Annotated in this window: 201 protein-coding genes, 2 tRNA genes and 4 rRNA genes (2 of these 207 only partly in view); 87 read left to right on the top strand and 120 right to left on the bottom strand. The window is 45.2% G+C overall.

Annotation, left to right across the window (positions count from 1 at the left end):
• Together dusB and prmA are read right to left on the bottom strand one after the other, a co-directional pair.
• On the bottom strand, positions 1 to 556 hold the 5' portion of the coding sequence (gene dusB / locus DXX93_RS01260; RefSeq protein WP_116009786.1) for a tRNA dihydrouridine synthase DusB. The gene continues 413 nt to the left of window position 1, outside the view; only the first 556 of its 969 coding nucleotides appear in the window; the start codon lies at positions 554 to 556; its stop codon lies beyond the left edge, outside the window.
• A 204-nt stretch (positions 557 to 760) separates the two neighbouring features.
• Positions 761 to 1,648, bottom strand: a complete 888-nt coding sequence (prmA, locus tag DXX93_RS01255) for a 50S ribosomal protein L11 methyltransferase (protein ID WP_116006479.1) — start codon at positions 1,646 to 1,648, stop codon at positions 761 to 763.
• 226 nt (positions 1,649 to 1,874) lie between these two features.
• Here prmA and DXX93_RS01250 point away from each other — a divergent pair, with 226 nt between their 5' ends.
• From DXX93_RS01250 to DXX93_RS01240, 3 genes are all read left to right on the top strand, one after another.
• Positions 1,875 to 2,558 (top strand): substrate-binding periplasmic protein, encoded by a 684-nt coding sequence (locus DXX93_RS01250; protein WP_181902104.1) that lies wholly within the window; start codon positions 1,875 to 1,877, stop codon positions 2,556 to 2,558.
• Positions 2,558 to 3,523: a siroheme synthase gene (locus DXX93_RS01245; RefSeq protein WP_116006477.1), complete on the top strand. Its 966-nt coding sequence runs from the start codon at positions 2,558 to 2,560 to the stop codon at positions 3,521 to 3,523. The genes DXX93_RS01250 and DXX93_RS01245 overlap by 1 nt, the downstream gene beginning before the upstream one ends.
• Before the next feature lie 580 nt (positions 3,524 to 4,103).
• Positions 4,104 to 5,360 carry a hypothetical protein gene (locus DXX93_RS01240; RefSeq protein WP_116006476.1) on the top strand — a complete coding sequence of 419 codons (1,257 nt, stop codon included), beginning with the start codon at positions 4,104 to 4,106 and terminating at the stop codon, positions 5,358 to 5,360.
• A 108-nt stretch (positions 5,361 to 5,468) separates the two neighbouring features.
• Here the strand turns inward: DXX93_RS01240 and DXX93_RS01235 are convergent, their stop codons facing one another.
• A complete protein-coding gene (locus DXX93_RS01235) occupies positions 5,469 to 5,717 on the bottom strand; it encodes a DUF6482 family protein (protein ID WP_116006475.1) in 249 nt (82 codons plus the stop codon).
• Positions 5,718 to 5,872: 155 nt separating this feature from the next.
• Between DXX93_RS01235 and zur the strand changes: the two genes are divergently transcribed.
• The 4 genes from zur to DXX93_RS01215 all read left to right on the top strand — a co-directional run bounded on the left by zur (position 5,873) and on the right by DXX93_RS01215 (position 9,916).
• Positions 5,873 to 6,307: a zinc uptake transcriptional repressor Zur gene (gene zur / locus DXX93_RS01230; protein WP_116006474.1), complete on the top strand. Its 435-nt coding sequence runs from the start codon at positions 5,873 to 5,875 to the stop codon at positions 6,305 to 6,307.
• A 201-nt stretch (positions 6,308 to 6,508) separates the two neighbouring features.
• Positions 6,509 to 8,875, top strand: coding sequence for a M1 family metallopeptidase (locus DXX93_RS01225; protein WP_116006473.1), 2,367 nt, complete (start codon positions 6,509 to 6,511; stop codon positions 8,873 to 8,875).
• Positions 8,856 to 9,380, top strand: coding sequence for a DUF6702 family protein (locus tag DXX93_RS01220; protein WP_116006472.1), 525 nt, complete (start codon positions 8,856 to 8,858; stop codon positions 9,378 to 9,380). The genes DXX93_RS01225 and DXX93_RS01220 overlap by 20 nt, the downstream gene beginning before the upstream one ends.
• 74 nt (positions 9,381 to 9,454) lie before the next feature.
• Positions 9,455 to 9,916, top strand: coding sequence for a chemotaxis protein CheX (locus tag DXX93_RS01215; RefSeq protein WP_116006471.1), 462 nt, complete (start codon positions 9,455 to 9,457; stop codon positions 9,914 to 9,916).
• A gap of 57 nt (positions 9,917 to 9,973) precedes the next feature.
• On the opposite strand, the gene DXX93_RS01210 is transcribed toward DXX93_RS01215, so the two are convergent.
• The gene (locus tag DXX93_RS01210) at positions 9,974 to 11,167 is read right to left on the bottom strand and encodes an ISL3 family transposase (RefSeq protein ID WP_116006470.1); all 1,194 of its coding nucleotides are present in this window, start codon (positions 11,165 to 11,167) and stop codon (positions 9,974 to 9,976) included.
• A 100-nt stretch (positions 11,168 to 11,267) separates the two neighbouring features.
• Positions 11,268 to 11,738, bottom strand: a complete 471-nt coding sequence (gene soxR / locus DXX93_RS01205; protein WP_116006469.1) for a redox-sensitive transcriptional activator SoxR — start codon at positions 11,736 to 11,738, stop codon at positions 11,268 to 11,270.
• Positions 11,739 to 12,089: 351 nt separating this feature from the next.
• On the opposite strand from soxR, the gene DXX93_RS01200 reads away from it, so the two are divergent.
• From DXX93_RS01200 to DXX93_RS01190, 3 genes are all read left to right on the top strand, one after another.
• Positions 12,090 to 12,512, top strand: coding sequence for a VOC family protein (locus tag DXX93_RS01200; RefSeq protein ID WP_116006468.1), 423 nt, complete (start codon positions 12,090 to 12,092; stop codon positions 12,510 to 12,512).
• Between the two features lie 352 nt (positions 12,513 to 12,864).
• Positions 12,865 to 13,746, top strand: coding sequence for a LysR substrate-binding domain-containing protein (locus tag DXX93_RS01195; protein ID WP_181902103.1), 882 nt, complete (start codon positions 12,865 to 12,867; stop codon positions 13,744 to 13,746).
• A 17-nt stretch (positions 13,747 to 13,763) separates the two neighbouring features.
• Positions 13,764 to 14,183 carry a secondary thiamine-phosphate synthase enzyme YjbQ gene (locus DXX93_RS01190; RefSeq protein ID WP_116006466.1) on the top strand — a complete coding sequence of 140 codons (420 nt, stop codon included), beginning with the start codon at positions 13,764 to 13,766 and terminating at the stop codon, positions 14,181 to 14,183.
• A gap of 9 nt (positions 14,184 to 14,192) precedes the next feature.
• Here DXX93_RS01190 and alr read toward each other — a convergent pair whose 3' ends face one another.
• From alr to rpmE, 6 genes are all read right to left on the bottom strand, one after another.
• Positions 14,193 to 15,305, bottom strand: coding sequence for an alanine racemase (gene alr / locus DXX93_RS01185; RefSeq protein ID WP_116006465.1), 1,113 nt, complete (start codon positions 15,303 to 15,305; stop codon positions 14,193 to 14,195).
• 5 nt (positions 15,306 to 15,310) lie between these two features.
• Entirely contained in the window at positions 15,311 to 16,741 is a 1,431-nt protein-coding gene (gene dnaB / locus DXX93_RS01180) for a replicative DNA helicase (protein ID WP_116006464.1), read from the bottom strand.
• Positions 16,742 to 16,868: 127 nt separating this feature from the next.
• Complete coding sequence (locus tag DXX93_RS01175) at positions 16,869 to 17,867, bottom strand: DUF4097 family beta strand repeat-containing protein (protein WP_116006463.1); 999 nt, start codon at positions 17,865 to 17,867, stop codon at positions 16,869 to 16,871.
• A gap of 72 nt (positions 17,868 to 17,939) precedes the next feature.
• Positions 17,940 to 18,446 carry a hypothetical protein gene (locus DXX93_RS01170; protein ID WP_116006462.1) on the bottom strand — a complete coding sequence of 169 codons (507 nt, stop codon included), beginning with the start codon at positions 18,444 to 18,446 and terminating at the stop codon, positions 17,940 to 17,942.
• A gap of 2 nt (positions 18,447 to 18,448) precedes the next feature.
• A complete protein-coding gene (locus DXX93_RS01165) occupies positions 18,449 to 19,006 on the bottom strand; it encodes an RNA polymerase sigma factor (RefSeq protein WP_258872559.1) in 558 nt (185 codons plus the stop codon).
• Positions 19,007 to 19,224: 218 nt separating this feature from the next.
• Positions 19,225 to 19,437 (bottom strand): 50S ribosomal protein L31, encoded by a 213-nt coding sequence (rpmE, locus tag DXX93_RS01160; RefSeq protein WP_116006461.1) that lies wholly within the window; start codon positions 19,435 to 19,437, stop codon positions 19,225 to 19,227.
• A 288-nt stretch (positions 19,438 to 19,725) separates the two neighbouring features.
• Between rpmE and priA the strand changes: the two genes are divergently transcribed.
• The 5 genes from priA (at position 19,726) to DXX93_RS01135 (ending at position 25,067) form a co-directional block, all read left to right on the top strand.
• On the top strand, positions 19,726 to 21,981 hold the full coding sequence (gene priA / locus DXX93_RS01155) for a primosomal protein N' (protein ID WP_258872558.1): 2,256 nt from the start codon (positions 19,726 to 19,728) through the stop codon (positions 21,979 to 21,981).
• A gap of 90 nt (positions 21,982 to 22,071) precedes the next feature.
• On the top strand, positions 22,072 to 22,620 hold the full coding sequence (locus tag DXX93_RS01150; RefSeq protein WP_116009783.1) for an SPOR domain-containing protein: 549 nt from the start codon (positions 22,072 to 22,074) through the stop codon (positions 22,618 to 22,620).
• 113 nt (positions 22,621 to 22,733) lie between these two features.
• Positions 22,734 to 23,264, top strand: a complete 531-nt coding sequence (gene hslV, locus DXX93_RS01145; protein ID WP_116006460.1) for an ATP-dependent protease subunit HslV — start codon at positions 22,734 to 22,736, stop codon at positions 23,262 to 23,264.
• 15 nt (positions 23,265 to 23,279) lie between these two features.
• On the top strand, positions 23,280 to 24,608 hold the full coding sequence (gene hslU, locus DXX93_RS01140; RefSeq protein WP_116006459.1) for an HslU--HslV peptidase ATPase subunit: 1,329 nt from the start codon (positions 23,280 to 23,282) through the stop codon (positions 24,606 to 24,608).
• 54 nt (positions 24,609 to 24,662) lie between these two features.
• Complete coding sequence (locus DXX93_RS01135; RefSeq protein WP_116006458.1) at positions 24,663 to 25,067, top strand: gamma-butyrobetaine hydroxylase-like domain-containing protein; 405 nt, start codon at positions 24,663 to 24,665, stop codon at positions 25,065 to 25,067.
• A gap of 30 nt (positions 25,068 to 25,097) precedes the next feature.
• Here DXX93_RS01135 and DXX93_RS01130 read toward each other — a convergent pair whose 3' ends face one another.
• Positions 25,098 to 26,957, bottom strand: coding sequence for a methyl-accepting chemotaxis protein (locus DXX93_RS01130; RefSeq protein ID WP_116006457.1), 1,860 nt, complete (start codon positions 26,955 to 26,957; stop codon positions 25,098 to 25,100).
• A gap of 373 nt (positions 26,958 to 27,330) precedes the next feature.
• Positions 27,331 to 29,328, bottom strand: a complete 1,998-nt coding sequence (locus tag DXX93_RS01125; protein WP_116006456.1) for a putative bifunctional diguanylate cyclase/phosphodiesterase — start codon at positions 29,326 to 29,328, stop codon at positions 27,331 to 27,333.
• Between the two features lie 177 nt (positions 29,329 to 29,505).
• Between DXX93_RS01125 and rraA the strand changes: the two genes are divergently transcribed.
• A complete protein-coding gene (rraA, locus tag DXX93_RS01120; protein WP_116006455.1) occupies positions 29,506 to 29,991 on the top strand; it encodes a ribonuclease E activity regulator RraA in 486 nt (161 codons plus the stop codon).
• Positions 29,992 to 30,080: 89 nt separating this feature from the next.
• On the opposite strand, the gene DXX93_RS01115 is transcribed toward rraA, so the two are convergent.
• Together DXX93_RS01115 and hutI are read right to left on the bottom strand one after the other, a co-directional pair.
• Positions 30,081 to 32,330, bottom strand: coding sequence for an EAL domain-containing protein (locus tag DXX93_RS01115; protein ID WP_116006454.1), 2,250 nt, complete (start codon positions 32,328 to 32,330; stop codon positions 30,081 to 30,083).
• Between the two features lie 95 nt (positions 32,331 to 32,425).
• Positions 32,426 to 33,655, bottom strand: coding sequence for an imidazolonepropionase (gene hutI, locus DXX93_RS01110; RefSeq protein ID WP_116006453.1), 1,230 nt, complete (start codon positions 33,653 to 33,655; stop codon positions 32,426 to 32,428).
• Between the two features lie 243 nt (positions 33,656 to 33,898).
• On the opposite strand from hutI, the gene hutC reads away from it, so the two are divergent.
• The 5 genes from hutC to DXX93_RS01085 all read left to right on the top strand — a co-directional run bounded on the left by hutC (position 33,899) and on the right by DXX93_RS01085 (position 40,096).
• Positions 33,899 to 34,606, top strand: a complete 708-nt coding sequence (gene hutC / locus DXX93_RS01105) for a histidine utilization repressor (RefSeq protein WP_116006452.1) — start codon at positions 33,899 to 33,901, stop codon at positions 34,604 to 34,606.
• Between the two features lie 42 nt (positions 34,607 to 34,648).
• Complete coding sequence (hutU, locus tag DXX93_RS01100; RefSeq protein WP_116006451.1) at positions 34,649 to 36,346, top strand: urocanate hydratase; 1,698 nt, start codon at positions 34,649 to 34,651, stop codon at positions 36,344 to 36,346.
• A 124-nt stretch (positions 36,347 to 36,470) separates the two neighbouring features.
• Positions 36,471 to 38,015 (top strand): histidine ammonia-lyase, encoded by a 1,545-nt coding sequence (hutH, locus tag DXX93_RS01095; protein ID WP_116006450.1) that lies wholly within the window; start codon positions 36,471 to 36,473, stop codon positions 38,013 to 38,015.
• A 351-nt stretch (positions 38,016 to 38,366) separates the two neighbouring features.
• Positions 38,367 to 39,239: a flagellar motor protein MotB gene (locus DXX93_RS01090; RefSeq protein WP_258872557.1), complete on the top strand. Its 873-nt coding sequence runs from the start codon at positions 38,367 to 38,369 to the stop codon at positions 39,237 to 39,239.
• 65 nt (positions 39,240 to 39,304) lie between these two features.
• Entirely contained in the window at positions 39,305 to 40,096 is a 792-nt protein-coding gene (locus DXX93_RS01085) for a MotA/TolQ/ExbB proton channel family protein (protein ID WP_181902102.1), read from the top strand.
• Positions 40,097 to 40,121: 25 nt separating this feature from the next.
• On the opposite strand, the gene DXX93_RS01080 is transcribed toward DXX93_RS01085, so the two are convergent.
• From DXX93_RS01080 to DXX93_RS01070, 3 genes are all read right to left on the bottom strand, one after another.
• A complete protein-coding gene (locus DXX93_RS01080; RefSeq protein WP_116006449.1) occupies positions 40,122 to 40,418 on the bottom strand; it encodes a hypothetical protein in 297 nt (98 codons plus the stop codon).
• Positions 40,419 to 40,485: 67 nt separating this feature from the next.
• Positions 40,486 to 41,364, bottom strand: coding sequence for an NAD(P)H-binding protein (locus DXX93_RS01075; RefSeq protein WP_116006448.1), 879 nt, complete (start codon positions 41,362 to 41,364; stop codon positions 40,486 to 40,488).
• 150 nt (positions 41,365 to 41,514) lie between these two features.
• Positions 41,515 to 42,405, bottom strand: a complete 891-nt coding sequence (locus DXX93_RS01070) for a bifunctional GNAT family N-acetyltransferase/hotdog fold thioesterase (RefSeq protein WP_116006447.1) — start codon at positions 42,403 to 42,405, stop codon at positions 41,515 to 41,517.
• A 42-nt stretch (positions 42,406 to 42,447) separates the two neighbouring features.
• Here DXX93_RS01070 and DXX93_RS01065 point away from each other — a divergent pair, with 42 nt between their 5' ends.
• Positions 42,448 to 43,341, top strand: coding sequence for a hypothetical protein (locus tag DXX93_RS01065; RefSeq protein WP_116006446.1), 894 nt, complete (start codon positions 42,448 to 42,450; stop codon positions 43,339 to 43,341).
• A 202-nt stretch (positions 43,342 to 43,543) separates the two neighbouring features.
• Here DXX93_RS01065 and DXX93_RS01060 read toward each other — a convergent pair whose 3' ends face one another.
• Positions 43,544 to 46,663 carry a response regulator gene (locus DXX93_RS01060; RefSeq protein ID WP_116006445.1) on the bottom strand — a complete coding sequence of 1,040 codons (3,120 nt, stop codon included), beginning with the start codon at positions 46,661 to 46,663 and terminating at the stop codon, positions 43,544 to 43,546.
• Between the two features lie 185 nt (positions 46,664 to 46,848).
• Here DXX93_RS01060 and DXX93_RS01055 point away from each other — a divergent pair, with 185 nt between their 5' ends.
• Both DXX93_RS01055 and DXX93_RS01050 read left to right on the top strand, forming a co-directional pair.
• On the top strand, positions 46,849 to 47,346 hold the full coding sequence (locus tag DXX93_RS01055; protein WP_116006444.1) for a hypothetical protein: 498 nt from the start codon (positions 46,849 to 46,851) through the stop codon (positions 47,344 to 47,346).
• Positions 47,339 to 48,427: a porin gene (locus tag DXX93_RS01050; protein ID WP_116006443.1), complete on the top strand. Its 1,089-nt coding sequence runs from the start codon at positions 47,339 to 47,341 to the stop codon at positions 48,425 to 48,427. The genes DXX93_RS01055 and DXX93_RS01050 overlap by 8 nt, the downstream gene beginning before the upstream one ends.
• A 72-nt stretch (positions 48,428 to 48,499) precedes the next feature.
• Here the strand turns inward: DXX93_RS01050 and DXX93_RS01045 are convergent, their stop codons facing one another.
• Entirely contained in the window at positions 48,500 to 49,366 is an 867-nt protein-coding gene (locus DXX93_RS01045; protein ID WP_116006442.1) for a YicC/YloC family endoribonuclease, read from the bottom strand.
• Between the two features lie 230 nt (positions 49,367 to 49,596).
• Here DXX93_RS01045 and DXX93_RS01040 point away from each other — a divergent pair, with 230 nt between their 5' ends.
• Positions 49,597 to 51,714 (top strand): TonB-dependent siderophore receptor, encoded by a 2,118-nt coding sequence (locus tag DXX93_RS01040; RefSeq protein ID WP_116006441.1) that lies wholly within the window; start codon positions 49,597 to 49,599, stop codon positions 51,712 to 51,714.
• 114 nt (positions 51,715 to 51,828) lie between these two features.
• On the opposite strand, the gene DXX93_RS01035 is transcribed toward DXX93_RS01040, so the two are convergent.
• The 4 genes from DXX93_RS01035 to DXX93_RS01020 form a co-directional block, all read right to left on the bottom strand.
• Entirely contained in the window at positions 51,829 to 53,538 is a 1,710-nt protein-coding gene (locus tag DXX93_RS01035; protein WP_116006440.1) for a GMC family oxidoreductase, read from the bottom strand.
• Positions 53,535 to 54,188, bottom strand: a complete 654-nt coding sequence (locus DXX93_RS01030) for a gluconate 2-dehydrogenase subunit 3 family protein (RefSeq protein ID WP_116006439.1) — start codon at positions 54,186 to 54,188, stop codon at positions 53,535 to 53,537. Before DXX93_RS01030 ends, DXX93_RS01035 begins: the two co-directional genes overlap by 4 nt.
• Positions 54,189 to 54,220: 32 nt before the next feature.
• Positions 54,221 to 54,727 carry a DUF255 domain-containing protein gene (locus DXX93_RS01025; protein ID WP_116006438.1) on the bottom strand — a complete coding sequence of 169 codons (507 nt, stop codon included), beginning with the start codon at positions 54,725 to 54,727 and terminating at the stop codon, positions 54,221 to 54,223.
• Positions 54,728 to 54,928: 201 nt separating this feature from the next.
• Positions 54,929 to 56,005, bottom strand: a complete 1,077-nt coding sequence (locus tag DXX93_RS01020) for a cytochrome-c peroxidase (RefSeq protein ID WP_116006437.1) — start codon at positions 56,003 to 56,005, stop codon at positions 54,929 to 54,931.
• A gap of 228 nt (positions 56,006 to 56,233) precedes the next feature.
• On the opposite strand from DXX93_RS01020, the gene rph reads away from it, so the two are divergent.
• Both rph and pyrE read left to right on the top strand, forming a co-directional pair.
• Positions 56,234 to 56,947, top strand: coding sequence for a ribonuclease PH (gene rph, locus DXX93_RS01015; protein ID WP_116006436.1), 714 nt, complete (start codon positions 56,234 to 56,236; stop codon positions 56,945 to 56,947).
• A gap of 33 nt (positions 56,948 to 56,980) precedes the next feature.
• The gene (gene pyrE / locus DXX93_RS01010) at positions 56,981 to 57,622 is read left to right on the top strand and encodes an orotate phosphoribosyltransferase (protein WP_116006435.1); all 642 of its coding nucleotides are present in this window, start codon (positions 56,981 to 56,983) and stop codon (positions 57,620 to 57,622) included.
• A 332-nt stretch (positions 57,623 to 57,954) separates the two neighbouring features.
• Here the strand turns inward: pyrE and DXX93_RS01005 are convergent, their stop codons facing one another.
• The 6 genes from DXX93_RS01005 to DXX93_RS00980 form a co-directional block, all read right to left on the bottom strand.
• Positions 57,955 to 58,629 carry an alpha/beta hydrolase gene (locus tag DXX93_RS01005; protein WP_116006434.1) on the bottom strand — a complete coding sequence of 225 codons (675 nt, stop codon included), beginning with the start codon at positions 58,627 to 58,629 and terminating at the stop codon, positions 57,955 to 57,957.
• A 147-nt stretch (positions 58,630 to 58,776) separates the two neighbouring features.
• Positions 58,777 to 59,990 (bottom strand): IS3 family transposase gene (locus DXX93_RS01000; RefSeq protein WP_116006433.1). Its coding sequence is split into 2 segments (ribosomal slippage): positions 58,777 to 59,648 and positions 59,648 to 59,990, totalling 1,215 coding nucleotides; the frame shifts between segments, so codons are not numbered across the junction.
• A gap of 102 nt (positions 59,991 to 60,092) precedes the next feature.
• Positions 60,093 to 61,178 carry a uroporphyrinogen decarboxylase gene (gene hemE, locus DXX93_RS00995; RefSeq protein ID WP_116006432.1) on the bottom strand — a complete coding sequence of 362 codons (1,086 nt, stop codon included), beginning with the start codon at positions 61,176 to 61,178 and terminating at the stop codon, positions 60,093 to 60,095.
• Between the two features lie 443 nt (positions 61,179 to 61,621).
• Positions 61,622 to 62,059 carry a D-aminoacyl-tRNA deacylase gene (gene dtd / locus DXX93_RS00990; protein ID WP_116006431.1) on the bottom strand — a complete coding sequence of 146 codons (438 nt, stop codon included), beginning with the start codon at positions 62,057 to 62,059 and terminating at the stop codon, positions 61,622 to 61,624.
• 3 nt (positions 62,060 to 62,062) lie between these two features.
• Positions 62,063 to 63,043: a prolyl aminopeptidase gene (pip, locus tag DXX93_RS00985; RefSeq protein ID WP_220347544.1), complete on the bottom strand. Its 981-nt coding sequence runs from the start codon at positions 63,041 to 63,043 to the stop codon at positions 62,063 to 62,065.
• A 27-nt stretch (positions 63,044 to 63,070) separates the two neighbouring features.
• On the bottom strand, positions 63,071 to 63,961 hold the full coding sequence (locus DXX93_RS00980; protein ID WP_116006430.1) for a virulence factor BrkB family protein: 891 nt from the start codon (positions 63,959 to 63,961) through the stop codon (positions 63,071 to 63,073).
• Positions 63,962 to 64,061: 100 nt separating this feature from the next.
• On the opposite strand from DXX93_RS00980, the gene DXX93_RS00975 reads away from it, so the two are divergent.
• Together DXX93_RS00975 and DXX93_RS00970 are read left to right on the top strand one after the other, a co-directional pair.
• Positions 64,062 to 64,295 (top strand): hypothetical protein, encoded by a 234-nt coding sequence (locus DXX93_RS00975; RefSeq protein WP_116006429.1) that lies wholly within the window; start codon positions 64,062 to 64,064, stop codon positions 64,293 to 64,295.
• Positions 64,296 to 64,297: 2 nt separating this feature from the next.
• Entirely contained in the window at positions 64,298 to 64,948 is a 651-nt protein-coding gene (locus tag DXX93_RS00970) for a DUF2959 domain-containing protein (protein WP_116006428.1), read from the top strand.
• 301 nt (positions 64,949 to 65,249) lie between these two features.
• On the opposite strand, the gene DXX93_RS20695 is transcribed toward DXX93_RS00970, so the two are convergent.
• From DXX93_RS20695 to typA, 3 genes are all read right to left on the bottom strand, one after another.
• Positions 65,250 to 65,564, bottom strand: a complete 315-nt coding sequence (locus DXX93_RS20695) for a hypothetical protein (protein ID WP_147302621.1) — start codon at positions 65,562 to 65,564, stop codon at positions 65,250 to 65,252.
• The gene (locus DXX93_RS20735) at positions 65,497 to 65,676 is read right to left on the bottom strand and encodes a hypothetical protein (RefSeq protein WP_116006426.1); all 180 of its coding nucleotides are present in this window, start codon (positions 65,674 to 65,676) and stop codon (positions 65,497 to 65,499) included. Before DXX93_RS20735 ends, DXX93_RS20695 begins: the two co-directional genes overlap by 68 nt.
• Before the next feature lie 339 nt (positions 65,677 to 66,015).
• Entirely contained in the window at positions 66,016 to 67,833 is a 1,818-nt protein-coding gene (typA, locus tag DXX93_RS00955) for a translational GTPase TypA (protein WP_115998710.1), read from the bottom strand.
• Positions 67,834 to 68,162: 329 nt separating this feature from the next.
• On the opposite strand from typA, the gene glnA reads away from it, so the two are divergent.
• The 4 genes from glnA (at position 68,163) to glnG (ending at position 72,784) form a co-directional block, all read left to right on the top strand.
• Positions 68,163 to 69,569, top strand: a complete 1,407-nt coding sequence (gene glnA, locus DXX93_RS00950; RefSeq protein WP_116006425.1) for a glutamate--ammonia ligase — start codon at positions 68,163 to 68,165, stop codon at positions 69,567 to 69,569.
• Positions 69,570 to 69,699: 130 nt separating this feature from the next.
• Positions 69,700 to 70,209: a DUF4124 domain-containing protein gene (locus DXX93_RS00945; RefSeq protein ID WP_116006424.1), complete on the top strand. Its 510-nt coding sequence runs from the start codon at positions 69,700 to 69,702 to the stop codon at positions 70,207 to 70,209.
• Between the two features lie 80 nt (positions 70,210 to 70,289).
• Positions 70,290 to 71,360, top strand: a complete 1,071-nt coding sequence (gene glnL, locus DXX93_RS00940; protein ID WP_116006423.1) for a nitrogen regulation protein NR(II) — start codon at positions 70,290 to 70,292, stop codon at positions 71,358 to 71,360.
• 23 nt (positions 71,361 to 71,383) lie between these two features.
• A complete protein-coding gene (gene glnG / locus DXX93_RS00935) occupies positions 71,384 to 72,784 on the top strand; it encodes a nitrogen regulation protein NR(I) (RefSeq protein ID WP_116006422.1) in 1,401 nt (466 codons plus the stop codon).
• Between the two features lie 20 nt (positions 72,785 to 72,804).
• On the opposite strand, the gene DXX93_RS00930 is transcribed toward glnG, so the two are convergent.
• The 8 genes from DXX93_RS00930 to DXX93_RS00895 all read right to left on the bottom strand — a co-directional run bounded on the left by DXX93_RS00930 (position 72,805) and on the right by DXX93_RS00895 (position 79,902).
• The gene (locus tag DXX93_RS00930; protein WP_116006421.1) at positions 72,805 to 73,188 is read right to left on the bottom strand and encodes a MerC domain-containing protein; all 384 of its coding nucleotides are present in this window, start codon (positions 73,186 to 73,188) and stop codon (positions 72,805 to 72,807) included.
• 97 nt (positions 73,189 to 73,285) lie between these two features.
• On the bottom strand, positions 73,286 to 74,251 hold the full coding sequence (epmA, locus tag DXX93_RS00925; RefSeq protein ID WP_116006420.1) for an elongation factor P--(R)-beta-lysine ligase: 966 nt from the start codon (positions 74,249 to 74,251) through the stop codon (positions 73,286 to 73,288).
• Positions 74,252 to 74,324: 73 nt separating this feature from the next.
• Positions 74,325 to 74,439 (bottom strand): 5S ribosomal RNA (gene rrf, locus DXX93_RS00920).
• A gap of 107 nt (positions 74,440 to 74,546) precedes the next feature.
• Positions 74,547 to 74,661: ribosomal RNA gene (gene rrf / locus DXX93_RS00915) — 5S ribosomal RNA — on the bottom strand.
• A gap of 107 nt (positions 74,662 to 74,768) precedes the next feature.
• Positions 74,769 to 77,645 (bottom strand): 23S ribosomal RNA (locus tag DXX93_RS00910).
• A gap of 344 nt (positions 77,646 to 77,989) precedes the next feature.
• Positions 77,990 to 78,065 (bottom strand) — tRNA-Ala (locus DXX93_RS00905).
• Positions 78,066 to 78,137: 72 nt separating this feature from the next.
• A tRNA-Ile gene (locus DXX93_RS00900) sits at positions 78,138 to 78,214 on the bottom strand.
• Between the two features lie 131 nt (positions 78,215 to 78,345).
• Positions 78,346 to 79,902, bottom strand: a 16S ribosomal RNA gene (locus DXX93_RS00895).
• The 16S, 23S and 5S rRNA genes sit together here with 2 tRNA genes alongside, the layout of an rRNA operon.
• Positions 79,903 to 80,568: 666 nt before the next feature.
• Between DXX93_RS00895 and DXX93_RS00890 the strand changes: the two genes are divergently transcribed.
• A complete protein-coding gene (locus DXX93_RS00890) occupies positions 80,569 to 81,324 on the top strand; it encodes a hypothetical protein (RefSeq protein ID WP_116006419.1) in 756 nt (251 codons plus the stop codon).
• Positions 81,325 to 81,405: 81 nt separating this feature from the next.
• Positions 81,406 to 82,500, top strand: coding sequence for a tRNA (uridine(54)-C5)-methyltransferase TrmA (gene trmA / locus DXX93_RS00885; RefSeq protein ID WP_116006418.1), 1,095 nt, complete (start codon positions 81,406 to 81,408; stop codon positions 82,498 to 82,500).
• 35 nt (positions 82,501 to 82,535) lie between these two features.
• On the opposite strand, the gene DXX93_RS00880 is transcribed toward trmA, so the two are convergent.
• Positions 82,536 to 83,486 (bottom strand): hypothetical protein, encoded by a 951-nt coding sequence (locus DXX93_RS00880; RefSeq protein ID WP_116006417.1) that lies wholly within the window; start codon positions 83,484 to 83,486, stop codon positions 82,536 to 82,538.
• Positions 83,487 to 83,489: 3 nt separating this feature from the next.
• Positions 83,490 to 84,113: an HTH-type transcriptional repressor FabR gene (gene fabR / locus DXX93_RS00875; RefSeq protein ID WP_116006416.1), complete on the bottom strand. Its 624-nt coding sequence runs from the start codon at positions 84,111 to 84,113 to the stop codon at positions 83,490 to 83,492.
• Positions 84,114 to 84,288: 175 nt separating this feature from the next.
• Between fabR and DXX93_RS00870 the strand changes: the two genes are divergently transcribed.
• The 3 genes from DXX93_RS00870 (at position 84,289) to DXX93_RS00860 (ending at position 87,536) form a co-directional block, all read left to right on the top strand.
• Entirely contained in the window at positions 84,289 to 85,407 is a 1,119-nt protein-coding gene (locus DXX93_RS00870; RefSeq protein WP_116006415.1) for a fatty acid desaturase, read from the top strand.
• A gap of 166 nt (positions 85,408 to 85,573) precedes the next feature.
• Positions 85,574 to 86,995: a Si-specific NAD(P)(+) transhydrogenase gene (sthA, locus tag DXX93_RS00865; RefSeq protein ID WP_116006414.1), complete on the top strand. Its 1,422-nt coding sequence runs from the start codon at positions 85,574 to 85,576 to the stop codon at positions 86,993 to 86,995.
• Positions 86,996 to 87,101: 106 nt separating this feature from the next.
• Positions 87,102 to 87,536 (top strand): histidine phosphatase family protein, encoded by a 435-nt coding sequence (locus DXX93_RS00860; RefSeq protein WP_181902101.1) that lies wholly within the window; start codon positions 87,102 to 87,104, stop codon positions 87,534 to 87,536.
• A gap of 30 nt (positions 87,537 to 87,566) precedes the next feature.
• On the opposite strand, the gene DXX93_RS00855 is transcribed toward DXX93_RS00860, so the two are convergent.
• From DXX93_RS00855 to bioH, 4 genes are all read right to left on the bottom strand, one after another.
• Entirely contained in the window at positions 87,567 to 87,971 is a 405-nt protein-coding gene (locus DXX93_RS00855) for a hypothetical protein (RefSeq protein WP_116006412.1), read from the bottom strand.
• A gap of 44 nt (positions 87,972 to 88,015) precedes the next feature.
• Positions 88,016 to 89,131: a putative metalloprotease CJM1_0395 family protein gene (locus DXX93_RS00850; RefSeq protein WP_116006411.1), complete on the bottom strand. Its 1,116-nt coding sequence runs from the start codon at positions 89,129 to 89,131 to the stop codon at positions 88,016 to 88,018.
• 20 nt (positions 89,132 to 89,151) lie between these two features.
• The gene (locus DXX93_RS00845) at positions 89,152 to 89,439 is read right to left on the bottom strand and encodes a hypothetical protein (RefSeq protein WP_116006410.1); all 288 of its coding nucleotides are present in this window, start codon (positions 89,437 to 89,439) and stop codon (positions 89,152 to 89,154) included.
• 171 nt (positions 89,440 to 89,610) lie between these two features.
• Positions 89,611 to 90,408, bottom strand: coding sequence for a pimeloyl-ACP methyl ester esterase BioH (gene bioH / locus DXX93_RS00840; protein WP_116006409.1), 798 nt, complete (start codon positions 90,406 to 90,408; stop codon positions 89,611 to 89,613).
• A 157-nt stretch (positions 90,409 to 90,565) separates the two neighbouring features.
• Between bioH and DXX93_RS00835 the strand changes: the two genes are divergently transcribed.
• Positions 90,566 to 91,372, top strand: coding sequence for a ComF family protein (locus DXX93_RS00835; protein WP_116006408.1), 807 nt, complete (start codon positions 90,566 to 90,568; stop codon positions 91,370 to 91,372).
• Positions 91,373 to 91,401: 29 nt separating this feature from the next.
• On the opposite strand, the gene DXX93_RS00830 is transcribed toward DXX93_RS00835, so the two are convergent.
• The gene (locus DXX93_RS00830) at positions 91,402 to 93,987 is read right to left on the bottom strand and encodes a M14 family zinc carboxypeptidase (protein ID WP_116006407.1); all 2,586 of its coding nucleotides are present in this window, start codon (positions 93,985 to 93,987) and stop codon (positions 91,402 to 91,404) included.
• Between the two features lie 183 nt (positions 93,988 to 94,170).
• Between DXX93_RS00830 and nfuA the strand changes: the two genes are divergently transcribed.
• Positions 94,171 to 94,749 carry a Fe-S biogenesis protein NfuA gene (gene nfuA / locus DXX93_RS00825; protein WP_116006406.1) on the top strand — a complete coding sequence of 193 codons (579 nt, stop codon included), beginning with the start codon at positions 94,171 to 94,173 and terminating at the stop codon, positions 94,747 to 94,749.
• Positions 94,750 to 94,848: 99 nt separating this feature from the next.
• Here the strand turns inward: nfuA and DXX93_RS00820 are convergent, their stop codons facing one another.
• On the bottom strand, positions 94,849 to 96,228 hold the full coding sequence (locus tag DXX93_RS00820) for an MATE family efflux transporter (protein ID WP_116006405.1): 1,380 nt from the start codon (positions 96,226 to 96,228) through the stop codon (positions 94,849 to 94,851).
• Positions 96,229 to 96,321: 93 nt separating this feature from the next.
• On the opposite strand from DXX93_RS00820, the gene DXX93_RS00815 reads away from it, so the two are divergent.
• On the top strand, positions 96,322 to 97,392 hold the full coding sequence (locus DXX93_RS00815; protein WP_116006404.1) for a polysaccharide deacetylase family protein: 1,071 nt from the start codon (positions 96,322 to 96,324) through the stop codon (positions 97,390 to 97,392).
• A 60-nt stretch (positions 97,393 to 97,452) separates the two neighbouring features.
• On the opposite strand, the gene DXX93_RS00810 is transcribed toward DXX93_RS00815, so the two are convergent.
• Genes DXX93_RS00810 through DXX93_RS00790 form a run of 5 tightly spaced genes read right to left on the bottom strand, consistent with a single transcriptional unit; the run spans position 97,453 to position 101,503 of the window.
• The gene (locus DXX93_RS00810) at positions 97,453 to 98,085 is read right to left on the bottom strand and encodes an SCO family protein (RefSeq protein WP_116006403.1); all 633 of its coding nucleotides are present in this window, start codon (positions 98,083 to 98,085) and stop codon (positions 97,453 to 97,455) included.
• Between the two features lie 52 nt (positions 98,086 to 98,137).
• Entirely contained in the window at positions 98,138 to 99,061 is a 924-nt protein-coding gene (cyoE, locus tag DXX93_RS00805) for a heme o synthase (protein ID WP_116006402.1), read from the bottom strand.
• Between the two features lie 9 nt (positions 99,062 to 99,070).
• A complete protein-coding gene (locus DXX93_RS00800) occupies positions 99,071 to 100,063 on the bottom strand; it encodes a COX15/CtaA family protein (protein ID WP_116006401.1) in 993 nt (330 codons plus the stop codon).
• A 2-nt stretch (positions 100,064 to 100,065) separates the two neighbouring features.
• On the bottom strand, positions 100,066 to 100,716 hold the full coding sequence (locus tag DXX93_RS00795) for a hypothetical protein (RefSeq protein ID WP_116006400.1): 651 nt from the start codon (positions 100,714 to 100,716) through the stop codon (positions 100,066 to 100,068).
• On the bottom strand, positions 100,706 to 101,503 hold the full coding sequence (locus tag DXX93_RS00790; protein ID WP_181902100.1) for an SURF1 family protein: 798 nt from the start codon (positions 101,501 to 101,503) through the stop codon (positions 100,706 to 100,708). Before DXX93_RS00790 ends, DXX93_RS00795 begins: the two co-directional genes overlap by 11 nt.
• Positions 101,504 to 101,597: 94 nt before the next feature.
• On the opposite strand from DXX93_RS00790, the gene DXX93_RS00785 reads away from it, so the two are divergent.
• Complete coding sequence (locus tag DXX93_RS00785) at positions 101,598 to 101,807, top strand: DUF2909 domain-containing protein (RefSeq protein ID WP_116006398.1); 210 nt, start codon at positions 101,598 to 101,600, stop codon at positions 101,805 to 101,807.
• 69 nt (positions 101,808 to 101,876) lie between these two features.
• Here DXX93_RS00785 and DXX93_RS00780 read toward each other — a convergent pair whose 3' ends face one another.
• From DXX93_RS00780 to DXX93_RS00725, 12 genes are all read right to left on the bottom strand, one after another.
• On the bottom strand, positions 101,877 to 102,761 hold the full coding sequence (locus tag DXX93_RS00780; protein WP_116006397.1) for a cytochrome c oxidase subunit 3: 885 nt from the start codon (positions 102,759 to 102,761) through the stop codon (positions 101,877 to 101,879).
• 65 nt (positions 102,762 to 102,826) lie between these two features.
• Positions 102,827 to 103,369, bottom strand: a complete 543-nt coding sequence (locus tag DXX93_RS00775; RefSeq protein WP_116006396.1) for a cytochrome c oxidase assembly protein — start codon at positions 103,367 to 103,369, stop codon at positions 102,827 to 102,829.
• Between the two features lie 11 nt (positions 103,370 to 103,380).
• Positions 103,381 to 104,973, bottom strand: a complete 1,593-nt coding sequence (gene ctaD, locus DXX93_RS00770) for a cytochrome c oxidase subunit I (protein WP_116006395.1) — start codon at positions 104,971 to 104,973, stop codon at positions 103,381 to 103,383.
• A 24-nt stretch (positions 104,974 to 104,997) separates the two neighbouring features.
• Positions 104,998 to 106,530, bottom strand: coding sequence for a cytochrome c oxidase subunit II (coxB, locus tag DXX93_RS00765; RefSeq protein WP_116009779.1), 1,533 nt, complete (start codon positions 106,528 to 106,530; stop codon positions 104,998 to 105,000).
• Between the two features lie 531 nt (positions 106,531 to 107,061).
• Positions 107,062 to 107,676, bottom strand: coding sequence for a transcriptional repressor LexA (gene lexA, locus DXX93_RS00760; protein ID WP_116006394.1), 615 nt, complete (start codon positions 107,674 to 107,676; stop codon positions 107,062 to 107,064).
• A 107-nt stretch (positions 107,677 to 107,783) separates the two neighbouring features.
• Entirely contained in the window at positions 107,784 to 108,464 is a 681-nt protein-coding gene (locus DXX93_RS00755) for a condensin complex protein MksE (RefSeq protein WP_116006393.1), read from the bottom strand.
• The gene (locus tag DXX93_RS00750; protein ID WP_181902099.1) at positions 108,464 to 109,780 is read right to left on the bottom strand and encodes a hypothetical protein; all 1,317 of its coding nucleotides are present in this window, start codon (positions 109,778 to 109,780) and stop codon (positions 108,464 to 108,466) included. The genes DXX93_RS00755 and DXX93_RS00750 overlap by 1 nt, the downstream gene beginning before the upstream one ends.
• Positions 109,781 to 109,844: 64 nt before the next feature.
• Complete coding sequence (locus DXX93_RS00745) at positions 109,845 to 112,793, bottom strand: hypothetical protein (protein WP_116006391.1); 2,949 nt, start codon at positions 112,791 to 112,793, stop codon at positions 109,845 to 109,847.
• Positions 112,794 to 112,879: 86 nt separating this feature from the next.
• A complete protein-coding gene (locus DXX93_RS00740) occupies positions 112,880 to 113,677 on the bottom strand; it encodes a hypothetical protein (protein ID WP_116006390.1) in 798 nt (265 codons plus the stop codon).
• Between the two features lie 156 nt (positions 113,678 to 113,833).
• Entirely contained in the window at positions 113,834 to 114,862 is a 1,029-nt protein-coding gene (locus DXX93_RS00735) for an NAD-dependent epimerase/dehydratase family protein (RefSeq protein ID WP_116006389.1), read from the bottom strand.
• A gap of 11 nt (positions 114,863 to 114,873) precedes the next feature.
• Positions 114,874 to 116,151, bottom strand: coding sequence for a Vi polysaccharide biosynthesis UDP-N-acetylglucosamine C-6 dehydrogenase TviB (tviB, locus tag DXX93_RS00730; RefSeq protein WP_116006388.1), 1,278 nt, complete (start codon positions 116,149 to 116,151; stop codon positions 114,874 to 114,876).
• A gap of 255 nt (positions 116,152 to 116,406) precedes the next feature.
• Positions 116,407 to 117,648, bottom strand: a complete 1,242-nt coding sequence (locus tag DXX93_RS00725; RefSeq protein WP_116006387.1) for a right-handed parallel beta-helix repeat-containing protein — start codon at positions 117,646 to 117,648, stop codon at positions 116,407 to 116,409.
• A gap of 78 nt (positions 117,649 to 117,726) precedes the next feature.
• On the opposite strand from DXX93_RS00725, the gene DXX93_RS00720 reads away from it, so the two are divergent.
• The gene (locus tag DXX93_RS00720) at positions 117,727 to 119,166 is read left to right on the top strand and encodes a polysaccharide lyase (protein WP_116006386.1); all 1,440 of its coding nucleotides are present in this window, start codon (positions 117,727 to 117,729) and stop codon (positions 119,164 to 119,166) included.
• Positions 119,167 to 119,211: 45 nt separating this feature from the next.
• Here DXX93_RS00720 and DXX93_RS00715 read toward each other — a convergent pair whose 3' ends face one another.
• The gene (locus tag DXX93_RS00715) at positions 119,212 to 121,323 is read right to left on the bottom strand and encodes a PQQ-dependent sugar dehydrogenase (protein WP_116006385.1); all 2,112 of its coding nucleotides are present in this window, start codon (positions 121,321 to 121,323) and stop codon (positions 119,212 to 119,214) included.
• A gap of 121 nt (positions 121,324 to 121,444) precedes the next feature.
• On the opposite strand from DXX93_RS00715, the gene DXX93_RS00710 reads away from it, so the two are divergent.
• Positions 121,445 to 123,286, top strand: a complete 1,842-nt coding sequence (locus DXX93_RS00710) for a TonB-dependent receptor plug domain-containing protein (protein ID WP_116006384.1) — start codon at positions 121,445 to 121,447, stop codon at positions 123,284 to 123,286.
• 48 nt (positions 123,287 to 123,334) lie between these two features.
• On the opposite strand, the gene DXX93_RS00705 is transcribed toward DXX93_RS00710, so the two are convergent.
• The 8 genes from DXX93_RS00705 to DXX93_RS00670 form a co-directional block, all read right to left on the bottom strand.
• Positions 123,335 to 124,162 carry a hydrolase 1, exosortase A system-associated gene (locus DXX93_RS00705; protein ID WP_116006383.1) on the bottom strand — a complete coding sequence of 276 codons (828 nt, stop codon included), beginning with the start codon at positions 124,160 to 124,162 and terminating at the stop codon, positions 123,335 to 123,337.
• Complete coding sequence (locus DXX93_RS00700; protein WP_116006382.1) at positions 124,162 to 124,959, bottom strand: hypothetical protein; 798 nt, start codon at positions 124,957 to 124,959, stop codon at positions 124,162 to 124,164. Before DXX93_RS00700 ends, DXX93_RS00705 begins: the two co-directional genes overlap by 1 nt.
• A gap of 2 nt (positions 124,960 to 124,961) precedes the next feature.
• Positions 124,962 to 125,207, bottom strand: a complete 246-nt coding sequence (locus DXX93_RS00695; RefSeq protein WP_116006381.1) for an acyl carrier protein — start codon at positions 125,205 to 125,207, stop codon at positions 124,962 to 124,964.
• Positions 125,208 to 126,251, bottom strand: coding sequence for a GNAT family N-acetyltransferase (locus DXX93_RS00690; RefSeq protein WP_116006380.1), 1,044 nt, complete (start codon positions 126,249 to 126,251; stop codon positions 125,208 to 125,210). It abuts the gene before it with no gap.
• A gap of 3 nt (positions 126,252 to 126,254) precedes the next feature.
• On the bottom strand, positions 126,255 to 127,388 hold the full coding sequence (locus DXX93_RS00685; RefSeq protein ID WP_116006379.1) for a DegT/DnrJ/EryC1/StrS family aminotransferase: 1,134 nt from the start codon (positions 127,386 to 127,388) through the stop codon (positions 126,255 to 126,257).
• Complete coding sequence (locus DXX93_RS00680; RefSeq protein ID WP_116006378.1) at positions 127,385 to 128,359, bottom strand: polysaccharide deacetylase family protein; 975 nt, start codon at positions 128,357 to 128,359, stop codon at positions 127,385 to 127,387. Before DXX93_RS00680 ends, DXX93_RS00685 begins: the two co-directional genes overlap by 4 nt.
• Complete coding sequence (locus DXX93_RS00675) at positions 128,346 to 130,013, bottom strand: asparagine synthetase B family protein (RefSeq protein ID WP_258872556.1); 1,668 nt, start codon at positions 130,011 to 130,013, stop codon at positions 128,346 to 128,348. The genes DXX93_RS00680 and DXX93_RS00675 overlap by 14 nt, the downstream gene beginning before the upstream one ends.
• Before the next feature lie 72 nt (positions 130,014 to 130,085).
• Positions 130,086 to 131,339: a glycosyltransferase gene (locus tag DXX93_RS00670; RefSeq protein ID WP_116006377.1), complete on the bottom strand. Its 1,254-nt coding sequence runs from the start codon at positions 131,337 to 131,339 to the stop codon at positions 130,086 to 130,088.
• Between the two features lie 91 nt (positions 131,340 to 131,430).
• On the opposite strand from DXX93_RS00670, the gene DXX93_RS00665 reads away from it, so the two are divergent.
• The 5 genes from DXX93_RS00665 (at position 131,431) to DXX93_RS00645 (ending at position 136,823) form a co-directional block, all read left to right on the top strand.
• The gene (locus DXX93_RS00665; RefSeq protein ID WP_147302619.1) at positions 131,431 to 132,054 is read left to right on the top strand and encodes a tetratricopeptide repeat protein; all 624 of its coding nucleotides are present in this window, start codon (positions 131,431 to 131,433) and stop codon (positions 132,052 to 132,054) included.
• A 318-nt stretch (positions 132,055 to 132,372) separates the two neighbouring features.
• Complete coding sequence (locus tag DXX93_RS00660) at positions 132,373 to 133,875, top strand: lipopolysaccharide biosynthesis protein (RefSeq protein ID WP_116006375.1); 1,503 nt, start codon at positions 132,373 to 132,375, stop codon at positions 133,873 to 133,875.
• Between the two features lie 9 nt (positions 133,876 to 133,884).
• Positions 133,885 to 134,793, top strand: coding sequence for a glycosyltransferase family 2 protein (locus DXX93_RS00655; protein WP_116006374.1), 909 nt, complete (start codon positions 133,885 to 133,887; stop codon positions 134,791 to 134,793).
• 18 nt (positions 134,794 to 134,811) lie between these two features.
• On the top strand, positions 134,812 to 135,660 hold the full coding sequence (locus DXX93_RS00650; protein WP_116006373.1) for a sulfotransferase domain-containing protein: 849 nt from the start codon (positions 134,812 to 134,814) through the stop codon (positions 135,658 to 135,660).
• Positions 135,657 to 136,823: a glycosyltransferase family 4 protein gene (locus tag DXX93_RS00645; RefSeq protein ID WP_116006372.1), complete on the top strand. Its 1,167-nt coding sequence runs from the start codon at positions 135,657 to 135,659 to the stop codon at positions 136,821 to 136,823. The genes DXX93_RS00650 and DXX93_RS00645 overlap by 4 nt, the downstream gene beginning before the upstream one ends.
• 5 nt (positions 136,824 to 136,828) lie before the next feature.
• On the opposite strand, the gene DXX93_RS00640 is transcribed toward DXX93_RS00645, so the two are convergent.
• A complete protein-coding gene (locus DXX93_RS00640) occupies positions 136,829 to 140,800 on the bottom strand; it encodes a DNRLRE domain-containing protein (RefSeq protein WP_181902097.1) in 3,972 nt (1,323 codons plus the stop codon).
• Between the two features lie 689 nt (positions 140,801 to 141,489).
• Here DXX93_RS00640 and DXX93_RS00635 point away from each other — a divergent pair.
• The 3 genes from DXX93_RS00635 to DXX93_RS00625 are packed head-to-tail and all read left to right on the top strand — an operon-like array spanning position 141,490 to position 145,140.
• Positions 141,490 to 143,061, top strand: coding sequence for an MBOAT family O-acyltransferase (locus DXX93_RS00635; RefSeq protein ID WP_116006370.1), 1,572 nt, complete (start codon positions 141,490 to 141,492; stop codon positions 143,059 to 143,061).
• A 9-nt stretch (positions 143,062 to 143,070) separates the two neighbouring features.
• Positions 143,071 to 144,081 (top strand): hypothetical protein, encoded by a 1,011-nt coding sequence (locus DXX93_RS00630; protein WP_116006369.1) that lies wholly within the window; start codon positions 143,071 to 143,073, stop codon positions 144,079 to 144,081.
• 24 nt (positions 144,082 to 144,105) lie between these two features.
• Positions 144,106 to 145,140, top strand: a complete 1,035-nt coding sequence (locus DXX93_RS00625) for a glycosyltransferase family 4 protein (protein ID WP_116006368.1) — start codon at positions 144,106 to 144,108, stop codon at positions 145,138 to 145,140.
• 237 nt (positions 145,141 to 145,377) lie between these two features.
• Here the strand turns inward: DXX93_RS00625 and DXX93_RS00620 are convergent, their stop codons facing one another.
• From DXX93_RS00620 to DXX93_RS00570, 11 genes are all read right to left on the bottom strand, one after another.
• Entirely contained in the window at positions 145,378 to 146,682 is a 1,305-nt protein-coding gene (locus tag DXX93_RS00620) for a putative O-glycosylation ligase, exosortase A system-associated (RefSeq protein WP_116006367.1), read from the bottom strand.
• A 91-nt stretch (positions 146,683 to 146,773) separates the two neighbouring features.
• Positions 146,774 to 148,135, bottom strand: a complete 1,362-nt coding sequence (locus DXX93_RS00615) for a phenylacetate--CoA ligase family protein (RefSeq protein WP_116006366.1) — start codon at positions 148,133 to 148,135, stop codon at positions 146,774 to 146,776.
• Positions 148,128 to 149,252 carry a glycosyltransferase family 4 protein gene (locus DXX93_RS00610; protein WP_116006365.1) on the bottom strand — a complete coding sequence of 375 codons (1,125 nt, stop codon included), beginning with the start codon at positions 149,250 to 149,252 and terminating at the stop codon, positions 148,128 to 148,130. Before DXX93_RS00610 ends, DXX93_RS00615 begins: the two co-directional genes overlap by 8 nt.
• Positions 149,239 to 150,465 (bottom strand): TIGR04063 family PEP-CTERM/XrtA system glycosyltransferase, encoded by a 1,227-nt coding sequence (locus tag DXX93_RS00605; protein ID WP_116006364.1) that lies wholly within the window; start codon positions 150,463 to 150,465, stop codon positions 149,239 to 149,241. The genes DXX93_RS00610 and DXX93_RS00605 overlap by 14 nt, the downstream gene beginning before the upstream one ends.
• 2 nt (positions 150,466 to 150,467) lie before the next feature.
• Positions 150,468 to 152,366 (bottom strand): XrtA/PEP-CTERM system amidotransferase, encoded by a 1,899-nt coding sequence (locus tag DXX93_RS00600; RefSeq protein ID WP_116006363.1) that lies wholly within the window; start codon positions 152,364 to 152,366, stop codon positions 150,468 to 150,470.
• Positions 152,354 to 153,529: a TIGR03088 family PEP-CTERM/XrtA system glycosyltransferase gene (locus DXX93_RS00595; protein WP_116006362.1), complete on the bottom strand. Its 1,176-nt coding sequence runs from the start codon at positions 153,527 to 153,529 to the stop codon at positions 152,354 to 152,356. The genes DXX93_RS00600 and DXX93_RS00595 overlap by 13 nt, the downstream gene beginning before the upstream one ends.
• 3 nt (positions 153,530 to 153,532) lie before the next feature.
• The gene (gene xrtA / locus DXX93_RS00590) at positions 153,533 to 154,978 is read right to left on the bottom strand and encodes an exosortase A (RefSeq protein WP_116006361.1); all 1,446 of its coding nucleotides are present in this window, start codon (positions 154,976 to 154,978) and stop codon (positions 153,533 to 153,535) included.
• Between the two features lie 14 nt (positions 154,979 to 154,992).
• Complete coding sequence (locus DXX93_RS00585; protein WP_116006360.1) at positions 154,993 to 156,216, bottom strand: TIGR03087 family PEP-CTERM/XrtA system glycosyltransferase; 1,224 nt, start codon at positions 156,214 to 156,216, stop codon at positions 154,993 to 154,995.
• 6 nt (positions 156,217 to 156,222) lie between these two features.
• Positions 156,223 to 157,305: a FemAB family XrtA/PEP-CTERM system-associated protein gene (locus DXX93_RS00580; RefSeq protein ID WP_258872554.1), complete on the bottom strand. Its 1,083-nt coding sequence runs from the start codon at positions 157,303 to 157,305 to the stop codon at positions 156,223 to 156,225.
• 4 nt (positions 157,306 to 157,309) lie between these two features.
• A complete protein-coding gene (locus DXX93_RS00575; protein WP_116006359.1) occupies positions 157,310 to 158,146 on the bottom strand; it encodes an XrtA system polysaccharide deacetylase in 837 nt (278 codons plus the stop codon).
• Positions 158,147 to 158,167: 21 nt separating this feature from the next.
• Positions 158,168 to 159,562 (bottom strand): TIGR03013 family XrtA/PEP-CTERM system glycosyltransferase, encoded by a 1,395-nt coding sequence (locus DXX93_RS00570; RefSeq protein WP_374188936.1) that lies wholly within the window; start codon positions 159,560 to 159,562, stop codon positions 158,168 to 158,170.
• 216 nt (positions 159,563 to 159,778) lie between these two features.
• Between DXX93_RS00570 and DXX93_RS00565 the strand changes: the two genes are divergently transcribed.
• The 6 genes from DXX93_RS00565 to plsB all read left to right on the top strand — a co-directional run bounded on the left by DXX93_RS00565 (position 159,779) and on the right by plsB (position 168,109).
• Positions 159,779 to 160,414 carry an XrtA/PEP-CTERM system exopolysaccharide export protein gene (locus DXX93_RS00565; protein ID WP_116006357.1) on the top strand — a complete coding sequence of 212 codons (636 nt, stop codon included), beginning with the start codon at positions 159,779 to 159,781 and terminating at the stop codon, positions 160,412 to 160,414.
• A 35-nt stretch (positions 160,415 to 160,449) separates the two neighbouring features.
• Positions 160,450 to 162,051, top strand: a complete 1,602-nt coding sequence (locus DXX93_RS00560) for an XrtA system polysaccharide chain length determinant (RefSeq protein ID WP_116006356.1) — start codon at positions 160,450 to 160,452, stop codon at positions 162,049 to 162,051.
• Positions 162,051 to 162,956 (top strand): XrtA-associated tyrosine autokinase, encoded by a 906-nt coding sequence (locus DXX93_RS00555; protein ID WP_116006355.1) that lies wholly within the window; start codon positions 162,051 to 162,053, stop codon positions 162,954 to 162,956. The genes DXX93_RS00560 and DXX93_RS00555 overlap by 1 nt, the downstream gene beginning before the upstream one ends.
• Entirely contained in the window at positions 162,919 to 164,520 is a 1,602-nt protein-coding gene (locus DXX93_RS00550) for a TIGR03016 family PEP-CTERM system-associated outer membrane protein (protein WP_181902096.1), read from the top strand. The genes DXX93_RS00555 and DXX93_RS00550 overlap by 38 nt, the downstream gene beginning before the upstream one ends.
• Before the next feature lie 2 nt (positions 164,521 to 164,522).
• Entirely contained in the window at positions 164,523 to 165,581 is a 1,059-nt protein-coding gene (locus DXX93_RS00545; protein ID WP_116006353.1) for an XrtA/PEP-CTERM system-associated ATPase, read from the top strand.
• 86 nt (positions 165,582 to 165,667) lie between these two features.
• Positions 165,668 to 168,109 carry a glycerol-3-phosphate 1-O-acyltransferase PlsB gene (gene plsB / locus DXX93_RS00540; protein WP_116006352.1) on the top strand — a complete coding sequence of 814 codons (2,442 nt, stop codon included), beginning with the start codon at positions 165,668 to 165,670 and terminating at the stop codon, positions 168,107 to 168,109.
• Positions 168,110 to 168,170: 61 nt separating this feature from the next.
• On the opposite strand, the gene ubiA is transcribed toward plsB, so the two are convergent.
• On the bottom strand, positions 168,171 to 169,031 hold the full coding sequence (gene ubiA, locus DXX93_RS00535; RefSeq protein WP_116006351.1) for a 4-hydroxybenzoate octaprenyltransferase: 861 nt from the start codon (positions 169,029 to 169,031) through the stop codon (positions 168,171 to 168,173).
• Positions 169,032 to 169,033: 2 nt separating this feature from the next.
• Entirely contained in the window at positions 169,034 to 169,642 is a 609-nt protein-coding gene (locus tag DXX93_RS00530; RefSeq protein WP_258872553.1) for a chorismate--pyruvate lyase family protein, read from the bottom strand.
• 150 nt (positions 169,643 to 169,792) lie between these two features.
• Between DXX93_RS00530 and DXX93_RS00525 the strand changes: the two genes are divergently transcribed.
• Complete coding sequence (locus DXX93_RS00525) at positions 169,793 to 170,173, top strand: flagellar basal body-associated protein FliL (protein ID WP_116006349.1); 381 nt, start codon at positions 169,793 to 169,795, stop codon at positions 170,171 to 170,173.
• Positions 170,174 to 170,298: 125 nt separating this feature from the next.
• Here DXX93_RS00525 and glpG read toward each other — a convergent pair whose 3' ends face one another.
• The 5 genes from glpG to DXX93_RS00500 all read right to left on the bottom strand — a co-directional run bounded on the left by glpG (position 170,299) and on the right by DXX93_RS00500 (position 174,821).
• The gene (glpG, locus tag DXX93_RS00520; RefSeq protein ID WP_116006348.1) at positions 170,299 to 171,144 is read right to left on the bottom strand and encodes a rhomboid family intramembrane serine protease GlpG; all 846 of its coding nucleotides are present in this window, start codon (positions 171,142 to 171,144) and stop codon (positions 170,299 to 170,301) included.
• Complete coding sequence (gene glpE / locus DXX93_RS00515; RefSeq protein ID WP_116006347.1) at positions 171,144 to 171,473, bottom strand: thiosulfate sulfurtransferase GlpE; 330 nt, start codon at positions 171,471 to 171,473, stop codon at positions 171,144 to 171,146. The genes glpG and glpE overlap by 1 nt, the downstream gene beginning before the upstream one ends.
• 110 nt (positions 171,474 to 171,583) lie before the next feature.
• Complete coding sequence (gene tdh / locus DXX93_RS00510; protein ID WP_116006346.1) at positions 171,584 to 172,612, bottom strand: L-threonine 3-dehydrogenase; 1,029 nt, start codon at positions 172,610 to 172,612, stop codon at positions 171,584 to 171,586.
• A 10-nt stretch (positions 172,613 to 172,622) separates the two neighbouring features.
• On the bottom strand, positions 172,623 to 173,819 hold the full coding sequence (locus tag DXX93_RS00505; protein ID WP_116006345.1) for a glycine C-acetyltransferase: 1,197 nt from the start codon (positions 173,817 to 173,819) through the stop codon (positions 172,623 to 172,625).
• A gap of 207 nt (positions 173,820 to 174,026) precedes the next feature.
• Positions 174,027 to 174,821: an alpha/beta hydrolase gene (locus DXX93_RS00500; RefSeq protein ID WP_116006344.1), complete on the bottom strand. Its 795-nt coding sequence runs from the start codon at positions 174,819 to 174,821 to the stop codon at positions 174,027 to 174,029.
• Between the two features lie 130 nt (positions 174,822 to 174,951).
• Between DXX93_RS00500 and waaA the strand changes: the two genes are divergently transcribed.
• A complete protein-coding gene (gene waaA, locus DXX93_RS00495; RefSeq protein WP_116006343.1) occupies positions 174,952 to 176,241 on the top strand; it encodes a lipid IV(A) 3-deoxy-D-manno-octulosonic acid transferase in 1,290 nt (429 codons plus the stop codon).
• Between the two features lie 356 nt (positions 176,242 to 176,597).
• Here waaA and DXX93_RS00490 read toward each other — a convergent pair whose 3' ends face one another.
• Entirely contained in the window at positions 176,598 to 177,650 is a 1,053-nt protein-coding gene (locus DXX93_RS00490) for a glycosyltransferase family 9 protein (RefSeq protein WP_258872552.1), read from the bottom strand.
• Between the two features lie 109 nt (positions 177,651 to 177,759).
• Here DXX93_RS00490 and DXX93_RS00485 point away from each other — a divergent pair, with 109 nt between their 5' ends.
• Positions 177,760 to 178,464, top strand: a complete 705-nt coding sequence (locus tag DXX93_RS00485) for a 3-deoxy-D-manno-octulosonic acid kinase (protein ID WP_181902095.1) — start codon at positions 177,760 to 177,762, stop codon at positions 178,462 to 178,464.
• A gap of 41 nt (positions 178,465 to 178,505) precedes the next feature.
• Here DXX93_RS00485 and DXX93_RS00480 read toward each other — a convergent pair whose 3' ends face one another.
• Positions 178,506 to 179,162: a TetR/AcrR family transcriptional regulator gene (locus DXX93_RS00480; RefSeq protein WP_116006340.1), complete on the bottom strand. Its 657-nt coding sequence runs from the start codon at positions 179,160 to 179,162 to the stop codon at positions 178,506 to 178,508.
• Positions 179,163 to 179,326: 164 nt separating this feature from the next.
• Between DXX93_RS00480 and DXX93_RS00475 the strand changes: the two genes are divergently transcribed.
• The gene (locus DXX93_RS00475) at positions 179,327 to 179,722 is read left to right on the top strand and encodes a nuclear transport factor 2 family protein (protein WP_116006339.1); all 396 of its coding nucleotides are present in this window, start codon (positions 179,327 to 179,329) and stop codon (positions 179,720 to 179,722) included.
• Between the two features lie 108 nt (positions 179,723 to 179,830).
• The gene (gene coaD / locus DXX93_RS00470; RefSeq protein ID WP_116006338.1) at positions 179,831 to 180,310 is read left to right on the top strand and encodes a pantetheine-phosphate adenylyltransferase; all 480 of its coding nucleotides are present in this window, start codon (positions 179,831 to 179,833) and stop codon (positions 180,308 to 180,310) included.
• Between the two features lie 107 nt (positions 180,311 to 180,417).
• Here coaD and mutM read toward each other — a convergent pair whose 3' ends face one another.
• The 8 genes from mutM to radC form a co-directional block, all read right to left on the bottom strand.
• Positions 180,418 to 181,233: a bifunctional DNA-formamidopyrimidine glycosylase/DNA-(apurinic or apyrimidinic site) lyase gene (mutM, locus tag DXX93_RS00465; RefSeq protein WP_116006337.1), complete on the bottom strand. Its 816-nt coding sequence runs from the start codon at positions 181,231 to 181,233 to the stop codon at positions 180,418 to 180,420.
• A gap of 12 nt (positions 181,234 to 181,245) precedes the next feature.
• On the bottom strand, positions 181,246 to 181,740 hold the full coding sequence (locus tag DXX93_RS00460; protein ID WP_116006336.1) for a hypothetical protein: 495 nt from the start codon (positions 181,738 to 181,740) through the stop codon (positions 181,246 to 181,248).
• A 123-nt stretch (positions 181,741 to 181,863) separates the two neighbouring features.
• Entirely contained in the window at positions 181,864 to 182,019 is a 156-nt protein-coding gene (gene rpmG / locus DXX93_RS00455) for a 50S ribosomal protein L33 (protein WP_115998628.1), read from the bottom strand.
• Between the two features lie 10 nt (positions 182,020 to 182,029).
• On the bottom strand, positions 182,030 to 182,266 hold the full coding sequence (rpmB, locus tag DXX93_RS00450) for a 50S ribosomal protein L28 (RefSeq protein WP_084692866.1): 237 nt from the start codon (positions 182,264 to 182,266) through the stop codon (positions 182,030 to 182,032).
• Positions 182,267 to 182,495: 229 nt separating this feature from the next.
• Complete coding sequence (locus DXX93_RS00445) at positions 182,496 to 182,891, bottom strand: hypothetical protein (protein ID WP_116006335.1); 396 nt, start codon at positions 182,889 to 182,891, stop codon at positions 182,496 to 182,498.
• Positions 182,878 to 183,546: an AAA family ATPase gene (locus tag DXX93_RS00440; protein WP_116006334.1), complete on the bottom strand. Its 669-nt coding sequence runs from the start codon at positions 183,544 to 183,546 to the stop codon at positions 182,878 to 182,880. Before DXX93_RS00440 ends, DXX93_RS00445 begins: the two co-directional genes overlap by 14 nt.
• A 90-nt stretch (positions 183,547 to 183,636) precedes the next feature.
• Entirely contained in the window at positions 183,637 to 183,948 is a 312-nt protein-coding gene (locus tag DXX93_RS00435; protein WP_116006333.1) for a PilZ domain-containing protein, read from the bottom strand.
• A 134-nt stretch (positions 183,949 to 184,082) separates the two neighbouring features.
• Positions 184,083 to 184,754, bottom strand: coding sequence for a RadC family protein (radC, locus tag DXX93_RS00430; RefSeq protein WP_116006332.1), 672 nt, complete (start codon positions 184,752 to 184,754; stop codon positions 184,083 to 184,085).
• A 96-nt stretch (positions 184,755 to 184,850) separates the two neighbouring features.
• Between radC and coaBC the strand changes: the two genes are divergently transcribed.
• The 4 genes from coaBC to DXX93_RS00410 all read left to right on the top strand — a co-directional run bounded on the left by coaBC (position 184,851) and on the right by DXX93_RS00410 (position 189,172).
• Positions 184,851 to 186,062, top strand: a complete 1,212-nt coding sequence (gene coaBC / locus DXX93_RS00425; RefSeq protein WP_116006331.1) for a bifunctional phosphopantothenoylcysteine decarboxylase/phosphopantothenate--cysteine ligase CoaBC — start codon at positions 184,851 to 184,853, stop codon at positions 186,060 to 186,062.
• Positions 186,063 to 186,188: 126 nt separating this feature from the next.
• Positions 186,189 to 186,773 carry a nucleoid occlusion factor SlmA gene (slmA, locus tag DXX93_RS00420; protein WP_116006330.1) on the top strand — a complete coding sequence of 195 codons (585 nt, stop codon included), beginning with the start codon at positions 186,189 to 186,191 and terminating at the stop codon, positions 186,771 to 186,773.
• A 128-nt stretch (positions 186,774 to 186,901) separates the two neighbouring features.
• A complete protein-coding gene (locus tag DXX93_RS00415) occupies positions 186,902 to 188,371 on the top strand; it encodes an aminoacyl-histidine dipeptidase (RefSeq protein ID WP_116006329.1) in 1,470 nt (489 codons plus the stop codon).
• A gap of 144 nt (positions 188,372 to 188,515) precedes the next feature.
• Positions 188,516 to 189,172, top strand: coding sequence for a response regulator transcription factor (locus tag DXX93_RS00410; RefSeq protein WP_116006328.1), 657 nt, complete (start codon positions 188,516 to 188,518; stop codon positions 189,170 to 189,172).
• A gap of 89 nt (positions 189,173 to 189,261) precedes the next feature.
• Here DXX93_RS00410 and DXX93_RS00405 read toward each other — a convergent pair whose 3' ends face one another.
• The 4 genes from DXX93_RS00405 to DXX93_RS00390 all read right to left on the bottom strand — a co-directional run bounded on the left by DXX93_RS00405 (position 189,262) and on the right by DXX93_RS00390 (position 195,304).
• Positions 189,262 to 192,699 carry a hybrid sensor histidine kinase/response regulator gene (locus tag DXX93_RS00405; protein ID WP_116006327.1) on the bottom strand — a complete coding sequence of 1,146 codons (3,438 nt, stop codon included), beginning with the start codon at positions 192,697 to 192,699 and terminating at the stop codon, positions 189,262 to 189,264.
• A 52-nt stretch (positions 192,700 to 192,751) separates the two neighbouring features.
• A complete protein-coding gene (locus DXX93_RS00400; protein ID WP_116006326.1) occupies positions 192,752 to 193,192 on the bottom strand; it encodes a hypothetical protein in 441 nt (146 codons plus the stop codon).
• 130 nt (positions 193,193 to 193,322) lie between these two features.
• Positions 193,323 to 195,059 carry a sodium:solute symporter family protein gene (locus DXX93_RS00395; protein WP_116006325.1) on the bottom strand — a complete coding sequence of 579 codons (1,737 nt, stop codon included), beginning with the start codon at positions 195,057 to 195,059 and terminating at the stop codon, positions 193,323 to 193,325.
• On the bottom strand, positions 195,059 to 195,304 hold the full coding sequence (locus DXX93_RS00390; RefSeq protein WP_374188917.1) for a DUF4212 domain-containing protein: 246 nt from the start codon (positions 195,302 to 195,304) through the stop codon (positions 195,059 to 195,061). The genes DXX93_RS00395 and DXX93_RS00390 overlap by 1 nt, the downstream gene beginning before the upstream one ends.
• A gap of 211 nt (positions 195,305 to 195,515) precedes the next feature.
• On the opposite strand from DXX93_RS00390, the gene DXX93_RS00385 reads away from it, so the two are divergent.
• The 5 genes from DXX93_RS00385 to DXX93_RS00365 all read left to right on the top strand — a co-directional run bounded on the left by DXX93_RS00385 (position 195,516) and on the right by DXX93_RS00365 (position 202,233).
• Positions 195,516 to 197,378: a putative nucleotidyltransferase substrate binding domain-containing protein gene (locus DXX93_RS00385; RefSeq protein ID WP_116006323.1), complete on the top strand. Its 1,863-nt coding sequence runs from the start codon at positions 195,516 to 195,518 to the stop codon at positions 197,376 to 197,378.
• Positions 197,378 to 198,103 carry an exonuclease domain-containing protein gene (locus DXX93_RS00380; protein WP_116006322.1) on the top strand — a complete coding sequence of 242 codons (726 nt, stop codon included), beginning with the start codon at positions 197,378 to 197,380 and terminating at the stop codon, positions 198,101 to 198,103. Before DXX93_RS00385 ends, DXX93_RS00380 begins: the two co-directional genes overlap by 1 nt.
• A gap of 199 nt (positions 198,104 to 198,302) precedes the next feature.
• The gene (gene acs / locus DXX93_RS00375) at positions 198,303 to 200,201 is read left to right on the top strand and encodes an acetate--CoA ligase (protein ID WP_116006321.1); all 1,899 of its coding nucleotides are present in this window, start codon (positions 198,303 to 198,305) and stop codon (positions 200,199 to 200,201) included.
• Positions 200,202 to 200,369: 168 nt separating this feature from the next.
• Entirely contained in the window at positions 200,370 to 201,404 is a 1,035-nt protein-coding gene (locus DXX93_RS00370; RefSeq protein ID WP_116006320.1) for a DcaP family trimeric outer membrane transporter, read from the top strand.
• A gap of 295 nt (positions 201,405 to 201,699) precedes the next feature.
• Complete coding sequence (locus DXX93_RS00365) at positions 201,700 to 202,233, top strand: sel1 repeat family protein (protein ID WP_116006319.1); 534 nt, start codon at positions 201,700 to 201,702, stop codon at positions 202,231 to 202,233.
• Between the two features lie 179 nt (positions 202,234 to 202,412).
• On the opposite strand, the gene DXX93_RS00360 is transcribed toward DXX93_RS00365, so the two are convergent.
• Complete coding sequence (locus DXX93_RS00360; protein ID WP_116006318.1) at positions 202,413 to 202,661, bottom strand: YdcH family protein; 249 nt, start codon at positions 202,659 to 202,661, stop codon at positions 202,413 to 202,415.
• 384 nt (positions 202,662 to 203,045) lie between these two features.
• Here DXX93_RS00360 and DXX93_RS00355 point away from each other — a divergent pair, with 384 nt between their 5' ends.
• Complete coding sequence (locus tag DXX93_RS00355) at positions 203,046 to 204,227, top strand: IS4 family transposase (RefSeq protein WP_116006317.1); 1,182 nt, start codon at positions 203,046 to 203,048, stop codon at positions 204,225 to 204,227.
• Positions 204,228 to 204,428: 201 nt separating this feature from the next.
• On the opposite strand, the gene DXX93_RS00350 is transcribed toward DXX93_RS00355, so the two are convergent.
• The 3 genes from DXX93_RS00350 to dbpA all read right to left on the bottom strand — a co-directional run bounded on the left by DXX93_RS00350 (position 204,429) and on the right by dbpA (position 208,938).
• Positions 204,429 to 204,866 (bottom strand): GNAT family N-acetyltransferase, encoded by a 438-nt coding sequence (locus DXX93_RS00350; protein WP_116006316.1) that lies wholly within the window; start codon positions 204,864 to 204,866, stop codon positions 204,429 to 204,431.
• 197 nt (positions 204,867 to 205,063) lie between these two features.
• Positions 205,064 to 207,436 (bottom strand): Tex family protein, encoded by a 2,373-nt coding sequence (locus tag DXX93_RS00345; protein WP_116006315.1) that lies wholly within the window; start codon positions 207,434 to 207,436, stop codon positions 205,064 to 205,066.
• A gap of 116 nt (positions 207,437 to 207,552) precedes the next feature.
• The gene (gene dbpA / locus DXX93_RS00340; RefSeq protein ID WP_116006314.1) at positions 207,553 to 208,938 is read right to left on the bottom strand and encodes an ATP-dependent RNA helicase DbpA; all 1,386 of its coding nucleotides are present in this window, start codon (positions 208,936 to 208,938) and stop codon (positions 207,553 to 207,555) included.
• Between the two features lie 199 nt (positions 208,939 to 209,137).
• Here dbpA and DXX93_RS00335 point away from each other — a divergent pair, with 199 nt between their 5' ends.
• From DXX93_RS00335 to DXX93_RS00315, 5 genes are all read left to right on the top strand, one after another.
• Positions 209,138 to 209,620 carry a LabA-like NYN domain-containing protein gene (locus DXX93_RS00335; protein WP_116006313.1) on the top strand — a complete coding sequence of 161 codons (483 nt, stop codon included), beginning with the start codon at positions 209,138 to 209,140 and terminating at the stop codon, positions 209,618 to 209,620.
• Between the two features lie 39 nt (positions 209,621 to 209,659).
• Entirely contained in the window at positions 209,660 to 210,133 is a 474-nt protein-coding gene (gene greB / locus DXX93_RS00330; RefSeq protein ID WP_116006312.1) for a transcription elongation factor GreB, read from the top strand.
• 106 nt (positions 210,134 to 210,239) lie between these two features.
• Positions 210,240 to 210,785 carry a CIA30 family protein gene (locus DXX93_RS00325; protein ID WP_116006311.1) on the top strand — a complete coding sequence of 182 codons (546 nt, stop codon included), beginning with the start codon at positions 210,240 to 210,242 and terminating at the stop codon, positions 210,783 to 210,785.
• Between the two features lie 35 nt (positions 210,786 to 210,820).
• A complete protein-coding gene (locus DXX93_RS00320; protein WP_116006310.1) occupies positions 210,821 to 211,036 on the top strand; it encodes a TIGR02450 family Trp-rich protein in 216 nt (71 codons plus the stop codon).
• A gap of 44 nt (positions 211,037 to 211,080) precedes the next feature.
• Positions 211,081 to 211,770: a flavin reductase family protein gene (locus DXX93_RS00315; protein WP_116006309.1), complete on the top strand. Its 690-nt coding sequence runs from the start codon at positions 211,081 to 211,083 to the stop codon at positions 211,768 to 211,770.
• Between the two features lie 39 nt (positions 211,771 to 211,809).
• Here DXX93_RS00315 and DXX93_RS00310 read toward each other — a convergent pair whose 3' ends face one another.
• From DXX93_RS00310 to DXX93_RS00295, 4 genes are all read right to left on the bottom strand, one after another.
• On the bottom strand, positions 211,810 to 213,435 hold the full coding sequence (locus DXX93_RS00310) for a cryptochrome/photolyase family protein (RefSeq protein ID WP_116006308.1): 1,626 nt from the start codon (positions 213,433 to 213,435) through the stop codon (positions 211,810 to 211,812).
• A 46-nt stretch (positions 213,436 to 213,481) separates the two neighbouring features.
• Positions 213,482 to 213,619, bottom strand: coding sequence for a DUF2256 domain-containing protein (locus DXX93_RS00305; RefSeq protein ID WP_116006307.1), 138 nt, complete (start codon positions 213,617 to 213,619; stop codon positions 213,482 to 213,484).
• Positions 213,606 to 215,015 (bottom strand): DASH family cryptochrome, encoded by a 1,410-nt coding sequence (locus tag DXX93_RS00300; RefSeq protein WP_116006306.1) that lies wholly within the window; start codon positions 215,013 to 215,015, stop codon positions 213,606 to 213,608. Before DXX93_RS00300 ends, DXX93_RS00305 begins: the two co-directional genes overlap by 14 nt.
• 227 nt (positions 215,016 to 215,242) lie before the next feature.
• A complete protein-coding gene (locus DXX93_RS00295; RefSeq protein ID WP_116006305.1) occupies positions 215,243 to 216,142 on the bottom strand; it encodes a peptidylprolyl isomerase in 900 nt (299 codons plus the stop codon).
• A gap of 108 nt (positions 216,143 to 216,250) precedes the next feature.
• On the opposite strand from DXX93_RS00295, the gene DXX93_RS00290 reads away from it, so the two are divergent.
• The 8 genes from DXX93_RS00290 (at position 216,251) to recG (ending at position 225,373) form a co-directional block, all read left to right on the top strand.
• Complete coding sequence (locus DXX93_RS00290) at positions 216,251 to 216,961, top strand: DUF445 family protein (protein ID WP_116006304.1); 711 nt, start codon at positions 216,251 to 216,253, stop codon at positions 216,959 to 216,961.
• A 213-nt stretch (positions 216,962 to 217,174) separates the two neighbouring features.
• Positions 217,175 to 218,362, top strand: coding sequence for an amino acid aminotransferase (locus DXX93_RS00285; RefSeq protein WP_116006303.1), 1,188 nt, complete (start codon positions 217,175 to 217,177; stop codon positions 218,360 to 218,362).
• 177 nt (positions 218,363 to 218,539) lie between these two features.
• A complete protein-coding gene (gene gmk, locus DXX93_RS00280; protein ID WP_374188935.1) occupies positions 218,540 to 219,169 on the top strand; it encodes a guanylate kinase in 630 nt (209 codons plus the stop codon).
• 54 nt (positions 219,170 to 219,223) lie between these two features.
• Positions 219,224 to 219,502 (top strand): DNA-directed RNA polymerase subunit omega, encoded by a 279-nt coding sequence (rpoZ, locus tag DXX93_RS00275; protein WP_116006302.1) that lies wholly within the window; start codon positions 219,224 to 219,226, stop codon positions 219,500 to 219,502.
• Between the two features lie 277 nt (positions 219,503 to 219,779).
• The gene (gene spoT / locus DXX93_RS00270; RefSeq protein ID WP_116006301.1) at positions 219,780 to 221,882 is read left to right on the top strand and encodes a bifunctional GTP diphosphokinase/guanosine-3',5'-bis pyrophosphate 3'-pyrophosphohydrolase; all 2,103 of its coding nucleotides are present in this window, start codon (positions 219,780 to 219,782) and stop codon (positions 221,880 to 221,882) included.
• Between the two features lie 45 nt (positions 221,883 to 221,927).
• Positions 221,928 to 222,317, top strand: a complete 390-nt coding sequence (locus DXX93_RS00265; protein ID WP_116006300.1) for a RidA family protein — start codon at positions 221,928 to 221,930, stop codon at positions 222,315 to 222,317.
• Between the two features lie 223 nt (positions 222,318 to 222,540).
• A complete protein-coding gene (gene trmH / locus DXX93_RS00260; protein WP_116006299.1) occupies positions 222,541 to 223,251 on the top strand; it encodes a tRNA (guanosine(18)-2'-O)-methyltransferase TrmH in 711 nt (236 codons plus the stop codon).
• Complete coding sequence (gene recG / locus DXX93_RS00255; RefSeq protein WP_309545407.1) at positions 223,235 to 225,373, top strand: ATP-dependent DNA helicase RecG; 2,139 nt, start codon at positions 223,235 to 223,237, stop codon at positions 225,371 to 225,373. The genes trmH and recG overlap by 17 nt, the downstream gene beginning before the upstream one ends.
• Before the next feature lie 24 nt (positions 225,374 to 225,397).
• On the opposite strand, the gene DXX93_RS00250 is transcribed toward recG, so the two are convergent.
• Together DXX93_RS00250 and rep are read right to left on the bottom strand one after the other, a co-directional pair.
• Positions 225,398 to 225,712, bottom strand: a complete 315-nt coding sequence (locus DXX93_RS00250; RefSeq protein ID WP_116006297.1) for a hypothetical protein — start codon at positions 225,710 to 225,712, stop codon at positions 225,398 to 225,400.
• Positions 225,713 to 225,771: 59 nt separating this feature from the next.
• A complete protein-coding gene (gene rep / locus DXX93_RS00245) occupies positions 225,772 to 227,793 on the bottom strand; it encodes a DNA helicase Rep (RefSeq protein WP_116006296.1) in 2,022 nt (673 codons plus the stop codon).
• Between the two features lie 228 nt (positions 227,794 to 228,021).
• Here rep and ubiK point away from each other — a divergent pair, with 228 nt between their 5' ends.
• Positions 228,022 to 228,303, top strand: coding sequence for a ubiquinone biosynthesis accessory factor UbiK (gene ubiK / locus DXX93_RS00240; RefSeq protein ID WP_116006295.1), 282 nt, complete (start codon positions 228,022 to 228,024; stop codon positions 228,301 to 228,303).
• Between the two features lie 284 nt (positions 228,304 to 228,587).
• Here ubiK and DXX93_RS00235 read toward each other — a convergent pair whose 3' ends face one another.
• Positions 228,588 to 229,292: a helix-turn-helix domain-containing protein gene (locus DXX93_RS00235; RefSeq protein ID WP_116006294.1), complete on the bottom strand. Its 705-nt coding sequence runs from the start codon at positions 229,290 to 229,292 to the stop codon at positions 228,588 to 228,590.
• A gap of 270 nt (positions 229,293 to 229,562) precedes the next feature.
• Positions 229,563 to 230,686: the 3' portion of a threonine ammonia-lyase, biosynthetic gene (gene ilvA / locus DXX93_RS00230; protein WP_116006293.1), read on the bottom strand. It continues 436 nt past the right edge of the window; 1,124 of the gene's 1,560 nt are visible here — the last part of the coding sequence; its start codon lies off the right edge, out of view; its stop codon occupies positions 229,563 to 229,565.

Raw genomic sequence — 230,686 nt, 5'->3', positions numbered from 1 at the left:
TCGTGTCGTACTCGGCGTTGCCTTTATAAAAGTCACTACGAGTTCGACCGTGAACAGCTAACGACTGAATGCCATTGTGTTCAGCAATTTTTGCGATTTCGATGCCATTGCGCGAATTTTCACACCAACCCGTTCGAATTTTCAGCGTTACTGGCACGTCTACCGCTTCGACCACGGCTTGAACAATTTGTTCAACCTGATCAGGAGCTTTAAGCAACGCCGAACCGGCGAGTTTTTTATTTACTTTCTTTGCTGGGCACCCCATATTGATATCAATAATTTGGGCACCGTTTTGCACATTAACCTGAGCTGCAAACGCCATCTCCTGAGGATCAGAACCAGCAATCTGTACTGAACGAATACCCGCTTCCGCGCTGTGTACCATTCTGAGTTTCGATTTTTCTGTATTCCAAACCTTGGGGTTGGCCGACACCATTTCAGATACCGCCAAGCCAGCGCCCATCTGACAACAAAGCTGTCTAAACGGTTTATCAGTAATGCCTGCCATTGGCGCAAGCATTGCCTTACTTTTTAGCTGGTAGCTGCCTATCTTCACTGCTGCTTTTTTGAGCTCTTGGTCAAAAGGGCGCACAGTTTACGTGTTTTTTTTAGGATTGAAAAGGATATAAATTGAACAAATTTAGCTTTTTTTTGATTTTTTAATATTGACTTTTGAGTTAATTTTTAAACGCGCAGAAATTGTACGGATATTACCAAATTCGTACAATTTTCTGCTTGACTTTCAGCTGAAGCATTTGCTCTAAATCGCGCTGTGACGCCCTGATAATCGAACCCATTCGTCTTGCACCATAATTGGGTCCATGGTGCACCACTGGCCGTAGATGGTTTGTAATTCCGGCGCTTGATTTTCCAACACACCAGATAGTGCTAGCAAACCGTTGTCACCGACAAACTCAACTATCGTTGGCGCGAGCTCTTTTAATGGACCAGCAAGAATGTTGGCAACAACGACATCTGCTTTTAAGCTTGGTTGATCTTTAGGAAGGTAAAGTTCGAGTCGGTCTTCACAACCGTTGCGCTTGGCATTTTCACGGCTGGCTTGTAGTGCTTGCGGGTCAATATCAATACCGATCACTTTTTCCGCCCCCAGTTTAAGTGCAGCGAGTGATAAAATGCCTGAGCCACAGCCAAAGTCGACGACGGTTTTACCGGTGAGGTCTAAACCATCTAACCAAGTTAAACACAAGGCGGTTGTTGGGTGTGTGCCCGTACCAAAAGCAAGGCCGGGATCAAGCATGACATTAACAGCATCTGGCTCTGGTACTTCACGCCAGCTTGGGCAAATCCATAAACGCTCGCCAAACTTCATGGGGTGGAAGTTATCCATCCACTCGCGCTCCCAGTCTTTGTCTTCTAACTGCTCGAGTTTATAGGCCATTTCGGCTTTGTCTGGGTGAATAGATTTAAGGTAGCTAATCACTTTATCCATATCATGGGCCGCATCAAACAAGCCCATGACGACGGTATTGGCCCAATAGATGACTTCATCACCAGGCAGTGGTTCGTAAATCGGTGTATCTTGCGCATCAATAAAGGTAACGGCTTGAGCGCCTGCTGCACTTAACCAATCACTGTATTTTTCTGCCGTTTCTTCGTTGGCTTGTAACCTCAACTGTATCCAAGGCATTAGGTATCTCTATTAAACTATTTATAGTAAAGTTGTCGCAAAGTTTACCACTCATCAAGTGTTGAGAGTACCTTTGTGTTTTTGCCCTTTGCGTTTTATTAAGGTGTATGTCATCAACATTTTTCGCTCATTAACTCGTATTTTTCGACAACAGCTTAAATGCTATAGCTGGCTGCTAGCATCCGTTGCATGGCTAGCGCTGCCTGCTTGGTCGCAACAGCTTAGCGTGAAAGTTGTAACTGAACAGCTGCCACCTTTACAAATTCACCATCAAGGTGAAGCGCCTACTGGTGCCATGGTAGAAATAGTTGAGCTACTGCTCCAACAAGCAACGCTAGACGGGCAAATCGTTTTTTATCCCTGGGCAAGAGCTTACGAAGTCGCACAACAGCAAGCGAATACGCTTATTTTTTCGATAATGCGAACGCCAGCCAGAGAGCACAAGTTTCATTGGGTTGCGCCATTACTTGCAGATACCGTGCATTTGATCAGACTAAAATCTCGGCCAGAGCTAGCCATCAGCGCTATTGAGCAAGCCAAACAGTTTCGCATCGGCGTAACGCGCTCTGATATTGCTCAATTCTATTTAGAGGAAAAAGGATTTACCACAGAGCAAAATATCTTGTTGAGCTCGTCTTATCCGCGATTGTGGCAATCACTGTTCGATCGCAAGGTTGACTATATAATGGCGAATGAATTTATGTGGCGACAAAAGCAAACCTTTGAAGGGGAAACCTTTCAACCGATTGAAGTTGCATTAAGCTTAGATGATTTCGCCCAAGACTATTACTTAGCGGCAAGTTTGAATACTTCGCCAATAATCATTTCAAAATTAAAGAAAGCGCTGGAAAAAATTCACCAAAGCGGACAATATCTGGCAATACTACAAAAATGGCACTTGGCTGATTAATGAAATATTTTCCGGTTTTCTTAGATAGTCGCTTTATTCAAGCGTTAATCATTGGCGGTGGTGAAGTCGCTGCGCGTAAAATTGAATTACTATTAAAATCGACGACCAAGATTACCGTAATGAGCAGCAAGCTCAACCCAACCGTGCAGCGTTTAATCAAGGAACACCAACTAACTTGGTTAGCGCATGCTTATGAGCCGGGTCACATGGCTGATATGTCGATAGTCATTGCTGCCACTGATGACGCAGATGTTAATGCCAATGTGCAAAAAGAGGCGAGCCAGCTTGGGCTGCTGGTGAATGTAGTTGACCAACCTGAGCTTTGCTCATATATCACACCCGCCATTATTGACCGCGACCCTATGATAGTCGCCATTTCCAGCTCAGGCAGTGCACCAATTCTTGTGCGCATGCTGCGCGAGCAAATAGAGCGTATTATGCCCAACGCTTACGGCAAACTGGCTGACTTCTCGTTCAAGTTCCGCGACCATGTTAAAGCGCGGGTAAAGGGTCTATCTAACCGTCGTCAATTTTGGGAAACAACATTACGTGGTACTATCGGCGAAAACATTCTTGCTGGCCGAGTCACAGCAGCAGAGCAGCAATTGTTCAGCAGTTTAAAAAGTGAAGTACCGCCACAACAAGGCAGTATTACCTTTGTTCATACCATGACAGGTAACCCAGACAACATGACCCTTGCCATTCACAAGGCGTGTCAATTTGCCGATGCCGTTTTCTACGACGAACAAGTCAATCTCGCGTTTTTGGAATACGTACGCCGTGATGCGGAAAAATACCCTCAGAGTATTGCCGCCAGTATCAGTGTTAATTACCAACATGCCATTGAACTCGCCGAGCGTGGCGCCCGTGTTATTTACTTTCTCGATGGCTACGAACCATTACCCGCAAACAAAGCCCTACAAGAGAGCAACATACTCAAGCAAACCTTTGTTTGCGGCAGTTAATATCCATGAATATAAATACCCATGCTACTTCAAGATACATGATTTCAGCGCTTTCACAGGGCCCAATATCAAGGTACAGCTTGCCTAAATGGCTACTTCCCTTTCAATAAGCGATATCGCAGAGAGTGAGTGCCTGTGAAGCGCCCTATCTACCTTAAAAAAATGGGTTGGTTTAAAAGCGATTTATGCAGCGTTATTAATTTTAACAAGGGAGCGACCATTCTTTGTAATCAATGCCTTGCCTAAATCACTTTTAATTCCAACTGAAACAAGCACTTTAAAGCAGCATGGGTATAGAGCACAAACGGCGCGCTATGCTCCAGTTGCACTAAAGTCAATACTGTCACTTGCGAAAATGTAATTTATTGTTAACATTGATGTTTAGGTATGTGGTTAGACCATCATCTATCGAACAAAGTCGTTGAGCAATGGCTACCTTTACTATTTGCCACCACGAGAAGAATAACGATAAAGCTGGAGCCGCCAAGGCGCTGAGCAAACTCAACTATTGATATAGACAAGCTGACTACCTAGCAACAGGGATCTGTATTAGTAATGGACATCATACAGGGTTGAATGAATGAGTATTACTGTAGTTACTTTTGCGGCTATATTGGCCTTATTAGCTATTTATTTTTCAATAAATAGCGTTGCACTGCTAACGAACAAAGTGAATCAAGCTATCGGTATCTCAAGTCGCGTTCGTGCCATCAGCTATTTTATTGTCGCACTCATTGGTTATGCTCCGCTCTACTACTTCAATGATCACCAGCAAAAGCAAAAGATTGCGAACGCCAATGGTTTTGATAACTATCAAACCTATCAAACAGCAAAAACAAAGGCTGACGCACACAAGCTTACCCTTGAAAAATACCAAGCGATCATGGCAAATGCCAAACAAGCAGGTTTTACTTCCTATATTGACTACCAGCAGCATTTAGAAGCACAAGCATACGATTACGACGATTACACTACCTATAAACGCGATTTACGGCTCGCGAAAAGCTATGGTTTTCCGCTTGAAATTTACCGCATGGCGAAATCGGATGCAGCAGCGCAAAACTTTGAATATTTTGATGACTACTTAGTCGCCCGTGAAAAAGGCGCACTGAAAAAGAAACTGACCTTAGTATCAAAATCAGATGGCGACTTCACCATTGACAGCGTGCCGCTGGGGGCGAAGAAAAGTGAGCTTCTGTCGCTCATTGAAAACTGTAAAATCAATCAAATGCCTGACTACAACTTTCCTATTACCAAAACACTAGCCCCTAGAAAAGAGGCACTAGTCGATCACTTTTTCCCAGAAACCTCTACGAACAGTAATTTTGGTCTCACTAACTACACCATGAATTTTTCGGTCATGTCTGGGTTAGACTTAAAAGCCATCACTAAGTATGAAATGAAGTGCGACAAAGGCCGTTATGATCTATGGTTTTTGAACTCTGACGACACTTTAGTGTTTTACGAAAAAACCCTAAAAATGCCCGGTGTCTACCAATTTGAAACCACAGTAGAGCGACTCGAGCGTATCTTCTACGCCAAGTGCGACGATGACTTTGAAATTGGCTTGGAAACTAGCTTTGAAGAGCACGGCACAAGGTCAGTAAAAAATATGTACTGCAAAAACTTCCAAGACTACATTATTGCCACAATTGTTGATGGTCCAGTGATTACTGGTGTTAGGCAATACCCAAGTATCCATATCGGTTACCTGAGCCAGCGCCAGTGGAAAAAATACATTAATAATCTACACAACGTTAAAGGGAAGCCTACCAATACTCGTTTGAGCCAAAGCGAGGACAAAAATGGCACTAAGTCGTTTGAAAATCGAATTTGAAATAAGCGCAAAAGCGTTATCAACATAGTAGGCAGCCATCGCAGTCTTTTTGTTTTAAACGCTTTGTCTAACTAGCTGTTGATATTGCGCTCTGCTTATTTATTGCATTCACTTCCAACGCAAAGGCATCAAAAGTGGCTCTGCAGGTGCTTGCATACCACACATTTCGTCGTAAGCGTTCTCATGCTCTAGCCATACCTGCTCAAAATCTTGATCGCTGAAGTGCTCGCGCATGCTACTAATACTTTGAAAGCGCAGCGGCTTGTTGTGTTTATCTAAGACTAGGTGACTACGACTGCCATCTCGCTGCTCTGCAAGATAGGTATTACCTTCAAGTGACTTGATCAGTAAATCCATCTCAGTGTCCTCACGTGGTGTTGGTAAAGCTTTAGTACGCACTCACCGCAAAGCAGGCTCACTACGCGGTGATATTAGGATAAGACAATTTTCACGAGCTAATCCCTATGGTAGACTGGCGAACATAAGTCACCGCTTACCGTTAAACTAACAACATGAATTTAGACGATTTAATCTCCCAAGCACAGCAAGTGTGTGAAAAGCGCGGCGCACGTTTAACGCGAGCGCGAGCTGACGTATTGAAATTGTTAGCGCAACACGACGGTGCGGTTGGCGCCTATGACCTGCTGGCACAGCTGCAAAAGACAGACGAAAGTGCCAAGCCAGCAACGATTTATCGCGCGTTAGACTTTTTAAGTAAACAAGGTTTTGTTCACAAAATTGAATCCATCAATGCCTTTGTGATGTGCCATCATATCAGTGACTGTAATCACCCCGTTCAATTGCTGATTTGCGATGAATGCGGCCATGTCGAAGAGATCCAATCTAGCAACTTAGATCTGGCACTACGGGCAATGGCTGACGCAAGTGGCTTTACTATTAGCCACCAAATTGTTGAAGCTCATGGCCGCTGCCAAAGGTGTCATTAAGCCAATTTTCGACAGGCTAATGATATTTAGCCACACTCACGAAAACCGTTACAATATAACAACCAGCCATTTATCCTAATTCTTAGGTTACTAGCCGCAATTACAGAATATTGCTATTCGTAAATAAATGTTTCTGTGATATAAAACCCAGCGTAAAAAATTCTTGTAAACCCATATTCACAACAACCCGCTGGAAGTTCTATGAAACAATTCGTGCAAAGCGCCATCGTGTGCTTGACCGTCGCATTTTCAGGCGCTGCCGCTGCCAAAGGCGCACCATTCGACGACAAGTTTCGTCAACTAGACGAGCTATTACCAACACCTAACACTTATCGCACCGCTTCAGGTGCACCAGGCCACCAATACTGGCAACAAGAAGTTGATTATGAAATTAACATCAAACTCGACGATGAAACGCAGCGTTTAACGGGTTCAGAAACGTTAGATTATACCAATAACTCACCTGATACTTTGCGCTATGTGTGGATTCAATTAGATCAGAATCGCATGCAGCGCGACTCTGACTACAAACTTGCCAACAAGGCACCGAAAAAGAAGATCACCTATAAAGGTTTACGCACCCTTGTTGAAACTGACGCGTTCGACGGTGGCTACGAAATCACAAAAGTTACCGACAGTAGTGATAAGCCAATGAAGCACATTATCAATGGCACTATGATGCGCATTGATTTAGCTAAGCCACTAAAACCAGGTAAAAGTGTCGAGATCAACATCGACTGGAATTACCAATTACACGAACAAAAAGTACTTGGCGGTCGTTCAGGTTGGGAATACTTTAAAAAAGACGACAACTACTTGTACGAGTTAGCGCAATGGTTCCCGCGTGCGGCGGCTTACTACGACGTAATGGGTTGGCAAAACAAGCAATTCTTGGGTAATGGTGAATTTACCTTAGAGTTTGGTGACTACGACGTAAAAATTACCGTACCTGCTGATCATGTTGTTGCCGCAACGGGTGTCCTGCAAAACCCGAAAAAAGTGCTAACTGCAACTCAACGCGAGCGCTTAGCCGAGGCCGAAACAGCGAAAAAACCAGTACTTATTATTACCCCTGAAGAAGCACTGGCAAACGAACAGTCGCGTTCGAACAAAACGAAAACGTGGCATTTTAAAGCCGACAACGTGCGTGACTTTGCTTGGGCATCAAGCCGTAAGTTCATTTGGGACGCGCAAGGCTACAAAGAAGGCGGTACAGACACTATGGCGATGTCTTACTACCCGAACGAAGGTAACCCACTGTGGGAGCGCTACTCAACGGAAGCGATCATCCACACCATGGAGCAATACAACAAGTACACCTTCGCGTACCCTTACCCGGTTTCTATTTCGGTAAATGGTCCAGTGGGTGGCATGGAATACCCGATGATCACCTTCAACGGCCCGCGCCCAACCCTAAATGAAGAGACAGGTGAAAAAACGTATTCTCGTCGCACTAAGTACGGTCTGATCGGCGTTATCATTCACGAAGTGGGTCACAACTACTTCCCAATGATCGTTAACTCTGACGAGCGCCAGTGGACATGGATGGATGAAGGCTTAAACACTTTCTTGCAGTTCGTGACCGAACAAGCTTGGGAAGAGAACTACCCATCGCGTCGCGGCCATGCGGCTGGCATGATCAGCTATATGAAAAGTAGCAACCAAGTGCCAATCATGACCAACTCAGAGTCAATTTTACAGTTTGGTAATAATGCCTACGGTAAGCCAGCGGTTGCACTTAACATCTTACGTGAAACCATTATGGGTCGTGAGTTATTCGACTTCGCTTTCCGTGAATACGCACAGCGTTGGAAATTCAAACGTCCGACACCGGCTGACTTCTTCCGCACCATGGAAGACGCGTCTGGTATCGACCTTGACTGGTTCTGGCGCGGTTGGTTCTACACTACAGACCACGTAGACATTGCCATTGAAAATGTTTATCTGTACCGCCCGAACAGCCAAAACCCAGACATTGAAGAAGCATGGGAGCGCGCACGTTACAACGAACAGCCGACCTTTATTAGTGACGTGTTAAATGAAGGTAACTGGCGCCGTACTCACGACAAGCCTGAGCTATTAGACTTTTATAACGAGCACGACAAGTTCACTGCAACCAATGCGGCTCGTAACAAATACAACAGTAGCTACAGTAAACTTGAGCAATGGGAAAAAGACCTATTAGCAAACGACAGTAAATTCTACATTATCGACTTTGCCAACAAAGGCGGCTTGGTCATGCCGATTATTCTCGACATTACCTACGCCGACGACAGCACAGAGCAAGTGCGCATTCCAGCTGAAATCTGGCGTAGAACACCGAAAAAGGTATCAAAACTGTTGATTCGCGATAAAGAAATCAAAGCGATCGCCATTGACCCTAACTGGGAAACAGCCGATGTCGACGTTAACAATAACTACTGGCCAGCTCGCCCAATTCAATCGCGCTTTGAGCTATTCAAACGCAAGAAAAAAGACATGATGCGCGGCTATAATGAAGAATTAAAGCCAGTAGATGAAAAATCAACAAGTGATGAAGAAAAGCAAGATGACAACGCTACGAGATAAACCACTCTGGCGTAGCGTCATCCTGTGGCTTAGTGCCACCTTGATGATGGGAGTTGCAGCTTCGGCTGCAGCTCACAAGTATTTCTTTGCCATCACAGAGATTAATCACAATCAGGTCAGTGATAGCTTCGAAATTATTCATCAGCTTACTGCCCACGACATTGAAAACACCATTGCACAGCAACACAACATTGCCTTTAATCCTGAGCATCCAAACTATGATGCCTTGATCAAAGCATATGTTGAGCAAAGGTTCATATTAACAAGTGGTCAAAGGGCACTGGACGTTAACTGGATTGGCCTAGAGATCGTACGCGATAAAATTGTGGTTTATCAAGAAGCGAGTGCCAATCGTTTTGCAACACCACTCGTCGTAAAAAATGAGCTACTAGTTGATACTTACCCTAAGCAAATCAATACAGTAAACTTTGTTAGTGGCGAAACAAAAATCAGCCTAACTTTCAATAAATCGCAACGTATTGCGACAATTACTAACAATAACTAGTGCCCAGTCTTAAATTTATGCTAAATTAGCTGCCAGATTATGTACTTGAGCAACCAAAAGGCCCGGTAATTTCCATGAATGTAGAGTTTATTAACCCTTTCTTATCTTCCATGTTGAACGTAATGTCTACAATGGCAATGATGGAGTTAACACCGGAAAAGCCAAAGCTAAAACAGGGTGAAGTCGCCAAAGGTGACGTCTCTGGTTTAATTGGTATGGTGAGTGACCAAGCTAAAGGTTCACTATCTATTACATTCGAAGCATCGCTCGCCATTGCCACTATGAAAAATATGGTTGGTGAAGGCCCAGATGAAGTTAACGAAGAAATCACTGACCTTGTTGGTGAAATCACTAACATGGTAACCGGTGGTGCCAAGCGTATGTTAAGCGAAAAAGGCTTCGAATTTGATATGGCAACGCCGATGGTCGTTTCGGGTAAAGACCACACAATTAATCACAAAGCAGAAGGCCCTGTGGTGATTATTCCATTGAGCTCAGAGCACGGTAAAGCCTTTATTGAGTTCAGCTTCGACTAGGTCGGCGCTCACGCGTAAAAGTAACCAAAAGCTCCTTTCGAGGGGCTTTTTTTAGGTTCATCGCGGCTTTCCGGGGAAAGCTGCTTTTATCTTTAAAAAGAAATATTCTATATCTCGGTATCCATACGCCATTCGCTTAATCAGTTTGATTTTATTGTTCATGCCTTCCAAGGTACATGTGTTCATCCGATAGATTGCTGAAGAAGTGATGCCATGCAGGTATGGTTTGAGCCTTTGAGCAAAGGCAATCAATGGTTTAATGCCACTTTCAATGACTTGTTGCCACCAGCATTGCCAGAGATTTTTGGCTTGCTCTTCATCCTCGCAATACCAAAGTTCTTTGAGTTGCTCACCTAATAGATACACCACCATTAAGTCTCGGTTCATGCTGAGCAGTTCATCTAGGTATCCTTGCTGATGAGTATTTAAGTTATCTCGGTTCTTAAGTAAAACCCAACGAGAGCGTTTAACCCAACGCCTGGCCTGCTTGTCATGCTTGAGCTGGTTGGCTTGGTCAACGCGAACGCGATCAACAACCTCGCGACCGTATTTAGCCACGACATGAAAAAGGTCGTAAACGATGCGAGCCTGTGGGCAGTGTTGCTTAACTTCCAAGTCGAAGGCCGTGTTCATGTCCATTGCAACAGCTTCAATTTGCTGGCAATGCTCACCAAGTGACTCAAAGAACGGGCGAATATGCTGCCTTGCTCTACCAACGCCAATCCAGAGCACTTGGTAAGTGTCCGCGTCTGCGATGACTGTGGCGTATCGATGACCTTTAAACAGGGCAAATTCGTCCATGACTAAGCGTTTTACGCGCGACCAATTCGGCGCTTTAACTTGTTGTGCAAGCCGCGCTTTATCAATTTGTTTGATGGTATGCCAATGAAGTCCTGTCACCTCTGAGATATGCTTGATAGGTAGGATTGGCAATAACCCTTCGACGTAACTTTGAAGTCGTTTGGTTATCCGGGCGAATGGCTCTAGCCAACGAATTGATTCCGTAACAACACCGCAGTTTGGGCAGACAATTCGCCGTGTCTTAACAGCTAAGCTCACCTTACGACCCAGCATCGTAGCATCTTGGATATTACGCCAAGACGAATCGTGAATACTGTTAGTTAATTGACCACAACGGCATCGACCTGAGCTGTTAGGCTCTAACGTGAAGTGAATGGATGTAGGATTGGTTTCAATATTTGTGACATGAAACCCTTCCCAAAACTGGGCAAGAAAAGTAAGCTCTGACATAGAAACGGTAGTTTGGGTGTTGTTTTTGTTTTGGCGAACTAAACATTACCTTTACTACCGTTTTCATTTCTAGTCCCGCTAATATGCGAAGAACCTTTTTTTATACTTGCTTGTCCCCTTTTAGCGCCGCTTGACGCTCAATAATAACCGCGCCTTCTCCCTCTGCGCCTAACCTGTCCTCTGGGTTGTATATAGGACACGTTTTTAACGATAAGCAGCCGCAGCCAATACAACCTGAAAGCGAATCACGTAACGTTTCTAAGTAGTGAATCCGCGCGTTCAGCTGCGCTTGCCAGCTAGCGGCCAGTTGATTCCAATCTTCTTTAGTCGGTGTGCGGTTATTGGGTAAGCTGGCAAATGCCGATTTAATATCGGCTAAACTGATCCCCATTTTTTGCGCCGCCTTAATCACGGAAATTCGCCTCAAGACATCCGCTTTGTAGCGACGTTGATTACCATTGTTACGCCAACTTCTGATCAACCCTTGTTGCTCATAGTAGTGCAAGGTCGACACTTTTACACCGCAGCGTTTGGCCACGCGACCAACACTCCAATTCGCTTCTTCCAACATTTATCCCACCTCCATTTTAGGGTTAGCAACCCTTCTCTCAATCTCGATCACTAACAGGCTTTTTTCGCCAGTAACTTTCTTTGCCTTCAACCAAACTAATGAAAAAAGCTCTTTACCTCAAGTTAAGTTGAGGTTTTAGCATAATGAGAAATCAATCACAAGGAGTTGCCCGATGCAAGCTCAAGCAGAGAAATCAAAGGTAAAGAGTGCGCCAGTCCAACCACGTACTGAGCAAAAGCAAAGTGAATTCATTAACCAGTTGGCAAAACTATTAAGCCATACAATGCGCTTAAAGTAGCGTATTTCAAGCAACGTGTTTAAAACCAAGTATTTCAAAAAATAGGGGGCATCATGCTGTACTTAGAACATGTAAATATAGTGGTTAAAGACATTCCTGCCAGCTTGATCTTTTATCAAGCAGCTTTTCCGCACTGGCGTGTGCGTTGTGAAGGGAGTGGCGAATGGTATGGAAAACCTCGTAACTGGTTACATTTTGGTGATGACTATCAATACCTTGCATTAAGTGATCACGGCGAAGGAACACTCAGGGACAACAAGCAGCACCAAGTTGGGCTAGCTCACTTTGGCTACGTTGTGCAAAACCTCAATGCTGTTATTGAACGATTAACCAAAGCGGGATTTCCTGTCGATACCTACGGCACTCCAAACCCTCACCGACAAAACGCGTATTTTGTTGACCCTACAGGTTATGAGGTGGAATTTATCGAGTACTTTAGCGATGTACCCAGCGAAAGAAACAATAATCAGACTTAGTGCATAATTCAGAATGTCAGTGACTTAGTCTCCTAGTAACATGGTTTCCCAGTATCTGAGTTGCTCAATAAGTAATTAACTAAATACTCATAGAGCTGAGCAGGTAGGCATCTTTGTAAAGCGTCTAGGTAAAGTATGGCTTGATTAGAGGATTAAGGCATAAGCCAAGCTTATGGCTTTTCTCCTCACGTATTTCCCAGTCGGCTAACAACTTTTGTTAGCCAATAACTTGCTGAAAGTGATAACTTCTATAAAAAAAATATAGACGTCTAGACGTTTAGGTGTTTACAATAATTTCAAACAAGCGAATCTCTTGGTGAACTCGCTTTGTCTCAGCTAAGGAAGTTTGAATTTGTTAGAGCTTAAACATTTACGCACCATTCACGCGATTCAGCAACACGGTAGCCTTACCAAAGCGGCACAGTCACTCGCCACTAGCCAATCCGCGCTATCACATCAATTAAAAGAGCTTGAGCATAAGTTATCGACAACCTTAGTTATCCGAGATAAACGCAGTGTCAGCTTAACGGCGCAAGGTAAATCAATTAAGGTACTGGCCGACGAGGTACTGCCTAAGATTGAGGCTGTCATTGCCACCTTAACTGAGCGTCCACAAGCACAAAGCCTGTCGCTTGGTTTTGCTTGCCATGCTTGTTTTCAGTGGTTAATGCCGATTTGTAGCACGTTGCAACAAGACTACCCCAATTTAAGCTGGGATATTCGCGATGACGTATTTGAACAAGAATGCGATCTCGATATCCTGTTTACCGATGAAGCTTGTACGGACGGGCAATCCATTGAAATAGCGCTGGGGAAGTTCGAGCAAGTGGCGGTGGTCAGCGAACTCAACCCCTTGGCCATTAAAAGCGAACTTTGTGCCGCAGATTTTGCCGATCAAACCCTGCTCACCTACCCTGTTCCCATCAATCGTTTAGATATATTTAAACAAGTATTAACACCTGCGCATGTGATCCCCGCGAAAACTCGCCAAGTGGCCAATTCACATTCTATTTTACAGATGATCCACGGTAATATCGGTATTGCGGTACTCCCCAACTGGCTGGTTAACGCCTATCAATATCAGTTGGGTATCAAAACCATTGGGCTTAAACCCGCGATCACAAAATCGTTATACATACGCCTAAAATCCGATGTCGCGGATCTAATGAGTGTGCAACAGTTGGTTATTGCATCACGTGATAAATTCGCTACGCTTATGCAACCATTTCAGTAACTAAACGAGCTAAGCCTATGTGGCAACAAGTTGAATTTTCTTTATCTGCAAAAGCGCGTGGTTTTCATTTGATCACCAATGAAGTGGCGCGGCAGTTACCTGTACTGAGCAGCATTGAATGTGGCTTACTGCACTTATTTGTAAAGCACACTTCAGCGTCACTTACCATTAATGAAAACGCCGACCCAACGGTACGTTCTGATATGGAAGCACACTTTAATCAGTTTGTGCCCGAAAATGCCCGCTATTACCAACACACCTATGAAGGTGCTGATGATATGCCAGCCCATATTAAGGCTAGTACGCTTGGCAGTAGCGTTAGTATTCCTATTACTAATGGCCGCTTAAATTTAGGCACTTGGCAAGGGATTTATTTAGGCGAGCATCGCGATTACGGTGGCAGCCGCACACTCGTGGCTACCATTCAAGGTGAGTAAAATTATTTGCTAGGAGGACACCGTCATATTGACGCGGCGAGTGATATTACACAGTAGCTCGTAAGGAATTGTGGTTGCCCATTGGGCGATTTCTTCAATACCTAAGCCTTCGCCCCACAAAGTGGCAATATCACCGATGTTGTCGTGACATTCGCCCTGCGCTGCACCGCCAAGATCAACATTGATCATGTCCATTGAAACGCGGCCAACAAGCGGTACACGGCGACCATTAATTAATACTGGCGTACCATTTGGCGCATGACGGGGGTAACCATCACCGTAGCCAATGGCAATGACGCCAATATGCGTGTCTTTTTCTGCCGTCCATGCTGCGCCATAGCCAACCGACTCGCCTTTTTTGATAAAACGCTTAGCAATAAGGCTAGATTTCAACGTCATTACCGGTTGAATACTGAGCTGCTCAGCGGTTTTATCAAGCATAGGACTCACACCATAGAGCATTAAGCCCGGTCTTACCCAATCTAAGTGCGTAGCAGGCCACGCGCATATGGCGGCCGAGTTAGCGAGTGTCTTTTGTAGCCTTTGTTGGCTGGCTAGCTTTTCAGTTAAGGCAGTAAACAAACCAAGTTGTGTTGGCGTGTGATCGCTTTTCACATCATCGGCGCAGCTTAAATGACTCATCAGCACAATATCATCTTGCACGTTAGGTGAGGCTTTTAGCGCCTGATAAAAGTCATGAAATTGTGCGGGTTCAACCCCTAAGCGGTGCATGCCTGTATCAACTTTCAACCAGACTTTGATCGGTGTTTGCAAGTTCGCCACCAACAAAGCGTCAAGTTGTTCCTGATTGTGAATCACAGTGTGCAGGCTATTCACATCCAACAGCGGCAGCTCTTGCGGACTAAAAAAGCCTTCCATCAAGACAATCGGCTTGACCACGCCGCACGCCCTAAGGGCCAATGCTTCATCCAAACGCGCGACACCGAACGCACCAACGTCCTGCTCGGCCAGAGCTTCGGCAATACGCTCTAAGCCATGACCATAGGCATTGGCTTTAAGCACCGCCAATATTTGTGAATCTGGGGCAAGTTGTTTGATCTGAGTGACATTATGAGCGAGCGCCTGCAAATCAATTGCAGCCGTTGCAGTACGAACCGACATTGCGCTTAATCTTCTTCTAGTACGTGCGGGCCAGCGTAGTTATCAAAGCGCGACCATTGACCGTTAAAGGTCAGCGGCACACGGCCGATGGGGCCGTTACGCTGCTTACCGATAATGATTTCCGCCATGCCTTTAAACTCTGAATCGTCGTGATAAACTTCATCGCGATAGATAAACATGATCAAGTCAGCATCTTGCTCGATCGAACCGGATTCACGCAAATCTGAGTTTACTGGACGTTTGTCTGAGCGTTGCTCCAAACTACGGTTTAGCTGTGAAAGCGCCACCACTGGAATTTCTAACTCTTTCGCAAGCGCTTTAAGTGAACGAGAAATTTCGGCAATCTCAAGCGTACGGTTATCGGCAAACTGCGGTGCACGCATCAATTGCAGGTAATCGATCATGATCATACTTAGGCCACCGTGATCGCGGGCAATACGGCGAGCACGCGAGCGCACTTCGGTAGGCGTTAAGCCCGCTTGATCGTCAATATACATTTTACCGCTTTCAATCATGGTGCCCATGGTGGTTGATAAGCGCGCCCAATCTTCATCGTCTAGCTGACCAGTACGAATTTTGGTTTGATCGATACGCCCCAGCGAGGCTAACATCCTCATCATGATTTGCTCTGACGGCATCTCAAGGCTGAATATCAATGCAGGCTTATCTTCATGCATAGCCGCATGCTCTGCCAAGTTCATGGCAAACGTAGTTTTACCCATCGACGGACGTGCAGCGACAATAATTAAGTCAGACGCTTGCAAGCCAGCAGTCATTTTATCCAGATCGGCAAAACCGGTAGAAACACCAGTGACACCATCGTTACCTAAGCCACTGGCTTTTTCGATTTTATCTACGGTTTTTTCTAAGATCGGGTGAAGCGCTTCTGGGCCTTCGTTTTTATTGGCGCGAGCTTCAGCAATGGCGAATACTTTAGTCTCAGCAAAATCTAATAACTCAGCGCTATCACGCCCTTGCGTATCGAAACCCGCCTCAGAAATTTCATGGGCAACGCTAATTAGTTCACGAGTGACGGCACGTTCACGAACAATATCGGCATAAGCCGTAATATTGGCAGCACTCGGGGTATTGCGGATCATTTCCGCGATATAAACAAAGCCGCCGGCATCATCAAGCTTTTGGTCGTTTTCCAGCGTTTCTGTCACCGTCACCAAATCTGCTGGTTCACCGCGTTCAACTAAGACACTGATGGTTTCAAATATCAGGCGATGACCGCGACTGTAGAAGTCTTGTGCGACGACGTGTTCACCCACGCGGTCGAACGTTTCGTTATCCAAAAGCAAGCCACCCAGTACTGATTGCTCAGCTTCAAGCGAATGCGGCGGCATTTTAAGGTCTTCAACCTGTTGATCGCGTTTGGCTTTTGAGCCCTGCGCGCCACCTTTGGGAAATTGACTTGTTTTGGCTTCGGCCATGGTTACTACCTACACATAGGAAAAAGTAGCGACAGGCGCTACTTTGATAAGTTTGTCTAAGATGGCTAATGTATCAAAAGACTTGCGGAAAATCAGCTTTAAACATTGGCTTGAGAAGGGAATAGTCCTACTTGTTGGTCACCTTAATTTCACCGCTAACCACATTACCGCGCACCGAGCCTGTGCCATTACCTGCGGTAAATGACAGCTTCGAGCTTGGGCCGTATTTTGCGCGTTGCGCTTTGTGTTGAGTGATGCGGTTAATGATGTCGCCACCGGCACTGGCATGCAGTCGAAAGTCGGCATTCACTTCGTTGTTAAATGCCAAGGCGATATCAGAACTCACACCAGAGACTTTTACCTCACCGTGGTTCATTAAGGTCAGTGAGCCGCTCGCATCGCCGCTGACACTGGCAATGGCTAACTCTTCTACTTCACCAAGTTCAAATTCAATATCTCCTGAAACGACACTCAGCGACACTTGCTGCGCACTCGAGCGGGTTTCTAAATCGCCACTCACGGCTTTTAAACGCAAACGGCCAGAAGAGTTGCGGTCGTCAATTTTACCGCTAATGGTCGACAGGCGAATTTTGCCCGCTAAATCGTAACTGTCGATATCGCCACTGACTGTACTGAGTTCAATATTGTCGGATAGCTGTTTAGCAAGGATATCCCCACTCACGGTTTTGACTTCAACATGACTATCGAGTTCAGACACTTCAACTTCCGTTGATACCCCTTCAAAATTCATGCGCAGTGATTTTGGCATGGTCAAGGTAAGGTGCGAGCCATCGCTGTTATTGCTGCGACGCGTTGAGCGATACACCACTTTAAGGCGCAGCATATTGCCGTTTTTTTCGAAAATAAAACGATCCACCCGATCACCCAACTCACCAGTAACGCTGACTTCATCATCATCGCTGCCAATGATCTTGACTGAGCCGCGCATATTCTCAACATTCACCAGCGATAAACCCTCAGCGGATAGCGATTGATCAACACGCTCACCAGCCGTTACATTAAAAGCGGCTGCCATCCCTAGCACTAGGCTAAGCGGTAAGCCAAACCCGTTGAACGTATGGCCAATACGTGAAAATGCCGATGATAATAAGGTTGTACGGTTCATAACTACCTCTAAATTCTTTACGCTGTTACGTTAACTCTGACGTATTCGTTGTTACTATTAAGCGGTTTGCCGCTATATTGTTTGCCACTGGGGCGTATACAAACGCTTTAACAGTTCCAACTCTTGTTGCTGCGTCCATTGCAGTAAATTCAGTAAATCTGTGTTGTTTTCATCATTGTCTAGCGCCGCCGCTATGCTCTTGCGCGCTTGCGCAAGTTTTGCCAACTCAACTTGCATTTCCGGCGGCAGCTGTTTTAAATCAGGCTCGCCAAAGCTGGTTAGCATCAACTGCTTTTGCTGGTCGAATTCTTGATTAAGTGACGCGACTAAACTGAGCTCACTGGTACTAATGCCTGGCGGGGCAACGTTAACCCAGGTCAATAATACCGCGGCGACTAAGCTGGCAGCCCAAGCAAAAGGCACAACCTTACTGCGTCCTTTGTGATTTTGGGGACGCTGCGGGCTTAGTTGTTGCGCGCTTATCGCTTTCTCAATCCCCGGCCAAAGATCGCGCTGCGGCGCAACTTCTTTCGATAAATCATGAATTTTCTGCTGTAACTCTTGGTCTGACACACTCATGTTCATTCCTCCAGCCATTCTTTTAATAAAGTTCTTGCTCTGTGGTATTGCGCCTTGCTGCTACCGACTGCCATGTTCAGCATTTTAGCGATTTCCTCATGGCGATAGCCTTCGACGGCGAATAAGACAAAAACCAAGCGGGCGCGCTCTGGCAAGCGCATAATGTGTTTGTCTAACTCTGAGACTTCGGCCATTTCTTCGCCCACTTCCTCAACCACTTGTTCTTCGATACTAAAGACACGCTGTAGCCAATTCTTATGCTTGCGCAAGTGGCTTAATACGATGTTCGAGGCAACACTGTGCAACCAAGTACTAAATTTACTATTACCTTGAAAATTGACAATTTTTTGCCACACCTGCACAAACACTTCCTGACAAACATCTTCGGCACTGTCTTTATCGGCCAACATGCGCCAGCACAAGCCATACACCTTTTTGTGGTGCATTTCATACAGCTGATAGAACGCCTGCTGATCACCACCTTTTGACAGCGTAATAAGCTTTGCTTCTTCATCTTGTGTGAAGCGCTTGCTGGCTTCAATAACTTGATGACTATCCAATGAAAACTTCCGTTTATTCGAGATTGTTTGTTTAGCTTTTAGTAAGTTAGATGCAGTATGCCGCAAAAGGGTTTAAAAGACAGGAATTAATTTTTGATCCAAAAACCTAAGGGCTTGTTGTCGCAACTTTTTTAGACCTAGGTTTAGCCGAAAAAGAGAATTTCAGGCATAAAAAAAGCGCCAAATCAGGCGCTTTCTTCTGTAAGGGTAAGTAAAACTTACTTCTTACCAAGCATACCGAAACGCTTGTTGAATTTGTCAACACGACCACCAGTTTCAGCAGCTTTTTGCTTACCAGTGTAGAATGGGTGACATTCTGAACATACGTCTAGGTGTAAATCTTTAGCTACTGTTGAACGTGTAGCGATTACGTTACCACAAGAACAGTTTGCTTTGATGTCAACGTAATTAGGGTGAATACCTTCTTTCATGGGAAACCTCTATATTAGGCCGTATCGCCACCTAGTCAGTTTTATTACCGCTAAGCACCATACGAGTTAGTTAAAAATAACGGTCGCGAATTATATTGGTTCACTGCGCTAACTGCAACCAAATTCACGTAAAAACGCTATTTTTTTGAACAACTTTTGCTTATCGCACATTTCCTGCCTGAGCTCGTCGAATGCGAACCCGTCTTGCGATAAAAAAATAAAGACACTTGGCAGTTAACCTTCATCTGGTCACAATAGAGCAATTATAGCCAACCTTGTTAAACAATCTTGTCTGAAAAGCACGCTAAACACGACACAGCAACCACGTCAGCAACAAATGCGCCTGATTATATTGACGTTGCCCTGCCCGTACCCACTCGCCAGCTGTACACCTATGAATTACCCACAGCGCTAAATACGCCAGAGGTTCAAGTAGGCGAACGTGTAGTGGTGCCGTTTGCTGGTCGTCAGCTGGTGGGAGTTGTCTTAGCCACAAACACCAGCACGGCACTAAGTGCAGACAAAATCAAAGCGGTTATTAGCCGCGTATCCGAGCAGTATCCGCTGCCTGCCACGTTAATCACGTTTTTAACCACATTAAGCCAATACTATCACCATGCCATTGGCGATATATTCCAGCAAGCCTTGCCTATATTATTGCGCCAGCTAGATGCACCGGATATGAGTTTTCAAACCCGCTGGTTTGCAACCGCTAAAAGTGAAGATGAAGCACTTAACAGCATTAGCAAAAGCGCAACAAAACAAGCGGAGCTTTATCAAGTGATCCGCCACAATCAAACCGGCACTAGCTGGCCCGAGTTAAGAACCTTGGGCTTTGTAAAACAACAGCTCACCGCCCTGCAAAATAAGGCGCTGATCGAAGAAAAAGAAATTGTGCCAGAGCCATTTCGCTGGCATCAAGACGATTTAAATCAAGATAACCGCCTCAAGCTCTCGCCAGAGCAGGCCATTGTCGTATCAGCACTTAACCAAAGCCATCAAAGCTTTAGCTGCCATTTGCTCGATGGCATTACCGGCAGTGGTAAAACCGAAGTGTATTTGCAGGTGATGGAGAAAACCTTAGCCAATGATCAGCAAGTGCTGGTGATCGTGCCGGAAATTGGCTTAACCCCGCAAACCTTGTCACGTTTTGAACACCGTTTTAATGTGCCGATATATTTGCACCACTCAGCACTTAACGACAAAGAGCGCCTTGATACGTGGCGCGCTGCTTATCGCGGTCATGCAGCGATTATTATTGGTACGCGCTCAGCTATTTTCACACCAGCCCATAATTTGGGGTTAGTGATTGTTGATGAAGAGCACGACGCTTCGTTAAAACAACAAGACAGTTTTCGTTACAACGGCCGAGATGCGGCTATTTTGCGCGCTCGGCAACTGAATATTCCCATTTTGCTCGGTAGTGCCACGCCGAGTTTAGAAAGTTTACAAAACGCCCTGTCACACAAGTTTCATTATCACCAACTAAACAAGCGTGCTGGTAACAGCGTGCAAGCCAGTATGAGCTTAGTGGATGTTAATCAAGAACATTTGACCGCAGGAGTGAGTGAAACGGTTAAACAGGCCATTACTGATACGCTAAAGCGACGAGAGCAAGTGCTGGTGTTTTTAAATCGCCGTGGCTATGCGCCAGCGATTAATTGCCAAGAATGCCACTGGGTTGCCGACTGCCAACGCTGTAACAAGCCTTTTACTCTACATCAAAAAGATCAGCTGTTGGTTTGCCATCACTGCGCTAATCAAAAGCGTATTATTCATCAGTGTGAGCAATGCGGTAGTACGCGCTTAGCACCCGTTGGCCAAGGCACAGAGCAATTAGAGCAGCACTTAGCCGAGTGGTTCCCCGACCACAGTGTGGTGCGTATTGATCGCGATTCAACACGGCGTAAAGGCGAACTGACGAAATTGCTGCAAGCCATCCACAACAAAGAGCATGATATTTTAGTGGGTACGCAAATGCTCGCCAAGGGTCACCATTTTCCTGATGTCACCTTAGTGGTAATTTTAAATGTTGATGGCGCGCTGTTCAGTTTTGACTTTCGCGCCGCTGAGCATATGGCGCAACTGTTAGTGCAAGTAGCAGGGCGCGCCGGGCGTGCCAGTAAACCCGGCAAGGTACTGATCCAAAGCCAGTACCCGCAACACCCTTTGCTGCAAGATCTGGTCAATAATGGCTATCGACATTTTGCCCAGCAAACACTCGCCGAGCGTAACTTTGCGCGATTACCACCATTTGGCTATCAAGTGCTTATTCGCGCCGAAGCAAAATACCCTTCCTATCCATCTAAATTGTTGATGGCGTTGAATCACCTGAACTTAACCCACTGCAATATCGTTGGGCCAATACCGGCGACCATGGAGAAAAAAGCGGGCTACTATCGCTATCACTTAATTGTGCAAAGTGAACAACGCAAATCACTGCATCACGCCATGCTGCGCGTGATTGCCTTTTTGGAAAACCACGAATTAACCAATAAAGTGCGCTGGTCAGTGGATGTCGACCCGCTCGACTTTAGTTGGTGATCGCAACTTTTAACACGCTTGCAGGCTTTTATTTTCTGCGTGTTTCGCTACAATAGCGGCAATTTTCTTCGCTTTATTTTTCGAATTTTTATGGCACCACAGGATTACGTTTCTCGCTCTAATAACAAAAAGAGAAGTCCTTACAAAAAACAGCAAGCTGAGGCAACGGGAATGCCAATGAAGGTCAAGCTGATCACCCTATTTACGATACTTGCGGTTGCTGGTGCAGGCTATTTTCTATGGTTTTTAAAAGACGTTAAGCCTATCGCTCACCCAGTGCCAAAAGCGCCAGCAGTAAAAGCCACCAAAAAACTACCTGAGCCACCGGCCGAGAAGTGGGAGTATATCGACAAACTCAAGCAAGGAACGCAAATTGAAGGTGGTCACTACGAAGTGGAAGAAAAAGGCCCTTACAAAATGCAATGTGGCTCGTTTAGAAAGCGCAGCCAAGCAGAAGCGATGAAAGCACAAATCGCTTTTAGCGGCTTAGTGGCAAAAGTGTCTGAAAGCGCTGGTAAAAATGGTATCTGGTACAAGGTTGCATTGGGGCCATACCCGCGTAAACGTCTGGCAGAAGCCGACAAACACAAGCTCAAGCGCAATAACATTACCACTTGCCAAATTTGGCTATGGAATTAGCGACAGCGCGTTAAATTACACGCCATTACTTGAAAATTCCCTAAACACACCCATCTTATCAAACATGTTTATCGCGCTGCTGGTAACCAGCAGCCACAGGTTTGAGGTGTAGTGTGACTACAATTGTATCAGTTAGACGCAACGGTAAAGTTGCGATCGGTGGCGACGGCCAAGTTTCTCTCGGTAACACAGTAATGAAAGGCAACGCGAAAAAAGTGCGTCGCCTATACAACGACAAAGTATTAGCTGGCTTTGCTGGCGGTACTGCCGACGCATTCACGTTATTTGAGCGCTTTGAAAGCAAGCTGGAAATGCACCAAGGCCACTTGACCAAATCAGCTGTTGAACTGGCCAAAGACTGGCGCAGCGATCGCGCGCTACGCAAATTAGAAGCCATGCTAGTGGTTGCCGATGAAACGGCATCATTAATCATTACCGGTAATGGCGATGTGGTGCAGCCAGAGCATGACTTAATTGCCATCGGTAGTGGTGGTAACTTTGCCCAAGCCGCGGCACTTGCGTTACTACAAAATACCGAATTATCTGCCCGTGACATCGTTGATAAGTCGCTCACTATTGCGGCTGACATTTGTGTCTTCACTAATCAGCATCACACCATTGACGAACTTGGCACAGCAGAATAAGTATTAGGAATTATTATGTCGAATATGACCCCACGTGAAATTGTTCATGAATTAGATAGCCACATTGTTGGCCAAGCCGATGCCAAGCGCGCTGTTGCCATTGCTTTGCGTAACCGCTGGCGTCGTATGCAGCTTAATGACGAGCTGCGCGGCGAAGTTACCCCCAAAAACATTTTGATGATCGGCCCAACGGGTGTCGGTAAAACTGAAATTGCCCGCCGCTTAGCCAAGCTGGCTAATGCGCCGTTTATCAAAGTCGAAGCCACTAAGTTCACCGAAGTCGGTTATGTGGGTAAAGAGGTGGAAACCATTATCCGCGACTTAACTGACATGGCCGTTAAGATGACCAAAGAGCAGGAAATGGAGCGCGTTAAGCACCTTGCCGAAGAAGCCGCTGAAGAGCGCGTGCTTGATGTGCTTATTCCAAATCCTCGCGACAGCTTTGGCAACGAAGAAAGCAGCGATAACAGCAGCACACGCCAAGTGTTCCGCAAGAAATTACGCGAAGGCAAGCTAGACGATAAAGAGATTGAAATTGATATCGCCGCACAGCCAATGGGTGTCGAAATCATGGCGCCTCCGGGTATGGAAGACATGACTTCACAATTGCAAAGCATGTTCCAGAACATGTCGGGCGACAAAACCAAGAAGCGCAAGCTAAAAATTAAAGACGCATTCAAAGCGCTACAGGAAGAAGAAGCCGCGAAAATCGTTAACCAAGACGATATCAAAACCAAAGCACTAGAAGCGGTTGAGCAAAACGGTATTGTGTTCGTCGATGAGATCGACAAAATCTGTAAGCGTGGCGACAGCTCAGGCCCAGACGTTTCTCGCGAAGGTGTACAACGCGATTTACTGCCACTGGTTGAAGGTTCAACAGTAAGCACTAAGCACGGTATGGTGAAAACTGATCACATCTTGTTTATCGCCTCAGGTGCTTTCCAAATGGCGAAACCATCTGACTTAATTCCAGAGCTGCAAGGTCGTCTGCCAATTCGCGTCGAGTTAAAAGCATTGACCACGGAAGACTTTGTCCGCATTTTAACGGAGCCAAATGCTTCATTAACTGAGCAATACATCGCCCTGATGAAAACCGAAGGTGTGGATGTGGAGTTCACCGAAGACGGTATTTCCGCCATTGCTAATGCCGCGTGGCAAGTCAACGAAAGCACAGAAAATATTGGTGCGCGCCGATTACACACTATGATGGAGCGCTTAATGGAAGAAATCTCATATAGCGCCAACGATCGCGCTGGTGAGAAAGTGGTCATTGATACCGCTTACGTTGAAAATACGTTAAACGACGTGGTACAAAACGAAGATTTAAGCCGCTTTATTCTGTAAGCGGTTTAATCACCTAGTAATCACGTATAGGTAAAACGAGCAAAGCATCTGGCTATGTTAAGCATTGTAAAATTTCAATTACATCAACAGCAAAAGCAGTTAAGTGTTGAGCTTGCCTCGCCATCAGGCGAACAAGCACTGACTGAGCGCTGGCAGTTTAACTATGAATTTTTACGCGTGCTTGAAAGCAGCCAAGCCTCAAGTGCTTATGCTGCTAGTCCAAAAGGCAAAGCACCTGCGCTGGCGACGCATAAAAAAGATGTCGTGCTCACCCGTATTGAATCAGTCGGTAAACATGGTTACCGACTGATTTTTGATGATGGTTACCAAGTGATTTATGCTCAAGCTGAGCTTGCCTTATACCACCAGCAAGCCGATTTGTTGTGGCAAACGTATAGTCAGCAACTCAGTGCTAGCGGCCATGGCCGCGATGCCATGATTGACATTAAGCAGCTTTAAACACCGTAAAAGCTGCGTCAAACGCCTTACTTAGACAGTAAAACGATTCACCTCTAATTGCAACTTATGCGCTTGTTCCGATAGCTCATGGCTCATCTGCTCATTCTGCTGCGCCATTTGTCCTGATTGCTCAGCCACATCGCGAATGAGTACCACGTGCTTGTTCACTTCGGTTGCGACGGCACTTTGCTCTTTAATTGCCATTGCAATTGCCGTGTTCATTTCCATAATAGTTGACACATCTTGCGTGATCTCATCCAGCATTTGGCCAGCGGAATCCGCTTGCGTTGAACTGTCATCACCTTGCTCTCGGCAATCAGCAATATGCGCAACAATTTGCTGGGTGCGGTTTTGCAGTGCCGAAATAATACTTTCTATCTCTTGGGTAGAGTCTTGTGTTCGGCTCGCCAGTGTTCTCACTTCATCAGCAACAACCGCGAAGCCACGCCCTTGCTCACCAGCGCGTGCCGCCTCAATCGCCGCATTCAGTGCCAGCAAGTTAGTTTGTTCAGCAATACCACGAATAACATCAAGTACCGAGCCTATCGTCTCACTGTCTTGCGCTAATGCTTGAACGATCTGCTCAGATTCGGCGAGGTTTTGTGAAAGTGAGCCAATCTGACCAATAGTCTGATCAACCCCTTGCTTACCATGGGCAGCATTGTCATTCGTGACCTCCGCTTTATGCGCCGCCTCTTGCGTGTTGTTGGCAATTTCATCAACCGTCGCCACCATTTCAGTAACGGCCGTTGCCACCATATCGGTTTCTTCAATTTGTGAGGCAACCCCTTGTGTTGTCACACTAATGTTTTGCGCCACTTGCTGGGTAGCATCATTAAGCGTTGTCACTGATTGGTTCACTTCAATAATCAGGTTGCGGAAGTTGCTCACCATGGTTTCGAAAACTTTCGCCATTTGTGACAACTCATCATTACCACCGGTATCAATCGCAATGGTTAAGTCATTGGACTCCGATATGGCCAGCATAGTGGTTTTCAATCGATTAATAGAGGCCAAGATACTTTTTATCATATAGGCGGTAAAACCTATGGCTAACACCAGCAAAATGACAAATACAATAATAGCTAGACGTTCGACAAACGCAGTATATTGCGCGACTTCATTGGCGCTAATGGTCACTAATTGCTCTAATATTTCTTCTACGCGATGAATAGTGCTCCGCATTTGTCCCTGAATACCGCTATTTTGATCTAGTCCCAACTTGCCCTGTTCATTAGCCAGATTTAAAAATGCGTTTTGGTAAGAAGTTAATAAGCGGGTGATATTAGCTTGTTTATCGCCATCAAATGCGCTCGCCTTAACATCCTCGATGAGCTTAGTCACATTACTTTGTAATCGAGTGACATATTTTTCATCCAAGCGCAGCATAAAGTCTTTTTCATTACGACGCAGTTGCAGCATACCGCTTAATAATTGGTAATCATCTTTACCAATTAAGGTTTCAACATCGTGCACTGCATCACGCAATGCGCCATAGAGACCATCTTTAGGGTGTAAACCAATCTTCTGTTGAGTATTGACCAGTGTCGTAAATGAGCTCTGGTAATCCGCTAGCACAGTTTGCATTGTCTGAATTTGGCTGGCATCCCACCCTAACAATTGAAATTGCTTAGCTAACTGGCTAACTTCACTTTTCAACTGCGTCATGCTCGCTTGGTATTTATCGACGTACTTTAGGTCTTTTCTCGCCAAGAAGTCTTTTTCGTGTCGACGCAGTTGCAGTATTTCACTTTCGACATTGCCAATATGACGTGCCACTTGAATGCTGTTATCAAGTGATGAAATGGTAAACGCCAGCAATCCTAGCATAAACAACATACTAACCACTGAAACTGCGGTATTTAACAACAACTTTTGCTTAATAAGCATTAAGTACAACCCCTAATTGAATATTTGATGGAATAGACACTATTTTATTGTATTTTATTTCCTCACTGTCGACATAAAATTTAACGCAACGCTAACAGCAAGATTACATTTGACTGAATTTTGTCTACTGCTCGAAGTTTACTAAAAGTGTTACCGAATTGTAATTTCCGATGGAGAGTTAAACAGGCTTAGTTGATTCGTTATCAAGCTTCGCTTCCCTATGCCATGATTAATACAATGCTGCTTGAAGCAAGTGACAAAAATGGTAATGAATGGCTGTAATAGCTAAAAAGGCATGCTATTCACAATGTTTACAGCAAAGTGAATAGCAAAATAAACGGAATGGAAAACAAACTAGCGTTCAAGGATTAGCTTAGCGTTTGAAGTACTTCACTAAATCTGCTTCGCTAATCGGCTTGCTAATAAAGTAGCCTTGCACCGCATCACAGTCTAAGGTGCGCAGAATATCAAGCTGAGTTTGTGTTTCGACCCCTTCTGCCAAGACGCGCTTACCTAGCCCATGCGACAAACGCACCATAGATTTTACGATGGTGAGATCCGAGTCATTTTCGGCCATTTCATTAATAAAACTGCGATCGATTTTGATCTTGTCAATGGGCAGCTTGCGCAAATACGCTAATGAAGAGTAGCCGGTGCCAAAGTCGTCAATCGACACTTTAATGCCCATGGTTTGCAACTCAACTATGGTATCCATTGCCGACTGCAAATCGGTCATGACCACGTTCTCGGTGATTTCTAATTCCAAGTAATTTGGCGGCACATCGTACCTCAGCAGCAATGCCTGAATACTCGGCACAAGCTTGGGATCTTGAAACTCAACCGCGGTAATGTTGACGGCCACCGTCACCCATCGGCGATACGCTTGATGCCAACGGGCGATTGCCCGACACGCTTTATCCAGCACGTAATTGTCAAGCGCACTGTTGAGCGCCAGCGCATCCACATCAGGCAGAAACTGGTTCGGTGTCAGTAAGCCATCATCGGGGTGGTTCCAACGAATTAACGCCTCGACCCCTTCAAGCTTGTTGGTTAGCAGGTTGAGCTGTGGTTGGAAGTAAAGTTCGAATTCGTCGCGCTCCATCGCAAGTTTGATCGCTTTTTCCACCGCTAATAAATGTCGCCCTTGCACTTGCATGTCGTCACTGTATTGTTTGCTTGCCTCATTGCGCGATTCGGCGTGGAACAAGGCCAAATTTGACAGTTGTAACAGGGTTTCTGCACTATCGCCGTGCTCGGGATAAAAGCTGTAGCCAACGCTGCACTGCAACATAATGTCTTGGCCGTCATACTGGTACGGACGAGCGATTAATTCATGTAAATGATTCAACGCACGTGAAATTTGCTGACGGTGCTCAAATTCGAACACGTAAACAAATGAGTCACCGCTTAAACGGCCAACAATTTGTGGCTGAAACAAGCTATCTCTTAGCCTTCTGGCAATTTCACCGAGTATGTAATCACCTGTTTTCAGGCCGTAGGTATCGTTAATAAACTTAAAGCGTTTAATATCCAGTAAGAAAATACTCAATTGCTTGTTATGTTTACTGGCGTTGCGCATTAATTCGGGCATTTTTTCAAGTACTTGCTCGCGATTTAACGAGCCCGTTAGGGAGTCGTGTCGGCCTAAGTATTGCGCTTTGTTCTTTGCTGAATTTGCTGCTGAACGCTCTGCGCCTTGCATCCAAATCAGCATACTAAAACCAATCACCGCGTGTGAGCCAATATCAAAAAATGCAAAAAAGCGAATCACTTGGCTAAACCAGACTTCAGCGACCATAAAAGTCGACAGCATAGAAAACACAAAGAAGCGCAAACCGTAGATAACAAAGGATACCTGCATGATGCGACTCGAAACGTGCACAGGTGCCGTGCGATAGCTGAAAAATGCCATGCCCATGTAGGCCAAACCGAAGAGAAATTCAGGCAGCGTTTCCCGCATAAAGAAGCGATCGTAAACATGGCCATCGGCAAACGCATACACTAAGGTAAATAGCCAAGCCGTTGCAAAGCTAGCGCCAGCGATCGCAACCACATACCGCCGCGCCAGCGGCTTTTGTGTTTGGGCGATGTAAAGGCCAATTAAAAACAAGCTAACAAAGACAAAATAGCTGCTTTGATATATGCCTTCCAACACAACTTGCACCACACTTGTCGGTGATGAAAGTGCCGTAAATGCCTTGACTGTCATGGTCAATTGACTGGTAGTTAACGCCTGTAGGCTAAACTGCCAATACTTAACATGTTGGCTACCAAAACCGCGATAAAATTGCCACAGTAGAAAGGCGAGTACGCCAAAGACAATTGCATTTGTCAGGTATAAAAATGTATTCGCGACTAACTGCTCGTTCATGAGCGCCTTGGCAAGGAAAACGACTTAGTTACTCATTTAATAGTGTTTTTTCTTTGATTTCAAGCAACAATCTGATTATAAACAAGACACTAACAATTGAGACTGGACGCCTTAACTCGCTATACTAAACTAACAGCGATACAGGCTTAGCGCCGTGACCCCACTTGAGAGACCTTTATGGAATATAACACTTCAGAGTTATGTAATATTTATGCCGATCTTATCGACGTGTTAGAGCCGATATTTAGCAACTATGGTGGCCGCAATTCATTTGGTGGCAAAGTGGTAACCGTGAAGTGCTTTGAAAACAACGGTTTGATTCGAGAAATACTGGGTCAAGACGGTGAAGGCAAAGTGCTTGTCATCGATGGCGGCGGCTCAACGCGACGCGCCCTAATTGACATAGAAATCGCTGAGTTAGCTGTTGAAAACGCTTGGGAAGGTATCGTCTGTTACGGCAGCGTGCGCGATGTAGACTTAATTGAAGAGCTGGATTTAGGTATTCAAGGGTTAGTCTCTATTCCGGTTGGCGCGACCGACAGCGACGTTGGCGAAAGCGATTTGGCCATTAACTTTGCCGGTGTTACTTTCTTGCCAGATGATCATATCTACGCCGATAATACCGGGGTTGTTTTATCGCCAGATCCGTTAGATATTGAGTAATACCACCCGACATAAAGTCTTAACCACTTGTTCGAATTCCGGCGATTGGTCGCTCTAGATATTAAGCAGCGTTGAGTGCTAAACAGCTGCTATATATCGACAGCACTATCGCGCGTATGTGCCGATGGGTAACGTTTAAACCAAGTTTCCGTCCATGTTGCGAGCTCCCCAACATTTATTGCCGGGCTGAGCGCGCTACCTTCAACAACTTGCCCCCCCATCGCACGGTAATGCGTTAATCCTTGCCGACTGTTCACATGACTGCCGATAAACGCCAGTTTCATGGTTCTTGCTAAACTGACCAGTGAATTAACAATGGCTTTTTCCGCACTACCCGCCTCAGCCAAACACAACGGCTGACAACTGATATTGACTTGATCAACCGACAATTTACGAATGTAACGCAGTGATTCGTAGCTACCATCAAACTCCGCAATACAAATACCCACTTCCAGCGTTTTCAACTGATCGATCAGATGCTTGGCTTGCTCACAGGCAACTTGCATGACGGGCTCGCTGAGCTGCACAACTAAATACTTAGCTGAAATGTTATAGGTGGCAATTTGTTGCTCAATAAATTCGGCGAGATCAGGCTCTAACAACTTATCACTAAGCACAGGGATGCCAATTGGCTGATAGACATTGAGTTTGCGCAATTCAAACAAGGCCTGAAACGTCTGCACTATCATTTTTTTCATCAGCGAATAAATCTCGCCGCTTTGCTCTGCCACTTCAATAAACTCAGTTAAGGCTAAGTCTTGGCCGTTGTAACGCCAGTTGGCCGCTAAGGTAAAGCCCCGTATCTGGTGATTGCCGACATCAATTTGTGGCTGCAGTTGCCAATGAACCTTATCTTGCTCGATATCGAGTTTTAATTGTTCCATCCGCTGTAACTGTTGGTCGCTGTGCAAGGCCACCTGGGCATTAAACTCAGCCCACAACACTTGGTTGCGCTGCGCTTCCATGACCGCATCACCGGCATGTGCAATAACTTCCGCGAGTGTTTGGCCGTGATCATTGGTGTAAGCTACCCCACACGCCAATTCAAAGCGCAACGAAAAACTCTTAAAGCTCATTGCCGATGGCACCGCACTGGCGAGCTTTCGACACAGTTGGTCAACCACAATTTCCTTGCTGTGTTCAATTTTGTTCAAATCAATTGCCAACATAAAATGTAAGCTCGGCAGGCGCGCTAACTTGGCGTTGATATCGGAAAAATCAAAATTCATTAAGTACTTCAAGTCGGCGACTTCGCGTTTTAGGCAGTAAGCTAGCTGCAATAACAGCAGATCCGAATTTTGATGACCCAAAACGCGATTCACATCAGCAAAATTTTTGGGCTTGACCACCACAACGGCAAAATCTGTTAACTGCTTTTGAAAACTCAACTGTTCAAAGCGCAAAATGGCTTGCTGGTAAGAAGGTAAATTCGTGGCGGGGTCGTGAGTAAAGCTAAAAATTTGTTCGTCGGTTAACTGCTTTTCATTCACTGCTTTTTGCTCAGTAATTAACTGATAAATACGCTGCACTAATTCCCAATTAGAGTTGACCAATGCCCCACAAAAGCTCAACACGAAGCTGGTAATAAGCCATTCCAGCGCGACTTGCGCGTGCAAATAGAAGAAGATAACGCCACAGAACAAGCCGACCAATAGCCATTGCCCGACAAGTCGAATGACATGCTCTGGCGCAACTTTTGCCATCATGGCAATTTGTACGGCTCCGGTAAATAACACTAAGGCAGCAAATGCCAACCAACCAATATAAGCATCGAGACTAGGGAACAGCCAAATGGTCAACACATACAGGATACTGGCAGATATAAGCACTTTTTCGCCCAGCTTCACATGGGCAAAATACTCACTTTCGCCGTCCAGAAATAGCATATTGGTGCTCTTAAACGACCACAAATACACCAAACTAATGCTACTAATGGCAAAACTTAATACGGCTGGTGCTTGGTTGTCCGTAAGGTAGTTTAGCGAGTAAAGGAAGCCGAGAGCACTCAGCATCAACGCGGTAAAGTACCACCATGGGTTCGGCACCAAACGCCGAACCAGCAGTACTAACAGCAACATAGGTAAGCTCAATCCCAGAACAAAAGCGATGCTGAAATCGATAAAAGTAAAAGCTTGTGCGCCCAATGCGTAGCTGACCAGCGGACTGGCGACAGCTGGCGAGCTCACCACACCGAGCCCAACCGTCAAAGTAGCAATACGTGAACAAAAACGAGCAGCAATACGTGCATCATTAGCGCGATTGTAAAACCGACACCAAACAATCGCGATGAGCCTTGTTGCGAGCCAATGATAAACTGAACGACCACTTAACAAATTCATCTTCCATCAAACACTTAACCTTGAGGATAAGTGTAGACTAATCAATCGACTTAAATTTGTACAGCGGTCAATTACTGCGCTTTCTTGGCGCGCAACTAAAGGACTTTTTCACCTGAAATGAATAACGCAGACAAGGGATTGACACCAAACTGATAACACAGCTCAGCGGGTTGAGCGATGTCCCAAAGCGCAATATCGGCATCATAGCCCACAGCTAGCTGCCCTTTAGTCGCAGAGAGGCCAAGCGCTTTCGCGCCATGACACGTCACCCCAGCAAGCGCTTCTGCTGGCGTTAGTCGAAACAGCGTACACGCCATATTGAGCATCAGCGGCAAAGACGAAAATGGTGAAGTTCCCGGGTTAACATCCGTGGCTACCGCCATGGCGACCCTGTGCTTGCGCAGCAGCTCAATCGGCGGTAATTGTGTTTCGCGTAAAAAATAAAAAGCACCAGGCAGTAATACTGCGGTCATATTGGCGTTAGCCATGGCCTTGACACCAGCTTCATCGAGAAATTCCACATGATCTGACGATAACGCTTGATAACCCGCTGCAAGCTCGGTCGCGCCTAAGTTAGATAGCTGCTCGGCATGCACTTTTATCGCTAAATTGTGCTGTTTCGCGGCATCAAACACGCGTTTCGTTTGCGCTAAATTAAAGCCTACACTTTCACAAAAGACATCGACAGCGTCTGCTAAGCCCTGCGCTGCAACAGCGGGCAGCATGTCGTTACACACCAAGTCAATGTACTCATCAGCCCGGCCTTGATACTCCGTTGGCAGTGCATGAGCGCCTAGAAAAGTGCGTTGAATATTAACTGGTGAACTTGCCGCTAATTCTCCTGCCGCGCGGAGCATTTTTATCTCGTTTTCGCTGTCTAACCCATAACCAGATTTGATCTCAACGGTTGAGACCCCTTGCTGAAAGAGCGCCTCTAAACGCGGCCGTGCAGCTGCAACCAGTTCGGCCTGAGAGGCGGCGCGAGTGGCGGCTACCGTCGAGACAATCCCACCGCCAGCGTTGGCAATTTGCTCATAGCTTTTGCCTTGCAATCGCATTTCAAATTCATTCGCGCGACTGCCACCAAAGACAAGGTGAGTGTGACAATCAATCAGCCCGGGCGTTAACCACTTGCCTTGGCCATCAGTGACGTCAACTTGCTCGGCGTCATAACGGGGAAGCTCCGCCTGCTTACCTAGCCAAACTATTTTCCCATCGGCGATGGCTAGCGCGCCATCATTAATCACACCATAACCGCTGCCGCCCTCGGTCATGGTTGCCATATTTACGTTGGTGATTAAGTGTTGCCAGTGACTTGTTGTCATGAATGTCTCGTTATCAAAAGTTATGGCTGTGGTAGCGCTAAGCTCAAGGGCTTAAAGCCAACAGCGTGCTCGTTTTTTCGAACTGTTTTTTCGGATCATTTTTTTCGAACTATAGTTGATCATTCACAGCGAAACAACACTTGTATATACAAGTATTGTTATTTTAAGCAAAACATGAGATTGTATATACAAGTTAGTTTTCCGTTAGCACCACATTGAGTTTGTATGGCCTCCAGCAAAAACATGGCAACCCCTAAATTCGGCGTAATTAAGCAGTTTATTCTTGCACAAATCGAATCGGGTCAGTGGCCCCAACATGCCAAAGTGCCGTCAGAGAATGAACTAGCGGAGCAATTTACCGTTAGCCGCATGACCGCTCGCCGTGCACTGCAAGAACTCACTGAGCAAGGCGTGCTCGTGCGCTCGCAAGGTGCAGGCACATTTGTCGCCACCTTTAAATCGCAATCGTCATTGCTAGAAATCAAGAATATTGCCGATGAAGTGCAAGCGCGCGGCCATGCATATCAAGCCAAACAGCTGGTCTTGAAATCCATCAGTGTTGACGAGGAAGTCGCCATTTTATTGGCCTGCCAATCAGGCGATAAAGTGTTTTATTCGGAAGTACTGCATTTAGAAAATGGTCAACCTATTCAGCTGGAACAGCGCTATGTCAGCAGTGCACTTGCCCCCGAATATTTAGCGCAAGACTTCAATCAGGTGACACCACACGAATTTCTTTCATCCGTTGCCCCGCTCACCGAAGCAACGCATGAAATTGAAGCTATTTTGGCAAGTGATTACGTTTGCCAGCAGTTACACATCGAGCACCACCAACCTTGCCTACAAGTGCGACGCCGCACATGGGCGCGTCAAGGGGTGGTGAGTCTCGCTATTTTAACGTCGCCAGGCGATAAATATCGCATGGGTGGCCATATCGTTATCACCTCTTGATCACAAGCGTTGATAGCCACAAAACTATTACAGGAGCAGACCATGTCAAATGATCCTAGACTCGACACAAGCCGCAAAATCAAAGCGGCAACCGGTAGCGAAATTACCGCGAAAAGTTGGCTAACCGAAGCAGCCAAGCGCATGTTAATGAATAACTTGGACGATGAAGTTGCCGAGCACCCGCAGTCACTTGTTGTCTACGGTGGTATTGGCCGCGCGGCTCGCAACTGGGCATGCTACGACAAAATTGTCGAAACGCTAGACCGCTTAGAAGACGATGAAACCTTATTAGTGCAATCAGGTAAGCCTGTCGGTGTCTTTCGCACTCACAGCGATGCACCACGTGTATTAATTGCTAACTCTAACCTAGTGCCAAATTGGGGTAACTGGGAGCACTTTAACGAGTTAGACAAGCAAGGCTTGATGATGTACGGCCAAATGACGGCGGGTTCGTGGATTTACATTGGCTCACAAGGCATAGTGCAAGGTACTTACGAGACTTTTGTCGCGATGGCAAAACAACATTTTGGCGGCGACGCCAAAGGTAAGTGGGTGCTTACTGGCGGCCTTGGTGGTATGGGTGGTGCTCAGCCATTAGCGGCGACCATGGCGGGTTACAGCGCATTAGTGGTTGAATGCGATGAATCCCGTATCGATTTCCGCTTAAAAACCCGCTATGTCGACAAAAAAGCAACCAGCCTAGATGAAGCGCTAGACATTATTAATACTGCCTGTGCAAACGGCGAAGCAATTTCTGTTGGTTTACTTGGCAATGTCGCTGATGTTTTCCCTGAGCTGGTAAAACGCGGTATTACCCCAGATGTAGTGACGGATCAAACTTCAGCACACGACCCATTAAACGGCTACCTGCCGCAAGGTTGGACAATGGAGCACGCCGCGAACATGCGTCAACAAGACGAAGCCGCTGTGGTCAAAGCTGCGAAGCAATCAATGGCTGTGCAAGTACAAGCCATGCTCGATTTACAAGCCGCAGGCGCGGCGACCACAGATTACGGCAACAACATTCGCCAAATGGCGCTGGAAGAAGGCGTCACCAACGCATTTGACTTCCCAGGCTTTGTCCCGGCTTATGTGCGTCCGTTATTCTGTGAAGGTATTGGACCGTTTCGTTGGGTAGCACTTTCTGGTGACCCAGAAGATATCTACAAAACCGATCAAAAAGTGAAAGAGCTTATCCCAGACAATCCACACCTGCACAACTGGTTAGATATGGCCAAAGAGCGTATTGCATTCCAAGGATTGCCAGCGCGTATTTGTTGGGTTGGCTTAAAAGACCGTGCGCGTTTGGCACTTGCCTTTAACGAAATGGTGAAAAATGGCGAGTTGAAAGCGCCAATTGTTATTGGCCGCGACCATTTAGATTCTGGTTCAGTGGCATCACCAAACCGTGAAACTGAAAGCATGTTAGACGGCTCAGATGCCGTGTCTGATTGGCCATTACTCAATGCCCTACTGTCAACTTCTGGCGGTGCAACTTGGGTAAGCTTACACCACGGTGGCGGTGTGGGCATGGGCTTTAGCCAGCACGCTGGTGTGGTGATTGTTGCTGACGGCAGTGATGAAGCCGCGACGCGATTAGGCCGCGTGCTATGGAATGACCCAGGCACAGGGGTGATGCGCCATGCTGATGCAGGTTACGACATTGCGATTCAATGCGCACAAGAGCAAGGCTTAGACTTGCCGATGATTGACGGTGCGAATGGCAAGCCTCGCGCTTAATATAAACTTATTTTAGCTTGAACAAGCTGGCGATTAACGTTGCAAAGCGCCGCCAGCATTGTTTTGACTTAAAGCAAAACATTTATTGCTAAAGAATTATTGCTACAGAAATTGAGGTAAGACAATGTCTGCCATTACTGAACTAAACATTATTCCCGGCCAATTGACCTTGGCACAACTGCGCGCCGTCGCGAAATTTGACGGCATTCAATACGCGCTTGACGAATCAGCGTTTGACGGCATCAACCAAAGCGCCCAAGCAGTGCAAGACGTGATTGAGAAAGATCAGGTTGTCTACGGCATCAACACGGGCTTTGGCTTACTTGCCAGCACGCGCATTAAAAAAGAAGAACTCGAACTGCTACAAAAATCCATCGTACTTTCCCATTCATCAGGCTTTGGTGAATACATGGAAGACGCCACCGTGCGTTTAATGATGGTGCTAAAAATTAACTCATTGGCACGTGGTTTCTCTGGTATTCGCTTACCGGTGATCCAAGCCTTGATTCAATTACTGAACGCAGAAGTTTACCCTTGTGTACCGAAAAAAGGCTCAGTGGGTGCGTCCGGCGACTTAGCGCCGCTATCTCACATGGTATTGCCACTGCTTGGCGAAGGCGAAATGTCATTCCAAGATGAGGTGATTCCCGCGGCAGAAGGATTAAAAATCGCTGGTCTGGAGCCGATCACATTGGCGGCAAAAGAAGGCTTAGCCTTGTTAAACGGTACTCAAGCATCAACCGCCTTTGCCCTAGAAGGCTTATTCTACGCAGAAGATTTATTTGCGGCGGGGGTGGCCATTGGCGCCATGTCAGTTGAAGCCGCCATGGGCTCACGTGCGCCATTTGACGATCGCGTTCATCAAGTGCGCGGCCAACAAGGCCAAATCGATGCCGCGCGTGCCTATCGTGAAATTTTAGGTGAAAGCTCTGAGATTGGTCAGTCACATATGGACTGTGAAAAAGTCCAAGATCCCTACTCGTTGCGCTGTCAGCCACAAGTGATGGGCGCGTGTTTAACACAAATTCGCCAAGCGGCAGAAGTGCTGCACGTTGAAGCCAACGGCGTTACCGACAATCCCCTAGTATTTGCCAACGAAGGTGACTTTATTTCTGCGGGTAACTTCCACGCTGAGCCTGTTGCCATGGCTGCGGATAACTTAGCCTTAGCGATTGCAGAAATAGGCTCGTTATCAGAGCGCCGTATGGCACTGTTGATTGATGCCCACTTGAGTAAATTACCGGCATTTTTAGTGGAAAACGGCGGTGTGAACTCTGGCTTTATGATCGCTCAAGTAACATCAGCGGCACTTGCATCGGAAAACAAAACCCTTGCGCACCCAGCATCGGTTGATAGCTTACCAACATCGGCTAATCAGGAAGATCACGTATCAATGGCAGCCTTTGCCGGTCGTCGCCTAGCGGATATGGCAGAAAATACCAATGGCGTGTTAGCGGTTGAATTATTGGCGGCAGCGCAAGGCTTAGACTTTAGAACACCATTGAAAGGCTCTGAAAAAGTTGAAGCGGCGAAAGCTATTATTCGCGAGTACGTACCTTACTATGACAAAGACAGATACTTCGCACCAGATATTGCCGAAGCATCTGGTTGTATTGCGGAAGGTGACTTTAATCACCTGATCCCAGCAGATATTTTGCCTAGTTTCTAAACTTGAGTTATTAGCTTAGTACGTCGAATTCAGTACTCGACGCTTACTACTCGAATAAAAGCCGTTAGCCAAGTTTTGGCTTGCGGCTTTTTTATCGCACATTTAAATCAAACAAAGTGCTAGTAAGCGCTAAACGATTGAAAAACATACCTTGCCACACTCCTGCAAGCATAAACTCGTCAACTAAAGCTTCACCTTGACTCGACTTAATTGCACGCGAGCCTGACTCAGATTTAGGCGCGAATTTAAGTGCATATTCATGTGCTAATGTATTGCCAGCTCTGCCATTTTACCTTTATATTAATCGCCTCAGGCTTGAATAGGCTTTACTAGGAAAAGACGTAGTACTTCATGGACATCCCCGAGTTAATGCACCAACAAGACGAAGAGCGCTCTGGCTCTCCCGCTTGGATGGCAACTTTTGCCGACTTAATGTCACTGCTCATGTGCTTTTTTGTACTACTGCTGTCTTATTCAGAGATGGATGTGCTCAAATTCAAGCAAATTGCCGGTTCAATGAAAATGGCGTTTGGGGTGCAAAACCAAATAGAACTCGATGATATTCCCAAAGGCACCAGCATTATTGCCCAAGAGTTTTCACCGGGTGAACCCAAACCATCCCCCATTAACACCATAACCCAGCACACCATTTCGTCTACCGAGCAAACACTCAAGGTCACCGCAGGGGAAGACGATGCCTCTGGCGATAAACGCAAAGCGGAAGATGAAGCGGCGCAACAACAGGCAGAGCGACTTAAACGCATCAATCAACAGCTGGCTCAGTATATTGAAGACGGCGCGCTAGAAACCGAGGCGCTAGGCCAACAAATCATTATCCGCATCAAAGAGAATGGCGCTTTCGCCTCTGGCTCTCCGTACTTACAAGCGAAATTTAAACCAATTGTCATGAAAATTGCCGAGACCATTAAGGATATTCCCGGCCATATCAGTGTTTCCGGTCATACTGACAATTTAGGGGTTTCTGGCGATATGTACGCCAGTAATTTTGATTTATCGGCGCAGCGGGCGTTGGCCGTTGCCCATCAAATGGCGAGATCTGACACTTTTGACTCTTCCCGTACTTCAGTCACTGGCCATGGCAGCAATCGCCCGCTCGTACCGAATTCAAGTAAAGCGAATCGCCGTAAAAATCGGCGTGTGGAAATCGCCATTTGGCAAGGTGATCCGCTGCTGACGGAGCGTGTTAATTTACTGCCACAATAAACACTCACTTTGCCGTGAATAATTAACCTGTAACTAACTAATCAGTAAATAAATAAGGAAAAATTATGGATCTAGGTGCTGTCGGTGGCGTATTGCTGATCATTGCCGCTATCTTTTCTGGGCTATTTTTAGCCAATGCGCCAATGGATACCTATGTAAACGCGCCATCGGTATTTATCGTGATTGTCGGCACATTTGGCGCAGTGATGCTAAGCCACAGACCCAAAACCTTCTTGAGTTCAATGCAAAATATACGTCATGCGTTCTCGTTAACTACAACCAATGTCATTGAAACGATAGAGAATTGTATTGAGCTTGCTGACAAAACGCGTAAAGGAGGCTTTTTAGCATTAGAAGAAAGTGATGTGGACGACCCATTTCTTGCCAAAGCAAAAACCATGCTGGTCGACGGTCATTCGGAAGAAGCAGTCAACCTGGCACTGACCAAAGAAATTTACCTTACCAAAGAGCGCAATCAGCAATCGATTAAAGTACTGCGCTCGTTTTCTGATATTGCGCCAGCAATGGGGATGATAGGCACATTGATTGGCCTTGTTGATATGCTTATTGCCATGGAAGATCCAAAATCTATTGGCCCAGCGATGGCGGTAGCACTGTTAACCACACTTTATGGCGCGCTGATTGCCAACGGCATTACCACACCGCTCGCGAATAAGCTCTCTGAGCGCAGCGACGAGATTTTAATGCACCAATCATTGATCAAAGACGCCGTGTTAAAAATGATGGCTGGCGACAACCCTCGCGTAATGTTTGATTACTTGCAAACCTATATCGACGAGAAATTGCGCCGCCCGCAAGAAGCCGTTGCGGATATCGTCAGGGAAACGGCTGCCTAGCATTGTTATAGCTGTGCTAGCGCAGCTAGTTCATCAGTAAAAAGCCGATGGATAGCGCCATAGAAATAGAGCACAAAATAAGTACCGGCTGGCGGATCGCCACTTGCCCTTTGCGATGGTAAGCCACGACTTGTTCAGCGCACGCATATACCAGCAAACTTAGGCCAGCGGCTAATAGGTGGGTAACAATGGTGTTAAGTTCAATTGCTTGCTGCCAGAAAAAAGTGATGCCCTTTTCGTTAACGTAAAACAGGTTCAGTACTGTGATATGTACGAAGATCACCACAAAGAAGCAGAAGTATCGAATGCGTTTAGAGTCCATGTTAGCTTTGATAAGATATTAAATGCAATGTAGCTGGCGGCAGTATACCAACACCTAGCGATTACGCCTATGCAGATTCTAACCACGTTAATAGATCAGGCCAGCGTAGTTGACCGCCAAGCTGCTGATACTTTTTACCCGCAACTACGCGCAATTGCGGTTCCTGTTGATCAGTAAACTGCGGCGCTGTTAGCCCTAACTGACGACAAGCCAATTGATAAAATTCAGCCCTGGTGGGATGCGTTTCACTGACCACATTGTAAATACCGTGTCGCTGGTGCTCGGTCAGCATTGCCAGAATAGCACCGACCACATCCAGCTGATGCACTAAATTAACAGGCGTTTGTGCATTGCCAACACCTTCTTTACCCGCCATAAATCGCGCCGGATGACGCTTAGGCCCCACCAAACCCGCAAGCCTAAGCACACAAGCACGATTAACTCCACTCAGCACGGCTTGTTCCGCTTGGTGTAACAAGGCAACTTTGGGCTCACCTAGCATTAACCTACTTTGCTCATCAACGGTGCCAGATAAGCCTTGGTAAATACCTGTACTGCTCAGTAAAACAACCCGACCAATCTGATATTGATTAGCCAGTTTTACCAGCGATGCGACATGGTCGGGATAAGCCATCGAGCCATGTTTAAACTTAGGCGTAATGCTGATCACCATAGTATCGACACCTTCCAGCCACTCCAGCGCTTCGTCGCCGCCCGCGCTACAGCCATCATCACTTGCTAACGTTCCTTGGCGAGAGGAAAGAGCTTGGTTCGATGTCAGTGGTAAACTCAATAACTTAGGTTGGCACCCGAGCTTTGCCAGTTGCTCAAGCTTTGCTGGGTTTGTTGTTGTAGCACTAACCCTTATTTGCTGAGCCAACAGCGCTGGCACGAGCGCTTGCCCGACCCAACCACAACCAATAATTGCGACGTGTTGTTGCTTCATATGTTGTTCTTTCTAATTTTTGTATGTTATTTTGAGTGCGCTTTTTCGTATGTATTCTTTCGAATTTTTTCGAGATTTATTTTTTCGAAAAAGCCCACTCATTTTTAGTTATACTTCGACGCGGCTTGTGGCAATAGGCTCGCACGTACTTTACGTTCGACTAACAACGTATTTTCCCGAAAATATCGCCGCCACTTTATCACCACTAAGTACATGGACGTCTACTGAGACCTTAGCTCTTTGCTGATGCTCGAGCGCTGTTAGCTCTCCGCTGATCATCTCTGCTTGGGTAAAGCCAACACCCGCACCGCCAACGGGCGCCAAATAGCGAATAGTGGCGTCAGCTAAAACAATGTCACCACTGAGCTGTTGTTCAGACAACTTCATATACACCCAACCCCACCCCGTTAGCGTAGCCTGTGTATAGATACTGCCAGCAAACATAGTGTTGTGTAAGTTTTTATTGAAGGAAAGATCGCAGCTTGTGAATAACTGCCGACCATTGTAATAACTGACCTGTAACTGCATGGCGCTGCTCATTGGTATTGTTTGGTGCCATGTATTGACCAAGGTTTGACTCAAAGTTTCGCTATGCTCTGCACCTGCACGCAGTGATTTAACCATCAAATAATGCTGAATCTCCCCATATAGAAGGTGCGATTTTTCTACTTGCCGATAACCTAATTTACGGTAGAAAGCCAAGGCATTTTCACGAGCGTTCAGTTGAATTTCGGTTACGCCGTGCCTGATCGCTTGGGTTTCGAGCGCATCCACAATTTTTTTGCCTAATCCTAAGCCTTGCTGGTCTGTTGCCACCGCCATATAACGAATTTGCGCCTGGTATTGCGAAGTTTTATGCAACCGGCCCACTGCAACTATCTCGCCAGCGTTATTTTCAATGAAGCGATGAATACTCTGCCCTTCCAAGTCGTCTTGCTCACTTCCTAGCGCTTGATGCCAAGGCGCGCGCAGTATCTGCCAACGAAACAGGTAATAGCGTTTAAAATCAGCTTTGTTTTCAGGTGCTTTCACTACATACATTGACTATGCTTACTATTCATCACGTGTTTGGTATCAGGGATTATGCCGCTTAGCCGACATTTGGAACAAGGACATTTACTGTATTTTAAACAATCACCTCATGCAATTTCAGTGAGTGAGAACCCGCACTTTCGCTGGCTAGCGTTTAACGGTGTGCTACAAAGCGTGATGCGTAAAGCACGCCCACACTGGCTAACCTTGCCTCATCAATGGGCGCTAATGCTGCCTTGGGCTTATTTCCTCAACGACAAACTCTCCAATCAAGCGTTGTTTAACGAGAACTTCCCCAGAATTGTCGAATTTGGCTTAGGCGGTGGCAATCACTTTAGATTTTGCCAATGGTTAAGCCCCAAAGTGAACCATTTAGTAATAGAAAGCAGCCGCACTGTGATTGATATCAGCAAAACCTATTTTGCACTTTCCGAAACGTATGGCACACGCCAAATCGTTCATCAAAGTGCCGAGCAATGGCTTGCTAGCCAACAAATGATTTCCGCAGACTGGCTCATTTTCGACATTTATCGGCAACCAAAAGTTGGCGACAATGCCAGCCACCAGCTTTTAGAGCAGCTCATTCAAGTGCTGCCAGCACAGACTATTTTGTCTATTAACTTTACCCAAGCAACTGCGCAGTCACTGCGGTTTTGGCATGGCAAATTTCAGCAGAAACTAGCGCATAATGTTGCTTTTTATCGGGTGCCTATATACCAAAATATCGTTGTTCACTTATTCCCCAAAGAGCGGCTACCTAAAGATCTGCTAATTAAAGGTTTGATGCGTAAAGATTTGAAGATAAGTGAACACGTTAGCGCTGAGACAAAAAGCCTATCGCATGACCATCCTCAGACTCAATTTCCTCGTTACCAAAAACGTTGGCAGCAGTTTCATCAGCATTATTACTTTAAACTTGATAAAAAAGCTGATTTATTAAAGTGATAGTTTACGAGCAGGTTCGTTGAGGTGTGAACAAGCGATTATCTAGCGAAAGACAGATATAAGAGCTCAGATATGAAGATTCATTGTGAAAGCTCAGTTGTAAAACATGGCAAAACAACAAGGCTGAACCATTACAACTAAGCGATACAGCTATGGCAATGGTTGCATTAGTCCAGCCTCATCAAGGAAAAACGCTAAAAAGTTAGGTGATTGTGAGGTTTTCAATTTCACTATAGAGCTTTTCCCCTTTAACGGGTTTGGGAACATAGCCGTTCATGCCAGAGTCAAAACAACGCTGAATATCATCGTCTATCACACTCGCTGTTAAGGCAATAATTGGTGTCGCTTCGAGCCCTTGCTGTTGCTCAAACTGGCGGACTTCAACGCTGGCGGCAAAGCCATCTTTCACGGGCATCATCAAATCCATCAGAATAACGTCAAAACTGGGAGATTTTCGGTATAAGTCAACGGCTTCCTCACCATTGTTCGCGACTTGATAGCCATAGCCTGCTTTTTCAAGCAATAATGACGCTACTTTTTGGTTGATCGGGTTATCTTCCACCAACAACACGTTAATGCCATTGCGTGCATCTGTCTTTAATTGGATGCTTGCCTGATCAGCTGGCGAGCCAGACTTTCGCTTAGTTTGCAGCATCGCATGGTTGATGCGCTCAAACAAAATATCGCGCTTAAACGGCTTAGGTACGAAGTCATTCATGCCAGCGTCGTAACAGCGTTCGACATCTTCCTCGAGCACACTTGCGGTAAGCGCTATTATCGGCGTAGGGATGCATTCGTTGTCTTGCTCGTAGAGCCTGATTTCTCTGGTGGTCGAGAAACCATCTTTGACGGGCATCATACAATCCATGAGCACTACATCGTAACGCTTGCCTTTGCTAAATAACATCATGGCTTGTTCACCATCGTCAGCGATATCAAACTGAAACCCTGCTGATGCGAGCTGTAAGCTAAGTACTTTTTGATTAACTGGATTGTCTTCAACCAATAAAATTAAACCACGAGAAACGCTAGTGGTTGCTTTTACTCGACTAACGACACCAGTCTCCACATACTGCTGGCAGGCTTCTAACGCTTTGAGCAATCGATTGCCAAGCATGGGGTACGTGAGCATCGCAGTTACCTGCTCGCCGCAGTTAAACTCGTTTTTATTTAACTGACGTACTAAACAGATAGCGAGGTGACTGCGCGCAATGCGATTTATCTCATCACGCACTTGTGCTTCTGTTTGGTCTGGGCCAACCACGTAAAGAACAATCAATTGCTGTTGATTATTACTCAGCGGAATTTGCTCAAACGCATTGGCTTGGTGCTTAATGGGGACGCCCATGTAAGCTAGTGATTCGACAATATCTTGATTAACTTTCTGCACTTGGCCATAGAGGACAATATCGGCGAGTGTTGGCAGGTTAGCAGAGTGAAACTCATGCTCAGCTGTTGCTAACGTTAACGTGAAATAAAAGCGACTGCCCCGGCCTTTATCCGATACTAAGCCAATTTCCCCTCCCATTAAGTCAACTAACTGGCGGCTAATTGCCAAGCCTAGGCCAGTGCCCTGAAACTTGCGGGTAATTGACGCGTCTTCCTGTGCGAACGGTTCGAAAATATGTTGCTGCTGTTGTTCGTCAATACCAATACCAGAGTCTGCCACCGAGAAGTTGATCAGCGATTTTCCGTCTCTTTCTCCTTGATATGCCACCGTCACCGTTATTGTGCCTTGGTGTGTGAACTTAACCGCGTTTGACATTAAATTCATCAACACTTGTCGTATGCGATGATCATCAGCCATTACCCGGGCGGGAATACGCTCGTCAATATTTAACAGCAGGGCAATAGGCTTTTCTGATATTTTCGGTGCAACGATGGCCGCCAAATCGTATACGGTTTCTCGCAAGGCCGTGGAGTGCAAGCTAACGCTTAACTTACCAGATTCAATTTTTGAGAAATCCAGAATGTCGTTGATCAGTGCCAAAAGCAGATGAGAAGAGGTTTCAATGGTGTCTAGGTAGTCTTTTTGAATGGCACTTAGTTGGGTGGTGGCGAGCACTTCTGACATGCCAATAACACCGTTCAGTGGTGTGCGTATTTCATGTGACATATTCGCCAGAAAGCTACTTTTCGCTCGGCTGGCAATTTCCGCTTCTTCTCTGGCACTAATGGCTTCATTCTTGGCGACAATTAAACGCTGCTGGCTTTCGTTGCGCTCAGCACTTAATCGTTCAACTTCGCGGGCAAAGCTGGCCAGCTCGTCGCGACCGTCTATCTGTTGCGAAAGCTGAGTGGTGGTTTTGCCCTCATCGGCTAAATAATCCAGCACTAAAGTAAGGTTGTGGATAATACGGTGCCCAAGGTGAATACCTGCCCATAACACGCCAACCACTAAAAGCGTAATAACGATAATAACAAGTAAGCGCTGCTGCTGAAAGTCTGCAAGGTGTTGTTCAACCTCTTGCAACAACTGAGCAGAAATAACCCCAGCAACCTCTTGAAAAAGGGCAAGCCGCGTTGCTAACACTTGCTGACCTTGTGCCAGTTGCGCAGGTGAAATTTCATTTGCAGTGTCAGCCAAAACCAACTCGCGAAATTGCTGACTGGCTGCAAAAGCAGGGTTAGAAAAGGTTGATAGCATCAGCTTGATCTGATCAGGCTCGGCATTAATCACCACAAAACGCTCCATAAACAGCGTTTGTTGCTGAATAAGTGCTTTAATTTCTGCTTGCAACTCTGGCGCAGTAAAGCTTGACGTCGAAGTTAACGAGGTTAATTGCTGGATTTGCCACGCCTCTTCCGCTGACCAGAAGAGCAGCCAATTCAGTTGCAACAGAGCTTTAAGGTGATTGCTAACACTCGCTGGCATCGCCACCAAGGTGCGCTCCTCAACCGATAGCAGCAACTCCTTATAAACTTCTACGTGCCAAACAATGTTGTCGATACGGCTTGCACTGTCTTCACTATCGACAATGGCTGCAACTGTTTCACGGTATTGCTCAAGTAGCGGATGAATGGCGGCAAACTCTTGGTCAAACGTGAGCAGATCATTGAGTTGTTGCGTAATGGCCGCAACGGCATTGGGTGGCTCGCTGTTGTCACGCTTTTGATTGTCTGCCCTGAGCAGATGTGAATAAGTATTTAGCCGCGCTAGCGAATCCAGTTGTCGCGCCATATTGTCGGCGCGATTTAATTGGCCAACTTGCTGATTAATATTGATAATTTGATGACTCGCTAGCAACAGGATAACGAGTGTTGGGATGGCTACCAAGCCCCAAATTTTTTGCTTGATAGTGAGGCTATTCCATAACTTCAATGCAGGCGTCCTTTATCCTCAATATATGGCTATGCGACAAGCTTAGCTTATTTTTATCCAATTATCCTACGCTTAGCGACGAATTTTTGTTAATCAACTTGAATTAGCTGTTTACAATCATGTGCTTGCATCTTATTGAAATTACGCTAACCTGAGAATCATATAAGGAATGATGTTGGTTCAGGATGCACCGTAACTGCTTTTCACCTCCTAAAATCGTCGGTTTTACCTTAGTTAAACGGTATCTCATTTGGCTACTGTGCGGCTGGACGCTGTGCTTTGCGCAATTAGTACTTGCTGCTGATAACTACGCCATTATTACCCTCAATCAAGAATTTAAAACCTTGAGCAAAGGCAAGGCGAGAATGTTGTTTCGCGGTAAAGCAAAATCACTGCAAGGCAAGCCCATCGAACTTTCTGACTGGCCAAGCGAAACTCAAATTAGAAATGACTTCTACCAGCTATTACTTGGTAAAGACGCTGCTCAAATGAGCGCTCACTGGGCGGGGTTGTCGTTTTCCGGCAAAGCTCGGCCCCCCAAAGAGCTAAAATCTAGCTCGATAGACGATTTGATGAATTGGCTGGCACAAAAGCCGACGCGCATTGGCTATGCACCGCTGGAAACCCTACCGGAGAATGTCACTGTACTGTATGTTGTTAAAAAGGATGCAAGTAATGAATAGCAAGTTAATCGCTGCGTGCTCTGCTTTGGCGATTAGCTCGAATGCTTTCGCGACTATTGAACTTAACGAAAACCTTACGTTGAGTGGCTTTGGCTCAACATCATGGACGAAAAGCGACAACAAAACACCGCTGATAATTAACCGCAATATCGTCGATGAAGCGTGTTGGGACTGCGATACGACATTCGGCTTGCAACTCGACTACTTCCAAGACGCTTTCAAAGCTTCAGCACAAGTGGTTAAACGCCCACAAGATAAATGGCGTAACCCCGAAGTGGAATGGGTGTATTTAGGCTACTCATTTGGCGACGTTGAAGCCCGTGTTGGCCGTTTGCGCATGCCGGTATTTTTAGCCTCAGAATACTTTTACGTCGGTCATGCTTATCAAAGCGCTCGCCCACCGGAAGAAGTTTACAACTCAATTTTGGGGATCACCGCATATAACGGCGCCAACTTAGTGTGGAATTTTGACTTATATGACGAATATCAAATGTCAGTCACTCCGTTTATTGCCTTTGATGATGACAATACGCTCGAGGTGAGTAACTCATTTGACGTCGAAATTAATGTAAAAGATATTCTAGGTATCAACGCGACACTGGCGGGTGACTATTTTCGCTGGAACTTGACCTACTTTGATGCGGAATACGATCAGAAATTTATCATTCGAAACGTCGCCCCAACGATTCCACTATTAGTATTAGACCAGCCAGATAGACGTTTTGAACTATACTCTCTCGGCGCAGAATACGAGCTTGGTGCTTGGACACTAACCGCTGAGCGCCAGCTAGGTAATGTGCGCTCAACTTGGTATGCGATGGCTGCCTATCGCATCAACAAACTATCGCCCTATATACTCTATGGCGAAACCAAAACCAAACGCACCGACATTACCGATTTTGACGGTAAATCTGGCAGTAGCTTGGTGACAGGTCTGCGCTACGACCTGCGCCACAATTTATCCATTAACCTTGAATGGCAACAGTTTAAGAGCTTCGGCAACCAACGTGGCTCGTTCACCACAACACCACAAGAGCCAGATGCTAAAACTTATACGTTGATGTTTAACTTTGTGTTTTAAATGAGGTGTTGAACTATCGACACAAAAAAGAGCGCGAGGCTCCTTTTTCGAGTTGAAATAAATGGGCATCACTTATTCAATATTCTGGATCTGCTCACGCATTTGTTCAATCAACACTTTTAATTCAACCGCAGCATTAGTGATATCAGCATTGATCGATTTCGAGCCAAGTGTATTCGCTTCACGGTTAAACTCTTGCATCATAAAGTCTAAGCGTCGGCCTTGTGGACCGCCTTTTTTGAGGATACTGCGCGTTTCTTTAACATGGCTGAATAGGCGGTCGATTTCTTCATCCACATCCATTTTTTGGGCAAGTAGTACGAGTTCTTGTTCAACACGGCCAGATTCTGGCTCAATGCCCGCTTCGTTAAACTTCTCGATAATGCGGTCTTTTTGCCATTGGATGATTTCTGGCATGTGCGCTTTCACTTTTTCAGCTTGCTCGGTAATGCCGTCTAAGCGCTGCTCAATGAGTGCTTTCATGTTCGCACCTTCACTGGCACGGGCGGCGATAAAGTCTTTCAATGCTTGATCGAACGCTGCCAAAATATCGGTTTGAATCGCATTCATATCCGTTTCTTCGGCTTCCATCACACCTGGCCAGCGCATAATTTCAAATGGGTTAACTTGGCTGTTTAAGGTTTGCTCATTTAACCAGTTTGCATGCTCTAATAGCTGTACAGCTAACTCTTTGTTTAAGGCAAGTTTTCCCTTGGCGGCAGGGTTGGCTGTAAAGCGTAAGCCACATTCCACTTTGCCTCGGTTAAGTGCTTTACGAAAACGTTCGCGCAGCACTGGCTCCATTGAGCGGAACTGCTCAGGCAAACGGAAGTAAGTTTCCAAAAAGCGTTGATTTACCGAGCGAATTTCCCACACGGCATTACCCCACTCGCCCTTTACTTCAACACGGGCGAAAGCGGTCATCGAATGAATGGTCATAATCTTTCCTATTAATCAGTTTTATAAGAATGAAGCGTGGTGAATTATGCCTTAGCCCGCAAAACGCCACCAGTAAAATCAATCACCATTGGCTGCAATAATCTGCTCAGTGCTTAGTTATCTGGCGCTGTAACTAAATGTAACCACCATAGACATTAATATTGAGAATGATTATTATTTTCGCTCAAAATTTAATCTACACACTCATAAACAACAAAAGTACTCTCACTATGAAATACCACAAACTCAGTTTGGCAATCGCCACTGCAATGCTTGCGCCTGCCCTGTCAGTCGCCCAAGCAGCAACGCAAGATGTTGAAGTAATAGAAGTCACAGGTCGCGCGCAACAGTTTTATTTAGACACAAACACCAGTGTCGGTACTAAAGCCGCAGCAGAGCTGATCGACTTACCCATGTCGGTTGATGTGATCACCAATCAACTGATTGTTGACCAAGCAGCCCGCAACATTACGGATCTGTACCGCTCGATTGCTGGCGTTAGTGAATTTAGTTACTCCGGCGTAACTTTCCGTGGCTTTAGGGATGATGCCAACGTGTTTTACGACGGTGTGCGTGGTGACCCGTACTCAGGGTTTAGCGTACCGCAAGTATTTAATGTAGAGCGTATTGAGGTGTTAAAAGGCCCAGCAACGGCGCTTTACGGTGGCGGTGAGCCCGGTGGTATGATTAATTACGTGACCAAAAAGCCAACCTTTACAGAAAAGCGCGAACTCAATTTTACCGCGGGTAACCGTTCATTGGCAGGCGCGTCGATTGATTTAACCGGCGGGCTTACCGATAACTTAGCTTTCCGCTTTGGTACGTTTTACGAAGAAGAAGATAGCTTCCGCGACAATGCCGATAGTGAAAACACAGAAATCGCTGGTGGTTTGTTATATGAGTTCGATGCTGATACCAGCCTAACCGCCACTTTTGACTACGTTGATCAAAACCTTGGCGGTAACCGCCTGCGTGGTGTGCCAGTAGACGATAACGGTAACTTTCTTGTTGATCGCGAATACAACGCCAACGAAAAATTCGACTACCAAGACTTGGAAGCCCTGACGCTTCAAGCAACACTGAAACACAGTTTCACCGATAACTTAGATGTAAACGCCACCGTGCGTTACATGGATAACGAGCGTGAACAGGCTTATCACGAATCACGCAGTTGGGTTGATGTGAATGGTGATGGCGACGCCAATATTGACGATCAAACCATTCGCCGCGAGTACCGCGATCAATATCGCGCCAATGAAGAGCTGAGCCTGACGGTAGATTTTGTTTACGAGCATGAATTAGCAGGCATGGCAAACCAACTGCTGTTCGGCGGCGATTATCACGATGTTGATACCGAATATGATTACTTACGCGCCCGCTACACAGGTGATGGTGTTGGCAACTTAAACATTTTCAACCCAAACTACGGTGAAACTGACCCATCTACTTACAACCTTCGCGATTTAAACCGTGACGGCATTAAGCGCGAGCGCAACAGCTTCTATGTGCAAGACAGACTATCGCTGACCGAGCAATGGTCGGTTATGTTGGGCGCGCGCTTTGATCAGTTTGACGAAACCAACAAACAAAGCGGCAACAGCTACGACGACAGCGATGTAACGTACCGCGCCGGTGTTACTTACAAGCCGATGGACGATTTCTCGCTATACGCCAGTTACTCAGAGAGCTTCAACCCAGTAAGCCCAGACGATTTTGAAGAAGGTGCGGGCGAGCTTGAGCCGACAACCGGTGATCAAATTGAATTAGGCGCGAAAAAGTATTGGTTAGATGGCCGTATTTTTACCACGGTGGCCATTTATCAAATTGATAAAGAAAATTTAGTGATCGGCAACCCGGATTTTATCGATAGTGATGAAACGCCGGATATTCCACAAGTGATCAACTTTGGCTTGGTAGAAAGTGACGGCGTAGAGCTAACGGTGGTCGGCGACTTAACCGAGAATCTAAGTATTACTGCCAACTACGCTTATAACGACACTCGTATCACCCGCGGCGATACACGCAACCTTTCTGACTCTGGCAAGTTTGTTAACGCGCCTATGCACCAAGCAGGTTTATGGACGCGTTACGAGCTAGCCAGTATCGACTCTGCTATCGCGTTCGGTATTGATTATGTGGATGAGCAAATCAGCTTCGATAACCAAAAAGTAAAATCATTTACCGTGTTTGATGCCAGCTGGACAACCCGTTGGGACGATGTTTTATTGAGCATTAATGTCAATAATATTTTCGATAAAGAGTACGCTGTTAGTGGCTTTAGCGAGCGCAACGGTCACTTCCCGGGTGAGCCGAGAAAAGTGGTTGGTCAGCTAACCTACAACTTCTAATCGCTGACTAAGCCTAACAAGATTCAGGCGATAAAACGCAAAAGGCTCAACCATTTATTTCACTGGTTGAGCCTTATTTTTTCGCAAGCTTTACAGCTATCTATGCCTTACTAATTAAGCCTTGCTAACTTGCCACTGCTGTTTAATTTGCTCGGCAACGCGGAATGCGTTGGCGTAAATCGTGTAAGTGTATGGCACACTGCCACCCGTTGGCATAAACGAGCCGTCAGTGACAAATAAGTTGTCGACTTCATGCGCTCGACAATGTTTATCAAGTACCGACGTTTTGGGATCGTTACCAAAGCGACAACCGCCTGCCATCAGGTTACTGGGTGGGTAACTGCTTACCGATGAATAGACATTCGTTGCACCCAATTCTTTGAGCACAGTTTCCGCTTTTTTCGAGATGTACTCACCGACCTCCAAGTCTTGTTGGTGATAACCAATACGCACTTTCGCTACCGGATCGCCCCACTTGTCGGTCACTTCTTCGTCAAGTGAAACAAAGCAATCATCGTTTGGCATCCAGTCGTTAAACACTTCAAAACGCAGGGTACGGTAAGTGGTGAACTCTTGCTTCAAGTTCGCTTTTAGTTGCTCACCCCACACCAGTTGATCGTCTTCATCGTATTGCGAGCCCATAGCGCGAGCAATGGGGTTTTGGTGGAAGAGAAAATCTATCGTGCCACCTTTCGCTTTACCGTTTTTGTTAACGCCCGCAAACGCTTTATCGTCAATCTCGTACCAATCTTGCAGCGCGCGGTTCACAAATGGCCCAACCGCCGTAAGTTGAGCAACTTGCTCATCGGTGAGCTGGTCAAAATCAAAATCACCACGGCCAGTACCACCAGCACTGAACACTAAATTTTTACCCACTTGGCCGTTATTATTGGCAAGGCCATTGGGGAATTTAGGCCCTTTTGACGCGAGCAATAAACGTGAGGTTTCTACCGCTTGGCAAGCAACAACATAAATACTCGCCTGTACTTTTTGCGTTTTACCTTTCGCATCATAGTATGCAACCCCAGTGATTTTACCTTGCTCATCACTGTCGATCTTGAATACTTTTGCATTAGGCTTAATGGTCAGGTTACCTGTCGCCACGGCATGATTTAACAATGCTGCGCGACCACTGCCTTTCGCCCCTGATGAACAGCCATAGCTACTACAGTACCCCGAATATTCACAGCTTTGGCGCCCCATGGCAGGTTGCGATAACACCGCGCGAGGCACTGGAATGGGGTGATAGCCTAAATCACTGGCGGCTTTGTCAATCCAGCTAGATACCGGATGCTCCGCAATCGGCGGATAAGGAAAATCCTTCGAGCGCGGCTCTTGGTGCGGGTGTTTAACGACCTTGCCGGAAACCCCCACTTGCTCGTCCACCATAGTGTAAAACGGCTCTAACTCGTCATAACTAATGGGCCAGTCTTCCACATTGGCACCTTCAACTGCGCCGTAGGTTGACTTCAGTTTAAAATCTACAGGCTTTAAGCGGTGAAAGTAGCCGCTCATAAAATTGGATGAGCCACCGACTACGTTACCATTCCAAAAACTCCAGCCAGAGTTTTCGGTTGACTCACCTTGCCAGTAAGTAGAGCCATCATTACGCTCATACTCTTCTTCAATGACATGGCGCTCGTCTGCGAGTGACGGGTTATAGGCATCGCGTAAGCTAATCGCCAATTCATCTTTATAGAATTCTTTTTCAGTTAGCCAAGCGCCCTTTTCTAGCACCAGCACTTTTGCGCCCGCTTTGGCGAGTGTGTAAGCCACTGGCGATGCGCCAGCACCACTACCAACAATACAAATATCGTACATCATGCTTTGCGTTTTTCCTCTGTTGATAGGTTCTTTACGGAAATACGGTAACGACCGGGAATTTCATAAAAACGGTTACCTTTGCTTGGTAGTGGGAAGCCAGCTTTGTGATTGAGCCACTGCCAGCCAATGCCATTGGGGTTGCCCCCGTAAGCCGGTGGTGAAAGCATGGCTTCATAAAGGTAATTGATCAGCGTATTGATCCAATTGTGCCCTGCTCGCGAGCCACTAATTTTGCGCAATACCGTTTCTTTTTCCGCAGAGCTTAATTCAACAAAAGGCTTATTCAGTTGGCTATGACTAAAGCCATTAAGCCAGCCAACCCCTTTTTCAATAAAGGCTTTTTCTTCACTGTCGATTGGCTGTTCATCGACCACATTGTATAGATAAGCTAAGGCTTGAATTTCTTTTGCCCCAGGGCCAGAAGCCGAGCTCGGCAGCAAGTGTTCCAGCACGGTATCAAGCGTTAACCAAGGGTCTTGTTTGACTAATGAAGCTAACGCTGACGGCTCAGCGGCCAGCACGGGCAATGGCATGGCAGCAACCGCAGTGGCGCCCGCTGCCGATTTGAGCATTTGGCGACGCGACATCGCCTTTGATAGCTTGCGCTCTAGCCAACGTGGCGTTTTATATAAAGGATCAAAAAATGACATAGGGTTAAGTTTCTACTGTTGTACTTGTCTGACTAGGCTTTAGGTGCCAACTGCTCTGCTTTCGGTTTCCATTCGTCAATAAACGACAACCAGTTTTCACGGGAGTATTTACCGTCTTCTTGCAGTTCTGCGGTATCTTTTGAAAGCACCATTTTACCCGCCGATGTTGAGACATACATATGTGGGTAACCTAACACTGGCGGCAGCCCTTTCATAAAGGCTTCGTTTTCATTGCTATCGCTAACATTCACTTTCAAAATCACAAATTCTTGATGTAGCTTGTTGTAGATGTCAGGGTTCTTTTCTAAAAACGCATCCATTTTGTGACACCAAGTACACCAGTTACCACCAATTTCAATTAATACATTACGGTTAGAGGCTTTCGCCAGTTTGATGGCGGCAACCGCATCTTTAAATGGGTCGCGCTTGTCGTCATAAACTTTGCTGTACAGTGGCAAATCACTTTTTTCTTGCGCCGCTGCTGCACCACTAAACCCCAAGATTGAAACCATTAACAAGGCGGCTATTACGTACTTCATTTAACTCTCTCACAACCAATATTCTGGTTAATAGACCATAGCCTGTGCCATGATCTTTCACGTTACCTTAATAATAGTCGCTCTATACTGTGCATAGAAACTGTTTCACACATAAAAAAAGCGACACTAGGTCGCATGGTAGCAGGGAACTTATGTTGAAGGTGTGCTCACCAATGATGACAAGCTATTCTTCACGCCACATTATTGAATATTGCCACCAACCGTTAATCCGCTTGGCACAGATTCTGGCACCGCTCGCGTTAACGATGGGCTATCGAGCGTGCGTAAAAAGGGTTCAATATCGCTGATATCGCCACCGCCAATTGACACTTCTAAATCACCGCGCTCATCGTATAACTCAATCGCGTCTCGCAAGGTTTGCTCTGAGCCATCATGCATATATGGCGCGGTGTTGCCGATATTGCGCAGGCTAGCGGTGCGCACCGCAGGCTTGTTTCTGATCACGGGTTGAGCAGGGCGTAATTGATTGTCCGATAGCATCGGACCGCTGTGGCAACGCGCACAACCTTCATCAATAAACTTGTTTAATCCTGTGATTTCTTGCTCGGTGAACACCTCAGTTTCGCCGCTTAGGAAGCGATCAAACCGGGTATTGCTATCATGCAAAGTGCGCTGAAAAGTAGCAATTGCTTGCCCTACCTGCGTGATGGAAATAGCCTCGCTTTCGGGGAAGGCTTGCGCAAATAACCATTGATACTCGTCAATTGCTTGTAGACGCTGTTCAATCACAGTAAATATTTCCTGCTCACTGACCTGTTCACCGAGCATCTCAATCGAGTTTTTTAGAGGCCCCAATGCCTGAGCTTCAAGATCTTGTGCGCGCAAATCCCAGAAAAATGGCCCGGCACTGAAATTACCTAAATCGTCATTTACCTTGAGGCCTGTGAACGCAGTATTGGCAACCGTTGGTGCGTGAATCGGTGTTTGCTGTTCACCAAATCGCTCCGGCCCTAAACCCACGCCGCCAACACCAACAGATGTTGCCCGCCCATCTGCCCAGCCAAAATCAGGGTGATGACAACTTGCACAGGCAACATCCTGATCACCCGACAGTATCGGATCCCAAAATAATAATTCCCCTAACGCGGCTTTCTCAGCCGAGTAAGGATTAATTGCAGGGTGAATAGCATCACGCGGCAACGGCTGAAATGTCGCGGAGTAATCTCTTGCAACTTGAGTGTTACCTGCGCCACCACCTCCACAGGCAACCAGAAAAATGGGCAACACCCCGAATATTAATTGAGCACATTTGATCATGAACAACTACCTCATAACGGTTAACTGCCGGGCAGTATAAAAGTAGCGATGTCCATAAAATGTCGCCTGCTATGAGCTGTTAAATCGGCGAGTGCTTGTGTTAACCAGCCACAGCTGCGCGTCCACTTCTAGGCGCAATATGATTTGTAAAACATCATGAATTAGCCGTGTAAAATCACACCGATGCGCTTATAATTGCGAGCAATTTTATTTGACAGGAACCTAACTATGCGACCAAGTGGCAGAACACTGGGCCAGATTCGTCCAGTAACCATTACCCGCCAATTCACCGCCCATGCCGAAGGCTCAATTTTAATTGAATTTGGTGAGACCAAAGTGATTTGTACCGCAACGGTAGAAGAAGGTGTGCCGCGCTTTTTGAAAGGCCAAGGCAAAGGTTGGGTAACTGCAGAATACGGTATGTTGCCGCGCTCAACACATACGCGTATGCGCCGTGAAGCTGCTGGTGGTAAACAAGGTGGCCGTACCATGGAAATTCAACGTTTAATTGCCCGTGCATTGCGCGCTGCGGTTGACTTGAAAGCCCTTGGCGAAAACACCATCACCATTGATTGTGACGTTATTCAAGCCGACGGCGGTACCCGTACAGCGTCAATTACCGGTGCTTGCGTTGCTTTGGTAGACGCACTTAACTACATGCGCGCTAAAGAAATCATCAAAACCAATCCACTAAAACACATGATTGCTGCGGTTTCTGTGGGTATTTACAAAGGCCAGCCTATTGCTGATCTAGAGTACGTAGAAGACTCTGAAGCCGAAACCGATATGAATGTTGTGATGACAGAAACCGGTAAGCTAATTGAAGTACAAGGCACCGCCGAAGAAGAGCCATTTAGCTTTGACGAAATGAACGAAATGATGCAGTTGGCGAAACACGGCATCAACGAATTGTTCGATATTCAAAAAGCGGCGCTAAGCTAATCATCTGCACTGGTCATATTAGGTAAACAAACCATGAAAGATTATCAACGTGAATTTATTGAGTTCGCCCTGAGCAAACAAGTACTTCGCTTTGGCGAATTTACGTTAAAGTCAGGCCGCACTAGCCCCTACTTCTTTAACGCTGGCCTATTTAATACCGGTGGCGATTTAGCGCGTTTAGGTCGCTTTTACGCTGCGGCATTAGCAGATAGCGGAATTGCATATGACTTACTGTTTGGCCCTGCCTACAAAGGTATTCCAATTGCAACGACAACAGCCGTTGCACTGGCAGATCACCACAGTCAAGACGTGCCCTATTGCTTTAATCGCAAGGAAGCAAAAACGCACGGCGAAGGCGGCAGCCTTGTTGGCTCAGCACTGGAAGGCAAAGTCATGCTGGTTGATGACGTGATCACTGCTGGCACGGCAATTCGCGAATCAATGGAAATTATCCAAGCCAACGGCGCTGAACTCTCTGGCGTATTGATCGCACTAGATCGCCAAGAGAAAGGCAAAGGTGAATTATCGGCGATTCAAGAAGTTGAGCGTGATTTTGGCACGAAAGTGATTTCAATTGTGACCTTAGGCGACTTAATCCGTTACTTGGAAGAGCAAGATGATATGAGCGAGGCATTAGCGGCGATCAAACAATACCGCGAAGACTACGGTATTTAATTCTACCAGCTAATGCTCGGCCGATATTTATCGTTGAGGCAACAACTTGAAAAGTACTTGAGCAACAGCCAAGTACTTTTTTCTTTTGGGCTGAGCTAATTCCGATTGAGATAAATAATTTAATTTGCCCAACTACTTAACCTCAGCTTTGTATAAGAAATAGTGAATAACCAAATTATTCACTAGCTTAGATTTAAGCTTTTCTTCTAGTGAGAAATTTTTACTGAAATCAAGGCGAATTTACACGTCAATAGCTAGCCTATTGCAAGTGAATTCAACGCAGATAGCAGTAAAAAAGTCGCTAGAAGCGCATTAGTTATCCAAAGCTGAGGTTATTTAAGCAATCGCGTCGTTAACCATTGAGCAATATCATTAATTTGCTGTGGTACAAGATTGTGTCCCATTTGATAACTTTGCCATTGGGTATGATAGTTAGCCTCGACTAATAACTGATGCGCTGTTTGTCCGGCCATATAGGGCACCACTTCATCCTGTTCACCGTGGTGTTGCAAAATATCCGTTGCCTTATTCGCCTCATGGCATTGCGCTGGCAACCTATCACCAGTTGGTAAATAGCAGGATAAGGCTAAAATACCAGCCAGCTTTTCAGGGTAACGCAAGCCAGTGAATAAGCTTAACACGCCACCTTGGCTGAATCCGGCCAAAACAATACGGTCTGCTGGGATACCAGCATCAATTTGCTCCTGAATTAACTGCTTAACAAGTACTTCTGATTTGAGCACACCTTCCATATCAGCACGGTTGTGCAAATCCATACTTTTGATGTCGTACCATGAACGCATGACAAAGCCTTGGTTTATCGTCACAGGCTGCATCGGTGCATGCGGAAAAACAAAGCGTATACCGTGGTTAGTAGGTAAGTTAAATGCCGGAACAATGGGAGCAAAACCGTCACCTGAGTCGCCTAAACCATGCAACCAAATAACACAGGCCGATACTGGTGCGTTCGGCTCGACAACAATGCGCTCTAACGCAGAATCAGACATAGTGATTACCTTGAAATGTATTTAAAGAAAGCCCGACGATATTAACAAGCCCATTTTAGAATGAACAGGTTCGCTGTTTAGCTTGAGCTAAAATTAAGTGTCCCGTCCTAAAATAAGTTGACGGTTTTTGAAGGCCAGTGATTTTTATCATTGGCCTTTTTCATTATGCACTTGATTAGGCGTTTTCATTTCTAAATTTAAGTGCGGTCTCATTTCATTGTATATGTAAATTGATTCATCGACGAGCTGCTTTAACTCGGCAATACCTTTACATTGATACAGTAAAAATTCTTGCTTGAGAATACCGTTAATTCGCTCTGCTAGTGCATTCTGGTAACAGTCATATCCATCAGTCATTGATGGCTTAATTCCATGTTTGTTTAATACCTGTTGATATTCATCCGAGCAATATTGTAAGCCCCTGTCTGAGTGGTGAATTGCCTGATGTGAATATCTTTTGTTACCGATACTCATATTTAACGCCTTAACCACATCCGATGCTTTCATTTCATCACTTAACTCATACCCCATTATTTTGCGTGAGTAAGCATCCGTTGTCAGTGATAGATAATGAGTCCCTTCGTCCGATTTTAGATACGTAATATCACTAACAAGCACCTCTTCGGCTTTCGTTGCTTTGTGCTCTTTAAGCAAGTTTGGGTGCTTACGCATCCAATGTTTACTGTTCGTGGTTTTAGTATAATTTTTCCTTGGGCTTACAAGTAAACCTTCAAGCCTGAGGTAAGTAAACAAACCATCTCGGCCAAGCTTTATACCACGCTTCATTAAATCAGGCTTTATCAATTTGTATAGCTTGCGAGTGCCTACTCGTGGCATATACTTTCGCCAATGGCCAATTAACTCTTTAACAGGCGCCAGTGTGAGGCGTTTTGCTTCACTTCGTTTAATCGCCTGATAAACACTTTGCCGCGAAATACCAAATGCTCGACATACCGTCGCTAATTTTATTCTTCTTGTTTCTTTTTCTCGCCAGAGATACTGGCGTAATACTTTTTTCGAATACCAGCCCCATACTCATTATCCATAATATCAACCATGCCTTCCATGACATCATTTTTAAGCTTTAGGTCTGCTATTTCTTTTTCTAGACGTTTGATCTTTTGAGCGGGTGTTTCTTTTGATTTGGGCATATCAGGCATACTAATTGGTTTCGACCAATCCAGCTTACCATGCTTTCGTAACCAAGTTAGAACCGTACTTCTACCTTGAATGCCATAATGTCGCTGGGCTTGCTTATATGTAAAGTCGCCTTTTTCTACTTGCTCAACTACGGCTAATTTAAAGCCCAGCGTGTAATCTCTTTGAGTTCGTTTAACTCTTTGTTTATCTGTACTTCTCATAACAAGTCCTAAATGTGTAAACACATTTCAGGACGGGACAAAGCCGACAAAAAAGGCGCTACCAATCGGTTAGCGCCTTTTCAATGTGTTGTGCTTGTGACCTTACTTCGCGTGGTACTGCTTACTTAAACGGTGTACTGCTTCAATAAAGTGACCCGCATGCTCTGGGTTCACATCAGGGTGAATACCGTGACCTAGGTTGAAGACATGGCCCGTGCCCCCTTTGCCATCATTAGAGCCACCAAAACCTTTTAAGATGGTCGCGACTTCTTGCTCGATACGCTCTTTCGGTGCGTAAAGCATTGATGGGTCCATATTGCCTTGCAGTGCAACTTTGTCGCCCACACGCGCTTTGGCGTCTTCAATATTGATAGTCCAGTCAAGACCAAGTGCATCACAACCTGTTGCCGCAATACTTTCTAACCACATACCGCCATTTTTGGTGAATAGTGTGACGGGCACTTTGCGACCGTCGTAATGACGAGTTAAGCCATCAACGATTTTGTGCATGTATTGCAGTGAGAAGTCTTTGTAGTCGCGAGGTGATAACACGCCACCCCATGTATCAAATACCATCACAGATTGCGCGCCTGCAGCAATTTGAGCGTTCAAGTAACTGATCACTGAGTCGGCCAACTTGTCTAACAACAAGTGCAATGTTTGCGGCTCTGCGTACATCATTTTCTTGATTTTGGTGAACGCCTTTGAACTACCACCTTCAACCATGTATGTGGCTAACGTCCAAGGACTGCCCGAAAAACCAATGAGTGGTACTTGGCCGTCTAACGCTTTGCGAATTGAACGCACTGCATTCATTACGTATTGCAATTCACCTTCTGGATCCGGCTGACCAATTTTTTCCACATCCGCTTTGCAGGTAATTGGACGCTCGAATTTAGGCCCTTCACCTGTTTCAAAGTAAAGCCCTAAGCCCATCGCATCAGGAATCGTTAAAATATCACTAAATAGAATCGCAGCGTCTAGCGGAAAACGACGAAGAGGCTGAATAGTAACTTCAGTAGCCAATTCCGTATTGCGACACAACGACATAAAATCGCCAGCATCTTTACGGGTTTCTTTGTATTCAGGTAGGTAACGACCCGCCTGGCGCATCATCCAAACTGGTGTGTAATCTACAGGCTCGCGCAGCAAGGCACGCAGGTAAGTATCGTTCTTTAATTCAGTCATGCTTCAGTCGTTCTAGTCAAAATCTGCGCGCATTCTACCACTGCCCAGAAGTGAGATCTATCAAGCCTTAGCATTCAACGATTAAGCTTTGATTTATATTAAGATTCGCCAACCATAACGGTTAACTCACAATGACACATTCAAGCTAAATAGCTAACACTTTGGTTAAAAATATCATCAACTTATCAACCAGTTTAGCGATGATAGCAACATAAATTACCGTAATTTTCGTAGTAAAAATAATCAATTATTGTGTAAATACAGTGTTGCAATCGAAAAATGACTTTGTTATAAAATGTAACGCGCTAGTTAAGAAAATAACTCATAAGAAGCTTGTTATAACAAGACCACACAGCGAGCATTTCAAGCCTTACTCCGGTAAGGCTTTTTTATTACTTAAAATTTGTTTCCTAAAATTTAGTGTCGGGTTTGCGTTGATTCAATTAAACGGTGAGTTGAAAGGTTACTGGCCCGTCGTTAAGCAATGATACTTTCATATCAGCGCCGAATATTCCTGTTGGCGCCTTAAAGCCCTTAGCCCTTAATTCCCGCGTAAACAATTGATATAAATCTTTGCTCATTTCTGGTGACGCAGCACTGGTAAAGCTTGGACGCATACCGCGGGTGGTATCCGCTGCTAAGGTAAACTGAGAAACCACCAAAACATCACCGCCAGCTTGCTCGACGTTGAGGTTCATTTTGCCCTGCTCATCTTCAAACACGCGATAACCCGCAACTCGCTCTGCCAGTCGCTTAGCTTTCTTTTCATCGTCATTAGGTTCAATGGCAAGCAGCACCAATAAGCCCTTGCCTATTGCTCCGGCCGTTTCGCCTTCAACCACAACATTGGCATGACTAACCCGCTGAATTAATGCAATCATTCGTTATTGTTTTTGTTCGTCTAAGAATGCCGCCATTGTATCGGCTGCTTTGCAAAAAGCATCTATTGTTTGTGATTCAAAGCCACTGTGCCCAGCACAAGGCAGTATTTGCAGCCGCGCATTCTGCCAACGCTTGGTCAGTTGATAGGCAACGTAGAGTTGGCAAATCATGTCGTAGCGACCGTGCAAAATTATCGCCGGTAAATGCGTCACTCGCGAGATTTGATCAAGCAAATAATTAGCAGTGAGTTCGCTCGCATTGGCAAAAAAATGTGCCGATATTTTTGCCATGCACAGTGCCTGATGTTGATCGGTTATATGATTTTTATCAATGTGTTGATGTTCAATTGACGACAAACGTAATTCCCATAAATACCAAGCCTTACTCGCGGCTGTTACCGCCAATTCATTAGCCGAAGACAAGTGATTTTGGTAACTGCGAAGTGGATCTAACTGCTCTTGTTCCGACAAGATACTGAGAAAATCTTGGTAATACTCAGGAAAAAACTTAGCTGCTCCATCAGGGCGATACAGCCAATCCAGCTCTGCTTGCGTCCCTAAAAAGATACCGCGAAGAATAAACGCCAGTACTTTACTGGGGTGAGCAATACCATATGCTAACGCGAGTGTTGCCCCCCAAGAGCCACCGCAAAGCAGCATTTTATCAATCCCCAAATGTTGGCGAATACGCTCAATGTCTTGTACTAAAGCTGGCAAATCATTGTTGTTTAGGGAAGGTGAAGGGATTGATCGGCCACAGCCCCGCTGATCAAACAAAATAATACGGTATTTCTCTGGGTCAAAATAACGCCGGTAATTCTCACTGCAACCAGCGCCTGGCCCGCCATGCAAATACATAACAGGCGTACCGTTTACATTACCAGATTGCTCGATGTAAAGCTGATGCTCATCATCGACCGATAACCACTCTTGCTGATAAGGCAGAATTTTAGGGTATAGGGAACGAGACATAGTAACCGTCATAGCGAGACTCTCTTAATTGTAGTGTTTTTATTCGACTTTGCTGTCGTCAGAGCTACCTAGCACCTGTTGCGTTTCATCGGCGTGAGAGAAGGATTCAATCGCTGCGGTAAATAAAGCCCCAAACAATACCACCAACCAAGACAAGTACACCCATAAAAATAAAATTGGGATACCCGCTAATGCACCATAAATGGCTTGATAAGATGGTACTTGTGTAACGTATAAGGCGAAGCCTTTCTTTGCGATTTCAAACAATACGGCAGCGATCACAGCGCCACTTAACGCGTGCTTAGCAGCAACGGTTTTATTCGGTACCACTAAATATAAAATCAAGAACGCCAACATGGATATCAACATAGGTAAGGCTTTGATCAAAATATTGCTAATCCCTAAAAAGTCATAATCCCCAAAGGAGGCTAACGACACAATATAAGACGTTGCAGCAATGCTTCCGCCCGTTAGTACTGGCCCTAACGTCAGCACCATCCAGTACATAGAAAACGAGGTGATAACTCGGCGCTTGGCCTTAACCCGCCAGATTTTATTTAAGCTTTTGTCGATCGCTGAAATTAGCAATAGCGCAAACAAGAACAAAAAGATAATGGCGATGGCCGACATTTTTGAAGCATTTTCAACAAAGCCAGACAGATATACCTGCACGGTATCACCCGCGGCTGGCAGAAAATTGCTGTACACAAAGTTTTCGATGGTTGAGCGTATATCGGCAAAAATCGGAAACGCGGTCATCACAGATAACATCACCAACACCATAGGCACTAGCGACATTAAGGTAACGTAAGAAAGATAACCAGCAACCACGTGAATATGATCATCGGTAAGGCGCTTGCTCAAGTGTCGAGCAAAGGAAAGGACTAAACGAGGTGGCGGCAGATAACCTTGAAGCTTGTTAACGAACATATAAATTTACCGATTTATAGTTTAAACACTAGCCGCTTTATACTATGATTAAACAGCAATATTTTTCCAGAAAATATAACATAATTAATAGGATATAACTATGTCAGGACAAGGTTCAGGTGGTAACGTTATCGCCGCGATTTGCAGTTTCTTTATCGCAGGTTTAGGCCAGTTAGTGCAAGGCCGAATTCTTGCTGCCATCGTATTTTTTCTGCTTACTTGGGTAAGTTATGCCATGGCAGCAACTGGGATATTATTTTTTATGGCATTGCCCGGCTTTATTTTCCACGTTTGGTCAATTATTGATGCCGCGCGTTATAAAGGCAGCAGTTAATCATGCGCCTGCTTAATCTGATAAAAATCACGGCGCTGATTGTGGTATTGCAAGGCTGCCAATCAGCCTATTATTCAGCCATGGAAAGCTTTGGTAAGCACAAGCGCGATCTGCTGGCAGATGAAGTGGAAAATGCGCAAGAAGCGCAACAAGAAGCACAACAGCAATTCGCCAGTGCATTGGAGCAGCTTTCAACCATGATCGCCTTTGACGGCGGTGACTTACAAGATCAGTTTGAAGCAACAGAGGCACAATACGAGGCAAGTGTTGAAGCTGCCGATACAGTGTCTAAACGGATTGACAATATTGAAGATGTTGCTAGTGCGCTTTTTGAAGAATGGTCTGACGAAATTGAGCAATATTCGAGTGCTAAGCTGAAAAGGCAAAGTGAAAGCCAACTGCGCGAAACACAGCGTCGATACCAACGCTTACTGAGTGCTATGCAGCGTGCAGAGCGCAAAATGGCCCCCGTGCTAGCGGCCTTGAAAGACAACACCTTGTATTTAAAACACAACCTCAATGCCAAGGCGATTGGTGCGCTTGAAGGCGAATATCAAGACATCAAAACAGATATTAATAGTTTGATTGGTGAGATGAACAAAGCCATCGAAGAGTCTGAAAAATTCTTATCGTCATTAGAAACCAGTGGTTGACGCGACTCTGTTAACGTGCGAGATAAGTATTCTGTGATACAGGTGCTTTGTCCAATAGGTACTTTGCCGAATAAAATGCTTAATAGCGCCAGTCGTTGAAAGTGATAAAAAGCCGTATTGCTATTTCCCTTGTGCAATACGGCTTTTTTAGTCTTTATTATTTGACGATTTGCTTGCCGATGGAGTGGTATCCAGTGGTGAGGTTGTGCTTAGCTAAGTGCTTGTTCAAATGTGCTTTTTATAAACAGTGCTCAAGCTCACATCTACCGCCCAATACCCCACTTAATGCTGGCATACCCGATCAATCAATATCATGCTCATCAATCACATGGCTGCTGCGAGATCGCTTAGTCGTCGACAAAGAAAATTGAGGTCGATTGAGCTCTGCCAAAATATCAGTAAGCTGGCGAATATCTTTATGCTTCGCAGCGCCTTGGCCTAACACTTGGTTAAGCTCTCCAAGCTTCTTTAAATGTTCCGGTGTCATTGCGTTAAATTCTCTATGATAATTGCTGTTACGACGATGTTGCTTTGCCTGCGCACAAATCTTAGCGGGTGAGTCTAAGTTGGCGACCAGTGGCTTGCTTTTCGCCTTGTTGATTGTTGCGACTATCATTCATAAATTCTTCGTAAAGCACTTGCCGTTCAAACTGCTCGTTTATGCTTGCTTGTTTAGCCATCACTTGCTCAAACAAAGTACTTAATCTACCTACCTTATTGCCGTCCATGGTATGTCACTTGTTGTTGCTTAATTTTATAATGCTAAAGTCTAGCAGTAACCACATGGTACGCTAGCGCCTAACACTGACAACAAACCAGTAACAAAACCGTCACAACGCATTTCAAACAAAATAAATACAATAAAATCAGAATTTTGAGATAGTGCTGTACAAAAACAGAGTCTAACTGTGCTTTATCACGTACAAAGAGTTAAGACATCTCTTACAAACTGATGCTACTTCCTTCACCCCAAATTACTGACAGCATAGGCTTCTTGGCGCATTTCATTAAAGCCCAAATAAAAAAGCCACCTCAAATAAGGTGGCTTTTGCAAATAACTTTAATGATTATTTTTTCGAGCGGCTTTCGCGCTTGCGATCAGACTCTTTTAACCACTTCTTACGAATACGGATATTCTCTGGCGTTACTTCCACTAATTCATCGTCATCGATAAATTCAAGTGCTTGCTCTAACGTCATTTCAATTGGCGGTGTTAATACTTGTGCATCATCTGTACCTGATGCACGCACATTGGTTAACTGCTTACCTTTAAGCGCGTTAACTGTTAAGTCGTTATCACGGCTGTGAATACCGATCACCATACCTTCATAAACTTCAACACCGTGACCGATCATCAAGCGACCACGCTCTTGCAAGTTAAACAACGCATTGGTAAGAGCCTTACCTGTCGCATTGGCAATAAGCACACCATTGATACGCTGACCGATTTCGCCACCTTTGTGCGGACCATACTCAAAGAAAGTGTGGTAAATCAAACCAGAGCCAGACGTTAGCGTCATAAATTCTGTTTGGAAACCAATTAAGCCACGGCTTGGCATAATAAAGTCCATACGGATACGACCTTTACCGTCAGGCGCCATATCGGTTAGCTCTGCTTTACGTAAGCCCATTTTCTCCATGATTGAACCTTGATGCTCTTCTTCAACATCAATCGTTACCGTTTCGTATGGTTCTTGTAGCTCACCATCCACTTCGCGCATGATAACTTCTGGGCGTGATACTGCCAGCTCGTAACCTTCACGACGCATGTTTTCAATCAAGATACCTAAGTGCAATTCACCACGACCAGACACTTTGAATTTGTCTGGATCGTCAAGTTGCTCAACACGTAATGCTACGTTGTGTACCAGTTCTTTCTCAAGGCGATCAAGAATATTACGCGAAGTCACGTACTTACCTTCTTGACCAGAAAACGGTGAGGTGTTTACTTGGAAAGTCATGGTTACTGTTGGCTCATCAACAGATAACGCTGGCAATGCTTCCACTTCTGTTGGGCAACAGATAGTGTCAGAAATTTTCAGCTCACCCAGACCAGTAATCGCGATAATGTCACCCGCTTGCGCTTCTTCAACTTCGTTACGCTCTAGGCCTAAGTAACCAAATACTTTACCGACTTTACCGTTGTGAATCGTACCGTTAGCACCATTTACCGTAACTTGTTGGTTTGGCTTAACAGAACCACGCGTGACACGGCCAACACCGATTACGCCTAAGTAAGAGCTGTAATCCAGTTGCGAGATTTGCATTTGGAATGGACCGTCTAAGTCAGCATTTGGTGGTGGAACTTGATCAACAATGGTTTGGAACAATGGTGTCATATCTTCACCTTGCTCACCTTCTTCGTGCGAAGCCCAGCCATTGATTGCTGATGCGTAAACCACTTGGAAGTCTAACTGCTCGTCAGTTGCACCTAAGTTATCAAATAGATCAAATACTTGATCCATTACCCAGTCAGGGCGAGCGCCTGGCTTGTCGATTTTGTTAATGACAACAATTGGCTTCAAACCTTGAGCAAATGCTTTTTGCGTTACGAAACGCGTTTGTGGCATTGGACCTTCTTGTGCATCAACGATAAGTAGTACTGAGTCAACCATTGACATCACACGCTCTACTTCACCACCGAAATCGGCGTGACCCGGGGTGTCAACGATATTAACGCGGTAGTCGTTCCATGTGATTGCAGTATTTTTCGCTAAAATTGTGATACCGCGCTCTTTCTCGATATCGTTTGAGTCCATCACACGATCTTCTAACTCAGTGCGCGCATCTAATGTTCCCGACTGTTCGAGAAGCTTGTCAACAAGCGTTGTTTTACCGTGGTCTACGTGGGCAATAATCGCCACATTTCTTAATTTATCTAACACAGGCTTTTGCTCATAGGGCTATAATTGGGCGCGAATTATACAGGACTAACCATGACAAATAAAATAAAACCCACTAAAGCCTGCATGAACAAAAATTAGATCAAACATCCCTCACAATGCACTGGTATAAGGCAAAAATATTCTCTACACTTTTTTTGCACCATAAAGATCAACCTGATGTTCTATTTTGGTGCATCAATAACATCCCAATCTGATTGACACCCCATTTTTATTGGGCTATCGCGTTGGCACGTAATTCGCTTAGGTTCTGCCAAGCTGAATGCTGCGCATTTATAATTAATAATTAGATAACTTCACTGGAGACGCTAATGTCACAAGCAGTTTTAGATTTAATCAAAGAAAACGATGTTAAGTTCGTTGATTTACGTTTCACCGACTCAAAAGGTAAAGAGCAGCACGTTTCTCTACCTCACCATCAAGTAGATGAAGACTTCTTCGAAGAAGGTAAAATGTTTGATGGCTCTTCAATTGCTGGTTGGAAAGGTATTAACGAATCAGACATGATTTTAATGCCTGACGCGTCTACTGCAGTACTAGACCCATTCACAGAAGAAGTTACTTTAAACATTCGTTGTGACATCGTAGAGCCTGCAACTATGCAAGGCTACAGCCGTGACCCACGCTCAGTCGCTAAGCGCGCTGAAGAATACATGCGCTCAACGGGTATTGCTGACACTATTTTGTTTGGCCCAGAGCCAGAATTCTTCGTATTTGAAGATGTGAAATTCAAAGCGGATATGTCTGGTGCTTCATACTCTATTGATGATCCAGAAGCGGTTTGGAACTCAGATACAGATTACGAAGGCGGCAACAAAGGTCACCGTCCAGGTGTTAAAGGTGGTTACTTCCCAGTGGCACCAGTAGATTCATCACAAGACTTACGTTCAGCAATGTGTTTAGTGATGGAAGAAATGGGCTTAGTGGTTGAAGCGCATCACCACGAAGTTGCTACTTGTGGTCAAAACGAAATCGCTTGTCGCTTCAATACTATGGTTAACAAAGCGGACGAAGTTCAAATCTACAAGTACGTTGTTCACAATGTTGCACACGCATACGGTAAAACAGCCACTTTCATGCCTAAGCCATTAGTGGGTGACAACGGTACGGGTATGCACTGTCACCAATCACTAGCGAAAGACGGTGTCAACCTGTTCGCGGGCGACAAGTACGGCGGATTGTCTGAAACGGCGCTTTACTACATCGGTGGTATTATCAAGCATGCTAAGGCAATCAACGCATTTACCAACGCTTCAACAAACTCATACAAGCGTTTAGTACCTGGTTTCGAAGCGCCAGTAATGCTCGCTTACTCAGCACGTAACCGCTCTGCATCAATCCGTATTCCAGTAGTACCTTCACCAAAAGCACGTCGTATCGAAGTGCGCTTCCCTGATCCAACAGCTAACCCGTACCTTGCATTCACAGCAATGCTGATGGCTGGTCTTGACGGTATTAAAAACAAGATCCACCCTGGCGATGCGATGGATAAAGACTTATACGACTTACCAGCGGAAGAAGCAGCAGCAATTCCACAAGTCGCACCATCATTCGAAGCAGCGCTTGATGCACTAGAAGCTGATAAAGAGTTCTTAACAGCGGGTGGTGTAATGGACGAAGATATGATCGACGCCTACATCGGCCTTAAACGTGAAGAAGTTGAAAAATTAAACATGACAACTCACCCAGTTGAGTTCCAAATGTACTACAGCGTGTAACCGTTAATTTGCTGTAATTAATTACATTTCTAACAAAAAGCTCGCCTAGGCGAGCTTTTTTTGTAGCTAAGCGCTTATAATTTGTTTAGATTAAAGGTTAACCACTTTGCAGGAGCAACTTAATAAGCACATGAAGCACCTTATTATTTTCACATTTATCGCTCTGTTGTCGATACCTGCGCAGGCATATCAGGCGAAGGTTTATGTCTGGCGAGATGAAAATGGTGTATTAGTGTTTTCGGATAGCCCAAGGCCGGGCGCAGAAGAAGTTGAAGTTAAAGAAGAAAATTCAGTCCTACCGTCGATTGACACTTCCATTCTTGATATCAAACCAAAGATTATTGAAGATAAATATCAAGTCGTCATCACTCAACCTGAAGACAACGCGACTATTCGCGACAACAGTGGCTCTGTATATGTGGCTGGTGGTATTAAACCCATATTCAAGCGTGGTTTTAGCGTTCAGCTGTATTTAGACGGTAAACCCTACCAAGACCCTCAAAATCACTCGATGTTTGCGCTGCGCAATATCGACCGCGGCGAACATCAAATTAAAATTGAATTAATCAATGAGAAAGGCAAGGTTATTGCATCGTCAGAAGCAGTGACCTTTTATATGCACCGCGCCTCTGTCAATTAACGCGTTTGCGTGCAAATAAAACGGTTTAAACATATAGTATCAGATATCACGCACACTTTTGGTGCAATTGGAGTCATCTGTTGTTAAATCGTGCAGATCTAATTAATCATAAAACAACCTATCAGCAACAATTAGCAAATCAACTTGTGACTGCTGTGATGGTACTGGACGAAAAACTCACCATCCAATACCTTAATCCAGCGGCAGAAGCTTTGCTTATCAAAAGCTTCAATAAACTGTTCAATGTCGCTTTTGAAGATGTGTTCCCCAACAGCACAGTTGATGCAGCTCGACTGCAGCAGGTGATTGAAAGTGGCCAAGAATTTACCGACAGCGATGTGGTGATTTATTTGGGCGACAGTTACAAATTTACCGCTGAAATAACCGCATCAAGTACCGAGTTTAATCAGCAACCTCATATATTGATCGAGCTCAAGCAAATCGATCAGCAAAAACAAATCAGTGCTGAAGCTTTCCAGCAACAGCAGTGGGAGTCGGCCCGCGATCTCATTCGCGGACTAGCTCACGAGATCAAAAATCCTTTGGGTGGTTTACGTGGTGCAGCACAACTTTTAACGAAAGAGTTAAATGCCGAGCAACAAGAATACACGGCGATGATCATTGAGCAAGCCGACCGATTGCGAAATCTTGTTGACCGTTTGTTGGGGCCCAATCAGCTCCCCAAAATGGCGCAGCAGAACATTCATTCTGTACTCGAAAAAGTCAGCCAATTAATCAGCTTTGATAACGAAAAAGATATTATCTTGATTCGTGATTACGATCCCTCAATTCCCGAAATCGCCTTTGATGAAGACAAGTTGTTGCAAGCGATACTCAACATCGTTAATAACGCCATTCAAGCGATTGAACCAGCGAGTAGCATCACACTGAAAACTCGTATTGCCAGCAACCAGACTATCAACGGTAAGCGCATTAAACTCTCGATTTTAATTAGCATCATCGATTTTGGCCCGGGCATTCCGGAAGACATTCAAGACACACTATTTTATCCCATGGTATCAGGCCGTTCGAATGGCACTGGCCTTGGATTATCTATTTCCCGAACGCTAATCAACCAACACAAAGGGAAACTCTCCTGTATCAGTCGCCCTGGCCGCACTGAGTTTATGATTTTATTACCCTTATCCTAAGGGAAGAGTGAAGAGACATAAGTATGATTGCCGAACAAGTATGGATAGTCGACGACGACAGCTCAATTCGTTGGGTGCTGGAAAAGGCATTTAAAAGTGCAGAAATTAGCTGTGCTTCCTTCGAAAATGCGCAAAACCTATTAACAGCCTTAGATCACGGACAGCCTGAGGTAATAATCTCAGATATTCGTATGCCAAATATGGATGGTATGGCGCTGTTAAATCAGATCAGCCAACACTACCCAGATATTCCTGTCATTATTATGACCGCACATTCTGACTTAGACAGTGCCGTTAATGCCTATCAAGGCGGTGCCTTTGAATACCTGCCTAAACCTTTTGATATCGACGATGCAGTAGCCTTGACTCGCCGAGCGCTTGCTCATGTAAAAGAGCAAAGTGCTAAAGCCAAGAAAGGACAGCCTGCTCCCACTAGTGTTGGCATCATAGGTGAAGCACCAGCCATGCAAGAGGTCTTCAGGGCAATTGGCCGGTTATCTCGCTCTAGTATTAGCGTACTCATTAATGGCGAGTCTGGCACTGGTAAAGAGCTTGTTGCCCATGCATTGCATATGCACAGTCCGCGCTCAAGCGAGACTTTTATCCCCCTCAACATGGCGGCTATTCCCAGAGACTTAATTGAGTCTGAGTTATTTGGTCATGAAAAGGGGGCATTTACTGGTGCTAACTCTGTGCGCCAAGGGCGATTCGAACAAGCACATAACGGCACACTCTTCTTAGATGAAATAGGTGATATGCCACTGGATGTGCAAACTCGACTACTTCGCGTACTGGCAGATGGACAGTTTTATCGCGTTGGCGGCCATTCTCCAATTCGCGTTGATGTGCGCATTATTGCCGCGACTCATCAAAACCTAGAAGAAAAAGTAAGAAGTGGCGATTTTCGCGAAGATCTCTTTCACCGCTTGAACGTTATCCGCATCCAGTTGCCGGCACTTCGAGAGCGCAAAGAAGATATTGAGCAGCTTGCAAACCACTTCTTAAAACTCGCCGCTGATGAATTAAGCGTTGAGCCCAAAGTACTGCACAAAGATGCCGTTACCCAGCTGATGCTAAGTAATTGGCCTGGTAATGTTCGACAGTTAGAAAATATCTGTCGATTTTTAACGGTAATGGCAAGTGGTAAAGAGATATTACCTGAAGATTTGCCGGAAGAGTTACACGACACACCGCTTCCTCAGATTGGAGAAGGAGAGTCTTGGCAAACACTCTTGAGTAAATGGATGGATGAACAACTTGCTAAGGGGCGCAGTGCAATTTTAGATCAAGCAACACCTGAGTTTGAAAAGATCATGTTACAAAGAGCATTGTCGTTTACTGGTGGTCACAAGCAAGAAGCAGCCAAGAAACTTGGTTGGGGAAGAAATACGCTGACGAGAAAATTAAAAGACTTTGAGATGTAGAAGGGTATCTAACAACTGCGCTAAGAAGAAGCGCAGTTGTGATCGGTACATTGCTTACAGCTATTGCAAAGCTTCATATTGATAAAGTGAGCCGCAACGATTAGTAACGCACCAAAAACAACGAAATAAGGCTCGTATTCATCGCCAAAGTCGTGTCGCAACCAGTAAACGGCAACGCCTAAATATAACAAATAAAAAGGATAAAGTTTGCGATGATAGCGTCTAAAGCCGGAGAATAACGCAAAGGTTCCTAACATTGCAGTCGCAATTAAGAAGACAAATTCCCATGTGTGATCAGCCAAAAAGCTCAAGCCTAATAATGGCAGTGCTGGCAATAAAATAGGCAGCAGAATGCAATGTAATGCACATAGTGATGTTGCTGCTATACCAATTCTATCTAACACGTAATTACCTCTATTTGGAACGTTTTGATACTATATCACATTAGCTATAGTATCACACTGGATAATTGCTAAATTATGTAACCTAATAATGTGATTGCTAGGCATTTTGGGTAGTAAAAGTCATCACTTCACTGATCGATTGTTTACCCATTGCCAACATTATTAGACGGTCAATACCCAATGCAACACCAGAGCAAGCAGGTAAACCTTCCGCTAATGCAGCAATAAATTTATCATCGACAGCCCTTGTTTGCGCACCCATTTGCTCACGCTGGTTATTATCTTCTGCAAAGCGTCGCAATTGCTGTTCTTTATCAGTGAGCTCGTGGAAACCGTTAACTAGCTCAACTCCTTTAAAGTAACATTCAAAGCGGTTAGCGACTCTCGCATCGTCTGTATTTATGGTAGCTAACGATGCTTGACTGCTTGGAAAGCTATGAATAAAACAAGGTACTAATTGCCCAATTTTAGGCTCAACCCATTCACAAAAGATGAACTGTAATAAGGTATCAAGTGAAGTGGTTGCTTCCAGCCATGGCTCAAGTTTTCCATGTTGCTCTATGAAGGCTAGACACTCTGCTAGGGAAGTCTCTAGCGGGTTGAGTTGTGTATGCGCTAAGAAAGCGTGTTCATAGCTTTGAATATCAGTGCTACTTACCGATAACGTTTCAACTAATAACTCACTTACCTCGTCAATGAGATCTTTCATGGAAAAACCTAATCGATACCACTCCAACATAGTAAATTCAGGGTTATGTAATCTCCCCTCAGCTTCATTTCTAAAGGCTTTAGCAATTTGATAAATAGACTGGTAACCAGAAGCCAGTAATCGTTTCATCGGATATTCAGGAGACGTCTGTAAATAGAGTTTATTCACACCCTCGTGATGCCAGTCATAGTTAGCCACAATAGGATCTAAATGCACATCGGTAATGGTGCCACTGCACATTTGAGGCGTTTCTACTTCAACAACATTTCGATTATTGAAAAAAGATCTAATGGTGGAGAGGAGCTTCGCACGCTGCTGTGCTGTTGCCCAATCCATACTTGGCTGCCACGTCATAAAAAGCTCGTAAGACTTAATGGTATTTTAGAAAGGAAAAAGCCTAGCATTAGAGCTAGGCTTTATAAAGAGGTGCTGGTAATGTCCTACTCTCACATGGGAACTCCCACACTACCATCGGCGCAATTGCATTTCACTTCTGAGTTCGGCAAGGGATCAGGTGGTTCTACAATGCTATGGTCACCAGCAAAAAACTGTTATTGATTAGTATTTGAAATTTCAGAACTAATTACTAATCAATAATAGCTTTAAGTAAAAAGCCCTTGTCTTAGGACAAGGGCTTTTCTAATTAAGTGCCTAGCGATGACCTACTCTCACATGGGACCTCCCACACTACCATCGGCGCAGTTGCATTTCACTTCTGAGTTCGGCATGGGGTCAGGTGGTACTACAACGCTATTGTCGCTAGGCGAAAAAAGTTACAATTTGGAAATTAATATATATCGTTTCAAGCACACGTTAGTACGTGAAGTTAATTCTTTATGAATGTTGTCAGTCAAAACCATTTGGGTGTTGTATGGTTAAGCCTCACGGGCAATTAGTATCAGTTAGCTCAAGGCCTCACAACCCTTACACACCTGACCTATCAACGTCGTAGTCTCCAACGACCCTTCAGGGGACTTAAAGTCCCAGTGAGAACTCATCTCAAAGCCTGCTTCCCGCTTAGATGCTTTCAGCGGTTATCAGTTCCGAACGTAGCTACCCGGCAATGCTTCTGGCGAAACAACCGGAACACCAGAGGTTCGTCCACTCCGGTCCTCTCGTACTAGGAGCAGCCCTCTTCAATTCTCAAACGCCCACGGCAGATAGGGACCGAACTGTCTCACGACGTTCTAAACCCAGCTCGCGTACCACTTTAAATGGCGAACAGCCATACCCTTGGGACCGACTTCAGCCCCAGGATGTGATGAGCCGACATCGAGGTGCCAAACACCGCCGTCGATATGAACTCTTGGGCGGTATCAGCCTGTTATCCCCGGAGTACCTTTTATCCGTTGAGCGATGGCCCTTCCATACAGAACCACCGGATCACTATGACCTGCTTTCGCACCTGCTCGACGTGTCTGTCTCGCAGTTAAGCTGGCTTATGCCATTGCACTAACCGTACGATGTCCGACCGTACTTAGCCAACCTTCGTGCTCCTCCGTTACGCTTTGGGAGGAGACCGCCCCAGTCAAACTACCCACCAGACAGTGTCCCCAACCGAGATAATCGGCCTAGGTTAGAACATCACGCATACAAGGGTGGTATTTCAAGGTTGGCTCCACTCACACTGGCGTGCAAGTTTCAAAGCCTCCCACCTATCCTACACATGTAGGAGCAATGTTCACTGTCAAGCTATAGTAAAGGTTCACGGGGTCTTTCCGTCTAGCCGCGGGTATACGGCATCTTAACCGCAATTTCAATTTCACTGAGTCTCGGGTGGAGACAGTGTGGCCATGATTACGCCATTCGTGCAGGTCGGAACTTACCCGACAAGGAATTTCGCTACCTTAGGACCGTTATAGTTACGGCCGCCGTTTACCGGGGCTTCGATCATGAGCTTCGCAGAGCTAACCCAATCAATTAACCTTCCGGCACCGGGCAGGCGTCACACCGTATACGTCATCTTTCGATTTTGCACAGTGCTGTGTTTTTAATAAACAGTTCCAGCCACCTGGTTACTTCGACCGACCTCAGCTTAGGGAGCAAGTCCCATCACCAGAGCCGGCGTACCTTCTCCCGAAGTTACGGTACTATTTTGCCTAGTTCCTTCACCCGAGTTCTCTCAAGCGCCTTAGTATTCTCTACCTAACCACCTGTGTCGGTTTGGGGTACGGTTCCTTTATATCTATGCTTAGAAGCTTTTCCTGGAAGCAGGGCATCAACAACTTCAACGCCGTAGCGTCTCGTCTCGACTCTCAGCCTTAGAAACCCGGATTTGCCTAAGTTTCCAGCCTACAATCTTTCACATGGACAACCAACGCCATGCTTGCTTAGCCTTCTCCGTCCCTCCATCGCAATATAAAGAAGTACAGAAATATTAATCTGTTTCCCATCGACTACACCTCTCGGTCTCGCCTTAGGGGCCGACTTACCCTGCCCTGATTAACATGGGACAGGAAACCTTGGTCTTTCGGCGAGGGGGTTTTTCACCCCCTTTATCGTTACTCATGTCAGCATTCGCACTTCTGATACCTCCAGCATGCTTCTCAACACACCTTCAACGGCTTACAGAACGCTCCCCTACCACTTGAGCAAAAGCTCAAATCCGCAGCTTCGGTGCATAGTTTAGCCCCGTTACATCTTCCGCGCAGACCGACTCGACTAGTGAGCTATTACGCTTTCTTTAAAGGATGGCTGCTTCTAAGCCAACCTCCTAGCTGTCTATGCCTTTCCACATCGTTTCCCACTTAACTATGACTTTGGGACCTTAGCTGGCGGTCTGGGTTGTTTCCCTCTTCACTACGGACGTTAGCACCCATAGTGTGTCTCCCGGATAGTACTCATTGGTATTCGGAGTTTGCAAAGGGTTGGTAAGTCGGGATGACCCCCTAGCCTTAACAGTGCTCTACCCCCAATGGTATTCGTCCGAGGCTCTACCTAAATAGATTTCGGGGAGAACCAGCTATCTCCCGGCTTGATTAGCCTTTCACTCCGACCCACAGGTCATCACCGCATTTTTCAACATACGTGTGTTCGGTCCTCCAGTTGGTGTTACCCAACCTTCAACCTGCCCATGGGTAGATCGCCGGGTTTCGGGTCTATACCCTGCAACTGAACGCGCAGTTAACACTCGCTTTCGCTACGGCTCCCCTAATCGGTTAACCTTGCTACAGAATATAAGTCGCTGACCCATTATACAAAAGGTACGCAGTCACCCTAAGGCTTCCACTGCTTGTACGTATACGGTTTCAGGTTCTATTTCACTCCCCTCACAGGGGTTCTTTTCGCCTTTCCCTCACGGTACTGGTTCACTATCGGTCAGTTAGGAGTATTTAGCCTTGGAGGATGGTCCCCCCATGTTCAGTCAACATTTCACGTGTGCCGACCTACTCGATTTCACTTATGTTTGTCTTCGTGTACGGGGCTATCACCCTGTATCGCCAAGCTTTCCAGCTTGTTCCACTAACGCCCATAAGCTTAAGGGCTAATTCCCGTTCGCTCGCCGCTACTAAGGAAATCTCGGTTGATTTCTTTTCCTCGGGGTACTTAGATGTTTCAGTTCTCCCGGTTCGCCTCAATAAGCTATGTATTCACTTATTGATAGTGCCTTATGGCACTGGGTTTCCCCATTCAGAAATCCTAGGTTATAACGGTTTTTATCACCTCACCTAGGCTTATCGCAGATTAACACGTCTTTCATCGCCTCTAACTGCCAAGGCATCCACCATATACGCTTAGTCACTTAACCATACAACCCCAAATAGTTTTGAGTCATCGAGAGACAAATCTCGATGCTAATGTATGACTGACATTTTCACGTACTCAATCAAATGAATGATTGGAGTATGCTTGAATTAGATTGAAATAAGATAAGGAAAAATCTTATTTCAGGTTTGATGCTTACAGCGCGACACTGTAATCATCATTCGAATATCCCACTCTTACGAGTGGTATATTCGGGATATATATCAGCTTTCCAAATTGTTAAAGAACTCAATTTAAGACGCATTCGCTTAAATCGTGGTTAAAAAAACCAAATTAAATATTACTCATCAGTAAGCTTTAATTTGGCTTCTTGCTCTTGTGAAGAAGTGGTGGAGCTAAGCAGGATCGAACTGCTGACCTCCTGCGTGCAAGGCAGGCGCTCTCCCAGCTGAGCTATAGCCCCATCGATTGGGTAACCTACTAACGTAGATCTGGGTCGACTTGAAAACAAAGGGCCAATGTCACTGACGTGAATTGGTAGGTCTGGGCAGACTTGAACTGCCGACCTCACCCTTATCAGGGGTGCGCTCTAACCAGCTGAGCTACAGACCTATTTCAAGATCTTACTTCTTCATTCATCGTTATCAATGCAATGTGTGTGAACACTCAAGGTACATGGATGTACCTGTGTCGACTCGACAGGATGTCTGACTTGTCGACCCATAATGTGTCTTACTTCAAGATAAGGAGGTGATCCAACCCCAGGTTCCCCTAGGGTTACCTTGTTACGACTTCACCCCAGTCATGAATCACAAAGTGGTGACCGTCCTCCCTAAGGTTAAACTAGCCACTTCTTTTGCAACCCACTCCCATGGTGTGACGGGCGGTGTGTACAAGGCCCGGGAACGTATTCACCGCGACATTCTGATTCGCGATTACTAGCGATTCCGACTTCATGGAGTCGAGTTGCAGACTCCAATCCGGACTACGACGTACTTTCTGGGATTCGCTCCACCTCGCGGTCTTGCTGCCCTCTGTATACGCCATTGTAGCACGTGTGTAGCCCATCCCGTAAGGGCCATGATGACTTGACGTCGTCCCCACCTTCCTCCGGTTTATCACCGGCAGTCTCCTTAGAGTTCCCGACACGACTCGCTGGCAAATAAGGATAGGGGTTGCGCTCGTTGCGGGACTTAACCCAACATTTCACAACACGAGCTGACGACAGCCATGCAGCACCTGTCTCACAGTTCCCGAAGGCACGAAACTATCTCTAGTAACTTCTGTGGATGTCAAGGGATGGTAAGGTTCTTCGCGTTGCATCGAATTAAACCACATGCTCCACCGCTTGTGCGGGCCCCCGTCAATTCATTTGAGTTTTAACCTTGCGGCCGTACTCCCCAGGCGGTCAACTTAGCGCGTTAGCTACGCTACTCACGTTTCAAGAACACAAACAGCTAGTTGACATCGTTTACGGCGTGGACTACCAGGGTATCTAATCCTGTTCGCTCCCCACGCTTTCGTGCCTCAGCGTCAGTATCTGTCCAGGTGGCCGCCTTCGCCACTGATGTTCCTTCCAATCTCTACGCATTTCACCGCTACACTGGAAATTCCACCACCCTCTACAGTACTCTAGTCAAACAGTTCCAAATGCAGTTCCGAGGTTAAGCCCCGGGATTTCACATCTGGCTTATCAAACCGCCTACGCACGCTTTACGCCCAGTAATTCCGATTAACGCTCGCACCCTCCGTATTACCGCGGCTGCTGGCACGGAGTTAGCCGGTGCTTCTTCTGTCGCTAACGTCACAGCTAGCAGATATTACCTACTAACCTTTCCTCACGACTGAAAGTGCTTTACAACCCTAAGGCCTTCTTCACACACGCGGCATGGCTGCATCAGGGTTTCCCCCATTGTGCAATATTCCCCACTGCTGCCTCCCGTAGGAGTCTGGGCCGTGTCTCAGTCCCAGTGTGGCTGATCATCCTCTCAAACCAGCTAGAGATCGTCGCCATGGTAGGCCATTACCCCACCATCTAGCTAATCTCACTTGGGCTAATCTTTTGGCACGAGGTTCCGAAGAATCCCCCGCTTTGGTACTTCTCTTACGAAAAGCACATTATGCGGTATTAGCAGTCGTTTCCAACTGTTGTCCCCCACCAAAAGGCATATTCCCAAGCATTACTCACCCGTCCGCCGCTCGACGCCAAAGGAGCAAGCTCCTCTTCGTTTCCGCTCGACTTGCATGTGTTAAGCCTGCCGCCAGCGTTCAATCTGAGCCATGATCAAACTCTTCAATTAAAATCGTTTGTGATGCCTAAGCATCGGCTCAATGAATTCTGTACAAATAAAACTTTTAAAAAGTAGTTTTTGCATGAGTTCACTGAGTTAATTTTTGCAAGTTCAAGACTTGCTTATTTGTAAAATCAACATCATGTGAATGCCCACACAAATTGCATGATAACTAATTGTTAAAGAACTGAATCTTGCGATTCAAACAAAACATCGCATTCGTGTTTTGTGGTTACTCTCTCGTTGAGAGCGGATGCGCATTCTACGCTTCCTGGTTTTGATGTCAACAACTTTTTGAAAAAAATCTTTAATTCATTTTTCTAAGTTATCTGACCCGTTTATTTAGTACATTTACTAACTAAACTTATCAAAACTGAGCTTTCGTCGTCCTGACTCGCTCTAATAAGTATTTCCTATACAAAACTTCGTTGGGCTGCCCCGTGGAAGTGGATGCGCATTTTAGAGATTTTTAGCTGGGCGTCAACAGCTAATTTCAACTTTTTAACTGTTCGCTGCTTTATTGAACATAAAGGCATTTTTACGGTCATAATACGTACACACAATGGAAATAGCATGTACAAAAACACAGGGGCGAGTTCGTGAAGTTTAATTTATAGTCAGTGAGTCGAATATGTTTAGTCCTGTTGAAACGCAAATAAAAGAAAGAGAAAAACGATGCGTATAGTTTTATTAGGTTATGTATTACTGGTTATAAGCTCTTCTACTTTAGCAAGTGCTGACAAAAACAACGAAAGTAGTAAGAAAGTGATTGCCAGCTTTATTAAGCAACAAACTAAAGCACATATAAATATAGGGCGCAGTGTTAGCACGATACTCAGCCGCTACCCAGAAAAAGTAGATATTGTTATTCCTGTCGCACTTGAACTATACCCAGACAAATACGAACAAATTGTTCGCGGTGCCATTAATGCAGAACCAGCACTAGCCTGTGATGTGGTTGTTGCGGCAATCGATAGTCAATTAGTTGATAGTCATGAAGTTGTCCGCATAGCTGTTGAGTCTGATCCTGCATACGCGAGTGAGATAGTTGAGACCGCTGCTTCTCATGACATTGAAGGAATTGAAAACATTGTTCGCGTTGCTATTAGTACAAGTGATTTCCATCAAGAAGATATTGTTGAATCTACCATTTCAAGGTTTCCTGAGAAATTTGCAGAAATACTATCAGGCGCAATAGAAGCACTGCCTGAACAAATTACCACGTTTGTTACTACTGCACTTGGTATTGTACCGGAGCAAAGTGAAGGTGTAGTAACTACCGCTGTTAGCCAAAATAAACATATTGGCAATCGCGCAATAGTTGATGCCGCTGTCGCTAATGGTATGAACCAAGCAACAGCCATAGACGCTGCATTAGCAGGTGGTGCTCAACCTAGCGAATTTGCCAATATCGACAGCGAAGATAACTAGTTCTTCCAACTATCGACCATAATACTAGACATATGCGCAGTTACGGTTAAAATCTGCGCTCCCTGAAATTGAGGCGCTTTTATGTTTAGTCATATTCATCCTGATAACTACCCACAACAACTTGAACAAAAACAGCAACAAATCCAAGCAATGTTTGCTGAATTCCAATTACCAACGTTTGAGTGTTTTGAATCTGAGCCGTTAAATTACCGTTTACGCGCTGAGTTTCGCGTTTGGCATGACGGCGATGACCTTGACTACATTATGTTTAACAGCGAAACCAAGGAAAAGTTTAAATTAACCACTTTTCCTGTTGCGAGCGTACTGATTAACGATGCCATGCAGTCACTGATTCAGTATGTAAAGCAAAATGAGTTATTGCGCCGAAAATTGTTCCAAGTGGACTTCCTTTCTACGCTAAGTGGTGAACTACTTGTCAGCTTGCTCTATCACAAGCAATTAGACGATGCTTGGCAGGTTGAAGCAAAAGCCTTAAAGGCCGAACTTAGTAGAATCGCACCAACAGACATTATTGGTCGAGCCCGTAAACAAAAACTCATTCTTGATAAAGACTACGTAGTAGAAACGTTAACAGTAGACGGCAAGCAATACCATTATCAACAAGTTGAAAATAGCTTTACCCAACCTAACGGCGGCGTAAACCAGCACATGTTGAGCTGGGCAAAAAAAGCAACGCAAGGCAGAGGTGGCGACCTTATCGAATTATATTGCGGGAATGGTAACTTTAGTCTGGCACTGGCAGAGAACTTTGAGCGTGTGCTAGGGACTGAAATATCGAAAACATCGGTAAACTCAGCACAATACAATATTCAAGCGAATCATATTGATAATGTCGATATTGTTCGTATGTCGAGTGAAGAATTTACCCAAGCAATGAACGGTGAGCGCACTTTTCGACGTTTAGATGGGTTTGATTTAACCAGCTATAAGTTTGATACCGTACTCGTCGACCCTCCGCGCGCAGGTTTAGACCCTGACAGTGTTGAACTGGCACGACGCTTCGACTTGATCGTCTATATCTCATGTAACCCAGAGACGTTAAAAGATAACTTGCAAGCACTCACCACTACACACGATATTGAGCAATTTGCGTTATTTGACCAGTTCCCTTATACCCATCATGTGGAAACAGGCGTTATTCTTAAACGTCGATAAACAGCAAAACGGTAAACTTTAATCGGTAATGTGAGCTAAGGAGTTTTTAGCTCACTCTTTAGTTTTCGAGTTAATTCTCTCGCCTGCTCTACTTCAATTAACGACAGTCGCTCAATCATTCGTTGTTCAAGCCATTCGTACCTGCTGTAAATCTGGCTATCAGTAGTCAGCTCCAATACTAGGTACAAATAAGCTAGTGCTCGAACTCCATCATTATGACCAAACTTTTGTCTCCATAAGTCGTCTGCTAAGCGCGCTATAGCCTTCACGTTGCCATGTTGTGCAGCAACTTTCAGATATTTTTGCTGAGCGGCCAATACCTGAGTACGGGCATTTAACGTTGATTCCGTTTCACTTTTTATCTTTACCAATAGCTCTGTATGGGCGACACCATAATCTACCATCGCATTAACATTCCCGCTCTTTGCTGCACGCTCTAAGTATTCGACAAATTGATTTTTATAAGTTTGATTTACACCCTGACAATATTCGTACTTCTCGTTTAAATTAACTAAAAATCTATCGTCTTCATTATTGTCTAATGCGCGATTAACTCGCGTCTGATAACTTTGCTCATCAACTGGTGAGTAAAAGCAGTACGTAAGGTTTTGTGCAAGTATATAAGCAGCGTGAACACTACCTTCCCTTGCGAGTGTTTCAAGTTGATTGAGTTGCTCTAAGAGTGATGTCGATAATTTCCAACCTTCGGGCGCTATTAATGCAATACTTGCAGTATTCGAGCTTTGACTAAAGCTATTAGGAAAGGGGAATTTGGCAAGGCTTTCTCCACATTCAGTGTATGCATCGTCCTCTGCACATCTAGCTCGCACTTGGTCATCAGCGACAGTTTCAAGTGGGACCTCTTCAAGCATGCCGCTAGATGCTCTGCTAATAGAAGTTTGATGTTCATCAAGCTGATAAGTTTGTAAATATAAAGTGACCGCGATAAATAAAGCTACAAGTAGAGTAGCTAAAGTACTACGCACTAATCATTGCCCTTTTACTTGTAACCGTGCAGAGAACTCACTGGCGCCACGGGCAATAAAGCGCAGTTGCTGAACGACATTTTCAGCAAGTTGCTCACGCTCTTTAAGGTCAATATCTAGCGCATCAGCACCTGCACTAAACACTATAGTCACGGCGGCCTTAGCCTGTAACAGCGCAACTTGCGCATCTAACTTGTTCGCCGCTTGCAAGTAATCACTAAGTTCAAGCGTAAAATAACGAATTTCACGGTTTACCGCGGCGCGAAATGCGGCAGATGTGCCAGAGCGCTCACGTAACAGTAAGCGAAAAATATTGCCGTTGTTCTCGATAAACTCCATAAACGTGTGTACAGAGATTTTGATCACCGAGCCGCCCTTGGCAATGCGCTGTCGTGCTTGGCGCATTAATTGGCGTAGCGTCAGCCCGGCCTCATCCACTAAGGTTAAACCGAGTTCATCCATATCGGAAAAGTGTCGATAAAACGAAGTTGGTGCTAACCCCGCTTCTTTGGCGACCTCGCGCAAACTCAAACTTGAAAAGCTGCGATCAGCACTGAGCTGTCCAAGTGCAGCATCAATTAACTGACGTCGAGTTTTCTCTTTTTGCTGGGCGCGAATTCCTGCCATTGGATTACCTTTAGTTTTTATAGACTTAGTTATGATACTGAAATGGAGCTATGTTGTCAGGTGATGACAATTCAATGAAGTTTATCACAGATCAACACTTATCAGCTTGACTCACTTTGCACGGCAGCTAAAATAGTGAACACTTGTACGCTCAAATATTCAATTCGGAAAATTAATGAAAAAGCCTCCTATTATTTGGCTGAACGTTTTAGTGTTTTTAATCACTTTCTTGTTTGCCGCTATTGCCGTGCCATATCGCGCCATTACCCATGGTTTTGATGGTGCAGAAATTACCATGGCAATTGTGTGTTTTATCTACTGTGGCATGTCAATCACTGCCGGCTATCACAGATTATGGTCACACAAAACTTATCAGGCGCACTGGAGCTTACGCCTTATTTACGCACTAGGAGGTGCATTTGCCCTACAGAACAGTATTTTACATTGGTCTTCTGATCACCGAATTCACCACAAGCACGTAGACAATAATGATGTAGATCCATACTCAGCAAAGCGCGGCTTCTGGTACTCCCACATTGGTTGGATGCTACGTGAGTACCAAGCTCACCGATACAACAACTACGATAATGTACGCGATTTACAAAAAGACAAAATCGTTGTCTGGCAACACAAACACTATTTGGCATTAACTTTAGCAATGAACTTTGGTGTGCCATTAGCATTTGGTTTATGGCACGGTGATGTGATCAGTAGCTTGTTACTGGTTGGCTTTTTCCGCTTAGTCATGAGTCACCACACCACGTTCTTTATCAATTCATTGGCACATGTTTGGGGTAAGCAAACTTATACCGATAAAAATACTGCGCGTGACAATGGTGTACTGGCGTTTTTCACCTTTGGTGAGGGTTACCACAACTATCATCATATTTTTGAAAATGACTACCGCAACGGTATTCGCTGGTACCAATTTGATCCAACAAAATGGCTAATTAAAGGCTGTAACTACATTGGCTTAACATCGAAATTGCGTACCTCACCAGAAGACAAAGTAGAAAAAGCTAAATTAGCAATGGCACTCAAACGCAGTCAACAACGCGTCAGCGCACACCCTCAGGCGGAAGAAATGCGCCAGAAGTTACAAGCTGAATACGATTTACTGCTGGCTAAATTAAATGAGTTTTACGAGCTGAAAAAGCAAGTTTTAGTCAACAAGAAAGATAAGTTATTGTCGGATGTTGAAAACTCTGAGCTAATGAAGCAATTTGCAGAACTTAAACAAACACTTGCCGAGCAACGCAAAAGCTGGCAACTGCTAACGGCTAAACTCGCTTAGTATTGCTAATAAACTAGCTTGCAGGGAAATATCCACAGCTCCTGTAAGCTAGTTGCTTCGCAACTCCCCTATCGTTCACCTACTTTACTCTCTGCCTATATAACCAGTTACCTATCTCATTAATTCTTGGTAAAATTTCACCAAATTGATTTCTGGGGATACTAACTTGGCTAAAGCAAAATCTACATCTAAAGCAACCTACGACTTTGACGCCATTGTAATAGGGACAGGTCCTGGTGGCGAAGGTGCCGCAATGAACCTGACCAAAGCAGGCCAAAAAGTTGCCGTGATTGAAAAGCATAGCGAAGTTGGCGGCGGCTGTACGCATTGGGGAACGATCCCGTCAAAGGCACTGCGCCACTCGGTCAGCCGACTTGTTGAATACAATAGCAATCCGCTATTTAATCAATCCGAAAAAGCCGCGACCCTGACGTTTGACAACATTTTGCAGCATACGACTAAAGTAATTCGCGACCAAGTAAGGCTACGCGGAGGCTTTTACAGCCGAAATGACGTCAAGGTTTATCATGGTGAAGCCACTTTCGTTGATAAGCATAGCCTGCACATTCAATACCCTGATGGTTCAAGTGAGCAAATCACCGCCAAAACCATTGTCATTGCCACGGGCTCTCGTCCATATCGCCCTGCTGACGTTGATTTTACCCATTCTCGTATTTACGACTCAGATACGATCTTGTCGTTAAAGCACGAACCTAAATCTATCATCATCTATGGTGCCGGTGTTATTGGCTGTGAATACGCTTCAATTTTCAGAGGCTTAGGCTGTAAAGTTGATTTAATTAACACTCGCGATCGCTTGTTGTCGTTTATGGATGCCGAAATGACCGACTCGCTAAGCTACCACTTCTGGAACAGTGGTATCGTTATTCGCCATGGTGAGGAGTACTCGGCGATCGAAGGGCGAGACGACGGCGTTGTGCTGACATTACAATCAGGCAAGCGTATGAAGGCTGACTGTATTTTATTTGCCAACGGTCGCACGGGTAACACAGACAAACTTGGCATTGAAAATATTGGCTTAACGGCCAACTCTCGTGGCTCGTTAACCGTGGACAATACCTACCAAACTCAAGTGGACAACATATACGCCATCGGTGATGTCATTGGTTATCCGAGCCTTGCCAGTGCAGCCTATGATCAAGGTCGCATTGCTGCTGATTATATCCTCAATATTTCTACCGAAGGCCAGCTAATTGAAGATATTCCAACGGGTATCTACACCATCCCAGAGATGTCATCTGTCGGCAAGAACGAGCAAGAACTAACGGCCGCTAAAATTCCATATGAGGTTGGTCGCGCGTCCTTCAAGCACTTAGCCCGTGCACAAATTGGTGCCAGCCCTGTCGGTAGCTTGAAAATACTGTTCCACTGCGACACGAAGGAAATCTTGGGGATTCATTGCTTTGGCGAACGCTCAGCTGAAATTGTGCATATTGGTCAGGCCATCATGCAACAAAAAGGCGAGGCAAATACCATTGAGTATTTCGTTCATACCACGTTCAACTACCCGACCATGGCAGAAGCTTATCGCGTAGCTGCACTGAATGGCTTGAATCGCCTATTCTAGTGCTATGAAGTTGCTTTCTAAGCTTTTGGTAAGTGCCGTTTTTGCTGGGCAGGTATTATTACCTGCTCTAGCATCACCTGCTCTAGCAAAGAGTTTCAGTTTATATTTGACACGACACGCTGAGAAACAGTCAAACAGTGCTGATCCCTTACTGACAACCTGTGGCCAGCAAAGAGCTATGCTACTTGCCGACACTCTCAGAAATGTAGAAATTCAAGCGGTTTACAGCACTAGCTACCAAAGAACGTTAGCAACGGCACGGCCAACAGCTAACGCCAAAAAAATCAGCGTGACTCAATATGCACCGAATGGGCTTGAGCAATTAGCAAGAGTGCTTAAACAAAAACAGTTGAACACATTGGTAGTCGGGCACAGCAATACTACCCCCATGCTACTGTCCTTGCTTACAGGCAAATCTTTCGACAAAATTTCAGAAGATAATTTTCGCCACTTATATCAGGTCATTATAACGACTGATCAGAGTAACGAGATTACACATATGGTAGTGACTGACTTAACTCAATCATTAAAGTGCAGCTAGCTAATACCAAATCGCAAACCTTTGATAGCGCTATTGATAGTTGTTACCTATCTCAGGTTTCTTGGCGCTTTCTTTTCCCATAGACAACACCTTATAGTCAGAAATTTTAAACACTTCACCCCATTGTTGGGTGCTTGCCATACCTTGCATAACTTCACCTTTTAGCGCTAATTTTGTTCCCTCAAGCAACAGCGACTTGGGCAAATTAACGGGCAGCAGTTTTTCATTATTATCTGTCACTATGCCGTAAAAGCCCCCTTCAAAGTTTAAAAACGTTACCGTGCCAATTTTCCAACCTTGTTGTTGATATTGCTGCAATGTCATATGTGAACCTAAATCTGGCTGTTTAGTTGTCAACGCACAACTCGTTGTAGGTACCAGTAGTAAGCTTGTTACACAAATGCTGATAAATAGGTATGAAGTAGAAGTTTTCATCCTGAGCCCTCCTGTCGAAACGAATAATAAATGGTTAGTGATGGTTATGCTTGCAGCACAAATTGACTTCTCGGTGGCAAGTCATACGCTTGATTGATGGCTAAATAACGAGATTCAATCACACCGGCCCGTTGGTCAATTTCTTGAGAGCGCTCTGGCGACGCAGGCGCAATTGCTTCCTGAGCTTGAATAGTTGACTGAACAAAGCGTTCAAAGTCGCTTTGCTCAGAGCCAAAACCGCTTGAACCTGTGTCACTTGCTCTATCACTTAAAACCACACGGTTTGTAGCAACAGTATTTGTGGTCGAAGTGTTGGCTACTGATGAGTCAACGCTAGTTGTTGGCGCTTCATCAGAGCCAAGCGCTGCTGTGCGTTCGGAGCCAAAGCTGTTAATTGCTGGCCTTCCATCACCTGAAGGTTGCGGCGCTCCCTCCTCGCCTTCTTCCACTCTTTGCTGCCTGAGCACTTCGGCTTGTGCTTGGGCAATAATTCTGGAGGCTTCAGCCGCTACCCGCAAATCTTGTGTTGACGGGTTTGCTGGCGCAAGTGCTGCATCATACACCCTGCGCATTTTGGTAATGGTTTCCTGCGGTGAGCCCGCTTCAGATAAATCAACAGAGACTTCACCTTCAACCGCATAACGACGACCATCAGGCCCTACTTCAAAACTGTAACTGGGGGCACCTGTATATGGCCCCCCCACAGCAGCATGTGCCTGCTCATGAGTACGAACTTCCAAGTCACGGACACTGAGTTCACGCACAACTTGTTGCTGTTCTGGAGTGAGCTCGCGGCTGTTTGTGTTTGACTCTTCACTGTTATTTTCGTTGTCAGCTTGCGCGTTGGCGTTTTGCCCTTGTTCTTGCTGGCCTTGTTGTTCACCCGACTGCTCTCGACCAGATTGGCGCTCGCTGATACTGGTGCTTTCTTGTTCTGCTTGCTCTTGGATGGCAGCAAAATCAATACCTTCTTCAACATTTTGCGCAGGTGTTCTGGCGCGTTCACGCTCGCCGGCAACACCCTTTTCTGCGGCACTTTGGTTGAGTGCCGGCGGCGCTGTAATCACTTCTCGTTGGGCATTGTCACGACGCAAGCTGTCAGTGGGCGGGTTGACCACTGTCGCTAAAGGTAATTGATTCACTTGCGTCGTAATATTCATGGGAAGGTATGTATTAAGTACTAGGCGGTAACGTCGAGTAAGGTACCGAGCGTTTCATCGGCCGTTTGAATCACCTCAGCAGAAGCACGGGCTTGGAATTCAGCAACGCGAAGATTGACGACTTCTTCGGTAAGATTAGGTTCTGGCTCACCCGCTAAACCCGCTTGTATAGCTTGGTCTTCACTTGCGTTGCGCTCTTGCTCAGTGACTGTTGTCGCATCAACAATGTTGGTCGCGGTTTCGTTTAACCGTTGATTGGCATTTGCAAAGCCTTGCAAACCTGAGTTAAAGGCTGATTGAACTTCCATCACCTACTCCTGAAATCTGTCTATTTACCTAATAACCACTACAGCTGTGTTACCCACGCAAGCAATACGCTCTGCGTAAGACGGTATATTCATGCAACTTACATGTCTGTTCAATTATCGAGCAACCATGCTTAAAAGTCAATCAGGGCAAGGGGTTCAAAAAATCTACGATTAACCGTTACCGCTGACCAAGTTATCACCTAACCAAGCGCTTAGCTGTTCAACAAACAATTGAAAATTCGAGATAAATGGCGCATGAGAGGCTTTATCAAAAACAACGAGTTCACTGTTTGGGCTCAACTCGTTAACAAAATTAATCACTTTTTTCGGTACTAGGCTGTCCATATTTCCGTAAATACGCAGAAATGGTAATGTGATTTCAGCTAACTCGGCTCTCGTATCGGCATTGGCTAAAATTTCTAAGCCTTTTTCCAGCGCAAATTTATTTGGCAACGGTTTGGCCATTACAAGCGATTGAATTTGGCGAATATCATCTTTAATATGACTGCTACCCATTGCTTGAATTTTCAAAAAGCCCGACAGGGTTTTGCCAATATCTTTCGACAACTGCTGATGAAAGGTTGCCAGTAATTCTGGTTTGATCCCCGGCCAATCAGCTGATTGCACGAAGTAAGGTGATGTCGCAACATGCACGAGCCCGAGGATTTTATGTTGTGGTGAAGTACGAGCAATTTGCGTTGCGACTAAGCCCCCAAGTGACCAACCCAGATAAACAGCTGGCTCGGTTACGGCTTCAGTAACAAGTTTAGCGACACCTGCCAAGTTGTAATCATCAGGCATAACATCAACGTTGTCGCCATAGCCGGGTAAATCAACAGAAATCACCTTGAATTGTTCGGCTAATTTATGTGCGAGTGACGCAAATACGCCACTGTTTAGCCCCCACCCATGCAATAAAACAATCGGAACACCACGCCCGATACTCGAAATTTTTATACTTTGTGCCATGCTTGCTATTAATGGAAAATGTGAACTTTCTAGTTTACCCAAACCAGCCTTGTCAGCCTAGTGTTCGAACGTCAGGATTATTTGCGCCTTGGCGTATGTTGTATGGAATACAAGTTAATGCGGCTATTTGGCTGGAGACAGTGGCAAGGATCGCCCGATGATAAACCAACATTTCAAAGAGATTGTCGCTAGAGCGACAAAAGTAGTGCACCTATTCAATTACTGTGAACTGTGCGAGCAAGCAATACCCTTTAGTATCGCCACGGATGTGGCCACAAACATAGCTTTAAATAAAACCTCAACAATCGGCCAAAAGATTACTCAGACGGTTGGCCAACAGAGCGGCTTATGCGACCAATGCGCATCACTCATTCCTCACTTCCAGCTAACTGAACTCAAGGGAGATTTACTCAATCGCCCTGAAATACATACCCTTTACAACAAGTGCCATTTCGATCAGCTGATTGCTATTGCCCCTTACCAATTCCCCATCAGCGATTGGCTCAAGCAATTCAAGTATTTAGGTAAATGGCAATATCAACGGCTTTGTGCTTGCCTGTTGCAACACCATCTTCAAGAGGTGATCAAAATCAGTGATTTCTGTCAACCAGATATAGTGCTGCCCGTCCCTATTCATATCAAGCGCTGGCAACAACGGGGCTTCAATCAAACTCTACCTTTGGCACACGTAGTAGCAAATTTATTCAATATTGAATGCAATGCTGACTGTCTCGCTCGCCAGGCTCAAACGGGTACACAGGCACAGGCTTCGGGTAGCGTTCGGCGAAAACAACTAAAAGGCAACTTTTCACTGATTTGTGACCCCAAAACGTTGGCAGGAAAACACATTGCACTTGTTGACGATGTTGTTACCACCGGAGCAACCGTAAGTGAAATTAGCCGCTTGCTAAAAACGGCTAAGGTATCATCAGTCAGCGTTTATTGTTTGGCATTAAGCCTTTAGGCGCATTTACCTATAACGTAAAGCCATCGCTAAGGTTTTGCTGCAACATCAAACGCGTGAGCGAAAAATAAGGAATTAGCCAAAACTTTAGCGGTACCTTGCCAGTAACCTCTAAACGTTAGGTTTTCTGTGGTTGCAATCACGCGCCCACGCCCAACATTATGAGCAACTAACGAGGCGTTGTGCGCCATACGATTAACTAGGTTTTCATCCGCGTAGCCGCTTAGTAACGGGGTTTGGCCAAACTTAGCAACCGTAGCAAATGGCACTTTGGGCTTGTTCATGATCAGGCTGCTATTCTTAAACACTGGCAAAGTCTTATCTTGGAAACCAAAAGCGAGCGGGTGGCTAGTATCAATTTGTGCCGCGAATATGGTACCTGCAATACGTTTACGAGCCGCCAAGCCCTGTTTGTCTTCGTAATTTAAAGCGTCACTGTCAAACAGCTGATCAAGCTGCTCTTTAGAAGCAAAGCTTGTTTTTAGTAGCTCTTTTTCTGCCAGCCATTTGGCTCCGCGTTTCTGGGCAAAAACAACGCCACCACGTTGCAACCAACTCGATAGTTTCTTGGTAAGGCCTTTAGATAAATCAGCATAATTACCATCAACCATGACGATATGTGTGTAGTCATCAAAACTCAGTTTGGCTAAACGCTGCTTATCAACAATTGAAACCGGAATGGCTAACTCTTGATCTAGGTAATAACGCACTTCACCCGCTTCATACTGAGAGACACCGTAGCCGCCGACTAGCAAAACTTTAGGTTGTTCAATTAACTTAAAAGAGTGACTGCCTAAATCTATACCTTTAATTGTCAATCCTGTGTTTAAAGGGAGTACAGGTAAAGCCAGCAAGTCACTCTCTGCTTTTAAAACATCGAACCAGTCACTCTGCTCTTGAATGCCAGCAGCAATCAGTAAAGTGCCCGCAGCAAATGCTCGCTCTTTGCCAGTAATAACACTCGTGAATGATTTAGTGGCAACTTTTACTTGCAGCCCTTTTGCTAATAGCTTGTTAAGTAGTTTGGGTGCGAGATAATCTTGCCATTCAATCGCGTAGGCATAAGCAGAACCTGCTATATCGCTCGGTTTCATACTCCCTTTTTGCCAAGTTTTTTCTTGCCAAGGTTGATCAGCCAGCTTCAACCCCCAAGTTCGAGCCACTTGGCTAGTGTCGATATTCATCGCCAGTGGCAAAGTCCAGCCCGAAACATCATAAAAGGTGTTATCAACAAATTCGGTTTGTTTAGTGAAAAGCGCCTGAATCAGCCGATATTGGCGCTGTGCTAGTGGCACAAAATAGCTGTGCTCGGCACTAAACACACGATTATTTAAGCGAAAATCTTCCGTTAATGGAAACACATCAATTTGGTGCTGCGCGAGTTTAGATAAGAAGAGATTAAGGCGCGTGTTGTCTTTGCTCTCGGTAAACAGATAACCGGCGTATTTTTCCTTTTTTGCCTGTTTAAGGCCTGATTCATAAAAATGTTGGCGATACTCAGCCAATACTGCTTTTTGCTGCCAAGCGCCGCGTAACGTTGAAAACGAGGTGAGCAGTTGATTCTTAATACCGTATTCAAAGGTCAGTAAGCCGTTGACCGTATCTTGTTGTGCGCCTCGGCTAGAGGCTTGTTCAAATAAAATACCCACAGCGCCATTGACATCAGGGTAAGTGCTGCCTTTGCCGTAGTAAAAATCGTCAAAGCTCTCTTGCGTATAATATAGGCGTTGCTCGTTATCTAGCGCTTTGGCATGAAACTCGGCGAGTGTTTGCGTTAATTCTACGTTTTTAGTAGGTGTTAATGGATTAGTTCGCGTTGGAATCCCCGGTTGGAAAAAATAACTGCTATTCGCGCCCATCTCGTGGAAATCACCTAATACATTAGGTTGATACTGGTGGTACATTTTTAAGCGATTAACACTTTCCACTTGGCTGAGCAGTAACCAATCTCTGTTGAGATCAAACCAATAGTGGTTGGTGCGGCCGGTTGGCCAGCTTTGATTGTGTTCAATGTGATTGGGATCGCTGTTCGCCGCATTGCCGCGAAAAGTAGCCACCCAGTTAGCAAACCTATCCATGCCATCGGGGTTAACACTTGGCTCAATCACCACAACCATGTCATTGAGCCACTGGTTTACTTCTTCCCCTTGCGCTGCGGCCAAATAATAAGCAACCAACATGGATGCGTGCGCACCACTGATTTCATCACCATGAACACTGTAACCAAGCCACACGACAATCGGATCATTCTCGCCAACCGTATCACTCTGACGATTCGCTAAAATCGAGTCTAAATTCGCTAAATTCTCCGGAGATGAGATCGTCAGTAATACTTGTTTGCGTTGCTGATACGTGCGACCAAACTCTGTTAGTTTGATACGCTCTGATTGCCCGGCAATCTCTGACATATAAGCAAGTAGCTGATCGTGTCTCAGATGACGTTCACCGACACCAACACCAAGCACTTGCGACGGCTTACTGATTTGCGCTGAATAACTTTCTGAGTCCGGCAAGTAATAGCTAAGCTCTGCGGCGTTCACAACCAGTGAGCAAGCAGCTACGTAAATAGCTGCGCCAGCAGTCAAACACCTGTTTAAAATTTGTTGAAAAAACATTTATCTATCCCCACATTAATGAGCCTAACGCTACCAAAATCTCGCTTAGGGCACTAGTCGATTTGTCGCATTGTGATGATTAATTTGGTTGAGGCCTAGCCTATTGGTAGCTTGCAGAGTAAAATAGTCATACCTGACTAATTTACTCAGGTATAACATTTTTAGATTTTAAGTGAGTAACTCATGATCAGCATTTCAGAATCAGCGCAAGCACACTTCGCAAAACTTTTATCGCAACAAGCGGAAGGTACTAACATCCGTGTTTTCGTGGTTAACCCAGGCACAGCAAAAGCTGAATGTGGTGTTTCTTACTGCCCAACTGATGCGGTTGAATCAGATGATTTAGAACTTAAATTCAATGGTTTTTCGGCTTATGTCGACGCACAAAGCCAACCATTTTTGGAAGAAGCAGAAATTGATTTTGTGACCGACCAAATGGGCTCACAGTTAACCTTAAAAGCACCAAACGCTAAACTGAAAAAGGTCGCGGATGACGCACCATTATTTGATCGCGTTGATTACTTTATCAAAGCAGAGGTTAACCCACAGTTAGCAGGCCACGGCGGTGAATGTAACCTGATGGAAATCACCGAAGACGGTTATGCAGTGCTACAATTTGGCGGTGGTTGTAATGGCTGTAGCCAAATTGATGTGACCGTAAAAGACGGTATCGAAAGCCAGCTACTTGAAATTATGGGTGGCGAAATTAAGGGTGTTCGCGATGCGACAGAGCACCAACGTGGTGAACACTCATACTACTAAGCTAGTGTAGCTCACATATTGATATAAAAAGTCGGCACGCGCCGACTTTTTTATTACCTTTTTAGTGAGCTTTTCATTACCTTTGTTGATGATCGATAGCTAACGAGTTATCGGCTGTGGAAGAAGGCGCTGATATAAGTGCCAGCCAAGCGTCGCTCCTCGTGCCAGCATAAAACCAGAAAACGCCAGCCACAGCGCATGATTCAATGCGAAGCCCAATGCTGCTTGTTTAAAGGCTTCATTAAATACCAACCACAGCGGGAAAAAGACAAAAAACGTGGCGATAATCATACTATTACGCATAATGTCAGCGCGCGTCAGCCCGACATAGACGCCATCATAGAGATAACACCAACAGCCAATCACAGGCAGTAAAATTATCCAGCCCAGATACTTCTCAGCCTCGACACTTACCTCAGCAATCGTAGTGATTTGGCTAATTAACCAGCCTCCACCGACAGCAAATATCAAGCTATAAACAACCGCAAAGGCAATAGTCCACAGTGTGCAACGTGTTAAAATAAGCGATAACTCATGGTTAGCGCCAGCCCCTTTTGCTTTGCCAATCATGGCTTCTGCAGCGTTGGCGATACCGTCTAAACCAAACGAAATGAGTAGCAGAAAGTTCATCAAAATAGCGTTAGCGGCGACAATATTATCGCCCAGTCTTGCTCCTTGAAAGGTCATAAAAACAAAACACACTTCTAAACACAAAGTACGAATTAAAATATCGCGATTAAGCTTAAAATAATCCCCCAGCTGACTGATGTTCAACACTTTAGACAGTAATGCTCGGTTTGCTAATAAGCCAATATTTCTCTGGTAATAACGACGAAGAATAAAACTCAGTCCGGCGATTAACCCAGAATATTCAGCCACTAACGTTGCAGCCGCCACACCTTGCACTTGCCAGCCAAAGGCCAAGACAAAGAGCAAATCAAGCGACAGATTAATGCTGTTGATCAGAATAAGCAGCCACATTACCGCTTTGGCTTGATGTTGCCCTAACAACCAGCCCAACATAACAATATTGGCAAGCGCAGCAGGCAAGCCCCAAACGCGGATATCCATATACTGCTTGGCATAAAACTGCACTTGTTCACTGCCACCAGCCAGCCATAAGCTCAACTGGAAATATGGCGTTTGCAACAAAATGCAGGCCAAGCCGATGGCTCCAGCAACAAGTAAACCGCGCAGCAACACTATGGTTGCCTCATCATGACTTTCACGCCCTAATGCCTGAGCCGCCAGCCCTGTGGTAGACATACGCAGAAAGCCACACAACCAAGTAATAAAGGTGATGATCATGGCACCAACAGTACTGCCGCCAAGGTAATAAGCATGCGGTAGGTGCCCAATCACTGCGGTGTCAACTAACCCCAACAAGGGCACTGTGATATTGGACAAAATCATCGGCACCGCGAGCGCGATTATTTTTCTGTCTAAGCTTTTCAAGATATGTTTTTCAAAAATAGGCATTTGTTAGCAAGCAATAGCCAAAGTTTACTTGGTGTTTAAGCCAAAAACACGCTACTTTAATAGCTATATGTCGACATTTGACGCGATACCATAATGAACCCGATAAAAAGCCTTTTCCTCTTCCTTCTTTTCTCTTTGGTAATAATTAGTGCGCCTCAACAAGCGGTTGCATCTGTGATTTTACAGTATCACCACGTCAGTACTGACACTCCGCCAAGCACCAGTATTTCGCCGACACAATTTGAAAAGCACATGCGCTATTTAAAAGAGCAAGGATTTACGGTGGTTCCCCTTTCCACTATCGTCAATGCGGTAAAAAATAACACAGCAATGTCTGATAAACTCGTCGCCATTACATTTGACGACGCCTATTTAGATATTCTTACCCATGGCAAGCCAATTTTAGACGCGTTCAATTACCCCTATACCATATTCGTAAACCCTAGCTTGGTAGAAGCAAAGCGCCCTGATTATCTAAGCTGGGAACAATTGAAAATGATGGCGGAGCAAGGGGCAATTATTGCTAACCACGGCTGGCAGCATCAGTCGTTAACGCGTGTACCCGATGGTGTTGCACCCGATATGTGGCTCGCCCAGTACGAGCAAGATTTGCGAAGAGCAGAGCAAGCAATCAAAGATAACGTTGGCCAAAGTTATCGCTACTTTGCATACCCATACGGTGAATACACACCAGAAATTCAACGTTGGCTAGCGGAAAACCAGTTTGTTGGCTTTAGTCAGCAATCAGGTGCTGTGGGATTAACCACTGATCTAACCGCGATTCCGCGTTTTCCTGCATCACAGCCTTACGACAAGTTATCGGGGCTCAGAGACAAGTTAAACTCGCTGCCCTTTGCTATTTCATTAAGTGAGCAAGACAATCAAACGATTTATCGCCACCAAACGGTCAATTCAGTAACGTTTCACGTTGAAGTCGAAGACTTTAAACCCAGCCAATTGAACTGCTATGTGTCAGGCTTGGGTAAGCAAAAAATTGACTGGGTATCAGACAGCAGTTTTCAAATCACTTTTAGTGATCATCTGCCAATTGGACGCGTGCGCTGCAACTGCACCGCCCCTAGCCTCAGCCAAGCTGGACGCTACTATTGGTACTCTAAACCGTGGTTTATCACCAAGCGCGATGGCTCTTGGTATCCGCTGTAAGCGTTCCTAGATAACTTCCCACTCTCGCCGCTACGAAGCACCTCTTTATGAAGCGCGCTGTTATGAAGCACTCAGTGCAACAATGCGGCGAAAATCCGCCACTAAATCATCTTCGTTAACCGTAGGAATTTGCCCCAAGACTTCTTGCGGTTTAAAAATGGCGGCAATATCGCCATCAGGGTTAATTAAGACAATGGATGCGCTGTGATCGACCAAATAGTTTTTCTGCGAAATATCGTCGGCAATGGCGTACATCAGCCCTAAATTACGTGCAAATGGAAACAGTGAGCCATGGTCGGCGCGAAGGGCAAAAAACTCTTGGTTAAAATAACCAATATATTGTGAGAGCTTATCCACTGTATCGCGATTTGGATCAACGGAGACCAGTAAGACTTGCGTATTGGGCGTAACGGCTTTTAATTCGTCGTAAACAAAATTGAGTTTTTGCAGTGTTGTCGGGCAAACATCAGGGCATGAAGTATAACCAAAGAATACCCATGACCACTGCCCCGCCAACTCTTGTTTGGTAAATTCACTGCCGGTATGACTGGTTAATGAGAATGGCGCTATCGTTCGCGGCTGTTGATAATAGAGTGCAGTTTGCGGTAGCTCTGGCTGGGTTATCGCTTGATAGATAAAGACCCCGCAGACTAGCGAAACAGCAGCAACAATCACGTAAAGCAGTTTATTCATAGAAGCACTTCAACCTAAGTAAGTTTTAACTATTGCCAGCGATAAGCGCCCACTATAAAGAAACAGGCAATAGATAATGATCCAATAGCAGTATAATAAACAATATCATCAGGTGAATGATAGAAAACTTAAAAGTCGCCATGGCGGTATTTGCTTTAGGGTTAAATTTTAATTGCCAAGCATAAGCAAAGAAAATCAAATTCAGTACAACACTCCCGACCAAATACAACCAATTACTCATACCAACTAAATATGGCAACAAACCAACCACAAACAACAACACGGTATAAAGTAAGATCTGCGTTTTGGTAAATTCGATACCGTGAGTCACTGGTAGCATAGGAATATTGACCTTGGCGTAATCGTCACGACGATGAATGGCTAACGCCCAGAAATGCGGCGGTGTCCACGTAAAGATAATTAATACTAAAAGCAGAGCATGACCATGAATTTCGTTGGTCATTGCCGTCCAGCCCAGTAATGGTGGAATTGCACCAGCTAAACCACCAATCGTGATATTTTGCGGCGTTGCCCGCTTTAAATACAGGGTATACACAAAGCCATAACCGACAAGCCCAGATAAGGTTAACCAAGCCGTTAATGGATTAACAAGTGCGTAAAGCATGGCAAAGCCGACAACGGCCAGAATAACCGCAAACACAATGGCATTACGCTGGCTCAGCCGACCATTAACCAAAGGGCGATTGTGCGTTCTTGCCATTTCCTTATCGATGCGCTGATCAACAATATGATTAATAGCAGCGGCGGCAGATGATAAAAAACCGATGCCCAGCATGGCAGGAATCAGCAACTGCCAAGGCACAACACCCGGCACCGATAAGCACATGCCAACTAGCGCGGTAAGCACCAACAAAGCGACAACGCGTGGCTTGGTAATTTCATAGTAATCGCGCCATGATGTTTGCGCAGACTTAGTAACAATCGCCGGAGCATTAATAAGAGCAGCTTTTGCCATGTCAGCCTCCTAGGTTTTTCGCTGTAAACTATAAGTTAAGGTGATGAGCACCATCATTAAGCATGCCGCAACAACATTGTGGCTCACCGCGATACCCAGCGGCAGTGACATCACCACATTGCTCACACCTAATGCCACCTGAATCAACAAGATCACCAAAAGCACTACTGGTACGGTTTGAAAGAACGAGCTTTGTGCTTTGCGCCTAATAGTTAACGCTAACCAAGTAAGGTAGATAAACGTGACGATAGCGCCAATGCGATGCATAACATGGATAGTGATGCGTTCATCATGATCTAAGTGACCAAATTCGTAGGTCGCTTTTTCAGGCGGAATTAAATCAAATGAGTTGTCAAAGGTCAGTTGCTCAACCCAGCCCGACTGACAAATCGGTAACTCAGTGCAATGCAATGCGGCATAGTTTGACGATGTCCAACCGCCCAATGCAATCTGCACGGTCAGCAGCCCCACACCCACTAAGCCAAAGCGCGCATATTTTTTTATCGACCAATCACCGCCGGGGATACGGTAATTGCTCAACCTCAAATACAGTAAAAAGAGTAGGCATAAGGTTGTAAAGCCGCCCAACAGATGCGCCATCACCACCACCGGCATCAATTTCATGGTGACTGTCCACATGCCGAGTAACGCTTGAAAAGTGACGATGCCTAAAATAACCAGCGGCAGAACAACGGGAATGCCCTGCTTTCGCTGTTTGACCGACGCTATCGCTATCCACAAAATCAACAACCCTAAAGCGCCAGCAAAATAGCGATGAATCATCTCGTTCCACGCTTTTTGCACTTCGACAGGTCGCTCGGGAAAAGCCGCTTCTGCCTTAGCAATTTGCGCTTGAGTTTGCGGCACATCAATAAGGCCATAACAACCAGGCCAATCAGGGCAGCCAAGACCGGCGTGCGTTAAACGGGTATAAGCCCCTAAACTCACCACCACTAGAGCCAAAAGAATACTGACAAAAACTAAACGTCTTACTGCGAACATAGCTAACCTATCCTTGAATACTTCAATAGTTTTTTCATATCCGCCAATATCGCTTTACCAAATGCTGGTAAGGCGTCTGCGGCTTGCGGCGGCTGATGTGTCATCACGACATTACCTAATGGGTCGACAATAAAGACTTTGCCGTGTTGCAATTCTGGGTGCGTTAGCGCTGGCACAGTAAACTGTTGCCAGCGGGATATATGAATTTCAAGTTCATTGTTTTTACCACTCGCAGTGGCAAGATTTGTGCTGGCATGAGCAGTTGAGTAGTTAAGCAATACCGCCTGCACACGCGGCATTTCTTTGCCCAGTGCCAAATAGGTATTCGATAGCGCATTAACGGATTTTTGGCAGGCTTTTTCACATGGCGTAGGCACATTAAAGACCATTAACCAGTGTTTATCTGTTTGAATGTCTGTCAGAGAAAGTTGCGAGAGGGATACGGGGGTAGCAAGCAGTTGTCCTTGATTGGTCACACCGTAGTTAAACCATTGTTGTTCGAGCGCCATTTTCGCCAGAATAACGGGCAATAAAAATGCGATACAGACCATGACAAAGTGTTTACGGCCATTACCATTTTGACTAGTTTTAGCCACTTCTTTGACACTATTTTGAGAATTCATCTCGGGTTTGTTGCGTACATCAGTCTGCATCTGATACCACCTTCTTATTATTTTTAACCGCAGCCCAAATCATCAACATTAACCAGGCTGCCGCTAGGCTAAACCACTGAAATGCGTAGCCGCGATGCTTGGCTGGCGGCATAACAATGGGTTGCCATGTTTTTTGATAGCCAATGCTTTCACTACTATCAAGATAAATGGCAAAGGGTTGCAATTGCACACCCAGTAAGTCAGACAGTTTATCTAGCTCAATTTGTTGTACTCTGAGCGGCATATTTGGCTTGTCAAAGGTTTGCTCGGCAAGCACTAGACTTGGTTCGATAATGCGGATATTACCTACCAATTGATGGTATCCCGTTATCGGTTGAATCGCGGGTAATTCACTGCGATTTCGACTACCACTCACCCAGCCTAAATTGATCAACACAGGGAGCTGCTGCTGGTGGTAAAAAACCTGATATACACGATACCCTAATTGACCATTTAACGTTTGGTTGTCCAATAGCAATAAAACCTCTTCATTAAATACCCCGTTTAGTCGTACCGGCTGATCGTTAAGTATTTCATTACGCGCTTTTTCGCCAGCTGAAGCGCTCAAGTTATCAACATCCACCTTGCTGATACTATTAAGTAGCTGGTGTAGTGGTTTTGGCTCGGCACCCATCAACTGTTCAATACGTATTAATCGCTGCTCTTTCTGCTCAGCGCGATCGCGCTGCCAAAGCCCTAGCTTGATTAATGCTGAAAAAACCAGCAAGGTAACCACTAGCCAAAGCAGTGAGAATGAACTGGACTGTATCAATGGCAGTTTAATCACGTTATTAAGCACCACCTTTGCTCATCCGCTATTACGCGTTTGTATGCTGTCTATCAGAGCCACGTTCATCGGCGTTACTTTTACAGGAGCCACTATGCTATTAAAAATACTCATTATCGGTTTACTCGCTTGGATGGTTTACAACTTATTCCGCGCGCTAATGATCATGAATAAGCAAGACCCGAATGGCCCACCTATGTCGAAGTTTATTGGTCGTCGAGTATTAACTTCTGTCATCATTGTGCTGCTATTACTACTCGCTATTTTGACTGGTGTTATCACGCCAAACCCACGCCCAATGTAGCTAATGCAGCTTTTTCCTCACGGCTCGTTAACTTGTTCTCGCTAGGTTTGGCGCTAGGACCTTTGGCCTTTATAAAATATAAACAAAGAAAAACAGTAACACCCAAACCACATCAACAAAGTGCCAGTACCAACTGGCTGCTTGGAACGCAAAGTGATTCTTAGCCGTAAAATGCCCTTTTAAAATACGTAAGAAGACGACAATAAGCATGATAGTACCGAGCGTGACATGCAGGCCGTGGAAACCAGTGAGCATAAAGAAAGTGTTGCCATAAATGCCGCTATCTAAATAAAGTCTCATCTCATCTGAATAGGCATGTGCATATTCTTCGACTTGCAACACCAAGAAGATTAAGCCGAGTAAAATGGTTAACCCTAACCACACTTTCAACTGTTTGCGTTTGTCTTGTTCTAACGCTACGTGGGCAAAGTGAGCGGTAACGGATGAAGTCAGTAGTATCATAGTGTTAATCAATGGTAAGCCATACCAGCCCATCGCCGTTGTTTCCGTACCATCAGGGGTTTTTAACAACGGCCATGAAGCCGTAAATTCTGGCCATAACACCTCACCTGTCATGGCGTTGTTACCTGCGCCGTCTAACCAAGGTACAGCAAATATGCGTGCATAAAATAACGCCCCGAAAAACGCCGCGAAAAACATCACTTCAGAGAAAATAAACCAGCTCATGCCTTGCTTGAATGAATTATCCAGCTGCCTGCTGTACATGCCAGACATAGACTCATCAATGACATTGCTAAACCAGCCATGAACCATGTAAATGCAAGTGGCGATACCCGCCAAAAGCACCCAACCACCCCAACTAGACTCGCCGCTAGCCAAGGTTGATACATATTGTCCTGCGCCAATGGCAATCAAAAATAGCGCGATTGCCCCAACGATCGGCCAATGGCTTTGCGCTGGTACATAGTAATTTTCATAATCTTTTGTTGTCATCGCTGTTCCCCGTATTCTTTCCTATCGCACTCGCTCGCACTTTGCTGTTACGAGCAGGTAAACGCTTATGAATCGGCACTTGCAGTCACATCATACAAAGTGTAAGACAAGGTTAACGTTGAGATGTGATCCGGCAACTCTGGGTCAACATAAAACTGCAACGCCATTTCAACATCTTCACTGGCTTGTAACGGCTGATGATTAAAGCAAAAACACTCTATTTTCTGAAAATAAAGTGCCGCTTGACCGGGCGATACCGAAGGCACCGCCTGGCCAATAATTGGGTTTTGTGATTCATTTTTTGCGTAGAATTTCACTAATTTCATTTCACCGGGATGCACTTGTATTTCACGGACCATAGGCTCAAATTGCCATGGAATACCTTTGGCAAGGTGGCTGATAAACTGCACAGTAACAAGTCGGCTCTCATCAACGCCTTTGTCATTAAGCTGCGCAGCAGTATCCGCTGTTTTACCGTTCAATCCGGTAATTTCACAAAACACGTCGTACAAAGGCACCATCGCAAACCCAAAACCAAACATGGCAAACACGACTAAGACGAGTTTTTTTGCCGTTCTTTGAATGTTTTGCGCTGGTGCGTTCGTCATACGTGCCCCCGTTAATCGACTTTTGGTGGTTTTTCAAAGGTGTGGTAAGGCGCAGGTGAAGGCACAGTCCATTCCAACCCTTCTGCACCATCCCAAGGTTTTGCTTCTGCTTTTTCACCGCCGCGAATACATTTAATGACAACCGCCAAGAAAATAAGCTGTGATAAACCAAATGCAAAACCACCAATACTGACCCATTTATTAAAGTCAGCAAATTGCAGTGCGTAGTCAGGAATACGGCGAGGCATACCTGCTAACCCTAAGAAATGCATTGGGAAAAAGAGCAGATTGACGGAAATCAGTGAACACCAGAAATGCCATTTACTCAGCGCATCGTTGTACATATTGCCCGTCCATTTCGGCAACCAATAATAAGCGGCAGCAAAAATCGAAAATAACGAGCCAGTGACCAGCACGTAGTGGAAATGAGCAACAACGAAATAGGTGTCGTGATATTGGAAGTCAACCGGTGTCATCGCCAACATCAAGCCAGAGAAGCCACCTATGGTGAATAAAATTACAAAAGCGATTGAGAACAACATGGGCGTTTCGAAGGTCATTGCCCCCCGCCACATGGTTGCGACCCAGTTAAACACCTTAACCCCGGTGGGCACCGCAATCAGCATAGTACAGTACATAAAGAACAGCTCACCGAAGAGCGGCATACCTGTGGTAAACATGTGGTGCGCCCAGACGATAAACGACAAGAAAGCAATTGATGCTGTCGCGTAAACCATAGAGCTGTAACCAAACAGCGGCTTACGAGAAAATGCCGGAATGGTGGTTGAAACGATACCGAAGGCCGGCAAAATCATAATGTACACTTCCGGGTGACCGAAGAACCAGAAGATATGCTGGAACATTACGGGATCACCACCACCAGCAGCATCAAAGAAGCTTGTGCCGAAATAAGTATCGGTTAACACCATAGTGACGACGCCCGCTAAAACTGGCATTACCGCCACCAGCAAATAAGCGGTTATAAAGAAAGTCCACACGAATAGCGGCATTTTCATGTACGTCATACCTGGTGCGCGCATATTCATAATGGTGACAACAATATTAATCGCCCCCATGATGGAGGATATCCCCATGATGTGGACGGCAAACACAAAGAACGCCGTGCTGCCATTGCTGTAAGTGGTGGATAGCGGTGCATAGAAGGTCCAACCGAAATTGGGTGCACCACCGCCGATAAAGAAAGACGCCAGTAAAATACTGAACGCAAATGGCAGAATCCAAAAGCTCCAGTTGTTCAAGCGTGGCAGTGCCATATCAGGCGCACCTATCATCATAGGTATCATCCAGTTCGCCAGCCCGGTAAACGCCGGCATAATGGCGCCAAAGACCATAATCAAACCATGCACTGTGGTCATTTGGTTAAAGAAGTCTGGCTCGACTATTTGTAAACCCGGCTGGAACAACTCGGCGCGAATAACCATCGCCATCGCCCCGCCGGTTAAAAACATAATGAACGAGAACCACAAGTACAAGGTTCCGATATCTTTATGATTGGTGGTATAAAGCCAGCGCTTGATACCCGTCATTTTATGATCGTGATGGTCGCCGTGGTGGTGATCATCATGAATTACATCAGTGGTCATAATCTTTCCTCCCAAGCTATGCGACTATTTAACACTTACCGCGTCTACGTCTGCAGGTTGCACGACATCACCCGTGTTATTACCCCAAGCATTTCGCTCGTAAGTCACCACGGCGGCAATTTCTGTTTTCGTCAGCTGACCGCTAAATGCCTGCATAGCGGGATTTTTCTTACTACCGTTGTACACCATATCAATATGAGCGGTAACATCACCCAAAATCATCGGGCTACCGATGAGTGACGGGAATGCTGGTGGCAAACCGGCACCTGTGGGTTGATGGCACGCCACACAAGCTTTCATATAAACCGCTTCACCTTGGGTCGTCAGTTCATCAAGCGTGTACTGTTTCGATAGATCTTCTGTGGCTGCTGGCTCGCTACTGTCAACGGCGCTAGTAGCTGTACTCGCTACTTGTTGCATCGCATCCGTTGCTTGCTCCGCAGCTGCCGACACACTTGCGCCACTGGCAAGTACATTTACATCGCTTGCTTGTACACTCTCACCAGTATTGTTACCCCAAGCGTTACGCTCGTATGTCACGACAGCGGCGACTTCTTTTAACGACAATTGCTTGCCAAACGCTGGCATCGCATTCTTGCCGTTCAAGATAATAGTAATATGCTGGTCAATTTGGTTTGGATCGGTGGCGACCACGCTGTCTTTCAGTGCAGGGAATGCTGGTGGCAAGCCCAAACCTGACGGTTGGTGACAAGCAGCACAATAAGCGGTGTAAGTGGTTTCACCTAATTGCATGAGCTCGTCCATCGACACATTCGCATTGAGTGACGCGGCCTCGGCGGCCTTGGCATCGGCAATCAATTGCTGCTGTTCACTGATCCAAGCGGTATAATCAGCCTCTGATTTAACTTCAACAACAATTGGCATAAAACCATGGAGTCTACCGCATAGCTCCGCACACTGTCCGCGATACACACCAGGCTCATCTACCCGCGTCCATGCTTCGTTGATAAAGCCAGGGTTAGCATCTTGCTTAACGGCAAATGCTGGCACCCACCACGAGTGAATAACGTCATCTGAGGTAATCAAGAAACGAACTTTTTTATTAGTGGGAATAACTAACGGCTTATCTACTTCCAATAAGTAATTTTGACCTTTTTTTTGAGCACTGCCATCACGATTGTCATATACCTCTACTGGTGTCGAAAGCACCGAATAGAACTCAATACCTTGGTCAAAATACTTGTAGTGCCATTTCCATTGCGAGCCAGTGACTAAAATGGTGATATCTGAGTTATCATTATCTTCCATTTCAATTAATGTGCTCGTGGCGGGCACCGCCATGGCAACGAGAATAACAATAGGAATTGCAGTCCAAAGTATTTCTACTTTAGTGCTTTCATGGAAAGTTGCAGGCTTAACACCTTTAGATTTGCGATGGAACACCATCGACCAAAACATAGCGCCGAACACCAAAATACCAATCACGGTACATATCCACAGCACCAGCATATGAAGATCATAAACCTCGTTACTGATCGCTGTGACCCCCTTGGTCAAGTTCAGCTCCATCTCCGCCCAAGCTGTGCTGGAAAACATTGCATTACTGCAAACGCTTGCCAAAAACAGCCAACCTAGGTTACGTCTTTTCACTCGACATCTCCTCTACCCTGTTGAATAACAAAGACATCAAAGCCGCCAATCGTGTTACGTTCGGCGTGGGCTTACTTTGTAGATCGTGTTGTGATGTTTATTGTTGTGCCTAGTTGCTTAGCTGTGGTGCGCACATCACTCATCTTTATCGTTATTATTCTGCGCACTTTATAAACTAGAATTACTCAAATTTTGAACAATATCTAGTGCTTTGTGATTAATTTTTATTATTTTTTCTTTAGTTATCAGTAGAGTATGAACTCTAATCAAACCTCAGATGAGTCACTATGTTTTTTACTATCAGGTGTTTGAAGAGCGCGACAGAAAAGCTTTATGGAGAGAAAATTAATAAAAATAAAACAACAAAAAACCAGTCAAATTGACTGGTTTAATTACGAGAATTTAACAGTGAAAATAAAGGTGTCATTTACCACTGTGAAGTGAAGGTTATTTGCACTGGTAAAAACTAAACGTTAACTACATCCAATCTGCATTACGGATCACGCCAACAGCGATACCTTCAACATTGAAGTGTTGGCTACTTAAATCAACCTCAATCGGTGCAAATTCCTCATTTTCAGCGTGTAGATAGACGACGTTACCTTCACGTTTAAAGCGTTTTACCGTTACATCATCTTCAACTCGCGCAACAATCACTTGCCCGTTATGCACATCGGTTGTTTGATGCACCGCCAGTAGATCGCCGTCCATAATACCGATATCTTTCATACTTTCACCGTTGACCCGCAAAAGATAATCGGCGGCGGGTTGAAATAAGTTACCGTCTATTTGGTAGCGATCTTCCACATGCTCTTGCGCCAAAATAGGCTCACCGGCAGCAACACGACCAATTAAGGGCAAGCCAGACTCCGCCACGAAAGCATCCGCTAATCGAATTCCACGAGAGGTACCAGGCAGCATTTCAATATAGCCTTTTTTCGCCAGCGCTTTTAAATGCTCTTCAGCGGCATTCGCTGATTTGAAACCAAAAAAGCTAGCAATTTCAGCGCGCGTTGGTGGCATACCAGTATCAGCAATTTTGTCTTTGATAAGCTCAAAAATTTGAGATTGTCGTGCGGTTAATGGCTTCATAGCGATACAGGCCCTCTCCTGATATCCATACAGTATTACTGGAAGTATATACACACTGTATGGATACGCAAGGCTAATTTATTTACGCGCACTGATAGTGCTAAACGCTAGTCTTGATTAACAAATTCGGTATGAGCGTCAATCAGGCGATGTAAAAACGTCATTGCGGCATTGCTAAAAACATATTTGTCTTTTGCGATCCTAAATATCAGGTTTCTGCTGGTCAGGTATTCTAGTGCTTTATCCCAGTTTTCCAGCCTTAGTGCCTTTAACGAGCTGGCCAACATATCATCTTGTTTTAGGGCATCAACATCCACCTCTTTCAAACCGAACATGGGATCGGCTAGCTGTGCAAGATCGCCGATAGTTGCGTAATAACGGCCAATAAACAGGATAACCGCCTGTATTTTCATAGCATTGTCGTCTGACTCGTCATTACTGATATCGCGTAAGTCTTGGGTGTAGTAAAAGTCACCTTGCTCATCAAATTTCAATTCATAACCCATGTGTTTGAAAAACAGCGTGAAGTGGGTAATTTTTTGGAACACTAAGGTAAATAAATCATCGTCCACCAGACAACCTTGGACATCGTCGTAGCGTTGTTTGTTTAACACTTTGCCTTGCGCGAACAAGCGGTAAATCTCGGCGCTTTTGGTGTATGGGATCTCATCAAAACTGTACACAGCTGTTCTTTCAAGGGCAGTCCGTTCAAGGGCCGTGCTTTCAAGGGCTTTGCTTTCTTCAGTTTTACTCTCGACGATCGTACTTTCCACAATCCTATCTGACACTATTGTGCCTCCTGTAAAATAACAACACGGTAAACGTAATACTTATCTGCTTGCTGAATAAACGCTTTTCGATTGGTCTTGACCAACTGCTTACCATCTAGGGATTTTTTCATAAAATGTACCACCGCATTGATGAGATCGACAAAATGGTAATTAGGTAAAAAGCTTTGCAGGCGATAATGCAAGGTCGCCACTATGTCTTTCGACTCGCGCAGCGACAGCTGTTCAATGAGCTGATAAATTTCCTGCGCGCGGCCAAGTCGCTCTTTTGAGGTGAACGACACTAAGGCTTGCCCCTCAGCATCGAGATCTTGATTGGCCAAAAATAGCTGATCGTCAATGCGATATTGCAGATCGGTGAAAATATTCGTGAAATACGCCGCATTGTTTTCGATTTTTAGCGACTTAGGTCGCGGAATGCGTTTTACATTCAACATAAACGGCACTGCTGTCGCGAATGAGTTATCAACTTTGGTGCGATTCACCCTGCCGTCTAAGGTTTCGTCATACTTTTGCATAAAGCGCTCAAAGTGCCATTCCATCGCATTAAACTGCGCTAGACTACGCTGTGTTTTGCGAATGAAGCCATTAATTTGATTGGCGACATCTTTGAGCGGATTAATGATATTGGCAAAGCTTAAACCATAGCGAAACACCTGATCAGATAACTCGAATTTGCCATGAGCATCAAACAGCACTTTAATGGAGTTAATCGTCGCTAACAGGTTATCGCCATCGACGAGTTTAACATCGGGATTGACAAAGCGTTGAGTCGGCAAAATATGACGCTCATAAAGATGCGTGACATCGTCGAGGACTTTTTGGCGATACTCAACAAAATCAATATCATTTTTACTCACTTCAAACGACAGTTTTTCCAAGTCACCATTAATATTCTGCATCCGCACTAAGTTACGCTTGAGCAGATCAAGCAAGCTGCCCAGCTTGTGAAACAGCTCTTCCACCAACTCGACATAATCAAAATCGGCCTGATTAAAGCTGCATGTGTCCGCGAGTAGTTTTTGCTGAATATGCCAAAACGAAGCCAGCTCTGATTTCAGCCTAGCATCCGTCAGCTCTTGATAAAGCGAAGTTTCACAGAGCCGAAATATCGCGATAACCGACTCTTGGAACATCATGCGATTAACGTTATCAACCTGATCTTGGTCGGCAACGATATGGGAATTCGTTAAATTTTCCGTTGAATAGGCAATTTTAAAGCGCTGTTGTTCTAGCTTATCCAAGTGCTTGATATTTTCCAGCACTTCAAAAGCGACCGCTGCTTCACTGACAAAGCGCTCGTTCTGACTATCCATTTTTTTGATGACATTAAACATAATGTTAGGTCGCTCTAACATTATCTTTAGGGTCTGAATGGCGCTAAATTTCTTCATCAACACCTGCCAGCAAATCAATTTGCTCGTCGCCGACAAAGGCGTCAAATTCCTCTTGGTTATAGAAGGCTTGCGGCCCATCCCAAACCACACGCGTTCTTTCTGCGCTGTAAGGTTTTGCCGTTTTTAGCGCGTCTACATCATAGTGGTTACCAATCATATGAACCAGCTCTGCGCCCGAGCTGTGGGTGCCGGCAGTAAACAGGAAGAAACCGCTTTCTTTAATATCTTTCAGCAGCCATTCATACTGATTAACATTAATATTTGCCGCTTCGTCCATAATCACTGGCAGCTTAACCATACAGCTATCAGCGCGTAGCTTAGCCAATAAAATACGCACCAGCTTGAGGTTAATTAAGGCCGTGGTTGAGGTTGACTGCTGTTTCGTTTGCCAGTTTTCATGGCCTTCTTTTTTAACGCGATAGCTCACTTGCTTGATCACATCAGCCATGACGAGTTTATTGCGTTCACCGTTTTTAAAGAAGGCATCACTAAACGCTTGTAAGCGAAGATAAAACTGCTCCGACAATGCTTGTTCACTAAATTCGTTGTAGCTTTTGTGGATCTCATTAATCAAATTGCTAAAGCGCGGGTCAACGTGGATCGACACTTCGATTTCCGCTAAGTCATTCACGGAAATTCCTTCAAACGAACGATTGAGTTGCTTTTCAAAGCGGCTAATGTGTTCAAAGTTTTTGTCTAATATATCCACATAGTTGCTAACGCTTTCGTTGTGCGACTTGGTTTTAGTTTTTAACAGCAAGCGTTGACCGTCTAGCTCGTCGTATATCTGCTTCAAGTTCAAATATGACTGATGAATAACGCTCGGCAGCGGGCTTGAATTAAACAGCTCAGTATCCGCTTCAATAAAGCCTGCTCGGGCAAAGTCTCTCAGGCTTTCAATAATGTTAGCGCGCAGCCCTTCAACCTGTTGCAAGGCTCGTTGCAGTGAACTCAAGTGCTCAGCGGTCAGCGACGGCTGGTGATTAAAGGTGTCTTGGCGCTCTAGTTGTCGTTGTATTTTTGCGTACGCCTGCTTAGTACCATCAGATTTACTTTGTAGTTCGAGTAATCGCGATTGCTCAGCCGCTAACGATTGTTTGCTTTGCTGCTCAGCCTCGATAAGCTCTGCCAGCTCAGATTGCTTGGCTTTAAGTGTGTCTAACCTTGGCGTATGCTCAGCTAGCTCGGCTTGGCTTTCAGTAAGCTGCTTTTTGTAGATATTCAAGCCGCTTCGATTGTTCGCTAACTCATTGATCAGCCCTTTGACTCGGGCGATTTCTTTTAGCTCCTTGTTTAGCGCTTCAAGTTTTTTAGCCGTGATCAGCGGGTTTTCCGTATCTTGCTGCTCTAGTCCATTTTTTTCAGCGGTATCGGCACTGATTTCTGACTTAATATCATCTAGTTCAAGCGCTAAGTTACGTACCGTTCGAGAAGTTGATTTACTAAATTCCTGTCCCCAGAAGTTATACAAATAACCTTGATCGACAAACAGATTTTTGAAGTGCTCAAGTGAGTCCCATTCTTGCTGAGTCAGCGATCGGCCTGGATTTGCCATCACTAATTTCGGATTAACTGAATGCAACAAGGCTAAGGTTTCATGCGACAGCTGCTTATCTATGGCAAATTGCGAATTTGCCATCTCAGTTTCAATGACCCGTTGTTTCGCTTGATACTCGGCAATGCGCTGTTGCAATGATTGAATTCGCCCTAACCTAGCGTTTTCATCTTGCAGCGCTTTGACTTTATCTTGCGTGGTGGTAAATTCTTCGTCTAACACCTCAAGCACTTCTTGTGCGCTCATCTCCCCGTATAGGCTTAATTCCATTTCTGCGGTGTCGATGTCTTTTTGTGCTTGGGCAATATTTTTCTTAGCTTGCTCGCTATTTCTGTTGGCCGTAAACAGGTTTTGCCCGAGTAACTTAATCTCTTCTGCAATTGGCTTGAGCTCAATTTGAAAGTCTTTAATTTTGGTCGCTGAAGCGCTCACATTTGCATTAGTGACTTTAATTTCACTATTCAAATACAAATAGAAATCAACGAACTGGCTTTCAATCTCAGATAGCTGACTATACTGGCTAAAATGATGAGTTAACTGCGTAAATTCTGCGGTTTTGTTGTCAATATCCGTTAACTTCTGCTCTTCTTGTTTGAGCAAGTCGTGCGCCGACATAAACGAGTGAATATCGAAATTGAGCGCATCTGTGGTTTCTTTTTTCTCTGACTCTATGATGTTGGCAACGGCCTTCGCCACCCCTTCATTCGACGTTTCCATATCAAACAACATCAAGATCAAAGCGCGTAATGATTCAACATTCTCCTCTGAGGCATCATTAAGCGGAAACAAGCTGTAACGCATCGCGACTTCTGACAGTATGTCTCTGGCATACATTAAGTCTTTGAGTTTTTGAGGCTCTTTAACAGCTAAACAGTGCTTATCTTTGGCTTTAATCTGCGCGAAGATTTCCTGCGTTGACAGCTTGTCAACACGGCTACCAATATGATGCTCATCATCGTCTTCCACTTGCCAAAACAGGTGTTGAATTTCGGCGTATGGCAAGGTGGTAAAAATACGCTCAAACGACAGGTTTTTGCCGCGATTTAAAATTTGGCAATGGGTATAGCGTTTACCCGCGATGACCTTTTCAACTTCAATAATCAGGTGAGAGTATTTACTGGGAAAGTAATGACCAAAAGATTCGTTTTTATCGTACTGGTAACCGTTTGAACTCTTGAAGTTAAACTTGTCTTTCGCCTTATTAAAATTCACTTCTGGCAGTAAAAACAAGCGAATACAATTGAGTAAGCTGGATTTACCCACATTACCTTCGCCGAGTAATATGGTGTGTTTATCCAGTTCGATTTCCGAGTAACAAAAACCCGCAGAGTCCACTAACACGAGCTTTTTAAGAACAAAATTAAATTGAGGAGACAATAGGTGGTTTCCTTAAATTCCTGATTTTTCGCCTAAGTTTTTGCATGGTTTTTTGCATGAGCATTCGCCCGTTTTTAGGCAAAGTGTTAAGCCAACGCAAGCAGTGCTTCTTGCTCCATAAACAGTTGCTTAGCTTCAAATATTTGATGTAACTGGTGTAAACCTAGTTCATTGGCAGCGGTTAGCGCACTAATGAACTGTTGTGCATTCTTAGGTTTCTTGACAAAGAAGCGATCTAAATCATTCGACACAGGTTCAGCTAGCCTTGCTTTGTCACCCAGTAGGTTTTTCATCGCTTTAAAGATTTTTAAACCGCCAAGATCGTAATCAAAAAAACACAAAACCGATTCATACTGCGCAAGAAAATGCTGATTATACTGATTTGAGATTTGATTACCGGAACCAAACACAAGATCGACGTTGGCAAACGACAGCGAGCATTTAAACACTTTATTCAATAGCTCAAGCAGCATGTCGCGCGCAAAAAATAGCTCCGCATTTTCAACAATGACCAACTGCGATTTAGAGCGAAAGTTTGCATAAAATGTTGATTCATTGCATATCACCGTATCAGGGTTTACCCCGTTAATGCCTTGATGGTAAACAAACAAGTAGCTGGTTGATACTTTCGCTTTATGTGAATCCCCTTGCAGGCTCGCTTCGATGCGATCTACTGGCACTTGCGCAAGTACTTTTAATCGTTGCAGCAAGCTGGCATCAGCAATCGTGATTTTTTCGGCGCCCTTTTTAATAAAATGAGTTGAAGTGCAATTGGTCACTTGCTCGCGCAGGTCTTCTGGTAGCAGCGACAAAAACTTTTTGTAGTCGATGGCTTCACCAGCTTCTATTTTATCCAGATAAGTCGCAATTCTTTTGCCGAGCATTTAACGCCTTGTTGGTTTGCTATTGAGGATTTAGTCTAGGGATAGAAAGGATTTTACAACCATCGCAAACAACAAACCACCCAATAGGGTGGTTTGTAAGTTTTCGGCAATTAGTGAATATGGATATTAGCGTTAGCTAACCTTAGCTAGCATTGGTTAACACTGGCTAACATTAGCCAAGTACCATGGCATAGCTTCAATAATGCCTTGTTGGATTCGATGACTAGGCTCATAACCCAAAGCATGCTTCGCCTTAGCAATATCGGCTTGTGAATGCCTCACATCGCCAGCGCGAAAGTCTCGATACGAAGGTTCTTGTGAAACGTTCACATCGTTCTCTACCAGCGCATGTTTAATGGCGCCATAAAGCGCATTTAGTGTCGTTCTATCACCGAGTGCGACGTTGTACACGGCATTCTTCGCCTCTGATGCAGCGGTAGCTGCCAAGATATTCATCTGCACGGTATTGTCGATATAACAGAAGTCTCGGCTGGTTTCGCCATCGCCGTTAATGAATACGGTGTCCCCTTTGATCATCGCGGCTGTCCATTTTGGGATCACGGCGGCATAGGCACCATCAGGGTCTTGGCGACGCCCAAACACGTTAAAGTACCGCAAGCCAATACAGTTGAAGTCATAGGCTTTGGCATACACATTGGCGTACAGCTCATTAACATATTTGGTCACCGCATAAGGTGATAACGGGTTGCCAATGTTCTCTTCAACTTTGGGTAGTGCTGGGTGATCACCATAAGTTGAACTACTCGCGGCATAGGTAAAGCTTTTAACCTTCGCTTGTTTGGCGGCTTCTAACATATTGAGGAAACCAGTGACATTCGCCGCATTTGAGGTAATGGGATCGGCGAGCGAGCGAGGTACAGAGCCTAGTGCCGCTTGATGCAATACATAATCAACGCCAGCACAAACTTGTGTACAAGTGCTCATATCGCGAATATCACCTTCAACAAAGGTAAACGCCTGCCACTGCGCTGCGGATACTAGCCCCTGCACTTCATCAAGGTTTTTTTGATACCCGGTTGCAAAGTTATCTAAACCTATCACGCGTTGATTTAACTTGAGCAGGGCTTCCAGTAAGTTTGAGCCAATAAAACCAGCAACACCGGTCACTAACCAGGTTTTGGGTGTTGCTAACAACTCTTGGCATACTTGTTCGTATTTAGTCATTCAAATCGCTCTTACAAACGCATATCTACTTGGTCTTTCGGTAGCACACATTTTAAATCGTAGAGGACATGAGTTGATTTCCCGAGTGCGTGAATCTGCCCGGCCCCCATGGCTTTAAACTCATCATGTGCCACCGCTAAAATCACAGCGTCATAGTCACCTTGCTTAGGCTCAGCAGTCAGCTTAATTCCGTATTCTTGTTGGGCTTCTTCGCAGGCACAGAGTGGGTCAATCACATCAACATTGACGTTGTATTCCTTGAGCTCTTCCACAATGTCTATCACTTTGGTATTGCGCAGGTCTGGGCAGTTTTCTTTAAACGTTAAGCCCATGACCAAGACATGTGCCTGCTCGACTTGAATGCGTTTTTTCAACATGCCTTTAATTAACTGAGAGACAACATAATGCGCCATACCGTCGTTTAGGCGACGACCGGCAAGAATCATTTCTGGGTGATAACCGACAGATTGTGCTTTATGCGTTAGATAATAAGGATCAACACCGATACAGTGACCCCCCACTAAACCCGGACGAAACGGCAAGAAATTCCATTTCGTACCCGCGGCCTCTAGCACTTCTAAGGTATCAATATTGAGTTTGTTAAAAATAACCGACAGCTCGTTAATCAGCGCAATATTGACGTCGCGTTGGGTATTCTCGATAACCTTAGCGGCTTCTGCAACCTTAATCGACGAAGCTTTGTAAGTGCCTGCGGTAATAATTGATGCATACAAGGCATCAACTTTATCGGCAATCTCAGGAGTAGAGCCAGAAGTCACTTTTAAAATGGTCGGCAAACGATGAGTTTTATCACCGGGGTTAATACGCTCTGGCGAGTAACCGGCATAGAAGTCTTGATTCAGCGTTAAACCAGAGATTTTTTCAATAATAGGAATACAGTCTTCTTCCGTTGCCCCCGGATAAACGGTTGATTCGTAAACCACCGTTGCCCCTTTGCCAATCACGCTGCCAAGCATTTCTGACGCTTTGCGCAATGGTGTTAAATCAGGCTGACGGTGCTTATCGATAGGGGTTGGCACAGTCACAATATAAAAGCCACAACCTTTGAGTAAGGCTTTGTCTGTGGTACAGACCAGCTGGTTCGCTAAGGTTAGCTCCTCGGCTTCCACTTCATTGGTGCGATCTAAGCCATCATTTAATTCGTCAACCCGTTGTTGGTGAATATCAAAGCCTATCGTTTGGTATTGCTTACCAAACTCTACCGCTAACGGTAAACCGACATAACCCAGTCCAATCACTGCGATTTTTTGATTTTCTAATAGCGCCATTACCTCTTCCCTAAACCTGTCACTTTTTCTTATTATCTAGAATATTCTTGCATACTCAGCTAGTAAATTGTTCAATTATTTTACAAATTAAGCAATTTAACCGCTGCAGATAACCCGTTCCTTTTTGCCACTTCAACTTACCTTGACAAATATTCGTCAGCTACACTTCTTGTTCAAGTGTTACCCCATGCAGGCTTTTTCATGTAAAAGCGCCTTAAAACACGCAGTATAGTTATGCTATTCAATGGCTAATATTTATTCAAATATATTATCACTTAGAGAGGCGCTTGCACCGTTTCTCTGGTTCACTCGCCCTTCAATAATGTTACCAACAATATCTGCACTGCTCTGCTCAAACCGAATATCAACCCCTAGACTCGACCTCACCGCATTGTTCTCGACTAACGTATTTTTCGCTTTGTTCAAATAAATGCCGACATCATTGACGCAGTTCAATATCGTATTGTTGCGCATAGTGCCATTGACGTGCTCATATTCGCATTTACCATCTGCGCAAAACTGGGAGCCAGTGCCACCATTACCAAATGACAAGCCTACCCTAATATCTAGTGGTGAAGTATGAGGTAGCCGCCATTCACACATGACAATGTTGTTGTCAAATAGGCCATTGATGCCACCACCTTTCATGAAGGCGCCATAGGTAGTGCCATAACCCTGACGCCCGTATTTACCAAAGTCAGCGATGAAATTATTCTTCACAATGACGGAGTCCCCGCCAACGATATCTATCGGCGATGCCGGAGATTTTGTATTTCGTTTCCATTGGTTATAAATATCATTGTTAGCGATAAGCAGGCCATCAGGAAAGTCTAATTCACCGCGGCTATTGGGCGCTCCATTAGATTTGATATGCGCGTTAAAATTAATAAATTGATTATTCGATATCTCAACAAAGTCCGCATCACCACTAAGGTGAATAGCATGTTCAATTGCCCCATCATGACCTTTAGCGCCAACAAAAATTAAATTTTCAAATTTCCAATACCTGGCTTTGACAGCGAAACCTTCTTGACCACTCATCAGCAGTCGCACCTCGCCAAGTTGCACCGCAGAAATCGTTATTGGCGCTCCTTTTTCGCCATTTGTCAAAATAGGCACTTGTGGTTGATTGATAACATAGATTCCCGGTTGTAGAACGATGTGTTCCCCCGGTTCAGCGGCCTTTATAGCAGCAAATAACTGCTCGGTATTAGCAACCTTAATGTGAAATGGGGAATCCGTTAAATACATTGGCTGCTTAACCGAGCTACCGATCCCCGTTAAATCAATGACTTTAGGGTAAATTGTCGGCCGATATAACGCCGAGGCGATTTGTTTTACTTTACTTAATGCGAAGCGATGAAGCCCTTCATTTTGTGGGATATTGAGATGGCTATATTTAAGTGCATTTACGAGAACATCATCTTTTGAGTATGGAAAAAACGTTGCTGTACCAATACAAATCAACGCCAACAAAATAGCAATTAGTCGATACATTAAATGTCATGTAAATTCGGTGTGTTATGTTAGTCTACACTGAACAGTTTCGTGGGAACAATTGCAAAAGGTGCAAGGATGACTTGGCTTGGTAAGATCTTAATTCTCTCATTCGCGGTGTTTGTATCTGCGGCACCCAAGGCCGATTTTTTTGACGAAACCGTCACTTTTAAATTTCGTAGTCATGCGGCAAAAATTGTGTGGCAAGATGGAGGGTTCTTTCAATATTTGCAACAAAACCCAGCGATACTTTTAAACCAATTCTCCGTAAAAGATACAGATCAAGCAAGAAGCATCAAGGTAACACTTAACGGCCTAAAAGCCACAGCTCAGCTTCACTTACATTTACAATCTAAACAGGGGATTTTCGATGTAAAGTCGAAAGAATCCCCGTCAGGACAATCAGCACGATTAAAACTTCAGCTAGCGGAGCAAACACTGACGCTAGCCCCCGATATTGACGCTTACATTATCAACAACAATCGCAAACCGCTCGGCAACAAGCACGTTGTTAAAATTGGCACCAATAATCACGGCATATTCTCTTTCAAGCTACCACCAGAGCACATCAACAAGACAATACTTAGCGCTGAGCTTCTCCTTCCGTTAACTAAAAAGCAATTTGGCCACGCCAATGTGAGTGTGTCTCAGTTTATAACCGTTAAAAACGCACCTGATATTGACCGTGGTATCGCACAGCAACACTTTTATGATGAGCAAATCAGCTCACATGCTAGCGTTTATTATGCGCAAAACTTCGAACAGGACTCTTGGCTGGATAAATTGTTATTCGCCACAGGTATGAAGGAATCAGAATGGCAGCAAGCCATTGAAACCATCAATCAAGATGAAGCTAATTTTGTCGATCAAAAAAGCAAACGCTCGGCAAAAATTCCTTTTAGTACCAAACGAAACTTAGCAAACAATTTTGATTTTTATTTTAAGCAGCATGGCGAAAACGAGCCAGAGGAAGCTTATTTTCGCTATTATTTGAAGCTGGGTGAGAACGCCAACATCTCTGGTGGTGGCAAACTGCCGGGCTTTGGTGGTACTTATAATAAAGCGGGCTGGGGCGGTCGTGGTAACAACGGAAGAAATGGCTGGTCTGCGCGCGGAGGCTTTTTTGGCTCGGTTAACAACGCGAGCAGTCCTTGGCAAGGCCACATGCCGATTGGGCAATACGTCTATGAAGTAGGGAAAAGTAACTATGGCCACACTATCCCGTATGGCGATGAGTTATCCACCATAGCGCCTGGCATTTGGTATTGCCTAGAGCAACGACTAAAATTGAACACTCCTGGCGTTAATGACGGTATTATTGAAGCGTGGATTGATGGCAAGAAGATTTTTTCAAAAAATGATTTCAATTTCCGCACTACGCCAGCGCTAAAAATTGAAAAAATTTGGTTTAACTTCTACTTTGGCGGCGTAGATAAACCCAAGCATGACTTTGATCTTTTTATCGATAATATTGTTATCGCCTCTGAGTATATTGGTCCCCTCTATAAGGGTAATTAGAGCGTGTTGACCAGTAAAAACGCCGCTTAACGCGGCGTTTTACCGTTAATGACTATGATGCTTGTCAGGGAGTGATTGAATATATGTCACTAAGTATTCAAGTTCATGGGGCTTCAAAAAGCCTTCCCAAGGCGGCATTAAGGGGCTTTTGCCTGTTTGCGCACCGCCTTTTTTAATGACCTCTAGCATCTGCTCTGCTGATGTCTTGTGGTGATAAAGCGGTGACGTAAAGTCAGGTAATGGCACGCCTAAATGCACGGCATCAGGACTATCTCCATCACCTTTAACACCGTGACAGCGCGCGCAGTTTACGTTGTACAGCGCCGCGACTACATCTTCATCGTAGCCTTTGGGTGTCGTTTTCTTTTCTTCCGCAGCAGCCGTGACATTGGCCTCTGATGCTTTAACCAACTGTAACACTTCGCCACTGGTGTCCGATGCCGCCCCAAGTGTGGTAATAAATATCTCACCACTGCGCAGTTGGGTGACAGACGATACGCCGCGCTGGGCATACTGATTTGCCCTTGCTAAGAATTCGACTTCATCAACGCGCTCTTTACTCGCATCGAGTGCGAACAACTTAGCTGAATAGTTATCCGCAAAGATGTATTTGTCAGTCAGGCCGTCATAATAGTCACTGCGGTTAACGACTCCCCCGATGACCGCGCGGTCATATGCCGTATGTTGATAGGTATAAATCGGCCCTTTACTTGGCAAGCCTAATTCATTTGATTGAATATTATCGACATTGTGACCTTCTACTTTTGGGAATTCATAGTGAATACCCTTTTCAATCACATTGACCTCTTCCCAAATGGTCGAGCCGACATCACCAACCCACAATTGCTGTGTCTTGGCATCAAAATTCATTCTAAACGGGTTGCGTAACCCCAAGGCAAAAAACTCATCACGAACATCCGGGTTACCAATAAAGGGGTTATCTTTAGGCACGAGATAGTTTTTAGCGATTCCCGTTGGGAACGGGTTAGGCTGCTTGCTAGTCTCAGTATTCATATCAACATCCAGTCGCAAGATGCCTGACCTAAAGGTATCTTGAAAAGTGCTTGCTGACGGTGTGCGCACCCCTTCCCCCATAGCGACGTACAAATAGCCATCAGAGCCAAATTCTAATGAGCCACCGTTATGGAAGCCACTATCTTCGCGATCAAGCAATAGGATAACCTGTTCAGATGCCTTCCTTGCTGCGAGCGTTGGTCTTGATAGGTCATATCGCGACAGTCTATTGTGCTGAATACCGCCCTCTGGACGAGTATCGGTGAAATACACATAAGCGTATTGTTTAGCAGAATCGGTCAAGCCGAACTCAGGGTGAAGCGCCAACCCGATAGCACCGTTTTCCATTTCAACCACACCCAGCTCTTGCGAGAGATCTAACATTAGCTCAGGTGGCTGTTGTGGCTGTGTTAAGTCCATTTGATAAACTTTACCAAAGCGCTCTAAGACGAATATGTGTTGATCTGTGTTTGGCGCTTGCCTCGCCAAAACCGGCTGATGAAATTTAGTCCCCGTAAAAACGGTTTTAAAGCCCCACGCCGTCTCTGCTACAGGATTAAACCAAATGCGAATTTGCGTAATTTTATTGGCTATATCACGATCGCTTGAAAATGCCTTGCCCAATAATAGTGGTACGAAAAAGAAGGCTAACGCCAACACACCACTCATGGAGAAAAAGCGTTTAATTAACTGAAAGAAGAAACCTCCAACACTTGTTTCTTTGGCCTTAACTAAAATAACTAAGGCAATCAACCAATAAAAAATCGTCGAAAACAAGCCGATCGCGGCAATAAATTGGGGATCGTAGTTAATTGTGGTGGCTAAAAATAGATACAGCGAAATGGTCGTGTAGGCAAACAGATAGAAAATATATTCATGGGCAAAGCGCTTCATTGAGGTCAGCGCATGGGCTTTAAACATCACATTGGTTAACGCGATTTGAATTAAATAGCCGACAAAAAATGCGGTTAGCACGTGAATATAGTCATCATGACTGACAAATACATCTGGTAATTGGATAACGGCTTTGGGTATCAGTCCAAGCTCTCTGGTAAAGTAAAACCCAATCACCCCAGCAAGAATAATAGCTACAAGCTGAATAGCACCGTATATAAAAGCAGTTGTTGGTTGATTATTTGCCACCAGCCCTTCCTTGAAAATTTAGTTAATGTTCTGTTAATACATTGGAATTATTCCACAGCTAGTATATATTTCCACCCATTTCTGAATTTGACTACTCGAGCATTAGAAGGAACTTACTCCTGTGAATAAAACGCGCATTTTATCGTCTTTACTTCCTGCGTTTACGGTTTTAACCTGTGTTGCACAAACTGAAGTGATTACTGTAACGGGCAGTCGCCTCAGTGACGCCGCCGTTAGTGCCCAATCCGTGCTAACTGCTGAACAAATTCAGCAAATAAACCCGATATCCACGACCCAATTACTGAACGCCATTCCTCACTTATCACTAAAAGAAAACGCCAATGGCGCAGGGCAATCGTTTGTCTCTATTCGCGGTGGCGAGTCTAATTTTACCTTAGTGATGATTGATAATGTTGTTGTCAACGACCCGACCAATAGTCGCGGGGGCGGATTCGATTTCAATCAAATCAACGTGGCAGCAATAGAACGTATAGAAGTGCACCGCGGTTCACCGTCCGCGATTTATGGCAGTGATGCCTTGAGCGGTGTTATTCATATCATTACCAAAACTGACAGCAACACTAGCGTATCGTTAGCAGCAGGCAGTGAAGACTATCGCTCCGGGGCGCTCACCTTAACGACAAATTCTGACAGCGGGCTGTCAGGCTTGTTATCACTCAGCCAATCACAGCGCGATGCGAGTCAATTTGAAAACTACGACAATACGCAAGCATTAATAAAAGTCCGCTTCAATGATGAGCAGCAATCACATCAGCTGATGCTAAATTATTCATCGAAAGATTCCGACTCACTCGCAGAAGACAGTGGCGGTGTAGATTTTGCATCACCTATGCTCGCCGAAGTGAGAGAAAATCAGCAGCTGATCGCCGCCCTACAATCTAAGGTTCTGCTAACCAATGATTATCTAGAATCGTTGAATGTCAACGTAAGTTGGTCTGAGCATACTCAAGATGCAAATCACCCGGGAATTCTCCCGCAATTACCTCAAGGTGTGCCAGCGAGTGAAATTGAGAGCCAATACGAAGAGAAAAATATCGACGTTCACGTTACAGGCCAGTTCCAAGCTGTGCAGTGGGCAGCAGGGGCAAGTGCAGAAGATAAAACAGGCACGAATACGGGCTTTTTAAATTTCGGTTTTGAGCTGCCAGTTAACTATCGACTTGAACAAACTGACTACAGTGCGTTTATTGAAACCAATGTTGCTGTTGACCAACTTAAAATAAACCTCGGCGCTCGCTTTGAAAACCCAGAAAACTTTGCCAGTGACACCGCAGTTAGGCTTGCCGCGTCATATCAAATAAATCAATTGACCTTGTTTTCAAGTTACAGCGAGAGTTTCAAGCTACCGAGCTTCTTTGCCTTAGCACACCCATTGGTGGGCAATGAAAACTTGCTACCAGAAGAGGCCGACTCGGTAGAGCTTGGTATCAAATTCACACCAACCAATTCGGTCACTGGTGAACTTGTGTGGTACGCAAATGATTTTACTAACTTGGTGGACTTTGATCCTGAGTTGTTCACCTCCGTCAACCGATCGCAAGTTAAAACCCAAGGAGTTGAACTGACCTCAAGCTATCAACACGATTGGCTGAACTTGCAAGTGTATTTGGGCTATTTAGACGTTGACGTTGTTAACGAAAACACGCAATTAAGACGCCGACCTGACTGGAGCGGAGGGGTGAATGCCTCTGTAACTTTAGACGATGTCACCACGAGCCTGATCCTCGATACGCAAGCTGAGTTTTATGACAGCTCGGTACCAACTGGCCTTCGCACCCTTGGTGGCTATACCACAATTGATATCAATAGCTTGTGGCAAGTGAACGACAACGTATCGCTGACTTTCACCATCGATAATCTACTCGATAAGTCTTATCAAGAATCGATTGGTTTTTACGGCGCAGAGCGTCAATTGAGAGTCGGTATAACTTGGCAGATCTGATCGAACACAGCGCCAAAATTGAAGAAAATAAACGGGCTAATTGCCCGTTTATTTTAGTCGCTGTAAAAACGCGACCGTGTGCTGCTCGACTTGTCGCTTCCATGCACTCGTTGAAAAGGTGTGATCAGAATCACTTAGCCGCTCGGTAAAACACTGAGCAGATTTGATTTTTTGCCAAGCCTTGTCAGTAAATGCCTGTTGTTCAAATTCTTTCGCGGTTAAATCATTACCACTCAAGATCAGCAGTAACTTGCCATTAAACTGCTGCAAACCTTTTTTCATACGCTCTTGATAACTCGTTTGACTACCGGTTTTACCAGCACCGACACTATCTGCGGCGAAGTTTTTTACTTCTTTCACACTGGCTGTCACATTCACTTTCCCTGCGATTAGCTTTCGCCAGAAGTCTGGTGAAAATAATCGCTGAACATAGTAAAACTTTAACATCGTTTTACCCATCGCCTGCTCACTTCTTAGCCAGGGATTTAAAATAACCAGCCCTTTTACTCTGGTGTCTTGATGGCCGTAAATCAGCGCCGCCGAAGCAGCATCACAAAGCCCCCAAATGACCACGCGCTTGAGCTCAGGTTGCTGCTGCATAAAAGCATCGATTGCCGCTCGGATATCATCATCAATGGCATCAAATTCCGCTTTTTTGCCCGATGAATCCCCCATCCCCGTGTAATCAAAACGCATGGTGGTATAACCTGCGTCAGCTAAACATCGCGCTAACTGAACAAACTGGCGATGGCTGCCAACCCTATATTGTGGCCCGCCAACCACGATCAACACGCCGGTATCATTGCGCTTTACACTGGGATGAACAATGGACAGCAGCTGCTCGTTATTGGATGAGAAAGTAAAAGCGTATTCCATTATTCACCTAATAACTTGTTAGTGATAGTCACACCTACTGCAGAAAGCTCTGGCAAGTCGAAAACCTCTGGCACCTGCCAAAAAGCGGGTGTCTGCAATGTATGCACAGCAATAACATCACTCGCCTCAACGAACTTTCTCGTCGCTGGCGTTACCTTCTCTGTTGCCAGCTCTAACCAGCTGACTGGACTTTGCCACTCTACAGTCGCCGGCACAACCGCAGCTTCAATACCTTCGATAAAAGCTTTTGTTAATACGTAACCCGCCACTTCCGTGTTATTACCAGCAAGGATTTCATTACGCCAGTTTACCTTTTCTGTACTGTTACTCATCATTTGGTTGGCCTGCTTGATTCGTATTAATTGGCTGGCGAAGACCTTACCATTAGTGACGGGCTTCCAAAGGATTTGACCGATAATCGGTAATTGCGCGTGCAGCTTCTGTTGATTCACTCCGAGTAATAGGGCCCCCACCCTAACACCAAGCACAATAAGCTTTTGGTAACCTAAACTTTGTAGCCACTTACCTACAGATAAAATATCTTCACACCAGTCAGTTAAGGAGCCTTCTTCGAACTCTCCCTCACTGTCGCCAGTACCGAAATAATCGAGAATAAAGCTATCGAGACCTTGCTGGGCAAATGCTTGGCATTGTTTTGCCAGTACAGCACGAGAGAGGTTCAGCTCCTCCGCAACGGGCGGTGCACATAACACGGCAACATCGCTTTTCGTGTTGCCAAACTGGCTAACAAAAATGCGCCCTTGAGTGGACGCAATAAAATGCCCTTGAATCGACATAGCTAGCCAATTTTTTCTGACAAGAACGCCGTTAGACTGCCAAGCGTTTCGAACACTTCTGCACTGACTTCATCATCTTCGATAACGATGCCGTAGTTTTCCTCAGTAAGTGTCAGCACGGTCACAATCGCCATTGAATCAAATTCAGGAATAGCCCCCAAAATTTCAGTATCAGCCTCCCAGTTGGCTACTTCATCTAACTGTAAGCTTTCTTGGATCAGTTCTTTTAACTCTAGCTCTAAAGACATTTAGTTTACTTCCTTAACCTTAGGATGTTTGTTAATTTTATTTTTCAACCAATTCAATGAACGGTAAAGTGTTTGGTTTTTTGCCCATGTCACGTGGAACAAGGCGCGCTCCTCACAGGCCAACCTGCGGTGCCAGTCCATGACTTTACCGTAATATTCGATACGCTTGATGTTACCTTGTTCTGACATTGCTTTATAAGCATCAACTTTCATCAGCAAGGCCGGTGAGTAGCGGGCAAAATTTTCGTCAAACGTCGTTTTCAATATCGTGATGGTATCGTCATGCACAATACACAGATCAACCGCAACAATGGCGCCATTAAATTTATAACACCAAATTTGCGCTAAACCTTGCTCAGCAAACGAGGTCATCATTTCCACATAAAACGCACCTTGTTCATTCGCGATATCAACGGCGGTGCCAAGCGAACTTTTCCAGCCTTTGCTTTCCAACTCACCATACTGTGCGATGTGGGCTTTTATCTGCTCAGGCTGAGTCACAATTGACAGCTCGATTGCCACCCCCTCTTTGTTGAGGCGATTTTTCGCTTTATTGATATTTTGGCGTGTGTTTTTGCTTAAACTGGCAAAATAAGCATCAAAATCTTCCGGTACTCGCAACGAGCCTGTCGTGATGTATGGCAAGCAGTCTACGCCGTCACTTTGTTCAAACCATGCGCTGTCTAGCTGAGTAAAATCAAACAACAGTTGTGTGCCCGGCAGATGTTGATGAATGTCAGCGAACAAGCGACGGTCTAGCGTATGACTTTCCGATAATATTGCGCCCAAAGGTCCTTGGGAGGTTTGGAAAATAGCCCAGCGATAATTTGAGCGTTGCTCAAAAATACCGGCGAACGTCAGCTGAGCCCTTTCATACTTACACAGGATATATAGCGGCTGCGCAGCAAACGTATTGATCAGGCTTTGCATGAAAAGCGCAGATAAGACCCCTTGATTAAGAGTCCTTTGATTTAACGCATCCCATTGGCTATGGATCGTATGAAATTCTGAAACAGGCAATAACTGCCACTTAATTGCATCCATGAATTAATTCTTGTTTAGCGTATTGATAATAAAAGTTAACTGCTCTTGCGATAAATCTTGATGGCAAGGAATTTGAATGAGTCGCTCTCGATAGTCTTCAATCACCACATTATCCGTGACACAGTACTCTTCCCACCGCAACACTTGAATACCGCGCTGGCGAATGTAATCAAAGTCACGTTTGTCATTAAGCAAAAATGGAAAAACATACGGCACCGTTTGCTCATCAAGTGCAAACAAGGGTTGCCCGATGTTTGAGGCTGCTAACGCTTCAAATAAGGTCGCATAATTGTAGCGACGACAAAAAGCGATGTGGCCATAGTTTTCAACATATAGCTGTGCTTTGGTGAGCGAAAAACAGCGCTGATTCATGTCTGCGTTATTGAAATAACGAAACTCACTTGATTCCGAATCCATACCACCAACAGCGCCATTGGCATTAGTTGCACCTGGTTTGAAGCGCTTAACGGCATTTGACAACGCGGCAACGAAATCACTCTTACCTAAAAAGTACTTGATTTCACTCTTGGCGCCGGGACCCGATAACGCGAGTAGTTGAGATTTTGTTGACTCGCTTTGCGTTCTTAGCATGCCGCCATCAAAACAACTAAAAAACTTATTTAAGCTGCAAAAGCTCGCATCTGAAGTCAGCGGGCCACTTTGTAGTTGCTCACTAAAAAAAGCATGAGCGCAATCTTCAATCACGCGTATTTGATGTTGCTTGGCAATTTTCAGCGCACCTTCAATATTGGTTGGAAAACCAAAAAATCGCACCAGCAGTATTGCGTCAAAGCCTTGGATAGATTGTGCTAGTGCATCAAGGTCGACAGACAAGTCATCGTTTAATCGATAAAAAGATACCTGAGTCTTACTCGCCAAAAACGGTTCGATCATTGCTGGGCAGTGAAACTCTGGTAACAAGACCCGACTATCTTGGCTTAAACCAAACTCTCGAATAATGTAACCCAGTGCTGAACGACCATTTTTAGTAAAATAGCTGTTGCGCGAAAACTGTGAGTGTTGCGCTATCGACTTCCCCCATGGTGCCCAATGGCAATAATCTGGGGTCGCACTGATGTGCGGCTCTGGGTAATTGGTCGCATATGCCAGTGGCGGACGAAATGTTACTGTGGTCATTGTTCGCCTCTTAACTGATTCAACATCATACGAAGGTGAAATTTAATGGGCGTTGTATCCCATGGCGTGAAGCGTTTCATTTGATGAAAGTCACTACTGCGAGCAGAAATCCCCCAATGGGTAGAAACAGCACTTTCAAATCCTAATGCCTTGATAATTTCCACTGTGTCGCCAGAATAGTCATCGTTAAGTTTGCCATTGGGGTAGGCAAAGTGCCTAATTGGCCTATCTAGCATTGCCTCAAGCGTCTCTTTTGAGGCTTGGATTTGCTGCTGTTGCTCCGACACTTTAAGCGACTTGAGTATGGGGTGATCTTGCGTATGCGCACCGATTTCAACGCCTTTGTTCGCTAGCTCTTGGATTTGTGCTGATGTCATCATTCGATGAGGCGCTTCGTCTGCGTCATTGTCCACGTATAGTTGATCGACAACCTCACTGCGTTGATTGAAGTGCAAGTATTTTATCTTGCCAATCACCTTGTGTGCGAGTTGGATGCGTGATGCCGTGCTCTCAGCGGCTTGCTGATCTAAATCGGCGGCAGATAAATTAAATTGAGTGCGCTGTGTATCGCCAATGAGATCTAAAATGCGATCATTGAACATATTCCTGCCAGCAGTATACCCAGTTGCCACGTAAACCGTTGCCGGCACACCGTACTTGCGCAAAATCGGCTCAGCAACGGTTAAATTATTGCGGTAACCGTCATCAAAAGTGACACAAAGCGCATTATCAGGCAGCGTATCAGACTTTAACGCTTGAATTGCAGCAGACAAGGACATCGGCGTGTAATAATTTGCCACCAATTGCATCTGCCAATCGAACACATCAGCACTCGGCTCAGAGGGGCGCATCACATCGTGTTGCGCAACAACTTGATGATAGATAAGAATATTGAGCTTTTTCTTGCCAAAGGCTTTACTTAGCCAAGCAAGTAATTGATGAGTAAGTGCCACGGCTTTAACGACTCTCATTGCCTTGAAGCCAGAGCTCTAGTACCACCATAATCCAAATAAGCTCACCATAATAGCCCGCGTGAACGCTATGATGAGCATCAAGCGCTTTATTGATTAAACTTTCCGAAACAATATTTCGCGCTTTAAACTGCTGCAACGCGTCTAATGCTATATTTTTTAACGTTTCATTTTCTTTTAGCCAAACACCAAACGGCAACCCAAAGCCATGTTTACTCTTATCAAGTGTCTCATCAGCTAAAAAGCCACGGCAGGCTTGCTTATAAAAATCTCTCAGTTCGTAGCCAGGTAATTTTACATCTGCGGGTACTTTGCAACTAAAGTCGACGAGCGCCTTGTCCAACAGTGGGAATTTAACTTCGACGCCAGCAAGCTCACACATTTTATTGACTTTAACTAAATCATTATCAGCGAGCGTAAACTTCCAATCCAGATACAACATATTATCTACCGGATGCTCACCATTAGACTCTTGATATCGCTGCGCTAATTGCGCAATCGGTTGGTTAACATCAACTTTAGATAAAAACGTTGGCGTGAACATTTCCGCTAGACCAACAATATTGATGAAGTTGTAACTTTGCAAACGCGCAGGCAATTTAACTTCGGCTTGACGCACATAGCTAGCTGCCTTGCTAATACCGGGTATACCCGCCATAACAGCATTGTTTAAGGTTGCATTCATTAAGGCGCGCATGGGTGATGGCAAACTATAATACAGTTCAAACTGCTTTTGCTTGGCATAGCGTTCGTTACCGGCAAAGAGCTCATCACCACCATCCCCCGCCAGCAAGGTATCTACGCCATGCTGTTTCGCAAATTGGGCACAAAAATAGGCTGCCATAGAAGACGAGTTACCAAATGGTTCATCAAAATACTGTGCCACGCTAACAAAGGCTTCGGCCGCTTGTTCAGGCTGCAGGTAAAGCACTTGGTGCTGGGTATCGAAGTGATTTGCGGTGATTTTCGCGTACGGCGTTTCATCATAACCTTCGGCTTCAAAGCCGATAGAGAAGGTTTTCGCTGGTGTTTGATGCTTCGCCAGCATGCCAGATACTGTCGAACTGTCTAAACCACCACTTAAAAAGGCACCGCAATTACCTGAGGCTTGCTGCTTTACCGTTGTTTCAATGATATCCAAACATTCTTGATGCAAGCTTTGCTTGTCTTGCACATTCATCGAAAACTCTGGTGCATAAAGGGCATGAGTTGAACGCTGTAACGTCCTATCAAAGGTTACCGCTTTACCCGGCTCAAGTTTACATACCGTTTTGTATATAGTTGTTGGCGAAGGAATGCAATGAAAATACATGTAATTGAAAATAGCCTGTTCGCTAATTTCCAATGTCTGTTGAACAGCCGTCTTGAGTAATTTTAACGAGTGAGAAATTGTGATTTCTCCGCCATGCTCAGCATAGTAACAAGGCAATTGACCAATAAAGTCATTCACCAACGTTAATGTTGAATCATGCTGGTTCGCAATAACTAAGACAAAACGGCCACTCAGCTGTTGGTAAAAATTAGATAATTTTTCACCCTTGGCCAGCTTATCTAAAATATCTTGAGCGCTGGTATTGTCTATATTGCCCAACACAGCAACAAAGAACTGTTCATCAGCAATTTGCGTCATTGGCTTGTCAGAAACTAGCTTCACATTCATCGCATTTGATAATAAATACGTGAATGAGCTCCTTGCTTTGATATCTTCCACTTTACTGCCTCACCCCTAAATACTGTGTTTTATGCTGCGCTGCAAACATGCTTCAAATGAACTGGCATGATGTTGTCTAGAATAGCGAAGTATTTGCTCTTCTGGCAATGGTGCCAGCTCACCATTCTGTACCTGAGTTAAATACCTCATTAACTGCTGTTCAATCGCCAATGCATCATCTAAAGGCGCTATGACACTATTTGACTGCTGAGCCATTAGTTGGCCGGTATCGCCTTGCTCAGTCGTTAACGCAAAAATGGGCTTACCAACTCGAATATATTCATAAGCCTTAGCGGGTATTTGATAATCACAATTAGCGGCTTGCATCAGCAATAAACCATCAACCATTGTCATCTCTTTAAGCGCCTCATGAAAAGGCACTGGTGCCGCTAATTTGACAATATCTGCGATATTCATCTTAGCAAGCTGCGGTTGGTAGATCTCATCATGTCCCGTTGCTCTTAATCTCAACTCAAAATTAGTGGCGCTTAGGCGGCCACTTTTTTTGAGCGCCGCTATCGCTTGAAATAATGGTTTTGGGTCTCGTTCACTCGGGTAAACCACACCACTGTGTAGCAACACTATTTTTTCACTTTGCTGATGGTTACTTGAGGTTTGAAGTGATGCAAACATAGCGACATCATAACCGTTTGGTATGATTTGCCATTTTTCTTCAGTCACTTGAGGGAAGCGCTCTACATAGAGGGCTTTTGCACCAGAAGAGGTCAAAACAATGTGACGGCAGTGCTTCACCATTTTACCTTCTAACCACTGAAAAATTCGCTTCTTACGCGGGTTTGCAGGGTAGCCTTCTTGTGCCATCGGGTCGCGCAAGTCGGCAACCCATGGAATACCCGATAACTTATGGAGAACATAAGCAATGACATGTGCTGAGGCTATTGGGTACGTGGAAACAATAACGTCTGGCTTGCGGCGTAATATTGAGATAAGCCCGGAAACCACACCACTAAAAATCCAACTCTGCCAATTATCCGGTAAAGCCATTAACCCGAGGTACTTGCCCTTGATACTTAAATGCTTAGCTGTATTGCGCCCAAACGCTCTAATAACATTGACCTTGTCAGGAATAAAAGAAAGCTGTGACTCCTCCCAACGATCATAGGCCTGTAGCGAACTCGTCAGTACATCTACATTCCAGTTGCGCTCCACCAAATAGCGAGTGAAAGCTAATGTACGATGTACCCCACTACTGCCTAGTATTGGAGGATAATGAAACGCGACATAAAGTATTCTGTATTCCTTTGCCACTGTATCTTTCTTCTTATTCTTGATATCTATATACTTAATTTATATCTATCATGGAGCGTTAGGTTTTTCGGTGCAAATAAAAATTATAATTTTGTTTATAACTTTAGTACTGTCAAATAAAGTTATAGGTGCAAATCGCGATAACACCACATGCGGTATTGAACAAGGCGTCCCCTTACAAAACGCCTATGGCCCGTGGGATTTCACCAATCCAGCCCACTCATCTAAGCTTCCTATCGTACTAGGCGCTCACTTTACTTCTAATGTTGAGAAACTCAAATCCGGACAAACAGGCAAGCTCATTGCCGATATTGACTACACCTTACGAGCGATTCCAAATTACCACAGAGCTCTATATGCAATGGCTAAACACCAACGAATTGAAAAGATGGCGTTTAGAAACATCGACAAGTACTACACCGCTGATTGCTATTTTAAACGCGCATTGTACTTTCAGCCCAATGACGCCATTTCGCACATGATTTACGCCATTCACCTGCAACAAACCCAAAGACTGGAAGAAGCCAAGGAACATTACCGAGTAGCACTTACATTATTGCCTGAAAATCCCGAAATCAATTACAACGCTGGTTTACTGTATGTAAAACTTGGGGATTTAGTAAAAGCTCGACAACATGCCGAAGTGGCCTATCAGCAAGGCTACCCACTACAAGGGCTAGCAAAGCAGATAGAAAACTTTTCTAACGTTGAGTAATGGTGCCCGTACAAAGGACTTGGTAGATCATCATTTGTGGCAACATACAACTCTGTCAGGAACGAGTGAATATAAATGTCCCCAAGGAAGTCCAAGGCGCCTGAACATTCACTATATGGCCTTCAACGCTCTACCAACCCAGAGTTTGCAACATGCTGAACTGGCAGCCAACCATTTGTTTAGTTGGCTTTTTGTCCTTATGTTACGAACGAATAAGTAGATAGTGACTGTAGATGAAAATCGCATTGGCCGAAAAGAGCACAAATAGTTTAAACCCGCCTTTTAATTAAGAGTGCCGCAAAAGGTATAGTAAAACTCGTGACAAATTCCAACTTTGAAAGTGTGAAAAAAGATATTAATTTAGGCGTATTCTGGCTGGTTGCTCTGAGAATTGTCCTCAAATCTATATCTGTTGTCAGCACGCTTATATTAGTTCGTCTGCTACTGCCTGAAGATTTCGGCTTAGTCGCCTTGGCCATGTCTTTTTATGCCTTGATTGAGCTCATGTCGGCTTTTGGATTCGAAGCGGCAATCGTCCAGACACGCAACGCCAAAGCTGGTCACTATTCGACTATCTGGACAATTCGCTTTATTCTCAGTGGCTTTATGTGCCTGACCACCTTTTTTGCGGCGCCTTGGGTAGCAGACTTTTACAGTGAACCTCAACTGACGCACCTGCTGCAACTATGCTCATTCCTGTTTGTCTTAAAGGCCGCTACCAACCCAGGTATGATTTCGTTTATTAAAGAAATGGATTTCAAGATGGAGTTCCGTTACCAGGGCATAGCTAAGCTGTCTTCGTTTTTTGTGACCATTGCTGCGGCTTGGTGGCTGCGTAACTATTACGCCCTGATAATTGGCATGTATGCCTCAACGATTATCAGCGTAGGACTTAGTTATTACTATTCGAAATTTCGCCCAACATTCTGCCTTACCTATGCCAGAGAATTGATGAACTTTTCCAAATGGATGTTTGTAAACGCCTGGCTCAACTATTTAAACACCCGAACAGGTGAAATTGTTTTAGGGTATTTTGGTTCGTCAAAAATTGTCGGCCTTTTTAATGTCTCATACGAGATATCTTCCTTACCGTCCAACGAATTAGGGGCAGCAATTAACCGCTCTTCTTTTTCCGGTTATTCCAAAGCTCAAGGCAATATACCGCTCTTGAGAAACTTGTTTCACGATGTTCTTGGAAACACCTCAATCGTAGCTTTTTCTACTTCGCTCGGAATCTTTTTGTTGGCATATGAATTATCACACTGGCTTTTGGGTCCCGGGTGGGAATCAACACAAATTGTTTTTGAGTACATAGCTATCGCCAGTATATTCAGGGCGCTCAGCACGAACCACCAATATGTTTACATGTCGTTGGGAAAACCCAGACTGACCACGATGTTGAGTGCTATCCATGCTGTTTTATTATTCGTGCTACTCATCCCACTGACTTACGTTGAAGGGCTAGCGGGAGCTGCGAAAGCGTATTTGTATACCAGTATTCTTTATTACCCTCTTCCGATGTTGATCACCAAAAGGTTGATAAACTTCTCTTTCAAGGAGTATCTGAAAACAATTTTTAGACATCTTCTAGCTGGTGTTGCTATGGTAGTAGGGACTCAATTCGTCGTTGAACAAGCGCAATTTACACATAACCCAATGTTCTTTTCCTTGCTCATTAAGATATGTTTGGGCGCTATTGTCTTCGTCAGCGTACTCTACTTGCTATGGTTAATGGATGGTAGACCTGTCAATACGTCGGAAGGGCAAATGTTTACGTTTGTAAAAAGAAAAATAAAAGGAAGCGCCCTTGCAAATCAATAGGCCAGAGAAATGGATATATCTTTATTAATCGCAACGTACAATGGTCAGAAGACCTTGCGAATGACACTTGAAAGCCTGACCAGGATGGATGTTGAAGGAGTCGACTGGGAACTACTTGTCTGTGACAACAATTCGACTGATCTCACTGCTAGCATCCTAAAAGAGTATGAGCAAAAGCTGCCATTGAAAATATATTATGAAGGACAACAAGGAAAGTCTGCGGCTCTCAATAAAATACTCTACCAAGCACAAGGCGATATTCTGATATTAACGGACGACGATGTCATTGCTGATACACTGTTTTTAAAGAGCTTTCTCAATATTGCCAACAGCAAACTAGAATATGACATCTTTGGAGGGAAAATTGAGCCTTATTTTTCTGTGCAAAAACCTAACTGGTATGATTCTTTCGGGTTTAAGCACATCGCTTATGCGATCACTCCAGAGTCATTTGACAAAAAAGAAGTTGGACCAGGCTCTATCTTTGGTGCCAATGTCGCTTTTCGAAGATCAGCACTAACGGATAACATCCTATTTAACACACGCGTAGGACCAACTAGTGGCAACTATGAAATGGGGTGTGAGACTGACTTTCTGACTCGTCTATCTGCTGGACGTAAGTGTTGGTTCGATAGCAGTATCATCGTAAAACATATACTGAAAGATTTTCAATTTGATTATAAATGGCTTAAAGCTAGAGGGTTGAAATATGGACTCAGCATGTATACAAAAGAGAAAGAGTTGAAATTTCAAGGGGTAAAAACAGTACACGAGATCCCATTGTGGCGCATCAAAGTTTTTCTCGTCAACTGGTTTCAAATGACTTTTCTGCCTAAAAATAAAGATAAAGCAAACAATTACTGGGAAGTGGGTTTTTTTTGGGGATACCTCAAGAAGCGCTTTAAAAATAACAAATAAAATTAACAGGCTCAGCATATGCTTAAATTTCTCAAGCACAACATTCTAACCTTTTACATCTATCTACTCGCTCTTAGAATTAAGCGCAAAAATACCATGTTTGTTTTTGTCGCGAGTACAGGAAGGTGTGGAACCAACACCATCTCCAATATTGTAGCTAAACACCCCGCTTTCGTTAGTGAACACGAGCCTTACCCGATAGTGTTGTCTGACAATAGTGAAATAAGTGATTTCGATGAAAAAATGCTTTCCATCCAAAAGCGAAAAGTCATCACTATCTTGAGAAGTGCAACTAAACCATTTTATTTCGAAGCAAATCACTTGTTTATTAAGAACTTCATTCGTGAAGTCATTAAGTTTATACCAAGAGATCAGATAAAAATTATTCACTTACAAAGGGACCCGGTAAGTGTTGCTTCATCTTTTTACGCTATTGGTAGTATCCCAGGGGTTACCGAGAGAGGGAAAAAATACTTACTGGATCCCAGCTCAAAAGATAACTTAATTAGGCTGAGCGAGTTGGGGCAGGAAGGTGACTACTGTCATGATTTTTACAAATGCCTTTGGTATTGGTATGAAGTAGAAGCCAGAGTTGAACATTACATGAAAGCGTACCCTCATCATGCATGGTTCGAGCTAAAAACCAAACAGCTCAATGACAAAGAAAGTATCTATGATCTGATATCTTTCCTCGGCATCGACAAATCAGAAGTAGAAAATTCACTCGATGTAGGAAGAAGGGATAATACTAAATCAAGTGAAAAGAAAAGCTTAGATGATATTAATCCACAAGAAATGCACGAGCACTTCGTCAAGCTGCTTAACAAGCACAACTTGTCGAAAAAGGCTGACTTAAAACAACAATGAAACATATCCTATTAACCAGCTTCTCAGGCAGCTTTGGAGGTATGGAAATTAGGATGCTTCAAGAAGCCCAATTGCTACTGAATTCGGGTTATAAAGTGACAATACTCATTAACGCGTTTAATGGTATCGATAAATTTAGAGATAAATTACCCCAAGGTGTCAAGCTACACGTAAAACGCATACCTTATTTCCTAGAGAACTGGAACCATTGGAGGTTGAAGAAGTTTCTCGCCTACTTTTTCTACAAGCGCTTTTTTAAGCGAGTCAAGCCAGATATTGTCCATGTTTTCTTGTGCTGGACGACATATGGACTAACTCATTTATGGGGAGCTTCTAAATCCGGCATCCCCACTGTTCTCAGTATTCACAATGTGTTTTTGGATGAGGCACTACCCGAATATGTCGAAACGCATTTACACGATTGCTTTAGTACTTGTCTGGGAGGATATGGTGTAACAAACTCCGCAAGGGAGGCGTTTGTTAACATTTTTCCAATGACTGCATCCAAAAACCTGACGGTTGTGCCCAATTGGGTTGATCTCAACAGGTTTTCTCCTTCACTTCCCCTAAAAAAAACCTTGCGCAAGGATTTGAATATTGATGAAAACAGCTTAGTGGTTGGTTGTATCGCTAGGCTTTCTGTACAAAAGAATATCCCTTACCTTGTCGAGGCTTTCGCCGACATAGCACATCAGCACAAAAACGTTTTTTTACTCATTGTTGGGGAGGGGCCGATGTATGATGATATTTTGAAAGTCATTGCTGATTACCCACATATTAAAGACATCAGTAAGGTGTTGGGGTTTCGGGAAAACGTCGAAGACTTTTACAGAGTCATTGATATTCATGCACTATTGAGCCTGAGAGAAGGGTTTGGTATTTCGACCATCGAAGCGATGGCCTCTGGGTGTATCGCCTGTGTCACCGATATTCCGGGTTCAAATGATGTTGTTGATAATGATGAGTTAGGGCTAAGGGTTCCACTTCACGATAAACACAAAGTGGTCGAACAGCTGTCAATTCTGTTGGAAAACCAACACAGAATAGAAAAGTTGCGCGCCAATGGGCTTAAAATGGTTGCAGAGAGGTACGAGAAACACGCCGTTGAGAACAAGATTTTATCTTTTTATCAGCGCCTAGAACTCAGTACCTCTAGAAAATAGTTACCTTATAATTGTATGAGTAACTTGGGATGATAAGTTGAATTAGCATGTTCACGAGAGCCAAAAACTTGAATCCCCCCATTTTCTCTTCTCAGTAGCAGACCAAAGTTTTCCATTTCTCCGCTATACCATTGCTTAACCAATTGGGTTACGTCTATCTCCACCTTATCACGGGTATTGCCGTCGGTTAATTCAACAGTTCCAAACGGCTCAAGCCCCCTGTATACGAATTCTGAGTCAGTCCAATCGCCTAACCTAAAATCCCAATATACAAGTGGTTGCCTGCTCCTTAAATCTCTTGTTGTTTCAGCTTCTTGCCAGTGGTTAGATACACCAAAAACGCCTATTTTGATGGCACCAAATTCAGAAATAGCACGAAGCTGTAATTTAGCGCTGGCAATCTCCAAGTCCTTTGGTAAGTATTCTACGGGGAACCAAATCAAAGCATTAGCGTTTGTTGCTACCCTAATACTATCGACATCTCCCAAATTTTTACTGGTTGAAGCATTTAGGCTAGCGTCAGCAATGGCATTCAAAGTCAAATCGCCGCCAATACTCGGTATCAAGGTTTCAACCGTGTTGGACCATCTTGATTCATGGTTATTAATATTAAATGAAACAACATTGAAAGATGCTCGAATTCCTCGAAAACTTACCTCGTAATCAAACGAGTTGTTCCTCGTTTCAGCAACAACGCTGCCATTGAGTAACACTTTATACCCTTGTATGTCAGTAATACCGTATGGAGCATCCCAAGCTAAACGTATCGTATCTTGATTTTGCTCTATGATTTCAAGATTCTTGGGAGCTGGTACCCGCTCCTGAAAATACAACTCCAATATTGGCCACTGAGTGGCAACTGAGTTTTCTTTAGATGCAAACGTTTGCGTATTCCCAGACATCAGCTTTCCTAAAAAGCCATGATTTGGGGTAGAGCCATCGAGCCAGCTGCGCACTAGAGTAGTGACATCAATAACCGACTGATTGGGTATGTCATCGTCTGTAAACTCGTATTCTACTTGCGGAACATGCCCATTTTCGAGCCCCTCCGCATCAACCCAATCGCCTAACTCACTTTCCCAACTCATATTCTGAGGCCGGTTTGCGAACTGGCGCGTAGCGCCAGCTTCTGTCCATGATTTTGTCACGGCAAAAAAGCCTACCTTGGCATCTCCAAATTCGCGTATTGAATGCAGTTTAAGCTTTGCTTCGACAAGCTCCTTATCTTGAGGGATGAGTTCGACCGGAAACTTCAACATAATATTTGAATTCCCTGCGATACCAAATGAGGAAGCCCCTCCCAAACTTTTCGTCGTACTGGAATTCAAAGAGGTATCTGAGGTTGGAAACATTGTCAGCAAGTCTTCTGGCTGCCCTTCCGCTCTGGGAATCTCCACTGACAAAGGTTCCGATGCTGCAGACAGGTTTCCTTCATTGTCCTCAGCCGCCACTGTGTACTGGGCTGTGACGCCATGTACCAAACTTCGATGAATGAAGGTTGCCGATTCGGCAGTGCCTACTTCCGTACCCATTAAGTAAATGTGATACCTGACGATGTTCTCCTCTACTGGAGACGCCTCCCAAGAAAGAGATAACCCCTGTTCATCAATACCTTCACTCAATAAGCCCTGAGGTGTGGTTAAATTCGGTGAGGGCACCGGTGCTTCTGGCCCTTCAATGGGCTTACCATCCACCAGTATAGTAACTTGTCTGGCTGCAGCTCCCCCCGCCCCTGAACAGTCGAGGCGGGCTATTCCGCTTTTGTCTAGCGTTAGCTGTTCGGAGCCAACAAGGGACTTTTCACCTTCCCATACGCCACTGGCTACACACTGCTCAGTGTTATTCGATTGCCAATCAATAGCAAAGGTTTGACCGGATTCAGGAGACTCATTGTCCACCGTCAATTGCAACTCTGGTGGTAGCGCGGTGGAATTTTCTATTCCCCCAACGGGTTGTTCCAGTGCAACCACCATTTGATCAAGGTAAATGGCAGAGGTTGAACAATTGCCTGATTTTCCCCCTTTATAAACATTCAGCCATACAAGGCGATTGTGAAGAAAATCATGACCTTTCTCTCTAAAATTGACGTTGAGTTTTTCATAGCTCAAGACACCATTAACCCAGCCTCGGATAGTGCCATCTTCGCTCCCCGGCGCATTCATCTGCACCTGCATTTCTATGCGATACCACAGATCCCTTTCCAGTACCCCACCATCCCCTTTGCCGCAATACATGTTGCCAGCGCGGCTGCTACAGCTGCCACCACCATTACTTGACTGTCCCCAATCATCCTCATCCCAATGACCTGCATCGCCAGTTCCACCGTACTGATTTGTATGGTAAATGTAAGAGCCAAAGCGCGCCGCAGCATTGGGTTTAGTCGCACAGGCGTTGCCATCGCTGCTCGAGCAGTCACGATAATTTGCGCGCATCGACCAACAATTTATCCCGTCTCCCCTCGCTCCTCCGTTACCACACTGATTAGAGGGGTCAGCCCATGTTCGAACATCCGCTAAGCCGGGAAACTTGCCGCCAGCACCGACGACATTGTCATCGGCGTCGCACATGTTCACGTTCCAGTCATCTGCTAGTTTAATGTAATAGCGTAAATACAAGTTTTGGGGCGCAGCATTAACTGCTTGTAAAGGCCAATATGCGCTGAGTGCGCGAGTTAAACCTTTTTTCATGTCTACTTTGAGACAACTTCCTTGCACACAATTATCATCAACAACTTGCGTATGCGTTAGCTGCTCTTGAGTCAGCCTTCTTGGCTGTGCCACGATAGGATCGGAAAGATAGCCTTTATCTTGCCACCAATTTTCATTGTCCCAAGACTCGCAAAATAATATGTCATTTCTGCCTGATAAGGCTTCTTCTTGCTGGCAGTCACCGAAGTTAAACTTGATATTGTCTGGCGAAAACTGGATATCGAGCGGCTTAGACGGCAAACTTTCATTGCCCGCTGAGTCAACCGCCACAATGGTAGCTTTATGCTCGGCTCCTCTTGGTAAGTTCATTGATTTAATAAAAGTATTGGGAGTAGACTCAAACAACTCACCATTGATATAGACCTTGTAGTAATCAACCCCGAGGTTATCGTCGCTTGGATTCCATGTTAACAATAGGCTTTTGGGGTAAGGTTCACTAAAGACTAAACCGGAAGGTTTGGCTGGGGGCTGGGTGTCTCGTATTTCCGACACTTTTAATTCGAAGCTATTGTCTTGGGTTCGGTTATAGACAACAAAACTATTATTTATCGAAGAATAGGCGAATCGACCAAATGTCCCGTTACTAATTTGCCGACCTGGGCCATTTTTATAGGCTACGCTTGTCCAAGAAAAATTTTCCATATCAAAGCGGTAAACTTTGCCATTACCATACCATGCATATATGTTCCCATCGCGCTCATTATAGGCAATGCCTGGTGCCATTTGTTCAACCACGAGAGCGTCACCTAGTAAGGGTAAATCTTGCCTTCTAAAACCTGTCTCTGGGTTCAAATCATAGAGAATTTGCTGCTTATCACCAATAATCAACATTTTTCTATTCACTGGGTCAATTGCCGCACTCACCCTAAGTCCCATCTGACCGTCGTCATTTAACAGTGTGTAGACGCCACCACCTTCTTTATACTCATAGCTATAAAGCGCCTTCCGGTTATGTAGAAAAACTTTACCTGTCAATGTGTCATAAGCTGATACAGCACCAGATACCTGAAATGGGATATCGCCAGAAGTGTCATCGATACGCCAGGTGTTAGTAACAGGGTCAAATATCCACGTAATTTCATCTGCCCCCCCCTGTTTGTTTGCTAACCCCCCAGAAAAAGCCCAGAGTTTATTAACATGATTAAGGTAGGCCATACCATCGTATGTATGTCGCGAATTAGGCTGGGTGCCATCAAACGGAAACAATTGACTCCAAGGAGGTTGCGCGCTTGGATCTGCAATAGGCGCTGGGTCAGTGAGCCTAGACATGGTCCAATTATTTGCATTGAGAGCATATATTTCATTACCGTAATAATCATTGTGCCCCCCTCCCCAGATGTACATAATGTTATTACTTTTATCAAAAGCAGCGCCATTCCACGCAAGTGTCACATTTTTACATTTACTTCTGAATTCGTAGCTACTGCCATTAAAACCATTTTCTGGGCAATGTTGTTGTAACGAGGTATTCTCTCGCTCTATCCATCCGAATTCATAAGCAAATGCGGGTACAATGGAGAGAAAACAAAGTAAGAGCACAAAGAGCCAATACCGTTGGTGACAAAAACTAAAGCTATTTTTTATAGAGAGCTCCATTTTTTTTCCTCTGGATTATCTTAATGAGGCCAAAAAGTCCGATACAACCTACAAGCACCTTTCAGTTTTACGCATACAACAGTATAGGATTAAAAAATAACCTCTCAACTGCTCTCCCTTAAAAAGTACACATATTGGGTGTCATCTACTGCGGAATTGTCGCCTTGCAACCACTGTAAAAGCTAATTAAACTCTTTAGTTATCTCATCCTCTATTTCTAATAGGGGCGTTAAAAAGAAAATATCTCGTTACAAGGTACGGATAAAGCGTAAAGCCCTGCCGTTGAATGTAGAGAATCACAAACGGGTGGAGAGTCACCCCATAGCTAATTGTAAGAATTGCTGTGAAAGGAGAGTGAGCGAGTGTTGTTCAATTCATTTGAATTTATTTTCATTTTTTTACCAATCACTTTTATCCTATATTACTTGATTGCCAAACAAAACTGGGATCGAATTGCAGTAGCATGGTTAGTTTTGGCGTCGCTGTTCTTTTACGCGTGGTGGAACCCAAGCTATCTGATATTAATCATATTTTCGATGCTATTTAATTATAGTATGGGAGTCGTTATAGCCAGACTCGGCAATGCTCGTAGTAGCAAGCTATTTTTAGTTATTGGCGTTAGTATAAATTTAGCCTTGCTAGGGTATTTTAAGTACACCAATTTTATCGTTGAACAGATAAACTGGGCTCTGGGGAACTCTTTCCATTTAGAAAAAATTATTCTCCCTCTCGCGATTTCATTCTTTACGTTTCAACAGATTGCTTATCTTGTTGATACCTACAGACATGAAACCAAAGAATATAACTTTTCTCACTACTGTTTGTTTGTCACATTTTTCCCGCAGTTAATTGCGGGCCCAATTGTGCACCATAAAGAGATGCTTCCTCAGTTTTCAAATGCCTTAACCTCTCGAGTCAACAGCAGAAACATGTCAATAGGGCTGACAATATTCACTATCGGTTTGTTCAAAAAAGTTATTCTTGCTGATAACGTTGCTTTATCTGCAACTCCAATATTTGATGCCGCAGGAAAGGGGGCTGCGATTACCTTTTTTGAAGCATGGGGTGGGGCCATAGCCTACACATTGCAGCTTTATTTTGATTTTTCTGGTTATTCCGATATGGCTATTGGTATAGCTTTTATGTTTGGAATTCAACTGCCCATTAATTTTAACTCGCCTTATAAAGCGGTAAGTATCATAGATTTTTGGAGGCGCTGGCACATAACGCTTTCACGCTTTCTAAGAGACTATTTATATATTGCTTTGGGTGGTAACAGGCACGGTAACACTCGCCGTTATCTTAATTTGTTCCTAACTATGTTATTAGGCGGAATTTGGCATGGAGCAGGCTGGACTTTTATTGTATGGGGAATGCTTCATGGTAGTTATTTAATGATAAATCACGGCTGGAGAAAATTGCGCAAGGATGTGCTCAATTGGTCAGACAATATTCCATTATGGGAGCATGTAACAGCTCGCATTATTACGCTGTTAGCGGTAATTGTTGGATGGGTCTACTTCCGCGCAGAAACCTTAGCAGGTGCCAACCATATGATAGCAACGATGACAGGTTTTAACGGACTATCTCTGCCACAATCCATGCAATCAATATTTGGCTCATATGCGGCTAATCTTAGTGACGTAGGTGTAATATTTGAAGGCATGTTTGGCGGTTATAAAGCTAATTTTGTAGAAGGTATCGTTTGGATTATCGCACTCACTCCGATAGCATTATTTGCGCCAAATTCAATGCAGATAGCTAACGGCCTATTCTCTCTAAATTTAGGGCAATTGACAGTAAATACGTACCACAGGATTAAGCCAAACCATACAGCCACTCTGAATTACATAGCCTGGCTCGCAGGAGTGACATTTGGAATTATAATCCTAAATCTTTTTAAAGTTAGTGAATTTCTTTATTTTCAATTTTAAGAGTGCTTGATGAATTATTTACACTACCTTGCTAAATTCGTCAGTGGTACTCTGGTAGTGTTGCTATTGACCTTTATCATCAATTTAATTTTTGATCCTCTGTGGTATATGGGGGGAAACAAGGTTGATGACTACAACTATGCATTTGATGAACGTACAAGCAAACTCAATTTGGTTGAAAACTCGGATTTCAATTGTCTTATATTAGGAAGCTCTCGAGTAACCTTTATTCGCCCCAGTGAAATAAAGAGTGCCACTTGTTTTAACTCAGCTTTTTCCCGTGCGGTGGTTGAAGAATTTCTCCCCTACATAAATAGGCTAAAATTTTCGGGAATGAATAAATTGGACTATCTGATTATTGGAGTAGATGGTTTCAATTTCTTCGGTGAATCGAAGTTCAAAAATATACCAAGAACTGCAGTTGCAGAGTCACCTCCTATTATTTTTGAATCCTACTTATCTTTCGATACTTTAGTTTTTTCATATCGACTTTTTACTGAAGACGCTAATTTACCTCGTTTTTATGATAAAAATTTTGAAGTAGATGTTCATAAATCAATACCTACATTTGATCCTAAGCACCAATTGGCAGGCGCTATAGAAGGTGGTTATTATCCGAGTAAGCTAAGCGAATATATGGAAGTAGTTGAGGTCGCTGAAGCTCAAGCCGTTATCTTCTATGTTCCACCATTAAGCGCATGGCATATCCAAGATCTTGATAAAAAAGGTGAACTAGAAAATTATATAAAGGCAATATACGAATTTGTAAATCAAGGGTTTACAATTATCGACTACTCAATAATTTCTCCCGTCACAAAGAATAAAAATAACACTTATGATGGGCATCACTACCTCCCTCATATCAATTCGCTCATCACTAGCAACCTCCACCAGATAATGAAAGGACAACGGCCTGAACTGGCTGATTTCGGCGTAGTTGTAAATAACTATTCATTTACATCATTTGTAGCACTTTATAAGGGTAGACTTGCTCAATTCAAGCAAGAAAATATTCATTAAAGACTTAGTAACAGGGATTATATTATGAGCAAACGAGTCGGGTTAATCTCCTACCCTATGTTATTTCAAAAAAAGGGAGGATTGCAGATTCAGGTACTAGAAACATTGAACGCACTCAAAGAGTTAAGTGTCGATGCTAGCCTAGTGAATGTGCTAACTGACGACCTTGCCGACTTTGACATTCTTCACGTTTTTTCATCGAATCACGGTAATGCGAATATTATAACCACCGCAAAAGACAAAGGTTGTAAAGTGGTCATATCGCCGTTAGCAGAAGATAAATGGAATGCCAAATATTCAACACGCAGTCGGTTAATAGAGCCCTTACTGAAAAAGTTTACTGGTTACCTAAACTACTCTTTTTTCTCACGCCTGTATGACGCCATGCAACTATGTGATCACTTTGTCGCGCTGGGACAAGCAGAAAAAACAGCGTTAAACCAAGCTTTTGACATTAACAATGATGATATAACCATCATCCCTAACGGTATACCACAGCGATTTTTTGACGCTTCTCCCGATTATTTTAGGCAAGAAACGGGTATCGAGGGAGACTTTGTTCTCAATATAGCTTCTATTGACCGGCGCAAAAACCAATTGGCTTTAGCCCAAGCAATGAAAGAGTACCTTCCAGACGCTAAGCTTGTCTTAATAGGCCCAGTATTAAAATCCAATGAAGCATATCTCAAGCAAATAGAGGCGGTGGGAAACGTGGCATATCTCGGCTCCTTCGATTACCAATCTGATATGCTGCCATCAGCTTATGCTGCCGCTTCTGTGTTCTCTTTGCCTAGTATACAAGAAGTACTCCCCCTTTCAGCGCTTGAATCTATGGCAGCTGGTACACCTGCCATTGTCACTAAAGTCTCTTCGATGGAATTCCCTTGTAAAAACCATGAATTTGCCCTAGTAGATCCAGAGAATCACGCAGATATTGCGAGCACTATCGAAAAAGCGACCTTACAGCCTCCCACAAAAGCTTCGTGCCAAAATATGGTCAGGCATTTAACATGGCATGCTGTCGCCAATCAATTGATTGAAATTTATGAAAATATATAAATAAAAGCTGAAATTATTTCGCCCCTAATTTAACCTCAGGTTTGGATAAGAAATAGTGAATAACAAATCAATTCAAATACTTATGTTTATTGTTGTCTTCTAGCGAGAAATTTTTGCTGATATCAAGGCAAATTTGCGCGTCAATAGCTAGTCTATTGCAAGTAAATTTAACGCTGGTAGCAGTAAAAGTAGCCGCTAGAAGCACATTAGTTATCCAGAGCTGAGGTTAATTTAAGTTTAATTAAGTGGTCGAGTTGTTTCAGCAGCGTAAAGTTCACGGCTTTTAATCACGGCAATAATCGCCAAAAATGCATATACCAATTCAAAGTACGCAAGACTGACATTTAACCCGGTGACACCATAGCCAACGAAAGCTAAAGAAATAGCGTTTGACAAGTCTTGACACCACCTCACCCCATTTTTCTTTGCTTTACTTGCATTTCTAAGGCTAACCCAAAAACCTGTAATCATCATCGACAGGAAAATAAAAAGCCCCACAAAACCGGCGCTCCCTAATACCTGAAAGTAAATATTGTGCGCGGCTTTAGGTTCAATAGAGTGTTCAATTACTGGGGTTTCAACGGGGCCAAAAAGTGGCGTTTCAGGGGCATAAATTCGCCACAAAATAGGATCCGTTGTCGCTTTGAATCCGCCGCCAGTCATAGGGTTATCAATGGCGATTAAAGTAGCAATTTTCCATGCCCATATCCGCCCAATGAACGAACCATCTTGAGTTGTTGCTGTTTCCACTGTTGACTGTCTTTCTTTCCAATCCTCTGGCGCATTTGCATATAAGACTGGCAGCGCCATTAGTGCGATCACTAAGTAGATAATTTTTCGATTAGACTTCAGCCACATCGCTAGTGCAAGTATGATAAGCCCGATAAAGCCTCCTCTCGAATAGGTCCCCACAATCGCAAGAACATTCAATAGTGCTAACGCCAATAGCCCCAGCTTTAATTTTTTATCCTCGGTACAACTCCACAAGTAAACCACTAACGGTAAGCACATGTTAATAGCGACAGCTAAATCATTTCGATCAGCAATGATACCGGAGCGCCCAACTATTCGATGAGCACCAGCCGATAAGACAAATTTCACCGCTTCCATCGCGGCATATGCCGACAAACCTAATACAACGGCCCAAATAAATGTGTTGATATCTTTTCGGGATTTTAAAATTAGTGTGATGAAAACGAATAATGCGAGCACCTTAACGAACTCATTATATTTCATCCAAGCATAGCCGCTGTCGACACGAAGGTTAAACACGGTGGATATCAACATCCAAAAGCCAAAGAAAAGCACCCAAAAATGAATGGACGTAAATTGCGGTTTCGGTTTTTCTTTCCAAACGAAATAAGATAGCGCAGTGAACAAAACAATCGTTAGATTTAACCTTAGGTCTTGCGAAAAGCCAAAAGCCCACTTTGCAGGGGCCATTAATGCAATCCACACCCAAGCAGCAAGGCCTGCGAGGGGCCGCTTAAAAGTGAAATAAACCGCGGCGCACATAAAACCGAGAAGCAATAGATCACGCATTACTTTTGCTCCTTATCACTTTCTTCTTTGGTTGCCCACCACATCAACACGATCATCGCAATGACATCTACGAGTAAAAATAAGCTATCTATCAATTTATGTGCCCTACATTGCTGATCACATATCGGAATTTGCCTGATTTTTCGGCGGCTATACTATTAACAATTTGCAGCTCAATGGTGACCTCAGCGCCAAGGCGTTGTTTGAAGCCGTCAATAATCTGCTCACTCATGGCTGGAGTTACACTTTCTTTGGGCACGAGGAGCACTCGTGTGTGCATCAAGGATTCCTGAATAATTTTAAATGCTTCAACACCTTGCATTTCTCGTAAGATATAAATCAGAGCCAGGCCATGCATCATGGTGCCGTCTTGGGCAATCACGAAATCGGTGGTGCGCCCTTCGATATTTTTAAGTACAGGTAAGCCACGCCCACATGAACAAGGCTCGGTATCTATCGCGCCAACATCACCCGTACGATAGCGGATAAACGGAAAGTCTGAGGTTGCCATATGCGTGACCACTATCTCCCCAGTTTCACCATCCGGCAGCACGCTACCCTCGCTATCAATGATTTCCACGATAATATCTTCGGCGCTAATATGCATCTTGCCATGCGGACAAGCATGGGCAATAAAGCCGGCATCTCGGCCACCATAACCATTGGCCACCGGTGCATTAAAGACTTGTTCAATTTGCGCTTGTTGATATGGATAAAGGCGCTCGCTGGTGACAAACACCACCTTAATGCCCACGTTATCAAGTGAGATCCCATGCTTTTGTGCCGTTTTAGCAATCAGGGCGTAAACCGACGGATAACCAAACAGCATTTTGGGTTTAATGCGCTTGATCTGGTCAATAAAACCAAGCAATTTAATTTCATCCATATCGAATGCCGGGATCAAGGTCGAACGAAATAGTTTATCGCGCGCGATACGCACTTTATCTTGTGCCCCCAGCTCAATCGGCGATCCCCAAGCAACGATCTCTTTGTCGCCAATATCTACATCCCACCAACGAGTCGCTCGCCATTTTTCGGCAACATCATGGCTTACGCGTTCATTACTCAGTAAGAAGGTAAGTGGCGTACCGCTAGAGCCTCCGGTGGTAAAAGGCTGTGTCGGGCCGGCATTAGCTGATGTTAACTGCTCGAAATGCTCGCGAATAACTGACTTGTCGAGCAACGGCAATTCAGCGAGCGCGGATTTTGCAGAAATAGCATTTGTTGCTAAGCCTAACCGTTTATACAAGTTGCGATAGTAAGGGACATCAGTCGCTGCTTTTGCTAAAAATTTTGCTAAACGTTGGTCGGCATTTCTTGTTATTTCTGCCTGACTCGCCCACTGGCTTTGCTCTAACTGACGCTTAATATGCACCGTATTATGCTTTTTTAACCACTCGTGTAGCGGGAACAATATGTTAGCAATCAGCTTTGTATATAACGGGCTAAACATTTGCTCGTCCTACCTTTTTTTGCTGCTCTGTTTGCTGACTTCTGCCCTGAATGGCTTGTTGGTAGCAAGCTTCAAGCTCTCGCCAAACATTTCGCCAGTAGAACTTTTCAATGGTTGTTAAGCCATTAGCTATTAACGTCTGCCTTTGCTCTGGCTTGGTCAGCAATGCCAATGACAGCTGAGTCATTTTGTCGATATCTTTAGGCGCAGCCAGCAACGCATTGTACTGATCTGACACTAATTGCGGGATGCCCCCAACATTACTGCTGACAATCGGTGTACCACACGCCAGTGCCTCGATAAGGGCGTTCGGCGAGTTATCGACGACACTCGTGTTAAGCATCAAATCAGCAGCTTTATATAAGTTTGCAACCTCATCTGGCGATAGTCGGCCGACAAACTCTACACTAGGCGCAAGCGCTAATTCTTGGCACAAGGCTTGTAGGTTTGCCAATTCTGGCCCTGTACCGGCCACTTTTAACTCAGCGTTTGGGAACTGCTGCCTGATGCCTGCAAACACGTTTATTGCGGTCGCCACATCATAAATAGCTTCCAAGTTTCGCGTCACAATCACCGTTGGCTTCATGGCAGACTGACGTTCAAGGCAATTAAAGCGTTGCTCATTTAGCACATTGGGGATGATTTTCGCTGTTTTACCGTAGTCGCTAAACACACCTTGTAGAAAGCTTGATGGCACCACAATATCATCCACTAAATCCAATGTTTTCTTCACTTGAGACCACGACTTGGCAAAAAAGTCGGCGGCATAGCCTCCCCGATAATTAAGCACAACAGGTTTGTTTAACTGCTTGGCTACTTTAATGGCTGGTGCAGCAAACAAGTGCCAAGACCACCCCGAATTTGCCATGATATGCACAAGGTCAACATCCGCTAGTTTTTGTTTCAGTGCCCGTTGGTATTGTACTAGCCTTACTAACGCCCGAAACATTGGGATCTTCCCCACCCATCTGGGTTCATAAGGTAGATTAACTTGAACAACTGTGACTTTTACGCCTTCTGATTCGAGAAAACTGGCAAATTGCTCGGTTTGATTAGCCATACCGCCTGCCGGTGGTGGCAAGGGCCCAACAATAGCTACGTGCTCAACACTCGCCATTCAACATCGCCTTTTCAGTTAACGCAGAATAAACAGGTAAGTAATTACTCACACTATTTCGCCAATTGCGTTGGTGTTCAACATAGCGTCGGCCATTATCAAGAATTTCAGACCAGGCTTGCTGTTGTTGAAAAATATCAATCACTTTAGTCACTAATGCCGCGCTATTATCAGCAGCAAATAAATAACCGGTTTGGTTATTAACAATCAGTTCATGATGGCCACCGACATCTGACGCCAAAAATAAACGCCCCTGTGCCATCGCCTCTAGTGGCTTCAGTGGGGTAACAAGATCCGTTAATCGCATCGATTTACGTGGATAAACCAATAAATCAATAAGTGAGTAATATCGACTTACCTGCTGATGTGGTACTCGGCCAGTAAATATCACGTGCTCATCAAGACCTAATTGATTAACCTGTGCTTTGAGGGCTGCTTCTTGTGGGCCACCGCCGACCAGCAATAAACAAGCATCTGGCATTTGCTCAAGAATAGCGGGCAGTGAAGACACCAATAAGTCCAAACCTTCATAGGCGTAAAACGAGCCAATAAAGCCAAGCACTTTTTTATTACTCAACTGCAATTGCTCAACTAAGTGAGCGTCCTTCTCGGTAATACGCTCGAACTGCTCAACATTGACGGCATTGGGGATCACCGTCAATTTCTGCTCAGCAACGCCTCTGGCGATTAAATCATTTTTGAGACCTTGGCAGATGGTGGTTACTGCATCCGCTTGATTAACGACATGAGACTCCAGCGAACGGGTCATTTGATAACGCAGATCACCCTCCTTGCAGGTACCGTGATCAACCGCGGCATCTTCCCAAAATGCGCGAATTTCATAAACCACAGGTATGCCCATTTTTTTGCCCGCTTTTAACGCCGCCAAACCGTTGAGGGCTGGCGAATGGGCATGGATAATATCGGGTTTTTCACGGTCAATCACTTCGAGAATACGTTTTTCCAAGGGCGAAATAATTGACCATTGATTAAGCACAGGCACTTTACTTAACAACCCCTTAGCTGGCGCGCTGCGGTAAAAGACCAGCTCATCCACTTGCTCAACCAAAGCCTCAGTATTGCCGTGCTTAGGGCTAGTCACATGACAGGTTTCAATGCCTAATTGATGCTGTGTTTGTAATATTGCCCGGCTTCGAAAAGTGTAACCACTGTGCAGAGGGATCGAATGGTCGAGCACATGTAACACTTTCATCACTAGCTGGCCTTGCTTTGACGTAAAAACGACTCAAACATCATCAGTGTCCACAGCGAAGCACTGTTATCGCGTATGCCTTTAGCATGCTGGTCAATCAAGGTTTTGAGCTGCTTTGAAGAGAAATAACCCGACTGCCCCATGGTTTCACTTAATAAACTATCGTAGAGACGATCTTTGAGTGGTCCACGGAACCAATTAGCCAGTGGTACAGAAAAGCCCATTTTCTTGCGATACAGCACATCATGAGGCAAATGTGGCTCCATCTGCTTTTTCAGTGTACTTTTACCAACCCCAGCTACCAAGTTCAAATTCGTTGGTGCATTAAAACCCCACTCAACAAACTTATGATCTAAAAATGGCACGCGAACTTCCAATGAGTGGGCCATACTGGCGCGATCAACTTTTGTCAGAATATCGCCAACTAGGTAGGTTTTCATATCTAAATACTGTGCTTGCTTGATCGGATCAAGTCCGGTGAGTTTGTCGCGATACTGATCAAACACCGCAATGGAAGAGTAGCCGTTTAAGCTCTGTTGATATTCTGCTGAAAACAGCTTCATCCGCTCGTCTTGGCGCAGAATCGACATTGAGTTGTGATAGCCCTGCACTGTATCAAGTGCCATAGATTGAAATGTCGTTTTCCCTCTTAATACTCTTGGCGCCCAATCCATTTTGGGATACAAAGCACCTAACGGCGCGAAAATAGGCTTGCGTAGCGAAAGTGGTAACATTGCGCGCACTTTTTCTTCATGGCCATGCAGACGATAACGCCCATAACCCGCAAATAACTCATCAGCACCATCACCAGAAAGCGCAACCGTAACATGCTTTCGCGCTAACTCACAGACGCGATAAGTGGGCATTGCCGAACTGTCGGCATAAGGTTCATCGTACAAAAATGCTAACTTGTCGATCAATTCAAAATCATTTTGATCGACCATTTCGATATGATGATTTGCCTTATAGCGTTGGGCGACTTGCTTAGCAAAATCAATTTCATTAAATTCCGCGATATCAAAGCCAATAGAGCAAGCATTAACAGGGTCTGCTTGCAGCTGTGACATCAAGGCGACAACGGCACTGGAATCGACACCGCCCGATAAAAATGAGCCTAACGGCACATCGGCAACCATGCGAATATCGACAGCTTCTTTCAATCGCTCAACCAACTGCTCTGCTATTTCATGTTCAGTGAGTTCGACATTGCTATGAACGGGAATATCCCAGTACTCCTGTTGTTCAGGCAATTGTGTTTGACCACGAATCACAGTAAAACAGTGGCCAGGTCTCAGTTTATAGGCGTTTTTATAGATAGTGTAAGGCTCAGGTACATAGCCAAAGGTAAAGTAGTCTTCAACAGTGGTATCACGCAATTTGCGATCAAAACGAGGGTGCTGGGTTAGTACTTTAAGTTCTGAGCCAAAAACAAAATGGCCATTATCTAATAGCGAAAAGTACAAGGGTTTAATACCCAATCTGTCACGGGCAACAAATAAGGATTGCTTATTTCTATCCCAAACCGCAAAGGCAAACATCCCTCGTAAGTGATGAACACAGTCTTCGCCCCACTCAAGATAAGCGTTTAATATAGTCTCGGTATCACCATCGGTATTGAAATGATAGCCTTTAGCTTTGAGCTCAGCATGCAGGGCTTTGAAGTTATAAATTTCCCCATTAAACACAATCACTGCCCGGCCACATGCGCTTGTCATCGGCTGTGGGCTGCCTTCTAGATCGATAATCGACAAACGACGATGTGCCAATGCTAGCCCCGGCTCAAAATAATAATCGCCAGCATCGGGACCACGATGGACCTGTTTATCATTCATCGAGGCAATCAGATCTGCCTCTATCGCTTGCTGCTCGGTAACATGAAAAATTCCAGCTATGCCGCACATGTCTTACCCCTTCCTGAGACTTTCTGTTGGTATAACGATGTGTAAAGGTCATGATACTTACCGACCATAGACTCAATACTAAAGTGTTTAATGCAATGCTCCCTGACCTTTGAGCTGTCTTTTTCCAAAAGCTCATGGTGTATCAGATATTGAGCCATTGCATCAGATAATGCCGTTACATCGTTAACTTCGACCAGGTGAGAACTGTGATGTTCTGCCATGATTAAATCTGGGTTACCGCCAACATTGGTGGCAATCACCGGTAACCCTGATGCCATCGCCTCCAATATCGTGTTGGATATGCCCTCAGCAAGTGATGGCAGCACAAACACATCCATTGCCGCCATTGTTTGCGGAATATCGTCACGATGTCCAGCAAAGCAGATGTCCTCATCATAGCCTGACTGTTGAGCCGTTGCCGTTAACCGCTCTTTCAATACTCCATCACCAACAATTAATAGCTTTGCTCGATGAGCGTTTGGCGTATCACTTTGCTTGAGTTTTATAAACGCATCTAAAAGCTGTTGATGATTTTTAACTTTAACTTGTCTGCCGACCGTGCCAAAAACGAGGTTAGCTGTTGTTGTCGTGGAAAAGCCAAAGTCATTCCCTTTCGTATGTTGGGAAAACTTGTCAACATCAACCCCATTACAAATATGCGTAAGTTTGTTTACCGGCACAGCTATCTTATGCTCTAAATAGGCAAAACTCTCTTTTGATAACGCCACGTAACGATGTATGAAAGGCTTAAAAAATTTTTTGATCCGCTGATTCTTCTTATTGCCTCCGTTGAGGTCGTTAACATCCCAGCCATGCTCGCCATGGATGCGAACAGGAACACCAGCAAGCCAAGCCGCTACTTGCGCCTCTAAAGGGTTTAAGTTTCTTGAGTGGCAAATATCAGGCTTTATCTTTTTTAATAAGCGCCAACATGCGATCAACCATGCTATGCCCTTCCCTGGCTTTTTGTGTAGGTCATATACTTTGACATTACTGGTTTTTATGCGACGAAAAAAATGAGGATCGTGCTTTGATATACAGATAATCGAGTGGCGATAATCCTGTTCTGGCAAGTGATTAATTAAATTGACGACACCATTTTCTAAGCCGCCCGTAGCAAAAGAGTAAATGATATGTGCGATATGGATTTGAGGCTGACTCATCAATTAATTACCCACTTGATTGAGTGTGATTTGATTTATCATCGAATCAGCACTGTTAAGCAAGCTAGCCACAATGTTTTGCTGTTCAGTAGCTAAACTAGAGGCCGCAACAAAGTAAGCAAAATCTGCTTGGCCGGTCAGCAATGCCAATGCTTGATGTAACTTGACGAACGCTGGGCTGACAACTTTCCTGTTACCAATTTGATACCAATATAGCAGCGCCCTTTCTCGACCTTGAACATCTCTTAACAGTAAATAACGATATACTTGCCCATTATCATTGTTTGTGATGCGATCGATCACCGTCCAGCGCTCAGCGTCATAAAGCTTGTTTGCAAAGCTAACTAACTCGCCTTCACTTTGTTTGTTGCCGTACCGCGCAAAAAACAACTCGGTACCATTAGTTTCACGCTGATAATTAGACTGCATCGGTTGCGTAAAACTAACCCCCCAATTTGACGCTGGCATTGGCATCACGGTAGCTGCACTTTCGGGTAACTCAAGTACATTGATATTGCGTTCAACCAACCAAGTCGCCATCATTAGCAAACACGCCGAGGCACCAGCCCAGAGCTTATTACGCTGTCCCTTAGACTTTGTCGATTCGCCATCACTATAAAGCTCTGTTTTACGCTCTGGATCAGCAAACTTGCCGCCTACCCAAAACATCAACATGATGACAAAACCAAAGAATATCCAGCCATAGACCAAATGATCAGCCCCAGTGGCATATTTCATATCCGAATAATGGGCGATAATCACGATTAAATACGCTCTGACACCGTTGGCTAAAATCGGCAACAAGAAGGCAAATACAACAAACAGTAACTGCTTTTTAAAAGAACGGTAGGTTAAGTAAGCGTACAAAGTGCCGACCGCCATTGAGGCTATTAAATAGCGGATGCCAGAGCAGGCGACAGCGACTTCAAACATGCCGGTTGGGATTTGAATATACCAACCATCGCGAAACACAGGAATACCGTGAACTTTAAGCAGGAATACCGTGATCCAAGCGGTGATATCTTGCAGGTCAGGTATCAGGTTTTCTCCCATTGGCACAGCAAACAGCAGGTAAGCAAGTGGAAACTTGTATCGCCAGGCCAAGTGATTGCCGATCAACATCCAAACCAATGAAACCAACACCAAAACTGCCGCAAGCTGGCTCAGCACATTAATATCTGCCGCAAAGGCGAACAACCAGACAAAACAACCCATGAGTAAAAATGGCAGAGGCAGCCAGGTTGACTGCGCTCGGGCAGACATTAAATAGGCTCGGTCGCGATACAACAGCCAAATCACGATCGGCAAAATAAAATAGCCATGAGCAAAGGTATCAGAACGTCGCCAAATCGCTTCCATTCCAGCAATGCCATCCCAAAAAACTAGCACCCAGCCAGTCATCAACACGGCAAACATCATCATAAACTGTCGGCTGTTAATCGCCATCATTGGCTTGAAACCTCCTAAGGTTCTATTTGATAAAGTTTAGCAAGCGGTGCCAGCGTTGCTTGCCAAGTAAAGTGTGCTTCAATCCAAGCGCGATTATCTATCTTAACCTGCGCTGCCGCTTTTTGCGCCGGGCTAACCAGTGAGATTACGGCTTGAGCAAAGTCTTGAGGGTCGTCATGCACTTGGCAGAACGTATGACTAGGGGCATTGATGCCCTCCATCGCCATGGAAGTACAAACAACAGGCTTGTCTAGTGACATCGCCTCTAGCACTTTGTTTTGTATACCGCGTGCAATGCGCAGCGGCGCCACAATACACTCGGCTTTCGCCATAAAGGGGCGAATATCTGCTACTCGTCCGGTGACGATAATATCTTGTTGTTTGCCAAGTGCTTTAATTTCACTCGTTGGATTACCGCCAGCGATAACAAAACTCAGGGATGGCTCCGCCGCTTTAACAATCGGCCAGCAATGCTCGACAAACCAAAGTACCGCGTCGACATTCGCCCAATAATCCATCGCACCAGTAAAACTGATAAAACGCTCTGCTGGCAATTTATTGTCATGTTCAAGCGTTGCACTTGGGTTGAAGAAGCTAATATCTACGCCGTTTAAAATACCTTTGACCTTAGGGCGATCATTTGTGGCCTGGCGGTCTTGAAAAAGCTGGGCTTCATCAGGGGAAACAAACAAGGAGGCATCAAATTGCTGGCAGATGCGATCTTCATAACTTGCTAATGTTTTAAACTCTCTTTGAAAGACAAACTTGGCAAGCCCAGATTTGCTATCGGCATATTGACGCCATTTATCAGAATCAACATCGACGAAATCGATCACACGCTGACAACGCTCAAATACTGGCGCTTCACAGAACTGTGCCATTGAAGACGAATAGATAAAGACTTTCTCGATGTTATATTGCTTTATCGCGTTTTCACACCAAACAGCCATCGCACTATCGTAGTAGTACGGCAAGGTGATGGGCTTGCCAGTTACAAATGCTGATAACCCTTTGATCTTAGCCAGCAATTTGTTTTGTTTGCGATAAAACAGTTGATGACAATATTGCTTGAGTGTCTCGACATACTGTTCATCGTAGGGGTCATCGATAAAGCAGCCAAGGTAAACATCGTAATGTTTGTTCAGCATTTGCAATATGTTGAACGAACGAATCTTATCGCCTTTATTCGGTGGAAATGGAATGCGATGACAAAGGAAAAGCAGTGGCGGTTTACTCATAGCGCATTACCCTAAATACTTCGACAGCAAGGGACCAAGCCATTGGCTTATGGTCAATGGTAATTTCTGCCACAAGCGGATAAACAACTGGTATTTCGGATTGTTAGGGCTCAAATTCGGCAGCTCTTTCGCCGTGACGAGATAATAATAATAGTGCAAAGGCTCTGGAGTCATGCCCCAATTTTTCTTGTATTTAAATGGACCGCTATCATTTTTACTGCGCCCAAAATCATACCATTGGCAACCTTTTTCGCGTGCGTGACACAGCACTTGATAGTACATAAAGTCAGCACTTTTAAGCGCTCTGGCGGCATCATCGCCACCACCATAGTAAGGCAACACTTGCTGTTGATAATAGAAATTCATCACCGCGCATGACGGCTTTGCTTGGCTATCCTTGACGATAGAAATATCTACTTGATCACCAAAATAGGTCAACAGCGCGGCAAAGTAACGCTTAGTGAATATCGGTGTGCCTAGGTTGCGATAACTCGTTGCCAACAAGTGATAGAAGTCATCGAGGTTGCGCCCATGAGTAATCGATAATTTATTGTTCAAGGAGTGACGAATAACCGCTCTTTGTTTTTTCTTGACCCCTGCCAAAATAGCTTCGTCGCTTTCAGCAATCTCACAACCAAAAGTACTGTGAACTTGTTTGAGTAGAAAATCATTTTGTTGTGCTTGTCGATAACGCAGCTCTAAATAATCGACTTCAAGCTGCTCCGCCAACTGACAAGCACGCAGCTCTAACGCCTGCTGAATTGCTCGATTATCAGCCAACACCCCGCCGTACACGCAAAATGGCGTAGAAACTAATGCATGGCCAAATAGCTGACTCTTCACTTGCACTAACGGCAGAATGCCAACCACTCGATTGGCCTGTTTGGCCAGCAAATAATGACAAGGGTGGTTAAACACTGATGAAATAACTTGTTGCCAGTTACTTAGATGAAAGAATGAACCTTCTGGATGAGCGTTAACATATTCATTCCATTGCTCGTGCTCAGTTGACAACACAGTGATCACTGGCTGCTCTGCGGTATCTGATGAACTGTTGATCGCGTTATTGTTCACATCCATGATCCCCATGCGTCTACCCCTCTAAATACACGGCCCGCATTGTCGACCATTGATAATCATTGAGCAGTTTTACCACTTTGCCTTCCATTCGAGATAAATTGATGTAATGACGCACTTTCGAGCGCAGTGAGGCGCCATTAATTCTTGGCTGCTCAGGATCAATCTCCCACGGATGAAAATAAAAGCTGTAAGGTGCTGACTCTTGCGACAGATATTTGTCTATTCGACGTTTTGAAAACGAATAGGGGTAAAGCCTAAAATAACCGCCACCACCAATACCAATGTTGCTGCCGTTTTTGCGAATCGTCGGTACAGGAATTTCAATAATGCCCTCGTCGCGTTTAAATTTGAATCGCGGCCAATGCGGCACCCCATAAAGATCATGCTCAATGGGATAGGTACTTGAGCTGTACTCAAAGCCCAATTCCACCAGCACTTCATAAGCCCAGACATTTTGCTCACCAATAGAGAAGCTCGGCGCGCGATAGCCCAGCACGGCTTGACCACTGGCTTGCTCTAATAACGACTTACTTTTGGTGACATCTTGCGTAAACTGCTCTCTGGTCATAGCTATGGCGCGCTGATGGTCATAACCATGGCTTGCAAGTTCATGCCCTTGGCCGACAATATCTCTGATCAGCTGTGGACAGTGCTCAGCAACCCAGCCCAAGGTAAAAAAAGTCGCTTTCGCATTGTGTTGCTCAAACAGCTCTAACAAACGATAGGTATTGTGCTCGACACGCAGGGGCAATTTTTGCCAATCCGCGCGCGAGATGTTTTGCTCAAACGCGGAAACGTGAAAATAATCTTCAACGTCGACAGTCATTGCTTGGTGGGTACGCTTACTCATTATTTGCTACCTAGCCTACCGCTATCGGCCTTTGCCAAAGACCACGATTTCAACGGTGCGGATCAGAATCAACAAATCGAGGAAAAAACTGCGATGCTTGATGTAATACAGGTCGTATTTCAGTTTTTCTAAGGCGTCAGCTTCAGTTGCACCGTATGGATATTTCAACTGCGCCCAACCCGCAAGGCCAGGCTTAACATTATGGCGCTCGTTATAGTAAGGAATTGACTTAACTAGGTTTTGCACAAACTCTGGGCGTTCAGGCCTCGGCCCGACAAAGCCCATATCACCGCGCATTACATTGTATATTTGCGGTAATTCATCAATGCGATACTTGCGAATAAAATTGCCGATTCGCGTTGTCCTATCATCGTTTTCCGATGCCCACTGCGCACCGTTTTTCTCGGCATCCACGCGCATACTTCGGAACTTGACGATGTAAAATGGATGCCCGTCAACACCCACGCGTTCCTGGCGATAAAAAATAGGCGCAGAAAAGCCATCATCGAGTTTAATAATAATGGCAGTAAGCAACATGACTGGCCAGGTAATGAGCAATAAAGTAAACGCAATGGCGGCATTGAATAGCCAATCTAGCGTATTGCGTAAATAATTGGTCGAGGTAAAGCCGTTAGAATAGATAACCCAACTAGGATAAATAAGGTTGACGGCTATCTGCCCTGTCTCGCGTTCAATAAAATCGAGAATTTCGGTGACTTCAATACCGCGAATTTTACAGGCGAATAGTTCATCAACGGGTAAATTGTTGCGGCGCTCATCATTAGCAACGACAATTTCATCAATTTCGTTATCAAGGGCATAGCTGACCAGTGAGCCATCGAGTGAAATTTTTGTTTCTCGCTCAATACCGTCTGGACTATCGCCTGTCATCTTCACATACGCGTGCACCTTAAACGACTGGCGATCAACGTCACGACGCATCCGTTTTTCAATAATCGACGCCCGTTGCCCTGCGCCAATAACTAAGACTTTCCGTTTGTGAAAGCCAAAAAAGTCAATGCGATGTGCGCCATAACGCAGCAATAACACCAGTACTAGACCCGACAATGACGCTAGGCCCAATACCTCGATTGGTAAGGCAAAGCTACTGTAAAGGGGATTGATAAGCGCAACAATAGAAAAAGCAATAGCCACAGCCAAAAGAATACGGCGGAAAAGCCCCCGAAAGTTCTCGCGTAACTTAGAGTTGTACAAGCCAAGTGCTAAACTCGTCAACTGTGACACTAAGCCAAAGACTAAGGCATAAATAAAAAGGAAATTGCTTGGTAACACTGGAGACAACGCAATTTGGAATTGATTATTGAGCGCAACAGCGATCAGCATACCAGCCATAAACACTAGTAACTCTAGTAGCACAAATGATTTGCTGTTGATTGATAAATCTCGAAATGCTATGACAGGCATACTATTTATTTTATTCCCTTAAACATGCTAAACGAATATAGAAAAGTACTTATTTCGACGCTTTAACTACTCTAGCAGAGTTAACTTTACATTTACATAGTTTAAATTAGGTAATCTAAATGTTAAAAAGTGTGCAAGGTTTAGAAAAATACCATACAATCTTTTAGCAGTATTACAATCAACATTGGGTATCAAAAGGTAATAACCATGGAAAAACGTATTATCCAGCTGATGAAGATATTAGTAGTCGCCGCCTGTGGCATTTTGTTGAGTTCATGTAGCTCAAATAAACTACCGCAAGCAACCTTACACCCCTCTAAAACAGAAAGTATTGACTCATATAGGTACCTGATTGGTGCTGGTGATTCAGTCAACATTTTCGTCTATGGCAACCCTGAGGTATCTGGCACCTTTACTGTGCGACCAGATGGCATGATCACGACCTCATTGGTTGAAGATATTCCAGTATCAGGGCGGACGCCAACAGAACTTGCGCGAGAAATTGAAGCCGTACTGGCGACCTTTCTGAGAGAGCCAATCGTGACGGTAACGGTCGGAGGTTTTGTTGGCCCGTTTAGTGAGCAAATTAGAGTGATCGGTGAAGCGGCACAACCGCTCGCCATTAATTACAAAAAGAATATGACCCTGCTTGATGTCATGATCAGTGTCGGCGGTTTGACTGAATTCGCAGATGGCAACGATGCCGTATTAGTGCGGATTGAAAACGGTCAACAAAAACAATACTCGCTCGCTATTGATGACTTGCTAAAGCAAGGCGACATTTCAGCTAATGTTGACATGTTGCCTGGCGACATCATCATCGTACCAGAAACTTGGTTCTAAATAGCAGTATTTAACCTGTTTGTAAGAGGTCAGGAATGCAAGAGTTAATTGAACAAATAGTTGATTATTTAAAAGGAATTTGGATAAAGCGTCGTTATATTATTATTGCGACTTGGGCTATTTGTCCGCTCGGTTGGTACTTTGTCGCACAATTGCCAAATGTTTATGAATCATCTGCACGTGTTTACGTTGATACCCAGTCGTTGCTGCGTCCTTTGCTCAGAGGGCTCACGGTTGAAACCAACCCTGACACTCAAATCCGGCTAATGGTGCAGACCTTGCTCAGCCGCCCCAACCTCGAGCGCATATCTCGCATGACTGACCTAGATGTGCAAGCCAACACCACTGAAGAATATGACAAAATCATTGAAGATCTAAAAAAAGATTTAAAGATATCTAGTGCAGGCCGCGAAAATATCTTCACACTCTCCATTGAAGACAAAGATGCCGAAACGGCAAAAAATATCGTGCAGTCAGCGTTGACAGTTTTTATTGAAAATACGCTAGGCGAAACAAGGAGTGACTCTGACGAAGCACAAAAGTTCTTAAACGCGCAGATTCGTGATTACGAAAACCGGTTATTGGCGGCCGAAGGTCGATTAACTAACTTTAAGCAAAAGTACGGCAATGTGCTGTTGAATAACAGTGGTGGTTTTTACGCGACGCTCAACCAAGAAAAGGAACAGCTAGAGCGCGCGGAGTTACAACTTGCCGAAGCACAAACGCGGCTCAGCTCAGCCAAAGCTCAGTTAGCCGGTGAAGAGCCTGTGTTTGGGCTATTCAGTAGCCGAGTTCAGACGAATAACAGTATCACCACAACTTACGACAGCAGAATTCAACAGCTTGAAGAGGCTATGGATTCGCAGCTACTTCGCTTTACAGAGAACCATCCAGAAGTAAGAGAAATTCAGCGTCGCTTGGACGAATTAACCAAGCTGAGACAAAAAGAAATAGAAGAATACTATACAGCGTTGAAGACAGATAGTTCGCAAGGTAACAATAACATTACCAGCGTTGATAAAAATCCTGTATACCAAGAACTCAAGATCCAAGCGAACCAATATGAAAACGAAGTAGCTTCGCTCACCGTCCGAGTAAACAACTTTAAACAGCGCGTAATTGAAATTGAAAACCGTATTCACTCGCTCCCTGAAATAGAAGCTGAGCTTACCGCATTAAATCGCGGCTATGACATTACCAAAGCTAAGTATGAGGAACTGCTGGCACGCAAAGAAACCGCGCAGCTGGCTCAGCAGGCTGATGAGACTACCGATAAAATACAGTTTCGCGTTATTGACCCACCGAGAGCGGCATTGCAGCCTTCTGGGCCACCTAGGTTACTATTTTTTATCGGTATAACTATTGTTGGCATTGGCGTCGGCGTTGGTATCTCACTATTGATGAGCCAAATTAGCCCAGTAGTAACTTCAAGCCAACAAATGTCTCGCATCACGGGTATTCCAGTATTTGGCACCGTTTCTGCGAATGACAGTCTGGGCTTACATAAATGGCATAAGAAAAAAACCGTTCTATTTATGCTGTCAAACCTAGTCTTAATTATATTGCTCGCGAGTTTTATTAGTTATTTTACATTCCCTGATTTAATTCAAGCGCCACTGAAAGGAGTATTAGGCTAATGAGCACCATCGAAAAAGCCTTAGCAAAGCAAAAAAGTGCGCAGCAAGAATTAACGAATAACCAGAACGTTGAGCAAGTTAACAAGTCACTCTCTGCAACGTCTAGTGAGACGGAGTCAACAATACAAACAACGGCAAGCGCTCAGCAACAGTATGTCGAGCAACAAAGCAGAGAAATATACATTGATAATGACAAGTTAACTGAGCGCGGCTTTCTGCATAGTGGTGGTGACGCTCATCATCAACAAGAAGAGTTTCGTCATATCAAGCGTAAGTTGCTAAATAACGCTTTTGGCGCAGCGTCAAAAACACTTAAACAAAGTAACCTCATTATGGTGAGTAGTGCTAACCCTAACGAAGGTAAAACTTTTGTTTCGATCAACTTGGCGCTAAGCGTAGCATTAGAGCAAGACAAAACGGTACTGCTAGTCGATGCTGACGTGCTAAGGCCAAGCCTACACAGAGAACTTGAGTTTGAAAACGACACTGGCTTACTCGATTACCTATGTGGTGATACCGACAATGTCGCAGAGATCATTTACCCCACTAACTTAGTGAATCTAAAAATAATGCCCGCAGGTAGCGTCCACCATTTAACGAACGAATTGTTAGCCAGTGAACGGATGGCCAAGCTGGCAAATGAGTTGTCTGCCCGATACCCAGATCGCGTTGTTATTTTTGATAGCCCGCCACTACTTGGCGTAACAGAAACTCCTGTCTTGGCAAGCTTAGTAGGTCAAGCCGTTGTGGTCGCTGAAGAATCAAAAACGAAAATAGAAGATATTAAACGAGCAACATCTCAACTTGACGAAGAACTGGCAATTGGTTTCGTGCTCAACAAAACCATTAAAACCAGCAAGGATGTATATGGCTATTACGGATATGGCTACGGCCGAAAGAAATAAGCTAAAGTTATCAAGCCTTTTCGGTGTTACTTTACTTTTGGCGCATCCTGAGATTGCACACGCAGCCAGCAATGAGCTATCTCCGTACATTGGCATTGAAGAAATATACTCAGATAATGTTGAACTGAGCAGCTTTAATGAGGAAAACAGCTTTGTTACTCGTGCCAATGTCGGCGTCCGCAATAATTACTCTTCAAGCGTTGTAGATGCCAGTATTAACGGCAACTATTCACACTTATTTTATAGCCATGACAGCAGTGCTGACAATGGTTATGAGTCGCTCAACTCCACGATTAATATCTCTCCGTGGAGAAAGGGGCCACAGTTAAACCTGTCTGGCACCATTGCCAATACACCGCAAAGTATAGGGGGCAATTTTGCTTCTGACCTGATTTCGGGCGACACAGTACGCACCACCAATTATGGTGCAGGGTTATCTTACAGTGCCCAAAATAGTGATTTTCTGTTAACCCTAGGGGGGCAATATAACGATAGCCGATCGGAAGATGATGTTGGCAGCAGTTATGGCTACGCCACCAGTTTAGGTTTCCAAAATGGTACGGGGCAAAAATTCGTGTTTTGGAATATTTCAGCAAGTTACTCGGACCGCAATAATCAGCGCAACTCAGCGCGAAGTTATCAAATACAAGCAACAGTAGGGCTAATATCCGGCTGGAAACTTAACCCCTTTATTCGTTATTTTGATGAAAATTATTCTGGCAGCGTTACTAACAATAACTTAAACCAAGGGGAATCTCTTGGCGCTGGTATACGCTGGCAACCTGCTAAATTAATGGTGATTGACTTATCATACAATAAGGCGGAAGACGAAGCGGTCAGTGATGATTACGTTGCCTTTGAATTCAGCTGGCAACCGACCACCCGCACGCAAATAGCGGCCAACTATAATCAACGCTTTTTTGGTGATTCTTATGGCTTAAATATCAATCATAGAAACAAGCGGCTCACCAATGCCATTAGCTACAATGAACAAGTTCAGGCATTCCAAAGGGATAACTTTGAGCTTTTCGTTGACTCAACAGTATTCTGCCCTGTTGGCCAACCTATTGATCTGGAAGAGTGTTTGCCAACTCTAGAGGGCCAAACACAACCTGAATTGTTTGTTGAGTTCCCCATTTTCGATATCCGCCCTGTTGAAGACAACCAATTTTCGCTTAATAAAAGGTTGGCGTGGAGTTCAAGCCTATCACTACCGCGCACAACCTTGGGTTTAACCATTTCCGGCAATGAGCGCGAAGACCTTAATACCGGCAATACCCAAGATGTTATCTCAATAAACATTAACGCGAATCGTCGATTAAACCCCAGAAGCAACATCACTGCTGGTTTTCAATTTTCTCGTAATGACTTTTTCACCCGTAATGTTGATATAGATGCTGAACGCAAAGACTACTATCGCAGCTATAATCTTGGCTATTCACTGGATTTTGCGCGATCATTATCGCTTAACTTCAATCTAAGGCATCTAGTGCGTTCATCAAATTTTGATATTAGATCATATGACGAAACGCGCGCCACCTTGTCAGTAAGAAAAGATTTTTAAATATGTACGAAAGTTATTACGGCTTTACTGAGCGTCCGTTTCAGCTCAGCCCCGACCCGCGTTTTTTCTTTGCCTCTAAACATCACCAACGGGCGCTGTCTTACCTGCAATACGGCCTAGATCAGAAAGAAGGTTTTATTGTCATCACAGGCCCAATCGGAACGGGTAAAACCACCATTGCACGCAATTTACTCAGTAACTTACCTGAGGCCAATATTGTTGCAGCGCAGCTTGTCACCACTAAACTCAGCCCAGAAGAACTGCTAGAGCTAGTGATCGCTGAGTTTCGCATTCCCTACCAAGGGGAAAGCAAAGCGGATATGCTCAAGGCGATCGAAACGTTTTTAACTTCGCTGCACCAACAAGGTAAACGCGCGTTATTACTGGTTGATGAAGCGCAAAACTTACCCGCAGAAACCGTAGAAGAATTGCGCATGTTGTCGAACTTTCAGCAAGACAACCAGCCCCTTATTCAAAGTTTTTTGCTTGGTCAAGAAGAGTTAAAGGGCATTATTCAAGCACCCAATATGGAGCAATTTCGACAGCGGATTATCGCCTCAGCACATTTGCGTCCACTTACCCCGGAAGAAGTTGAGCACTACATCAACCACCGTATTCAACTGGCGGGCTACGATAAAGACGACTTATTTTCAGCACAAGCATTTGCTGTTATTCACGAAAAAACCCAAGGTGTGCCCAGAAAGATTAATATCTTTGTCGATCGTATTTTGCTGTTTGGTTTTCTTGAGGAGCTAGCGAGCATTAATATTGATGCCATTCACGCCGTAGCCCAAGAAATGGCAGTTGAACTTACGGGCTCGTTGTCTGGCAGTATCGAGCCACAAGTCCAAACGGCAAGCAACGAACAACTCGTGGTGAATTCAACAGAAAACGTTGAGAACATCAAAGACGTTTTGCGTGAAATTGAAGAGATTTTAGAAACCTCAATTAAGCAGAAAGTTAAAATGGCAAGGTATGTCGACAAGCTGCTGAAACAGAAAAATCGTCAATTTGCAGAAGCATCCGTAGCCGCTAATACGAGTCCAAGTAAACCCGATTAATCGACATTTGTTGCAACATATCCAAGTGCGACAAGGCTTCGCAATAGTGCTAAAATCAGCGGCCTGTTAAATCTGAGCGAAACAACATGTTAGCATTACGTTCACTTTTTTACTTTTTGCTTTCTCTACCAGTTAGGTTACTGGTACGCTGCAAAATTGTTCCAGATACATTACCGGAACTACTCAAAGAAGACGCCAAACAACCAATTTTCTATATCGTCCGCCACCAATCTGCGAGCGATCTTTTAGCACTGCAAAAAGCGTGTAAAAGCATGGGGCTACCCGATCCGTTAGGACAAGTAACGATTAAAGGGCAAGCTTTTGATCGCACCTTGTGCTTGGAGAAACCAACCGCCTTATTCTTTGGTAAGAAACAACGTAAAACAAAAGCGCTGATTCAGGGTATTCGACTGCTTAAACGTCACGCGGAAGATCCGACACTTGACGCGCAACTCATCCCAGCTAATCTCGTCTGGGGTCGGCGCCCGACGATTGAAAAGAATAACGCCAACGTTGGGACATTACTGGCGGACCAAGAGTCGCCCACTCCATTGCGCAAATTTTTTATCGTCCTCTTTCTCGGTCGACATACGCTGGTGCGCTTTAGCGAAGCCTTATCACTGCGTACTATGGCTGATGATCACGGTACAGACAAATCAACAGCGCACAAATTACTACGCGTAGCGCGATTCCATTTTCACCGCCAGACGGTTGCCGCAACAGGCCCGCGATTAATGCATCGCGATCAAATGTTTACCGCACTGTTGGCGAATCCTGCAGTGAAGCGCGTTATTGCTGACGAAGCGGCAAGTAAGAAAATTCCGGCACAAAAAGCAAAACAGCAAGCACTGAAAATGATGGATGAAATCGCTGGTGATTATCGCGATTCAATGATCCGCTTTGGCGATCGCATCTTAACTTGGCTGTGGAATCGCCTTTATCAAGGTATTGAAGTTAACAATGCTGCTAAGCTTCGAGAAGTCGCGCAAGACGGTCACGAAATCATCTATGTTCCCTGTCACCGCAGCCACATGGATTACCTGCTACTGACCTACGTTATTTTCCATGAAGGGCTAGTCACACCGCGTATTGCCGCCGGTATTAACCTAAACTTCTGGCCAGCAGGTCCTATTTTTAGAAAAGCCGGGGCATTTTTTATTCGTCGCAGCTTCCGTGGCAATCGCATGTATTCGACAATTTTCCGCGAATATTTAGGTTTGTTATTTGAACGCGGTTATGCCGTTAAATATTACACGGAAGGTGGGCGCAGCCGCACCGGCCGACTGCTACAACCTAAGACGGGGATGTTGGCAATGACGATTCAAAGTCTCCTACGCGGTATCGACCGCCCGCTAACGCTCGTGCCAGTTTACATCGGTTACGAGCATGTGATGGAAGTAGGCTCATACCACAAAGAACTCAGTGGCAGTAAGAAACAGAAGGAATCGATTGGTGGCGTTGTCAAGGCGATCAAAAGCCTGCGCAACTACGGCAAAGGCTATGTGAATTTCGGTGAGCCGATCAATATTAACCAGTTTCTCAATAACCACGTTGATGATTGGCGCGACGCTATTGACCCCATAGATCCACAAAAGCCTAGCTGGTTAACACCAACAGTTAATACACTGGCCAATGACGTCATGGTGTCGGTGAATAAAAGTGTCGCGTTAAATCCTGTGTCCTTAGTCGCACTCATCTTGCTAGCGACTGAAAATAGAGCGATGGCAGAAAGTGAGTTAATCCAGCAGCTTAATTTCTTTATCGACATGCAGAAGCATGCACCTTACAGCGATGCAATGACATTACCGGAAGGCACTGCCGATGAGCTTGTTGCGCATATCAAATCGCTTGGTAAGGTAACGATTGAGCGCGATAACCTAGGTACCATACTGTCATTAAATAACACCGCATCGCTGGAAATGCGTTACTATCGCAACAACATTTTGCACGCCTACGTGATACCTGCGCTTGTTTGTCGAATTTTGGAGCGCAACGCGAAAACTAGTCACCAAAGTGTAATTGACCAAGTAAGCCAACTGTTTGCGCTGATCAAAGCAGAGTTATTTTTATGGCAAGCAGAAAACGAGGTGGTGGCGCAAACAGAACAAGTGCTCGCAACCCTTGCTGAGCAAGAGATGATCAAGCAAAGCAAAGCAGGTTTTTGGACCGTTCATGACTGCACGACCGTCAAAGCTAAGCTCAGAGTAATGGGAGAGTGTATCGACGAAACGCTGCAACGCTTGGCGATTATCACTAACTTACTAACACAGCTGGCACCAGCGAGTAAGAGTGCACTTGAAGAGCAAGTCATTACCATTGCGAAGCGATTGTCTAAGCTCAACAACATTAATGCGCCTGAGTTTGTCGACAAAAAAGCACAAGCTGCGCTTATCAATGTACTTAAAGAGCAAGGTTATGCCGCCACTAACGACAATAGCTATTTAATTGACACGCCAGCACTGGGCTCACTTAAAGAGCTGATCAACAATTTGGTGGATATCGAAGTACTGCAAAGCATTGCCAGATAAGTGAGCTTATCAAATACAAAAAGGCGCGTTAGCGCCTTTTTTGATCAACTTCTCTGGAAAATTAATAACCCCAATATTCAATCACTAAGCCAACAAAAATTACTAAGCCAACGTAGTGATTGTTTAAAAAGGCCTTAAAGCAAGGTTCTCTGCGTCGGTTTTTAATCAGCATTTGTTGGTAACAGAAAAATCCCGCAGCAACAACTAATGACAGTTGATAAGGCCAACCATAAGCCATTAACTCGCCGATGGTAAGTAAGATAGCCAGCACCATTAGCTGCAAGAAGCCAATAATACGTATATCGAATCGCCCAAATAAGATGGCCGTCGACTTGACGCCTATTTTGAGGTCATCGTCGCGATCAACCATGGCATACATAGTGTCGTAGGCAACGGTCCACAATAAATTTGCCGTAAATAATAACCAGGCAACCGTCGGCACCTGCCCTTGAATTTCAGCAAACGCCATAATCATGCCCCAACTAAACGCAGCCCCCAATACAACTTGCGGTAGATGTGTGTAACGCTTCATAAAGGGGTAACTCGTTGCCAGTAGCAGGGCGACAACAGCGTATTGAATCGTTAGCCAGCTTAGGTTGATCGCTAGTGCCATTGCCGCGCCAATCAAAAAGCCAAACAGCATAATGGCTTGGTCTGGGGTCATTAAGCCCGACACTAAGGGGCGTTGCTCAGTGCGTTTCACTTTGCCGTCAACTTTCCGGTCAGCAAAATCGTTAATCACACAGCCCGCACTGCGCATAATCACAACACCAAGGGTAAAAATTAGCAATAGCACACCATCAGGTAAACCGTCAGACGCTACCCAAAGTGCCCAATACGTTGGCCACAACAACAGGTACGTGCCAATCGGTTTATCAATGCGGGTAATTTGTTTGATCGCTTGCCAACTCATTGTCGTCATTGTTACGCGCTCGCCTCCATCGCTTGGTAAGCAACAGCTTGAGGTAAAAATACTTCAGCAACAGCCAATGGTTTATCGTGTAAAAAGAAAATTGAACGTCGCCCCCAAAGCGCTTCTTGTACGGGTAATGAAAGTTGCTGAGCCAACTGACCGACAGCACTCTGTGGGCTGAACTTAGCCACCGAAAACTCACCGCGCGTTAAATAGGGGCTGTTAAAAATAGCCTGACCCAAAGGCATATTACCCAGCTCACCAAGAAAAGCCTCGTCTCCGGTTAACGTGCTCAGCGGCATCAAGCTACGGGCAAATACTTGTGGTTTGCCATCACATAACAACAACACTTCACGCACCAGCATTGCTTCGCCAGCTGGTATGTACTGACAGGCTTCCTGTTCACTGCAGACTTGCTCCGCCTGCCCAATCACCACAACCTCAAAATGATGACAGTGTGCTTTTAAACGGGCGGTTAAGGAGCCACTGTCAAATAACCAAGACTTGAGTGCTGGGGAGAGCGCAGATTCGGCGTTAGCCTGCCATTTGGCGGTCAATGTCACCGGAAAAAGATGGGTACAATCAAACATAACTAAGGATATTGTTAGCAATATCGTCATGATAACAGCCCTTAGTCTATTTATACTAATTTTGACCACTATCACGCAGGTAAATCGAATAAATTTGCAACGAGAACTACCCTTTTTTCGCCATCAAGTTACAATGTTTTTACAAATATCGAGAATGTCTTGCGATTAAGCGTTGTGCCAATGAAAAAACTTTCCCTGATACTAGTGTTAGCCCTAGCCTCTCTCACTGCTAAAGCCTCAGATTACGTCTACTATGGCTTCCAGCCAGATATCATTACCAATTACGTAGCGGTTAAAAAAAAGCTAGGTTATGTGCGCCTAACGGTTGAGCTAATGATTGAAGGCAGTGGAAATTTAGAAGCTGTAGAACACCACGCGCCGTTATTGCGCGATGCGATTATCAACATTATCGGTCAGCAGTCAGAAGAAAAAATAAAATCCATTAACGGGCGCCAGCAGATACAACGCGAATGCGAAGCGAAAGTGAAAGAGCTACTCACTCAAGAAACAGGCCAGCCATTAATCAAGCGCTTAATGTTTACTCAGTGGTTAGATAATTAACCGTGCAAGCTAACTTAAACAGTTAGCTACCTAAACTACACAATTTCTAGCTAAGCGAGCACCCCATCGTGCTCGCTATGTGTCATTTTCACTGGGCTTCAAGTGGTACATCCGTTACTGCGACTTTAACGTTTTTGAGCATTTAACCAAGCTAACGCACAGCCAACAATCAAGCCGACCAAGTGCGCCGTATTTGCCATATTGATTGGCAGAATATCGACAAATCCCAAGACCAACCAAATCAGTAAAAAGCCCACCACAGGTTTTGATAAACCTACGCCCTTTTCTGGCATCAACCAACCAGCAAACCAAGCAAAGCCAACGACTGCGTATACCACGCCGGATAAACCGCCGAAATTAGGGCCAGCAACGAGAAACTGCCCGAGGTTAGAGGCAATAGCTGACAACAAGAATAGATTGACGATTTGCCAACGACCAAACACGCGTTCGATAGCGCCCCCCAGTTGCCACCACCACAACGTATTAAAGGCAATATGAAGTAATGAGAAGTGTATAAATGCCGGGCCAATCAAACGCCAAGGCTCAGTCAGTAATACTTGAGTACTGAGGGTATTAAAAAACGATAATTCGCCAAATAACGTGCGCCCTAACCCCAAGTTAGCCGCGATATAAACCAGCCAACAAAGTGCAAAAACCACCAAGGTAAATGGCCCTGCTTGCGCCAAAAATTGCTGCTTTACGCCTGAGAAAGCGTGATTTGGCATTGCTTGACTTGGCTCACCGTGTTGCCAAGCGGCTTGTTGATATTTGGGGTGATATGGCTGTAGCGCAAATTCGCCAAACAATTGTTTTGCGTGCTCGATATGCTCAACGGCGACGCACACCCAATGGGCGTGATCTTGTTCAACCAGCTCTGCGGGAATTTGCAAACTCGACAAATAATCGACAAACAGCTGACCGATGGCTTGTTGATCAACCTTGACCAACGGCTGTAATGGCAAATGGCTCATTACTTTTCAATCAGCTCAGGGTACAGCTGTTGCCACTGCACAAACCCGCCGTCGAGGGAGTATACATCGCTAAAATCTTGGTTGTGCAAAAAGTCTGCCGCAGGTTGGCTAGAAATACCGTGGTAACAGCACACGACCGTGGGTTTATCGAAATCGGCTTCACGCAAAATATCCGGTAGGTTTTCATTCGTTAAATGAATCGCACCGGGGATTCGCCCTTGGCTAAACGTATTGGCATCGCGAATATCAAGAATAACAAAGTGATCATCAGCAAGTTGCTCTGCCAATTGTGCCGCAGACAAGTGCGTAAAATTACTGGTTGGTTGCATATCAAACACCTAAAAATAAAACTCTGGGCATTATACGAATTTTCATCACAAATAAAAAAGGCACGTATTGGTACGTGCCTTTGGTGTCGTTCATCTCATTTTGCTAACACTTATTGCTGCCAATCCAGAATCACTTTACCTGAGTGACCAGAGCGCATCACGTCAAAACCTTGCTGGAAATCATCCACTGAATACTGGTGCGTAATGATTGGACTCAGATCTAAGCCCGACTGGATCAAACTCGCCATTTTGTACCAAGTCTCGAACATTTCTCGTCCGTAAATTCCCTTGATCGTTAAGCCTTTAAAAATGACCTTGCTCCAGTCAATCGCCATGTCTTGACCGGGAATACCCAACATCGCAATTTTGCCGCCGTTGTTCATATTCTCGAGCATATCGTGAAATGCCACGGGCACACCCGACATCTCCAAGCCAACGTCAAAGCCTTCGGTCATCCCCAGCTCAGCCATGACATCGCTGAGTTTTTGTTGAGAAACATCGACCGCGCGAGTTGCGCCCATTTGCTTCGCCAAATCAAGGCGATACTCATTGATATCGGTGATCACTACGTGGCGAGCGCCTACGTGTTTAGCAACGGCCGCCGCCATAATACCAATTGGGCCAGCCCCCGTAATTAATACGTCTTCACCCACTAGGTCAAACGATAGTGCTGTATGTACCGCATTGCCAAAGGGGTCAAAAATCGCCGCTAACTCGTCCGAGATTTCATCGGGTAGTTTAAATGCGTTGTAAGCCGGGATAACAAGGTATTCAGCAAAACAACCCGTGCGGTCAACGCCAACGCCAACTGTATTGCGACACAAGTGTGTACGGCCACCGCGGCAGTTTCGACAGTGACCACAGGTAATATGCCCTTCGCCAGAAACGCGATCGCCTATTGAAAAGCCTCTTACCTCTTGGCCTATGCCAACAACTTCACCCGCGTATTCATGGCCGACCACCATAGGCACAGGTATGGTCTTTTGCGACCACTCATCCCAATTGTAAATATGGATATCAGTACCGCAAATCGCCGTTTTCTTGATCTTAATTAACAAGTCATTGTGACCTAACTCCGGCATCGGCGAGTCGGTCATCCAAATGCCTTCTTTAGCATGTAATTTGGCAAGTGATTTCATTAACAGGCTCCTACTTGATGACACCCAGTTCTTGGCCAATACGCGTAAAGGCCGCAATGGCTTTATCGAGTTGTTCACGCGTGTGGGCGGCTGAAATTTGCGTGCGAATACGCGCTTGCCCTTTCGGTACAACAGGGAATGAGAAACCAATCACGTAAATGCCTTCAGCGAGTAGCTTATCAGCCATTTTACTGGCCAGTGCCGCATCGCCAATCATCACCGGTACAATGGCATGATCAGCACCTGCACAAGTAAAACCCGCCGCTTCCATTTGCGTGCGGAAGTAAGCTTGGTTTTCACGCAATGTTTTGCGCAAGTCATCGCCATCCGCCAATAAATCCAACACTCGGATAGAGGCTGAAACAATCGCCGGTGCTAAGGAGTTAGAAAACAAATACGGGCGAGAGCGCTGACGTAGCCACTCGACAATTTCTTTGCGACCTGCGGTGTAGCCACCTGACGCACCGCCCATGGCTTTACCTAAGGTACCAGTAATAATATCAACACGGCCCATTACGTCACAAAACTCATGACTACCACGGCCTTTGTCACCCACAAAGCCCACGGCATGAGAATCGTCAACCATCACCAACGCATTGTATTTATCGGCTAAGTCACATACCGCTTTTAAGTTGGCAATCACGCCATCCATTGAAAATACACCATCAGTGGCGATTAACTTAAAACGAGCGCCAGCGTCATCCGCTTCTTGCAAACGCGCTTCAAGCTCTACCATATCGTTGTTGGCATAGCGAAAACGCTTTGCCTTACACAAGCGCACACCGTCAATAATCGAAGCGTGATTGAGCGCGTCTGAAATAATCGCATCCTCAGGCCCAAGCAAGGTTTCAAATAAGCCGGCATTGGCATCAAAACACGAAGAGTACAAAATCGTGTCTTCCATACCCAAAAAGTCACTTAGCTTTTGCTCAAGTGTTTTGTGAATATCTTGCGTGCCGCAAATAAAGCGCACTGAGGCCATACCAAAACCGTGCTCATCTAAGCCCGATTTTGCCGCTTCAATCAATGCTGGGTGATTTGCCAAACCCAAGTAATTATTGGCACAGAAGTTAACGACCTCTTCGCCACTGCTAACCGCGATTTGTGCTTGTTGTGCGGTTGTGATCACCCGCTCTGCTTTGTACAAACCATCAGTTTTCACTTGATCGATTTGCGATTGTAGATGCGCATAAAAATTCGATGACATAAGTGCCTCTAATTATTTTTGTCTTGGAGTACGATGCTAATAGCCATAAGCATTGACCTAGCAGATTGATTTTTCAAGCTGCGAAACATACTTGCATACTTGTCTAAAGTGGGCGCTATTCTACGGATTTAACGGCACAGGTATAGTCCGAACAACGAAATAATCTAAGCCTTAGTGACAACATTTATTGGCAGTGAGCCAATTCCGCTACTTGGCTCGCTCGCTTAACCAATGACCAATATCGATGGCCAATGACTGATGTCGACGCAGTAATTGCGCACCTGAATAGTTGCCTTTGTAAAGCAACATGGTAGAGCGGTCATGACCATTCCACTCAAATAGCTCCTGAGCGGTTTGGTAGCTTTCAATGTGGTGTACTGAGCTGATGAAAAAGCTCGCGATATCGCGTAAGTTTTTGTAGCGCTCCTTAGTGGCATAGTCCATGTCTGGACTCAAAAATGCCATGTTGGCAACGTACATTTGATCTGCGGTAGTAACCGCATAAGGCGCAGAGCAGCCCACCGAGAGTATAGATATGTTGTTTGCCTTAGCGATTTTACCAGCAAGAAAACGGTAGGCGCTCAGCACATCGTCTTCCCAGTAGGCGGTTAACTGCGCCATTTTTTGCTGGTACTTAATCATGTCTTTGGTAGCGCGTTTGATCTTTTCATGGGAATATTGCACGGAAATACTCTCGCCAAAGCCACGTAAATCCAATAGCAATACATGATGACCCTGCTCAGCCAGTAAGTCCGCAACAGGGCGCAGCGCTTGGCGATCGGTTTGGCAACCGTGAAGTACTAAAAAACCATCGCTTTTGGGTAGGCCAGGTAGATAATCGGCGTTTAATGTGAATTTATCTTTGGTGACAATCGCAACGCTTGTCTCCGCATTAGTTCCTTCAGAAAAGTCTTCGGCCAGCGGCTGAGTTTGCTTTGCTTGTCCCTTGCTAAGCAATAACAACACCAATAAAGACATTTTGATCAACACAGTAAGTTTCATTGTGAAGCCCGCCCTACTTCATATTTTTCAGTAAGATAACAAAGCCATCGCAACGAGTAAAACTGCCGACGATTACTTTTATCAACGCGCTCGGTATAATAGCCAAAAATTTCGACTAAACGATCTGACCTTGGCATTACTTACCTACCGACTGCTACTCATTTTACTACTCCCCGTGATTTTGTTGTTAGCGCTAGTGCGCTCCTTTAATCACCCAGCCTATCGCCATCGACTGGGCGAGCGCTTGGGATTAGTTCCCAGTAATTTTAAACGGGGGGGGATTGTCATTCACGGGGCCAGTGTTGGTGAGATACTCGCGTTAAAGCCCTTCATCAACGAGTGTCTGCAAGCGTTTAATGATGTGCCGATAACCGTCACAACCTTTACCCCTACCGGCTCAGAGCAAGTACAGAAAATTTTCGGTGATCGGGTTCAGCATTGCTATTTGCCCCTCGATATTTGGCCGTGTAGCACCGGGTTTCTAAATGCGCTACAGCCAAGTGCTTTGGTGGTCATGGAAACTGAACTGTGGCCAAATTTGGTGGCACAAGCCAAACAACGCGGTACCAAATTGCTGTTAATAAACGGTCGCATCTCAGATAAATCGATTGGCCGCTATGAAAAGTTTTCTGCACTCATTCGCCCATGCTTAGCAAGATTTGATCAAGTGCTAGCACAGAGCGAGCTAAACCAGCAGCGATTAATTCACTTAGGGGCTAACGCCGAAACTTGTCATAACGTCGGTAATCTCAAGTACGACATTAAAGCCGGAGCAGATACCGCGCAAAAATACCAAGTTTTATCACCACTGCTGAATGTGGAACGCCCTATTTGGCTGCTCGCCAGTAGCCACGAGGGTGATGAAGCCATTGCCTTAGCGGCCTACCGCACTATCGCTAAACAATATCCAGACTTGTTGCTCGTCGTCGTGCCGCGCCATCCCGAACGTTTTGATAAGGTGGTGAATGTAATGCAGCAACAGCAAATCAGTGTGCAACGGCGCAGTGACAACCTGCCTATCTCAGCGAATACACAAGTTTGCGTGATGGACTCGTTAGGTGAGTTATTGGCCGCTTATCAATTTGCCGACATCGTCACCATTGGCGGTACATTTTCACATATTGGTGGGCACAATCCGCTCGAGCCTGCACTGTACCAAAAGCCCATCATTGTCGGAGCCGATATGGCGAACTTTGTTGAGGTACATCAACAAATGAGTGACCAGCAGGGTCTTATCACCTTAGCGAAAACAAATGATGACGACGCCCTTTCCCAAGCGCTAGCAGAACAAGTGGTCACGCTACTTGGCGATGAATCTACAGCAGCAAAGCTCGGCCGCAATGCCTATCAAGTGGTACAAGCGAATCAAGGATGTTGCGAGCGAACGTTCGCAGCGCTTAACGCCCTACTTAATACTTAATCCGAATTACGGTTACTCAATGTATGGCCAACGCGCATAGCAAGCGCAATGACCACCTAACAACTGCCTAACCAGACATGGCATGGGAATTATACCAATTGAATTAATTAATTGATCAATTCAGAGCGCTGTCAGCGGTGGGAGAACAAGCCAAATTTTTGTTGATATAGTCGTTCTACATCTCATCAATTTGGCGCAGTTATCGCGACGCTGACACGTTCCCAAAGGGCGAGTTTAAAAGGCTCATATGCGGCGTTATTGATTTTGACAAGGGAGCGACCATTCTCTGCAATCAATGCCTTGCTTCTAAGCCTTTTAATTCTCGCTGAATGATTAAGTATTTATTTCAATTGGTATTATTTAACAAGCTCGGGATACAGATCGGCAATAAGTTGGCGAATCTTATCTTTCACTTGCTCCACTTTAATATTTGCCATTAAATCATCGCCCTTGGCTCTGATGCCCCAAGGCAATTTACTAACCGGTTTATGCTGCTGCGCTTGAATCGCTTGCTGGTAGTAGCTCACTACGTAGTGTTGATAAGTATAAGGCCCAGTGCGCTTGGGGTTGCTGTGTGCGTACAAACCAACCACTGGCGTTGCAACCGTAACCGCCATATGTGCAGGGCCAGTATCAGGAGCAATCACCAAGTGCGCCAGTTTGAGACAAGCAGCCAGCTGCACCAGCGACGTTTTCCCCACTAAATTCATTAATGGCTCTGGGCAATTGGCTTGGATCATAGCCGCAAGCTTCTGCTCCAGCGCTGTTGGCCCACCGCAAAGCACCACCATAAACCCTTGTTGCTGCAAATAGTGGGCGATCTCACCATACCCTTGTGCATGCCAATTGCGCTCAGCCTTACTTGCTGCCGCACAAATAATGGCGATAGGCTTGTCACTGACCAATTGTTCGCTGGCCCATAATTGCTGCTCATCACTGATCGGCATTTGCCAGTGTGCTGTCGTATCACTTACGCCAACTGCTTGAGCAAAGCCCATAAAGCCATCAAGCACATGTGGCTCAGCCTGCAGCGCAATTTGCTGATTGGTGAACAACCACTGCCCTTCTTTTGCGCGCGCACGGTCAAAGCCAATGCGTTGTTTCGCTTTGATCATTAAGCTTGCAATACTCGCGCGCAGTGCCACTTGCATGTGGAGCAAAACATCAAATACTTGGCCAGCGAGTGCTTTACGCAGATCAAGATAGCCTTGTAACCCAGCTTTCTTGTCAAATATGACAAAATTAACGCCGGGCAATTCGCTGAGCAACATGGCTTCTACTTTGCCAATGACCCAAGTAATTTCACAATCAGGGTATTGGCGTTGAATCGCCTGAACCATAGCTACCGCGTGACATACGTCACCAATAGCGGATAAACGAAGAATACAGAGTTTTTTTGGAGCGATCATTTGACCCGCCATAGAGGAATCACCACAATAGGCAGCTTATGCTGGTATATAAAGTTGGCCTATTATCTTGAACCTAGATGCAATTGTAAATTCTGGACTGGCGTCATTAGTGAAGCAACAATCTCAATGGCTGCTTTACAGTACGCAATTTACTCATTTATTAAACCCTGACATGTTCGACAGTGACTATTGGCAGCAACGCAATGGTATTGTCGGTAGTGCACAAGGACGAGGCACCACCTACTTTGTCGCCTGTGAGCATGAGCAATGGGTGCTCAGGCACTATTATCGCGGCGGTTTAATTGGCAAGCTCATCAACGACAGCTACGTATTTACTGGCGTCGCAAATACACGTGCGATAAAAGAACACCTGTTGCTCACGCAACTGCAGCAATGGCAGCTACCAGCGCCGCGCCCTATCGCCTGTAGAATTAAGCGAAAGGGATTGTGTTACAGCGCAGATATTATCTCTGAGCGAATAAACAATGCGGAAGATCTGTATACACGCTTGTTGCGAGAACCCGTATCAGCAGCGCTGTGGCAGCAGATTGGCAAAACCATTGCCGCTTTTCACAAACGCGGCGTGTATCACCACGACTTAAATATTCACAACATCTTGTTGGATGACAACGACAAAGTGTGGCTCATTGACTTCGACCAAGGGGCAATCAAGGAGGGGACTCACTGGCAGCAAGATAATATGGCAAGGTTGTTAAGGTCTTTTCACAAAGAAAAAACCAAACACCCAGCTATCCATTGGCAAGATGCTAATTGGCAGTTACTTGAGCAAAGTTATCAGCAAGCACTCAAATAACGAATCTTAAACAGATTTATTAGCTTCGATTATACTGGTCACTAGCCAGCTAAACGCGCCTCTTCGTGGCGTGCTAAATAGAGTTCACGTGCCTTTACAAATTCAGGTAGTGCTTCTTCCGTTGTATACGGCTTCAAAATGACCAAAATTTTCAACACACCTTCATAGAAAACCGATGCGTCAATCTCGTTATCTATATTTTGTGTTTGGTAGAAGCTTAACCAGAAGGTATTGACCAAACGCAAAATGCTGACTAAATCAGGGAGCTCTTCATCGTCAAAGTTAATCATGCCAGCCTCGCGCAATGAAATCATCATGTCACTAACGCGTTTGCTAATGAGCTCCTGAACTTCAACATACTTCTCTCGCAACGACGGATTCTTTGCCAGCAAAACAGGAAGGTTAGCGTAAAAGAAACGGAATTTAGACATTGCCTGAAACACTGCATCCATATACAAAATAATGGCATCAAGCGGTTCAATATCGTCAGACATTAACGGAAAAGTGTCGAGAATTAAATTACGAGCATATTGTTCGTATATCGACAGAATAATGTCTTCTTTATTTCTGAAGTGATAATAGAGGTTGCCAGGACTAATACCTAAATGCGCGGCAATGTGATTGGTTGTGACATTGCGCTCGCCATGTTCATTAAACAATTCGATACTAGCTTGAATAATTTTATCCCATGTTTTCATTATTATTATGCACCCCTGTTCCCAGCTATCGGATTATCATACTACCAAAGCCAAGTGAACTTAAAGTATTTGCTCAAAAAAAACTTATCGTCGATTGTTGCTATTTTCATCACTGCCGCTTATCTTGACACTGACAAGATAAAGCAGATTATCAAGGAATAAATATGTTAGCGCAATGGCATCAAATGGTTAAAACTCGTGATACTCAGATGTTACCCGTAATTCTCGCAGACAATGTGGTACTGCACTCACCAGTAATTCACCGTCCCGTGGAAGGGAAAAAAATGGTCGGTATGTACTTAACTGCCGCGCTACATACCTTTGCCAATAATAGTTTTACCTACGACAAAGAATTCCTCTCAGAACATGGTGCTGTGCTTGAATTTAGCACCGAAATTGACGGTATCTTCGTCAATGGCATCGATATGATCACGTGGAATGAAGCAGGAAAAATTGTTGATTTCAAAGTAATGGTGCGGCCACTAAAGGCCATTAACCTGATCAATGAGCGCATGACTGCACTGCTAGCGCAATACAAAGCACAGCAGCGTTCGGCATGAACAACACGATAAACCGCGGCTTTGCGGTTAGCGCTCTTTATGTTTTGAAATAGTTTTCATCGGCCACTAAAATGCACAGTAATTTCACTCAATATATTGCCAACTAAGATGCCTGTAAAAGCAATTTATCCTGGGACATTTGACCCAGTTACCAATGGTCATACCGACCTGATTGAACGTGCCAGCAAGTTATTTGCCCAAGTAATTGTTGGTGTCGCGTTTAGCCCAAGTAAAAAACCGCGTTTTGATTTGCAACATCGTGTTAGTATGCTCGAGCAAGTTACGGCCCACTTAGACAACGTAAAAGTGGTCGGCTTTACGGGCTTATTGGTTGATTTTGCCAAAGAGCACCAAGCCAAGGTATTGATCCGTGGCTTGCGCGCAGTCTCTGATTTTGAATACGAATTTCAGCTCGCCAATATGAATCGTCGGCTATCGCCAGATTTAGAAAGCGTATTTTTAACACCGGCAGAAGAAAACTCATTTATTTCCTCAACCTTGGTCAAAGAAGTTGCCCTGCACAAAGGTGATGTCAGCCAGTTTGTTCACCCAGTTGTGCAACAAGCGTTGCAAGACTCAATGAAATAACGTACTGAAATAGCTATATTAAGTCGTACCCTTCTTATCAGAATTACTCAGCCCCAAGTGCTCAAATACCACAATTTGAGCACTGCATACTGCTTTTAACAAACGGCCTATGGCTTTTGGCATTGTGGACAATAAACCGAACTGCGGTTCGCTTGTCGCACTTCTTTTAACGTCGTTTCACACGTTAAACACGCCTGCCCTGCTCTGCCATAGACATAAAGTGATTGTTTGAAGTAGCCTGGACGACCATCAGCCTGGGTGAAATCTTTAAGCGTTGTCCCCCCCTGTTTGATGGCAGCAGCCAGCACTTCCTTGATATTCTTCGTCAGCAGCTGGCACTGCTTTTTGGTGAGCTTGCCCGCTTTTTTGGTTGGTCGAATACCGCTTAAAAACAAAGATTCGTTCGCGTAGATATTGCCAACACCTACAACCACAGGGTTATTCATAATAAAGGTTTTAACAGGCAGCGCTTTATTGCGCGACTTTTCATACAAATAATCGGCATGAAAATCATCAGTAAGAGGCTCTGGCCCTAATTTAGCCAACACCCCTTGCTCATCTTGATCACCAGCAAGCCAAAGTACAGCGCCAAAACGTCTTGGGTCGTTCAATCGCAATGCTTTACCATTTGCCAACACAATATCGACATGATCGTGTTTGACCGGCGCCAGTGCTTTATCAATAACACGGATGGTTCCCGACATCCCAAGGTGAATGAGAATACTGCCACTGGTTACTTTGATGATCAGGTATTTTGAGCGTCGTTCTAGCGCCAAAATAGCCTCGCCAATAGCGTCACTAATTTGCGCTGGGATTGGCCACCTAAGCTGGCGCTGACGAACAACAATGTCATCAATAATTTGCTTATCGATATGTGGTTTAATGCCTAAACGGCATACTTCGACTTCAGGTAATTCAGGCATAGTAATTCAACGTTATTGGCTATTACTGATTAACAAGCCATTGGGAATAAGCTGGCTAAACATGGGTGCTGGCAGGGCAACATAAATATCGGTTTGGTGATTGTGAACAATGACTTGTTCGCTCAATAAATACAAACTAAACAACTGAATATTAGGTTTGTCGGCTAACACCATACTGATAAATAAACCCGATTGCTGTGCGCGATCAATCGCTACGTCGATCACTTTTCCTTGCGCTTGCTGCCAAGTGCGCATCATCTGCTCGGTAAGTTGTGCAGAAATGCGTTGCTCCGGAAGTAAACGCCACGCTTGTCCGGCGCGCTCAATGGTGACTTGTTGATCAATATTCATGGTCAAAATAACTTTATTTTCACCAATCACATAATGCTCTGCTGTCATTGATTCAGCCGACTCATCTTTATTTAGCTGGGTAAAATTGATCAGCAAAATAAAGCCCATGACCGAAAAAATAATCACGTTGTTCCACGCGGCTCGAGAAAGTCTCATAGCATCCTAATCGAGTGATAAATAGCGCTATATCATACGAAAACTATCGCGCTATTACATTAAATTTCAGGCAATAAAAAACCCAGCAGTTGCTGGGTTTTTTAACAAATTCGAAAACTAAAACTACTTGATTTTAGCTTCTTTGTAGACAACGTGCTTACGTACTACAGGATCGAATTTTTTGATTTCCATTTTCTCTGGCATAGTCTTTTTATTCTTGTCAGTAGTATAAAAATGACCTGTTCCAGCAGAAGATACTAAACGAATTTTATCACGCATGACTTATTCCTTAGACTTTTTCGCCGCGTGCACGGATGTCAGCTAATACTGCATCGATGCCTTTCTTATCGATAATACGCATACCTTTAGGAGTAAGGCGTAATTTTACGAAACGGTTTTCGCTCTCAACCCAAAAACGGTGAGATTGAAGGTTTGGTAAGAAACGACGACGTGTCGCGTTTCTTGCGTGAGAACGGTTGTTCCCTACAACTGGTTTTTTGCCAGTTACTTGGCAAACTTTAGACATTTGAGTCACTCCAAAATTAATTTCAGCTCGAGCTAATTTCCCCTTGGCCGTCGCCGCGGGATCCTGAAAAAGGTGGCATATTATAGTGAAACTAAATGCTGAATGCTAGTACTATTCATATTTTAACCACACAGACAAATAAGTCTTTTATTTATCATGAAGATAGCTATATAAAACAAGCACAAACAGTCATTAAAAAACAGCCAAAGTGTCGCTTTAACATACTATTTTAGAGGGTTTTCGATCCTAATAACGTCGCTAATTGCTGTTTTTGATCTTGTGAGGCCAGCTGGTCTATTAAAATGCGAATGATATGAGATTTGGCAAGTTTTGATTCTTTTGCTAGTTGGTTGAGCTGGGCAATTGCATCTTCACTCAAGGTAAACGTAGCGTGACGAAATGGGCGATTGCTTTCCCTGTCTTTACTTTTGGCAACCACCTGTTGTTCAGCGGAAGCAATCGCTTGAGCGAGATTTAGGCTTTGTTTCGCGCCTTGTTTGCCCTCTTTAACGAGTTTAGGCTGTCCTTTCGCGTAGTCTTCCGCATCTGAAATAAATTCATCAACAGTAAAGTTTTTCTTTTTTACTGTTTTTCCTTTGCCTTTTTTGAGATCAGTTAAACTCATGAGAGTTATCCGGCTTCATCGCAAGTAGCTCCTCAGCGATTGCTATCATTTCTTTAGCGGCCTTACCGTCAGGCTCATTTTCCAATACCGAAGAACCCGACTCTTCACTGTCATCATAGACATTGCGATTGTAAGTGACGGCATTTAACACGTTAATACCGTACGAAGCGCACACTTCTTTCGCTTCTAAAATGCGATTGGCTTGAGTCGGCAAGGCTGGACATTGAGTGATCACAAATGAGGCGAGCATTTTCGGGTTAACCATCTTACAGGTACTAAGCATGTCCTCCATATGAGGGACTGTTTTTAGATCTCGACGTTTCGGCCTAAGTGGGATAACAACGTGGTCGGCGACCGACATTGCGGCGCGCAGTGCCAAGTTATCTTGGCCACCACAATCAACAACCACGTAATCATAATGCTGACTGAGACTTAGCAAATCATTGCGGATTTTACCGTAAAGTTGAATACAGTTTATCGCCGGCAGCGAAGGGTCAGTGTTACGCGCTTGAATCCAATCTGAGGTTGTGCGCTGCGGATCACAATCAACCATCAACACAATGGCGTTTTTGTGTTTAGCAAAATACACCGCTATATTCTGCGCTAAACAACTTTTACCACTACCACCTTTTTCACCACCAACCAATATCATCATGCCACTAACTTCCTATCAATACAGGTAGAATCTCGTGCTTACCTGTTAACCAGTATAGTTCAATTATCGTTTCTCATTACGCTGCACTAGCTACACTTTATCACCGAGTGTAAATGCGATTTCATACCAACCTGTCGGCTGCTCAGAGCACCTGACAACCCGACATTGGAAAGTCTGTTTATCTGGGGAATTTGCTTTAACCGTGATGGTCGCTTGGGTGTCTTCTGAAATAGCCATATCACAATCAACGCGAGCGCCACCACGTGAAAAATCAAGACAAGCTAAAGATTTGCTCCATTGGCGTCCGCTCTCATCGGCCCAACTTACTGTCACTAACTCTTTTTCCATGTCCAACCGAAATGATTGGCGTCGTTCTATCTCATGGTTACTGCTGTCGGTCATCAGACAATCCTTGCTTGTTCCTGTTACTAAAAATGTGATTCACTGAGCTATCACCTAGCGTTAATAGTTTTGTGTACAAAAAAACACCACGCTTTAGCTAAAACTAGCTGTCATTATGCTGATTTGCAACCACTTTACAGCTGACCGTGCTCGGCAAACGAGTAACATTGGTGGTTAGCGACGACAAGATGGTCGAGCACAGGTACCTCAATTAGCCCAAGTGCTTGAATCAACCGCTGCGTAATGCGGTGGTCAGCGTCACTGGGGGAAGCAACGCCCGATGGATGGTTATGCACTAAAATGACGGCAGCGGCATTGAGCGAAAGTACGCGTTCAACAACCACTCTTGGGTAGACGGCCGCCGCGTCGATGGTTCCTTCAAACAAACGTTCAAAGCCCATGACCTCGTGTTGGCTACTCAGTAACACCACACCAAATACTTCATGGCGCTCACCGCGCAGCTCCGAAATCAGATAGTCTTTGGTCTGCCTTGAGCTGGTCAAATAATGCTGTGTACTGGCCTGCTCCTTCAAGTAGCGCTTGGCCATCTCCAAGCACGCTTGCAACTGGACATATTTTGCCTGTCCTAAACCGTGAACTTGGCAAAAATCACTGATGCTCGCCTGATAAATGGCGGCAATACTGCCAAAGTTGTTCAATAGTTGGCGCGCCAAGTCAACAACCGAACACCCTTTGACCCCAGTGCGCAGAAAAATCGCCAATAACTCTGCGTCACTCAGCGCCGCAGGGCCTTGTTGCAACAACTTTTCACGCGGACGCTCTTGCGCTGGCCAAGTCTTTAACATGGTTAACTCCTTTTACTTTATCCTTGAATCTTATCCTTGATATACTGCGGCTCATCGTTAAAGTATCAAGCCATTCGGTTTTAAGATTAGCAACATATGCAAGCTTTACATAATAAAAACATTGTCTTAGGAATTACTGGTGGAATTGCCGCCTACAAAGGGCCAGAGCTGGTAAGAAGGCTCAAAGAGCAAGGGGCGAATGTGCGTGTTGTCGTCACTGAGTCTGCCAAAGCATTTGTTACACCGTTATCGTTACAAGCAGTGTCCGCTAACCCAGTATCAGATGACTTACTCGATCCACAAGCCGAGCTCGCCATGGGACACATTGAATTGGCAAAATGGGCTGATTTAGTGGTCGTCGCCCCTGCCACCGCGAATACGATTGCGAAATTAGCACACGGAATGGCAGACGATTTACTGACCACAATTGCCCTAGCAACAGCAGCGCCATTGGCAATTGCGCCGGCAATGAATCAACAAATGTGGCACAACCCGATGACCCAAAAAAATGTTGCCGCGCTAACAGCATATGGCGCTACCCTACTTGGCCCTGGCAGTGGTGAACAAGCCTGTGGCGATGTCGGCCTTGGCCGTATGCTTGATGTGCCAGAACTCGTCTCGGGGGTTATTGAAGTGCTCAGTACAAACCAGCAATTGCTTGCGGGCCAGCACTGGGTGATAACGGCTGGGCCAACGCAAGAGCCTATCGACCCCGTGCGGTACATCTCTAATCACAGCTCAGGTAAAATGGGCTACGCTGTTGCACAAGCGGCACTAGAGGCCGGTGCTAAAGTCACCTTAATTTCAGGACCAACTAAGCTAGCACCACCACAAGGTGCTGACTTCATCCCTGTGATTACGGCCGCAGAAATGCATCAACAAGCACTGTCACACGCGACCAGTGCCAATATCTTCGTGGCTTGTGCCGCAGTTGCTGACTATCGTGTTGCCCAAGTTGCCGATCAAAAAATCAAAAAACACGAAGACGCAATGCAGATCAGTATGGTGAAAAACCCAGATATTGTCGCCGATGTCGCAGGACTGACCCAAGGCCGCCCATTTACCGTTGGCTTTGCCGCTGAGACACAAGACGTTGAGCAATATGCACGCGGCAAATTACAGCGCAAGAACCTGGATTTGATTGCGGCGAATAACGTCTCACTCTCAGGTCAAGGCTTTAACAGTGATGACAACGCGCTCACCGTATTTTCTGCCGACGATAGAACTGAGCTGGCATTGACCAGCAAATCTCAGCTAGCGAAAGAGCTAGTGGCGATTATTTCATCAAAAGCAGAGCGCAAGGCGTAAGTATTTGCTTACTAACGTAACAATTTGCGCTACATCATATTTGTCGTAGCGCGCTTGATGTTAGTATCACCGAGCCGCTAAAATCACGGCGATAAAATCAACAACAATTCGACTGAGAAGTTTTAGATGTCAACCACCGAAAAACCTAACCGTAAACAGCAAATCCTTGAATGTTTAGCGCTGATGTTACAATCAAGCCCCGGCCAGCGTATTACTACGGCAAAACTTGCCGCCGAAGTGGGTGTCTCTGAAGCTGCACTATATCGCCATTTCCCATCTAAGGCGCGCATGTTCGAAGGCTTGATCGAGTTTATTGAAGAGTCTATTTTTTCTCGTATCAACTTAATTTTGACCGATCACAAAGAAGCCGTGATCCGCTGTCATCACATTTTACATGTATTGCTAATATTCGCTGAGCGCAACCCAGGTATGTGTCGTATTTTGTCGGGCGATGCACTGATGGGTGAAAACGAACGTTTGCGTGCACGTGTCAATCAATTCTTTGAGAAATTAGAATCACAATTTAAACAAGTACTACGCGAGCGCAAGCTGCGCGAAGGTAAAGGTTTTGAAATTTCAGAGCAGGCGTTAGCTAATCTGTTAGTTTCATTCGCTGAAGGGAAAATCAGCCAATACGTGCGCTCTGGTTTCAGTAAAAAACCAAGTGACGAATTTAACGAGCAATGGCAGTTTTTAATGGCGAGCAAGTAAGTTAGCTCTCGCCCTAACAAGCCATCAAAAGCTTTTGATCAGAGCAAGCTCCTGAACAGCATAAACACTAACGCCAGCCTTCTGCCTCAATACCACAGCGGCTGGCGTTTAATTTTATAGGTAAAACAATGTCGCAGTTAGCACAACTTTCGCCAAATACCCTTTGGCAGCTATTTGAAAAAATTTGCAGTATTCCGCACCCCTCAAAACACGAACAAGCCATTTCGGCTTGGATTCAGTCTTGGGCAAAAGAGCTAGGTATTTCCGTAAAAGAAGACGCCGTTGGTAACCTGATTTTAAAGAAGCCAGCAACAGCGGGCATGGAAGATAAAAAAGGCGTCATTCTGCAAGCACACATGGATATGGTGCCGCAAAAAAACAACGATACAACACATGACTTCTTAACCGACCCGATTCAGCCATACACGGTTGCAGAAGCCGATGGCTTATGGGTCACAGCAAAAGACACTACGCTAGGTGCTGACAATGGTATTGGTTTAGCCTCAGCACTGGCGGTATTGGCAAGTGATGACATAGCCCACGGCCCATTGGAAGTGCTGGTTACGATTGATGAAGAAGCTGGTATGACAGGTGCCTTCGGATTACAACCGGGTGAATTCGACGGCGACATCTTGATCAATACGGATTCTGAGCAAGAAGGTGAAGTTTACATGGGCTGTGCTGGTGGTATCGACGGCAATGCGAGCTTTGCCATCGAAACGGAATCAGTTCCTGCTGACTACCAAGCATTTAACGTGTCATTGTCAGGCTTAAAAGGTGGCCATTCCGGTGTTGATATTGACACGGGCCGCGCCAATGCCAACAAGTTATTGGTGCGTTTTTTACTGTCAGCAGTTAAACAATTCGATATTCAACTGACTGAGCTTAACGGCGGTAGCCTGCGCAATGCGATCCCTCGTGAAGCCAACGCTAGCTTTGTTGTAGCCAAAGCGAATGTGCCAGCGCTGAAAACAGCCGTTGCTGACTATTTGGCACAGGCGCGCGACAACTTAAAGGCGATCGAAACTGACCTCGACATGCTGCTTATCTCGCCAGAAGACTTTCAACAATGTTGGTCAAAGGCATGTCAGCTCAACATACTTAATGCGTTAAACGCTTGCCCTAACGGTGTCGTCCGCATGAGTGATGACATTGAAGGGATCGCTGAAACCTCGCTAAACCTTGGCGTAATGCGCACCAAAGGGCGCAAATTTGTCGCGCAAACCCTGATCCGCAGCTTGCACGATGATGGCCGATTAGCCACCGAAGAAACCGTGCGTTCAGTATTTGACCTCGCGGGTGCAACCATTGAATTTAGCGGCGCTTATCCGGGTTGGCAGCCAGATACCAGCTCACCGGTGATGCAAGTCGTGCGCGAAACTTATCAAGCTGAGTTTGGTAAATTGCCGGAGATCATGGTCATTCACGCTGGGCTAGAATGTGGTTTATTTAAAACAGCTTACCCACACTGGGACATGGTGTCATTTGGCCCAACCATTAAGTTCCCACATTCGCCTGATGAAAAGGTCAATGTTGAAACGGTAGGCCAGTACTGGCAGCTACTATTAGCTGTACTAAAAAATATTCCGGCAAAGTAGTGTGAGTTAATGCTGTAAGCGTTTAAAAAGGTGGCATCAGCCACCTTTTTTGATCGCGAACGGTAACCGCTAGCACAATTCCCAATTGCCAATACATAAGCTATAGTGCGTTACTGGCCTAGGAGATTACAACAGGATAAGTGCATGATTCAGCCTGATAAAATAATAATAGCTGACGATCATCCGTTATTTCGACAAGCGTTGCTCACCACCTTGTCACAGCGCATTACGCCATGCCAATGGCTGGAAGCCGAAACCATCGCTGAGCTAGACAGCCAGCTCTCAAGCCACCAAGATGCTGATCTACTTATTTTGGATCTGAATATTCCCGGTGGTCATGGCTTCAACAACCTCATTAATGTGCGCAAGCATCACCCGCAGATTCCGGTCGTCATCATGTCAGCCCATGAAGACAACGACACAATGAACAAAGCAATCGACTTAGGTGCGCAAGGCTTTATCCCCAAATCAACGCCAGTCGCTGCGATCTATCAAGCCATTATTGAAATTCTCAACGGCAAGCAATGGTTGCCTGCCCAGTTTAGTGCCCAATCGCCAGTTGAAGAGTGCCACGATATCGCCGAGCGGGTGGCGAGTTTGACCCAACAACAGCACAAAATTCTGATGATGTTTGCACAAGGGATGCTCAACAAGCAAATTGCTTACGATCTCAATGTCTCTGAGGCCACGATCAAAGCACACGCGACCGCAATTTTTAAAAAGCTTAACGTCCGCAATCGCACGCAAGCCGTGATTGCCATTAGTCACCTCGACCTAAGCGATCAGGACTTGAGCAATTAACGAGCACTGGTGCCAATATGATGGGCTAAGTACACTGATTTGGCGGGCATTGGCATTAGCTGAGGCATAGACAGGTTAATATCGCGACATTAGCCTCGCTCTGCGATAAATTGGCGATGTAATTGTTCACTCAATTTGGCGCTCATCAACGCCCTTAACGCAGCGGGCTTGACCATCTTTCGCATAAACCCTATCTCGTTTGCTGCGGCTTTGTCATCGAGCGCATACTCACTGCTGGCGCTCACTAAGATGGCGGGCAAATAAACATTGGTCATCGCCCGCATTGCTTGGATCAATTCGATGCCATTGTCGGTTGCCGACAGCTGATAATCAACCAACAGAATGTCGATGCTAAGCTTATGTTGTGCAAACATTGTTAACGCACTCGCTGCGCTGTTGGCCGCCAGCACTTCACAATGCCAACTCGATAGCATCTCCACCATCCCCGCGAGCACATCTTCATCGTCATCAACGCAAAGTACACAAATGCCGTTGAGTGTCGCAGGCTTGTTGGCTTGCATAATGGGCTTGCTAACCGCCTCTACTCGCGGAACAGCTATCGAAAAACAACAACCATGGCCTTGCAGAGCAACCAGTGACAGCTGATGCCCCAATACTTGGCTGATGCCCTTAGTGATGCTGAGTCCTAAGCCCAGCCCTTTACCACTGTGTTGTTCTTGAGCCAGCTGTGTAAACTGCTCAAATACGGCGGTCTGTTGCGCCGCTGGGATACCGGGGCCAGTATCGATCACTTGAATGAGCACTTTGTTATGACTGCGCCTAACCCCTAATAACAGCCGACCTGGGCTGGCATAGCGAAAAGCATTGGTGATCAAGTTTTGCAACATACGGCGCAACAAGTAACCATCAGAGTAGACCCAAACTTTGGTTGGCATCACCTGAAATTCAACACCGTGCTGCTGAGCAGACAATGAAAACTCACTGGCGATTTCATCAAATAAGGTTTGCAAAGCAAAAGGTTCAACATTCGGACTTATTTTGCCGCTTTCAATACGCGTGATTTCAGCGAGATCTGACAACAATTCGTTAGCCACTTTGAGCGAATTGCTGATGTTGTCAACCTGACGCTGCTGTTGCGCAGACAACGACTGGTTAGCCAATGCTTCACTGAAGAGACGTGCCGCCTCAATCGGTTGCATCAAATCATGGCTACACGCTTTTAAATACAAACTTTTTTGGTAATGTGCCTGCTCAGCCTTTTCTCTCGCTCGCGCTAACTCACGGTTAGCATTGGCCAACTTTTCGGTGCGTTCATTGACCCGTGCCTCTAGATCGACATTGGCATCTTTCAGTACTTGCTCTGCTCGTCGATAGGCACTGATATCGGAAAACAGCATCACAAAACCGCCATCAGGTAATGGGTTACCTTGAATGCGAATCACCTTATCGCCTAACTCGCGCTCTGAGCTGTGCGGGCTACCTTGGCGCAAAAAATCAATACGACGTTGCACTTGCTGTTCAATGTTTTTTGCGGCGTATAAATCTCGCTCTAGGTTAAAGCGAATCAGTGAAGCGATAGGGCTACCAACATAAACAAGCGATTCCGGATAGCCAAACAGTTCAAGGTACTTTTTATTCCACGCCACTAAATTCAATGATTTATCAATAATCGAGATACCTTCGCTGGCGTTTTCTATTGCACTTTGCAGCAATGACTGACCAAATTGCTGCTGCTGGCTGGATGCTTCCTCAACTAATATGGCTAACTCGTCTAACGCGAAGTCTCGCCCCTCTAGTGCAGACGACAACACCAAACGCGCTGATGATGCGCCCATAGTGCTCGCTAACTTACTCTCGGTGAAGTGCAACAATTGCTGGTTGTATTGGGCGGCGCCAATAACCACCTTATTCACCGAGGCATCAAAACTGGCAAAGCTTTCTCGCGCTTTGTCTTGACCAATAAAGCGTGAAACAAGCAGTTCTAGCTCTTTCGGGCTAACTGCTTTTTTGTGCTGTTTCGTTGCGGTGACGGTTGGTTGCCATTCTAGAAATACAGAGGCTTGTACGCGCTCTTGCACACTTTGACGACTAATTTGAGAAACGGTGTACATGACAAAAATATTAGCCACCAAACTGAATAAACTCACCATAGTGCTGCTGTTGACTAAGGCATCACTGAAGCCGTCAACACTGATCCCCAGTTGTGGCAGGAAGCTTAAAAATAGCCACATTGAAAAGCCCACTAAAATACCCGCGAAAACCCCCGTTAAACTGGCACCTCGCCAATAAAATGCAGCTAACAAGGCAGGGGTTAGTTGCGCAAATGCGCCAAATGCGACAACACCGAGAGCCGCTAAGGCATCTGGCGATGCCACTAGAAACACTAAGTAGCCGAGCATAATCACAAAGAACACTAAAAACTTGCGTATTTTTAGCAAATTAACGCGAAATTCATCGAATGACAGTTGCTGTTTACGCGAGCGGTAGCGATAAACTAACGGGAAGATAATCTCGTTGCTTAACATAGTACTAAGCGCAATCGCGGCAATAATCACCATAGAGCTTGCCGCCGATATCGCCCCTAAAAAAGCCAATAACGTCATCCAAGCCTGACCACTAGCCGCCGGCAGGAATAAAACATATGTATCAGCCGGCACTTGATTGCCCAGTAGTTCCTTGCCCGCCAAGCCCATCGGAATCGCTAACACCGCAAAAATAAAGAGGTAAATAGGAAATAGCGAACGTGCAAGTCTCGTGTCACGCTCGTCTTGCAGCTCAACCACCATTACCTGAAATTGGCGCGGTAGTGACAAAAAAGCGGCCATCACTATGATCAACATTGCCAACCAGCCAGTGATATTGGAAAAAGCGAGTTGCTCTTCAACTTGCGCCTGCGCGCCAGCTTGTTCCCACAGAGCCAGTGGCGAATCGAAAAGAAAAAAGCAGACAAAAATGCCGATAGTGACAAACGCAAATAACTTCACCAGAGACTCAAACGCAATCGCCAACATCACCCCCGGATGACGCTCGGTCACATCAAGCTGGCGAACGCCAAAGACGATGGTAAACCCCGCAAGTACCATGCTAATGATCAGTCCCAGCTGGGCTGAACTCACCAGCGCACGCCCTTGTAGCTGCTCAAAAGAGTAAACAATGGCTTTAAGTTGCAAGGCAAGGTACGGCATCGTCCCCACCAGTGCGACAATGGTCACCAGAATCGCTAAGTTATGGGATTTGCCAAAACGCGCGGCCAGTAGATCGGCTATTGAGGTCAGGTTCAATTTGATACTGACCCGAATCATGCGCATCAGAAATGGCCACGCAAAGACAAACAGTAAAATCGGCCCCAGAAAAATAGGGAGGTGAGAGAAAAAGTCAGTCGCTGCCTGCCCAGTGGTGCCCATAAAACTCCACGAGGTACAGTAAACCCCCATGGTCATCGCGTAAATCAGTGGCTGCCACTGCTTGGTCAGGTGATGTCGGTATTTGTCGCCAAGATAAGCGATACCAAACAGCAATCCGATATAGCTTAAACTGACGGCGATTAACTGCCAATTGGCAAACATAAGGCTACAGCATCCTTGTTAGTTCATTGCACGGTCAACCGCAGTAATCCGCTTATTGCACCGTTTGACTATAAAATTCACTGATATATTTACCACCTTTTATGGTAACTATCATCCGCAACCGCTGCTTTTCGCCTTTTTCTGGGATGCGCTCGCGCAAATCAGTTGGCTGCTGCCAATAGTATGGCGAATTTGCCATTGCTAAATGATAGGTTTGATACTGATCTTTGCTATCGACTATGAACAGCACAGCACTGTCTATCGGGTAAGTAGAATTGACCCCGGTAATACCGTTTTTATCAAATACATTGACCAATAAGTCGCCCGCAGAAAATACACACTTTTCGTTGATAACGTCACAGTGACCATCAGGCACTAATTGGATAACTTTGTCTTGATTAGCGCGATATTCCAGATAGTAATCTGAGGCAATATAACCACCGAGTAATAAAAACGGGGCAATAAAAATCGCCAACTTAGTATGCTTATTCATGTAACTCCTTGCCGTGTTTCAAAGCCGCCAGTTCCAAGAAAAAAGGCAATCTAGGCAACTTAACCCTAAAGCCTGCTGCCGAGATTGCCAAATAAGACCTACTTGAATTCAAGGTCTAATGGATGTGCCACTAGTGATCATGCGCCCCCGCAATTTCACCATGTGGCGTACGGAAGTTTTCAACCAAGTCTTGAATTTCGCTTGGTGCTGGCCCTGTTGCTTTGAGCACAATAAAGGCAACAGCAAAGTTAACCAAAGCGCCAACCGAGCCAAAGGCATTGGGCGAAATACCAAAGAACCAGTTTTGCTCCATGCCGCCCATAAACGAAGTACCCGGAATAAACATGATACCTTTGTGCTGGAACACGTACAGCATAGTGACGCCTAAACCTGCACACATGCCAGCAACCGCCGCTTTACTGCTCATTTTCTTCGAGAAAATACCCATCATCAGCGCGGGGAAAATACTCGATGCCGCTAAACCGAACGCGAGAGCCACAGTACCCGCAGCAAAGCCCGGTGGATTGAGGCCAAGATAGCCAGCAAAGAGTATAGATAGCGTCATCACCACACGACTTGCTCTCAGTTCAGATTTCTCACTCATATCGGGCATCAACACCCCTTTCATCAAGTCGTGGGAAACCGCTGAGGATATCGCGAGCAATAGGCCGGCTGCCGTTGATAGTGCCGCCGCTAAACCGCCCGCCGCCACTAAGGCAATCACCCAGTTCGGCAAGTTCGCAATAGACGGGTTAGCAAGTACCATAATGTCACGGTCAACTTTTACCATTTCATTGGTTTGAGCATCAGACGTGTACTGAATTTTGCCATCACCATTTTTGTCTTCAAATTGCAGTAACCCGGTGCGCTCCCAATCTTTAAACCACTGTGGTCGCTCATCGTAAACGAGGTTTTCACCGGCAGCAGGTTCAATGGTATTCATTAAATTGAAACGCGCCATCGCGCCAACCGCTGGTGCAACTGTGTAAAGTAGCGCAATGAACACTAAGGCATAGCCCGCCGATTGACGTGCCGCTTTAACAGAAGGCACAGTAAAGAAGCGCATAATCACATGCGGCAAGCCAGCCGTACCTATCATCAATGACATGGTGTAGGCGAACATTTCAACCGAGCCTAAGGTCGAGGTGGTGTATTCTTTAAAGCCAAGATCGGTGACCACCATATCGAGTTTATCCAAGAGATACACGCCGCTGCCATCGGCTAATGTCGAGCCAAGTCCAAGCTGTGGAATAGGGTTACCCGTGAGTTGTAGCGAAATGAAGATTGCTGGAATAGTGTAAGCGGTGATCAGCACGACATATTGTGCAATTTGGGTGTAGGTAATCCCTTTCATGCCGCCGAGCGTCGCATAGACAAATACCACCCCCATGCCAATGTAGAGGCCCATGTCGTATTCCACTTCAAGAAAGCGAGAAAAAGCAACACCCACCCCTTTCATTTGCCCAATGATGTAAGTCACTGACGCGATAATTAAACACACCACGGCAACAATGCGCGCCGTTCGCGAGTAAAAGCGATCACCAATAAATTCAGGCACCGTGAACTTGCCGTGCTTGCGCATGTAAGGTGCTAAACACATTGCCAGCAACACATAGCCGCCAGTCCACCCCATTAAAAATACTGAGCCACCATAGCCGAGAAAGGCAATGAGTCCGGCCATGGAAATAAAGGAGGCGGCACTCATCCAATCGGCACCAATCGCCATGCCATTTTGCAGTGGGCTAATACCGCCACCTGCCGCGTAGAATTCACTCGTCGAGCCTGCCCTCGCCCACCAAGCAAGGAAAAAATACAGTCCAAAGGTACCGCCCACGGCGATCCATGTATAAAGCTTTAATTCATCCATTACTGGTCCTCCACATTGTATTTTTTATCTAGTTGATTCATTTTGTGGGCATACCAGAATATCAATCCGACGAAGGTGTAAATTGAACCTTGCTGCGCAAACCAAAAACCCAGTTTGTAACCACCCAAGCGGATAGTGTTTAGCGGTTCAACAAGCAGTAAACCAAAGCCGAACGATACGATAAACCAGATTGCGAGACAGATTAAAATAAGTCGCAGGTTTTCCTGCCAATAACTTGTTTCCACAATGCTCTCCTCGTGTCGCCTGTTGTATTTTTAGAGTAAATTTCGAGTAGGTTTTTCCAGTATGTGCTGTACCTACCTTGCATAAACCCTAGCAAGGAAGTTTTTGTTGAGGTATTAAACTTTAGTCTAGGTTGTCTTGAAAACCGTTGACCTGTGCGCCGCGCTCACCTAAAAAGAACAAGGAGACACGGCAACACAGCAAAGGCAATGCATGGATAATGAACTCAGCGAGATTTACGCCTTTATGAGCGGCATCGCGCCGTTTGAGCAAGCGCCAATTGAATTGGTGGCTAAGCTCGTCAGTCATTTCTCAATTAAGTACATCACTCAGGGGCAATCTCTGCCGCTGAATGCCAACAACGCGCAAGCTCCGTGCTTTTACATCGTCCGCAAAGGGGCGTTGAGCTACGTTAAAACATCGCTGCAATCGACGGAGCTAATTGGCAAGTATGGTGAAGGGGATATCTGCACAGTATTTGGCTACCCAGAAAAATATGCCGACATCGCAGTAACCGCTGACGAAGATTGCTTACTGTATTGCATTGAAAAACAAGCCTTGCTCAACTGTGTGATTGATACGCCTGATATTGGTGAATTTTTTGAACGCTCAGCAGAAGAGCGCCTCAAACATCAGGTTTCCACCTTACACAAGCAAGCGACTGTCGACGCGACACTAGCCAACACAGGCATCGACCAGCTGTATCAATCACCAGCGGCAACTATTGCAGTAAGTTGCACGATTCGCGAAGCCGCAGAAAAAATGACTGCACTGGGATTTTCTTGTTTAGTGGTGGTCAATGACTTACAGGCAGTATGTGGCATTGTCACCGACAAAGATTTTCGCCGCCGCTGTATTGCCCAAGGTATCGCACCCAGCGAACCCATTAGCGCCATTATGACCGAAAATATCACCACCATGGATGTCAGAAGTACGGCATTTAATGCGCTGATCACTATGACCAGTCAACATATCCATCACTTGCCCATTACCGATCAAGGCCAGTTGTGCGGCATGTTAACCATTACCGATTTAATGTACTTCGCCGAACAAAATGCGATTAGCCTGACCAGTCAAATTCACAAATCAAGCTCAGTCGACGAGTTGGTAGCGCTCAGCCAACTAATACCCAAACTTCAAATTAGAATGGCAAAACTCGGCATTCCCGCAGAGCAAGTGGGGAAAAGCATTAGCGCCATCACCATGGCGGTTACCATACGCTTAATCGAAATTGCCGAGCAGCTATACGGTGCAGCCCCCGTGCCTTTTGCGTGGGTTGCCGCTGGCTCGCAAGCAAGACAAGAACAACTGGCTCAATCGGATCAGGACAATGGACTGATCATTGACAACAGCATGCGAGCAGAGCATGCGCCGTGGTTTGAAAAGCTCGCCACCTTCGTATGCGATGGCTTAGCCAAATGCGGTTTTGTATATTGCCCCGGTGAGATCATGGCAACTAACCCGAAATGGCGAACAACCCAAGCCAAATGGCAACAGTATTTCAACCAATGGATCACCACACCCGATCCCAACGCCTTGTTGCAATGCAGCGTGTTCTTTGACTTAGCAACCATCTATGGTGACACGCAATTACTTGCGGGTATCCAGCAACAAAACATCAGCTCGACTCAAGGTGCCAGTTTATTCATCGCGCATTTATCAAGAAATGCGCTGCAATTTAAGCCGCCGTTAGGCTTTTTTCGCGACTTTGTCTTAGTGTCTAACGGTGATAACAAGAAGACGCTCGATCTCAAGCACAATGGTATCGCGCCTATTGTTGATCTCGCGCGAATTTACGCGCTGCAACAAGGGATTACGGCGGTGAACACCATTGAACGGCTGCGCCAAGCGGCGGGTACGCCAGCCATTACGCAAGCCTCTGCGGATAACTTAATAGATGCTTTTGAATTTTTAACCACCTTACGGCTCAACCACCAAGCAAATCGGTTAAATGCTGGTCAAAAAGCGGATAACTACTTATCCCCCACCGAGCTATCCAAGCTTGAACGAGAGCACTTGAAGGACGCGTTTAAAGTGATTAAAACCTTACAAGACAATCGTCAGGCGGTTTACTAGTGAGCCTAACTCACTGGAACCCTTTTAGCTTAGCCGCGCAGCGCAAGCGGCTCGCGGCGAAAGTCCCCGAAGGCCCGTTAAAAACTTTGTTGAAAACGCCGATCCCAGCGCCACATTTTGCCATCGGTGAAACTCCGTTATTGGCATTAGATTTTGAAACCACCGCCATATCGGCGCGTACGGGCGAGTTATTAAGTGTCGGATTTGTTGAGATCAACAATTTGTCGATATCACTTGGCTCAAGCCAACATTTTCTGGTTAAGCAAGAATACCAAAGTGTCAAAGGTAATAAGACGAAGCAGCATCAGCACTTCACGGAGAGTGCGACGATCCACCAAATTACCGCACAAGAATCACAACAAGGTTACCCTTTGGCAGTCGTTATTGAACAACTCTTACATGCGATGTCTGGCCGAGTCGTGGTGGCACATTTTGCAAAAATAGAACAAAGCTTTCTGGCAAAAGCCTGCAAGCAGCTGTATGGCTTTGCGCCCATTTATCCGATTATTGACACCTTAGCACTGGCCAAAAAACGACTTGATCAGCGACAAGCGGCTTATGACCCCTCTGCGCTTCGACTCACCAATTTACGCGCCAGCTACCAGTTGCCAAGTCACTATGCTCATAATGCGTTAAACGATGCGGTCGCCACCGCAGAGCTACTATTAGCAGAACTGGCGCACCACCATCAGGACACCACTTCGCTAGCAAAATTCTTGCGTTAAGTTCTTCATAAAAAGTGTTATTTCATCATGTAAAGTCGCGACAAACTCACCGCAATTTGTTGCTCGCTACGACTAAAGTCTAACCCTGTATGGGACAATCTTAGACTTAGGTCTAATTCATAAATGCGCAAACTCTCTCTACCTTAAAGCTAATCAGCAAAAAACTGAACCAGCAGATATTAGCAAGTAGAGAATTATTATGAGTACAACAAAGCCAAACGACATTTTTCACCCAAGCGCCGAGGTTATCGCCCAAGCTAATGTCCAAGACTATGACGAAACTTATGCGCGCTCTATCCAAGATCGCGAAGGGTTCTGGGCAGAGCAAGCTGAAACCCTAAGCTGGTATAAAAAATGGGACACAGTGTTAGATGAATCTAATGCGCCTTTCTACAAATGGTTTGACGGCGGTGCCATCAATATTGTTGACAACGCGATTGATCGACACTTGAACAATGCCAATCGCAACAAAATGGCAATTATTTGGGAAGGTGAAAACGGCCAAGTGCGCAACTTTTCCTACAATGGCCTAAACCGCGAAGTGTGCCAGTTTGCCAATGTGCTCAAAAGCATGGGCGTAAGCAAAGGCGACATCGTCACCATTTACATGCCGCAAATCCCTGAGCTAGTGTTTGCCATGTTAGCTTGCGCCAAAATTGGTGCGGTTCACTCGGTGGTTTACGGCGGCTTTAGCACCGAAGCACTGGCATCGCGAATAGACGATGCACAATCTCGGGTATTGCTCACCGCCGATGGCGGCTGGCGTCGTGGCAAGGCCATTGATTTAAAATCCATTGCCAACGATGCCATGATGCGTTCACCCAGTATTGAGGTGTGTATTTGTGTCAAAAATAACGAGCTTGACGTTGAGATGGAGCCAACCCGTGATTTTTGGCTACACGACTTAAAAGCCCTACCAATCGCCAGCAGCAAATGCGACACCGAGCAAACATCCGCAGAAGATCCGCTGTTTATCTTGTACACCTCAGGCACCACAGGTAAGCCCAAAGGCATGTTGCATACGCATGGCGGCTACGCGGTATACACCTCAACGACACACCGTATGGCATTTGATATAAAGCCACAAGACCGCTGGTGGTGTGCCGCCGACCCAGGCTGGATTACCGGTCATAGTTATATCGTTTACGGCCCTTTGATTAACGGCGCCACCATTATGCTCTACGAGGGCGCGCCAAACTATCCTTACCCCAATCGCTGGTGGCAAATCATCGAAAATTACGGCATCAATATTTTGTATACCTCGCCAACGGCGATTCGCGGATTGATGCGCTTTGGCGATCGCTGGCCACAAAAGCACGACTTATCCAGTTTGCGTTTGCTGGGCAGTGTTGGCGAACCCATTAACCCGGAAGCATGGCGCTGGTATCACCATGTGATTGGCCAAGACAAATGCCCAATCATCGACACTTGGTGGCAAACCGAAACGGGCGGCTTTATGATTTGCCCACTACCGATCACGCCACTCAAACCCGGCTCAGCTACTAAGCCTTTCTTTGGCAACGAAATGACCATTGTTGATGATGATGGTAATGAAGTGGAGACCAATGACGAAGGCAAGTTGATCATCAACAACCCTTGGCCCGGTATGGCGCGCACGATATTCAAAGATCCAGCACGCTATCAAGAATTGTACTGGAAGCAAACAGATGACGGCAATTGGCGCTATCTCGCTGGTGACAGTGCGAAAAAAGATGAAGATGGTTATATCTGGGTGATTGGTCGCATGGATGAAGTATTGAAAGTCAGTGGTTATCGATTAGGTACCGCCGAGATAGAAAGCGCCTTGGTCAGCCATCCAGAAGTCAGTGAAGCGGCCGCTGTTGGCTTACCGCACGAACTCAAAGGTAATGCCATTCACACTTATGTCATTCTCAAACAAGGGAATACACCATCCAAAGAATTAGCACTTGCCCTCAAAGCGCATGTCGCAAACGAAATGGGCAAAATCGCCACGCCAGAAGCCGTTGAGTTCGTTGACAGTTTGCCGAAAACACGTTCTGGGAAAATTATGCGACGCGTACTCAAAGCACGAGCGCTTGGCCAAGATGAAGGTGATTTAAGCACGCTGGAAGAATAGCCAGCGACAGCAATGGCACAGCAACTGCGCGATGTTTGATCGCGCAACGCATATCACCCCAAACCAGACAAAAAAGCTAAACAAGATAAAACAACGACAACAGCGAATTTAGCCCGTAGATTGATGCTTTACCTCCAATCTCAGCGCTGATAGCAATGGGAGATAAAGATGAAAACATTTCACAAGTCACTACTGGTGGCAGGCATATTGGCAGCCTCATCACAGGCAAATGCCGGTTATGAAGTCAAAATAACCGATCAAGACACCCTCACCTTTGGTGGCTATATCAAACTCGATGCGCGCTACGTTGATGGTAATGTCAACAGTATCACCAACGACTATTGGGTGGGCTTAGGTAATGTCGGTGATATTTCCAGATTCAGCTTTCGGGCGACGGAAACACGCTTCAATACGAAATATGTGCGCGGTGATGTCACTGGCTTTATTGAAATGGACTTCCATGGCGGTGGCGGTAACGAAATTGTGTCCAATTCATCAAACCCTCGGATTCGACATGCGTTTATCAAATACCAAGATTTCCTTGTCGGACAAACTTGGTCGACCTTTGTAAACACCAGTGCCTTGGCAGAAGCTGCTGATTTCGCCGGGCCATTGAACTCAGTTGCCTTTATTCGCCAGGGGCAAATTAGATACACCAAAGGCGGATTGCAGCTAGCAATCGAAAACCCAGAATCAGATCGCGGCGACTCAAGCCAAGACTCAGTGCCAGACGTTATCGCTAAGTACACTTTCTCTGGCGATTGGGGCAATGTTTCGGTGGCAGGCTTGGCGCGTCAGCTAAATACCGTGGGTGGCAATTCAGAATCAGCCTTTGGTTATGGTATCGCGGGCCGCGTTAAAACCTTTGGCCGAGATGACATCAGATTCCAGTTGCACGGTGGAGAGACTGGCCGATACGTTGGGGTTGTTGCAGCGCGAGATTTGGTCGGGGAAGAAGTGGAGGAGTCGACATCCGTCATGGTTGCCTACCGTCACTTCTGGTTCGATGACTATCGCAGCAACATATTCTACGGTAAAACAACCACAGATGTGGCCGATGCTGAGCGTATTCATTGGGGTATCAATATCTTCAACAACCTTACACAGCACCTTTCATGGGGCTTTGAGATAGGCAATTTTGAACAAAAAGACTCAAATGCAGATTCCGATTATGCACAGCTATCGGTGAAATACGTGCTTTAGCAAACACCTCTCAAACAAGGTGATAAAGGGCGTTATCTTGCCTTTTATCACCTCCTTTCCCTCCTTGATAAGCACAGCATTATCGCGCCCAATAAGCCATACGAAATACGCTAATAATTAATCAATTTAACTATTTTGTGGTCTTTGCTTTATCGACAGAGAATACCGAGCACTTTGCCATTAAAAAAATATTTCCTTACATTTCATTTACATAAAAGTTTTTTACCTGCATGGCACAACCTTTGTAACATGAGTTGCATCTTAATTAGTGTCAGTTTATTTATAGGGAATGACCATGAAAACGTTAGCAACTCTCCTTTTCGGTTTATGTATTACGAGTACGTCTGCACTTGCTACCACCAGCAACGCCAATTTGATCGACGTTGATACGTACAAAGAAGAATATCAATCGGCATTAACACTATACCAGTCTAAAGACTACGAAAAAGCTTTGGCAGCGCTTGAGGTCATTGCTATGCGTGGCGAAAAACAGGCGCAATATATCTTAGGTACTATGTATTTAAACAGCCAAGGCACTAATCAGGATTTATTAAAAAGTTACGCTTGGTTATCCGTTGCTAATGAGCAAAAGAGCAAGCAATGGAAGAAACCACTTGCCATGCTGAATGAGAAGTTGCCTGCTGACTACTTGGCGCTAGCCAAAGAGCAAGCGAGTCATTATCAAGCACAATACGGTGCTAAAGCGCAAAAAATGAAATGCCGAAACACCAAAACGCTTGGTTCAAAAAAGCCAACACATTTGTGTACTAAATCAGAAGTGAAAGACGGCTTTTACTATATCAGCAACCCAGCATTGGCAGCTAACTAACTTTGCCATCTTGTTTGATCAGTTGCCTGAACACTTGTCGTATTGATATCTCTGGATCAATAGTGGTCTTTGCCCTAGCCCTCCCAACCGGCTAGGGCTTTTTTTCACGCATAAAAAAGGCGACTCATTTGAGTCGCCACAATCAGCTTGGTTGGGAAAATAAGCTGAACAATTAACAGTTAAGAGGCCTCGTGCTTTTTTAACATAGTAAACAAGGCGTCTTTCAAGTGCAGACGCTGTTTTTTCTGCTGTTCGAGGTATTCATCAGAGGTATTTTCAACACCTTGCTCAATGCGAATAACTTCATGATCAAGCTCGTGATACTCTTTAAACAAACGCGCAAAATGAGCATCATTCATCTTCAAATGGCGGATGGCGTCTTTAAACTCAGGAAATTCATGATGCAAATCGTGTTTTTCATTCAACATAATTCAACTACCCCTACTTAGACTCAAAATTAATCATGTGTTAAGGAAACATTAGTCCTAATCGATAATTTCAGTGTACGCCTAGTAGCTTATAGCATATTGATCTAGCACAAGTTTTGATTCGCTTTGTTTGGGGGCTTTCACCTCGCCTTTGCTTAGCGGGCACTTATACCAATTGAATTAATTAATTGATCAATTCAGAGCGCTGTCAGCGGTGGGAGAACAAGCCAAATTTTTGTTGATATAGTTGTTCTACATCTCATCAATTTGGCGCAGTTATCGCGACGCTGACACGCTCCCAAAGGGCTGAGGAATCCCCAAAAAGTGACAGGCATAACAATTTGTGATCTTATTGAATCGCCAAACACAATAAGGACAACTGTTATGCCTGTAAAATCACTATGCCACAACTACCTTAAAAATACCCTCTCTTCCTTCAATCGCGCACGCATGAAAACCTTAATGCTCAGTGCCGATGCGTTAATTGACTCGAATCGGTTAACTCTCACTGATATAGGTCGACACCTCGAAGGAAAAGCGTTCAGTAAAAACAAAATTAAACGAATCGACAGATTTTTAAACAATGACCACTTACAACGAGAGCTTATTGACATTTACCGTGCGCTTGCCAAGCCCGTTATAAGCCAATTGCCATACCTAGTCATTGCTGTCGACTGGAGTGGGTGCTGTGGCTCAAATTATCATTTGTTACGCGCTAGTTTATTGGTCGATGGTCGCTCAATGACGCTCTACAACATGGTTGTTGAAGAAAAGGATAAGGAAACCCGTACCACTCATCAATTGTTTCTCTCACGATTAAGTCACATATTGGCGGGGCATGCGAAAGTGTATATCACATCTGACGGCGGCTTTTTAACACCTTGGTATGCCGAAGTACTTGCCCACGGATGGGATTTTATTGGTCGACTGCGAGGTACAATGAAGTGCCAATTGAAACAGCAGCCAACGCAATGGCAAACCTTAGCGCAGTTAAGAAAGGACGCCAGTTGTACACCTAAAAATTTAGGGAGCGCAAGGTTAACGCAACACAGCAAAACGGGGTGCCAAGCGAGCCTGCACCTTTATCAAGGTGAGCACAGAGGCCGACGCGGGAAAAGCCGCTTTACTAAGGATGATAAAATGTACCGCAACCTTGCTCATGAACCTTGGCTCATCGCGACATCTGATGCCGAGCTAACAAGTCGCGAAGTAATCAATTTGTACGCTAAACGTATGCAAATAGAGCAAAACTTTAGAGATGACAAAAGTGAGCAGTATGGTTTTTCTTGGCGGTTTAGTCGAACGATGGGCATTAAACGGATGAGCATACTGTGCCTTATCGCTTGTGTAGCAAGCTTGGTACTCTGGCTTATTGGCTTTGAAGCAGAAAGAAGAAAATGGCACTTTAGGTTCCAAGCAAATACCGTGAGAAAGCGGCGCGTGCTTTCATTTCTGTCACTCGCCAAAAATATTGTCAAACAATGCCCTCACCAGTTAACAAAGAGGTTTATCAAAAGGAGTTGGTTAAATTTCATTAACGACTACAACAAGATAATCATTGTATGATAAATGGGGATCCCTCAGCCCAAAGGGCGAGTTTAAAAGGTTCATATGCTGCGTTATTGATTTTGACAAGGGAGCGACCATTCTCTGCAATCAATGCCTTGCCTCTGAACCTTTTAATTCTCGCTGAATGATTAAGTATTTATTTCAATTGGTATTAGCATATTCTTAGCTCTCTGTTAGCCTAGTTCAGCTAAAAAATCTTTAACTGTCACGTAAATAAACATCGGCATCGCGAATTTGCATCAGTGATTGTGACTCGGTGGCATCAACTGCGCTAAAGCCAAATTTTTCGTAGAGTGAATGCGCATCAAACGTTGCTAACATAAAACGCCGTAACCCCTGCAAATCATCATGGTTAACTATGTATTCAACAAGGTACTTACTTAGCCCCTCGCCACGTTCACCAGCCACTACAAACACATCCGCAAGATAAGCAAATGTCGCCTTATCAGTGATCACACGGGCAAATGCCACCGTGTTATTTTGTTGATTCAGCACAGCGAAACACAATGAATTTGCCAACGCTTTGTGCAAGGTATCTGCTGGCATTCCTGCTGCCCAGTAACTGCTGGAGATAAAATCGTGTATGACCTCAAAACTCATTTCATTGAGTTGGCAACTTATGCGATAACCATCCATCACAGCTCTCCATTTATGTTGGTTTATTTTTTGCCATGCTATTGGAGCTTAAAAAACGTAACTAGCTCGAAGTTCTAGAATTGACGAGTTATTGAAAGTGTGCAGCGATAGTTATCCATCTCACTATCGCTGCCTTAGTTTTCACTTAAAGCGTTTTATTGTCCGCCTGTTTACGTGCGGGCCGTGCTCCGTGAAACTTATTTTTTCAGCTTGGCAAATGCATCAGCAAAGGCGTTACCCATGGCAGCATTCGTGGGCGCTTTGTCTTTGCGCGGCTTATGCTTGCCGGCATTGTGTTTACCCGCATTATGTTTACCCGCATAGCTTTTTTGCACGGGCTTGCCGTTGCCTTGCTGATGGTTTTGTTGCTTAGTTGGCTTAGCGCCGCCTGCTGTGTTGACATCGTCATCCAAGCGCATGGTTAAGTTAATACGCTTGCGTTCAACATCGCACTCAAGCACTTTCACTTTCACCACGTCACCGGCTTTGACAATCTCGCGCGGATCACTGACAAATTTATTCGTCAGTGCCGAAATGTGTACCAAGCCGTCTTGATGCACACCAATATCAACAAAGGCGCCAAAGTTAGCCACATTTGAAATTACGCCCTCGAGCACCATGCCCGGAGTAAGATCCGCCAAACTTTCAACGCCTTCTTTAAATTGCGCCACTTTAAACTCTGGACGCGGGTCACGACCAGGTTTGTTCAACTCGTCGATAATATCTTTGAAGGTCAACTCGCCCACCATGTTGGCTGGTAAAGTTTGATAATCAACCTGGGCTAGCAGTGATTGGTTGGCAATCAGCTCGTCTACTTGTGTAGCCAATTGCGCAATCATCGCAGCCACCACAGGGTAGCTTTCTGGGTGCACGCCAGTGTTGTCCAACTTATTGTCACCTGCGCGAATACGCAAAAAGCCCGCCGCTTGTTCAAACGCTTTTGGCCCTAAACGCGCAACTTTAAGGAGTTGGTTGCGATCGCTAAAACGGCCGTGCTGATCGCGATAATCAACAATATTTTGCGCAATGGTTTTAGTTAACCCCGCGACACGTGATAGCAATGACGCTGACGCGCTGTTGACATCAACCCCGACCGCATTTACGCAGTCTTCAATCACATCATCGAGTGACGCAGTCAGTGCACTTTGGCTAACATCATGCTGGTATTGACCAACACCTATGGCTTTAGGGTCAATTTTTACCAATTCTGCCAACGGATCTTGTAAGCGGCGTGCAATCGACACCGCACCGCGAATTGAGACATCCAGCTCAGGAAACTCAGCCGCCGCTAACTCTGAAGCAGAATAAACCGACGCCCCTGCTTCGCTAACCATCACTTTTGTCGGCTTGTTGTCTGCACAAGCAGCAACCACTTCCGCCACCAGTTTATCGGTTTCCCGAGAACCCGTGCCATTGCCAATAGCGATTAGCTCCACTTTTTGCTGACGCGCTAAATTAACCAGTGTACGCATCGACTTGTCCCAGTTATTTTGCGGAGCATGTGGGTAGATAGTCGCCGTTTGCACTAATTTACCCGTGTCATCGATAACCGCCACTTTACAACCGGTACGCAGGCCAGGATCAATCCCCATGGTTACTTTCGCCCCCGCAGGTGCGGCCATCAGTAAATCTTTTAAGTTACTGGCAAAAACGTTAATTGACGCTAGCTCAGCTTGTTCACGCAAGGCACCGAAAAATTCGGTTTCGAACTGGCCAGACAGTTTGGTTTTCCACACTTGTTGAATAAGCGCGGTAATGAATTTGGCCGCAGCTTGGTTTGACAGGCGTAAACCATAGTGCTGAGCAATAATGTCGTGGGCAGAGCAATAACTTTTGCTATCGCTGCTTGGGTCAACCGCGATACTCAAGCGCAAAAAACCTTCATTTTTGCCGCGTAGCATGGCTAACATGCGATGTGCTGGCACCTTCACTAGTACCTCTTGATGCGCAAAGTAGTCGCGATATTTTGCCGCTTCACCCTGCTTGGCTTTAACCACCTTACATACCAAATGCGCCTGTTTTTTTAGGTGGTTACGCAATTTAGCCAATAGTTCGGCATCTTCACCACTGCGCTCCGCCCAAATGCTAACGACACCAGCCAGTACGTCTTCACTGGTGCTAAAACCTTTATCGGTATTGATAAAGTCTTTAGCGGCTTGCTCTGGCACCGTTGTTAAGTCGCCAAAAAGCATATCAGCCAGCGGTTCAAGGCCAGCTTCAATCGCCATTTGCCCTTTGGTGCGACGCTTGGGTTTGTAAGGTAAATACAAATCTTCTAAGCGGGTTTTATTGTCAGCACTTTCGATGGCTTGGCGCAACCCTTGAGTCAGCTTACCTTGCTGCTCAATATTGGTTAGCACCACTTGGCGGCGCTCAGCCAACTCACGCAAATAGGTTAATCGCGTCGCTAAGCTGCGTAGATGACCATCATCTAATCCGTGCGTGGCTTCTTTTCGATAACGAGCAATAAAAGGGACAGTTGCTCCTTCGTCGAGTAAATTTATCGCCGCTGTAATTTGAGCGGTGTTAACATTAAGTTCTTGCGCAATTTGCTGAGCGATTTGGCTCATAGAAAACCTTTGAAAAAAGTTGAACACATGTTCATTTGAAAGAAATAATGCCGCAAATTATATACGCAATTTACGGCAATATGCTTGCTGGAATAACAAAAAACTATCTCAGTAAATTAACGCAAAATACGGGCACGGAAATTACGGCCTTTCATTTTCCCGTCGCTGATTTTTTTCAATGCCGTCTTGGCGACTTTGTTGTTCACCGCAACATAGGCTTTGACATCCAGCACTTGAATCTTGCCAATTTGCTCGCCCTTAATGCCGGCAGTTCCTGTTAAACCACCGACAATATCACCGGGGCGCAGTTTGTGCTTTTTGCCACCGTCAATTTGCAACGTGGTCATGCTGGCTTTGGCTGGCGTATTCGACAGCACATTGGCATCCGGCAGTGGCTGCGTTTCAATGGTGATATCTTGATAGCTTTCAATATCAGCAATGCGGCGTGTGTCTTTATCGCAATATATTGAACAAGCGATGCCTTTTTCGCCCGCTCGCCCGGTACGGCCAATGCGATGCACGTGCACTTCTGGGTCGGGGGTGATGTCGTAATTAATGACAGCTTCAAGTTCATCAATATCAAGTCCGCGCGCAGCAACATCGGTCGCGATCAGTATTAATGCACTTTTGTTGGCAAAGCGAATTAAGGTTTCATTGCGGTCACGCTGCTCTAGGTCGCCATGCAATGCCAACACACTAAAGCCAAATTCCCGCAACCCCTGTTCGACTGTTTGCACTGCCGCTTTGGTATTGCAAAAAATAACGCTAGATGTTGGATTATGAGCAAGTAGCAAACGGCGCACGGCGTCGAGTCGCTCGTCGTTACTGGGCACCTGATAAAACACTTGTTCAATGGTACTGGTTTGATGCACAGATTCGACTTTAACATGCGCTGGCTTACGCAAATATTTCGCAGCAATCTGTTGAATTTTATCGGGAAAGGTTGCGCTAAATAACAGCGCTTGTTTAACCACTGGGCAGTAGTCAACAATCGCATCTAGCGACTGCTGGAAGCCCATATCTAACATGCGATCCGCTTCATCTAAGACCAACATATTCAAATGGGTAAGGTCTAATCGTCCCTTATACAAATGGTCTTCAATACGCCCTGGCGTACCGACAATAATATGAGCGCCGTGCTCCAACGAACCAATTTGCGGACCCATTGGCATACCGCCGCACAAGGTCAATACTTTGATGTTGTGAATAGCTCTGGCTAGCAGGCGAATTTCTTTCGCCACTTGATCAGCAAGTTCACGTGTCGGGCACAGTACCAAGCTTTGCACGCGAAACTTTTTCACATCCAGTTTATTTAATAGCCCAAGCGCAAATGACGCGGTTTTACCTGAGCCGGTTTTCGCTTGGCCAATCACATCTTGCCCTGATAATATCAGGGGTAAGCTTTGTGCTTGAATATCGGTCATTTCGCGATAGCCCAAGCTATCTAAATTGGTTAATAATGGCTTTTTCAACGACAGTGTTGAGAACTTGGCGGAATGCAAATTGATGCCCTTCTAAAATTAAGATAAACCGAAAACGGTAATTTCAAGATTGTACCAGCTAGCCGATAATCTCGCTGTGATTATTCCACCACCGCTAATTGAGATAATACTAACAGGGATAATGCTAATTCGGCACGGTTCGATTACACTGGCGTTGTCACCAACCACTACGCCAAATCCCAACTCGTAATAACAACATATGATAAAAACTGCGATTTTCGTTGACGTTCAAAACATTTATTACACTACGCGCCAAGCATTTGGCCGCCAGTTTAATTATCGTGCTTTCTGGCAACAAATCAGCGCAGATCATGATATTGTGCTCGCCAACGCCTATGCGATCCAGCGCAGTGACGACCAGCAGCACAAGTTTCAAACGGCGCTCAAGCACATCGGTTTTAATGTCAAACTCAAGCCCTTTATTCAACGTGCCGATGGCAGTGCTAAAGGCGATTGGGATGTCGGTATCACCATAGATGTTATGCAAGCAGCCGCTGCGGTTGATAAAGTGATCCTGCTGTCAGGCGATGGTGATTTTGATTTATTGATGCACCACATTAGCGCGCAACACGGTGTGACTACGCAGGCATTGGCAGTGGCTTCATTAACAGCAAATAGCTTGAAGGCCTCCGTTGATAGTTTTACGGCTATTGATGACAGCTTATTACTGGCAAGCCGCTAGTTACTGTTAAAGACACGTATTTTAATTGATAATCACCCCATGAAACGATCAAATTACATTACTCGCGCAGGCTATGAACGCCTTGATCGCGAGCTCAAATACCTGTGGAAAGACGAGCGCCCTAAGGTGACTAAGGCCGTCTCAGAAGCTGCGGCACTAGGCGATCGCAGCGAAAACGCGGAATACATTTATGGCAAAAAACGCCTGCGTGAAATTGACCGCCGCGTGCGCTTTTTAAACAAACGCCTAGAAGATCTGCAAATCGTTTATCCCGAGAAACAACAAGAAGGCAAAGTTTTCTTTGGTGCTTGGGTCAAGCTGATTGATGAAGACGACAAGGAATTTACCTACCGTTTGGTTGGTGTTGATGAGTGGGATGTGAAAAAAGGCGAAATCAGCATCGACTCCCCCGTTGCCCGCGCGCTCATTGGCAAACAAGTTGACGATGAAGTCGTGGTTAAAACCCCGGAAGGAGAGCGTTACCTCGAAGTCGTTGAGATTTGGTATAAGTAAACTTTTCCTCATCCAAAACCGTACTGAGCAATATTAGTGTTACTTGGCTAACGCTCCACTTTCGTTAGCCCATTCATCTAGAACAGCTTCTTTGGGAGCGTTAGGTATGAATTTGCTCAGGATACTTGCTTTGCTCGCGACACTCCCGTCATATGCTTTTGCTGACGACATTCTTTTTGACAATATCGAAACCAAACACTGGCAAACCGTTAACGACTCAGTGATGGGCGGCATTTCGACCAGTCGCTTTTACCATGAATTTGGCTACGGGGTATTTGAAGGTGACGTATCACTTGCCAACAATGGCGGTTTTGCTTCCATCCGCCGTGTCATCTCGCCTGACTTTAGCAGTGGCGGCGTTGTCCGTTTAGTGGTTCGCGGTGATGGTCGAAAGTATCAGCTACGCCTGAAAACACACGATATCTACCAAGGCGCTGCGTATGTTGCAGAATTTACCACTGAGGCGAACCAGTGGCAGCAGTTAAGTTTTACCGAACAAGATTTTAGCCCGCGCTTTCGCGGTCGCGACATTCTAGATGCACCGCCACTGAGGTTTGGTGACGCTATTCAAGTCGGCTTATTGATTGGCGATAAGGTCGCCGGAAAGTTTAAGTTGCATGTACAAGCCATCGAAGTACTCGAAGCCATTTAACCAAGCAGCATACAAATTTTGAAATTTACAGCATCATGAACCAAGTGGCACCACGCAAACTGCTCCATTCCAAATGGACACACACTCAGCCCGTAAAAAAAGAAAAACACTTTGCCGTGATCAACGTCGAGTTTGATGACGATGGCAAGGTGACATTATGTGAAATTCAAGCGGTAATGACGAACAACATTCGCGCAATAAACTGGCGCGATTTAAAAGACGCGGCCAAGTGGCGTCAAGGCTGGCAATAGGGTCATATCAGAAGTACCAAGCAGTAAATAAGGACAAATCCATCATGAAGACATTTGAACGCGATGAACTAGACAATTTAGAGCACAGGTATCGCACCCGCCTGATCAACAGTCTGTCGGGTTTTAAGAGTGCAAACCTGATCGGCTCACAAGATGTCGATGGTCAACTCAACCTTGCCATTGTTAGCTCAGTCGTTCACTTGGGTGCCAACCCACCGCTGATTGGTTTGGTGATGCGCCCCAACTCTGTGCCCCGCCATACCTTTGCCAATATCACCGAAACTGGTTTGTTTACCATTAACCAAGTCTCGGCAGAATTTTGGCAAGCGGCACATCAAACGTCAGCCCGTTACGCGCAAGAGCAAAGCGAGTTTGATGTCGTCGGTTTAACCCCTGAGTTTTTGAATGACTTCGACGCGCCATTTGTTGCAGAAAGCCAGCTAAAATATGGCGTAAAGCTTATTGAGGTTAAGCCTATCGAAGTAAATAATACTGAATTTGTCATTGGTGAAATCATGCAAATTCACGTCGGCGAGAGCGCTGTGCGTGCTGACGGCTATGTGGATATTGAGTCGATAGAAACTGTCGCTATTTCCGGCCTCGATAGTTACCACGTCACCAATCGCCTATCGCGATTAAGTTATGCCAAGCCCGACAAGCCAGTGAGTAGCTTAACGCTTGATGGTCAACAGGCGGCGCCGTTCGAGAATCAATTTGCAGTTGTGCAGAATTAAGGCGCTTACGCTTTAATCTATAAACGCTCATAGGGGCGCTCAAATCGCATCGAGCCGTGCCAGTAATTGCTCTGCTCTGGCCAGCGTCGCTTGTTGCTGGCTTTCCGCTTGTTTGTCCCAATTGCGATAAACCATGGCTTGCCTTGGGTTGGTACCAAACTTGGCGCGATGGCGGATCATAAAGTGCCAATACAGGCTATTGAGTGGGCAGGCGTCATCCGTGGTTTTTTCTTTCACCTTGTACGCACACGACTTGCAATAATCACTCATTTTATCAACGTAATTACCAGAGGCAGCATAGGCTTTTGAAGCAACTATACCGTCATCAGCAAATTGGCTCATCCCTCGCGTATTCGGCATTTCCACCCACTCAATGGCATCAATGTAGATGCCGAGATACCAAGCATCCACTTGATCCGGTGCAACCCCGGCCAACAAACAAAAATTGCCGGTGATCATCAAACGTTGAATATGGTGAGCATATGCGTATTGCAGTGATTGCTTGATCGCGTGATGCAAACAGTTCATTTTCGTTTCACCGCTCCAAAACCATTTGGGCAGGTTGTTACTCGCAGCTAACGCATTTTGCGCAGCGTAATGTGGCATATTTGCCCAATAAATGCCCCTAACAAACTCCCGCCAACCAAGAATTTGCCGGACAAAGCCTTCTATTTGCGCCAGTGAAATAAGATCCGGTTGTTGGCGGTAATAACCAATCGCCGTGTCGACGACAAGTTGTGGTGAAAGAATTTTCGTGTTGAGCGCAAACGACAAGCGCGAGTGATACAAACTCCACTGACGATCGGACATCATATCTTGCCCTTGGCACGTCATGGCATCTTGAAACTGGCCAAATTTAGGTAAGCAAATTACACAGAAGTGCTCAAGTAAGACCTTTGCCTGTTGGCGATTCACCGGCCACAACAATTGGTTTGGCTGCTCGCCAAAATGCGCAATGTTATGTCTCGCCAACCGTTTATTGATTGCCGTGACGTCATTGCCAAACAGCAGAGGTTCGGGCAGTTGTTCAATATCTTGGGGTTTAAGCTTTTGGCGGTTCTCTTGATCATAGTTCCATTGACCACCTTCTGGCGTTTCGCCCGTCATCAAATAGTTAAAACGCTTGCGTAACTTGCGATAAAAAGTCTCTAAACGGTGGCGTTTTTCTGCTTGGAAATAATCACTTAGCTCATTAAAGGTGAGAAAGAAATGCTCGGTTTCAACGCAATAGCTCGTGCCTGAGTATGCGCGTGCAAAGCCAAACAATTGCTCGGCAAGGCGAAATTCATCTGGCCGCTGATAGCTAAACACTTGGCATTGGTACTTATCAAGTAAACTGGCGAGTAATTGAGGAAGGTCGGCATAATGCTGCGTGTCATCCAGCGTCAAATGTAACACCTGATGCCCAGCTTGGCTGAGCGCGCCTGCAAACTGCGACATGGCGAGAAAAAACGCCTGAATTTTCTGCACATGGTGCGTTACATACGTTTGTTCTTGATGTAATTCTGCAATCACATACAACACGTCCGAGTGCTTTTCTTGGTACCACGAATGTCCAGCGTTTAGCTGATCACCTAAGATCAAGCGCAGCTCTCGATAAGCCTGATGGCTTGGCTGATCGAGCTGATAACTCGTGGTTGTTATGGTATCGGTGTTGGCTGACATCGTACCTTCCTGCTTTGATTACTTATTTTGATAACGACATCTACTGTCAAACGCGACTTCTACGACATCGCTGTGAGCAATAGATCACTTGCTCCCAACAATGACGCCATTTTTTCCGCCAAGCAAAAGGCCGTGCACATACAGGACATGTTTTTTGCGGTAAGTGAACTTTACGATGCGCCATGAGCAATCGGCCAGTCGGCGATATCCACCGAATCAATCGGCGCTGCTTGCTGCTCACCTTGCCAACGGGCAATGTAGTCGCCGTTTGGGTCGAACAGTTGCTGCTGTTTTGCTAGGTTAAAGTGCCGACCACCACGAGGATCGGCACCGACACCTGCAATATATTGCCAATTTCCCCAATTAACGACCGCATCGTAATCAATGAGCTGCTGTTGAAAATAGGCGGCACCATAACGCCAATCAAGCGATAACTCGTTGACCAAACAACTGGCGGTAATTTGCCGAGCGCGATTAGAAATATAACCCGTGCTATTGAGCTGGTGCATGATGGCATTAACCAGCGGATAAGGGGTTAAACCCAACTGCCATTTTATAAAGCGCTCGCCGTGAAAGCTGGTTAATGGTTTATGATGGTGTACGCCGGTGAACGCATATAAATCTTTGCCTATTTTTAACGCCAACCAATGAAAATAGTCACGCCACAATAACTCAAAGAATATCCAGTAAGTGGATTCATTTTCCCCTTGTAAGCGTTCGTGTTTTTTGAGCGCCCAATATACCTGCCTTGGCGACACGCAACCGCTGGCTAGCCAAGGGCTAAATTTCGTTGATGAAGACCAATCATCAAGCGCATTGCGCGTTTCTTTATAGTGCTGCGGGAGTTCACTTTGAAAGTATATCGCCAGCTGTAATTCGCCAGCATGGCTACCACCTTCAAATAAGCTCGCATCATCACAAGGTGAAAGCGATGATGACTGCAATGTTGGCAACACACTGTGATCAATAAACGTTGCCCCCATGTCCAGCGGCTGTGCATCGTAGTGCTGCAAAGTTTCTGGCATTGGCGACAAACTCGTTAGCTGTTGCGGCTGCGTGATTTCAGGTAGCTGTTTTTCTAGTAATCGGCGAAATTTGCTAAAAGTCGCGGGAACTTCGTCAATCGCAAACGGTAACTGAGACGATTCAAATAAAGTGTGCTGCCAAACACCTTGCCATGTCACATCAAATACCCGATTAGCCTCGGCTAAATTGGCAAGCTGGCGCTGGTAAGATGCAATCAATTGCTGCTGACGATAGTCACCCGTTGCAGAATAAAAGATATCCTTAACGCTATATGACTCAACCAAAGTGCTGAGCACTACAGTTGTGGCGCCCTTTACAATCAAGAGCTTTTGATCGAGTAACAAAAGCTGCTGCGCCAAGTCATTTAGCGCTTGCATAACAAATGTTTGCCTGTGCTCCCCCACCCACTGACACTGGTACTGCTGAGCGTTAGCTTGTTGCTCATCAAGCACATACAGCAAAATAAGCCTGTCGCATTGACGCGCGGCTTCAAACAATGCCCGATTATCTTGCAGGCGTAAATCGTTGGTAAACAAGAATAAGCCAGTCTTCATCGCATGACCGTAAAATCAGAAGAGTAATAAACTGAATTACGTATTAAACTCGCGCAGGGATGACCAGTCCATTCAATAGCACTTGATGCGAGCCTTGCCTGTTGCTTACCCAAGCAACAAGGGGCATCGAGCGCCAGCTATGCTGAAATGGCTGGCGATCACAGCTTTTCATGGAACCGTATTACGCTAGCAAAACACACCACTGATTGGCTAACGGCGCATTGGCGCTAGCTTTTATTAGGCTTATCGGCATTTGTGGGCACGATTCTGCTGACCACGGGCACCTGGCAAACATCGAGCACCGATGGCGGCTTTTTGTAGAAAAATGCGTGGGAACGCGCACGACGTTCCACCAGTTTTTTCACAAAGGCTGCCGATTCAGTGTCTTCAACTTGGATCGTGATTTGCTCGTCAATGGGTAAGCTTGACATTAACGCCATACTCACAATCGGTGTAAAATCGGCATTATCAACGGCAGCTTGCCCTTCAATGACCGCAGTACGGGTGATCGCCTGTACGTGATTCATGCCATAAACCACTCGGCCAAATATCGTCATAATGCGATCTAAATAACGTGGCGCTTGGCCATTGGTGATATAAAAATGGCTAGTGCCGGAATCAGGCTCGTTACCGCGTGCCAGTGCTAAGACTCCCGGACAGTGCGTCAACCAGGCTTTGTTTTCCGTATCATCGCTAGCAACAGCAAAGCCACCGCTAAAACCCGTTTGTTTGGCAAATAAATCCGGCGATTGCACTGGCGTGATCCGAGGCGATTGAGCTAACAGCCACTCACTTTCCATCGAAATCGTACTCGCTGTTTGCTCGTGCCCTAAATTGTCGCCATAAGCTTGCTCACTTTCTGCCGGCCCTGCTTGCGCGACAAAACCATCAATAACGCGATAAAACTTGTTATCTTGATAGTGACCATTCGCCGCAAGCGCTTTGAAATGTGCTACGTGGCGTGGCGCAAACTGCGGCGCTAACTCAAATATCACTTTGCCATGCGGTAAGGTCATCACCATTAAGTTATCAGGGCTTAGGGTGCGCCATTGAGTGTCTGCCACGGCATGGCTGCTGACCCACAAAAGTGCTGCACTTAGCAAGCTGTTAAGGTGCTTTTTTATCATGATTTCGTCCGTTGTTTTTCCGCTTATCTTGCGCAACTATTGTCAGTAATTCAATAGACTTGCTACCATTGCCAGCACTTATCGTTTTCTGCAAACCGAGGAATTTTAGTGAACAAAAGTAGCACCACTAACCTTGTCGCCCTGTTACTGGTTATTATTGGTCATTTCGCTGCCCAACCTGTTGTTTTTGCCATTGGCTTATTTGCTTTGTCAGGTGCGGTCACCAATTGGCTTGCGGTACATATGCTCTTTGAAAAAGTCCCCGGATTATATGGCTCTGGCGTGATTCCGGCGCGCTTTGAAGATTTCAAAATTGGTATTCGCGAATTAATGATGAAGCAGTTTTTCACCAAGGAAAATATCGACCGTTTCCTCTCGGATGACAAAGGTGGCGCTGCCAGTATTAACTTAGAGCCGGTGATCGAAAAAGTGGATTTAAATCCCGCTTTTGATGGTCTAGTGGATGTTATTGAAAACTCACAATTCGGTGGCATGCTGGCGATGGTCGGCGGCAGTGAAGCACTACAACCGATGCGCGAGCCTTTTATCGAAAAAATGAAAAGCGCCGTGAAAGACATCACTCAAACCGACGATTTTCATACCAATTTGCGCGAGTCATTGGAAGGCGATAGCAATATCGCTCATATGCAAGAAAAGGTCAGCGATATTATTCAGCAGCGCCTTGACGAGCTTACCCCGCAATTAGTAAAAGAAATTATCCAAGATATGATCCGCAAGCATTTGGGCTGGCTCGTGGTTTGGGGCGGTGTCTTCGGTGGTGTGATCGGCTGTATTGCCGCCTTGACCAAGACCTTTTAGCCAAGCGTTGATCTGGTTTTAACTGCTTGTCATGCCGAGTGAAAGTTTTCACTCGGCATTTGGCTTTCTCCGCTCATTTAGCCTTTGCTACAGCAGCCAAAGAAAGTTGTTAATTTCGCTTTTATTTAGCCATCTAAATAGCTATGCTTAGGCAGTAATCGTACTGTCTTTTCACAGTATTTCTCTCCCTTAAACAAGAAGGTAAATGGAGTCATGTTTGGTAGCTTAAAGCCACGTCCTGCGGATCCGATTCTGGGTCTATTGGCAAAATATCGCGAAGATGAAAACCCACAAAAAATTGATTTAGGTGTCGGCGTATACAAAGACGAAGCTGGTCACACCGCAATTTTAGATTGTGTAAAAAAAGCGGAAAAACATCGTCTCGATACCGAAGATACCAAAGTTTACATTGGCCCTACGGGCTCACCGCTATTTAACGAAAAAATGGCTAAGCTAATTTTTGGTGAACACCAAGTGCTTGCCAACAACCGCGCGCGTACAGTGTCTACGCCAGGTGGTACAGGTGCATTGCGCGTTGCTGCGGAATTTATCAAATCGTGTAAAGCCGGCGCGACCATTTGGGTAAGCGATCCCACATGGGCGAATCACACAGGTTTGTTCGAAGCTGCGGGGTTAACAGTAAAAACGTACCCTTACTACGATTTTGAAAACAAAAACCTAGATTTTGACGGCATGTTAGCAGCACTTAAACAAGTGAGTGCTGACGATGCTGTGCTATTACACGCCTGTTGCCATAACCCAAGTGGTATGGATTTAAGCCAAGAGCAATGGCAACAAGTCGCTGAAGTGGCAAAATCAATTGGCTTCTTGCCGGTCATTGATATGGCATACCAAGGGTTTGGTGATGGCCTAGACGAAGACGCATACGGCCTGCGCCTGATGGCAGACAGCGTTGAAGAAATGGTGGTTTGTAGCTCTTGTTCTAAAAACTTTGGCTTATACCGTGAGCGTATTGGCGCAACAACCATTATCGCTAAATCAGCAGCAGCGGCAGATATTGCAAGTTCAGTACTATTGCATGTGGTACGTGTTATCTATTCAATGCCACCAGCTCACGGTGCGGCGCTGGTGGAAACCATTTTAAGTTCAGATGAACTGCGTAACCAATGGTACGATGAACTGCAAGAAATGCGCGATCGCATTAACGGCAATCGCCAGAAGATCGTCGACAAGCTCGTGGAAAATGGCGTAACGCGCGACTTTACCCATATTGTTCGCCAAAAAGGTATGTTTTCCTTCTTGGGTATTACCCCAGAGCAAGTGCAGCGTTTGCAAGACGAGTATAGCGTTTACATGGTTGGCTCTAGCCGCATGAGTATCGCAGGTATTTCCAATAGCAATGTGGATTACCTAGCGCAATCAATCGCGAAGGTGCTGTAATTAATAAAGCACTAAGTTGAGTTAACAGTTTAAAACCGGGTTCGCACGGTTTTTTATTGTCTAACTATTAGCTAAATTTTATGTGAAAAGAACTTGGCTACACCTCGATTACAGACTTTCACTTATGATTTCGGTATAGTGCGCCCCAATTAATTTTTGCTTATATGGGTGTTAATGATCATGGTCAACGGCAATTTATTTATTCTTTCGTCGCCAAGCGGTGCAGGTAAGTCCAGTTTAATTTCTGCGCTACTCAAGCAAGGCTCAGCGCGCCCATTACAAATGTCAGTATCAACGACAACACGAGCACCACGCCCAGGTGAAGAAAATGGCGTTCACTACCACTTTGTTGATAAAGCCAGCTTTGAACAACAAATCAAAGACGGGGTATTTTACGAGCACGCACAAGTATTTGGTAACTACTATGGCACATCTGCCAATGCGATTGACGAACGCCTAGCACAAGGTATCGACGTATTCTTAGATATCGACTGGCAAGGTGCTCAGCAGGTACGAATGAAGCGCCCTGATGTAACGACCATCTTTATTGCACCGCCATCGCGCCAAGAGCTGGAAAGTCGTTTACGTGGTCGCGGCCAAGACAGTGATGAAGTGATCGCTGATCGCATGGCCAAAGCACAAGCCGAGTGCTCGCACTATCAAGAGTTTGATTACATCATAGTAAACGACGATTTTGATACGGCATTAGCCGACTTAACCACGATCGTCAACAACCAGAGATTGAAGCGCAGCCAGCAAGCACAAGCGCATCAAGATTTATTCACGGATCTATTGGCTAATGATTGATCGTTTACTATAATAAGCGGCTATTTTTGAAAATAATCATTGTGGAGTAGCTACATGGCTCGCGTAACTGTTGAAGATGCAGTAGAAAAAATCGGCAATCGCTTTGACTTGGTGTTAGTTGCATCACGTCGCGCTCGTCAAATCGCCACGGGCGGTAAAGACGCTTTAGTTGAGTTAGAGAACGACAAACCAACGGTATTAGCTTTACGTGAAATCGAAGCTGATTTAATTTCTTCTGAAATTATGGATGACGCTGAGCGTCACGAGCAAGTTCAGCAAGAATCTGCTGAGTTAGCGGCTGTAGCTGCCATTGTTGGTGGTCAGCAAGGCTAATTAGCCTGCAAAACTTATTGCTGAAACGGGTTAACGGTGTCAATCGTTAACCCGTTTTTTGTTGCCGTCATTTATGCGAGGTAAAAATTATTTCCGAGCGGCGCAAACTCCTCCGATTAGGCGACATTACTGGGCAAAGTCAGGTCACTGCCCCTTGGCAAGCCCGCGAATATTGCTTATCCTTGCCTTAACGTGGGTTAACATTATTCAACCATTGATTTAGCTGCGTTTTCCCTCTTTCTCTAATTTTCTCGTCAACCTACTTTGGGAGTTTTGAGTGTATCTATTTGAACCGTTAAAAGAGTTTGCCTCCAGCTATTTGTCGAAAGTACAAATCGACTTACTAAAGCAAGCGTATGTGGTCGCGCGAGACGCCCATGATGGTCAAATGCGGTCAAGTGGCGATCCCTATATTACGCACCCAGTTGCGGTTGCCTTGAATTTGGCAAAGATGCACCTCGATCACGAAACCTTAATGGCCGCCTTGCTACACGATGTCATTGAAGATACCGAAGTTACCAAAGACGAATTAGCAGAGCAGTTTGGCGCGACAGTCGCAGAGCTGGTCGAAGGCGTCAGTAAGCTCGATAAGCTAAAATTCGACAACAAAGAAGAGATGCAAGCGGAGAACTTCCGCAAAATGGTACTGGCAATGACCCGCGATATTCGCGTCATTCTGATCAAACTTGCCGACCGTACTCACAATATGCGCACGCTGGAGTCACTGCGTCCAGACAAACGCCGTCGAATCGCTCGTGAAACCCTAGAGATTTACGCACCAATTGCGAACCGTTTGGGTATTCACGACATTAAGAACGAGCTTGAAGTATTAGGCTTTGAGGCCCTTTACCCAATGCGCTCACGAGCACTGCGCTCAGCGGTAAAACAAGCCCGTGGTAATCGTAAAGAGATCATTAACAATATTCAGGGCGAAATTGAACAACGCCTTGCCGAAGCCGGTATTCAAGCGCAAGTGATTGGCCGTGAAAAACACCTGTATTCCATTTACCGCAAAATGTTAAACAAAGAGTTGATGTTTAACGAAGTGATGGATATTTACGCCTTCCGCGTGATTGTGCCAGACAAAATTGACGACTGTTACCGCGCCCTTGGCGCAGTGCATAACTTGTTTAAGCCCATTGAAACTCGCTTTAAAGACTATATCGCGATCCCAAAAACCAATGGCTATCAGTCGCTACACACATCGCTTATTGGCCCGCACGGTATTCCCGTTGAAATTCAAATTCGCACTAACGACATGGATCAAATGGCGGATAAAGGGGTCGCCGCTCATTGGCTGTACAAGCAAGACGGTGATGACAGTGGCACAACCGCACAAATGAAAGCACGTCGCTGGATGCAAAGCTTGTTAGAGCTGCAACAAAGCGCTGGTAGCTCGTTTGAATTTATCGAAAACGTTAAGTCAGATTTATTCCCAGAAGAAATCTACGTATTCACCCCAGACGGTCGCATTATCGAACTCCCGATGGGCGCGACGGCGGTGGATTTTGCCTACGCCGTTCACACCGATGTGGGTAACTCGTGTGTGGGTTGTAAAGTGGATCGCAAACCTTATCCGCTTAGCCAACCCATTGATTCAGGGCAAACCATCGAAATTGTCACTTCATCTGCTGCGCGTCCTAACGCCACTTGGCTAAATTTTGTGGTTACAGCAAAGGCTAGACTGCAAGTGCGTACTTACTTACGCTCACAAGAAGAAAATGAATCGCAAGCGCTTGGCCTACGCCTGTTAAGCCACGCCTTGGGCACAACCAAGCTCGACGATATTCCTGAGGAAAAAGTCGCGCAGGTTGTTGAGGAAACCGGCAATGAAAGCTTAGAAGAGCTACTTGTTAATATTGGTTTGGGTAATGCGCTTAGCATAGGTATCGCCCGCCGCTTAACCGATGAGTTTACCGACGACAGTGAAGAAGCTGTGCCGAGCAAAAACAAAATGCCGATCAAAGGCACAGAAGGTATGCTGGTCACTTACAGTAAATGTTGTCGCCCTATCCCAGGCGATACCATTTTGGCTTACCTTAGCCCAGGTAAAGGGCTGATTGTTCACCAAGCTACATGTAAAAACATCAAAACTCACGAAAGTAAACTGTTTCCAGTGAAGTGGGATAGTGATATAGATAAAGAGTTTATCGCCAAGTTGCGCGTCGAGATTGTTAATCATCAAGGAGCGTTAGCTGCACTTACCAATGTCGTTGCCAAAAGCGAGTCGAATGTGCATTCAATGAATTCAGGTGAAAAAGACACTGGCCTATACGCCATCGATATGGAAATTACGTGTCGCGACCGCGTGCACTTGGCCGACATTATTCGCAAAATTAAAAAGATGATCGACGTACAAAAAGTCGTTCGTAACAAATAACTGTCACCAGCTTTTAAAAGAGCAGTTTGTCGTAAAAGGAATCCTATGAAAACTATAGTTTCAACAGAAAACGCGCCCAGCACCATCGGTACTTACAGCCAAGCGGTAAAAGTAAGAAATACCGTTTATTTATCAGGCCAAATCCCATTAGTACCGGAAACTATGGAAGTAGTTTCGGATGATTTTGCCGAGCAAGCAGAGCAAGTCTTTAAAAACCTCGTTGCTGTGTGTGAAGCCGCAGGTGGTGAAATTAATGACATGGTGAAAGTGAATATTTTTATGACTGATCTTGCCAATTTCGCGACAGTGAACGACATTATGAGCAAGTATTTCGCTGAACCTTACCCTGCCCGTGCCGCCATTCAAGTATCTGCCCTGCCAAAAGGCGTTGATATTGAAATCGACGGCATTATGGAAATTCCTAACGTTGCTTAACATCCGCTTCTTGGCACACGTCACCTAGCAGTTACTTAGTAAAGACTAAGCCAAGCTAATTTGGGCGATTTATCGCCTTGAGCACCTAAACATGCGCTGCAATCGCCACGTTTAGGTGCGCTTATCACGCTCACCTCACGTCATTTATGCTCGCAAGCATACATTTTCAGTAAATACTGTTAAAATCCACAGCAATGCTCAATTTAACTGAAATGTGAAGCCAATGACTCCAGAACGACATAACCGTATTTTAAGTATGCTCAACCATCGCCAGCCAGACTTAACCGTTTGTATGGAAGGCGTGCACAAAGCCCATAACCTTGCGGCAGTGGTGCGTACTTGTGATGCAATTGGCGTTAGTGCAGTGCACGCGGTTTGGAAAAACGAGCAAATGCGCGCTTCTGGCGGTATTGCTGCGGGCAGCCAAAACTGGGTCGATGTTCACAATTACTCATCAACTGAAACCGCCATCAACGAGCTAAAACGCCAAAAGATGCAAGTATTGGTGACTAACCTGTCTGACAAAGCCGTTGATTTTCGCGAGATTGATTACACCAAACCAACGGCAATTATTCTTGGTCAGGAGAAATTTGGCGCTTCTGACATCGCAAAAGAAATGGCCGATCAAGACATCATTATTCCTATGGTCGGCATGGTGCAATCACTGAACGTATCGGTGGCCAATGCCGTAGTGCTTTACGAAGCACAACGCCAGCGCGAAGCGGCAGGTATGTATGGCCGTTCAACCATTGACGAAGACACGCGCCAGCGCATGTTATTTGAAGGTGGCCACCCTATTTTCGCTAAAGTTTGCCAATCAAAAGGGCTGCCTTACCCGCACATTAATGACGACGGTGAAATTATTGCGTCTGACGACTGGTGGCAGAAAATGCAAATGAGCCAAGCAGCTTGGGCCGATATCGACGACGAATAACCACAGCTACAACAGATTTCAAAATAACAACAATATGCAGGGAACGACGAATCTAGCACAAGTTACCATCGCCTCACTCAAAGGCGTAGGGCCAGCCATGGCAGAAAAATTTGCCAAGCTTGGCCTTAATTCCGTGCAAGATTTGTTGTTTCACTTGCCACTGCGTTACGAAGATCGCACCCGAGTTACCGCAGTTCGCGACTTACTGCCAGGCATTTATACCAACATTATTGGCGAGATCACCAATAACCAAGTGGTGCTTGGCCGCAAGCGTATGCTCGTGGTCACCATCAACGATGGTACAGGCAGTATCGACCTGCGCTTCTTCCATTTTTCAGCCGCGCAAAAAAATGCCCTTACCATAGGTACAGAGCTGCGCTGCTATGGTGAAGTACAGCGCGGGCCACGCAGCTTTCAAATTGTTCACCCAGAATACAAACCTCTTGATAACGACCAAGCACTGACGGCGGTTGAAGAAACGCTAACGCCAGTATACCCAACAACCGACGGATTAAGGCAAATTACCTTCCGCAACATTAGCGAACAAGCACTAAAGCGCCTTGAGCACGGCAGTGTTGAAGAGTTACTGCCAACACAATTTCTGAATGAACCTTACACGTTAGCAGCGGCGCTAAAACTTATTCATCGACCACCACCAGATGTTTCCACCGAGCAATTAGAAAACGGTAAGCACCCAGCGCAGTTACGCCTGATAAAAGAAGAGTTATTAGCCCATAACTTGAGTATGGTAAAGCTGCGTCAATCGGCAGATAAGCATGACGCTATGCCAATGCAAGTTGATAATAAGCTGAATCAAACGTTTCTCGATAGCCTGCCGTTTGAGCCAACAGGAGCACAAGCGCGTGTTGTTAAAGAGATTCGCGACGACTTGGCGAAACAAGTGCCAATGATGCGTTTGGTGCAGGGGGATGTTGGCTCAGGTAAGACCTTAGTGGCAGCACTGGCAGCGCTCACCGCCATTAGCCAAGGTTTCCAAGTGGCACTCATGGCACCCACCGAAATTCTCGCCGAACAGCACGCCATTAACTTTCAGCGCTGGTTTGAGCCACTTGATATCACTGTCGGTTGGTTAGCAGGTAAAACCAAAGCCAAAGCGCGCCGTGAAGCTTTGGCAAAAATTGCGGATGGCACGATTCAAATGGCGGTTGGCACCCATGCGCTGTTCCAAGAGCAAGTAGAATTTCACAAGCTAACCTTAATCATTATTGATGAGCAGCACAGATTCGGCGTACACCAGCGCTTATCACTGCGAGAAAAAGGCGCGTTTGATAACAAATACCCGCACCAGCTGATCATGACCGCCACGCCTATTCCGCGTACCTTGGCCATGACCGCCTATGCCGATCTCGACACCTCAGTTATTGATGAACTGCCACCGGGTCGAACCCCTATTAACACTATTGCCCTACCCGACACCCGCCGCGATGATGTGATTGAACGTATTCGCCAAGGTTGTATGAATGACAATCGCCAAGCTTACTGGGTATGTACCCTGATTGAAGAATCAGAAGTGCTGCAATGTCAGGCCGCCGAAGACACCGCTAATTACCTACAAGAAGTACTACCAGAGTTGCACATCGGGCTAGTGCATGGCCGGATGAAACCGGCTGAGAAGCAACAAGTGATGGAAGCCTTTAAAGCAGGTGATTTACATTTATTGGTGGCTACCACAGTGATTGAAGTGGGCGTTGATGTTCCTAACTCTAGTTTAATGGTGATTGAAAACCCTGAGCGCTTGGGGTTGGCGCAATTACATCAGCTACGTGGCCGCGTGGGTCGAGGGTCGGTTGCCTCACACTGTGTACTGATGTATAAATCGCCGCTCTCAAAAACCGCCACTAAACGCTTAGGTGTGTTACGCGAAAGTAACGACGGCTTTGTTATTGCGCAAAAAGACTTAGAAATTCGCGGCCCCGGTGAGCTGTTAGGCACCAAACAAACCGGCCTCGCCGATCTTAAAATTGCCGACCTTATTCGCGATAAAGATTTGATCCCCGAAGTACAACAACACGCCTATTTGCTATGGCAACAGCACCCGCAGCAAGCGGAAGCGATTATTCAGCGCTGGCTGGGTAATCGCGAGCAGTATTCAAATGCTTAGATCCTCATAGAATCTGCCAAGTGATTACAATTGCATCCATATAAAATAAGCGATAAATCCTATGATACTAGCGCTAACGCAGAGAAATAATAATAGCCGAACGACGTTCCTAAGCTTTGATAACAAGTAACCTGAAACGGCGCTTGCTATCACAATTATGGTAAATTTGAGCCATTTGGGAGCGTTATCAGCACCTAAAATTCCTAAATTGTTAAACGTTAATATACCTGCTGCTATTGCCCCAATGATAAAAAGCCCTAAAGCCCAATTTCCATCTACATGATCTTCATATTCTTCATCATCCAATAAAGTATTATCATTAATACGATGCAATGACATTCGGTAGCTCCAATTATTAATTCAACAAATTACTAAGATTATATTTTAGCTATGCAATGCTAACTGTCCTTTTTCTTTAATAGTTCGCGTAAGTTCGCCACCCCAGCCTTAGCCGTTTCCTGTTTTTGCTCTTGGCTTTTCGGCGCGCGCTCGTTTTCCCAGTTTAAGTCGTCTTGTGGCATCTCATACAAAAAGCGGCTTGGCTCAGTACGAGCTACCTCGCCAAATTGACGGCGTTCACGAGCGTAAGTACAGATCAGCTCACGCTTGGCACGGGTTACCCCTACGTAGGCAAGGCGGCGCTCTTCTTCGACATTGTCTTCATCAATACTCGATTGGTGCGGCAGTAAGCCCTCTTCCATACCAATCAGGAAAACATAAGGAAATTCCAACCCTTTGGAGGCGTGCAGCGTCATTAGCTGTACTTGATCGGAAAATTCTTCTTCCTCGTTGCGCTCCATCATATCGCGTAAGGTCAAGCGAGAAACCACTTGCGGTAGCGTCATCGGCTCGTCCAATTCATCGCCTTCAAGCATTTGGGTGACCCAGCTAAACAGCTGAGTCACGTTCTTCATGCGCATTTCAGCTGCTTTACCGCTTGGCGAGCTGTCGTATAGGTAATCTTCGTAATTCATTTCGCGGATCATCGAGCGCAATACCGCTGGTGTGTCGCCACGCTCGGCATTATCTGCCGTTTCTACTATCCAACGGGTAAACTTTTGTAAGTTAACCAGTGCACGCCCCGTTAATGTTTGCTCTAAGCCAAACTCAAAGCTGGCAGCGAACATACTAATTTGGCGTTTATTGGCGTAGTTACCTAATTTTTCCAAGGTAGCCGGGCCAAGTTCACGCTTAGGCACATTACAAATGCGTAAAAAGGCATTGTCGTCGTCATGATTCACCAACAGGCGCAAGTAAGCCATGATGTCTTTAATTTCAGCGCGTGAGAAAAACGACGTGCCGCCACTAATTTTGTAGGGAATGCGGTTAGTCATCAGCGCCTTTTCGAGCAAGCGTGATTGGTGATTACCGCGATATAAAATGGCGTAATCTTTGTAATGGCTTTTGTTCATAAAGCGATGACCAATCAGCTCACCCACCACGCGCTCCACTTCATGCTCTTCGTTGCGCGTTTGTACGATACGGATCGGTACACCATAGTCGTGCTCACTAAATAACGCTTTGTCATACACATGTGGGTTGTTGGCGATCAGAATATTGGCACAATGCAGAATACGGCCACTAGAGCGATAGTTCTGCTCTAGCTTTATCAATTTCAAATTGGGGTAATCCTGGCCAAGTAGCACCAGGTTTTGCGGCTTAGCACCACGCCACGAATAAATCGATTGGTCGTCGTCACCAACCACAGTTAAACGGCCGCGTTCACCAGTGATCAGCTTTACTAGCTCATATTGGCTAGCATTGGTATCTTGGTATTCATCCACCAGCATATATTGAATTTTTTTCTGCCACCGAGCGCGTACTTCAGGGTAGTGCTTGAGCAGTAAAGTGGGAATTAAGATCAGATCATCAAAGTCGAGCGCGTTGTAGGCTTTCATATGATTGTGATAACGCTGGTAAAACTCGGCATACAAGGCTGTATCGGCATCGCCTGCTTGTTTCAGCACTTGATCGGGTAGCAACAGGTCATTCTTCCAGTTAGAAATCATCATCTGCAACTTGCTTAGCAAGTCTTTATCACCCTCAAGCTCTTGCTCGGTAAGCTCTTTAAGCAAAGCAATGGTGTCTTGATCATCAAACAGCGTAAAACCCGGTTTATACCCCAAGGTTTTGATTTCACGGCGAACAATATCTAACCCTAGCGAGTGGAAGGTCGAGACAATTAGGCCACGTGTTAGCTCGCGCCCTAACATTTTCGCGACCCGCTCTTTCATCTCTCGTGCGGCTTTGTTAGTGAAGGTTACGGCAGCAATATTACGCGCTTTATAGCCACATTTTTGGATCAAATAAGCAATTTTCTGACAAATAACACCGGTTTTACCGCTGCCCGCGCCAGCCAGCACCAAACAAGGGCCACTGACGTATTTTTTTGCTTCATCTTGGCGAGGGTTTAGTTGCATGACTGGGTCTACCTTGGCTGCTAATTGAGCGCTAATGCGCGTTATTTGAATATCATTTATTGATACAGAATTAAGGCGGCAAATTTTACCTTGTTTTGTGATCTAGGCTAGTACTTACGACAAAATTTTCTGCGCCTCATCGCGCTTTTGCGGTAGACTGTCAATTAAGACATTAAGTAAAGTCTGCGCGCTTTGAGCAAGGACTTTTACAAATTAGGGCAAACCCAAATGATCAACGCAAAGAAAATTGAAGAAATCGCCAAACAAGTGAGTGATGCAATTCCACCGGGCGTGAAATCCGTTGCCAATGAAATTGAAGAACGTACAAAAACCGTGATTCAGCGTAAGCTGTCTGAACTAGATGTGGTGACACGTGAAGAATTTGATGTACAGACACAAGTGCTGATCAAAACCCGTGAAAAACTTTCAGCATTGGAAGCGAGTGTTGCCTCTTTAGAGCAAAAATTAGCTGAGCTTGAGCAAGGTTCTGAAAAGCCAGCGGCCGAGTAAAGCGTAGCAGCTGGATTAGATCCTATCGCCTTGATCGGTAAAGCCGCATTGGAAGCGAGTGTTGCCTCTTTAGAGCAAAAATTAGCTGAGCTTGAACAAGGTTCTGAAAAGCCAGCGGCCGAGTAAAGCGTAGCAGCTGGATTAGATCCTATCGCCTTGATCGGTAAAGCCGCCTTGAACGACATGGCCGCAACAAGGCTTTAGAAGTCTGCCAACCCAAGGATGTGATCGTTTGCAGACTTCACTTACTGACAAATTTCAGCGCTGACCCCCCCATTAAGCAGCTAGTTAAAGAGCTTGCGTTCAATCACAAAGCCCATCATCCCGGCAGCAAATAAAAATATGCCAATCACCTGCAACCAAGCATTAATCGGTTGTGCCTGATCAACCATTTGGGAATGCCAATAATAGCGCGTACCACCATCGACTGATTTTTCAATGGGATTGCCGAGCCAAGTCGCAATGCGAATATGTTCAACATCGCGACGGCCGGTCATTTCAATAGCTTTTTGATCACGTATTTTCTTTTCACCCCGCGGCAATAAACGCGGCCAATCATTAAAAATGGTTTTGATCTCGCCTTCGCGCACCACACCGTCTGAAACATATTCATATTGCTGCTCTGAAAAAATCAGTTTGCTATAACCGGCAAAAAACAAGGTGATAGCAAAGACAATTAACGCGCTCGACGCTAATAAATAATTTCTTCGCTGGCTAAACTGTTGCTGGTTTTGTTGAGTTAACCAGTGCTCCACATCGGGTAACGCCGCTAATTTTTGCACGCTCATCGCAGGAAGTTTTTGCAACAAAGCTTCAAGCTTGATATCCAGCGCCGTCAGCAATTTGCGCAACATCTCATTGGAAGGCTGTGCTTTATCATTTTCTAACTTCGATAAATACGACTGCTCGATTCCGGCTAACTCGGCCAACTCCGGCTGGCTCATTTGTTTCGCGTGACGAAGCGATTTTAACTGTTCACCTAAACTCATTGTCTTCTCCCTATTTTTACTTACGCCTAAAGTTAATAACCTAAAATGAAGAACCTAAAGAAACCCAATAAAAATAAGGCTGCCGGCCGCCCTATCTCGATTGAACTGGCTATTATTCTTGGTTATTCCTAGATTAATAAAAAGCAGAATATCAGGGAATTTCCTTGAATAAACAGGAAACTTGCACTTGTAATCAGTCATACTGGTTAAAAGCAAGACAATAAAAAAGCCCTCGTGATGAGGGCTTTCGATACTGGTGAAGGAGGTAGATTAGCCCTGTTTTAAAAAGGCATGATAAGCAAGGTTTTGTGTTTCCTCCTGCCACTCGTACCCCAGGTCTTTAAGGTGGCGGAAAAAGTCGAGCTGATCTTTGTCACTCACATCAAAACCCGCGAGTACCTGACCAAATGCCGCGCCGTGGTTACGGTAGTGGAATAAGGTAATATTCCAGTGCTCACCTAAGGTATCTAAGAACTTTTCCAAAGCTCCGGGATATTCAGGGAATTGGAAACGGAAAATGCGCTCATCAAGTTCAACTTGGCTCTGCCCACCGACCATATAGCGAATGTGCAGTTTTGCCAGTTCGTTGTCAGTAAAATCCTGCACCTGATAGCCAGCATTTATGAGTTCTTGCTGCAGTTTCTCGCGCTCTTCAACCCCGCCAGCAATGCGAATACCGACAAAAATATTAGCGCTACTTTCGTCAGCATACCGATAGTTAAACTCGGTAATACCACGCCCCGATAAGGTTTGGCAAAAACGTCTAAAACTGCCTTTTTGCTCGGGAATGGTTACCGCAAACACCGCTTCTTTTTGCTCACCTAGCTCGCAGCGCTCAGAAATATAGCGCAGACTGTGAAAATTCATATTCGCGCCAGAGAGCACCGCCGCTAGATTCTCGCCACCTTTGCTGGTTTGGCAATATTTGCTAATTGCCGCCAACGACAAGGCCCCCGCAGGCTCGGCAATCACACGGGTTTGCTCGAAGACATCTTTAATAGCAGCACAGATTTCATCGCTGTTAACGGTGATCACCTCATCACAGTAATGTTTGATCACATCAAAGGTGTGCTGGCCAATGCGCTTAACGGCAACACCGTCGGCAAACAAGCCCACTTGGCTTAGATCCGTAGGCTGGCCTGATGCCATCGCCGCTTTTAGGCAAGCAGAGTCTTCCGCTTCGACGCCAATCACTTTAATATCAGGTCGCAGTTGCTTTAAATACACCGCCATCCCCGCAAGCAAACCACCGCCACCCACAGGAATAAATACCGCATCAAGCTTGGTGTGCTGCTGCAATAACTCTTTGGCAACCGTGCCTTGACCTGCGATCACATCAACATCATCAAATGGGTGGATCAGCGTTTTTTGCTCTTGTTCAGCACATTCCATCG

Source organism: Thalassotalea euphylliae (assembly GCF_003390335.1).
In the GTDB taxonomy this organism is placed as follows: domain Bacteria; phylum Pseudomonadota; class Gammaproteobacteria; order Enterobacterales; family Alteromonadaceae; genus Thalassotalea_F; species Thalassotalea_F euphylliae_B.
The sequence above is the reverse complement of the archived record's forward strand: the minus strand, read 5'-3'. Positions and strand labels throughout refer to the sequence as shown.

What these genes read in the sequence shown, in the direction of transcription:
- prmA (WP_116006479.1), bottom strand. Translation starts at nt 1,648, where the DNA reads ATGCCTTGGATACAGTTGAGGTTACAAGCCAACGAAGAAACGGCAGAA.
- DXX93_RS01245 (WP_116006477.1), top strand. Translation starts at nt 2,558, where the DNA reads ATGAAATATTTTCCGGTTTTCTTAGATAGTCGCTTTATTCAAGCGTTA.
- DXX93_RS01240 (WP_116006476.1), top strand. Translation starts at nt 4,104, where the DNA reads ATGAGTATTACTGTAGTTACTTTTGCGGCTATATTGGCCTTATTAGCT.
- DXX93_RS01235 (WP_116006475.1), bottom strand. Translation starts at nt 5,717, where the DNA reads ATGGATTTACTGATCAAGTCACTTGAAGGTAATACCTATCTTGCAGAG.
- zur (WP_116006474.1), top strand. Translation starts at nt 5,873, where the DNA reads ATGAATTTAGACGATTTAATCTCCCAAGCACAGCAAGTGTGTGAAAAG.
- DXX93_RS01225 (WP_116006473.1), top strand. Translation starts at nt 6,509, where the DNA reads ATGAAACAATTCGTGCAAAGCGCCATCGTGTGCTTGACCGTCGCATTT.
- DXX93_RS01220 (WP_116006472.1), top strand. Translation starts at nt 8,856, where the DNA reads ATGACAACGCTACGAGATAAACCACTCTGGCGTAGCGTCATCCTGTGG.
- DXX93_RS01215 (WP_116006471.1), top strand. Translation starts at nt 9,455, where the DNA reads ATGAATGTAGAGTTTATTAACCCTTTCTTATCTTCCATGTTGAACGTA.
- DXX93_RS01210 (WP_116006470.1), bottom strand. Translation starts at nt 11,167, where the DNA reads ATGTCAGAGCTTACTTTTCTTGCCCAGTTTTGGGAAGGGTTTCATGTC.
- soxR (WP_116006469.1), bottom strand. Translation starts at nt 11,738, where the DNA reads ATGTTGGAAGAAGCGAATTGGAGTGTTGGTCGCGTGGCCAAACGCTGC.
- DXX93_RS01200 (WP_116006468.1), top strand. Translation starts at nt 12,090, where the DNA reads ATGCTGTACTTAGAACATGTAAATATAGTGGTTAAAGACATTCCTGCC.
- DXX93_RS01190 (WP_116006466.1), top strand. Translation starts at nt 13,764, where the DNA reads ATGTGGCAACAAGTTGAATTTTCTTTATCTGCAAAAGCGCGTGGTTTT.
- alr (WP_116006465.1), bottom strand. Translation starts at nt 15,305, where the DNA reads ATGTCGGTTCGTACTGCAACGGCTGCAATTGATTTGCAGGCGCTCGCT.
- dnaB (WP_116006464.1), bottom strand. Translation starts at nt 16,741, where the DNA reads ATGGCCGAAGCCAAAACAAGTCAATTTCCCAAAGGTGGCGCGCAGGGC.
- DXX93_RS01175 (WP_116006463.1), bottom strand. Translation starts at nt 17,867, where the DNA reads ATGAACCGTACAACCTTATTATCATCGGCATTTTCACGTATTGGCCAT.
- DXX93_RS01170 (WP_116006462.1), bottom strand. Translation starts at nt 18,446, where the DNA reads ATGAGTGTGTCAGACCAAGAGTTACAGCAGAAAATTCATGATTTATCG.
- rpmE (WP_116006461.1), bottom strand. Translation starts at nt 19,437, where the DNA reads ATGAAAGAAGGTATTCACCCTAATTACGTTGACATCAAAGCAAACTGT.
- DXX93_RS01150 (WP_116009783.1), top strand. Translation starts at nt 22,072, where the DNA reads ATGGCACCACAGGATTACGTTTCTCGCTCTAATAACAAAAAGAGAAGT.
- hslU (WP_116006459.1), top strand. Translation starts at nt 23,280, where the DNA reads ATGTCGAATATGACCCCACGTGAAATTGTTCATGAATTAGATAGCCAC.
- DXX93_RS01135 (WP_116006458.1), top strand. Translation starts at nt 24,663, where the DNA reads ATGTTAAGCATTGTAAAATTTCAATTACATCAACAGCAAAAGCAGTTA.
- DXX93_RS01130 (WP_116006457.1), bottom strand. Translation starts at nt 26,957, where the DNA reads ATGCTTATTAAGCAAAAGTTGTTGTTAAATACCGCAGTTTCAGTGGTT.
- DXX93_RS01125 (WP_116006456.1), bottom strand. Translation starts at nt 29,328, where the DNA reads ATGAACGAGCAGTTAGTCGCGAATACATTTTTATACCTGACAAATGCA.
- rraA (WP_116006455.1), top strand. Translation starts at nt 29,506, where the DNA reads ATGGAATATAACACTTCAGAGTTATGTAATATTTATGCCGATCTTATC.
- DXX93_RS01115 (WP_116006454.1), bottom strand. Translation starts at nt 32,330, where the DNA reads ATGAATTTGTTAAGTGGTCGTTCAGTTTATCATTGGCTCGCAACAAGG.
- hutI (WP_116006453.1), bottom strand. Translation starts at nt 33,655, where the DNA reads ATGACAACAAGTCACTGGCAACACTTAATCACCAACGTAAATATGGCA.
- hutC (WP_116006452.1), top strand. Translation starts at nt 33,899, where the DNA reads ATGGCAACCCCTAAATTCGGCGTAATTAAGCAGTTTATTCTTGCACAA.
- hutU (WP_116006451.1), top strand. Translation starts at nt 34,649, where the DNA reads ATGTCAAATGATCCTAGACTCGACACAAGCCGCAAAATCAAAGCGGCA.
- hutH (WP_116006450.1), top strand. Translation starts at nt 36,471, where the DNA reads ATGTCTGCCATTACTGAACTAAACATTATTCCCGGCCAATTGACCTTG.
- DXX93_RS01090 (WP_258872557.1), top strand. Translation starts at nt 38,367, where the DNA reads ATGGACATCCCCGAGTTAATGCACCAACAAGACGAAGAGCGCTCTGGC.
- DXX93_RS01085 (WP_181902102.1), top strand. Translation starts at nt 39,305, where the DNA reads ATGGATCTAGGTGCTGTCGGTGGCGTATTGCTGATCATTGCCGCTATC.
- DXX93_RS01080 (WP_116006449.1), bottom strand. Translation starts at nt 40,418, where the DNA reads ATGGACTCTAAACGCATTCGATACTTCTGCTTCTTTGTGGTGATCTTC.
- DXX93_RS01075 (WP_116006448.1), bottom strand. Translation starts at nt 41,364, where the DNA reads ATGAAGCAACAACACGTCGCAATTATTGGTTGTGGTTGGGTCGGGCAA.
- DXX93_RS01070 (WP_116006447.1), bottom strand. Translation starts at nt 42,405, where the DNA reads ATGTATGTAGTGAAAGCACCTGAAAACAAAGCTGATTTTAAACGCTAT.
- DXX93_RS01065 (WP_116006446.1), top strand. Translation starts at nt 42,448, where the DNA reads ATGCCGCTTAGCCGACATTTGGAACAAGGACATTTACTGTATTTTAAA.
- DXX93_RS01055 (WP_116006444.1), top strand. Translation starts at nt 46,849, where the DNA reads ATGCACCGTAACTGCTTTTCACCTCCTAAAATCGTCGGTTTTACCTTA.
- DXX93_RS01050 (WP_116006443.1), top strand. Translation starts at nt 47,339, where the DNA reads ATGAATAGCAAGTTAATCGCTGCGTGCTCTGCTTTGGCGATTAGCTCG.
- DXX93_RS01045 (WP_116006442.1), bottom strand. Translation starts at nt 49,366, where the DNA reads ATGACCATTCATTCGATGACCGCTTTCGCCCGTGTTGAAGTAAAGGGC.
- DXX93_RS01040 (WP_116006441.1), top strand. Translation starts at nt 49,597, where the DNA reads ATGAAATACCACAAACTCAGTTTGGCAATCGCCACTGCAATGCTTGCG.
- DXX93_RS01035 (WP_116006440.1), bottom strand. Translation starts at nt 53,538, where the DNA reads ATGATGTACGATATTTGTATTGTTGGTAGTGGTGCTGGCGCATCGCCA.
- DXX93_RS01030 (WP_116006439.1), bottom strand. Translation starts at nt 54,188, where the DNA reads ATGTCATTTTTTGATCCTTTATATAAAACGCCACGTTGGCTAGAGCGC.
- DXX93_RS01025 (WP_116006438.1), bottom strand. Translation starts at nt 54,727, where the DNA reads ATGAAGTACGTAATAGCCGCCTTGTTAATGGTTTCAATCTTGGGGTTT.
- DXX93_RS01020 (WP_116006437.1), bottom strand. Translation starts at nt 56,005, where the DNA reads ATGATCAAATGTGCTCAATTAATATTCGGGGTGTTGCCCATTTTTCTG.
- rph (WP_116006436.1), top strand. Translation starts at nt 56,234, where the DNA reads ATGCGACCAAGTGGCAGAACACTGGGCCAGATTCGTCCAGTAACCATT.
- pyrE (WP_116006435.1), top strand. Translation starts at nt 56,981, where the DNA reads ATGAAAGATTATCAACGTGAATTTATTGAGTTCGCCCTGAGCAAACAA.
- DXX93_RS01005 (WP_116006434.1), bottom strand. Translation starts at nt 58,629, where the DNA reads ATGTCTGATTCTGCGTTAGAGCGCATTGTTGTCGAGCCGAACGCACCA.
- hemE (WP_116006432.1), bottom strand. Translation starts at nt 61,178, where the DNA reads ATGACTGAATTAAAGAACGATACTTACCTGCGTGCCTTGCTGCGCGAG.
- dtd (WP_116006431.1), bottom strand. Translation starts at nt 62,059, where the DNA reads ATGATTGCATTAATTCAGCGGGTTAGTCATGCCAATGTTGTGGTTGAA.
- pip (WP_220347544.1), bottom strand. Translation starts at nt 63,043, where the DNA reads ATGACGGTTACTATGTCTCGTTCCCTATACCCTAAAATTCTGCCTTAT.
- DXX93_RS00980 (WP_116006430.1), bottom strand. Translation starts at nt 63,961, where the DNA reads ATGTTCGTTAACAAGCTTCAAGGTTATCTGCCGCCACCTCGTTTAGTC.
- DXX93_RS00975 (WP_116006429.1), top strand. Translation starts at nt 64,062, where the DNA reads ATGTCAGGACAAGGTTCAGGTGGTAACGTTATCGCCGCGATTTGCAGT.
- DXX93_RS00970 (WP_116006428.1), top strand. Translation starts at nt 64,298, where the DNA reads ATGCGCCTGCTTAATCTGATAAAAATCACGGCGCTGATTGTGGTATTG.
- DXX93_RS20695 (WP_147302621.1), bottom strand. Translation starts at nt 65,564, where the DNA reads ATGATAGTCGCAACAATCAACAAGGCGAAAAGCAAGCCACTGGTCGCC.
- DXX93_RS20735 (WP_116006426.1), bottom strand. Translation starts at nt 65,676, where the DNA reads ATGGACGGCAATAAGGTAGGTAGATTAAGTACTTTGTTTGAGCAAGTG.
- glnA (WP_116006425.1), top strand. Translation starts at nt 68,163, where the DNA reads ATGTCACAAGCAGTTTTAGATTTAATCAAAGAAAACGATGTTAAGTTC.
- DXX93_RS00945 (WP_116006424.1), top strand. Translation starts at nt 69,700, where the DNA reads ATGAAGCACCTTATTATTTTCACATTTATCGCTCTGTTGTCGATACCT.
- glnG (WP_116006422.1), top strand. Translation starts at nt 71,384, where the DNA reads ATGATTGCCGAACAAGTATGGATAGTCGACGACGACAGCTCAATTCGT.
- epmA (WP_116006420.1), bottom strand. Translation starts at nt 74,251, where the DNA reads ATGACGTGGCAGCCAAGTATGGATTGGGCAACAGCACAGCAGCGTGCG.
- DXX93_RS00890 (WP_116006419.1), top strand. Translation starts at nt 80,569, where the DNA reads ATGCGTATAGTTTTATTAGGTTATGTATTACTGGTTATAAGCTCTTCT.
- trmA (WP_116006418.1), top strand. Translation starts at nt 81,406, where the DNA reads ATGTTTAGTCATATTCATCCTGATAACTACCCACAACAACTTGAACAA.
- fabR (WP_116006416.1), bottom strand. Translation starts at nt 84,113, where the DNA reads ATGGCAGGAATTCGCGCCCAGCAAAAAGAGAAAACTCGACGTCAGTTA.
- DXX93_RS00870 (WP_116006415.1), top strand. Translation starts at nt 84,289, where the DNA reads ATGAAAAAGCCTCCTATTATTTGGCTGAACGTTTTAGTGTTTTTAATC.
- DXX93_RS00855 (WP_116006412.1), bottom strand. Translation starts at nt 87,971, where the DNA reads ATGAAAACTTCTACTTCATACCTATTTATCAGCATTTGTGTAACAAGC.
- DXX93_RS00850 (WP_116006411.1), bottom strand. Translation starts at nt 89,131, where the DNA reads ATGAATATTACGACGCAAGTGAATCAATTACCTTTAGCGACAGTGGTC.
- DXX93_RS00845 (WP_116006410.1), bottom strand. Translation starts at nt 89,439, where the DNA reads ATGGAAGTTCAATCAGCCTTTAACTCAGGTTTGCAAGGCTTTGCAAAT.
- bioH (WP_116006409.1), bottom strand. Translation starts at nt 90,408, where the DNA reads ATGGCACAAAGTATAAAAATTTCGAGTATCGGGCGTGGTGTTCCGATT.
- DXX93_RS00835 (WP_116006408.1), top strand. Translation starts at nt 90,566, where the DNA reads ATGATAAACCAACATTTCAAAGAGATTGTCGCTAGAGCGACAAAAGTA.
- DXX93_RS00830 (WP_116006407.1), bottom strand. Translation starts at nt 93,987, where the DNA reads ATGTTTTTTCAACAAATTTTAAACAGGTGTTTGACTGCTGGCGCAGCT.
- nfuA (WP_116006406.1), top strand. Translation starts at nt 94,171, where the DNA reads ATGATCAGCATTTCAGAATCAGCGCAAGCACACTTCGCAAAACTTTTA.
- DXX93_RS00820 (WP_116006405.1), bottom strand. Translation starts at nt 96,228, where the DNA reads ATGCCTATTTTTGAAAAACATATCTTGAAAAGCTTAGACAGAAAAATA.
- DXX93_RS00815 (WP_116006404.1), top strand. Translation starts at nt 96,322, where the DNA reads ATGAACCCGATAAAAAGCCTTTTCCTCTTCCTTCTTTTCTCTTTGGTA.
- DXX93_RS00810 (WP_116006403.1), bottom strand. Translation starts at nt 98,085, where the DNA reads ATGAATAAACTGCTTTACGTGATTGTTGCTGCTGTTTCGCTAGTCTGC.
- cyoE (WP_116006402.1), bottom strand. Translation starts at nt 99,061, where the DNA reads ATGGCAAAAGCTGCTCTTATTAATGCTCCGGCGATTGTTACTAAGTCT.
- DXX93_RS00800 (WP_116006401.1), bottom strand. Translation starts at nt 100,063, where the DNA reads ATGTTCGCAGTAAGACGTTTAGTTTTTGTCAGTATTCTTTTGGCTCTA.
- DXX93_RS00795 (WP_116006400.1), bottom strand. Translation starts at nt 100,716, where the DNA reads ATGCAGACTGATGTACGCAACAAACCCGAGATGAATTCTCAAAATAGT.
- DXX93_RS00785 (WP_116006398.1), top strand. Translation starts at nt 101,598, where the DNA reads ATGCTATTAAAAATACTCATTATCGGTTTACTCGCTTGGATGGTTTAC.
- DXX93_RS00780 (WP_116006397.1), bottom strand. Translation starts at nt 102,761, where the DNA reads ATGACAACAAAAGATTATGAAAATTACTATGTACCAGCGCAAAGCCAT.
- DXX93_RS00775 (WP_116006396.1), bottom strand. Translation starts at nt 103,369, where the DNA reads ATGACGAACGCACCAGCGCAAAACATTCAAAGAACGGCAAAAAAACTC.
- ctaD (WP_116006395.1), bottom strand. Translation starts at nt 104,973, where the DNA reads ATGACCACTGATGTAATTCATGATGATCACCACCACGGCGACCATCAC.
- coxB (WP_116009779.1), bottom strand. Translation starts at nt 106,530, where the DNA reads ATGTTTTCCAGCACAGCTTGGGCGGAGATGGAGCTGAACTTGACCAAG.
- lexA (WP_116006394.1), bottom strand. Translation starts at nt 107,676, where the DNA reads ATGAAGCCATTAACCGCACGACAATCTCAAATTTTTGAGCTTATCAAA.
- DXX93_RS00750 (WP_181902099.1), bottom strand. Translation starts at nt 109,780, where the DNA reads ATGGATAGTCAGAACGAGCGCTTTGTCAGTGAAGCAGCGGTCGCTTTT.
- DXX93_RS00740 (WP_116006390.1), bottom strand. Translation starts at nt 113,677, where the DNA reads ATGCTCGGCAAAAGAATTGCGACTTATCTGGATAAAATAGAAGCTGGT.
- DXX93_RS00735 (WP_116006389.1), bottom strand. Translation starts at nt 114,862, where the DNA reads ATGACTAAATACGAACAAGTATGCCAAGAGTTGTTAGCAACACCCAAA.
- tviB (WP_116006388.1), bottom strand. Translation starts at nt 116,151, where the DNA reads ATGGCGCTATTAGAAAATCAAAAAATCGCAGTGATTGGACTGGGTTAT.
- DXX93_RS00725 (WP_116006387.1), bottom strand. Translation starts at nt 117,648, where the DNA reads ATGTATCGACTAATTGCTATTTTGTTGGCGTTGATTTGTATTGGTACA.
- DXX93_RS00720 (WP_116006386.1), top strand. Translation starts at nt 117,727, where the DNA reads ATGACTTGGCTTGGTAAGATCTTAATTCTCTCATTCGCGGTGTTTGTA.
- DXX93_RS00705 (WP_116006383.1), bottom strand. Translation starts at nt 124,162, where the DNA reads ATGGAATACGCTTTTACTTTCTCATCCAATAACGAGCAGCTGCTGTCC.
- DXX93_RS00700 (WP_116006382.1), bottom strand. Translation starts at nt 124,959, where the DNA reads ATGTCGATTCAAGGGCATTTTATTGCGTCCACTCAAGGGCGCATTTTT.
- DXX93_RS00695 (WP_116006381.1), bottom strand. Translation starts at nt 125,207, where the DNA reads ATGTCTTTAGAGCTAGAGTTAAAAGAACTGATCCAAGAAAGCTTACAG.
- DXX93_RS00690 (WP_116006380.1), bottom strand. Translation starts at nt 126,251, where the DNA reads ATGGATGCAATTAAGTGGCAGTTATTGCCTGTTTCAGAATTTCATACG.
- DXX93_RS00685 (WP_116006379.1), bottom strand. Translation starts at nt 127,388, where the DNA reads ATGACCACAGTAACATTTCGTCCGCCACTGGCATATGCGACCAATTAC.
- DXX93_RS00680 (WP_116006378.1), bottom strand. Translation starts at nt 128,359, where the DNA reads ATGAGAGTCGTTAAAGCCGTGGCACTTACTCATCAATTACTTGCTTGG.
- DXX93_RS00655 (WP_116006374.1), top strand. Translation starts at nt 133,885, where the DNA reads ATGGATATATCTTTATTAATCGCAACGTACAATGGTCAGAAGACCTTG.
- DXX93_RS00650 (WP_116006373.1), top strand. Translation starts at nt 134,812, where the DNA reads ATGCTTAAATTTCTCAAGCACAACATTCTAACCTTTTACATCTATCTA.
- DXX93_RS00645 (WP_116006372.1), top strand. Translation starts at nt 135,657, where the DNA reads ATGAAACATATCCTATTAACCAGCTTCTCAGGCAGCTTTGGAGGTATG.
- DXX93_RS00640 (WP_181902097.1), bottom strand. Translation starts at nt 140,800, where the DNA reads ATGTCTAGGCTCACTGACCCAGCGCCTATTGCAGATCCAAGCGCGCAA.
- DXX93_RS00630 (WP_116006369.1), top strand. Translation starts at nt 143,071, where the DNA reads ATGAATTATTTACACTACCTTGCTAAATTCGTCAGTGGTACTCTGGTA.
- DXX93_RS00625 (WP_116006368.1), top strand. Translation starts at nt 144,106, where the DNA reads ATGAGCAAACGAGTCGGGTTAATCTCCTACCCTATGTTATTTCAAAAA.
- DXX93_RS00620 (WP_116006367.1), bottom strand. Translation starts at nt 146,682, where the DNA reads ATGCGTGATCTATTGCTTCTCGGTTTTATGTGCGCCGCGGTTTATTTC.
- DXX93_RS00615 (WP_116006366.1), bottom strand. Translation starts at nt 148,135, where the DNA reads ATGTTTAGCCCGTTATATACAAAGCTGATTGCTAACATATTGTTCCCG.
- DXX93_RS00610 (WP_116006365.1), bottom strand. Translation starts at nt 149,252, where the DNA reads ATGGCGAGTGTTGAGCACGTAGCTATTGTTGGGCCCTTGCCACCACCG.
- DXX93_RS00605 (WP_116006364.1), bottom strand. Translation starts at nt 150,465, where the DNA reads ATGAAAGTGTTACATGTGCTCGACCATTCGATCCCTCTGCACAGTGGT.
- DXX93_RS00600 (WP_116006363.1), bottom strand. Translation starts at nt 152,366, where the DNA reads ATGTGCGGCATAGCTGGAATTTTTCATGTTACCGAGCAGCAAGCGATA.
- DXX93_RS00595 (WP_116006362.1), bottom strand. Translation starts at nt 153,529, where the DNA reads ATGAGTCAGCCTCAAATCCATATCGCACATATCATTTACTCTTTTGCT.
- xrtA (WP_116006361.1), bottom strand. Translation starts at nt 154,978, where the DNA reads ATGATGGCGATTAACAGCCGACAGTTTATGATGATGTTTGCCGTGTTG.
- DXX93_RS00585 (WP_116006360.1), bottom strand. Translation starts at nt 156,216, where the DNA reads ATGAGTAAACCGCCACTGCTTTTCCTTTGTCATCGCATTCCATTTCCA.
- DXX93_RS00580 (WP_258872554.1), bottom strand. Translation starts at nt 157,305, where the DNA reads ATGGGGATCATGGATGTGAACAATAACGCGATCAACAGTTCATCAGAT.
- DXX93_RS00575 (WP_116006359.1), bottom strand. Translation starts at nt 158,146, where the DNA reads ATGAGTAAGCGTACCCACCAAGCAATGACTGTCGACGTTGAAGATTAT.
- DXX93_RS00565 (WP_116006357.1), top strand. Translation starts at nt 159,779, where the DNA reads ATGGAAAAACGTATTATCCAGCTGATGAAGATATTAGTAGTCGCCGCC.
- DXX93_RS00560 (WP_116006356.1), top strand. Translation starts at nt 160,450, where the DNA reads ATGCAAGAGTTAATTGAACAAATAGTTGATTATTTAAAAGGAATTTGG.
- DXX93_RS00555 (WP_116006355.1), top strand. Translation starts at nt 162,051, where the DNA reads ATGAGCACCATCGAAAAAGCCTTAGCAAAGCAAAAAAGTGCGCAGCAA.
- DXX93_RS00550 (WP_181902096.1), top strand. Translation starts at nt 162,919, where the DNA reads ATGGCTATTACGGATATGGCTACGGCCGAAAGAAATAAGCTAAAGTTA.
- DXX93_RS00545 (WP_116006353.1), top strand. Translation starts at nt 164,523, where the DNA reads ATGTACGAAAGTTATTACGGCTTTACTGAGCGTCCGTTTCAGCTCAGC.
- plsB (WP_116006352.1), top strand. Translation starts at nt 165,668, where the DNA reads ATGTTAGCATTACGTTCACTTTTTTACTTTTTGCTTTCTCTACCAGTT.
- ubiA (WP_116006351.1), bottom strand. Translation starts at nt 169,031, where the DNA reads ATGACGACAATGAGTTGGCAAGCGATCAAACAAATTACCCGCATTGAT.
- DXX93_RS00530 (WP_258872553.1), bottom strand. Translation starts at nt 169,642, where the DNA reads ATGACGATATTGCTAACAATATCCTTAGTTATGTTTGATTGTACCCAT.
- DXX93_RS00525 (WP_116006349.1), top strand. Translation starts at nt 169,793, where the DNA reads ATGAAAAAACTTTCCCTGATACTAGTGTTAGCCCTAGCCTCTCTCACT.
- glpG (WP_116006348.1), bottom strand. Translation starts at nt 171,144, where the DNA reads ATGAGCCATTTGCCATTACAGCCGTTGGTCAAGGTTGATCAACAAGCC.
- glpE (WP_116006347.1), bottom strand. Translation starts at nt 171,473, where the DNA reads ATGCAACCAACCAGTAATTTTACGCACTTGTCTGCGGCACAATTGGCA.
- tdh (WP_116006346.1), bottom strand. Translation starts at nt 172,612, where the DNA reads ATGAAATCACTTGCCAAATTACATGCTAAAGAAGGCATTTGGATGACC.
- DXX93_RS00505 (WP_116006345.1), bottom strand. Translation starts at nt 173,819, where the DNA reads ATGTCATCGAATTTTTATGCGCATCTACAATCGCAAATCGATCAAGTG.
- DXX93_RS00500 (WP_116006344.1), bottom strand. Translation starts at nt 174,821, where the DNA reads ATGAAACTTACTGTGTTGATCAAAATGTCTTTATTGGTGTTGTTATTG.
- DXX93_RS00490 (WP_258872552.1), bottom strand. Translation starts at nt 177,650, where the DNA reads ATGATCGCTCCAAAAAAACTCTGTATTCTTCGTTTATCCGCTATTGGT.
- DXX93_RS00480 (WP_116006340.1), bottom strand. Translation starts at nt 179,162, where the DNA reads ATGAAAACATGGGATAAAATTATTCAAGCTAGTATCGAATTGTTTAAT.
- DXX93_RS00475 (WP_116006339.1), top strand. Translation starts at nt 179,327, where the DNA reads ATGTTAGCGCAATGGCATCAAATGGTTAAAACTCGTGATACTCAGATG.
- coaD (WP_116006338.1), top strand. Translation starts at nt 179,831, where the DNA reads ATGCCTGTAAAAGCAATTTATCCTGGGACATTTGACCCAGTTACCAAT.
- mutM (WP_116006337.1), bottom strand. Translation starts at nt 181,233, where the DNA reads ATGCCTGAATTACCTGAAGTCGAAGTATGCCGTTTAGGCATTAAACCA.
- DXX93_RS00460 (WP_116006336.1), bottom strand. Translation starts at nt 181,740, where the DNA reads ATGAGACTTTCTCGAGCCGCGTGGAACAACGTGATTATTTTTTCGGTC.
- rpmG (WP_115998628.1), bottom strand. Translation starts at nt 182,019, where the DNA reads ATGCGTGATAAAATTCGTTTAGTATCTTCTGCTGGAACAGGTCATTTT.
- rpmB (WP_084692866.1), bottom strand. Translation starts at nt 182,266, where the DNA reads ATGTCTAAAGTTTGCCAAGTAACTGGCAAAAAACCAGTTGTAGGGAAC.
- DXX93_RS00445 (WP_116006335.1), bottom strand. Translation starts at nt 182,891, where the DNA reads ATGAGTTTAACTGATCTCAAAAAAGGCAAAGGAAAAACAGTAAAAAAG.
- DXX93_RS00440 (WP_116006334.1), bottom strand. Translation starts at nt 183,546, where the DNA reads ATGATGATATTGGTTGGTGGTGAAAAAGGTGGTAGTGGTAAAAGTTGT.
- DXX93_RS00435 (WP_116006333.1), bottom strand. Translation starts at nt 183,948, where the DNA reads ATGACCGACAGCAGTAACCATGAGATAGAACGACGCCAATCATTTCGG.
- radC (WP_116006332.1), bottom strand. Translation starts at nt 184,754, where the DNA reads ATGTTAAAGACTTGGCCAGCGCAAGAGCGTCCGCGTGAAAAGTTGTTG.
- coaBC (WP_116006331.1), top strand. Translation starts at nt 184,851, where the DNA reads ATGCAAGCTTTACATAATAAAAACATTGTCTTAGGAATTACTGGTGGA.
- slmA (WP_116006330.1), top strand. Translation starts at nt 186,189, where the DNA reads ATGTCAACCACCGAAAAACCTAACCGTAAACAGCAAATCCTTGAATGT.
- DXX93_RS00415 (WP_116006329.1), top strand. Translation starts at nt 186,902, where the DNA reads ATGTCGCAGTTAGCACAACTTTCGCCAAATACCCTTTGGCAGCTATTT.
- DXX93_RS00410 (WP_116006328.1), top strand. Translation starts at nt 188,516, where the DNA reads ATGATTCAGCCTGATAAAATAATAATAGCTGACGATCATCCGTTATTT.
- DXX93_RS00405 (WP_116006327.1), bottom strand. Translation starts at nt 192,699, where the DNA reads ATGTTTGCCAATTGGCAGTTAATCGCCGTCAGTTTAAGCTATATCGGA.
- DXX93_RS00400 (WP_116006326.1), bottom strand. Translation starts at nt 193,192, where the DNA reads ATGAATAAGCATACTAAGTTGGCGATTTTTATTGCCCCGTTTTTATTA.
- DXX93_RS00395 (WP_116006325.1), bottom strand. Translation starts at nt 195,059, where the DNA reads ATGGATGAATTAAAGCTTTATACATGGATCGCCGTGGGCGGTACCTTT.
- DXX93_RS00385 (WP_116006323.1), top strand. Translation starts at nt 195,516, where the DNA reads ATGGATAATGAACTCAGCGAGATTTACGCCTTTATGAGCGGCATCGCG.
- acs (WP_116006321.1), top strand. Translation starts at nt 198,303, where the DNA reads ATGAGTACAACAAAGCCAAACGACATTTTTCACCCAAGCGCCGAGGTT.
- DXX93_RS00370 (WP_116006320.1), top strand. Translation starts at nt 200,370, where the DNA reads ATGAAAACATTTCACAAGTCACTACTGGTGGCAGGCATATTGGCAGCC.
- DXX93_RS00365 (WP_116006319.1), top strand. Translation starts at nt 201,700, where the DNA reads ATGAAAACGTTAGCAACTCTCCTTTTCGGTTTATGTATTACGAGTACG.
- DXX93_RS00360 (WP_116006318.1), bottom strand. Translation starts at nt 202,661, where the DNA reads ATGTTGAATGAAAAACACGATTTGCATCATGAATTTCCTGAGTTTAAA.
- DXX93_RS00355 (WP_116006317.1), top strand. Translation starts at nt 203,046, where the DNA reads ATGCCTGTAAAATCACTATGCCACAACTACCTTAAAAATACCCTCTCT.
- DXX93_RS00350 (WP_116006316.1), bottom strand. Translation starts at nt 204,866, where the DNA reads ATGGATGGTTATCGCATAAGTTGCCAACTCAATGAAATGAGTTTTGAG.
- DXX93_RS00345 (WP_116006315.1), bottom strand. Translation starts at nt 207,436, where the DNA reads ATGAGCCAAATCGCTCAGCAAATTGCGCAAGAACTTAATGTTAACACC.
- DXX93_RS00335 (WP_116006313.1), top strand. Translation starts at nt 209,138, where the DNA reads ATGATAAAAACTGCGATTTTCGTTGACGTTCAAAACATTTATTACACT.
- greB (WP_116006312.1), top strand. Translation starts at nt 209,660, where the DNA reads ATGAAACGATCAAATTACATTACTCGCGCAGGCTATGAACGCCTTGAT.
- DXX93_RS00325 (WP_116006311.1), top strand. Translation starts at nt 210,240, where the DNA reads ATGAATTTGCTCAGGATACTTGCTTTGCTCGCGACACTCCCGTCATAT.
- DXX93_RS00320 (WP_116006310.1), top strand. Translation starts at nt 210,821, where the DNA reads ATGAACCAAGTGGCACCACGCAAACTGCTCCATTCCAAATGGACACAC.
- DXX93_RS00315 (WP_116006309.1), top strand. Translation starts at nt 211,081, where the DNA reads ATGAAGACATTTGAACGCGATGAACTAGACAATTTAGAGCACAGGTAT.
- DXX93_RS00310 (WP_116006308.1), bottom strand. Translation starts at nt 213,435, where the DNA reads ATGTCAGCCAACACCGATACCATAACAACCACGAGTTATCAGCTCGAT.
- DXX93_RS00305 (WP_116006307.1), bottom strand. Translation starts at nt 213,619, where the DNA reads ATGGCGCATCGTAAAGTTCACTTACCGCAAAAAACATGTCCTGTATGT.
- DXX93_RS00300 (WP_116006306.1), bottom strand. Translation starts at nt 215,015, where the DNA reads ATGAAGACTGGCTTATTCTTGTTTACCAACGATTTACGCCTGCAAGAT.
- DXX93_RS00295 (WP_116006305.1), bottom strand. Translation starts at nt 216,142, where the DNA reads ATGATAAAAAAGCACCTTAACAGCTTGCTAAGTGCAGCACTTTTGTGG.
- DXX93_RS00285 (WP_116006303.1), top strand. Translation starts at nt 217,175, where the DNA reads ATGTTTGGTAGCTTAAAGCCACGTCCTGCGGATCCGATTCTGGGTCTA.
- rpoZ (WP_116006302.1), top strand. Translation starts at nt 219,224, where the DNA reads ATGGCTCGCGTAACTGTTGAAGATGCAGTAGAAAAAATCGGCAATCGC.
- DXX93_RS00265 (WP_116006300.1), top strand. Translation starts at nt 221,928, where the DNA reads ATGAAAACTATAGTTTCAACAGAAAACGCGCCCAGCACCATCGGTACT.
- trmH (WP_116006299.1), top strand. Translation starts at nt 222,541, where the DNA reads ATGACTCCAGAACGACATAACCGTATTTTAAGTATGCTCAACCATCGC.
- DXX93_RS00250 (WP_116006297.1), bottom strand. Translation starts at nt 225,712, where the DNA reads ATGTCATTGCATCGTATTAATGATAATACTTTATTGGATGATGAAGAA.
- rep (WP_116006296.1), bottom strand. Translation starts at nt 227,793, where the DNA reads ATGCAACTAAACCCTCGCCAAGATGAAGCAAAAAAATACGTCAGTGGC.
- ubiK (WP_116006295.1), top strand. Translation starts at nt 228,022, where the DNA reads ATGATCAACGCAAAGAAAATTGAAGAAATCGCCAAACAAGTGAGTGAT.
- DXX93_RS00235 (WP_116006294.1), bottom strand. Translation starts at nt 229,292, where the DNA reads ATGAGTTTAGGTGAACAGTTAAAATCGCTTCGTCACGCGAAACAAATG.